Source organism: Pseudomonas sp. GW823-FHT06E10 (assembly GCF_058794995.1).
This window is the reverse complement of sequence record NZ_JBXAHJ010000012.1, coordinates 1-205,744: the sequence shown is the minus strand read 5'-3', so window position 1 is coordinate 205,744 and position 205,744 is coordinate 1. Positions and strand designations below refer to the sequence as shown.

Genomic DNA, 205,744 nt, shown 5'->3' with positions numbered 1-205,744 from the left:
CCCCCCCCCCCCCCCCCCCCCCCCCCCCCCCCCCCCCCCCCCCCCCCCCCCCCCCCCCCCCCCCCCCCCCCCCCTCCTACAGGGGGCCGGTGTCGTGCCGAAATCCAGCTAACCTGTCTCTGCGCTGAACACACCTGCGAAACACCGCGTCGCAGAAAATGACCGTTGAAACCACCGCCAACCTGCCCCATCTAAGACCCATACCCATTGCGCAGGTGCCCCCATGAGCGACCAGCAGGAATTCCCCGAAGACCCGAGTGAATACGCCGATCCGGAAAACGCCCAGCAGCACAAACCTGGCAAAGGCCTGGCCCTGCCTGGCCAGAACCTGCCGGACAAGGTCTACGTCATCCCGATCCATAACCGACCGTTCTTCCCGGCCCAGGTGCTGCCGGTCATCGTCAACGAAGAACCGTGGGCCGAAACCCTCGATCTGGTCAGCAAATCCGATCACCACTCCCTGGCCCTGTTCTACGTGGACACGCCCCAGGAAGACCCGCGCCACTTCGACACATCGGCCCTGCCGCTCTACGGCACGCTGGTCAAGGTGCACCACGCCAGCCGCGAAAACGGCAAGCTGCAGTTCGTCGCCCAAGGCCTGACCCGCGTACGCCTCAAGACCTGGCTCAAGCATCACCGCCCGCCGTACCTGGTGGAAGTCGAATACCCGCACCAGCCCACCGAGCCGACCGACGAGGTCAAGGCCTACGGCATGGCGCTGATCAATGCGATCAAGGAACTGCTGCCGCTCAACCCGCTGTACAGCGAAGAGCTGAAGAACTACCTCAACCGCTTCAGCCCCAACGATCCGTCGCCGCTGACCGACTTCGCCGCCGCGCTCACCTCGGCCACCGGCAGCGAGTTGCAGGAAGTGCTCGACTGCGTGCCGATGCTCAAGCGCATGGAAAAAGTCCTGCCGATGCTGCGCAAGGAAGTCGAAGTCGCGCGCCTGCAAAAAGAGATTTCCGCCGAAGTTAACCGAAAGATCGGCGAACATCAGCGCGAGTTTTTCCTCAAGGAACAACTCAAGGTTATCCAGCAGGAGCTGGGGTTGACCAAGGACGACCGCAGCGCCGACCTCGAACAGTTCGAGCAGCGGCTGGTGGGCAAAGTCCTGCCGACGCAGGTGCAGAAACGCCTCGAAGAAGAAATGAACAAGCTGTCGATCCTCGAGACCGGCTCGCCGGAATATGCGGTGACCCGCAATTACATCGACTGGGCGACCTCGGTGCCGTGGGGCGTGTACGGCGAGGACAAACTCGACCTCAAGCACGCGCGCAAGGTGCTGGACAAACACCACGCCGGCCTCGATGACATCAAGGACCGTATCCTCGAATTTCTCGCGGTCGGCGCCTACAAAGGCGAGATCAGCGGTTCCATCGTATTGCTGGTGGGCCCGCCGGGCGTGGGCAAGACCAGCGTCGGCAAATCCATCGCCGAATCCCTGGGCCGGCCGTTCTATCGCTTCAGCCTTGGCGGCATGCGCGACGAAGCCGAGATCAAGGGCCATCGCCGCACCTACATCGGCGCGCAGCCGGGCAAACTGGTGCAGGCGTTGAAAGACGTCGAAGTGATGAACCCGGTGATCATGCTCGACGAAATCGACAAGATGGGCCAGAGCTACCAGGGCGACCCGGCCTCGGCGCTGCTGGAAACCCTCGATCCGGAGCAGAACGTCGAGTTCCTCGACCACTACCTCGATCTGCGGATGGACCTGTCGAAAGTGCTGTTCGTCTGTACCGCCAATACCCTGGATTCGATCCCCGGCCCGCTGCTGGACCGGATGGAAGTGATTCGCCTGTCGGGCTACATCACCGAAGAAAAAGTCGCCATCGCCAAGCGTCACCTGTGGCCCAAGCAGCTTGAGAAAGCCGGCGTGTCCAAGGGCAGCCTGAGCATCAGCGACAGCGCGCTCAAGGCGCTGGTCGACGGTTATGCCCGTGAAGCCGGCGTGCGCCAGCTGGAAAAAAACCTCGGCAAACTGGTGCGCAAAGCGGTGATGAAACTGCTCGACGAACCAAAAGCCGTGATCAAGCTCGGACCGAAAGACCTGGAGGCTTCACTCGGCAAACCGGTGTTCCGCAACGAGCAGGTGCTGGCGGGGGTCGGCGTGATCACCGGGCTGGCCTGGACCAGCATGGGCGGTGCAACCCTGCCGATCGAAGCCACGCGCATCCACACCCTCAACCGTGGGTTCAAGCTCACCGGGCAATTGGGTGATGTGATGAAAGAGTCGGCGGAGATCGCCTACAGCTACGTCAGTTCGCATCTGAAGTCCTATGGCGGCGATCCGAAATTCTTTGACGAAGCCTTCGTCCATCTGCACGTGCCGGAAGGCGCGACGCCAAAAGACGGCCCGAGCGCCGGCGTGACCATGGCCAGCGCCCTGCTGTCGCTGGCACGCAATCAGCCACCGAAAAAAGGCGTGGCCATGACCGGCGAACTGACGTTGACCGGGCATGTGCTGCCAATTGGCGGGGTGCGGGAAAAGGTGATCGCAGCGCGGCGGCAGAAGATTTTCGAACTGATTTTGCCGGAGGCCAACCGGGGGAATTTCGAGGAGCTGCCGGAGTATCTGAAGGAAGGGATTACCGTGCACTTCGCCAAGCGCTTTGCGGATGTGGCGAAGGTGTTGTTCTGATTAAACAGTGTGATTTCGAAATGGTCAGGCTCGTAACCTGACCATTTTTTCGAGGCCAGCAATAACTAAAAATAAATAATTAATTAATAGGTTTGTAATCCCATCAGAACAGAGAGTACATCCAGGCACTTCGGCTCTATATCCTCAAGGTTCAAATCATTCGTGCGAGAAGCACAAAGGAGAGAACCCCATGGATATCAAACTACGAAGAAATCTTGTCGACGAACGCATTAATGACAATGTCAAATTTCGCCGTTGCTGCCCAAACAACCACTTGAATGCAACCCTTCAGAATCGTGAAGACTTCCGGTCCGAAGAATTTTTCGCCGGCGTCGGAAACAGGGAAATCCTCGCCATTTTCAAGGCCGGTAAAAAAAACACCCCACTCGACCGGGCCTTTGACATTTACATGCCCAAGCATATCGAGACGGGAAGCTACACACTGAACTCTCCGGACTATTTGATAGAAATTTCCTATACCGAAAACTTCCCTGCCTACACCAGCCATTGGGCATTGGAAGGTGTCATGAACTTGACCGTGAGTAACGAAACACAACAGTACTCTGGCAATGTCGTTATGAAGTTCAAAGATCCGCATGGCATCGAATTTACATCAGAAAGCGATTTCTGTTTTTCTCTTGTGAGTTAACCGTTAAGCACTACCAGTAAATATTTTTTTTATCCCGAGCAGGTCGCTCTCACGAGGTTACCTCTACCCCCTGTGTGTGGCCCGCTCGCGATAGCGTCAACTCTTACACCCCCATTGCGGGCGACTGTCACACTTTGTCTCATCTCGGTTATGCTCGCCGTTCGTCGTGAACGCCGGAGCCACTGACCACATGTCCCCCATTCGCCTGTTTGTCCCCCTCGCCCTCGCCCTGCTGGCCGGATGCGCCACGCAACCTGCGCACAACGTGACAGTGGAAAAACAAAGCGAATGTCCGGTGAAACTCAGCAACGGGCAAAACCTGATCCTGACCCTGCCGAGCAATCCGACCACGGGTTATCGCTGGGCGATCCAGGATTCGGCCGGCGGTGTATTGCACGCCCTGGGCCCGGAGGTTTATCGAAATCCGGAAGATGCCGGCATTGTCGGCGCGGCCGGAGTCTCGACCTGGCGCTTTCAGGCGTTTGCGACCGGCACCGGCCGTTTGCGCCTGACCTCGCAACAGCCGTGGGCGCCGGAAGTACTGCCGGTGGATTCGTTCGACTGCGCGATTTCGGTCAACTGACCGTGGGCTGGCTGATTCTGGCGCTGATGGGCGCAGTGACCTTCCTTTATGGCCTGAGCGTGCATGCGTCCCTGCTGTGCCTGCTGGTCAAGCCGCTGCCGGTGCTGGCCCTGCTTGGCTGGTTGCATGACGCACCACCAGGCGAATATCGGCGCTGGATCAGCCTGGGGTTGATTTTCTCCCTGGTCGGCGACGTGTTGCTGGCATGGCCGGGGGATTTGTTCGTGTTCGGCCTTGGGGCGTTTCTGGTTGCGCATCTGGCCTATCTGAAAGCGTATTTGAGCGATTGCCGGCGCCTGGCATTGCTGCCACTGGTGCTGGCCCTCGGCGTCGGCGCCGTCCTGCTGGGGATTCTGATTTCCAACGGCCTCGGGCCATTGTTGGTGCCCGTGATTGTCTATGGCACGGCGATCAGCGCCATGCTCTGGCGCGCCCTGGCCCGACTCGGGACCGATGTGCCCAAACGCTCGGCGCTACTGGCGGCGGCGGGTGCAGTAGCATTCGTGTTCTCCGACAGCGTGATCGGCATCAGCCGCTTCGTGGTGCCGTTCGACGCGGCGCCGTACGTGATCATCCTCAGCTATTGGCTGGGGCAATGGGGGATCACGGCATCGGCGTTCACTCAGAAACCGCGCTGACCCCATCGCGAGCAAGCTCGCTCCCACAGGTATTGCACAGCCCTTGTGGGAGCGAGCTTGCTCGCGATAGCAATATCACTGAACACACAGACTTTGCAGGCTGCTTGGCGGTTTATCAGACAACCCGCGCATCCCCGCGCCAACTTGGCTAAAATGCCGGCCTTTTCCACCTACACCGCTGGAACCGCCGTGAGCAAAGAACCCGATCGCCTTTTCGCCCAGCCTCTGGCCCAGGTGCCTGACTTCGCCTTCAACGAGGACGTGGTGCGGGTGTTCCCGGACATGATCAAGCGCTCGGTGCCGGGTTATCCGACCATCGTCGAAAACCTCGGCGTGCTCGCCGCGCAGTTCGCCCAGCCGGGCAGCGTGCTTTACGACCTCGGCTCGTCGCTGGGTGCCGTGACCCAGGCCTTGCGCCGGCACGTGCGCACCGATGGCTGCCGGGTGATCGCTGTGGATAACTCCGCAGCGATGGTCGAACGCTGCCGCGAGTACCTCAACGGGCAGGATTCGATGTTCCAGGAGTTGCTGCCGGTGGAGGTGATCGAAGGCGACATCCTCGCCCTGGAGTTCCAGCCGGCCTCGGTGGTGGCGCTGAACTTCACCCTGCAGTTCATCGCCCCGGACCAACGCACGGCATTGCTGTCGCGCATCCGTCAGTCGCTGTTGCCCGGCGGCGCCCTGATCCTCTCGGAAAAACTGCGTTTCGAAGACGAGCAGGAACACGCGTTGCTCACCGACCTGCATATCGCCTTCAAACGCGCCAACGGCTACAGCGAACTGGAAATCGCCCAGAAGCGCAGCGCCATCGAAAACGTCATGAAGCCCGACAGCCTCGAAGAACACCGCGAACGCCTGTTGGCCGCCGGGTTCTCGAAAGTCGTGCCGTGGTTCCAGTGTCTTAACTTTGCCTCGTTGATTGCCTTGCCATGATTGATCTGTCTCCCCTCGCCCGCCGTCTGGCCGGCACGCCGCTGGCCGAATGGGCCAACACTCTGCAAGCGCAACTCGACAAGAAAATGGAAAAGGGCCATGGCGACCTGGAACGCTGGCAAAGCGCGCTGGACGCCCTGCCGAAGATCCAGCCGAGCGAAGTCGATTTGCTCAATGGCTTGAAGCTCGATACCGATTGCAGCGACGAGACCCGCGCGCAAATGCGTACCGCGCTGATGGGCCTGTCGCCATGGCGCAAAGGGCCGTTCGACCTGTTCGGCGTGCACGTCGACACCGAATGGCGCTCGGACTGGAAGTGGTCACGGGTCGCCCCGCACCTGAACCTGAAAGGCAAGCGCATCCTCGATGTCGGCTGTGGCAACGGTTATTACATGTGGCGCATGCTTGGCGCCGGCGCGGACAGCGTGATCGGTGTCGACCCGAACTGGCTGTTCTTCTGCCAGTTCCAGGCGGTGCAACGCTACCTGTCCGAGCCGAACGCCTGGCACCTGCCCTTCCCGTTCGAAGACCTGCCGCCGAACCTCGAAGGGTTCGACACAGTGTTTTCCATGGGTGTGTTCTACCACCGCCGTTCGCCCATCGAACATTTGCTGGCGCTGAAGGATTGCCTGGTCAAGGGCGGTGAGTTGGTGCTGGAAACCCTGGTGGTCGAAGGCGACAAACATCAGGTGCTGGTGCCGGAGGACCGCTACGCGCAGATGCGCAACGTGTGGTTCCTGCCGTCGGTGCCGGCGCTGGAGTTGTGGTTGCGACGTGCCGGGTTCACAGACGTGAAGTGCGTGGACGTGAGCACCACCACGATCGAGGAACAGCGCGGGACGGAGTGGATGAAGTATCAGTCGCTCAGTGACTTCCTCGATCCGGAAGATCACAGCAAGACCATTGAAGGGTTGCCGGCGCCGATGCGGGCCGTAATCGTCGCCAGAAAGTAACGCAAGAACCTGTAGGAGCGAGCTTGCTCGCGATGGTGTGTCAGTCGATACCACTTAGCCTGACACTCCATCGCGAGCAGGCTCGCTCCTACAGGGGATTCGGAGATTAGTCTGAAGGTTTTGCGCGCCGGGCCTTGAAGAATTCGCTCAACACCGCTCCACACTCATCCGCCAACACCCCGCCTTCATACAACACCCGATGATTCAGGAAACCCTGGGTAAAGAACTGCCCCTGGCTCTGCACGATCCCCGCCTTGGGTTCCAGCGCGCCGTACACCACCCGGGCAATCCGCGAGTGCACGATCAGGCCCGCGCACATGCTGCACGGCTCCAGCGTCACGTAAAGCGTACTGCCGGTTAGTCGGTAATTGCTGACGGCCTGGGCGGCGGCGCGGATTGCGACCATCTCGGCGTGGGCGCTGGGGTCGTTGCCACTGATCGGGCAGTTGAAGCCGCGACCGATGATTTCCCCATCCTGGACCAGTACCGCGCCCACCGGCACTTCGCCGAGGGCCGCGCCTTGGGCCGCCAGTGCCAGGGCCTCACGCATGAATTCGCGATCACGACTGCGGTCGATGATGGCGGCGGGACGAATCTGACGCATCACGCCACCTCGATAGCGGCCATCAGGCCGGTTTCCATGTGATCGATCACATGGCAGTGGAACATCCATACACCCGGATTATCCGCCACCAGCGCTACCTGCGCGCGCTCGTTCTTGCCCAGCAGGTAGGTGTCGGTGAAATACGGAATGACCTTGTGCCGGTTCGAGGCGATGACCTTGAAACTCATGCCGTGCAGGTGAATCGGGTGCTGATACTGGGTCATGTTTTTCAATTCGAAAATGTAGCTCTTGCCCTTTTCCAGTTTGGCGATCGGGCGGTCGGCGCAAGTCTTGTCGGTGATGTCCCAGGCCTTGCCGTTGATCTGCCACAGGCTTGGCGGCTTGCCATTATCGACGTTCACCGACACCGAACCGACCCATTCGAAATTGAAGTTGAGTTTCTCGGCATTGGCCAGGTCCGGCTCGGCCACCGGGTTTGCGGGCAGCGCGGGCGGCCACTCGGTCGGGGCGTCGGTGTTGGCCACCGAACGCAGCGTACCCAGGCGCACCGGGCCGTTGCGCAGGGACAACTCTTCACCGGCCGGCGGCGCCTTGATCGCCAGGCAGATACGCATGCCGGGGCCGAGCCAGTATTCCTTGCCGAGCGGGCGCGGTTCGATGGGGTTGCCATCCAGCGCATAGATCTGCGCTTCGACGCCGGGAATATTCAGGCGATAGGTCAAGGTGTTATCGAGGTTGAGCAAACGTACACGGGTGATCTGCCCGGCCGGCAAATCAATCACCGCTTGCGCGATGCCGTTGATGGTCGACAGACGCCCCGCCGTGCCGCCACGGGCCGCTTCCCGGGGAATACTGAAGTCGACGAAAGCGCCTTGCTCATCGATGTGCCAGTTCTTCAGGCTCAAGGTTTTTTCGTACTTGAAGCCGGTGGGCTCACGCTCCTCGACAATCAGCGGGCCGACCAGGCCGCGACCGAGTTCCTCGCTGCTGCTCACATGGGGGTGATACCAGTAGCTGCCGGCATCAGGCACGCGGAATTTGTAATCGAAGTATTCGCCCGGCAGCACCGGCAGCTGCGAGACGTAAGGCACACCGTCCATTTCCAGCGGCAGACGGATGCCGTGCCAGTGGATGGTGGTGGCGACCGGCAGGTGGTTGATGAAACGCACCCGCAGCCATTCCCCCTGGCGCACCCGCAACTCGGTGCCCGGCGCCGAAGGGCCGAAGGCCCAAGCCTGGGTCTTGTGCCCGGCTACCAGTTCCACGTCCAACGGCGCTGCGATCAGCTCATAGTCGTGGCCCGCATCGGCGTCGGCCATCTTGCCCAGCCAGTAGCGCGACGCGCCCCCAGCACCGACACCAACGACAACAAGACCGGCCAGGCCACCGAGGATTTGGCGACGGGTAAACGACATGAACTCAACTACCTCACGTATCAGCGACAGGCCCGGGGCCTGCAAAAGGCGAATACGATACACCTGCAACTGCGAAACGGTAAGGGTGACCTGTGGCCGCACATCAGCTGTGGGCATAACTATGTAGTGCACTTGCCTTGAAAAAACCGGCCATCCTCGACATCCCGTTTTCTCAAGGAAAGAGAGTGCATGAACCCGAACGAAACACGCCCGCTGCCCAATGCCGCCGACAAGGCCGCGCTCAAGGCGATCGCCACCACCGTGATCCAGACTTGCCCGAGCCTGCAAGACACGGCGCACGAAGTCGCCAGCGACTTACTGAAAAAATCCGGCATTACCGACCTCGATCCGGATCAGGTGTACTTCCACCGTTTCGACACAGCGGAAAGCAGTTCGAAAACGTTCACTGGTTGGGAGCATGTCAAAGCAACGCCGACCTCAACCACGACCCTGACACAGCTGGTGATCCAGCGCTTTCGCACCAGCGATCAGGACAACGCCGACCTGCTTGACGTCTATGCAGGCTTTTATACCGCCGGCCCGAACGCCGGGAGGTTCAACGAAACCAACGAAGTACGCCTGCACGGCAACGAGGTGTTGAAGGCGTTCTGGAACATCGATTTCAGCACGCTCTATACCGACAAATTGACCGCGTTCTGGAAGCAGTCCGGCACCGACTTCCGAACCCTGGCCAAATGCAATTTTCTGATACAAGCCGTAAAGGCCAGGGACAAACGGCAGTTGAGCGACGATGACTTCCAGTTTGTCACGAACGCCGTAATGGGCCCGATCAACTGGCCTGTCGACCTGCAGATGCTGCGGGCTCAGCACCCTTGCGCCGACATTGTTCGGGCTCTGGACGTCGACGGGTACCTTACCACCAACATCCTGCGTTTCGTCGCACCCAAGGGGCGCCAGATCGTGTATCTGCCCGGTGAAAACGTCGCTTTCAAAGTGCTGGAAACCGCGACGGACATGCACTACTGGATGTTGCAGCAGATGAACGAAGAAGAGGCTCGCCGAGGCTTCATGACGCATTTTTCCTTGGCCGATCGTCAAACCATCGACAAGAACATCACCGATATCATGAACCGGCTGATCAGCACCTGGGGCAAGTACGACCATCACCTGATCAATCAAAAAAACCAGATCATCACCGGCGACGCATTCAGTTGGTTGAGCAACTCGACCAAAAGCGCAATGTTTGCCGAAGCCGAACTCTCGCTGACGTCCAATGGCGATCTGCGCAAGAAACTGTGGATCGGTTACCTCAGCGCCGGTTTAAAAGTATTTAGCCCCATGGCGGTGGTCGGTTGGCCGATTGCCCTGCCGGTGGTCGGCGCCAGTATCGCCAGCCTGGGTTTGAACATCGATCAGGCGGTCAATGGCAAAACCGCCAAGGAACGCAAGGCCGGCGTTCTTGGCGCCGTGCTCAGCGGTATCGATTTGCTGTTCAACCTCCTGGTGCTCAAAGGTCCAGGATCGCTGGAGGAAATCGGCCCGGACATCGACGCCGCCGAAGCCAAAGAAATGGCTGATCTGATTGAATCAACCACACCTGCCGAAACCGCCGGGTCGAAGGTCGGAACCATCGAAGGAGAATCAGAGGCTGTCACGGGCTCGACTGAGGACAGGCCCGCGTCATCAGTGCCGGACTCCTTCAGGATTAATGATGTGCTCAGCGATGACGCCCTGGTTCGTGAGTCAGGCAAGTTCCAGGGTACATATCGGCTCGCCTCGAATCCTTCGTCCGCCATCAAACTCAACGGCAACGCCTATTACGTGCGTTATGAAAACAGCCTCAACGGGCGTGGGTACTGGGCAATCATCGACCCGGCCAATCCCGACTCCTTTACGGATTCGATTCCAGTACGGTTTATGAATGATTCGGGAGAATGGGAAGTTGTTCCCAAACTGGGCCTCAGAGGCGGGATGCAAGCAGCGGACGCGGCCTCCCCCGCCGTCGAGGAGTCGTCACAACGGCCAGGCGTTCACGTGCCGGGCCTTGACGACCCTGAAATGCGGGCATGGGCGCTGGGTGGACCCGACGTACGCAGCCCGTTCAGACGGATCTGGTCAGTGGCAGACATCGACGTCCACAGCGTACTCATGTCCGATGCCGACCAAGAGGTCATCACCCTCAGCGAATTCGAGATGGCCCAGGAAGAACCTCGTCGCAACCTGGTCAGCGACGCCAGGGCCTGGTACGAGCTTCACCCTCCGACGCTGAGCCAACCGGCGTCCTCTGCACAAGCGTTTGCGACGCCAGGCGAGCTGCTTGAAACGGCCTACGCGGAAAAACCGGGGCTGGTCGTCGGCGAGAGCCGGGGCAGCATCGGCAGCAAACAGTTCCTGATCGAAAACATGCCAACGCTCGCGCAACAGGGCGTCAAGACCTTGTACTTGCAGGAGCTGCTGGCCAACGTCAATCAACTCGAACTGGACACCTTCGCGCGCACCGGTGAAATGCCCGCCGAGCTGGAAAACTACCTGAACAAACTCGACATCAAGGCCGGTAACGACCCGACAGGCCAATTCAATCTGCTGGCGCTGGTCAAAGCCGCCAATGCCCAACAGATCCGGGTTCAGGCCATCGACATGTCGACGACCTACAACATCAACAAAGAAGCGATTAACTGGGAATCCGATTACCAGATGGCCAGGAGTTTTTTTGCCAGCGAGGTCATCCGGTTCAACGAAGCATTGAAAGAACCGGCCAAATGGGTTGCCTTGGTCAATCAGGAAAACATGGCGACATTCAGAGGCTATCGCGGCATTAGCGAACAGACCGATGCCCTGAGCATTCGTATCGATGACGTAGCGCCGGGGCAAGCGCAACCCATCAACTCCGATCCGGGGTTGGCTGTGGAGCATGCGGACTATCCGGATTCCCCTGTTTTTTACGTATCTGATGGCATGGACTTCGACAGCGTCCATGCACTGATCAAAGGCGACTGGCGCGTGCAGATGCAAACCCCGTGGGCATACAGGACCCCGCAACAACTGCGAGCGCTGCTGCCTGAACCGGGGATGTTCACCTTCCAGCGCTACCGCAGCAGCGTCCTTGTAGTTTATCGCAATGCCAACAACGGGATGGCAGACAGCGTCATCAGATCCACGCCGGGTGGAAGGCTGAATCTGGATACCCCGCTTCGGCCAGCCTACGAGTCCATGACAGTGGACAACCTCGAAGAACTCAAGCAAGCGTTGGTTGCAAAGGGCATGAAGCCCATGGGCTGGCCCGTCGAGCTGGCAAGTGAACTCGATTCACCCTTGTCAGGAACCTCTCAACCCATCGAAATACCGGACCACTGGCAAGCCAATGAACTGCTCGAGGGGCAGACACCCGTGAGTGAAGCCGGAAAATTCCAGGGTATCTATCAACTCGACTCCAACCCCGCCACCGCGATCTTGCTCGATGACAGGGCTTATTACGTGCGCTACGAAGCCGATCCCAACGGAGGCGGCACCTGGGCCATCATCGACCCTGAAAATCCCAACGCGTTTTCAGGTTCACTCCCTGTGCGTCTCAATGCCGAGGGCGAATGGGAGCTGACACCCCGAGCCGGGCTCAGGGGTGGTGGAAACCGGCATCCGGGCGGGTCCCGCGTTCCGCCGTCTACATCTGCTCCGGCCACTGCGTCTGCCTCTGTTCAAGAGCCAACACAGGCCATCCTGCGCCGCCCGGCCACGCAATACGACGCAACTAACCGATTCAGTATCAGACTACTGGCGATGGGCGAGAGAGAAACCCATATCAAACTGGTCCGTCAGCCAGACGGAAGCTTTCGCGCAGAGTCCACTTACGCACGATACGTCGCGGCCCCGCGCGCCACGCTGTCACAAGACGCCCGTCAATTCTTTTCCCGCAGTGGATTTTTCGCTTCATTACCCCCTCGTCCGCAGCTTCCAGTCGTGACGCCATCAACCACTGCCGCAGAACTGCTCCCGAAGATATTTGAAGCGGCACCGGGCCTGGTCATCGGTGAAAGCCAGGACCGCATTGCCAGCATGCGGTTTCTCATCGAGAACATGCCGACCCTTGCCCAACAGGAAGTCAAGACGATCTATTTCCATCGCCTGCTTAACGATTTCAACCAGGTGGAACTCGATCAATTCTTCAAGACCGGGTCAATGCCCGATGATCTCAAGGCGTATTTGCAAAAGCTGAAAAGCGATCCCTCCGGCAGATTCACCCCGCTTGAAGTGGTCAAGGCGGCTCAACAAAATGGCATTCGGATTCAGGCAACCGACTGCCTGGCCAGTTACCGTTTCCCCGGCCCATCACTTCCCGACATGCATGAGCAAGCCATCAAGACCTACCTCACCCACACCATCATGGAGGCCGACAAAACGCTCAACGGAGCGGGCAGATGGGTGGTGCTGACGGATCAGGAAAACATCAACACCTTTCGTGGAATGCCCGGCATCAGCGAAATGCAGGGCGGTATTGGTTTGCGCATCGAAGAAGTGCTGCCGGAAGAAAGCCTGCTGATTGAAACGGATCGAGGCATTGAGGTAGGCCGCGGCTTTGCCACTCAACCCGAACTCACCGATGGAAATTACGACACCCTGCACGCTGACTTGAGCTTGCAGATGCCACTGCCGTTGCTTGAAAAGACACCGGAAGCACTCGATCGGCTGCTGTATCGGCAGGGCATGTTCACTTTCGAGAAGTCGAACGGAAACTGGACACTGATCCATCGCAGCAGAGTCGGTCAACTGGCAAGAACACCGGTCGAGCGCACGGCTGACGGCAGCTACCTGATCAATCGCCCCGCATGGACCGACGTGAATCAGGTGCCTTATGCCAGCATCGACGAGCTGTCCTGGGGTCTTAGCCGTATGGGCATGAACCTCGAAGGGCGTTTGCCGGTATAAATCAAGCTGCTCGCGATGGCGGCGTGTCAGGCGCGGGAGATGCTGGATGTGTCGGCCTCATCGCGAGCAAGCTCGCTCCCACAGGGGATTTGGGGCGAACACAACTGAAACGCAAGAAGCCCCGGGTCTCACAACCCGGGGCTTCTTTTTGTCGCTATCGTTTTGAGCCTGCGTTCACAGGCTCATACGATCATTCCCACTCAATGGTCGCTGGCGGCTTGCTCGACACGTCGTAGGTGACGCGGGAGATGCCTTCGATTTCATTGATGATGCGGCCGCTGACGGTTTCCAGCAGTTCGTAAGGCAGATGAGCCCAACGCGCGGTCATGAAGTCGATGGTTTCCACGGCACGCAGGGCCACGACCCAGGCGTAACGACGGCCATCACCCACCACGCCAACCGATTTCACCGGCTGGAACACCACGAATGCCTGGCTGACCTTGTGATACCAGTCGGCCTTGCGCAGTTCTTCGATGAAGATGTGGTCGGCGCGACGCAGCAGGTCGGCGTATTCCTTCTTCACTTCACCGAGGATGCGCACGCCCAGGCCCGGGCCCGGGAACGGGTGACGGTAGACCATGTCGTACGGCAGGCCCAGCTCCAGACCCAGACGACGGACCTCGTCCTTGAACAGCTCGCGCAGGGGTTCAACCAGCTTGAGGTTCATTTCTTCCGGCAGGCCACCCACGTTGTGGTGCGACTTGATCACGTGGGCCTTGCCGCTTTTCGCGCCAGCCGACTCGATCACGTCCGGATAGATGGTGCCCTGGGCCAGGTACTTGATGTTGTCCAGCTTGCAGGATTCGGCATCGAACACGTCGATGAAGGTACGGCCGATGATCTTGCGCTTCTTCTCCGGGTCGGCTTCGCCGGCCAGGTTACCGAGGAACTGCTCTTCGGCGTTGGCGCGGATCACCTTGACGCCCATGTTCTCGGCGAACATGGCCATCACTTGCTCGCCTTCGTGCAGGCGCAGCAGGCCGTTGTCGACGAACACGCAGGTCAGTTGGTCGCCGATGGCTTTGTGCAGCAGCGCGGCAACCACGGACGAGTCCACACCGCCGGACAGGCCGAGCAGGACGTTGTCGGTGCCGACCTGGGCGCGAACCTGGGCGATGGCGTCTTCAGCGATTTTCGACGGGGTCCACAGGGCTTCACACTCGCAGATGTCGAGGATGAAGCGCGACAGGATGCGACCGCCCTGCTTGGTGTGGGTCACCTCCGGGTGGAACTGCACGCCGTAGTAACGACGCTCGTCGCTGAACATGCCGGCGATCGGGCAGCTCGGAGTGCTGGCCAGGATGTGGAAGTCTTCCGGCATGCGGGTGACCTTGTCACCGTGGCTCATCCACACGTCGAGGCCGAACAGGCCGTCAGCGTCGATGTGGTCTTCGATGCCGTCCAGCAGGCGGCTCTTGCCGACTACATCAACGCGGGCATAGCCGAACTCACGCAGCTCGGAACCTTCAACCTTGCCGCCCAGTTGCTCGGCCATGGTCTGCATGCCGTAGCAGATACCGAAGACCGGCACGCCCAGGTCGAAAACGGCTTGCGGGCAGCGAGGGCTGTTGGCTTCGTGAACCGACTCTGGGCCGCCGGCGAGGATGACGCCTTTAGGAGCGAATTCGCGGATCGCATCTTCGTCCATGTCGAACGGGTGCAGTTCGCAGTACACGCCGATTTCACGCACGCGGCGGGCGATCAGCTGGGTGTACTGGGAACCGAAGTCGAGGATCAGGATGCGGTGAGCGTGAATGTCGAGGGCCATGATTCAGTCTCGTCTAAAAAATTCGGAAACAGTCGTGATTCAGAAACAACTCGGGGCTGAATAAAACAGCCCCGGTTGCTTAGCTTGTTGCTTGAAGGCTCAACCTACGCGGTAGTTTGGCGCTTCCTTGGTGATCTGCACGTCGTGAACGTGGGATTCGGCCATGCCGGCGCCGGTGATCCGCACGAACTCAGGCTTGGTGCGCATCTCTTCGATGTCGGCGCTGCCGGTGTAGCCCATCGAGGAGCGCAGGCCGCCCATCAACTGGTGGATGATCGCGCTCAGGGTGCCCTTGTACGGAACACGCCCTTCGATACCTTCCGGAACCAGCTTCTCGGCGCCTGCCGAGGAGTCCTGGAAGTAACGGTCGGAGGAACCCTGGGCCTGGGACATGGCGCCCAGCGAACCCATGCCGCGATAAGCCTTGTACGAACGGCCCTGGAACAGTTCGATCTCGCCCGGCGCTTCTTCGGTACCGGCGAACATCGAGCCCATCATCACGCAGGAAGCACCGGCCACGATGGCCTTGGACAGGTCACCGGAGAAACGGATGCCGCCGTCGGCGATCAACGGTACGCCAGTGCCTTCAAGGGCAGCGGCGACGTTGGCGATGGCACTGATTTGCGGCACGCCGACACCGGCGACGATACGGGTGGTGCAGATCGAGCCAGGGCCGATACCGACCTTGACTGCGTCAGCGCCCGCTTCGGCCAGGGCCTTGGCGGCAGCGCCGGTGGCGATGTTGCCGCCGATGACCTGCACTTCAGGGAAGTTCTGCTTGACCCAGCGAACGCGGTCGATCACGCCCTTGGAGTGACCGTGAGCGGTGTCGACCACCACCACGTCAACGCCGGCGGCGACCAGTGCGGCAACGCGATCACCGGTGTCTTTACCGGTACCGACTGCAGCACCCACGCGCAGACGACCTTGATCGTCCTTGCTGGCCAGCGGGTAAGCCTTGGCTTTTTCGATGTCGTTGACGGTCATCATGCCCTTGAGGGCGAATTTGTCGTCGACGATCAGCACGCGTTCGATACGGTGCTTGTGCAGCAGTTCACGCACATCGTTCTTGTCGGCGCCTTCCTTGACCGTGACCAGACGCTCTTTAGGCGTCATCACTTCACGGACGGTGGCTTCCAGACGGTTCTCGAAACGCACGTCACGGGAGGTGACAATGCCGACCAGGTCGCCATTGTGCAGTACCGGAACGCCGGAGATGTTGTGCATGCGGGTCAATTCGAACAACTCGCGCACGGTGGCGTCGGCGACGATGGTGATCGGGTCTTTGACCACACCAGCTTCGTAACGCTTGACCTTGCGGACTTCGGCAGCTTGCTGCTCGATGGTCATGTTCTTGTGGATGATACCGATACCACCTTCCTGAGCCATGGCGATTGCCAGACGGGCTTCAGTGACGGTGTCCATGGCAGCGGAAACCAGTGGAATATTCAGCTCGATGCCACGGGTAAGGCGGGTCTTGAGACTGACTTCGTTAGGAAGCACCTCGGAATAACCGGGCACTAGGAGAATGTCGTCGAATGTCAGAGCTTCTTGGCTGATACGCAGCATCGCGGGGGCTCCCGAGCGGGAAAATGGAAGCGCGCCATTATAGTCAGACACCCCTTCGGGTTCAATGTAAAACTCTGTCTATTATTGGCATTACTGACATACGGGGATTACGGCGTTACGGATTGCTGCTTTTTTGTGGGAGCGAGCTTGCTCGCGATGAGCTTGCAGGCAACGCTTGTTTTCAGACAGCACGCGTCATCGTTCACGACCATCGCGAGCAGGCTCGCTCCTACAAGGTCATCAGAGTTCGACTTTCACCCAACTGACCGGCTGATCCAGCCAATCGGCGAATTCATCGATAAAGCTCTGTTTGAACCCGGCTTCGGCCCAGTTGTTGAAGATGAAACCGAGGTTGGAGAAGCCGCACTCCTGCAGAAACAGGAAGCCGTTGATGTCGTCTTCATGCCCGCATTCGGGACAGGTGAAGTTGTCGGTACGCCCCGGCATCCAGTCTTCCAGGCTTTCGAACAGGGCTTCACCCACTTCCTTGCGGCACTCGGCGCAGCCCGCTTCGCCAAGAAAACCCTTGGCCGGCGTATAGATGCAGCGCTTGGTGATGATCTCCAGACCGTTGACCGGCTCGCCGAATGGCAGCGCGTCCGGGTGCAGGACCACCTCACGGGCACCCTCGGCGATCGCATGGCCCATGCGATTGCCGGTGCGGCCGCACGTGGTCAGTTCTTCCTGGATGATGTTCTTGCGCACCAGCCAGCGCACGACGGCCCGGGCCCGGGGTTCGTGTACCGGCAGGGTGGAGATTTTCGGGACGATGATGCTTTGGGAATTCATGGGGTACAGGCCTGGAGCGCTGATAAAAGATCGGACGCGAATTACCTGTGGGAGCGAGCTTGCTCGCGATGGTCGTTAACGATAACGCGTACTTTCTGATTGAACGCGTCGCCCTCTAGTCCATCGCGAGCAAGCTCGCTCCTACAAGAATCAGTAGGCGAGCCTTTAGAAGGTATAGGCCCGCCGCAGCTGTTTTTACAGCTCGACAACAACCGCCTGCGAAGCACGGGTCGCCTTGGCGCGGGCGGCTTCGATCGATTCGTCGCGCGCCAGGGCCACGCCCATGCGGCGCTGGCCGTTGACTTCAGGCTTGCCGAACAGGCGCAGCGCGGTATCCGGCTCGCTCAAGGCAGCACCCAGGTTGGCGAAAGCGGTCTGGGTCGACTGCCCTTCCACCAGGATCACCGCCGAGGCCGAAGGCCCGAACTGACGGATCAACGGGATCGGCAGACCGAGAATGGCCCGTGCGTGCAAGGCGAACTGCGACAGGTCCTGGGAAATCAGCGTGACCAGGCCGGTGTCATGCGGGCGCGGCGAGACTTCGCTGAACCACACCTGATCACCCTTGATGAACAGCTCGACGCCGAACAGACCACGGCCACCCAAGGCTTCGGTCACGGCTTTGGCGACACGCTCGGACTCAGCCAGGGCAACCGGGCTCATGGCTTGCGGCTGCCAGGATTCCTGGTAGTCGCCCTTCTCCTGACGGTGACCGACCGGCGCGCAGAAGGTGGTGCCGCCGACGTGGCGCACGGTCAGCAGGGTGATTTCGTAGTCGAAATCGATGAAGCCTTCGATGATCACCCGACCTTTACCGGCACGGCCACCTTCCTGGGCGTAGTCCCAGGCCTTCTGCACGTCATCGACGCTACGCAGCAGACTCTGGCCCTTGCCCGAGGAACTCATGACCGGCTTGACCACGCACGGGAACCCGAGGTCTTCAACGGCTTTGCTGTAGTCCTCGAAGGTGTCGGCGAAGTGGTACGGCGAGGTTGGCAGGTCCAGCTCTTCAGCGGCCAGGCGACGGATGCCTTCACGGTTCATGGTCAGCTGCGCAGCACGGGCGGTCGGGATAACGGTGAAGCCTTCGGCCTCCAGTTCCACCAGGGTCGCGGTGGCGATGGCTTCGATTTCCGGCACGATGAAGTGCGGCTTTTCGGCTTCGATCACGGCACGCAGGGCGGCACCATCGAGCATGTTGATCACGTGGCTGCGGTGCGCCACCTGCATGGCCGGCGCATTCGCGTAGCGGTCCACGGCAATCACTTCAACGCCCAGGCGTTGCAGCTCGATCACCACTTCCTTGCCCAACTCGCCACAGCCACACATCAATACGCGGGTCGCGGTCGGCGACAATGGAGTTCCGATACGGGTCATCTGAAGGTCCTCAAGGAGCGGATCATCGAGGGAAGCACGCTTCCCATGGGGAGAAAGCGCGGCATTTTACATGAACTTCAGCTGACGACAGCCTGTTTGCGCAAGCGCCAGGCCATGATCAGCCACACGGCGGTGACCCCGGCGAATTTCGAGCCCAGGGCGGTGAGGATCACGCCTGGCGTCAGGGCGTCGATCATGCCGAAAAAGATAAAGGTATCGAGGGGAATGCTCAGGGTCGAACTTATCCACAGGCGATCATGCAGCGGGCGCCGGGTGATGCTGAACACCAGCCAGTCGATGCACTCGGAAACCGCGAACGCCGTGGCGCTGGCCAGGGCGATGGACGGATCGGAGGTGACATAGGACAACACCAGCGCCACCAGCATCGCTGCTAGGGCGCCATGCCCGAATCGGGTTTGCACCATATCGCGCAACACAAACACCAGCCCACCCCAGGCCGACCAGATGATGTCCAGGTGCGGGGCGGTGGAAAAGGCGTAATTGATCAGCACGACGCTGCTGATGTAGGCGATCAGGAAGAGCATGGGCGTGGAAGTACCTGTAATTTTGCCGCACAGGATACTGTAGGAGCGAGCCCGCTCGCGATGGTCGTTAACGATAACGCGGGACGTCTGGTTCCCCGCGGTGCTCTTGAGTCCATCGCGAGCAAGCTCGCTCCTACAGTCGAACGCATTCCCATGTGGGAGCGAGCTTGCTCGCGATAAAGTGCGAAGCACTTTCTGAGGGCGATTCAGTTATCGGATTTGGAAGGCAACATCCAGATCAACCCACTGGCCTTGGCCCGCTCATGACACAACCCCAACACCGTGCGCCGCTCGTCGTTGGTCATCCGGCTCCAGCGGGTAATCTCCTCCACCGTGCGTTGGCAACCGGTGCAGATGTCATCGTCGTCCAGCGCACAAATATTCACGCAGGGTGATGCAACCGGGCGTTCGCTGGCAGTCATTCTTCCTGCTCGGCCAGGTCGCGGGCATAGCGCTGCGAGTTATGCACGTAGTGAGCAGCGCTGGCTTCCAGCATCCTGATTTGCGGCTCGGTCAACTCACGCACCACTTTGCCGGGCGAGCCCATGACCAGCGATCCGTCCGGAATCTCCTTACCTTCGCCGATCAGCGAGTTGGCGCCGATGATGCAGTTCTTGCCGATCTTCGCACCATTGAGAATCACCGCGTTGATGCCGATCAGGCTGTAGTCGCCGACGGTGCAGCCGTGGAGCATGGCGTTGTGGCCGATGGTCACGCCGGTACCGATGGTCAGTGGGTAGCCCATGTCGGTGTGCATCACGGTGCCGTCCTGGACGTTGCTGTTCTTGCCGATCAGGATCAATTCGTTGTCGCCGCGCAATACGGCGTTGAACCAGACGTTGGCGCCCTCTTCCAGCTTGACCTTGCCCACCAGCACGGCATTGGGTGCGACCCAGCTCTGTGGATGGGTTTCGACGCGGGCGTCGCCCAGGCGGTAATTCATTGTTGTATTCCTCAAGGCTCAGGCAGGCTTTTTTCAGCAAAACCAGGATTCAGGCCATTCGAACGATGGCTTCAGATATTGATAAAGCTTTTGGGAGGCTGATGCAGGCTGATTTTGGCGTCATACAGCAGGTTGATCAACTCGACGATCATGATCGCCGTCAGCCCCCAGATCTTGTATTCGCCATAGCGATAGCTCGGCACGTACCAGCTGCGGCCCTGATAGTCGATGCGGTGGGTATGTTCGCGAGGGTCTTTACGGAAGAATTCCAGGGGCACGCTGAACACCGCGGCGATCTCGGCGTCGTTGGCCCGGTATTCGACAAAATCCGGGATCACCCCGACATAGGGCGTGACCTTGATGCCATGCAGGCTGATCAGCGGGCTGAGCGGTCCGATCACCTCGACCAGCCCCGGCGGCAGGCCGATCTCTTCTTCGGCTTCACGCAAGGCGGTGAAAATCAGGTCGGGGTCTTCGGGGTCACGGCGCCCGCCGGGGAAGGCAACTTCGCCGCCATGGGTCGACAGGCCGCTGGCACGCAGGGTCAACACCAGCTCGGGCTCGTCACTGCGGGTGATGGGCACCAGCACCGCTGCCTCGGGAAAACGACGATCGGTCTCCAGTGTGCGTGGAGTGTGGTTACTAACCCGATGCAGTAGCTCGTCCAGCATGAGTGTTCTCGATTTGTGCCTTACCCGGCATCATGCACCAATCGCTGCGGTCGCCCAACCCCCGCAACCGCCCCATGTCGCGAAACGACAACTTGCCGACCGGCACTGCCGCACGCCAAGATAGGCGCAGCATTCAGGAACCCCAGCATGAAATTTTGCAGCCAGTGCGGTAACCCGGTGACCCAGCGCATTCCCGAAGGCGATTCGCGCCTGCGCTTTGTCTGCGACAGTTGTCACGCCATTCACTACCAGAACCCCAACATCGTCGCCGGCTGCGTGGCGACCTGGGGCACCCAGGTATTGCTGTGCCGGCGGGCCATCGAGCCGCGACGCGGTTACTGGACCCTGCCCGCCGGTTTCATGGAGAACGGCGAGACCATCGAACAGGCCGCCATTCGCGAGACGGCCGAGGAAGCCTGCGCCCGGGTGCGCAACCTGAACATCTATACCCTGATCGACGTGCCGCACATCAGCCAGGTGCACGTGTTCTTCCGTGCCGAACTGGTGGACCTGGACTTTTGCGCCGGCCCCGAGAGCCTGGAAGTGCAACTATTCGACGAAGCGGACATTCCATGGGATGAGCTGGCTTTCCGCACGGTGGGCCGTACCTTAGAATGCTTCTTCGCTGACCGGCGGACCGAAATCTATCCCGTTCGGTCTGAATCGATCCCGCCGCTTGCTCAGCCTGCCATTATCTGATGTCATCTCGGCATCACCGGGAGGCGCCGAAAGATTGTCCGAATGCGGCCCGAGCCAGCGGCAGCTCCTGCAAAAACTTCTATACATAAATAGTCGCGACACCTCCTGGGGAATCGTTTCAATGCGCTGGTTGCTTGCCCTGTTCTGTTTGTCGTTTGTCACGGTGTCCCAGGCTTCTGCCGTGGAAACCCTGGACGGCAAGGTCATCGAGAAAATCCTGATTCTCAAGTCTTCCCATCAATTGCAATTGATCAATGACGGCAAGCCGCTCAAAACCTATCGCATTTCCTTGGGCAAGCGTCCCAAGGGGCCGAAGCTGATGGAAGGCGACAAGCGCACCCCGGAAGGCTTCTACTGGGTCGACTGGCGCAAGATCAGCGACCGTTTCAACCTGGCGATGCACATTTCCTACCCGAACATCAGCGACTCCGCCCGCGCCCGTCGTGAAGGCGTCGAGCCCGGCGGCATGATCATGATCCACGGCACCCCGGACAGCGAAGACACCCCGGAAGACCTGTTCCACACCCTGGACTGGACCGACGGCTGCATCGCCATGCGCAACATGGACATGCGCGAAGTCTGGAACCTGGTGCCGGACGGCACGATGATCGAGATCCGCCCGTAAATCCCCCGACCTTTGGTCGCCTCGCAAAAAAAATCAAAAAAATTCCAGCCTTCGGCAGCTCCTGCAGGGTGAATACCATTTCCCCCTGTAGAAGCTGCCGAAGGCTGCGATCTTTGCTTTAAATCCTCCCACCGCTAATACCACTTCAATCCAGCCTCTTTCCACTGCGCCCAATAAGGCCTGTTTACCGCACCTGCAGCCTGAGAGCTGCATTGACATGGTATTCAAGTGGTATTAGTTTTTTGTCCTACAGCGAACAAGTAACTTTCCTACAGACGCGTCGGACAATAATTAAATGAACGACCTTTCAGCCCTGCGCCCGGACGACACCCAACCCACGCCGTTGTACCTGCAACTGGCACGCAATCTGGAAGCGGCGATCCATGCCGGCCAGTGGAAAGCCGAACAGGCCATGCCGTCGGAGCGCAATCTGAGCGAGGCGCTGGGCATCTCCCGCGTCACTGCACGCAAGGCTCTGGAAGTGTTGTTCGAACAAGGCCTGATCCGCCGCAACCAGGGCTCCGGCACCTTCATCACGCCGCGCCTCGAACAACCGTTGTCGCGCCTTTCCGGTTTCAGTGAAATGCTCCGCCTCAAGGGTTTCGTGCCCGGATCGCAATGGCTGGAGCGGGAAATCACCCTGCCGACCCACGAAGAACTGATCCGCCTCGGCCTGTCGCCCAACGACAAAGTCGCGCGCCTCAAACGCCTGCGCAAGGCCGACGACACGGTGATGGCCATCGAGATGAGCACCCTGCCCGCCTCGATCATTCCCAAGCCGCAGGCGGTGGGCGATTCCCTCTACGAATACCTCGACGGCATCGGCAAACCGGTTGTCCGCGCCCTACAGCACATCCAGGCGATCAACGCCTCGGACGAATTCGCAGCCCTGGTGGGCATCGCCCCCGGCACCGCCATGTTGCTGATGACCCGGGTCGGCTACCTGGAAGACAACACGCCCATCGAAGTCACCGACACCTATTGCCGTAACGACTACTACGACTTTGTCGCAGAGCTTCGCCGCTAGAACGCTGCATCGCGAAACCGCCCACCCAGAGAACCGATCATGTCCGAAGACAACATCCTCACCGCCCACGGCTGGGTTCGCGGCCGACTGGTCCATGAGCACGGTAAAGTCGTGTCGATCGAAGGCCAGCCCTGCGATCCGGCGGACAACGATCTGCCGTACCTGCTGCCGGGCTTCATCGACCTGCACGTTCACGGCGGCGGCGGCAAAGACATCATGGAAGGCGCGCCGGCCTTCGAAACCATCACCCGAACCCACGTGCGCTTCGGCACTACGTCGTTGCTGGCCACTACCATGACGGCACCGAGCGAAGAGATATCCAGCGTGCTCCAGGCCGTCGGCGAATTCTGTGAGCAGCGGCCCCAAGGCAGCGCCCGGGTGCTTGGCGTACACCTCGAAGGCCCCTACATCAACCCGGGCAAACTCGGCGCGCAACCCAACTTCGCCCACACCGCGCTGATGGCCGAAGTCGAAGCGTACCTGGCGCTCGCACCGATCCGGGTGATCACCATTGCCCCGGAAATCGCCGGTCACGATGCCTTGATCCGCGACCTCAGCAGCCGCGGCGTTCGCATGCAGATCGGCCACACTCTGGGCAGTTATGAGGAAGGCGTGGCCGCGCTGGAGGCCGGCGCCAGCAGTTTCACCCACCTCTACAACGCCATGAGCCCGCTGCATCACCGCGAGCCCGGGATCGTCGGCGCTGCCCTGGCCCACGCCAAATACGCAGAGCTGATCCCGGATTTGCTGCACGTGCACCCCGGCGCCATCCGCGTGGCCCTGCGTTCGATTCCTTGCCTGTATTGCGTCACCGACTCGACCGCCGCCGCCGGCATGCCCGATGGCGAGTACAAACTCGGCAGCCACACCGTGACCAAATGCCTCGGTGGCGTGCGCCTGCCCGACGGCACGCTGGCCGGCAGCACCCTGACCATGGATCAGGCTCTGCGCAATCTGGTGAAAATCGGCCTGCCTATCGCCGAAGCCTCGCAGCGCCTGTCGCAATTCCCCGCCGACTACCTCGGCATCACCGAACGCGGGCGCCTGCAACCGGGGGCCTGGGCCGACTGTGTGCGGCTGGATCGCTCACTGAAACTGACCGCCGTCATGGTCGAAGGAGAAGACATTGACTTCAAAAATGCTTGAAGAGGCGCTGTCCTCGTTCGAGGCCGTGCAAGCCCAATTACAGCAACTCGACCCGCAGATGATCGAGATCGCCGGGCGCCTGCGTCGTCAGCCGCCGCAAGTGGCCATGACCGTGGCGCGTGGCAGCTCCGACCATGCCGCCAGTTACTTCGCCTACCTGACCATGCAACTGCTGGGCATCCCGGTGGCGTCGCTGCCGATGTCGGTGGTGACCATGCAACAGGCACCGCTGAAGGTCAGCGGCCAGGTGGCATTCGCCTTTTCGCAATCGGGGCAAAGCCCGGACCTGGTCAACAGCCTGCGCCTGTTGCGCAAGCGCGGCGCCTTGAGCATTTCGCTGGTCAATGCGGAAGACTCGCCCCTGGAAGCCGCCTGCGAATTCAGCCTGCCGCTGTGTGCCGGCACCGAAAGCAGCGTCGCGGCGACCAAGAGCTTTATCGCCACCCTCAGCGCCAGTGCCCGGCTGATTGGCCACTGGAAAGAAGACACCGAACTGCTCGACGCCTGCCGCGCCTTGCCCGAAGGCCTGCGTGACGCTGCGCAACAGGACTGGAGCCCGGCCATCGACGCCTTGCGCGATTGTCAGCGACTGATGGTGATCGGCCGTGGCGCCGGTTTCGCCATCGCCCAGGAAGCGGCGCTCAAGTTCAAGGAGACCTCGGCGATCCAGGCCGAAGCCTTCAGCAGCGCCGAAGTCCGTCACGGTCCGATGGCCTTGATAGGCGACAACTACCCGCTGCTGGTGTTTGCCCCACGGGGCGCCGAACAGGCCGGTTTGCTGAGCCTGGCCGCCGACATGCGCCAACGCGGCGCCCTTGTCCTGCTGGCCGCGCCGGATGACGTGCTTGAACGCGACCTGACGCTGACCCGCGCCGAACACCCGGCCCTCGACCCGATTCTCGCGATCCAGAGTTTCTACGTGATGGCCGCCGGCCTGGCCGTGGCCCGAGGCATGGACCCGGACCAGCCACGGCACCTGAGCAAAGTGACGCGTACACACTAACCACCCTTGTAGGAGCGAGCTTGCTCGCGATGGTCGTCAACGAAAACGCGTGTTTGCTGGATAAACGCGGCGTTCTTTAGTCCATCGCGAGCGAGCTCGCTCCTACAGAGGGGGGCGTGTTGATCCGAACCGTATTTTTTGATGAGACCGAGCCATGCATAACAACAATAAAGAGCTGACCCTCAGCGCCCCGCTCAGCGGCCCGGTGCTCACGCTCGCCAAAGTCCCGGATGCGGTGTTTGCCAGCGGCGCCATGGGCGACGGGATCGCCATCGACCCGTTGAACGATACCCTTCATGCGCCGTGCGCGGGCGTGGTGGTGCATGTCGCCCGCACCGGTCATGCGGTGACCCTGCGGGCCGACAACGGCGCGGAGCTGCTGCTGCACCTGGGCCTTGATACCGTCGAACTGCAAGGCCAGGGCTTTTCGATGCTGGTCAAGGAAGGCGCGCGCGTCTCCAATGGCCAGCCGCTGCTGCGCTACGACCTGGACAAGGTCGCGCAACAGTGCAAAAGCCTGGTCAGCCTGCTGATCCTCACCAACAGCCAGGACTTTCAGGCACGGCCCATCACCCTCAAGTCGGTAAAGGTCGGCGAGCCGCTGCTGCACATCATTCGTCGACAGACGTCGAGCGCACAGTTCGATGCCGAGTTTTCTGGCGCAGAGATTGTCGGTCTGGTGCGCATTGCTCACCGTGGCGGTCTGCACGCACGGCCGGCCGCGTTGATCCGTCAGACCGCACAAGGATTCAAAAGCAAATCGCAGCTGCATTTCGCCGGCAAGTCGGCCACCTGCGACAGCCTGATCGGCCTGATGGGGCTGACCATCGGCGAACAGGCAGAAGTCCAGGTCAGTTGCCAGGGCCCGGACGCCGAAGCCGCGCTGCAAGCCTTGCTGACCGCGTTATCCACAGCCCTGGCCGAAGACAGCCATGCCGCCGCGCCGACCACGATTGCCCAACGCAATCGCCCCGCCGAAGCCGGTGTATTGCACGGCGTCTGTGCGGCGCCCGGCCTGGTCGGCGGGCCGCTGTTCCACCTGAATGCGATCAGCCTGCCGGTGGATGCCGGCCATCATGATCCCCAGCAACAACAGCAAGTGCTGGACGCGGCACTGAGCCAGGTGCGCAGCGAAATCGAACGCACGCTGGTCCTGGCGAAAAAACACAAGGACACCGCTGAAGAGGCGATCTTCGCCGCACACCTGGCGCTGCTGGAAGACCCGGCCCTGCTGGACGCCGCCATACAAACCGTCGCCCAGGGCACGGCCGCGACCCACGCCTGGAGCCAGGCCATCGACGTGCAGTGCGAAGTCCTCCAGCAAACCGGCAGCACGCTGCTGGCCGAACGCGCCAACGACCTGCGCGACCTCAAGCAACGGGTGCTGCGCGCATTGCTCGGCGACACCTGGCATTACGACGTGCCGGCCGGCGCCATCGTCGCGGCGCATGAACTGACGCCCTCCGATTTACTGCAACTGAGCCAGCAAGGCGTCGCCGGACTGTGCATGGCCGAAGGTGGCGCGACCTCCCACGTGGCGATTCTGGCCCGGGGCAAAGGCCTGCCGTGCATGGTGGCGCTGGGTTCGACGTTACTCGATCAGCAACAGGGGCAACCGGTGGTGCTGGACGCCGACGGCGGCCGCCTCGAACTGACACCCAGTGCCGAGCGCCTGGCCGACGTGCGCCAGCTGCAACAGCAACAGCAACAACGCCGGGCCGAACAACAGGCCCAGGCGCACACCCCCGCACTGACCACCGATGGCCTGCGCATCGAAGTCGCCGCCAATGTGGCATCCAGCACGGAAGCGGCAGACGCGTTGGCCAATGGCGCCGACGGCGTCGGCTTGCTGCGCACCGAGTTTCTCTTCGTCGACCGCCACACCGCGCCGGACGAACAGGAACAACACCACGCCTATCAAGCGGTGCTCGATGCCATGGGCGACAAGTCAGTGATCATCCGCACCATCGACGTCGGCGGCGACAAGCAACTGGACTACCTGCCACTGCCCGCCGAGGCCAATCCGGTGCTCGGCCTGCGCGGCATTCGCCTGGCCCAGGCTCGCCCTGAACTGCTCGACCAGCAATTGCGCGCGCTGCTGCACCTGCGCCCGTTGTCACGCTGCCGGATCCTGCTGCCAATGGTCACGGAAGTCGATGAACTGCTGCACATCCGCCAGCGCCTCGATGCCTTGTGCGGTGAACTCGGCCTGGCGCAACGCCCGGAACTGGGTGTGATGATCGAAGTTCCGGCCGCCGCGCTGCTGGCCGAGCAACTGGCCGAACACGCGGACTTCCTGTCCATCGGCACCAACGACCTGTCGCAATACACCCTGGCCATGGACCGCGACCACGCCGGGCTCGCCGCGCGCGTCGATGCGCTACACCCGGCACTGCTGCGGCTGATCGCCCAGACCTGCGCCGGTGCGGCGCAGCACAACCGCTGGGTGGGCGTGTGCGGCGCACTGGCGTCCGATCCATTGGCCACGCCGGTGTTGATCGGCCTGGGGGTCAGTGAATTGTCGGTGAGCCCGGTACAGGTCGGCGAAATCAAGGACCGCGTGCGTCATCTCGACGCCAGCGAATGCCGGCGCATCAGCCAGGATCTGCTCAAGTTGAGCAGCGCCAGCGCCGTGCGTCACGCCTGTCACCAGCATTGGCCTCTGAGCTGAAGAACAACAAGAATCCACGGAGAACCGCCATGTACCAACTTTTCATCGAAGGCCTGCAACGCCTCGGCCGCGCGCTGATGCTGCCGATCGCGATCCTGCCGATTGCCGGCCTGCTGCTGCGCCTGGGCGATACCGATCTGCTGAACATCGCGATCATCCACGATGCCGGCCAGGTGATCTTCGCCAACCTGGCAATGATCTTCGCCATCGGTATCGCGGTCGGTTTCGCCAGGGACAACAACGGTACGGCGGGTCTGGCCGGGGTGATCGGTTACCTGGTGATGATTTCCACCCTCAAGGCGCTCGACCCGAGCATCAACATGGGCATGCTCGCCGGGATCGTCAGCGGCCTGATGGCCGGCGCGCTGTACAACCGCTTCAAGGATATCAAGCTGCCGGAATACCTGGCGTTCTTCGGTGGCCGACGGTTCGTGCCGATTGTCACCGGGTTCGCCGCCGTGGGGCTGGGTGTGGTGTTCGGCTACATCTGGCCGCCGATCCAGCACGGCATCAACAGCTTCGGCACACTGATGATGGAAAGCGGCAGCTTCGGCGCGTTCGTCTTCGGCCTGTTCAACCGCCTGCTGATCGTCACCGGCCTGCACCACATCCTCAACAACATGGCGTGGTTCGTGTTCGGCAACTTCACCGACCCCACCACCGGGGCGCTGGTGACTGGCGACCTGTCGCGCTACTTCGCCGGCGATCCGAAGGGTGGCCAGTTCATGACCGGCATGTTCCCGATGATGATCTTCGGCCTGCCCGCCGCGTGCCTGGCGATGTACCGCAACGCCCTGCCGGCACGGCGCAAGGTGATGGGCGGGATCTTCCTGTCGATGGCGTTGACCGCGTTCCTGACCGGCGTCACCGAGCCGATTGAATTCGCCTTCATGTTCCTCGCGCCGTTGCTGTTTGTGCTGCATGCGTTGCTGACCGGCCTGTCGATGGCCATCACCAATGCGCTGAACATCCACCTGGGGTTCACCTTCTCCGGCGGCTTCATCGACATGATCCTGGGCTGGGGCAAGTCCACCAACGGCTGGCTGGTGTTCCCGGTGGGCCTGGCGTATGCCGTGATCTATTACGTGGTGTTTGACTTCTGTATCCGCCGCTTCGACCTGAAGACACCGGGCCGCGAAACCAGCGCTGACGTCGAGCAGGTTGCCGTCGCCGACAATGAACGCGCCGGGGCATACATCAAGGCCTTGGGTGGTGCCGAAAACCTGATCACCGTCGGCGCCTGCACCACGCGCTTGCGCCTGGACATGGTGGATCGCAACAAAGCCTCGGATTCCGACTTGAAAGCGCTCGGTGCCATGGCCGTGGTGCGTCCGGGCAAGGGCGGGAGTTTGCAAGTGGTGGTGGGGCCAATGGCCGACGCGATTGCCGATGAGATTCGCCTGGCGATGCCTGCGCTAGGTCGCGCCATGGTGTCGTCACCGGCTGCAGAAATCGACGCGCCGCCACCTGCCGCCATGGCGACACCCGAGGCCCAGCAATGGCTCAATGCCCTGGGCGGCGGCGACAATGTGCTGCAACTCGATTGCGTGGCCATGACCCGCATCCGCCTGCAACTGGCCGATGGCAAGGCGTTGTCGGAGTTCGATTTGAAAGCGTTGGGTTGCCAGGGTGTAAGTCAGCTGGATGGCGGTATCTGGCATCTGCTGATTGGCGACAAGGCGCCGACCTTGAGTGATGCACTGGAGGTGTTGGTCAATCGCAGCGAGGTCAGTGCCAAGGTTTAGATCCTCGGTGCCTGATAGGCCGCCATCGCGAGCAAGTTCGCTCCCACAGTGGTCCGGTGTATGCAGATCCAATGTAGGAGCGAGCTTGCTCGCGATGAGGCCCTCACTGACGCCACAATAGTTTGGGCAACAAAAAACCCGCTGAAATCTCTTTCAGCGGGTTTTTCATTTCAGCACCGGAGAATCAGAAATCCTCCAGCCGCCACACTTCATAAGCCGGTGTCTCATAGGGATGGCTCTGTTTCAGAGCCGCCACTACCGAGCGAATCAACTCATCGGCCACCACCAGCTCAACCTTCCATTCCTCGACCTGTTCGACCTGCCCTGCCTCGCCAATGAACGGCTGGCTGCCGTCCAGTGGACGAAACTGGCCAGTGCCCAACACTTGCCATGCACAGTGGTCATAAGCACCGATTCGCCCACCACCGGCGGCGAATACGGCGCTTTTAACCACCTCGACATGACTGTCGGGAACAAAAAAGCTGAGCTTGTACACGGTGCTTAGTTCACCCACACACGAGCGTTACGGAACATACGCATCAACGGAGCATCTTCGTTCCAGTCATCCGAACGCCACGAGTTCTGCACGGCGCGGAACACACGCTCCGGGTGCGGCATCATGATGGTCACGCGACCGTCGCGGCTGGTCAAACCGGTGATCCCGCGCGGCGAGCCGTTCGGGTTGGCCGGGTAGCTTTCGGTGACCTTGCCGTGGTTGTCGACGAAACGCATCGCCACGCAACCCGACAGATCGGCTTCCAGCAGTGCTTCTTCGCTGGCGAACTCGGCATGGCCTTCACCGTGAGCAATGGCGATCGGCATGCGCGAACCGGCCATGCCTTGCAGGAAGATCGAGTTCGACTCCTGGATCTGCACCATGGCAACACGGGCCTCGAACTGCTCGGAGCGGTTGCGCACGAAGTGCGGCCAGAACTCGCTGCCCGGGATCAGCTCGTGCAGGTTGGACATCATCTGGCAACCGTTGCACACGCCGAGGGTGAAGCTGTCGTTGCGTTCGAAGAAGCCCTGGAACGCATCGCGGGCACGGCTGTTGAACAGCGCGGATTTCGCCCAGCCTTCACCGGCACCCAATACGTCGCCGTAAGAGAAGCCGCCGCAAGCGACCATGCCCTTGAACTCGTTCAGGTCGACCCGGCCGGCCAGAATGTCGCTCATGTGCACGTCGATCGCGTTGAAACCGGCGCGGTCGAACGCGGCAGCCATTTCCACCTGACCGTTGACGCCCTGCTCACGCAGTACGGCAACCTGTGGGCGAATGCCTTTCTTGATGTAAGGCGCGGCGATGTCCTGGTTGATGTCGTAGCTCAGCTTGACGCTCAGGCCCGGGTTTTCTTCTTCCAGCAGCACGTCGAACTCTTGCTCGGCGCAGTCGGCGTTATCACGCAGACGCTGGATCTGGTAGCTGGTCTCGGCCCACTGGCGTTGCAGCAGACGACGCTGGCCTTCGAACACAGTGTCACCGTTGAAGGTGATGCCGATCTCGCCATTGTTGATTGGCTGACCGATCACCGACACGCAGTCACCCAAGCCGGCAGCGCTGAACTGCGCGAGGATGTCCGGGGTCGCGTCCTGGCGAACCTGGATCACGGCACCCAGTTCTTCGTTGAACAGGATGGCGGCGATGTCGGCAGAGGTTTCTGCCAGACCGTCGAGGTTCAGGCTCAGGCCACAGTGACCGGCGAACGCCATCTCGACAACGCTGGTCAGCAGACCACCGTCGGAACGGTCGTGGTAAGCCAGCAGGTGGCCGTCGGCGTTGAGGCCCTGGATCACCGCGAAGAAGGCTTTGAGGTCTTCGGCGTCATCGACGTCCGGCGCCTGCTTGCCGAGCTTGCCGTGAACCTGCGCCAGGATCGAGGCGCCCATGCGGTTCTGGCCGCGGCCCAGGTCGATCAGGATCAGGTCGGTGGTGCCCTTGTCCATGCGCAGTTGCGGGGTCAGGGTCTGACGGATGTCAGTCACTGGCGCGAAACCGGTCACGATCAGGGACATCGGCGAAGTCACGGACTTGTCCACGCCTTCATCGTTCCAGCGGGTGGCCATGGACATCGAGTCCTTGCCCACAGGAATGGTGATGCCCAGCTCAGGGCACAACTCCATGCCGACCGCTTTCACGGTGTCGTACAGGCGTGCATCTTCACCCGGGTGACCGGCAGCCGACATCCAGTTCGCCGACAGTTTGATGTCGGAGATCTTGCCGATGCGCGAGGCCGCGATGTTGGTCAGGGTTTCGCCGATGGCCATGCGGCCCGACGCCGGAGCGTCCAGCAGTGCCAGCGGAGTACGCTCGCCCATCGCCATGGCTTCACCGGTGTAGACGTCGAAGCTGGTGGCGGTGACGGCAACGTCGGCCACCGGAACCTGCCACGGGCCGACCATCTGGTCACGGGCCACGAGGCCGGTGATGGTGCGGTCGCCGATGGTGATCAGGAAGCTCTTGCTCGCCACGGCCGGGTGATGCAGGACGCGCTCGACGCAATTGGCGATGTCGAGGGTCGACGGATCGAAATCGTCGCCCAGTTCGTTCTCGCGAACCACCGAACGGTGCATGCGCGGGGCTTTGCCCAGCAGCACTTCCAGCGGCATGTCCACCGGGCTGTTGCCGAAGTGGCTGTCGGTCACGGTCAGTTGTGGCTCGGCAGTGGCTTCACCAACGACGGCAAACGGGCAACGCTCACGTTCGCAGATCGCCTTGAAGCGCTCGAAATCCGCCGGGCCGACGGCCAGAACGTAACGTTCCTGGGATTCGTTGGACCAGATTTCGTGCGGGGCCATGCCCGGCTCGTCGTTTGGAATGTTGCGCAGTTCGAAACGGCCACCGCGGTCGCCGTCGTTGACCAGTTCCGGGAAGGCGTTGGACAGACCGCCCGCACCCACGTCGTGGATGAAGCTGATCGGGTTCTTGTCGCCCAGTTGCCAGCAACGGTCGATGACTTCCTGGCAGCGACGTTCCATTTCCGGGTTTTCGCGCTGTACGGAAGCGAAGTCCAGGTCTGCCGAGCTGGTGCCGGTGGCCATGGAGGAAGCCGCGCCGCCGCCCAGGCCGATCAGCATCGCCGGGCCGCCGAGCACGATCAGCTTGGAGCCGACGACGATCTCGCCTTTCTTGACGTGTTCTTCACGGATGTTGCCCATGCCGCCAGCCAGCATGATCGGCTTGTGGTAGCCGCGAACTTCGTCACCGTGCGGGGTGGTGATCGATTGTTCGAAGGTACGGAAGTAGCCGGTCAGTGCCGGACGACCGAATTCGTTGTTGAACGCAGCGCCGCCCAGCGGGCCTTCGATCATGATGTCCAGCGCGGTGACGATGCGCTCGGGCTTGCCGTACGGCACTTCCCACGGCTGTTCGAAGCCCGGGATCTGCAGGTTCGACACGGTGAAACCGGTCAGGCCAGCCTTCGGCTTGGCACCGCGACCGGTGGCGCCTTCGTCACGGATCTCGCCACCGGAACCGGTGGATGCGCCCGGGAACGGGGCAATCGCGGTAGGGTGGTTGTGGGTTTCAACCTTCATCAGGATGTGCACCGGCTCCTGCACCGCGCCGTACTGGCGGGTCTCAGGGTCCGGGAAGAAGCGACCGGCCACGGAGCCGACGATCACCGAAGCGTTGTCCTTATAAGCCGACAGAACGCCTTCGCTATGCATCACGTAGGTGTTCTTGATCATGCCGAACAGGCTTTTTTCCTGGCTCTCGCCGTCGATGTCCCAACTGGCGTTGAAGATCTTGTGACGGCAGTGCTCGGAGTTCGCCTGGGCGAACATCATCAGTTCGATGTCATGCGGGTTGCGCTTCAAGCCGACGAAGGCGTTGACCAGATAGTCGATCTCGTCTTCGGCCAGGGCCAGGCCCAGCTCGGTGTTGGCTTTTTCCAGCGCGGCGCGGCCGCCACCCAACACGTCGATGGCGGTCAGGGGTTTCGGTTCGGCGTGACTGAACAGGCCGGCGGCCTGCTCGAGGTTGCCCAGGACGATCTGGGTCATGCGGTCGTGCAGACCGTCGGCGATCAGCTGGGCTTCAGCATCGCTGAACTGGCCGGCCACGTAGAACGCGATGCCGCGTTCCAGGCGCTGGATTTTCGCCAGGCCACAGTTACGGGCGATGTCGCTGGCCTTGCTCGACCACGGCGAGATGGTGCCGAAACGCGGCAGCACCAGAAACAGACGACCGGTCGGTTCCTGTACCGGAACGCTTGGACCGTACTTCAGAAGGCGCGCGAGCACCTGCTGTTCGTCGCCGGTCAGGACGCCGGTAACTTCGGCGAAGTGAGCGAATTCAGCATACAGGCCGCTGACAGCCGGAACCTTCTGGCTCAGTTGCTCAAGGAGCTTGCTGTGGCGAAAGGCAGAAAGGGCAGGAGCGCCGCGCAGGATCAACATCTTCGGGACAGCCTCGGGAAGGGGTGTGCTTTGAGGCCGTGCATTCTAGCCTAAACAGCCCGCGACATCACCCGAAACGCTACGCACGGTTGCACTCGGGCGTCGATCTGTGTTTCTGCCTCGAAAGTCAGGTTAACCGGGCGTGCAGCAACAGCTTATTTTTACTGTAACAAAATGCAGGCAAGGCCCATTCCTGCGGGGTTTCGGCCGGTTTTGTGATCTCTAGCAGACAAGCCCCTCACTGTCGAGATATGGCGCTCGTGGTCCTTTGCGTATACTGCGCAGATGTTTTTCCCAACGGCTTTGCGTCCGCGGTACGCCAAATGGCTGATCGCAACCGGACTCTTCCTGATGCTCGGTGGCTGTGTTGATAAACCCAACACGCTCGAGCGCGTAAAGGAGGATGGTGTGCTGCGGGTGGTTACCCGAAACAGCCCCGCCACCTACTTTCAGGATCGCAACGGTGAGACCGGCTTCGAATACGAGCTGGTGAAGCGCTTCGCCGACGATCTGGGGGTCGAGCTCAAGATCGAGACCGCCGACAACCTCGATGACCTGTTCAACCAGGTCGGCAAGCCCAATGGCCCGGTGCTGGCGGCTGCCGGCCTGGTCAGCAGCGAAGAGCGCAAGAAGCAGGTGCGCTTCTCCCACTCCTACCTGGAAGTCACCCCGCAGATCATCTATCGCAACGGCCAGTCCCGGCCAACCGATGCGAAGGATCTGGTGGGCAAGAAGATCATGGTGCTCAAGGGCAGCACCCACGCCGAACAACTGGCGCAGCTGAAACAGAAGTTTCCCGGCATCGAATACGAAGAGTCTGACGCGGTCGAGGTCGTCGATCTCCTGCGCATGGTGGATGAAGGTCAGATCGACCTGACCCTGGTCGACTCCAACGAAGTGGCGATGAACCAGGTGTACTTCACCAACATCCGGGTCGCCTTCGACCTCGGCGACGCCAGCAACCAGAGCTGGGCCGTCGCCCCGGGTGACGACAACAGCCTGCTCAACGAAATCAACGATTACCTCGACAAGGTCAAGAAAAACGGCACCCTGCAACGCCTCAAGGACCGCTACTACGGGCATGTCGACGTCCTCGGCTACATGGGCGCCACCACGTTTGCCCAACACTTGCAGCAACGCCTGCCCAAGTACGAACAGCACTTCAAGGCCTACGCCAAGAAGGAGAAAGTCGACTGGCGCCTGCTGGCGGCCATCGGGTACCAGGAGTCGTTGTGGCAACCGACGGTCACGTCCAAGACCGGCGTGCGCGGCCTGATGATGCTGACCCAGAACACCGCGCAGGCCATGGGCGTGTCCAACCGCCTGGACCCCAGGCAGAGCATCATGGGCGGCGCCAAGTACCTGGCCTACATGAAAGACCAGCTCGACGACTCGATTCAGGAGCCGGACCGGACCTGGTTTGCCCTGGCGGCCTACAACGTCGGCAGCGGCCACCTGGATGACGCACGCAAACTGGCGGCCAAGGAAGGGTTGAACCCGGACAAATGGCTGGACGTGAAAAAGATCCTGCCGCGCCTGTCGGAAAAGAAGTGGTACAGCAAAACACGTTACGGCTACGCCCGTGGCGGCGAACCGGTGCATTTCGTGGCGAACATCCGTCGCTACTACGACATCCTGACCTGGGTCACGCAGCCGCAGCTTGAAGGCGACCAGGTCGCCGAGGGCAAACTGCTTGTTCCGGGGATCGACAAGAGCAAGCCGTCGCAGGAACCTGCCCCGCTCTGACAGCCACCCAACATCAAATGTGGGAGCGAGCTTGCTCGCGATGAGGCCCTGTCAGTCACATCAATTGTGTCTGTCAGACCGCTATCGCGAGCAAGCTCGCTCCCACAGGGTTTTGTGTTGGTTTTAAGCCTTGGCAGCCGCCGTCAGAATCAGCGCCTTCATCTCCGAAACAGCCGACTTGAAGCCAACGAACAGCGCATGGGCCACCAGCGCATGGCCGATGTTCAGTTCGTTGATGCCCTTGATCGCCGCCACGGCTTCAACGTTGTGATAGTGCAGGCCATGGCCGGCATTGACGATCAGGCCCTGGGCCAGACCGAAGGCCACGCCATCGGCTACACGCTTGAGTTCTTCGGCGACTTCGGTCGGCGTCTCGGCATCGGCATAACGCCCGGTGTGCAACTCGATGGCTGGCGCGCCGACACGACGGGAGGCTTCGATCTGGCGCTCATCGGCGTCAATGAACAGCGACACTTCGGAGCCGATCTTCGACAGACGCTCGACCGCCGCCTTGATCCGCGCCTCCTGCCCCGCCACATCCAGGCCACCTTCGGTGGTCAGCTCCTGACGGGTTTCCGGCACCAGGCAAATGTGCGCCGGGCGGATGCGCTCGGCGAACAACATCATTTCTTCGGTGACACCCATTTCGAAGTTCATGCGGGTTTGCAGCACGTCCTTGAGCAGCAGAACGTCGCGCTCCTGAATGTGCCGACGGTCTTCGCGCAGGTGCACGGTGATGCCGTCGGCGCCCGCCTCTTCCGCGTCCAGTGCAGCCTTGACCGGGTCCGGGTAACGGGTGCCCCGGGCCTGACGCAGGGTGGCAACGTGGTCGATGTTCACGCCAAGAAGAATACGGGTGCTGGTGGTCACGGAAGCGCTCCAGATGAAGAGAAAGTTCGGTGCACAGCATACGGTGTGATCAGGGCTTGCGAAACAGCTCGCGACTGACAAGTGGACGGCCGCCCAGGTGAACGGCCAACGCCTGGCGCATCAAGCGCTTGGCGGCAGACAGAGCGCCGGGGGCAGACCAGTCGGCTTCAGCCATGGCCAGCAATTCGGTGCCGTTGAACAGGCCCGGTTGCAGCAGGTAGACACGTTCAAGCCCGGCATCCACTTGCAAACGGTAGAGGCCGTCCGGCGCGATGGGCTGATCATGAATATCAGTCGTCAGGGAAAAACCGTAGCCGAGGTCATCGAGCAAGCGCCATTCGAAGGAGCGCAGCAAGGGCTCCAGAGCACGACCTTCAGCCAGCGCCAGCAAAGTCGCAGCGTAGTGATCGAATACACCGGGATGAGGATCTTCGGCGGGCAACAGGCGAATCAGCAATTCATTGAGGTAAAGACCGCTGAACAGCGCCTCGCCATTGAGCCAGGTGGAGATGCCAGCACTCTCCATGCGCCCGACATTCTTCAGCTCGCCCTTGCCCCGGAACTCGACTTCCAATGGCACGAACGGCCGCGCCAGTGTCCCGGCCTTGCCCCGTGCACTGCGCAACACCGCCCGCAGCCGACCTTGCGGCGTGAGGAAGTCCACCAGCGCGCTGTTTTCACGGTAGGCGCGGGAGTGCAGGACATAGGCGGGTTGGGGGATGGGTTGGGACATGGAAATCGCCGATCTCAATGAAGGAGCGCAGTTTTACATACAACCTGAAACCAATGTGGGAGCGAGCTTGCTCGCGATGAGGGCCTGATATTCAACATCAATGTTGACTGACAGACCGCTATCGCGAGCAAGCTCGCTCCCACAGGGGATCATTGTTGATCCGAAAAACGTATTACAGGTCGCCGTAACCCAACGAACGCAATGCACGCTCGTCATCGGACCAGCCACCCTTAACCTTGACCCACAGGTTGAGCATGATCTTGGAGTCGAACAGCAGCTCCATGTCCTTGCGCGCCTCGGTGCCGATGCGCTTGATGCGCTCGCCCTTGTCGCCAATGATGATTTTCTTCTGGCCATCGCGTTCGACGAGGATCAAGGCATGGATGTGCAGGGTCTTGCCCTGCTGCTTGAACTCTTCGATTTCAACGGTGATCTGGTACGGCAGCTCGGCGCCCATCTGGCGCATGATTTTCTCGCGCACCAGCTCGGCGGCGAGGAAACGGCTGCTGCGGTCGGTGATCTGGTCTTCCGGGAAGAAGTGATCGTTTTCCGGCAGGTGCTCGGCAATCACGCGTTCCAGTGCATCGAGGTTATGCCCGTGCTGTGCGGAAATCGGGATGATCTGCGCATTCGGCAACTGCTCCTGCAACCAGCTCAGGTGCGGCATCAGCTCGGCCTTGTCTTCGATGCGGTCGGTCTTGTTCAACGCCACGATCAGCGGGCCGGTCACGTACTGGACGCGCTCGAGAACCATCTGGTCTTCTTCGGTCCACTTGGTGCGGTCGACCACGAAGATCACCACGTCGACGTCTTTCAGCGCCGCCGAAGCAGTCTTGTTCATGTAGCGGTTCAGGGCCTTTTCGCCGCCCTTGTGCATACCAGGGGTGTCGACGTAGATCGCCTGCACATCGCCCTCGGTCTTGATACCGAGCATGTTGTGACGGGTGGTTTGCGGTTTGCGCGAGGTGATCGCCAGCTTCTGACCCAGGATGTGGTTCAGCAACGTGGACTTGCCCACGTTCGGACGGCCGACGATGGCAACATAGCCACAGCGAGTTGCGTTTGTATCAGTCATTGCCATTCTCCACACCCAGGGCAATCAGTGCTGCGGCGGCCGCTACCTGTTCGGCAATACGACGACTCACACCCTGACCTCGGCTTTTTTCATTCAGTAAGATGATTTCGCATTCGACGAAGAACGTCCGGCAATGCGGCTCACCCTGGATATCCACCACTTCGTAACGCGGCAGCTCACAACCACGGGACTGCAGGAACTCTTGCAGGCGGGTCTTTGGATCTTTGTTGGTGTCGACCAGCGTCAGGCCTTCGAACTCGCCGGCCAGCCAGGCGAGCACACGCTCGCGGGCCATTTCCATGCCAGCATCGAGGTAGATCGCACCGATCAGCGCTTCGAGGGCATCGGCCAGAATCGACTCGCGACGGAAACCGCCGCTTTTCAGCTCGCCCGAGCCCAGACGCAGGTATTCGCCCAGATCGAAACCACGGGCCAGTACGGCCAGGGTCTCACCTTTGACCAGACGTGCGCGCAAACGCGACAACTGGCCTTCGCGAGCCAGCGGGAAGCGCTCGAACAACGCCTCGCCGGCGACGAAGTTGAGAATGGCGTCACCGAGGAATTCCAGGCGTTCGTTGTTACGCCCGGCAAAGCTGCGGTGAGTCAGGGCCAGGACCATCAGTTCCTGATCCTTGAAGGTGTAGCCGAGCTGACGCTCTAGACGGCTTAAGGAGACGCTCACGGTTTACCCACGCTGAGTTCGTGGCTGGATTCCACCGCCATCGCCGTAAGTTGGCGCAGGCTTGGGACAATTAAAGCTGTGTTCAAAAATAACGTCCTGAATATCATTGTTTTCATGCCTCTGGCGCCCATTGTGCCGGCTCCAGAAATGCATTCGGCGCTGTGTTCAACAGCGCCGTGTCTGATTACTTGATCAGGCCAACCCGCGAGAAATTCGGCAGGTGGCTGAGTTTGGGTTCCGGCCAGCTCATCCAGACCGCAAAGGCCTTGCCGACGATATTCTTGTCGGGAACCATGCCCAGCAGATCCTTGGGAATGTTCGGATCATCCCAGTAGCGACTGTCGTTCGAGTTGTCGCGGTTGTCGCCCATCATGAAGTAGTGCCCGGCCGGCACGGTCCACGAATGGTCCGGCATTGCGCGGTAGCGGCTCATTTCCTTGCGGATCATGTGCTCGGCCACACCGAGTTTTTCCTTGTAGAGCTCAGCGCTGCCCAGCGTGCCCGGCTCGGAGCCGACCAGTTGCTCGGCAATCGATTGACCGTTGACGAACAGGCGCTTGTCGGCGGTGTAGCGAACCGTGTCGCCCGGCAAACCAACCACACGCTTGATGTAGTTGACGTTCGGGTCGCTCGGGTAGCGAAACACCATCACATCGCCGCGCTGCGGATCACCGACTTCGATGACTTTCTTGTCGATCACCGGCAAGCGGATCCCGTAGGAAAACTTGCTCACCAGGATGAAGTCGCCGACATCCAGGGTTGGCTTCATCGAACCGGAAGGAATCTGGAACGGTTCCACCAGGAACGAACGCAGCACCAGCACGATGAACAACACCGGGAAGAACGACTTGCCGTATTCAACCAGCAGCGGCTCTTTGTTCAGCTTCTCGACCACGACCATGTCAGGCTGGCTGACGCTGCCCTGATAGGAAGCGATGGCGGCACGCCGACGCGGGGCCAGGATCAACAGATCGAGCAACGCCAACAGGCCGCAGACGAACACGGCGATGACCAGCAACAGCGGGAAATTTAGCGACATAGGACCTAACTATCCAACCTGAGCACTGCAAGGAAGGCTTCCTGTGGAATCTCCACGTTGCCGACCTGCTTCATGCGTTTCTTACCGGCCTTTTGCTTCTCCAGCAGTTTCTTCTTACGGCTGACGTCACCACCGTAGCATTTGGCCAATACGTTCTTTCTGAGCGCCTTGACGGTTGTCCGCGCCACAATCTGCCCGCCAATGGCGGCCTGGATTGCCACGTCGAACATCTGCCGCGGAATCAGTTCTTTCATCTTCTCGGTCAACTGGCGACCTTTGTAGTGCGAGTTGTCACGGTGCACGATCAGCGCCAGGGCGTCGACCTTGTCACCGTTGATCAGCACGTCCAGTTTCACCAGGCTAGCCGATTGATAACGATCGAAATGGTAGTCCAGCGAAGCATAGCCGCGGCTGGTGGATTTCAGACGGTCGAAGAAGTCCAGCACCACTTCGTTCATCGGCAGGTCGTAGGTCACTTGTACCTGGGAGCCGAGGAACAGCATGTCAACCTGCACACCACGTTTTTCGATGCACAGGGTAATGACGTTGCCCAGGTGCTCTTGCGGCACAAGAATATTGGCCCGCACGATCGGCTCACGCATGTCTTCGATCGAGGACAGGTCCGGGAGCTTCGACGGGTTATCGACGTAGATCGTCTCGCCGGTCTTGAGCAGCAGCTCGAAGATTACCGTCGGCGCCGTGGTGATCAGGTCCAGGTTGTACTCGCGCTCCAGGCGCTCCTGGATGATTTCCATGTGCAGCATGCCGAGGAAGCCGCAACGGAAGCCGAAGCCCAGTGCGTCAGAGCTTTCCGGCGTGTATTGCAGCGACGAGTCGTTCAGGGTGAGCTTTTGCAGCGCTTCGCGGAAATCTTCGAAGTCGTCGGAGCTGACCGGGAACAGACCGGCGTAAACCTGCGGCTGAATACGTTTGAAGCCTGGCAGTACATCAACGTCCGGCGTCGAGCTCAAGGTCAGGGTGTCGCCCACTGGCGCACCGTGAATGTCCTTGATGCTGGCGATGATGAAGCCCACTTCACCGGCCTTGAGGTCAGCGGTAGGGGTGTGCTTCGGGTTGAATACACCGACGCTGTCTACCAGGTGGATCTTGCCGGTGGACTTGACCAGGATCTTGTCGCCCTTCTTCACACGACCGTGGCGCACGCGTACCAGGGAAACAACACCCAGGTAGTTGTCGAACCAGGAGTCGATGATCAACGCTTGCAGCGGATCTTCGTAGTTGCCGGTCGGTGCAGGAATGGTGGCGACCAGGCGCTCGAGCACTTCGTCGACGCCCAGGCCGGTCTTGGCCGAACACTCGACCGCATCGGTGGCATCGATGCCGATGATTTTTTCGATTTCTTCTTTAACACGGTCCGGATCGGCCTGTGGCAGGTCGATCTTGTTCAGCACCGGCATCACTTCCAGGCCCTGCTCGATGGCCGTGTAGCAGTTGGCAACCGACTGTGCTTCAACGCCTTGACCGGCATCGACCACCAACAGCGCGCCTTCACAGGCAGCCAGCGAACGGCTCACCTCATAGGTGAAGTCAACGTGGCCGGGGGTATCAATGAAGTTCAGCTGGTAGTTGATACCGTCGCGAGCCTTGTAATACAGGGTGACGCTGTGCGCCTTGATGGTGATCCCGCGTTCACGCTCGAGGTCCATGGAGTCCAGGACCTGGGCTTCCATTTCGCGCTCGGCGAGGCCGCCACACATCTGGATGAAGCGATCGGCCAGCGTCGACTTGCCATGGTCAATGTGGGCGATGATGGAGAAATTGCGGATATGACTCAAATCACTCACGGATCAACACTCAAAAAGGCTGCAGGCATAGCCCGCCGAAAAATAGCCGGGAATTGTACCTGATCCACGGCGCAAGCGTCACGTTCGCAGGTCAGACGGCGCCTACAAAAACGCCCCGGTCTTGCGACAAGGGCGTTTTTTAACGTCAAAGCGGTCGGAAAATGCCCGCCATCAGCCAGCTCGACGCAACAGCCAGAGCCCCGCCACGGCACAAACGCCCGCCGGCACCAGCACCGAAAGCAACGGCGGGAAGCCGAACACCTGGCTCGAAGGCCCCAGCAGATCCTGAACGATGCGGAAGGTGAAGCCCACCAGCACGCCGGTGAACACCCGTTGACCCAGGGTCACCGAGCGCAGCGGACCAAAGATGAAGGAAATCGCCATCAACACCAGAGCGGCAGTCACCAGCGGCTGCAACACCTTGACCCAAAATGCCAGCCAGTAGCGGCCATTGTTCAGCCCCTGGTCCGCCAGATAGTGGATGTAACTCCACAGGCCACTGATCGACAGCGACTCGGGCACCATGATCACGGTGTTCAGCAACTGCGGACTCAACGCAACGTCCCAGCGCTCTTGCGGGGTCGAAACCACTTCGGTGCTGCGCTCGTGGAACAGCGTGGTCGTGACATCCGACAACTGCCAGTGATCGTTTTCGAAGTTGGCACGCTTGGCGAAACTCGCCGACAGCATGTGCCGCTCTTTGTCGAAGCGATAACGGGTCACGCCATACAGGATGCCGTTGGGTTGTACCGAGTTGACGTGAATGAACTCATCACCCTGGCGGTGCCACAAGCCGTGCCTGGCGCTTTGTGCATCACCGCTGCCCTGGGCCAGCGAGCGATTGGCCTGTGCGGCGGTTTCAGCGGGCGGAGCGACGTACTCGCCGACCAGCACGCCGGCCAGCATCAATACCAGCATTGGCTTCATGACCGCCCAGACGATCCGGCCGATCGACACACCGGCGGCGCGCATGATGGTCAGCTCACTGTTGCTGGCCAGGCTCCCCAGACCGATCAGGCAGCCGATCAGCGCAGCCATCGGCAGCATTTCGTACATCCGGCGCGGAGCGGTCAACAACACATAACTCAGCACATCGACCAGGGTGTAGGTATCGCTGATTTCCCCCATCTCGTCGATGAAGGCAAACAGTGTCGCCAGACCAAGAATGATCCCGAGCACCGCCAGGATCGCCATGAACACACTGCTACCAATGTAGCGATCAAGCTTAACCACGGGCCACCTCCAGCGCGCTGCGGCGACTCGCCCTCTTCAAGCTCAAGGGTTCCCAGTAGAGCAAGCCCAGGCCGATGGACAGGAAAATCCCGTGCACCCACCACAAGCCAAACACCGCAGGGATCTTGCCCTTGTCGAGGGCACCACGGGCGGCAATCAGAATGCTCAGGTAAGCCATATAAAGAAGAATCGCCGGCAGTAACTTGAGGAATCGGCCCTGACGCGGGTTGACCCGTGACAGCGGCACCGCCATCAAGGTCACGATGAACACCAGCAACGGCAGAGACATGCGCCATTGCAGCTCGGCGCGCATGCGAATGTCGTCACTGCCGATCAATGTACGGGTCGGCATTGCGTCACGGTCGGTGACTTCGTCACTGACTTCCGGTTTTGGCAGCAACACACCGTACTCGTCATACTTGATCGCCCGGTAGTCGGCCTGCCCCGGACTACCGTCATAGCGATAGCCGTTATCAAGGATCAGGTAGCGGTTGCCGTCCGGACGAATTTCCTGGCGCCCCTTTTCCGCCACCAGCACAGAAATCCCGCGATCCTTGTTATTGGAACTGATGTTTTTTTGCGAGATGAACACACCACCCAGATTGACGCGGTCATCGGACATGCTCTCGGTGTAGGTGACCCGGGTGCCGTCACGCAAAGCCTGGAAACGCCCTGGCTCCAGGGTATCGAATTCGGTCAGGGCATCCTGCTTGTTCAGCAGCAACTGAAACTGATTGGCCCCCTGTGGCGCCAGGCTCAGGCTCAGCCACGCCACGACGAGCGCAACCAGGGTGGCCGGGAACAGCGTCATGCAAAACAGCCGCTGCTGGCTCATGCCCGTGGCCGAGAGCACGGTCATTTCGCTTTCGAGGTACAGGCGACCGTAGGACAACAGGATCCCGAGAAACAGCCCCAGCGGCAGGATCAGCTGGAGGAAGCCCGGCAGGCGATAGCCCATGATCAGGAACAACGACCCCGGATCCAGCAGGCCCGAAGCCGCCTGGGCGAGGTATTTGATGAAGCGACCGCTCATGATGATGACCAGCAGCACGGCACTGACGGCGCTCAAGGTCAACAGGACTTCGCGGGATAGATAACGGAAGACGATCAAACCAGACACTCCAGGGTTGTCAGGCTAAGGCGGCCGAACAAGCAAACGTATCGGACAGCCCGCAAGGCAGAGCCGCCGAAAAAAGATGGCGCATTATCCTGTGATTGGGTGCGCCTGTCACTGCGCAATGCATCCCCCCCCTTGTAGGAGCGAGCCTGCTCGCGATGGTTGTCAACGATAACGCGGGGAGCCTGACACCCTGCGTCACTCTTGGGTTCTTCGCGAGCAGGCTCGCACCTACATTCGTGCGGCCGAGGGTTGTCAGCCGCCGGTAGCGAGGTTCAAACTGCGGCCTTTGTCGCCGGTCGATCCTGGCGCCTTTCTGTTTATAAGCAATCGACGCACATAAGGTGTCGGGCGCATGCGTGATAACCATCAATTCAGGGACCCGGACATGGAACTGGTTGTAAAAAGCGTCAACCCCGAAACGTTGAAGACCGCCACTCTCGTGGTCTCCGTCGGCGAAGGCCGCAAGCTCGGCGGTGTTGCCAGACAACTCGACGAACTGAGCGGCGGCGCGATCAGCACTTTGCTCAAGCGCGGCGACCTGGCCGGCAAGGTCGGCCAGAGCCTGCTGCTGCACAGCCTGCCGAACCTCAAGGCCGAGCGTGTGCTGCTGGTGGGCGTTGGCAAGGACGACGAACTGGGTGACCGCCCGTTCCGCAAGATCATCGCCGGCATCCTCAATACCCTCAAAAGCCTGGGCGGCAGCGATGCGGTGCTGGCCCTGGATGAAGTGGTCGTCAAAGGCCGCGACAGTTATGGCAAGACCCGCCTGCTGGCCGAAACCCTGGTGGACGGCGAGTACAGCTTCGACCAGTTCAAGAGCCAGAAAGCCGAACCCCGCGCGCTGAAGAAAATCACCCTGCTGACCATCAAGGCCGCCCAGGCTGAAGTGCAACGCGCCGTGACCCACGCCACCGCCATCGCCAACGGCATGGCCTTCACCCGTAACCTGGGTAACCTGCCGCCGAACATCTGTCACCCGACCTTCCTCGGTGAGCAGGCCAAAGACCTGGGCAAAGAATTCAAGGACCTGAAAGTCGAAGTCCTCGACGAGAAGAAGATCAAGGCCCTGGGCATGGGCTCGTTCTACGCCGTCGGCCAGGGCAGCGCCCAGCCTCCGCGCCTGATCGTCATGCAATACAACGGTGGCAAGAAATCCGAGAAGCCGTACGCGCTGGTCGGCAAAGGCATCACCTTCGACACCGGCGGCATCAGCCTCAAGCCGGGTGCCGGCATGGATGAAATGAAGTACGACATGGGCGGCGCCGCCAGCGTGTTCGGTACCCTGCGTGCCGTGCTCGAGCTGAAGCTGCCGATCAACCTGGTGTGCATCCTGGCCTGCGCCGAAAACATGCCGAGCGGCAACGCTTCGCGCCCGGGCGACATCGTCACCACCATGAGCGGCCAGACCGTGGAAATCCTCAACACCGACGCCGAAGGCCGTCTGGTGCTGTGCGACGCCCTGACCTACTCCGAGCGCTTCAAGCCGCAAGCGGTCATCGACATTGCGACCCTGACCGGCGCCTGCGTGGTTGCCCTGGGTTCCCACACCTCGGGCCTGCTGGGCAACAATGACGAACTGATCGACCAACTGCTGAGCGCCGGCAAGGCTGCCGACGACCGCGCCTGGCAACTGCCGCTGTTCGATGAGTACCAGGAACAGCTGGACAGCCCGTTCGCCGACATCGCCAACATTGGCGGCCCGAAAGCCGGCACCATCACTGCGGCCTGCTTCCTGTCGCGCTTCACCAAGAACCTGAACTGGGCGCACCTGGACATCGCCGGCACGGCCTGGACCAGCGGCGGCAAGGACAAGGGCGCCACTGGCCGTCCGGTTCCCCTGCTGACCCAATACCTGCTGGACCGCGCCAAAGCCTGAAACCGTTGATGGGCGGCGGCGTCACTTTTCGGTGGCGCCGCTTGCCGCTCTGGAACCGCAATGACCAAAGTCGACTTCTATATCCTGCCCAGCGCCGATCCTTCGGCACGCCTGGACTTTGCCTGCAAGCTCACCGAGAAAGCCTGGCGCATGGGCCACCGCATCTACCTGCATTGCAGCGACGCGGCCCAGCGTGACGATCTCGATGCGCGGCTGTGGGCGTTCAAGGGCGAAAGCTTCGTGCCCCACGGCCCCGCCGACACCGAGCCTGAGGGTTTGATTGTCCTGGGGGTGGGCGATGACTGCGGTCAACATCAGGATTTGCTGGTCAATCTCGACCTGAAAGTCCCGGTCTTCGCCAACAGGTTCGCCCGGGTGGCGGAAGTGGTGGTGGAGGATCCGACGATCAGAGCGGCCGCGCGGGAGAGTTTCCGTTTCTACCGCGAACAGGGCTATCCTCTGCAAGATCACCGTTTACAGCGACTCTGAGCCTTCCAATGGACACTCCAAAACCGCTGCAACAGTCCGCGCACCTGCTGGACGACCTTGAGTCGATCCGCCAATTGCTCGGCGATGACAACCTGCAACCGCCTCTGCTGACCGACACGGTCGAGGAAGGTGATCAGGAACAGATTCCCATGTTGTTCGACGCCGTGAGCGAGCCTTCGCCACCCGTCGTACCGACAACGCCTGCCCCGATCGTTGAACCCGTCACCGCGGCAACGTCGGCGCCCGCCCCCAGCAAGAACCCGGATGACTTGCTGCACCTGGACAGCGAATTGCGCGCCGCCGCGCAATTGATCATGCAAGACGTGATCGACGATTTCGCCCCACACATCGAGACCGAAATCAAACGCCGCCTCAGTGCGCGACTGGAGCGCTTGTTGAACCAGTACAACGACTAACCACAACGCATATGGCTCTACTGTAGGAGCGAGCTTGCTCGCGAAGGACGTTAATGATTACGCGCGCTATCTGGATAAACGCGTCGCCCTCTAGTCTTTCGCGAGCAAGCTCGCTCCTACAGAAGAAGCAGCGTTCAGGTACTCAAGTAGCGTCCGATCAACGCGATCCCGCTGGCCAGCACCAGCCACGTCACCAAGCGCACAAACGCCTCGCGGGACAAGCGCATGGTCAGCCGTCGACCGAACCACAGCCCCAGCACCATCGCCGGCAACAGACAAACCGCCAACACCAGCAACGGCAGATCGGCATACACACCGGCGATTGCAAACAGGCTCAAACGCACCACCGTACTGCAACTGATCAGCGCACTCTGGGTGGCCCGGGCCGCCTCCTTGGGCAACCGGCTGTTCAAATAGATCGCATAGAGAAAACCGCCGCTGCCAAACAACGCGCCAAACATTCCGCCCACCGTCCCCATCGGCAGCGCCCACGCGGCGGACAACTGCGCCGGACGGACCTTTATCCACAGGCTGTAAATTGCATAGGCGCTGATAAACAGCCCCATCAGCAGCAGCAACAGGTCGGACTTGAGATTCAGCAGGAAAATCACGCCGAGGGTGCAGCCCACCGCCATGCACGGCAGCAACCGCAACAGCTCCGGCCTCGCCACATCTCGCCGTGACGGCAGCAGATTGCCGAATGCCGCGACAAAATCGAGCAGCACCAGCAACGGCACGATCTTCGACAGTGGCATGAACAGAATCAGAATCGGCCCCGCCACCAGCGCGGTGCCGAAACCGGCGATGCCGAACACGATGTAGGCCAGGGCGATGCCCGCACCGATTACCAGCCAGTCCAGCGGGCCAAAGGGCCATTGGTTCAACAGTTCAAACACATTCATCCGAACATCTTCCTTGATCACATGAGGCGACTTTACCTCTGTGGGAGCGAGCTTGCTCGCGATGGCGCTCTGTCTGGCAAATCAATGCTGAATTTGCGGGCCCCATCGCGAGCAAGCTCGCTCCCACATAAATGCCCTCAATGGATTTGTGAGCAGTCGTGGAGATTGCCAGGCAAATGCCTTTAAACTGCGCCCCATGATTAAAGATCCCTTTGCAAGACTCGGCCTGGACCGCGAAGTCCTGACCGTCAGCCAGCTCAACGGCCGTGCGCGGGTGTTGCTTGAAGACGTGTTCAGCAACATCTGGGTCGAAGGCGAAATCTCCAACCTCGCCCGCCCGGCTTCCGGCCACGTGTATTTCACCCTCAAGGACAGCGGCGCCCAGGTGCGTTGCGCGTTGTTCCGGCAGAACGCGGCACGGGTTCGTCAGGCCTTGAAAGACGGCCTGGCGGTCAAGGTGCGTGGCAAGGTCTCACTGTTCGAGGGACGCGGTGATTATCAGCTGATCCTCGACACCGTGGAGCCGGCCGGCGATGGCGCCTTGCGCCTGGCGTTCGATGCACTCAAGGAAAAGCTCAGCGCCGAAGGCCTGTTCAGTGCCGAGCGCAAGGTGCCGTTGCCGGCGCATCCGCAACGCATCGGCATCATCAGTTCGCCCACTGGGGCGGTGATCCGCGACATCATCAGCGTGTTCCGCCGTCGTGCACCGCAGGTGCAATTGACCCTGATCCCTACCGCCGTACAGGGCCGCGAAGCCACAGCGCAGATTGTCCGCGCCCTGAAACTGGCCGATGCCCGCGGTTTCGACGCACTGATCCTGGCCCGGGGCGGTGGCTCGCTGGAAGATCTCTGGTGCTTCAACGAAGAAGCCGTGGCCCGCGCCGTAGACGCTTGCGTGACGCCGATTGTCAGCGCGGTCGGCCATGAAACCGACGTGTCGATCAGCGACTTCGTGGCCGACGTGCGTGCGCCCACCCCTTCCGCTGCCGCCGAATTGCTGGCACCGGACTCCAGCGACCTGATGCGTCGGGTCGAAAGCCTGCACCGACGGCTGGTGATGCGCATGCGGGACCGCTTGATGCGCGACCGCCTGCGCCTGGAAGGCGTTTCCCGACGCCTGCGCCATCCCGGCGAGCGCCTGCGCCAGCAAGCGCAACGCCTGGATGACCTGGACATGCGCATGCGCCGCGCGTTCGAGCGCAGCCTCAACACCCGCCGCGAACGCTTGATCCGCCTGGAAACCCGTCTGGCTGCACAACATCCGGGCCGGCAACTGGCAATGCTTCGCCAGCGCCTCGACAGCCTGGCCGAACGCCTGCCGCGCGCGATCCGCGAAGGGCTGAAGAACCGTCGCCTGCAATTGCACAGCCAGATGCAGACACTGCATGTGGTCAGCCCGCTGGCGACCCTCGGCCGTGGCTACAGCATCTTGCTGGACGAGCGCGGCAACGCGATCCGCAACGCCGCGCAAACCCATACCGGCCAGCGCCTGAAGGCCAAACTGGGCGAAGGCGAACTGCAAGTACGGGTCGAAGACAATCACCTGACGCCCGTCACCCTTTCTTTACTGGATTGATCCATGCCGCGTTTCTTTGCTCCGTTGCTGTTGCTGCTCCTGACCTTCAACGCCCATGCCGACAGCTACATTACTCGCCAGTTGAACAAACCGGTGCCGGGAGGCGTTGCGGTGGTGGACCTTGGCACGTCCGCCCAGGCGCCAAAAGCCACTTATCAAGGCAAACCGGTGCTGGTAGTGAAGGAACAGAACAACTGGCTGGCCATTGTCGGCCTGCCGCTGACGGTCAAGCCGGGGGTTCAATCGGTCAGCAGCGGCGGCCGTAATCTGAATTTTACGGTTGGTAACAAGAAATACCCGGAACAGCGCATCACCCTGAAGAACACCCAACAGGTCAATCCGGACCCGGAAAATCTCAAGCGCATCGAGCGTGAACTGGCTGAGCAGATTACTGCCTACCGCACGTTCAGCCCCAACACCCCGAGCAACCTGCTGCTGGACAAACCGGTGAACGGGCCGCTGTCGAGCAAGTTCGGCGTGCGGCGCTTTTTCAACGGTGAAGAACGCAACCCCCACTCAGGCCTGGACTTCGCCGTACCCGGCGGTACGCCAATCAAGACCCCGGCCGCCGGGAAGGTGATCCTGATCGGCAACTATTTCTTCAATGGCAACACGGTGTTCGTCGACCATGGCCAGGGCTTTATCAGCATGTTCTGCCACATGTCGAAAATCGACGTGAAGGTGGGGCAGCCACTGGCCCGTGGTGACGTGGTCGGCAAAGTCGGCGCGACCGGCCGCGCGACCGGACCGCACATGCACTGGAACATCAGCCTGAACGATGCGCGGGTCGATCCGGCTATCTTCATTGGTGCGTTTCAGCCCTGAATCCTAGCCGAGGCCGATGGTCTCTTCGCGGGCAAGCCCGCTCCCACAGGGATTGCGCTGCACCTGTGGGAGCGAGCTTGCTCGCGATGGCAATATCACAGACACCGAAAGCAGTCCGGCAGTGTCACATCATCAATTGCGCACCACTCAAACCTCGCGCAAACAACAAAACAATCACTGCCAATCGCAGCAATAAAATCTCGATAAATACCCGCTCACGAGTATTCCTCTCAATTTTTTTCGACTGCTTGCCATCTTTCCCCCCCAAGGTTAGGGTTGAAGGCATGAAAACCTCTCACACCCTCATTCAGCTCCGCCAGCACCGCAGCCTGTGCCTCGTCAGTGCACGACTGCCGGGCTGAATCGTGGTGCCTCGTCCCAAGCGTTAGTCCAAGAACTTTTGATCCACCGGCAGGCCGCCTTTTTTCGGCCAACACAATAAGGATTTCCTGATGAGCATGCTCAAAGACCCGTCTTCGAAATACCGCGCGTTCCCGACCATCGACATTCCGGACCGCACCTGGCCGTCGAAAACCATCACCGCCGCGCCGATCTGGTGCAGCTCCGACCTGCGCGACGGCAACCAGTCGCTGATCGAACCGATGGACGCCGTCAAGAAGCTGCGTTTCTGGAAAACCCTGGTGCAGGTCGGCGTGAAGGAAATCGAAGCATCGTTCCCGGCCGCCTCGCAAACCGACTTCGACTTCGTCCGCACCCTGATCGAAGGCAACCACATCCCGGACGACACCACCATCCAGGTGCTGACCCAGGGCCGTGAAGACCTGATCGAGCGCACCTTCGAATCCCTGCGCGGCGCGAAGAAAGCCATCGTTCACCTGTACAACGCGACCTCCCCTTCCTTCCGCCGCATTGTCTTCAACCAGGACAAGGACGGGGTCAAGGCCATCGCCGTGAACGCCGCCAAGCTGTTCGTCAAATACGCGGCCATGCAGCCGGACACCGAGTGGACCTTCGAATACTCGCCGGAAACCTTCAGCGCCACCGAAATGGAGTTCGCCAAGGAAGTCTGCGACGCGGTGATCGAAGTCTGGAACCCGACGCCCGAGCACAAGATGATCCTCAACCTGCCGGCCACGGTGGAATGCGCGACGCCGAACATCTATGCCGACCAGATCGAATGGTTTGGCCGTCACATCAACCGTCGTGACAGCGTGATCATCAGCCTGCACACCCACAACGACCGTGGCACCGGCGTTGCCGCCACCGAACTGGGCCTGATGGCTGGCGCCGACCGTGTCGAAGGCTGCCTGTTCGGCAACGGCGAGCGTACCGGTAACGTCGACCTCGTGACCGTGGCGTTGAACCTCTACACCCAGGGCGTGAACCCTGAGCTGGACTTCTCCGACATCGACGGCGTGCGCAAAGTCGTCGAAGAGTGCAACCAGATCCAGGTGCACCCGCGTCACCCGTACGTCGGCGACCTGGTGCATACCGCGTTCTCCGGCTCGCACCAGGATGCGATCCGCAAGGGCTTTGCCCAGCAGAAACCGGACGCACTGTGGGAAGTACCGTACCTGCCGATCGACCCGGCCGACATCGGCCGCAGCTACGAGGCGGTCATCCGCGTCAACAGCCAGTCGGGCAAGGGCGGTATCGCCTACCTGCTGGAACAGGAATACGGCATCAGCCTGCCGCGTCGCATGCAGATCGAGTTCAGTCAGGTCGTGCAGCGTGAAACCGACCGCCTGGGCCTGGAAATGACCGCCCAGCAGATCCACGCATTGCTGCACAGCGAGTACTTGCAGGCCAACACCCCGTACGCGCTGGTCAGCCATCGCCTGCAGGAAGAAAACGGTCACAGCGCCGTCGAAGTGGAAGTGGCCAGCCAAGGCCAGGGCGAGACTAACCTGCACTGGCGCGGCAAGGGCAACGGCGCCCTGGAGGCGCTGGTGGCCGGCCTGCCGGTACCGGTGGAAATCATGGACTACAATGAGCACGCCATCGGCGCTGGCACCAATGCCAAGGCTGCGGCCTACATTGAACTGCGAGTGAACGGCGAACGCGCGGTGCATGGCGTCGGCATCGACGAAAACATCACCACCGCCAGCTTCAAGGCCCTGTTCAGCGCACTGAACCGTTCGCTGAGCCAGCCGGAAGCGAAAGCGGCGTAACCCATCGCTGAAATGCAAAAGGCCTCAAGGTGCGAACCTTGGGGCCTTTTTGTTTGCCTGCCTGTTTTTGTATTGCTTGTCCCGGCCCCATCGCGAGCAAGCTCGCTCCCACATTTGATCGGTGTGAACGCGGTCACTGTGGGAGCGAGCTTGCTCGCGATGAGGCCCTGTCAGACAGTAAAGATTTCAGGTGAACTCGAAGGTATCGGCATCCAGATTCGCCGGAAACCGCGTGCGATACGCCGCCAGTTCCGCCGCATCCAGCACCACCTTGAACACCCCGTCAGCCTCTCCGGCACTGAGCAGCGTCTCGCCCTGGAAATCCAGGACCTGGCTGTCACCGGTATACGCAAAACCTTTGCCATCCGTGCCAATACGGTTCACCGCCGCCACATAGCACAGGTTCTCGATCGCCCGCGCCGGCAGCAAGCGGTTCCAGTGCTGGCGCCGCGCACCGGGCCAGTTGGCGGTGTACAGCAGCAGATCGGTGTCCTGGGCGTCACGGCTCCACACCGGGAAGCGCAGGTCGTAGCAAATCAGCGGCCGTACTCGCCAGCCCTTGAGCTCGAACTGCACCTGGCGCTCGCCGGGGGTGTAGTGGTTATGCTCACCGGCCATGCGGAACAGATGACGCTTGTCGTAATGCCACACCTCGCCATCCGGGCGTGCCCACAACAGGCGATTGCGATGACTGCCGTCGGCGGCCTGGACGATCACGCTACCGGTGATCACCGCATCAAGCCTCAAAGCCTGAGCCCGCAGCCATTTGCTGGTGGGGCCGTTTTCCGCTTCGGCGAGGGCTTCCGACTCCATGGAGAAACCGGTGGTGAACATCTCCGGCAAAATGATCAGGTCGGCACCGCGAGCCTGCTCCAGCAACGGTTCGAAATGCTCGAGGTTGGCCTGGCGGTCGTGCCAGGCCAGGGACGTCTGGATCAGCGCAACGGTCAGTTTCGGCAATGCACTCAGATCACGCATAGTTTTTCCGCCGCTTCACGCAGGGTCTCCTCACGCTTGGCAAAGCACAGCCGCACCAGGCGTTGGCCGACCGGTGGCGTCTGGTAGAACACCGAGATCGGGATACTGGCCACGCCGTGCTCGCGAGTCATCCACAGGGCCATCTCGACGTCATTGAGGTCCGGGCGGATCTGCGAGTAATCGACCAACTGGAAATAGGTGCCGGTCACCCGGGTGAAACTGAAACGCGACGGCACCAGCAGATCGCAGAACAGATCACGCTTGGCCTGATAGAAAGCAGGCAGCTCTTCGACGTGCTCGGGATGCTCGGCCATAAAATCGGCCAAGGCATATTGCAGCGGCGTCACACCACAGAAATTGACGTACTGGTGCACCTTGCGCAATTCCGCCGTCAGGGCCGGCGGTGCGATCACATAACCGGTTTTCCAGCCGGTGACGTGGTAGGTCTTGCCGAACGAACTGACCACGAATGCACGCTGATACAGCTCTTCATGGGCCAGCACGCTGACGTGAGGCACGCCGTCATACACCAGATGTTCATAGACTTCGTCGCTGATCACATAGATATCGCGATCACGGATTAACGTCGCCAACTGGTCGAGTTCGTCACGGCTGATCAACGCACCGCTAGGGTTGTGCGGGGTGTTGAGAATGATCATCCGCGTGCGCGGGCTCAGTGCCTCAGCAAGCTTCTCGAAGTCGATACTGAAATCGTTCAGGCCCAGTTGCACATGCACGCAACGGCCGCCTGCCAGCTCCACCGAAGGTTCGTAGCTGTCGTATGCCGGGTCAAACACAATGACTTCGTCACCGCTGTGGATAACCGCCTGAATGGCACAGAAAATCGCCTCGGTCGCGCCGGGGGTGACCGTCACTTCAGTATCCACATCTACCTGTGCGCCATAACTGCGGGCGATCTTCGCCGCGATCTGCTGACGCAACACCGGCAGCCCGGTCATTGGCGAATACTGGTTATGGCCGCTGGCGATATGCCGGCCGACCGCATCGCACAGGGCCTGCGGGGCCGCGAAATCGGGAAAACCCTGGGACAGATTGAGCGCGCCGGTCTGAGCCGCGAGCTGAGACATCTGAGTGAAGATAGTGATGCCGACATTCGGCAGCTTGCTGGTGATCATCGGTGGTTCCCTGCTCTACACCCGGCTCTACGGCGGCGCGGGGGAGTCCGAGGATAGCCCAAACGGCAAGCATGAAAAAGGGCGCCTTATAGACGCCCTTCTTCAATTGATCACCGCCGTACCTTGTGGCGAGCGGGCTTGCCCGCGTTGGGTCGCGAAGCGACCCCAATCCTGCGATCTCGGTGTGTCTGGTAGACCGCACTTGCAGGTATTGCGGCTGCTGCGCAACCGAACGGGGGCAAGCCCCCTCGCCACAACAAGCCCACCCCAAAAGAGTGAGCAAGCGCTGAATCAGCGCTTGTCGCGACGCTTCTTGTCGGCCTTCTTGTGGTGCGACATCAAGCGACGCTTCTTGTTGACCTGACGGTCGGTGAGCGTGTTCTTGTTGCCTTCGTATGGGTTCTCGCCACCCTTGAACTCGATGCGGATCGGCGTACCGACCAGCTTCAGCACACGGCGGTAGGTGTTTTCCAGGTAACGCACGTAGGACTTCGGCACCTTCTCGATCTGGTTGCCGTGGATCACGATGATCGGCGGGTTCGCGCCACCAAGGTGAGCATAACGCAGCTTGATCCGGCGGCTGTTGACCATCGGCGGCTGGTGCTCGCTGACCGCGTCTTCCAGGATCTGGGTCAGGCGACTGGTCGGCCAGCGGGTAACCGCGGACTTGAACGAGTTCTGTACCGACGCGTAGAGGTTGCCCACGCCAGTGCCGTGCAGTGCCGAGATAAAGTGAATATCGGCAAACTCGACGAAAAACAGACGACGCTGCAACTCGATCTTGACGAAGTCGCGCTCGCTCGGCGTCATGCCGTCCCACTTGTTGATCGCGATGACCAAGGCACGACCGGCCTCAAGGGCAAAGCCCAGCAGGTTGAGGTCGTGATCCACCACGCCTTCGCGGGCGTCCATCACGAAGATCACCACGTTGGCGTCTTTGATCGCTTGCAGGGTTTTGACCACGGAGAACTTTTCGACTTCTTCGTGGATCTTGCCGCGCTTGCGCACACCGGCGGTGTCGATCAGCGTGTACTTCTCGTCGTTACGCTCGAACGGGATGTAGATACTGTCGCGGGTGGTACCGGGTTGGTCGTAGACGATTACCCGGTCTTCCCCGAGCATGCGGTTGACCAGGGTCGACTTGCCGACGTTCGGACGGCCGATGATGGCGATCTTGATCCCGTCTTTTTCGCTTGGGCCAGGAATGCGCTTGGCTTCCTCGCCTTCGGCTACATCTTCTTCCTCGCCTTCTTCCAGCTCGTCTTCGTCTTTCGGGAAGTCACTCAGTGCGATTTCCAGCAACTGGGTGATACCACGGCCGTGGGCACCGGCGATCGGGATCGCGTGGCCCATGCCCAACGGGGCGAATTCGGCGCGGGCCATTTCCGGGTCGATGTTGTCGACCTTGTTGGCCACCACGTGGGAACGCTTGTTACGTTTGCGCAAATGCTCGGCGATCATCTGGTCGGCGGCGGTGAAACCGGCCTTGGCATCTACCAGGAACAGAACGACATCCGCTTCTTCAATGGCCAGCAGCGACTGCTCGGCCATCTTTTCGTCCATACCGTGCTCGTCACCGGAGATACCGCCGGTGTCGATCAGAATGTAGGAACGCCCTTGCCACTTGGCCTCACCGTACTGGCGATCACGGGTCAGACCGGACAAGTCGCCGACGATGGCGTCACGAGTCCTGGTCAGGCGGTTGAACAAGGTGGACTTGCCGACGTTCGGTCGGCCCACCAGGGCGATTACGGGAACCATGCGGCTCTCCACTTCGTTATTTCAGAAAATACAAAAGCCGCTGCGAGGCAGCGGCTGGTGCTCGGGGCAATCACCGTGTGTTTTTTTGCAGGAGCGAGCTTGCTCGCGAAAAACGCAAAGACACCGCGTTTATCCAGATTGCCAACGTAATCGTTGACGTCCATCGCGAGCAAGCTCGCTCCTACACTCTTACAAACGGTGAAGCAGCCTGGGGGGTTAACCCCAAGCATAGTCAAACCTTTACTTAATGGTCAGGGCTTCCAGTTTGCCGCTGTTGCCATATACATAAATCGTGTCACCCACCACCAGCGGACGGGCACGCAGGCCGTCGCTGTCGATGCGCTCGCGGCCGACGAAACGACCGTCCACCTGACTCAGCAGGTGCAGGTAACCTTCCAGGTCACCGACTGCAACGTAGCTGGAGAACACTTCCGGAGCCGACAGTTGACGGCGGGCCAGCGAGTCGTTGCTCCACAAGGCTGTGGTGGAACGCTCGTCGACGCCTTCAACGGTGCCCGAAGACAGGGTCACATAAACGGTACCGAAACCCTGGGCGACACCGGCATAGCTGGAAGCATCACGCTGCCAGAGCTGACGGCCGCTTTGCAGGTCCAGAGCAGCAACGCGCCCCTGATAGCTGGCGACATACAGCGTCTCGCCCGACAGCAGCAAGCCACCGTCGATGTCGACCACACGCTCCAGCTCCGAACGACCTTGCGGGATCGCTACGCGCTGTTCCCACACCGGTACGCCGTTGGAGATGTCCACGGCAACCACTTTACCGGTCGACAGGCCAGCCACCGCGAGGCGGTTGGTCACGATCGGCGCACTGGTGCCACGCAGGGTCAGTACCGCAGGCGTGCTGTCATAGATCCAGCGACGGTCACCGGTGGAGGCATCCAGGCCGATCAGACGATCGTCCTGGGTCTGAACCACCACGACGTCACCGTTGTTGGCTGGCGGCGCCAGTACTTCGCTGGACACGCGAGCGCGCCACTTTTCTTCACCGTTGATCGCGTCCAGGGCAACGATTTCACCCTTGATCGTACCAATGGTGACCAGACCGTAACCTACGCCAACGGCGCCGGAAACAGGCAACTCGAGGTCTTTCTTCCATTTGACATCGCCGGTGTTGCGGTCCATCGCCATCAACACGCCAGTGACGTCGGCGGCATAGATGGTATCGCCATCGATGGCCGGAACCAGCATGTTGTAGGTTTCGCCCTGACCGTCACCGATCGAACGACTCCACTGCTTGTGCAGAACCACTTCTTCCTTGAAGTCGACCAGTTCGGCCGGAGGCAGTTCTTTTTTGCTGTTGCTGCTGCAACCCGCGGCCAAAATGGCCAGGGCCAGCAATGCTGCATGTTTCCAACGAATCACGTCACGCATCCCCTTTGGCCAGGTCGTCCAGCTTGATTTGCAGGCCACCGACCGCCGCTTCATCCGACAGTGCCGCCTTGGCTTTTTGATACGCCGCGCTCGCCTCGTCAGTACGACCCAGCTGCACCAGCAGGTCACCCTTGAGCTCTTCGCGAGTGGCCAGGAATGCCTTGTCGGCATCGCCTTCGAGCAGCTTCAGTGCTTCGTCGGCCTTGTTCTGCGCGCCGAGTACCTGGGCCAGACGCTGACGGGCGATTTCGCCCAGCGCCGGGTTGGCCGGTTTGGCGACAATGGCCTTGAGCTCGGTGACCGCGTCGTCCAGCTTGCCGCTGTCGACCGCTACCTTGGCCACGAACAGGCTGCCGTACTGCGCATAGGCGCTGCCGCCGAACTCGCTGTTGAGCTTGCCGGCCAGGTCCGAAACACGGGCCGCATCAGGCTTGCCGTCAGGCGTCAGCGTGGTTTCGAGCAATTGCTGATAGAGAATCGAGGCGCCTTGCGACTGATTGCTCTGATACTTCTGGAACGCCTGCCAGCCGAACACGATGACCAGCGCCAACAGGCCGCCAGTGACCAGGGGCTTACCGTTGCGTGACCACCATTCCTTCAATTCCATCAAATGTTCGTCTTCGGTACTCGACACCCCAATACTCCTTAATCGCTAATTCGGCTGTTAAGACAGCTTCAACCCTGCACGACGCAGGTGGCCAGGTGTGCAGCAAGCGCATCCCAGGCAATGCTTTGTTGTTCGCCCTGGCCACGCAGGGGTTTGAAACCTACCACTTGCTGGGCCATTTCGTCGTCACCGAGGATCAGCGCGTACAGCGCGCCGCTCTTGTCGGCCTTCTTGAACTGGCTTTTGAAACTGCCGGCGCCGGCATTCACTTGCAGGCGCAGGTTGGGCAACTGGTCACGCACGCGCTCTGCGAGGGTCAGGCCGGCCAGTTCGGCGGCTTCACCGAAAGCGCAGAGGTAGACGTCGACCTGACGGGAGATCTCTTGCGGGATCTGCTCCAGGGTTTCGAGCAACAGCACCAGGCGTTCGATGCCCATGGCAAAGCCAACGCCAGCGGTCGGCTTGCCGCCCATCTGCTCCACCAGACCGTCGTAGCGGCCACCGGCACACACGGTGCCCTGGGCGCCAAGTTTGTCGGTGACCCATTCGAAAACGGTCTTGCTGTAGTAGTCCAGCCCGCGAACCAGCTTCGGGTTGATCACATAAGGAATGCCGGCGGCGTCCAGACGAGCCTTGAGGCCCTCGAAATGCACGCGGGATTCTTCGTCGAGGTAGTCGGCCATTTTCGGCGCATCGACCAGAATCGCCTGCGTCTCGGCGTTCTTGGTGTCCAGGACCCGCAACGGGTTGGTCTTCAGGCGGCGCTGGCTGTCTTCGTCCAGCTTGTCCAGATGCCGGGACAGGAACTCGACCAGTGCCTCGCGATAACGACCGCGAGACTCGCTGGTGCCCAGGCTGTTGAGCTCGAGCTTGACCGCATCGCGGATGCCCAGTTCGCCCCACAGGCGCCAGGTCAGCACGATCAACTCGGCGTCGATGTCCGGACCGTCGAGGTTGAACACTTCGACACCGATCTGGTGGAACTGGCGATAACGGCCTTTTTGCGGACGCTCGTGGCGGAACATCGGACCGATGTACCAGAGTTTCTGAACCTGGCCGCCGCCGGTGATGCCGTGTTCCAGCACCGCGCGCACACAGGCCGCCGTGCCTTCAGGGCGCAGGGTCAGGGAGTCGCCGTTGCGGTCGTCGAAGGTGTACATCTCTTTTTCGACGATGTCGGTCACTTCACCGATGGAACGCTTGAACAGTTCGGTGAACTCGACGATCGGCATGCGGATCTGCTTGTAACCGTAGTTATCCAGCAGACGCGAAACGGTGCCTTCAAAATGACGCCACAGGGGAGTCTGTTCGGGCAGGATGTCGTTCATGCCACGAATGGCTTGCAGAGACTTGCTCACTTTAAATCCTTAAATTCATGCGGCTCGTTAGTCGGACTCAGCCGCGCGCAATGACTGCGGCGTCGGCTTCGACCTTTTCGGCCGCTTTCTGGCGGATCAAGCGTTCAAGCTCATCCACCAGATTGTCATTCGTCAGCTTCTGCGACGGCTTGCCGTCGATGTAAATCAGGTTCGGCGTGCCGCCGGTCAAGCCGATATGGGCTTCCTTGGCTTCGCCCGGGCCATTGACCACGCAACCGATAACCGCGACATCCAGCGGCACCAGCAAATCCTCGAGGCGCCCTTCCAGCTCGTTCATGGTCTTGACCACATCGAAGTTCTGCCGCGAGCAGCTCGGGCAGGCGATGAAGTTGATGCCACGGGAACGCAGGTGCAGGGATTTGAGAATGTCGTAGCCGACTTTCACTTCCTCGACCGGGTCGGCCGCCAACGAGATGCGGATAGTATCGCCAATCCCTTCGGCGAGCAGCATACCGAGGCCCACGGCAGATTTCACCGTGCCGGAACGCAATCCACCGGCTTCGGTGATGCCCAAGTGCAGCGGCTGGACGATTTCCTTGGCCAGCAAGCGGTAGGCTTCGACGGCCATGAACACATCGGAGGCTTTCACGCTGACCTTGAAGTCCTGGAAGTTCAGGCGCTCAAGGTGCTCGACGTGGCGCAAGGCAGACTCGACCAGCGCTGCCGGGGTCGGCTCGCCGTATTTCTTTTGCAGGTCTTTTTCCAGGGAACCGGCGTTCACGCCGATACGGATCGGGATCCCGCGGTCACGGGCGGCATCCACCACCGCACGCACGCGGTCTTCGCGACCGATGTTGCCCGGGTTGATCCGCAGGCAATCGACACCCAGTTCGGCTACGCGCAAAGCGATCCGGTAGTCGAAGTGAATGTCGGCAACCAAGGGTACTTTGACCAGCTGCTTGATCTTGCCGAAGGCTTCGGCGGCGTCCATGTCCGGTACGGAGACCCGCACGATATCGACGCCGGCCGCTTCCAGGCGATTGATCTGCGCGACGGTGGCCGCAACATCGTTGGTGTCGCTGTTGGTCATGCTCTGCACAGCGATAGGCGCATCGCCGCCAACAGGCACGTTACCGACCCAGATTTTGCGGGATTCGCGACGTTTGATTGGAGATTCGCCGTGCATGACTTATTGACCCAACTTCAGGCGAGCAGTCTCGCCACTGGTGAACGGAGCGACATCAACCGGCTGGCCGTTGTAGCTGACCTGAGCGCCACGGGCAAAGCCCAGACGCACGGCAAACGGTGGTTTGCCATTGATTGCCAGGCTGTCGCCTTTGCGTTTGAGACCACTGAACAGCACCTTGCCGCTACCGTCGGTCACTTGTGTCCAGCAATCGGAAGTGAACTGCACCTGAACCTGGCCTTGACCGGCCACCGGCGCGGCTGCCGCTGGAGCAGGAGCGACAGGGGCTACCGGTGCAGTCGCCACCGGGGCCGGGACGGCAGGAGCCGCCGGAGCCGGAGCGGCCGGGGTCACTGGCGCTGCGACAACGGGCGCGGTGGTGTGCGCGGGTGCGGCTGGCGTGGTCGGCGCTACCAAGGCGGCTGGCGCAGTCGCCTGAGCCTGCTCTGGTGCTTCAGCCGGAGCGTCGGCCTGTGGCAGCGCGAGGGCGGTTACGCCTTCGTTCTGGCCTTCCACGACGGCCTGGTCTTCCGGCTCGTCCAGCGGGTGAATCTGTGTCGTACCGTCAGCGCCTTCGACTTCTACGTGCTCTGGTGCCAGACCGATCAGGTCCTTGGTGCGCATCGAGGTCTGATCCTGCCACCAGACGAAACCGCCACCGATCACCGCGACCAGCAACAGCAGGCTGACGATTCGCAAAATGGTGTGGGAAACCCGGACCGGCTCTTCAATACGGCCCAGGCTGTGAACATTGCTGCCCTGGGAGTCGGTACCGGTGGATTGATCGAATTGCTGGACCAGAACGGCCTGGTCCATGCCGAGCAATTTGGCATAGGCGCGAATGTAACCACGGGCAAAAGTATGCCCGGGCAGCTTGTCGAAGGCGCCGGCTTCCAGATTGCTCAGGGAAGTGGTGGTGAGGTTGAGCTTGAGGGCCACTTCGGCCAGCGACCAGCCATTGCTTTCGCGGGCCTGGCGCAAAGTCTCACCGGGGTTTACGCGATTCGCTGCTACAACTTCGGGATGCGCCGCTTTCATCATTGCTCCGACAGGTATTGCTGATATTCCGGCGTACCGGGATAGAGTCTTTTTAGTTGCAGGCCTGCACTTGCGGCCTTGTCGCGGTCTTCGAACACTTTTGCCAGCCGAACGCCGAGCAATAGACTACGTGCATTTTGCTCGGAGAGCTGGCTAAAACGGTCGTAATAGTCACGCGCAGGCACATAATGCCTGTCTTCGTAAGACAACTCAGCCATTTCCAGCAATGCACGTGGTTGTTGGCGGTTCAGGCGCAGGGCTTTTTCCAGTTGCTGCCGGGCCAGATCGCGCTGACCGAGCATCGCTGCGGTCATGCCCAGGTTCTCGAACACCCGCGAACGCTCAGGATACAGGGTATCGGCAGCGGCCTGTTCAAAGCGCTCGTAGGCTTCGTTGTAACGCTTCTGCTCGAACAGGAAACTGCCGTAGTTATTGAGGATTCGTGCATCGCCGGGACGGGAAGCCAGCGCCTTGCGAAAATGCTCGTCGGCAAGTTCCGGTTCCATCTCGGCCTGGAACACCAACCCCAGCGCCGCGTTGGCATCAGGGTCGGAGCCATCCAGCTCCAATGCTTTCTTCAACGGAACCTTGGCGCGTTCGGTCATGCCTTGTTGCAAATACCCGATACCGAGTTGCACATAGGCCTCACGCGCTTCATCACGGCCCTTGCTGGTCTTCATCGGGTTGTAATCACCCGAAAGCACGCAGCCAGCACACAGGCTGGCCAACAGCAAAAGCAGCGCAAAGCGCAGGGACATAGAGATCCTCTCTTGGTTATTTCGCGGCGTCTTGCGCTACATCGTTGTCGGCGTTGAGTTCACGCACGGCGATATAACGTTCGCTGCGACGGGTGCGATCCAGCACCTGCCCTACCAGTTGACCACAGGCCGCATCGATGTCTTCACCACGGGTGGTGCGGACGGTGACGTTGAAACCGGCATGATGAAGCTGATCCTGGAAACGACGAATGGCGTTGTTGCTCGGGCGCTCGTAACCGGAGTGCGGGAACGGGTTGAACGGGATCAGGTTGATCTTGCACGGGATGTTCTTGAGCAGCTCGATCATCTCCACGGCGTGCTCGACCTTGTCGTTGATATCTTTGAGCAAGGTGTACTCGATGGTCAGCACGCGCTTTTCGCCGAGATTCGACATGTAGCGCTGGCACGACTCGAGGAGCATCTTAAGCGGATACTTCTTGTTGATCGGCACCAATTGGTTACGCAATGCGTCATTCGGTGCGTGCAGGGACAACGCCAGGGAGACGTCGATGTGCTTGGAGAGCTCATCGATCATCGGCACCACGCCGGAGGTCGACAGGGTCACACGGCGCTTGGAAATGCCGTAGCCCAGGTCGTCCATCATCAAATGCATGGCCGCGACGACGTTGTCGAAGTTCAGCAGCGGCTCACCCATGCCCATCATCACCACGTTGGTGATGGCACGGTCGACGGTTGCCGGGACGCTGCCAAAGGATTTGTTGGCAATCCACACCTGCCCGATGACTTCGGCGGCGGTGAGGTTGCTGTTGAAGCCTTGCTTGCCGGTGGAGCAGAAACTGCAATCCAGGGCACAGCCTGCCTGGGACGAAACGCACAAGGTGCCGCGCTTGCCCTGGGGAATGTAAACGGTCTCGACGCAGCTGCCGGACGCCACGCGCACCACCCACTTGCGGGTGCCGTCGCTGGAGATGTCCTCGCTGACCACTTCCGGACCACGGACCTCAGCAACAACCTTGAGCTTTTCGCGCAAGGCCTTGCTGACGTTCGTCATGGCATCGAAATCATCGACACCAAAGTGGTGAATCCATTTCATTACCTGACCGGCACGGAAACGCTTCTCCCCGATTGAGTCGAAGAATTTTTCCATTTCCAGCTGGGTCAGACCCAGCAGGTTAGTTTTTACAGTCGATGTAGTCATGGATTCACCTTCACTCTTAAGCCAATGCTTAGCGAGTGGTTACTTCAGTAGCTGCGAAGAAGTACGAGATTTCGCGAGCGGCAGCGGCTTCGGAGTCCGAACCGTGTACGGCGTTGGCGTCGATGGAATCAGCGAAGTCAGCGCGGATGGTGCCGGCAGCAGCTTCTTTAGGGTTGGTAGCGCCCATCAGCTCACGGTTCAGAGCGATAGCGTTTTCGCCTTCCAGAACCTGAACGACAACCGGACCGGAGATCATGAAAGCAACCAGGTCGTTGAAGAAACCACGAGCGCTGTGCTCAGCGTAGAAGCCTTCAGCTTCGGCTTTGGACAGTTGCTTCAGTTTCGAAGCTACAACGCGCAGGCCAGCTTTTTCGAAACGAGTGGTGATCTCGCCGATAACGTTTTTAGCAACGGCGTCAGGCTTGATGATGGAGAAAGTACGTTGAACAGCCATGGTGTAACTCCAGAAACGGTAATTTACGAAAAATTAAACCCGCGAATTATACGCGGGTTCTCGGGTATTGCCTAACCTGCTCGACAGACTCAGTCTGCCTCTTCGATCCAGGCGGCCTGAATGGCTTCAAGCACTTTCTCGCCGCCGCGGGTCGGATCATCGCTGAACTCCGGCAATGCCAGCACCCATTGGTGCAGATCGACGAAGTTCACGTAACGCGGGTCCACCTCAGGCTTGCTTTCAGCCAACTGGATCGCGATTTCCAGCACATCAACCCATTTCAGACTCATTTCAGATCCTTGAATCAGTGCGGTGCTTCGGCCGCATGGTTGAGCGAATACTTCGGAATCTCGACGGTCAGGTCTTCGGTACCGACCTTGGCCTGGCACCCCAGACGGGACTCGCGCTCAAGACCCCAAGCCTTATCAAGGTAGTCCTCTTCCAGCTCGTCAGCCTCTTCCAGCGAGTCGAAACCCTCGCGGATGATGCAGTGGCAAGTGGTGCAGGCACAAACGCCGCCACAGGCACTTTCCATCTCGATGTGGTGCTCGTGGGCCAGTTCGAGGATGGAAATACCCGTCTCAGCCTCAACAACCATGCCTTCGGGGCAAAACTTCTCGTGTGGCAGAAAAATGACCTGCGGCATCGTTATTCCTCAATCTCATTCAGGTTGCGCCCCGCCAGCGCGGCTTTCACCGTCGAGTCCAGGCGGCGGGCAGCAAAGGCGTCGGTCACTTGCGACAGACGCTTGGTCTGCTGCTCGATGGCGTAACCATCGGTACCTTTCATCAGTTCGGTCAGTTCCTGCACTTGCAGGTCGATGACCATGCGCTCGTCGGCGTCGAGCAGTCGGTCGCCGTCGGCCTCCAGGGCAGCCTGCACCGCTTCGATCAGGCGCTGGGCATCGACCTGCTGCTCACGCAGTACCCGGGCAACCTTGTCATCGTTGGCGTGCTGGAACGAATCCTTGAGCATCTTGGCGATTTCGCCGTCGGTCAGACCGTAGGACGGCTTGACCTGGATGCTGGCTTCGACGCCCGAACCCAGTTCGCGGGCGGAAACACTGAGCAAGCCATCGGCATCGACCTGGAAGGTCACGCGAATCTTCGCTGCGCCGGCCACCATCGCTGGAATGCCACGCAGCTCAAAGCGCGCCAGGGAGCGGCAGTCGCTGATCAGCTCGCGCTCGCCCTGCAACACGTGGATTGCCATGGCCGACTGGCCGTCTTTGTAAGTGGTGAAGTCCTGGGCACGAGCGACGGGGATGGTGGTGTTGCGTGGAATCACCTTCTCCATCAGACCGCCCATGGTTTCGAGCCCCAGGGACAACGGAATCACGTCGAGCAGCAGCAGTTCATCGCCATCGCGCTTGTTGCCGGCCAGGGTATCGGCCTGGATCGCAGCACCGATGGCCACCACTTGATCCGGATCGATTTCAGTCAGCGGCTGGCGACCGAAGGCTTCGGCGACGGCTTCACGAACGCGAGGCACGCGAGTCGAACCACCAACCATGACCACGGCATGCACGTCTTCCAGTTCGACACCGGAATCACGCACCGCGCGGCGGCAGGCTTTCAGGCTGCGCGCGACCATCGGCTCGATCAGCGCATCAAAGGCTTCACGGGTCAGCTCGGCTTTCCAGGCGCCATGCGCCACTTCGACCGACGAGGCACTGGTCAGCGCTTCTTTAGCGGCGCAGGCAGTCTGCAGCAGTTGACGCTGCGCGCCCGGATCAAGGTCGGCCGACAAACCGGCGCCCTCAATGATCCAGCCAGCAATCGCGTGGTCGAAGTCATCGCCACCCAGGGCGCTGTCGCCGCCAGTGGCCAACACTTCGAAGACACCGCCGGTCAGGCGCAGAATCGAAATATCGAAGGTGCCGCCGCCCAGGTCATAAATCGCGACCAGGCCTTCGGCGTGCTGGTCCAGACCGTAAGCCACGGCTGCCGCGGTCGGCTCATTGAGCAAGCGCAACACGTTCAGACCGGCCAGCTTGGCCGCGTCCTTGGTGGCTTGACGCTGAGCGTCGTCGAAATAGGCCGGAACGGTGATCACCGCGCCCACCAGCTCACCGCCCAGGGTCGCTTCGGCACGCTGACGCAGGACCTTGAGGATGTCGGCGGAGACTTCCACCGGGCTTTTCGGGCCCTGGATCGTCTCGATGAACGGCATGTGCGATTCGCCACCGACAAAGCGGTACGGCAACTGATCACCCAGCTGCTTGACGTCGGACAGACCACGACCCATCAAGCGCTTGACCGACAGCACGGTGTTCAAAGGATCGGTGGCGGCGGCCAGCTTGGCGGATTCGCCAACTTCGACGCGATCGGCGTGGTAGCGCACGGCAGACGGCAGGATGACCCGCCCTTCTGCGTCAGCCAGAGGCTCGGAAAGTCCACTGCGCAATGCAGCGACCAGCGAATTGGTAGTGCCCAAGTCGATCCCCACAGCCAGACGACGCTGGTGCGGTTGAGGACTTTGGCCGGGTTCGGCGATCTGCAGTAGGGCCATCGTTATCAGGACTTATCTGTATATCAGGCGTGCGACCGGAGCGGCACTGGGTTAATCGTCGAGGCGCTCTTCTAACTGGCGCACTTCGTAGGTGAGCTTGTCGAGGAACTGCATGCGCCGCATCAGGCGTTCGGCCCGTTCACGGTGCGCGGCATCGTTCCAGCAAGCTGCGAAGCTTTGGTTCAGTTCATCCTGGGCAGCCTTGAGGCGGCGCTTGAAGACGGCAACGCCATTCAGGTCGGCGCTGTCCTGCAGGTCTTCGAGCTCTTCGCGCAACTCCATTTGCTGCAGCAGAAACTCCGGATCATGCACCGTGACCTCCAGCGGCAGCTCGCCACCATTCAAGGCGAGCAGGTAACGCGCGCGCTTGGGTGGACTCTTGAGCGTCTGGTAGGCCTCGTTGAGGCTCGCGGATTGTTCCAGCGCCAACCGCTGCTCGCGCTCGGAAGCGTCAGCAAAACGGTCCGGATGAACGCCGCGCGCCAACTCACGGTAGCGCGTAGCCAGCTGATCGAGATCCAGATCGAAACTCGGTTGCAGCTCAAATAAAGCGAAATGACAAGGAGTACCCACGACAAGCCTCAGATGTTGAAGCTTTCGCCGCAGCCACATTCACCGCGTACGTTGGGGTTGTTGAACTTGAAGCCTTCGTTCAACCCTTCCTTGACGAAATCGAGTTCGGTGCCGTCCAGGTAGGCCAGGCTCTTCGGGTCGATGATCACTTTCTCGCCGTGACTCTCGAACACCTGGTCCTCTGCAACCACCTCGTCGACAAACTCCAGCACGTAGGCAAGGCCGGAACAGCCCGTGGTGCGAACACCCAGACGAATCCCTTCACCTTTGCCGCGCCCGTCGAGGGAGCGCCGCACGTGTCGAGCAGCCGCTTCTGTCATGCTGATAGCCATCGGTGACTCCTTACTCGTCGCCAAAACTCGAAAATCAGATCAAGCCTTTCTTCTGCTTGTAATCGCGAACAGCCGCCTTGATGGCGTCTTCAGCGAGTACCGAGCAGTGGATTTTCACTGGCGGCAGGGCCAGTTCTTCAGCCAGCTGGGTGTTCTTGATGGTTTCCGCTTCGTCCAGGGTCTTGCCCTTCATCCACTCGGTGGCGAGGGAGCTGGAAGCGATAGCCGAACCGCAGCCGTAAGTCTTGAACTTGGCATCTTCGATGATGCCGGCTTCGTTGACCTTGATCTGCAGGCGCATCACGTCGCCGCACGCCGGAGCGCCGACCATGCCGGTGCCGACATCAGGATCTTCCGCGTCCATCTTGCCGACGTTGCGCGGGTTTTCGTAGTGGTCGATGACCTTTTCGCTGTAAGCCATGATTCTCAATCCTCACTCATCAGGGCCGCTCTTGAGACCCTGTAGTTACGCTGCGTGGACCGCCGCGCTGCTACAGGACCCGTATCCGGCGGCTTCTTTGTTTAGTGTGCCGCCCACTCGATCTTCGAGATATCGACGCCGTCTTTGTACATGTCCCACAGCGGCGACAGAGCGCGCAGCTTGGTAACGGCCTCGCAAACTTTCTGCGCGGCGTAATCGATTTCTTCTTCGGTGGTGAAACGGCCGAAGGTGAAGCGGATCGAGCTGTGTGCCAGTTCGTCGTTGCGGCCCAGGGCGCGCAGTACGTACGAAGGCTCAAGGGACGCCGAGGTGCATGCCGAACCGGACGATACTGCCAGATCCTTGAGCGCCATGATCAGCGACTCGCCTTCAACGTAGTTGAAGCTCAGGTTCAGGTTGTGCGGAACGCGGGCGGTCATGCTGCCGTTGACGTACAGCTCTTCCAGGTGCTCGACCTGCTTGTAGAAACGGTCGCTCAACGCCTTGATGCGCGCGTTCTCGGCAGCCATGTCTTCCTTGGCTACGCGGAAAGCTTCACCCATGCCCACGATCTGGTGGGTCGCCAGGGTGCCGGAACGCATGCCGCGCTCGTGACCGCCACCGTGCATGGTCGCTTCGATACGCACGCGCGGCTTGCGGCTTACGTACAGGGCGCCGATGCCTTTAGGACCGTAGGTCTTGTGGGCGGAGAACGACATCATGTCGACTTTCAGCTTCTGCAGGTCGATCTCGACCTTGCCGGTGGACTGAGCGGCGTCGACGTGGAACAGGATGCCCTTGGAACGGAGCAGTTCGCCGATCGCTGCGATGTCGTTGACGGTGCCGATTTCGTTGTTCACGTGCATGACCGAAACCAGGATGGTGTCGTCGCGCAGTTCGGCTTCGATCATCTCCGGGGTCACCAGGCCATCGGTACGAGGCTCGATGTAGGTCACTTCGAAGCCTTCACGCTCCAGTTGGCGCATGGTGTCCAGGACAGCCTTGTGCTCAATCTTGGTGGTGATCAGGTGCTTGCCTTTGGTGGCATAGAAATGTGCCGCACCCTTGATTGCCAGGTTGTCGGATTCGGTGGCACCGGAGGTCCAGACGATTTCACGCGGGTCGGCGTTGACCAGGTCAGCGACCTGACGACGAGCGTTTTCAACGGACTCTTCAGCTTTCCAGCCGAACACGTGGGAACGGGACGCCGGGTTACCGAAGTTTCCGTCGACCAGCAGGCATTCACTCATTTTTTGCGCAACACGGGGATCAACCGGGGTGGTCGCAGAGTAATCAAGGTAAATCGGCAATTTCATGGACTATCTCCTAAATCAGGCTGGCTGGCGTGCCGCTAGCTCTTTGGCTGTCATTCGACGGCGGACGCTTCAATCTTGTCCAGGCGTGGCGCCTTGCTGTTGCAACGGCGCTGGTCCTGACGCTGGGCTACTTCTTGCACCTCACGGCGAGTCACAAGGTCAGCCAAGCTGATACCGCTCAGAAATTCGTGAATTTGCAGGCTCAGATCGCACCACAAGTGGTGGGTCAGACAGGTGTCGCCTTGATGGCAATCACCCTGGCCCTGGCATTTGGTTGCATCGACCGATTCGTTCACCGCATCGATCACCTGGGCGACCTGGATGCCCTGCATGTCGCGGGACAATTGGTAGCCACCACCCGGACCGCGCACGCTGGACACCAGATTGCTGCGGCGCAGCTTGGCGAAAAGCTGTTCGAGGTAGGACAGGGAGATGCCTTGGCGCTCGGAGATATCGGCCAGGGACACGGGCCCGTGCTGCGCGTGTAACGCCAGGTCAAGCATGGCGGTCACGGCGTATCGGCCTTTTGTAGTCAGTCGCATGGACAATTACCACGGAGTTCGGAATGAGGCGAGTATGCAATTCCCGAGTATTTAAGTCAACTATAAGACCTAGTACTTTAGTCAGGTTTACCCGCAAAAGAGCGGCAGCATCATAGCAAAGGCCGGCCATATACAGCCAGCAGTACCGCGTTATCGTTCATCGCGAGCAAGCTCGCCCCCACACTGGACCGCGTCAGCCTGTACAACTTGATCACCTGTGGGAGCGAGCTTGCTCGCGATGAGTTCGACTCGGTTTAGCTGGCCTGACTCTGATCCTTGTCCTTCACACAGGCGAAATCTTCTTCGCGCAGCTCAGGCAGATCTTTCGCACAGTAATTGCTGCCCAGGTCCTTCAACGCCCCGCACATCCCCTCCAGACGACCATCGACCGCCTGCAGGTGATCGAGCAACTGGTTAATGGCGCGAGCCACCGGGTCAGGCATGTCTTCAGTCACACCGTAGGCATCGAAGCCGATTTTCTCGGCCATGGCCTTACGCTTGGCATCTTGCTCTTCGTCGGATTTGACGATGATCCGCCCCGGAATACCCACCACAGTGGCACCCGGTGGCACTTCCTTGGTCACGACAGCGTTGGAACCCACCTTGGCACCGGCACCGACTGTGAACGGGCCGAGCACCTTCGCGCCCGCCCCGACCACGACGCCATCACCCAGCGTTGGGTGGCGCTTGCCTTTATTCCAACTGGTACCGCCCAAGGTCACGCCCTGATAAATAGTGACGTCATCGCCGATCTCGGCGGTTTCACCGATGACGATGCCCATGCCATGGTCAATGAAGAAACGACGACCGACCTTGGCCCCCGGATGGATCTCGATCCCGGTCAGCCAGCGGCCGAAGTTCGACACCAGCCGCGCCAGCCATTTCAGGTCCGCGCGCCACAGCATCGCCGACAAACGGTGGATCCAGATGGCGTGCATGCCCGGATAGCAAGTCAGGACTTCAAAAGCGTTACGCGCCGCCGGGTCTCGGTGGAATACGCTCTGGATATCTTCACGCAAACGCTCGAACATCATTAATCCTTCCGCTTAAGGAGCTCACCACGGGCCGCTTTTTGGGTTTCCGTGAGGATGCCACGCAAAATATTCATTTCCGCCCGGCTGACCGAGCTGCGTCCGTACAACCGGCGCAGGCGCGCCATCAAGTGCCGTGGCTTTTCCGGATCGAGGAATTCGATGGCCACCAGGGTCTGCTCCAGGTGCTCATAGAATCGCTCCAGCTCGTCCATGGTCGCCAGCTCAGCGCTTTTGACCGAGGCCACTTCTTCCTTCTCGACCTTGCTCGGCTGACCTTGGGCCGCCAGCCAGGACATGCGCACTTCATAACCCAACACCTGCACCGCCGCCCCAAGGTTCAGCGAACTGAACTCAGGGTCTGATGGAATGTGCACGTGATAATGACATCGCTGCAGCTCTTCGTTGGTCAGGCCGGAATCTTCACGACCGAACACCAGAGCGATTTCCGCACCCTGCCCCGCTTCCTCGACCACCTTCGTTCCGCATTCGCGGGGATCGAGCAGCGGCCAGGGAATGCGCCGGTCGCGAGCACTGGTACCAAGCACCAGGTTGCAACCGACCAAGGCATCTTCCAAGGTGGCGACGACTTGCGCGTTTTCAAGGATGTCCCCGGCACCGGAGGCACGGGCATCGGCCTCGTGATGCGGGAACACACGAGGCTCGACCAGCACCAGCCGCGACAGCCCCATGTTCTTCATGGCACGCGCAGCCCCGCCGATATTGCCCGGATGGCTGGTATTGACCAGGACGACACGAATGTTTTGCAGCAAGGGAGGCGCTCTCGAACACAATAATCGGGAGCCGAATCTTACAGCTGAACCTACCGTTAAGCCATGAAAGCGAACGTCGTCCTTCTCCTGTAGAAACTTTCTGATAGAATGCCCGGCTTTCTTTAACAACCTTAGGTGACACATCCATGCAGCCCATGCTGAATATCGCGCTGCGCGCCGCCCGCAGCGCCAGTGAATTGATCTTCCGCTCCATCGAGCGCCTGGATACCATCAAGGTCGACGAAAAAGACGCCAAGGATTACGTATCCGAGGTGGATCGCGCCGCCGAACAGAAAATCATCGATGCCCTGCGCAAGGCGTACCCGAATCACTCGATCCTGGGTGAAGAGACCGGCATGCACGCCGGCACCGGCATCGAAGGCGAAGAGTACCTGTGGATCATCGATCCGCTGGACGGCACCACCAACTTCCTGCGCGGCATTCCTCACTTCGCTGTCAGCATCGCCTGCAAATACCGCGGTCGTCTTGAGCACGCTGTTGTTCTGGACCCGGTTCGCCAGGAAGAATTCACCGCCAGCCGTGGTCGCGGCGCTCAACTGAACGGTCGTCGCCTGCGCGTCAGCGGTCGCACCAGCCTCGACGGCGCCCTGCTGGGTACCGGCTTCCCGTTCCGTGACGACCAGATGGACAACCTCGACAACTACCTGGGCATGTTCCGCGCCCTGGTTGGCCAGACCGCCGGCATCCGCCGCGCCGGCTCTGCAAGCCTGGACCTGGCCTACGTGGCTGCCGGCCGCTTCGACGCCTTCTGGGAGTCGGGCCTGTCCGAATGGGACATGGCGGCAGGCGCCCTGCTGATCCAGGAAGCTGGCGGCCTGGTAAGCGACTTCACCGGCGGTCACGACTTCCTTGAAAAAGGCCACGTCGTTGCTGGTAACACCAAGTGCTTCAAGGCAGTCCTGACGGCCATCCAGCCGCACCTGCCAGCCTCGCTGAAGCGCTAAGCTTCCAGCGACAGAAAAAGCACCCTTCGGGGTGCTTTTTTTATGCCTGGAATTTGTCCCTCAAAACACCGAAATCCTCTGTAGGAGCGAGCCTGCTCGCGAAGGTCGTCAACGATAACGCGGGAATTCTGGATAAACGCGGCGCCCTTAGGTTCTTCGCGAGCAGGCTCGCTCCTACAGGGGATTGCGGTGGCGCATAGATCGCGGGCACAAAAAAAGCACCCCGCAGGGTGCTTCTTTTTTAATCCAGCGTCAGCAGATCAGTGAGCCGTCTGATTATCCGACAAGATCAACTTGCCTTCCTTATCCACCGGAATCTGGTTGCCTGGATCACGATCCATGCGCACCTTGCCTTCCTTGCCGTCCAGCGAATAACGCACGTCGTAACCTACAACCTTGTCACTGATGTCGTTAACCGTGTTACAGCGGGTCTGGGTGGTGGTGTAGGTATCACGCTCCTGCATGCCTTCCTGCACCTTGTTACCGGCGTAACCGCCACCGACAGCACCTGCGACCGTGGCGATCTTCTTACCGCTGCCGCCACCGATCTGGTTACCCAGCAAACCACCTGCCAATGCACCGACCACCGTACCGGCGATCTGATGTTGATCTTTCACCGGCGCCTGCCGGGTGACCGCTACATCCTTGCACACTTCACGTGGAGTCTTGATTTGTGTCTTGACCGGCTCAACGGCGAGTACTTGTGCGAACTCCGGGCCGCTTTTAACCAGGCTGTAGGTGGCCACAGCACCCCCGGCAGTCACACCGACAGCACCCAGTACAGCACCAACCAGCATCGACTTGTTCACATGAACCTCCTGGACCATCACATGCGGGATAAACCCGCGCTTCTCCCTGCCTTGGAGCACAAAAAAAGGCGCGAGTTCAACTCGCGCCTTTTTCGGACTACATCGCTGAAAGAAGCTTCCTTCAAGGACGGTCGTCGACTTCCTTCTCGGCATTGGCCGGAGGAATCAGGTCTTCCGTGCTCAGGTTCAGCCAGATCAGCACCACGTTCGCGATGTAGATCGACGAGTAAGTACCCGCCAGAACACCGATGAACAGGGCGATGGAGAAGCCGAACAGGTTGTCGCCACCGAAGAACAGCAGGGCCGCGATCGCCAGCAAGGTGGAAATCGAAGTCGCCATGGTCCGCAGCAGGGTTTGCGTGGTCGAGATGTTGATGTTCTCGATCAGGCTGGCCTTGCGCAGTACCCGGAAGTTCTCACGAACCCGGTCGAATACCACGATGGTGTCGTTGAGCGAGTAACCGATGATCGCCAATACCGCCGCCAGCACCGTCAGGTCGAAGGTGATCTGGAAGAACGACAGGATACCGATGGTCACGATCACGTCGTGGATCAGGGACACGATCGCACCGACCGCAAACTTCCACTGAAAGCGGAACGCCAGGTAGATCAGGATGCCGCCCAGCGCCATCAGCATGCCGAGGCCGCCCTGGTCGCGCAGCTCTTCACCCACCTGCGGGCCGACGAACTCGACGCGCTTGACCGTCGCCGGGTTCTCGCCGCCCACCTTCTGCAGGGCTTCGGCCACCTGGTGACCCAGTTGCGGGTCTTCGCCAGGCATGCGCACCAGCAGGTCGGTGGTTGCACCGAAGTTCTGCACGATGGCTTCGTGATAACCCGCGGTCACCAGCTGCTCACGCACCTGGGTGACGTCGGCCGGACGCTCGTAGGTCAGCTCGATGAGCGTACCGCCGGTGAAGTCCAGGCCCCAGTTCATGCCCTTGGTGGCGACGCTGAACAAGGCCAGCACCGTAAGGAACAATGTGACGCCGAACGCAAAGTTGCGAACGCCCATGAAGTTGATTGTACGTAACATGGCAGCCCCTTAAATCCACAACTTCTTGAAGTCACGACCGCCGAAGATCAGGTTGACCATCGCGCGGGTCACCATGATGGCCGTGAACATCGAGGTAAAGATCCCGAGGGACATGGTCACTGCGAAGCCCTTGACCGGGCCGGTGCCCATGGCAAAGAGGATGCCGCCGACCAACAGTGTTGTCAGGTTGGCGTCGAGAATCGCGGTGAATGCCCGGCCGAAGCCTTCGTTGATTGCACGCTGCACGGTCATGCCGGCGGCGATCTCTTCACGGATCCGCGAGAAGATCAGCACGTTGGCGTCGACCGCCATACCCATGGTCAACACGATACCGGCGATACCCGGCAGGGTCAGCGTTGCACCCAGCAGAGACATCAAGGCCAGCAGCATCACCATGTTCACCGTCAGCGCGACAGTGGCGATGATGCCGAAGAAGCGGTAGATGGCGATGATGAACAGCGAGACGAACAGCATGCCCCACAGCGATGCATCGATACCCTTGGTGATGTTGTCGGCACCCAGGCTTGGACCGATGGTGCGTTCTTCAGCGAAGTACATCGGAGCGGCCAGACCACCGGCACGCAGCAACAGCGCCAGTTCGGACGACTCGCCCTGGCCATTCAGGCCAGTGATGCGGAACTGAGCACCCAGCGGCGACTGAATGGTCGCCAGGCTGATGATCTTCTTCTCTTCCTTGAAGGTCTGAACCGGAACGTCTTTCTCGACGCCGTTGACCACCTGCTTGGTGTAAGTGGTAACCGGGCGCTGCTCGATGAAGATCACCGCCATGCTGCGACCGACGTTCGAACGGGTCGCACGACTCATCAGCTCGCCGCCATGGCCATCCAGACGGATATTCACTTCTGGCCTGCCGTGCTCGTCGAAGCCAGCCTTGGCGTCGGTTACCTGGTCACCGGTGATGATCAGGCCACGCTCGATCAGCGCAGGAGGACGGTTGCCCTCACGGAACTCGAAGGATTCGGAAGTGGCTTTCGAAGCACCCGGCTCAGCCGCCAGACGGAACTCGAGGTTGGCCGTCTTGCCGAGGATACGCTTGGCTTCGGCGGTGTCCTGCACGCCCGGCAGCTCAACCACGATGCGGTTGGCGCCCTGACGCTGGACGATCGGTTCGGCAACACCCAGCTCGTTGACGCGGTTACGTACCGTGGTCAAGTTCTGCTTGATGGAGTATTCACGGATTTCCGCCAGCTTGGCCGGGGTCATCGCCAGACGCAGCACCGGTTGACCGTTGAGGTCGGCCGGAACAATGTCGAAATCGTTGAAGTTCTTGCGGATCAGCGTACGGGCCTGTTCGCGGGCTGCTTCATCAGTGAAGCCCAGCTGAATGGCACCGCCCAGTTGCGGCAGACTGCGATAGCGCAGCTTCTCTTTACGCAGCAGGCTCTTGACGTCACCTTCGTAGACTTTCAGGCGCGCGTCGAGGGCTTTGTCCATGTCCACTTCCAGCAGGAAGTGCACACCACCGGACAAGTCCAGACCCAGCTTCATCGGATGCGCAGCGAGGTTGCGCAGCCATTGCGGGGTGGTTTGTGCCAGGTTCAGCGCGACGACGTAGTCATCACCCAATGCCTTGCGCACGACGTCCTTGGCCGGCAGCTGGTCTTCAGCCTTGGTCAGGCGAATCAGACCGCCCTTGCCGCCCTCTGCCAGCGTGGCAGCCTTGACGTTGATCCCGGATTCCTTGAGCGCAGCGCTCACGCGATCCAGATCAGCCTGATTGACTTGCAGCGCAGTGCTTGCACCGCTGACCTGAATGGCCGGGTCATCAGGATAAAGATTGGGAGCGGAATAAATCAGACCGACCGCCAGCACCGCCAGGATCAGAATGTATTTCCACAGAGGATATTTGTTCAGCATCACGCCGCCCGTTTATGACGCGGGGCGCCTTGCGCGCCCCGTCGATTGAAAATGAAGTTGAAACTTAGATCGCTTTGAGCGTGCCTTTTGGCAGCGTGGCGGCGATGGCGCCTTTCTGGAACTTCATTTCGACGGTGTCGGAAACTTCCAGAACGACGAAATCGTCGGCCACTTTAGTGATCTTGCCGGCGATGCCGCCGGTGGTCACAACTTCGTCGCCTTTCTGCAGGCTGCTCAGCAGGTTTTTCTGCTCTTTGGCGCGTTTGGCCTGTGGACGCCAGATCATCAGGTAGAAGATGACCAGGAAGCCGACCAGGAAAATCCACTCGAAACCGCCGCCCATAGGGGCTGCCGCAGGTGCAGCAGCGTCTGCCATGGCATTAGAGATAAAAAAGCTCATTTAGCACTCCAGTTGCAAATGTTGAATCTTGGGGTCAGTAAACTCAGTCCAAAGGCGGAACAGGCAACCCGCGTTTGGCGTAGAAGGCATCGACAAAGGCGGCCAATGTACCCTGTTGAATAGCCTCGCGCAAACCAGCCATAAGCACTTGATAATGGCGCAAGTTATGGATGGTATTGAGCATGCTTCCCAGCATTTCGCCGCACTTGTCCAGGTGATGCAGATAAGCGCGGGAGAAGTTCTGGCAGGTATAGCAATCGCAGGTCGGATCGAGCGGCGAATCATCATGGCGATGGAACGCGTTACGGATCTTCAGCACGCCGGTATCAATGAACAGATGCCCATTGCGGGCGTTACGGGTTGGCATCACGCAATCGAACATGTCCACACCGCGGCGCACACCCTCAACCAAGTCTTCCGGTTTGCCAACGCCCATAAGGTAACGAGGTTTGTCAGCCGGCATCATGCCCGGCAGGTAATCCAGCACCTTGATCATCTCGTGCTTGGGCTCGCCCACCGACAGACCACCGATGGCCAGGCCGTCGAAGCCGATCTTGTCCAGGCCTTCCAGGGAGCGCATGCGCAGGTCCTGGTGCATGCCGCCCTGAACGATACCGAACAGCGCCGCCGTGTTGTCGCCATGGGCTTCTTTCGAACGCTTGGCCCAACGCAGGGACAATTCCATGGAAATACGGGCAACGTCTTCGTCGGCCGGGTACGGCGTGCATTCGTCGAAAATCATCACGATGTCGGAGCCCAGGTCACGCTGGACCTGCATCGACTCTTCCGGGCCCATGAACACCTTGGCACCGTCGACCGGGGAAGCGAAGGTCACACCCTCCTCCTTGATCTTGCGCATGGCGCCCAGGCTGAACACCTGGAAACCGCCGGAGTCGGTCAGAATCGGGCCTTTCCACTGCATGAAATCGTGCAGGTCGCCGTGTTTCTTGATCACTTCCGTACCCGGGCGCAGCCACAGGTGGAAAGTGTTGCCCAGAATGATTTCCGCGCCGGTCGCCTCGATATCCCGTGGCAGCATGCCCTTGACCGTGCCGTAGGTGCCCACCGGCATGAAAGCCGGGGTCTCGACGGTACCGCGCGGGAAGGTCAAACGACCGCGACGAGCCTTGCCATCAGTGGCCAGCAGCTCGAAAGACATACGACAGGTGCGACTCATACAGTTTCCTCTGGGCCCGATTCTTTAGGGGCAGTCGGCGCAGGATTACGCGTGATGAACATCGCATCACCGTAGCTGAAAAAGCGGTAACCGTTGTCGACCGCGGCCTTGTAGGCGGCCATGGTCTCGGGATAACCGGCGAACGCCGAAACCAGCATCAACAGCGTGGATTCGGGCAAATGGAAGTTGGTGACCAGGGCATCGACCACATGAAACGGCCGGCCCGGGTAGATGAAAATGTCGGTGTCGCCGCTGAACGGCTTGAGCACGCCATCGCGGGCGGCGCTTTCCAGGGAACGCACACTAGTAGTCCCCACCGCCACCACGCGACCACCGCGAGCGCGGCAGGCGGCAACGGCATCGACCACGTCCTGGCCGACTTCCAGCCATTCGCTGTGCATGTGGTGGTCTTCGAGCTTCTCGACCCGCACCGGCTGGAAAGTGCCGGCGCCGACGTGCAGGGTCACGAACGCAGTCTCGACGCCCTTGGCGGCAATCGCCTCCATCAGCACCTGATCGAAATGCAGCCCCGCCGTCGGCGCCGCCACCGCGCCCAAACGCTCGGCGTAGACGGTCTGGTAACGCTCGCGGTCGGCGCCTTCATCCGGGCGGTCTATATAAGGAGGCAGCGGCATGTGCCCGACGCGGTCGAGCAACGGCAACACCTCCTCAGCGAACCCCAGCTCGAACAACGCATCGTGCCGCGCCAGCATCTCGGCCTCGCCACCGCCGTCGATGAGGATCTTCGACCCAGGCTTGGGCGACTTGCTGGACCGCACATGGGCCAGCACGCGATGACTGTCGAGCACCCGCTCCACCAGGATTTCCAGCTTGCCGCCGGAAGCCTTCTGGCCAAACAGCCGCGCCGGAATCACCCGGGTATTGTTGAACACCATCAAGTCGCCGGGGCGCAAATGCTCCAGCAAATCAGTGAATTGACGGTGTGCCAGGGCGCCGCTGACCCCATCAAGGGTCAACAGGCGACTATTGCGCCGCTCGGCCAGCGGATGGCGGGCGATCAGCGAATCAGGGAGCTCGAAGGTAAAGTCAGCAACGCGCATGATGGGGTTCGTCTAGCAGGGCCGGGAAGTCTAGCGGAATTATCAAAAATTCTCCATGTACCTGATTGACCAGCGGTTATCTCATCTCTATACTTCGCCGCCATTGAGCCCTGATGGCGGAATTGGTAGACGCGGCGGATTCAAAATCCGTTTTCGAAAGGAGTGGGAGTTCGAGTCTCCCTCGGGGCACCAAAATTAAGAAAGGTCTTGCTTAGCAAGGCCTTTTTTTTCGCCTGCAGAAAAGCCACAGACTCTCTGAAGGAGCCGGCTTGCTGGCGATGCTTTTGACCCTGCTCTTCCACACTACCCGCACCGCCGGAACATTTCACAAGGATTCCCCCCATGGAATTGCACCTGGAAACCGTCGCCCTCTTCTCCCTCAAACTGGCTTACGAATCGGAAGATTCAAGCCCGATTTTGCGTGACGATCTGGTGATGGGTGACTACCAGCGGGATGTGTTTGAGTTGCTGGTGCGTCGGGGGGATATTGAGGGGATTCAGTTGAAGGTGGATGAGTGTGTGGGGTTGGCGCTGGAGGCTGTTGGGGGTGTGGATAAGCCGTTGGGGCGGGAGTTGGGGAGGTTGGCGGGGGAATTTGCCGGGATTCGGGCGATGGAGCAGCTTGATACACCGCTCGTAGCGCTTAAGGATTATCTGAAAGACATTCAGTGAATGAAGGCAGGCGGTCCAAAAAGTGAGAACACCCATTAGCCAGACCGACGTTGACGACACTTCTTATCCAATAATAAATTTGAGAATCATCTAGCCGGCCTCCCCACCTCACGGAGGTGGCGCAAAATTCAAGGTGCGCCCTTAAAGCTCAGGGCGATGCACGAATCGTCTACCACATACTCGACGCCGTAATGGCTATTTGATATCTTTAGACCCGAAAACTGCGAACTTCAGTTACTAGGGTTGAATAATGAACGACGTTGAAGATCAGATAATTGAGCTTAAAAAAGCCGTTGCTTATGATAGTAAAGATTTTACCATCGAACTTCTTGTCAGCAAATATCTGGATAAAATTGACGAGAATGAAAATGAAGTCTTCGTCCCCGACTACCAGCGGGACTTTGTTTGGGACTCATCACGACAATCTAGATTAATCGAATCGATTGTCCTCGGGTTACCCATTCCGCCCATCTTTGTTGCAGAGAATAAAGATGGCCGCCTCGAGATTGTAGATGGCTCGCAGAGGGTCAGAACCCTCAGCGCTTTCCTCAGAAGCGAACTGACACTGGAAAATCTCGAAAAAGTCACCAAGCTCAATGGCATGTCGTATGCGGACTTTGACGTTTCGAGAAAGCGTAAGTTCAACAATATGACGATCACCGTAATAGTTCTTTCTGAGAATGCAACCGAGGAAGTAAAGAACGACCTCTTTGAACGTATAAACAAAGGTAGTGACATTCTTCGCAACATGGAAACACGTAAGGGTATCTATCGTGGTGCCTTCACCGACTTTATCTATGACGAATGTGCGAACAATCAAAAATTTCGTAATTCCGTAATACTATCTAAAACCGTACAGAATCGCCAAGAGCACGAAGAGCTTGTCCTAAGGTTTTTTGCCTTGATTGACTTACGCCCCAAGTACAGTGATTTCTCGAGAAGTGTTAGCAAGGCTCTAGACGATTACATGGATAGGAAACGTGAAACTTTCAGCGAAGAGGAAAAGCAACAAAAGCTGTTTATATTCAATCGCATGGTCGATTTCGTAACGGAAAACTTTGAATTCGGATTTTCTAAAAGTGCGGGAAAAGAAGTGTCTCGTATATTCTTTGAGGCTATTTCCGTTGGCTGCCATCTCGCACTTGAGGAAGCACCCAATCTCAAGCCACCTAAGAAAGTTGACGTACGATTCTTTTTTTCGGACCGAGACTTTAACAAGTCAGTAACGGGCCAGTATCGAACGCACTCCACGGACAACCTGAATAAGCGCATAAATTACATCAAGGATCGCATCCTTAGCTTCTCGGTAAAAAATTAGTCATGAAAGGCATCAAGTCTGATCTTCTTGAGCGTAATGCCTCGATCTACCGTTTATTTACCCATATTGAGGAAGTATCGGAGCAACGAGGAAAAATCGAGGTGGTCGTTGTACTTAAGGCGAGTTTTTTTGTGGCGCTATATAACAATATAGAAGCTACTGCCTACGCCACACTTGAGCAAGTTCACTACCAACTTGGCCTTCGAAAGTACAACGTACTTACGGAAAAGCTTCAAAAGCGCATGCTGGAATACAGCTTCGGAAGAGGTCGGTCCGCTGACTTAAAGGACGCTGCGAAGGTAGAAGAATTAAAGAAGAAAATCCTAGCTGAAGATCTTCGCTTCCCCTCGATTCATGATTTCCTTAAAAGGAAAACCATATTTTCTGGCAACCTGGATGCAAGGCGACTAGGTGATATAGCTGAAGAGTATGGCATGGACAAACCACAGTTCCGAGGCAATACAGAACATGTGCTGACCGTTAAAAACAAAAGGAACAAAATCGCTCATGGAGAAGTTTCTCTCTCCGACGCGGGCAAGGGGATTAAAAATACTGATCTACAAAATATTTTTAATGCAGTTAATCTTATCCTAGAAGACTTTATCAACAACTCCGATGAGTTCTTGATAAAGGAGCTTTACCTCGGCTAAATGCCAGACCAAGAACCAAACAAAAGGGGACGGATTTATTTTCGAGCTCAATCCACTAATAAATCCGGCCCCTCCCCTACCTATTTCCCAAGGGGAATGGAGCACATTCTTAAAAATTTGACTGGTATCGAAATGTTAACGAAACCAGCCAAGCGTAGAAATACGGCACTATCAAACTGTTAACTTAAGAAGGTAACATTGGAAACAACCCATATCGACCACCACCCGCACTACCGTAGAATACCTCTACATGGGCGATTTTCTCGATACCTGCAGGGGGATCTATGTTCTCCAAAATTATAAATTGACCAAAATCACCGATTTTCGATAAGTGCTCAAAAAAATTCACTTTTACAGATGTTCTAGATAGTTTAATTTCGTCCTCTGTAAGTGCGCCACGACTAGGATTTTTTAGAGGATCCCGATATGTCAACAACGGTGAATCTAAAATTACGAATCCCGGGTGGGGGAGATTATTCTCCCTACAATAAATCAAAAGTGCCACTTTAAACGCGGCGTGAGTGATCGCACGAACGCCCTTGCCATTGTCTACACGCAACTTTCCGTCAATTATAATTTCGTATTTATCTTTATCGAAGCCAATTAAGTGCTCACCCGGAAAACCCCACTCCTTAAGTACCCGAGAAACGACCTTACAAAACTCAAAAACAACATCCCCAGGCACAGAGAGATTGGGGCGATCTGCTTTTGTAGGTGCTTTCAATCCTTCGAATTCTTTGATTTTCAGAAGATAACTTTCCTTCTGATCTAAAAGCGCGATACCTCTGACGACCTGATCTTTTTTGCTAATGATTTCATTAAGAGATAATTGCTTCTCGCCTGCCTCGGGCGACTGGATTGCTAGAGTCAGCTCTATCTCTGCAAGTCTTTCTTCTATTGCTGGCCTATCCTCCTCCATTCTGTACAACTCAATACGCAGAGCCCCAATAGTTGACTCAAGTTCGGATTGAAGAGTTTTAATTTTTTGGATTTCGATTAATGCAGACTGCTGCTCACCCCTTACTTGATCAAGTTGTGCTTTAGTATTCTGCGCTTCGGGTGGAGCGCCACAAACGGAGCAATCTGCCTCCTCTAAAGACAGAAGAAAACTGGCCTCCTCAATAGAAGTAAGTCTAGCAATGTCCGAATCATAAATGCTATTTAGCTGATAAAATCTTTGCAGATGCAGGCGAATTTCATCTTCCCTATCCGAAGACTGAGACAAAGTTCTTGCCAACGTTCTTTTTTCAGCTAGCAATTCAGTTGACAAAGATCTGTAAGACTGAACCTGCAATCTAATCTCATCTAAACTTTCATCAAGCCGATCTTTCTGAGAATGTAAATCGGAAGTATCTGGATACTCCTCTAATCGTGACTCGACATCCTTAAGCAGACTTTGAATAACTTCAATTTTCGTCGACTTCGATGCATTGAATTTCGTTGAGTCAAGAACAGGAATAATTGATTTATCGTCGGAGCCAGTTAATAATGACCTAAAAACACTTCGTTCCTTCGGTCGAGCTACGGGTCCTAAATCCGTTTCAACAGGAGATCGTTCAGCTTGAATACTTGTTTCGTCAACGAGAACATACGGCATAAGTTCTCGAAAACTGAAGTTTTCCTTCTCCCCGGATTGGTTTTTTGCTAGTTGCCTACCCGAAAGACCAAGGTAGTCCAAAAGTAATCCTGGAAGACTTTCCTTATCTTTACTTCGCTGTGTCGGCTGGAGAACTTTGAAATCTTCCGGAAGCTCCGAAAACTCGAATAACCCATTAAAAAACTTATAAGCGCCTCCTGCCAACGAACGCAGTATTGTATACTGCCCTACGCCACGTAATTCTATACCCATTAAAATAGTGTCGTAGCCACTTTTTTCAGGAAGATCGGGCAGGCTCCCCCCCCCACCAAGCATGAAATCTATTGCTTTTAGTGCAAAAGACTTTCCTGTATTGGAGGCTCCATAGACAAGATTCAAGCCTGCCTCAAAATTCAGTTTCACCGGCCTATCAAGAATACCGACAAACTCCAAACTTCTAATTATTATTCCTTTATATTCCATGACTTTCCGACCCCATAATAAGATCACTTTGAAACTCAACCGCCCAATTACCTATTTTTGAAGTAATAACACTTCTTAGCTCAACCTTCGACAATGACGCAACAACATCAGCCAGCCACGCTGCCCTATCTTTTAGAGTATTTGAATATTCAGAGGTCAATAATTGCACCAGAGGGTATGCTTTTTCTGTTGCTTGATAGCATATACCGCTACTTGATGGCACAATAGATATCAGGCCAAATTTTTGCATTAAATTTAATCCGTTCTGAACAAGTTCTCGACGCACAAGTATTTCGCCACTCCTCTGTGGTAGCTTAGGGTGAATACTTGGCGGACCGCCGAGATCCGCACTATGTACAACCAAATGATCAAACCAAACCAATTCATTTATATCATGCGAAGAAGGATATGCTGCATTTAAAATCACTAATGACCTTACACCAGTCTCAATCGAGCTATTAAATAAGGTGCGCTCGCCAGAGTCATTCAACTTATCCATTTGAATTTTCCATCATTGACGAAGTGGTGACAGATACCCTGCTTCACTGGCACTCGTGCGTATTTGGCAGTAGCCCCTGATGTCTGAACAGCAGCAGCCTGGGCCATTACTGATTGAATTTTTTCCATTCCATTCTGATGCTCCGCCTCAAAAACATCTACAACACCGTGCAAAACATCCTCTTCAAACCCAACAATAACAGCTGGATCTGTATTGTCTCGATAGTATCGCTTAAAAGCATCAGCATCAAAAAATCGTTCCCTCTGCAAAGTTAGATTCCTTTGATACTGGGGATAGGAACCTAAATCTTCGTGACTATTGAAAACCACACACTCCTTTTCAGCGTAAGCACCGACCAACTGCTTTATATACTCAGACTCTGACTCTAGAACAGCTATTGGCACGACTCCTTTAGGAGACACCCCAGGATCGGCACCAAAATGTTTGTAAAGAACCTTTTTTGCAGCAGGATCCGAAAGCATATCTTCTAGCGCTATGCGCATAACATTTGAATAGTTGAATCCTTCCAAAACCACCAACAACTCCGCCGTTAACGGAATATCTCCTCCATCAATTATTTTGTACCTACAATATTTATCCCACTCATCAATAAGCTTTGCCTTCAACTTACTTGGATTAAATATCAACGTTTCCAAATTTCTATTTAAACCTTTGGGCGCGACAAAAAAATATTTAGTTGGAGGTGTAAAGTCACCTAGCATCGAATAATATAAAATCTTTCCAAGCTCACAAATTGCAGTATCGGTCGGGACACGCTTTGCGTATTGCTTACACTGATAATTTTCCCAGGCTCCTTCATGTTTATCAGCAGTCAAGAATCCTACAACATCCCTTCCCAAATCCTTTGCGCCAGAGAACCTACATACTTCTACGTATGTCTCTAATTTATTGGATACCCAATCTCTAACAAACAACTCCAACTCTGTGTCATCCAAAGTTAGTACAGCGCGAGCATAGTTATCCATTTCTCACACCCAACCTCCAGAATATCGAACCCATACACTCACCAAAAACTTGACAGCTTCAGTTCAGCATACAGCCTTTTTCTAGAACACAACCAAATAAAGGCAAAATGATACTACAGCCACAACACCAACTTCAATACCAACACTACATATGATGAAACGACACAAGCTAACTAGAGACTTTGGCACATACGCTGTCAAGTAGGATGCAGCGACCGCTACGAATAAATTATTTTTGCTCGGGACCAAAACATAAACATTTGATTTATCTAGAAAAACCCTCGGCATCGTGTGCATGTCTAATCCTAGAAGCGTTCACGTGACCCTACAAACAACTCGACTATAGCTTCCTCACCAATAAACTTTAGAATCTTGAAAATAAAATTTTTTCCCTAGCAGACCTTCACAATATGCCTTCGCGCTCCGGCTTACTCGCCATAATACAAACGGCTCCCATGGATCTATCGCTTTGAAATATCTGCCGTAACGGAAAGGTCTCAATGGCGCTTTTCTGCCGTCTAGTGCAATTTTTCTCAAGTTAAGGACTAAATTTTGGAACGTGTTACGGTTGCGGCAAACGTATCATCTCGATATCCTCCCACCGTCGCTGCCAATTCAGCGACCGGGTGTGGAAACCCGTGTAATTCAAGGCGCAACAGCGCCCCCATCACGTCTGCCGGCGCTTTTTTTATGCCTGCGGCGTGAGTTATGGCGGCTGTGCGTGGGACGTCTTCGGGCGTGCCGGTTTCCTTGATTCCCGGTTTTCCACCCTGCGCACAGCTGTCACCCATTCGTGTGGAAACGAACGTGGCAGCTCCTCATATCAAGGAGTTGGATAATGCGCAGTATCAATCCGTTTGAAATTTGGCTTTTCCCTCTACGCAATCCCCAATCGCGTAACCCCCTCCCCCATTGCCTCTCCATCCTCGGAGGTGGCCAATGACTGAACAATCTGAACTCAAAACCATCGGCCTGACACCCGCGATCTACTGCGCGGATCAAGCGCTGTTTCATGTCACTCGCGGCGTTCCTCTCGGCGATGCATTGTCCATGGCCTCCGATTTTCTGTTCCTGGCCAAGACGCTCACTGAAGATGCTGCTTATGCCAGAGATACCGACCGTCACGCTTGGGCTGCGCATTATCTGACTTCGATGAGCAAGGCGTTGGTGGATGATGCGGTGAAGGTGCTTACTCGGGATCGGGATAATGAGCTGGCGTCTAAGCGGACGGGAGCTAAGGCTGAGGGGTAGTGGGCGAGGCGCCAGGATGGTTTTTGGTTTCAAAAGTCAGGCGTGACGCTGTGAGAGCGGGCTTGGTTGCGGTGGCCGGGGTATTCAGCGGGACACGTGGATGCCTTGCGTTTTTCGCGAGCAAGCCCGCTTCCACAGGGGGTTGCGGTGGGCTGGCGGGCATTGTTTGGCCCCAGTGTGTGAGTGGGTTTGTGGTGCAATCTTCAGCATTGAGGGTGGTTGGGCTGGCGCTATCGCGAGCAAGCTCGCTCCCACAGGGGGGTTGTGTGGCGGGTGGTATTTCGGCTTGGCCTTGAGGTTTTTCGGGGCTTTTTGTGTTCGGTTCGGGGGATGGCTTTCGGTTTGTAGCGGAATGGATCGGCGGATCTGCTCCGTAGAATTGCCCTTGGTTCTGATGCTTCTTCTCACCTGTAATGCTTGCTATACATCAGCCATCGACAAGCCCTCCGGGCATCAGGCCAGTGTGTGAACGCCCCTTGCGGCACTCATCTAGACTTAATGGATAGTCGTAGGCAGAACCGAGCACGTCGCTTTGGTGCAGGTCGATCAACAGCAGCGTGGCAAGCTGCCCTTTATGCCCAGTAGAGGCGTGGCGAAGACCGCGTCGGGCACAACAAGATGCCCATTCAGGGTGCCCTGGCCAACGGCCTGAAAATGCCACGATACCGTGACGTGGTGTGAGTGCCGCAGCCGACACTTTCGGACGACCGACGACCATCTGGTTTGTCCGTGACCGTGAGGATTGCTGAATGCCTGATGAGATGTTGCACCTGCCTGTGGTCAATAGTCTGCTGGAGCGCCACAAGGGCTCTGCGGGTGCGCTGTTGCCCATTCTTCATGATATTCAGGAACGCATCGGTTACGTCCCCGATGTCGCCATCCCCGAGATTGCTCATGCCCTCAATCTGAGCCAGGCCGAGGTTCGCGGGGTGATCAGTTTTTACCATGATTTCCGTACCGCGCCGCCAGCCAAACATATCCTGCGGCTGTGCCGGGCTGAGTCGTGCAAGAGTCGCGGTGCCGAGCAGTTGGCCGCGCAGTTGCGTGAGCGTCTACAACTGGACGACCACGGCAGTAGCGCCGATGGCAGCATCAGTTTGCGTCCGGTGTATTGCCTCGGTGCCTGTGCCTGTTCGCCTGCCCTGGAGCTGGATGGACGGGTACATGCACGGCTGAGCGCTGAGCGTCTGGATGCCTTGCTCGACGCTTGCCGGGAGGACGCGTGATGCCGACTCTCTATCTGCCCTGTGATTCGCTAGCCCGTGCCGTGGGTGCCGATGAGGTATCCGTGGCCCTGATCACTCAGGCCAAGGAACGCAATCTGACGCTGGAGCTACAGCGCACCAGTTCCCGAGGTCTCTACTGGCTGGAGCCGCTGCTGGAAGTGGACAGCCCCCAAGGCCGGATCGGTTTCGGCCCATTGACCGCTGCCGATGTGCCGTCGGTGCTCGATGCCCTGCAAGGTGAGCCGTCCGCTCATCCACTGGCCTTGGGCCTGGTGGAAGAATTGCCTTATCTGAAGACTCAACAACGCCTGTTGTTCGCCCGTGCTGGTATTACCCGGCCGCTGTCCCTCGAGGATTACCGGGCTCATGGCGGTTTCGAGGGTTTGACCCGGGCCATTGCGGTGGGCGGCGAGCAAACCGCGACGGAAGTGTTCGATTCGGGCCTGCGTGGCCGTGGCGGCGCGGCTTTCCCCGCCGGGATCAAATGGCGCACGGTGCGCGCGACCGAAGCGGCGCAGAAGTACATCGTGTGCAACGCCGACGAAGGCGACTCCGGCACCTTCGCCGACCGCATGTTGATGGAAGGCGACCCCTTCCTGCTGATCGAAGGCATGGCCATTGCCGGTCTCTGCGTCGGGGCCACTTACGGCTACATTTATGTGCGCTCGGAATATCCCGATGCTGTGGCCACGCTGCGTGCGGCGTTGAACATCGCCCGAGACGCCGGTTACCTCGGCGCCAATGTCGGCGGCAGCGGCCAAGCCTTCGATATGGAAGTGCGAGTCGGTGCCGGTGCCTACATCTGCGGTGAGGAAACCGCGTTGCTGGACTCCCTCGAAGGCAAGCGCGGGATCGTTCGCGCCAAGCCGCCAATTCCTGCCTTGAAGGGTCTGTTCGGCCTGCCGACACTGGTGCACAACGTGCTGACTTTGGCCTCGGTGCCGCTGATTCTGGCCAAGGGTTCGCAGTTCTATCGCGATTACGGCATGGGCCGTTCCCTGGGCACCATGCCCTTCCAGCTGGCGGGCAACATTCGTCACGGTGGTCTGGTGGAACGGGCGTTTGGCCTGACCCTGCGGGAGCTGGTGGAAGACTACGGTGGTGGTACCGCCAGTGGCCGACCGCTGAAGGCTGCGCAGGTGGGCGGCCCACTTGGCGCCTGGGTGCCACCTTCGCAATTCGATACACCGCTGGATTACGAAGCCTTCACCGCCATCGGCGCGATGCTCGGTCACGGTGGTGTGGTGGTGGCTGACGACAGCCTGGACATGGCCCATATGGCGCGCTTCGCGATGCAGTTTTGCGCCGAGGAATCCTGTGGCAAATGCACGCCGTGCCGCATCGGTTCGACCCGTGGCGTTGAGGTGATCGACCGGCTGCTGGCCGCGCCTGACGCGAGTGGTCGCGATGAGCAGGTGATCATCCTCAAGGACCTGTGCGACACCCTGCAATACGGTTCGCTGTGCGCATTGGGCGGCATGGTTTCCTTCCCGGTCGCCAGCGCCCTCAAGCACTTCCCCGCCGACTTCGGCTTGCAGCCCTCGGAGGCCGAGCAATGATCACTCTCTTCGACCCGAAAACCGATATCGATCTGGGCACACCAGCCCGCGACAGCCAGGTGCAAGTCACCCTGAACATCGACGGCCGCAGCATCAGCGTGCCTGAAGGCACCTCGGTGATGCGCGCCGCCGCGCTGCTGGGCACCACCATTCCCAAACTCTGTGCCACCGACAGCCTGGAAGCCTTCGGCTCCTGCCGCATGTGCCTGGTGGAGATCGACGGCATGCGCGGCTACCCCGCGTCCTGCACCACGCCGGTCACTGAAGGCATGACCGTGCATACCCAGACGCCAAAGCTCGCGACCCTGCGGCGCAATGTCATGGAGTTGTACATCTCCGATCACCCGCTGGACTGCCTGACCTGCTCGGCCAATGGCAACTGCGAACTGCAAACCGTGGCCGGCCAGGTTGGCCTGCGGGAAGTGCGTTATGGCTATGAAGGCGAGAACCATCTGGAGGACGTGAAAGACACCTCCAACCCCTACTTCGACTACGACCCGAGCAAGTGCATCGTCTGCAACCGTTGCGTGCGCGCCTGCGAAGAAACCCAGGGCACCTTTGCCCTGACCATTACCGGGCGTGGTTTTGAATCCCGTGTGGCTGCGGCCGGTGGAGAGAACTTCCTCGATTCGGAATGCGTGTCCTGCGGCGCCTGCGTGCAGGCCTGCCCTACCGCGACGCTGATGGAAAAAAGCGTGGTCGAGCTGGGCCAGCCGGAACGCAGCGTGATCACCACCTGTGCCTATTGCGGCGTGGGCTGCTCGTTCCGCGCCGAGATGAAAGGCGACCAGTTGGTGCGTATGGTTCCGGACAAGAACGGCCAGGCCAACCATGGCCACTCTTGCGTCAAAGGGCGCTTTGCCTGGGGCTACGCCACCCACCCGGATCGCATCACCAAGCCAATGATCCGCAAAAACATCAGCGACCCTTGGCAGGAAGTCAGCTGGGATGAAGCGGTGACTTACGCCGCCAGCGAATTCCGCCGCCTGCAGCAAAAATATGGCCGCGATTCCATCGGTGGCATCACCTCCAGCCGTTGCACCAACGAAGAAACCTATCTGGTGCAGAAACTGGTGCGTGCGGCCTTCGGCAACAACAACGTCGACACCTGTGCGCGGGTCTGCCACTCGCCGACCGGCTATGGCCTGAAACAAACCCTGGGCGAGTCCGCCGGCACCCAGAGTTTCGACTCGGTGATGCAGGCCGACGTGATCCTGGTGATGGGCGCCAACCCCAGCGACGCCCACCCGGTGTTCGCCTCGCAACTCAAGCGCCGCCTGCGTGAAGGCGCGCGGCTGATCGTCATCGATCCACGGCGCATCGATCTGGTGGACACGGTGCACGCCCGCGCCGAATATCACTTGGCTCTGCGCCCTGGCACCAACGTCGCCATGCTCAATGCCTTGGCCCACGTGATCATCACTGAAGGCCTGCAAAACCAGGCCTTTATCGACGCCCGTTGCGAGGGTAGCGATTTCGCGACCTGGAGTGAGTTTGTCAGCCGCGCGGAAAACTCGCCGGAAGCCCTTGGCCCGATCTGCGGTGTACCCGCTGCCGACATTCGTGCCGCTGCGCGCCTGTATGCCACCGGTGGCAACGCGGCGATCTACTACGGCCTGGGCGTTACCGAGCACAGCCAGGGCAGTACGTCCGTGATGGGCATTGCCAACCTGGCCATGGCTACGGGCAACATCGGCCGCGAAGGCGTGGGCGTGAACCCGCTGCGGGGTCAGAACAACGTTCAGGGCTCCTGCGACATGGGCTCCTTCCCCCACGAACTACCTGGCTACCGGCACATCTCCAACGAGGTGGTGCGGGCGCAGTTCGAACAGGCCTGGAACGTCACCCTGCAACCCGACCCGGGCCTGCGCATCCCCAACATGTTCGAGTCGGCCCTGGCCGGCAGTTTCAAGGGCCTGTATTGCCAGGGCGAAGACATCGCCCAGAGCGATCCGAATACCCAGCACGTCACCGCCGCTTTGTCGGCCATGGAGTGCGTGGTGGTGCAGGACATTTTCCTCAACGAAACCGCCAAGTTTGCCCATGTGTTCCTGCCGGGCAGTTCGTTCCTGGAAAAAGACGGCACCTTCACCAACGCCGAGCGGCGTATCTCGCGGGTACGCAAAGTCATGGACCCGTTGGGCGGCAAGGCCGACTGGGAAGGCACGGTGGCCCTGGCCAATGCCTTGGGTTACCCGATGAACTACACGCACCCGTCGCAAATCATGGATGAGATCGCCAGCCTGACGCCGACGTTCACCAACGTCAGCTACGCCGCACTGGATAGCCACGGCAGCCTGCAATGGCCGTGCAACGCCGAGGCACCGGACGGCACGCCGACCATGCACATCGGGGAATTCGTGCGCGGCAAGGGGCGCTTCATGCTCACCGGTTACGTGCCCACCGAGGAGAAGGTCAACAGTCGCTATCCGCTGCTGCTGACCACCGGGCGCATCCTCAGCCAGTACAACGTCGGCGCCCAGACCCGGCGTACCGACAACGTCGCCTGGCATGACGAAGACCGCCTGGAAATCCACCCGACCGACGCCGAAAGCCGTGGTATCAACGAAGGTGACTGGGTCGGTATCGGCAGCCGCGCCGGCCAGACCGTGCTGCGTGCGCGGATCACCGAACGGGTCGCCCCGGGTGTGGTGTACACCACCTTCCACTTCCCGGAATCGGGCGCCAACGTGATCACCACCGACAACTCTGACTGGGCCACCAACTGTCCGGAGTACAAGGTCACCGCCGTGGAAGTCAGCCGCGTTTATCACCCTTCGGAGTGGCAAAAACGCTTCCAGGAATTCAGCGATGAACAGCATCGTCTGCTCAAGGACCGGGGCCGTGGCGCCAAAGCGGAGGTACGCCGATGAGCACGAACAACCTGATCAAGATGGCCAACCAGATCGCCCAGTACTTCGCCAGCCAGCCGGACCAGCAACAGGCGGTGCTCAGTGTGCGCAATCATATGCAGATGTACTGGGCGCCCAGCATGCGCAAGGAGTTGCTGGCCTGGCAGACGGAACATCAGGGGGCGGACTTGCACCCGCTGGTGCAGGCGGCGGTGACTGGGGCGGGTTGGGAGGCTTAGCCTGCTGGCTGCAAAAAACTGTGGGAGCGAGCTTGCTCGCGATGAGGGCTTAACATTCAGCATTTTTGCTGGCTGATACACCGCTATCGCGAGCAAGCTCGCTCCCACAGGGGTTTTGTGTTGGGGTTTGGCTTTGGGTTGACCAGGCTACACCCTATTCCTCCTTCCTCGCCGCCGTCACCGTCACTTCAATGGCCCGGACACTGATCGCCGCGAATGTCGCGGTCATCAGCACGCCGTTGAAACCCAGCAGGATCGCCAGCACTCGCGACACACCCAGTTTGGGCACCAGCTCTCCATAGCCGATGGTCAGGCCGGTCACGAAGGCGAAGTAGATACCGTCTAACGGGCCCCAGCCTTCCAGGTGGGCGATGATGAGGCCGAACGCAATGATCACCAAAAGCAGTATCGAGAAGATCGGCCAGACCACTTTTAAATAGAACCAGACGGCTTTGTAGAACTCGTGGCGGACGTTTGATGCACGGGCGAGGTTCATGGCATGGGCTTCCTGGGGGTTGACTGGCCGACATTTGAATGCCCGGCGCTAATACCCCGTTCAGCTTGGCACAGGCGCTGAAAACTGCGACTAACGGGGCGTTATCTCTGACGAGGACTATGACAAAGATGACGCCAACCGGGCTATCCAGAAACCGCCTGCTGCTGGACTCGTTGTAGGAGCGAGCTTGCTCGCGATGGTCGTGAACGATAACGCGTGTTTACAGGATAAACGCGGCGCCCTTGAGTCCATCGCGAGCAAGCTCGCTCCTACAGTGTTCGGGTCAGTTCGTGTCAGTTCGCTTCAGTTTCCCGAATCAGCTTCTTGTTGATCTTGCCGACGCTGGTCTTGGGGATTTCGGCGACGAACTTGAACTGCTTGGGAATCGCCCATTTGTTGATGCGGCCGCCATCGACAAAGGCTTGCAGGTGCGTCTCCAGAATCTTGCGGTCGAGGTATTGCCCCGGCTCGCAAACGACCATGGCCATCGGGCGTTCGCCCCATTGTTCGTCGGCAATGCCCACCACGGCGACGGACATCACGCCCGGGTGTTCGCTGATCAGGCTTTCCAGTTCAAGCGAACTGATCCACTCACCGCCGGTCTTGATCACGTCCTTGATGCGGTCCTTGATTTCCACGCCGCCCAGCTTGTCGATCGAGGCCATGTCGCCGGTGTGCAACCAGCCGTTGTGCCACAGCTCCGCGCCTTTGTCCGGGGCTTTCAGATAGCCCTGGGTCAGCCACGGCGCGCGCACCACGATCTCGCCCAAGGATTCGCCATCATGGGCCACATCGTTGCCCTCGGCGTCGATGATTTTCAGGTCGACCAATGGCACCGGGGTACCGGTCTTGATGCGGATCGGCAGTTGCGCTTCGGCGGACAGCTGCAGGTCTTCATCGCGCAGGTACGTCAGGCACAGCAACGGGCAGGTCTCGGACATGCCATAGCCTGCGTGCACCACCATGCCTTTGGCATTGGCTTCGCTGGCCACGCCGAGGGTCAGCGCGCTGCCGCCCAGGAGCATTTTCCAGCCATCGAAACGGGTCGCCTTGCCTTCCTCGCAGTTGAGGATCATCTGCAGGATGGTCGGCACGCAGTGGGAGAAGGTCACCTTCTCTTCACGGTACAGCTTGACCAGGCTGTTGGGTTCGTAGCGGCCGGGGTAGACCTGCTTGATGCCCATCAGGGTCGCGACATACGGCACGCCCCAGGCATGCACATGGAACATCGGCGTGATCGGCATGTACACGTCGTCGGAGCGCAGCAGCGGCTGGCCCTGATAGACGCCCAGGGTGCCGACGGCGTTCAGGGTGTGCAGCACCAACTGGCGGTGGCTGAAGTACACGCCTTTCGGGTCGCCGGTGGTGCCGGTGGTGTAGAACAGCGTGGCGACCGAGTTCTCGTCGAAATCGGGGAAGTCGTACTGGTCCGAAGCCAGGGACAGCAGGTTCTCGTACTCGCCCAGCACCGGCAGCGAGGTCGTGGTCGGCTCGTCATCGGTGAGCTGCAGATAGCCTTTTACGGTTTCCAGCCGACCGTGGATCTGCTCGACTAGGGGCAGGAAATCATCATGCACCAGCACCAGGTCATCCTCGGCGTGGTTCATGGTGAACAGCACCTGCTCCGGCGACAGGCGAATGTTCACCGTGTGCAGCACCGCGCCGATCATCGGCACGGCGAAGAAGCATTCCAGGTAGCGGTGGCTGTCCCAATCGAGCAGGGCCACGGTGTCACCGGCCTTGACCCCGGCCGCCGTCAGCGCATTGGCCAGGCGGCGAATACGCTTGTTGAGGGTCTCGTAGCTGTAGCGCAGCTTGTCGGCGTAGACGATTTCCCGGCCCGGCTCGTAGCGCACGCCGGACAGCAGCAATTGCTTGATCAGCAAGGGGTAGGCATAGGCGCCGTCGGCGGGCGGAATTATTTTTGTCGCCATCATGTTTAAGGTTCCTTGTCCTTTCGATCAGAACTGATCGGCTTGCAGCTCGTAGAGGCAGTCGCTGCCGGCCTTGGCCGATGCGCTCAACGAGTGGATACGCGGCAGCAACCGGGCGAAGTAGAAACGCGCGGTGGCCAGTTTGCTGGTGTAGAAATCGTCCTCGGCATCGCCGCTTATGACCGCCTTGGCCATACGCGCCCACATGTAGGCGTAAGCGGTGTAGCCGAACACATGCAGGTACTCGACCGAGGCCGCACCGATTTCGTTCGGGTTGTTTTGTGCCCGGTCCAGCAGCCACGCGGTCAGGTCGTCGAGAGTGTCGACGGCGGCGTTCAGCGGTTGGATGAACTCGGCAAGGTCGGCGCCAACGTTGGCGGTGAAGTTGCGGATTTCCGAAGCGAACAAGCGGTAGAGCGCCCCGCCGCTGCCGACGATCTTGCGCCCGGCCAGGTCCAGGGACTGGATGCCGTTGGTGCCCTCGTAGATCTGGGTGATGCGCACATCACGCACCAGTTGCTCCTGACCCCACTCGCGGATGTAGCCGTGGCCGCCGAAGATCTGTTGGCCATGGATGGTGGTTTCCAGGCCCATGTCGGTGAGGAAGGCCTTGGCCACCGGCGTCAGCAGCGATACCAGATCCTGCGCGCGCTGGCGTGTCGGTGCGTCTTCGCTGTACTTGGCGATGTCCAGTTGCAGGGCCACGTAGCTGGAGAACGCACGGCCGCCTTCGTTCAAGGCTTTCATGGTCAGCAGCATGCGGCGCACGTCCGGGTGCACGATGATCGGGTCGGCGGCCTTGTCCTTGAATTGCGCACCGGTTGGCGCACGGCTTTGCAGACGGTCACGGGCGTATTCGACGGCGTTCTGGTACGAGCGCTCGCCTTGGGCCAAACCCTGGATGCCCACGCCCAGACGCTCGTAGTTCATCATGGTGAACATCGCCGCCAGGCCTTTGTTCGGTGCGTCGACGATCCAGCCGGTGGCGCCATCGAAGTTCATCACGCAGGTGGCGGAGGCCTTGATGCCCATCTTGTGTTCGATGGAGCCGCAGGACAGCGCGTTGTTTTCACCCAGCGAACCGTCGGCGTTGACCAGCACTTTCGGCACCAGGAACAGCGAGATGCCTTTTGGGCCTGCCGGTGCATCGGGCAGCCGCGCCAGTACCAGATGGATGATGTTTTCCGTCAGGTCGTGCTCTCCACCGGTGATGAAAATCTTGCTGCCGCTGACCTTGTAGCTGCCATCGGCCTGGGGTTCGGCCTTGGTGCGGATCAGGCCCAGGTCGGTGCCGGAATGGGCTTCGGTCAGGCACATCGAACCGGTCCAGGTGCCGGCGTACATGTTCGGCAAGTAAGCCGCTTTCAGTTCTTCACTGGCGTGGGCCTTGATCGACAGGCAGGCGCCGGCGGTCAGCATCGGGTACAGGCCGAACGACAGGCTGGCCGAGTTGACCATCTCTTCGACCTGGGCCGAAATCGCCTTGGGCATGCCCATGCCGCCGTACTGCGGATCACCGCCGACACCCACCCAACCGCCCTCGGCGAAGGCTTGATAGGCCTGGGCAAAACCGTCCGGTGCGGTGACCGCGCCGTCGTTCCAGGTGCAGCCCTGTTCGTCGCTGGCGCGGTTCAGTGGCGCGATCACTTCGCCGCTGATCTTGCCGGCCTCTTCGAGGATGGCGGCGGCGGTCTCTTCATCGATCACGTCGGCCAGGCCGGGCAATTGTGCCCAGAGCCGGGACACCTGGAAAACCTCGTTGAGTACGAAGCGCATGTCGCGCAGGGGAGCTTTGTAATCAGACATCTTGGCTTACTCGGAAGTGGTCACGGCATGGGGCATGCCGGGACGTTCAGTGGATTCGGTGTTTTCGGTTGCCGCGACAGAACCGGGCTTGGGTGCCCGTTCGCGCAGCAGGAAGTACGACAGAGCGGGAATCAGGATCAGCGCGCCGAGCATGTTCCACAGGAACATGAAGGTCAGCAGGATGCCCATGTCGGCCTGGAACTTGATCGGCGACCAGACCCAGCACACCACACCGGCGGCGAGGGTGATGCCCACAAGTCCGACCACTCTGCCGGTGAAGGACACGGCGTTGCGATAGGCCTGGGACAGCGGCAAGCCCTGGCGCTGGAAGTGCAATTGCACGCTGAGCAGGTACAAGGCGTAGTCGACGCCGATACCCACCCCGAGGGCGATCACCGGCAAGGTCGCGACTTTTACGCCGATACCCATGGCCACCATCAAGGCTTCGCAAAGGATCGAGGTCAGCACCAGCGGCAACAGGGCCACCAGTGTGGCGCGCCAACTGCGGAAGGTGATCAGGCAGAACAGCGTCACCGCCGCATACACGTACAGCAGCATGGTGCGGTTGGCTTCGCGCACCACGATGTTGGTCGCGGCCTCGATCCCGGCGGTACCGGCGGCGAGCAGGAACTGGCGATCCTCGCTGCTGTTTTCCCTGGCGAACTTGTCGGCAATCGCCACCACGGCATCGAGGGTTTCAGCCTTGTGATCCTTGAGGAAGGTGATCACCGGCATCAGCGAGCAGTCGGTGTTGAACAGCTCCGGCGAGTTGACCGAGGCTTGCTGGGCGGCGTAGTTGAGCACGTCCTGGTTGCGCTGGATGCTGTTGAGCTTGGGGTTGCCCTCATAAGTACCGGCAGTGATCTGCCGTACCGCGTTGACCAAGGACGCGGTCGCCTGCACGCCCGGATACTGTTGCAGCTCCCAGGCCAGGCGGTCGGCGAGCACCAGGGTCTTGTAGTTCAGGCAGCCTTCCGGCGCGGTCTTGATCATCACAGCGAACAGGTCGCTGGACAGCGCGTAGTGGCTGGTGATGTAGGCGTTGTCGCGGTTGTAGCGCGAGTCGGCGCGCAGCTCCGGCGCCCCGCTTTCCAGGTCGCCGATCTTCAGGTTCAGGCTGACCATGAAACCGCCGATGCCCATCAACACTGCGGCCAATACGGCACCGGTGGCCCACTTGCGCGTGGTGAAGCGGTCGAGCAGGTCCCACAGTTTGCCGAAGCCTTTGTGGTGTTCGGCGCGGTTGTCGATTTTCAGCGCACGCTCGGCGGCTTTTGCGCCCACACCGACATAGGACAGCGCCACCGGCATCAGCAACAGCGAGGTGAAGATCAGCACCGCGACGCCGATGCTGGCGGTGATCGCCAGGTCCTGGATCACCGGAATATCGATCAGCATCAACACGGCGAAGCCCACGGCGTCGGCCAACAGCGCGGTGACACCGGCGATGAACAGACGGCGGAAGGTGTAGCGCGCAGCGATCAGTTTGTGGGTGCCGCGGGCGATGTCCTGCATGATGCCGTTCATCTTCTGCGCCGCGTGGGACACACCGATGGCGAAGATCAGGAACGGCACCAGCACCGAGTACGGATCGATGGCGTAGCCGAGCCAGGCGACGATACCCAGTTGCCAGACCACCGCGACCAGCGAGCAGCCGACCACCAGCAGGGTGCTGCGCACGCAACGGGTGTAGGCGTAGATGATGATCAGCGACGTGACGACGGCCAGGCCGAAGAACATCATCACTTGAATGAGGCCGTCGATCAGGTCGCCCATGAGTTTGGCGAAGCCGATCACCCGCACCTTGTAATGGCCGGTGCCTTCGACCCCGGATTTACGCGCAGCGCTGTCACCGGCGTATTCGATCTTGTCGCGCAACTGCTCTTCGAGCATCTGCGAGAAGGCGTGGTAGTTGATGCGTTGACCGCCGGCGGCGGCTTTGTCCATCAGCGGCACGATCAGCATGGTCGACTTGAAATCACTGGCTACCAGGCTGCCCACCACACCGGCGCGGGAGATGTTCTGGCGCAACTGTTCGATCTGTTCAGGCTGCCCCGAATAGGTGTCGGGCATCACCGGGCCACCCTGGAAACCGTCCTCGGTGACTTCGGTCCAGCGTACCGCCGGGCTCCACAGCGACTTCATCCAGGCGCGATCGACACCTTCGGTGAGGAACAGCTGGTCGTTGACCTGCTTGAGTACGTCGAGGTAGCCGGGGTCGAAAATATCGCCCTTCGTGTTCTCGACCACCACCCGCACCGAGTTGCCCAAGCCGCGCAGGGAAGCACGGTTTTCCAGGAAGTTCTGGATGTACGGCTGGCTCTGCGGAATCATTTTTTCGAAGCTTGGGCGCAACTCCAGGCGAGTCACGGCCATGAAGCCCAGCACCACGGTGGCGAGCGCCATCAGCAGCATGAACAGCGGGCGGTAGTTGAACACCAGCCGTTCGAGGAGGTTGCCGGAGCGGTGGTCGAAATCCCGCAGTTCGCGGATCACCGGCATGGCGTCTTGTTTGATGTTGCCCATGTCTGGGTTCTCGCTCTTAGGGTTCGAGGGCTGGATCGGCGGACAGCGTCCGGGCACCACGGCTGCCTGCCAGCACCAAGGCGCCATCGGCGGACTGGGTGGCACCGGCGACCGGGGTCGGTGCCGGTTGCTGCTTCAGATGCAACTGCGCGCCCGTCCCCTGGCTGACCAGCATCTGCCCGCCCTGGGTGAACAAGCGATAATTGCCACGGGCATCGATCAGGCCTGCGGTGATGCTGACGTGCAGGCCGGTGTCCAGTGCGGTCCAGCTCTGGCCGCCGTCGGTGCTGCGCAGCACGTTGCCGCGCAGGCCATAGATCAGCACTTCGCCAGGCTTGCCGAGCACGCCGAAGAAGCTGCCTTGATAAGGCGTCGGTACCGCATTGAAGCGTTGGACGCTGTCGTCCCATTTGAGCAGCAGGCCTTGCTCGCCCGCGATGTACACACTGTCGCCGGTAGAGGCGATGGCGTTGAGGTGGAAACCCTGGGGGTTGTCGGTACGGTCCTGGAATGGCGTCCAGGTAAGGCCACCGTCGTCGGTGCGCAGGATCAGGTTGAATACCCCGACCACATAGCCGGTTTTGTCGTTGGCGAACCAGACGCCGAGCAGCGGTTTGTCCGCGCCCTGATCGGCCAGTCGTTGGCCTTCCATGGCCAACTGGGGCCATTGCTCATTGCCCGGTTCGGCGCTGGCCAGCGCCGTGTAATGCTTGACCAGCAAGGCGCCGATCTGACGACCGTCGAGTTGCTTTTGCCAAGTTGCGCCGGCGTCGCTGCTGTGCAGCACCACGCCGTCATTACCCACCGCCCAGCCTTGGGTGGTGGTCGGAAAATTCACCGCAGTGAGGTCGGCACTGGCCGGTACGGCGGCCTGTTGCCAGTGGTTTCCCGAATCATCGGAAAACAGAATATGGCCACGCTGGCCGACGGCAATCACACGCCCGCCGGCGCGGGTCATGCCGGACAACGGGCTGTTGATCGCCAAGGCACTGACTCTGGCGGGCAGGTCCAGTACATCGACGTAATCGGCCGCCTGGGCGATGCCCTGCGACAGGCCGAGCACAACGCCAAACGCCAGCTGCAAAATATTGTTTTTATACGAACACATGCTGCGTCCTCTTCGGAAAACCGCGCCGGGACACACATCGGTGTGCCTGACGTTCAAACCTTGCGCCGTGCAGGTCATGTGGGAGCGAGCTGTGGCGAGGGGGCTTGCCCCCGTTTGAGTGCGCAGCACTCACAAGATCTTCGATACATCGGAAATTTTGGGGCTGCTTCGCAACCCAACGGGGGCAAGCCCCCTCGCCACAGCTCGCTCCCACAGTGGATCGTGCGAGCGTCTGCTTGCGGTTGGCTTAGCGAATACCGGCGCCGGCCAGGGATTCCGAAGACCACTGGGCCTTGGAGAGCGGCTCGATGTACTTGATGCCGCCGTAAGGGCCGACTACGCCGTTGATGTTGTAGGAACCACCGACCAGGTCGTAGATCATGAACGGCGTGGAGTCCGGAACCTGCTTGTCATAGCTCTGGCTCAGGAAGGCGAAGGAACCGCGATAGAGCTGACCACGGGCGTCATATTGATCCGAGGCCAAAGCGGTCCAGCTGTCTTCGTCGAGGTAGAAGCGGCGCTTCTGGTAGATGTGACGAGCACCGGCCTTGAGGTTGCCTTCGACGACCCATACACGGTGTTTTTCCCAGCGTACGAAATCCGGTGACAGGTGATTGGCAGTGGTCAGCGATTTAGGGTCCTGGACGTAGGTCAGCTTGTAGGTGTTGTAGGGCACGATCATTTCCTGCTTGCCCACCAGCTTCCAGTCGTAGCGATCCAGCGCACCGTTGAAGACGAACACGTCATCGTAGGTGCCCGCACCGGCGGTACCCGGGTTTGGCGTGTCGTAAGCCAGGCTCGGAGCCAGTTTCACTCGACGCTGCCCCGGCAAGTACTGCCAGGCGCGACGCGGTTGCTGCAATGGGTTGGCGGCATCCTTGAGCATGATCGCCTCACCGGCGCGGCGCGCAGGGCCGGTGTATGCCAGCTTCATCTGGTAGTACACGTCGGCGCTGCTGATCGGCTGCGAGAGGTTTTCATAGATCGGGTAGGAGATGTTCGCTTGCCCGGTGGTCGCCAGGCTAGGAACGCCCGCGGAGTCAACGTTCCAGGAGTCGTACTTGGAGCTGATGCTGACGCCTTGGTAGCGCAACAGGAAGTTCCACATCGCTTCGTTGCCCGACTGCGGAATCGGGAATGGAATGCCCGGCAGCACGTTGTCGATGGCCAGGCCACCTTCCAGGGACTTTGCGCCGCTGGCGTTCTTCACGCCGTTATCCAGGATCGCTTGAGGCAGCGAAACGGTGCGGTGCGTCGGGAACACGTCGACACGGAACGTCGGGAAACGCTTGGCCAGTTCTACCGTGGTCGCCGTGAGCATGCCCTTGTACTGATCGACGTTCTTGCCGTCGATCACCAGTACCGGCTTTTCACTGGCAAACGGGTCCGGGCGCATGCTGTCGCCGGCCTTGAAGCTGGCCGGCGGGGTGGTCAGGCCACCGTTGTAGGCAGGAATGGAACCATCAGCGTTCCCGGCTTTTTCAGCCCCTACCTGTGTCAGGCTGGTGCCCAGCTTGGCAGCTTCCTGAGTTGAAACAGCAGCCTGTGCCTGAGCGGCGAAGACCATGGCCAGCGAAGCGGCCAACACGGTTTTTACAAATTTCATCTTGTTATTCTCCTGCTTGCATTGAGCAAATCAGTGGTGAATCAGAATGTTGTTTTCATCGTCAGGTACACGGCGCCACGGTCCTCAGTCGTGGCACCACCTCCGGAGAAGGACGAGTAGCCACCTGCGTAACAGGCGTAGTTTTCGTTGCCGCTGAAGGCGTTCGGGGTGGAGCCGTCACCGCCCTTGGAGCCGGTGCTCACACCGCTGACGTTGCACTTGTCGGTTTCGCCAAAGGAGTCCACGTACTTCAGGTCGACAAAGTATTTGTTGTAGACAATGGCACCCACGCCCACGGCATAGTTGCCGGTGTCCTTGGCACCGCCACCGGAGACCGGCGACACACCATCGAGACCGACGTTGACGGACATCGGCGCGTTGAGATCGACACCCGGGAAGACCTGGTACCAGGTCGGTGTGAAGTTGACCGCCAGACCCCAGTTGTCACGGGTCGGCGCGTCGATGCCGCGATAGCTGTCCTTACCCTTGTAGAGCGCTTCGTTCTTGCTATCGAGCTTGAGCAGGTTGCTGTAGTACAGCTCGGCAAGCACAGTCGCCTGATCGAACACCGGGGTTTTCGGCAGGGTCATCAGACCGTTGAGCGTCCAGTGCAGGGTGTCGCCTGTGGCGCTCATGCTGTCGCCACGGCTCGGGGTGTCATAGACCACACCGGTGGCGTCCGTACGTGCAGGCAGCAGGCCAAGCCCTTGCCCCAGGCCCAGCGGGCTGCGGGTACTGACGATCGCCGGGATACTGGCCAGTGGCATGTTGTGACGAACGTTCAGGTCCGAACCCACGCTCACGCCACCCACGTCCTTGGACAAGCTCAAGCCAAGGATCTTGATGTTGTCGGCATAGGCCAGTTGATAGGTGGCGGTGTCCAGCGAATTGAGGGTGTTGATCACCGCTGGCACCTGCCCCGCCGGACGGGTGCCGTTCGGGTTGGCCGAGGTAATGCCTCTGGCGTCCAGATAGGCTTGTGGCAGGATTTCCGAGGTTTCGCGGTAGTAAACGCCGAGGGTGCCATCCAGCCAGGCCGGCGACCATTTGGCCATGACGCCCCAGTCACCGCTGTCATGCGGAGTCAGGTCCTTGCCACGACGCACATTGGTCAAGGCGTTGCACGGCGCCAGGCCACAACCTAGCGGGCTGCCCGGTACCACGGCGTTGGTGTTGCCCAGCAGGAACGATTGCGCGCCGAAGCCGACCAGGTCGGAACCACCGTAATAGGTGCCCGCTTCCGGCAGACGCGCGGCATCCCAATTCAGGAAATACTGGGCACCCACGGTCAGCTCGGGATTGACGGTGAACGACATCGACACCTGGTTACGCGGAACGAACAGTTCCTTGGCCTCGGTACCCGGCGACGCGGCAAGCTTGGCCAGGTCGAGGCCGGACTGGCCATAGCTGACCGAGTGCACCGGGTTGAGAATGGTCTCGCCCCAGAACACGTTGTGTTGACCGGCCTTGGCGCTGAACATCGACTCCTCGCCCACTTCGGTGCTGTAGAACACGAAGGCATCGAGGATTTCGCCCGAAGGACCGCTGTAGTAGCGCTGGGCATAATTGCTCAGGTGCGAGCTGCCGTTGCCGACGTTGTCACGGGTGACCCCTGCCAGGCGCGGGTCATTGGCGATCAGGCCCGAGGTCGATCCATTGCCGTTGACGAACGGGTTGGAGTTGGAGCCGGTGTTGTCATAGGCCTTGTCGTACCAGCTGGCGGCGCTGACGCGAAAGCCCATGGCGTTCTTGTAGACCACGTCCATTTCGGTCAACAGATCGATACGGTTGGTGATGTTGGTCCCGGCCTTGCGGAAGTTGTAGTCGCCGTCGTTATTGTTCGGCGTTCCCAACATGCGTTTGTCGGCACTTTCGGTGCGCACGCCATAGTTGTACTTGATGGTGTTATCCACGCGGACGTTCCAGTCCGGATTCCCCGTCTCGATCTCGACCGCATGGGCCGCAGGTACCGTTGCCGCGAGAATGGCTGAGGCCAGCAAGGTGTAGCGTGGAGCGGTGAAGCCGTGACTCTTATTGTTGTGCATTGCGTTGTCTCCGCTTTTTTGTCTTTGTTTTAAGCGCAGCCGCCCTCGCGCAAACATTGATGGGTTTGCGTTTAAGGAATGAGGGCAAATGCCGGTTGGCGTACTGCCAGTCCAGCTCCTTGTACTAGCGATCCAGCTCCAGGATGAGTGCTTCAGCTTGCTGCCAGTGGCCAAATCCTGCGGCCGGATTGAGGTGGCCGACATCGCCCAGATTGAGCAATTCGGCGCTCCAGCCTTCTGCCATGCGGGTGACCGCAGGAAGGCTGGCCAAGTGATCGTTGGTGCTGCCGGCCACGATGCTGCGAAATGGCAGCGGGCCTTGTGGCAGAGGATTCCAGCCCTGGCTACGCAGGGTTTCGGAAGACGGATAGTTTGACGGCCAGACCGCATCGAGGTCCGGTGGCGCGGCCAGCAAAGCGCCCTTGATCGGACGGCTGTAGTGAGCAGCCCAATGCGCGACCATCAGCACGCCGGCGCTGTGGGCCACCAGAATCACGGGGCCGTCGATTTGTTCGAGTTCGTGTTGAATCGCCCGCACACGGGCCATGCAATCGAGTTTGTCGGTCTCCAGCGGCGCAACACTGCGCACGTTGCTCAGCCTGGCGGCAAGCAATGTTTGCCAATGTTCGGCCACGTGCTCGCGCAGACCCGGAACGATCAGAATGGTGGCGGCAGTTTGCAGTTTGTCCACGGTCAACACCTTCGCTTTCTCGATAACTCGACTGGCTGTTTTCGCCAGGGGCTTTTTGTAGTGTCGACATTAAAGAGCGCCCACCCGAAGCGCTTTACATTGGACGTCATGCACTTTTCTTTTGATGACAAATTGTCCGACAGCAGGACAGTGCGACCACTGGTCGAAAATCCCCGCAGGTTGGCGCAAGGTCACTGTAATCAACGGATGAGCGCTGATGGCTCCATGCAGCGTAGAAGATTGGTGACCGTATGGCATGAAATCCATCAACGACATGACAACTGTTCAACTGTTGATACGCTGGATATAGTCGCCACGCTCACGCCAACCGCCATCGGCACAGGGAAGACTTTCGCATGACCAAGCTTGTTCGCGCCGCTGTCTTGACCAACTACCTGGAGGTCACCCAGTACCTGGGTTTCAACCCGCGCGACGTGCTGGCCGCTGTCGGCTTGAGCAGGGCCCAACTCCAAGCCCCTGAACACCGAATCCATATCGATGCCGCCGTCCGTTTGCTGGAAGACTCGGCCGCCGCCAGCGGCTGCCAGACCTTCGGCCTGAGCATGGCCGAATCGCGCCAGCTCTCGGACTTCGGCGTGGTCAGCCTGCTGCTCAGCCACCAGCGCACGCTGCGCGATGCCTTGCAGGTCGTAGTGGATTACCGGCACCTGATGAATGACTCGCTGGCCATCTTCATTGAGGAGGCCGGCAAGATGGTGATCATTCGCGAAGAGGTGGTCACCGAAACGCCGATGCCCAGCCGCCAGGCCACGGAGCTGGCCATCGGTGTAATGTTCCGGCTGTGCTCGGCCCTGCTGGGCTCACACTGGCATCCCTACAGCGTCAACTTCATGCACCAGCCACCGGACAACCTGCACCTGCATCGCCGGCTGTTCGGCTGCAACCTGGAGTTCGGCAGCGAGTTCAACGGCATCGTCTGCCCTGACATCAGCCTCGACATGACCAACCCCAACGCAGACCCGGCCATGGCCCGCTATGCCCAGGGCTACCTCGACTCGCTGCAGAACCACGAAGGCGCCTCGATGCTGTTCGAGGTGCGCAAGGCCATCTACCTGCTGTTGCCCATGGGGCGCGCCACCATTGAGCAGGTGGCCCAGAGCCAGGGCATGAACGTGCGCACCCTGCAACGCCGCCTCAAGGACGACGGCTGCGCCTTCAACGACGTGATCAACGACGTGCGCCGCGACCTGGTGCTGCGTTACCTGGACAACCCCAACTACTCCCTCAGCCGCATTGCCGACATGCTCGGCTACTCGATGGCGAGTTCGTTTACCCGCTGGTTCATCAGCCAGTTCGGCATGCCGCCGGCGACGTGGCGTGCGCAGAAGCAGGCTGGGGCGAAACCGTCCTGACAGCAGGGCAAAAAAAAACGGCGACTGCTGGTACAGTCGCCGAAAGCGCGAGATTGGAACTGCAATCCCTGTAGGAGCGAGCCTGCTCGCGATGGTCGTGAACGATTACGCGTAAAACCAGATGCCCCGCGGTGCTCTTGGGTTTTTCGCGAGCAGGCTCGCTCCTACAGGTTTTAATCCTTGCCGATGTTCAGAGCCCCCAGCGCAGCAGCAACAGCACCAGCACGACCAGGAACACCGTCTCCCCCACCATCAGCAGAATCGGCTTGATCCCGACCGCTGCCAGCTCGCGCAAGCGGGTCTTCATGCCCAGGGCACTGATGGAAATCACCAGGCACCAGCGCGACAGTTCGTTGACCGATCCCTGCACCGCAGGCGCTATCCATCCGGTGCTGTTGATGCAGGCCAGAATCAGAAAGCCGACGGCGAACCACGGCAACAGCGGCGGGCGCTTGCCGGTCGGATCGGCGCCCTGCATGCGGGTGATCATCGCCGCAGTGACGATCACCGGCAGCAGCATCGCAACGCGCATCAGCTTGACCACCGTGGCCGTGTCGCCGGTCTCGGTCGACATGCTGTAGCCGGCGCCGACCACCTGGGCCACGTCGTGGATCGTGGCGCCGAGGAACACACCCGCCACCTGCGGCGACAACTGCAGCCAGTTGGCGATCATCGGATAGACAATCATCGCCAGAGTCGACAACGCCGAAACGCCAATGACGGTGAACAGGGTCGCCCGCTCTTTCTGCGGATGGTTCGGCAGCGCCGCTGCCAGCGCCAAGGCCGCCGAAGCGCCACAGATGGCCGTCGCGCCGCCGGTGAGCATGCCGAACAGGCGCTGGAAGCCCAGGGCCTTGGCGGCGATCACAGACACGCTGATGGTCACCACCACCAGGATCACCACCAGTGCAATCGGCTTCCAGCCCAGCGCGGCCATTTGCTCCAGGGTGATGCGCATGCCCAGCAGCGCCACGCCGATGCGCAGCACGGTGCGGGCGGTGAACTCGATACCGGCCTTGCAGGGACCGTCATCGGCGAGAAAATTCAGGGCCATGCCCAACAGCAAGGCAAACAGCATGACCGGCGCACCGTAGTGCTCGGACAAGAACGACGCGGCAGCGGCCACGATCAGGCTGACGATAAACCCAGGTGCCAGTTCGCGCGTGCGACTATGGATACGGGTAAGAGCAATGGCGCTCATGGCGCGGACTCCTCGGATGCGATGACGATAAACGCCTGGCCGTCGATGATCTCGACCGGGTAGTTGGTGACTTTGACCTGCCTGGAGTTGAGCAGGTAGCCGCTGTGCAAATCGAAGCGCAAACCATGGGCGAGGCATTGAATCACCCGGCCTTCAAGACGCCCTCCGCATAGGGAAGAGCCCTGGTGCGGGCAGCTGTCGTCAATGGCAAACAACTGCCCGTCGACGTTGAACAGCGCCAGGCTTTTGTCTTCGAATTCGAACAGCGCCCGGCCTCCAGCCTGCGGGTGTTTGCCGGCTGGCACGGGAATGCGTCGGGTCATGCTGGCTGCCGCTCGCGATCACTTTCCTTGAGGGCTTCGGTCATGGCCGCGAGCAGCGCCTGAGCAGGTTGTGCGCCGATCACCGTCATGCGGTTGTCGAACTTGAAGCTCGGCACGCCACTGGTCGCGTCGGGGGATCCTTCAAACGGCGTGGCATCGCCCTTCAGGCAATCGAGCACCCCGTCCGGAGCGACGCCGCAGGAGCGGGCAATGGCAAGCAAGGTCTCACGGCAACCGAGGTTTTCACGTCTCAGGAAATAAGCGGCGAACAGTCGCTCGAGCAACATTTCACGCTGACTGGCATTGCCCAGTGCGCTGGCACGCTCGAACAAACGATGGGCGTCCGCGGTGTTGGGCATCGTCTCGATACGGCTGAGGTCGATGGCCAGTCCAACCGCTCCGGCAGCCTGCTGTACCTGATTCTGACGCATGGTCATTGCGTCGGCATTGCCCAGGCGCTTGCGGTAGAAATCGGCGAAAGGTTCACCTTCTACCGGTATCTGGGGCAGCAACTGCACGCCATGCCATACGGTGGTGATCTGCACATCCGGGTGGCGACTGCGAAACTGCACCTGCGCATGCTCCAGTTGGCGTTTGCCGATCAGGCACCAGGGGCAGATAAAATCGAAAAACACATCAATACGTAAACGACGACTCACAACTTCACCTCTATCCCGGCTGCACTGACAGGCTCAGGCACGCTCTGACCCTCAAGCCGGGCGATATCTTTTTGGTAATGGCACTTGGCATAGAAGAACACCGCTGCCGCCGCGAGGCTGACCAGTGGCACTAATTGGAAAGCGGCATGCAGCCCGATGAGGTCGGACACACGGCCAGTCAGGAACGGCCCGGGTGCCAGCCCCAGCAGGTTATTGGCCAGGGTCAGCGTGGCGAACGCCGTACCGTGGACGGAGTAATGGGTCAGGTTGGCAACCATCGCACCGGCGGGGCCGGTGGTGCCGGTGGCAATCGCCATGCCCAGACAGACCAGCGCCAGTTGCACAGGCCCTGCCGACAATGCGAACGCTGCCGACAGCAACAGGCAACTGCCCAGGCAAAAACCAATGGCCAGGCTGACCTTGCGCTCCGGCGAGTTCCGACACAGGCGATCGCTGAGCATGCCGCACAGGATCATCCCCGCACCGCTGCACAACACGATGATTGCCGCCATGCCACCGGCCTTGTCGGTAGGCATGTCGTAGTAGCGGTTGAGGTAGCTGGGAATCCACACCATCACCGTACCGCCGACGAACAACTGCAAGCCGCTGGCGATGTAGGTCGACACCACCGAACGGCTGGACCACAGCGTGCGCAGCGGACGCTTGACCGCGGCAGCCGTCTTGTTCGCAATCTGCGCGGCACGTCGTGGCGCGATGCGCGCTTCCTTGACGATGAGCGGATAGAGCATCGCCAGCACCAGGCCAAACAGCGACATGCCGGCGAACGACCAGCGCCAGCCCAGCTTGGCGGCAATCGCACCGCCCAAAGCCATGCCCAACACCGAACCGAACATGCCGCCGGCCATGAAGGCACTGGCCAGGGTGGCCCGCATGTGTTTGGGGAACACCGAAATCACCACCGCGATGCCCACGCTGCCGTAGGCGGCTTCGCCGACGCCAACCATGAACCGCGCAATGAACATCTGCTGGTAGTCCTGAGCCAGTGCGCAACCCAGGGTCGCCACGCTCCACAGGAAAGCCATCAGCGCCAGGCTCTTGACCCGACCGAAGCGGTCGGCCATCAACGACAGGGGAAATGTCAGCAGGCCGACCATCAGGGCAACGATGCCGCTAAGCAGACCCAGTTGTCCGTCGCTCAACGCCCACTCAGTCTTGAGCAGGGGGAATACCGCGTTCAGTACCTGACGCGACATGTAATCGGAAATCAACAGACCGAACGTCAAGGCAAAGACGATCCAGGCATATTGGCGCGCAACGCCGACTCCGCAGGAGTCGTCATCGTCAGCGGCTATTGGGTGAAAGGCCATGCAGCCTCCTCAAGAGCTTTGTTTTATTTTTGTTATCAAGCGTGTAACGGTCAGGCGGACGAGAGGTCACGGCCTCTCGCCCCGACCCTCGGTCATCCGCGTTGCGGTACACCTTTCTGCCCAGCCTTGCGGTTGGGGGCCATGCCGTTGGCCAACAGGGTTTCTTCGATGGTTTCGTACTGCACGCCGATGCGGTAGATCTCGCGGGCTTCTTTGCCGGTGGCGATTTCACGGCCCAGTTCATGGGCAATGCGCACGGTTTGCCGGATCTGTGCAACCGAGCCGAAACGATCGCCCTTGTGATCAATGATAGTGTCTTCATTGCCCACGCGCGGGTGCATGCCCATGGCCATCGACATGGTGTTGAACGGCATGACGTTCTTGAGCAGCGATTCGGAAGTCAGGGTGCAACCGTCCGGCGCGCGGTGGATGAAGTTGAAGAAGTTGAACGGGTTCGGGCCGTCGAAACCGCCGCCGATGCCGATCCAGGTCAGGTTCAGCGGGCCCTTGTAGATGCCCCTGCGCACCAGGCGCTCGAGGGTTTCCATGGCGTGCATGCCGGTCAACTGGAAGTGTGGCTGGATGCCGTTGTCCATCAGGCGCTTGAGGTGCTCGGCCACCCAGGCCGGACCTGCCGGTACGGTCATTTCGCTGTAGGCGGCGTGGATCAACGGGTTGTCCAGGGAGGTGCCCTTCAGGTACTCCGGATACAACAGTTCCATGATGTTCATTTGCGTGGTGTTGATCGCGACCGTGACCTGATCCGGTTTCGGCGTCAGCTCGGCCAGCATGTGGCGAGTGTCGTCGGACAGCCACTTGGCCGCTTCGCCATCGCTTTCCGGAGCGAAGGAAATCGAGCCGCCGACCTGGATGATCATGTCTGGCACGGCTTCACGCACACCGGCGATCAGCTCGTTGAACTTCGACAGGCGCTTGGAGCCCTTGCCGTCCAGTTCGCGCACATGCAGGTGCAGCACGGTGGCGCCGGCTTCATAGCATTCGACCGCTTTCTGGACTTGCTCATCCATGGTCAACGGGATGTCTTCCGGGAAGTCTTCCGGCATCCACTCCGGGCCGTACGGGGCCACGGTAATGACTACCTTTTCCATGTTTTCGGGGTGCAGGGAATCGTCGAAGAATTGCATGGTTAACTCCAGTTCTTATGCCAGTTCTTATGATTGTTCCGCCCACCCGGGGTCGTGCCGGGCAGACGTGTTTACGAGTGCGAATGCTGCGAGTGCGGATGCAGGTGGCGTTCGATCAGAACGTCTTGTCGCCGATAATCCCGGCACGCTCCATCTTGCGATGGCACGGCGGGTAATCCATGACGGCGTAGTGCTGGGTACTGCGGTTGTCCCAGATGGCGATACTGTTGGGCTTCCAGCGCCAGCGCACCTGATACTCAGGGATGTACGCCTGGCTGATCAGGTAACGCAGCAACTCGCCGGCGCCGGGGTTGGCGTCCTGGCCGAAGCGCACCCGCTCAGGGGTGTGGTAGTTGCTGAAGTGGGTGGTGAAAGCGTTGACGAACAACACCTTCTCGCCGGTTTCCGGATGGGTGCGCACCACCGGGTGTTCGGCGTCCGGGTACATCGCCTTGAGCGCCAGGCGTTTTTCAATCGGCATGGCGGCACCGAAGCTCGCTTCGATGCTGTGGCGGGCACGCAGGTCGGCGATCTTGACCTTTACGTCTTCCGGCAAGTTCGCATAGGCCTGGACCATGTTGGCCCACATGGTGTCGCCGCCCACTGGCGGGCATTCCACGCAACGCAGCACGCAGCCCATCGGCGGTGCTTCGCGCCAGGTGGCGTCGGTGTGCCAGGCGTTTTCATAGCGGTCCATCGGCTGGTCAGGATTCTTGTAGATCTGCACCAGCCCCGGATGCTCCGGATCACTGCCGGCCACCGGATGATCCTCCAGCTCGCCGAAGCGCCGGGCGAAGGCCACGTGCTCGGCGCGGGTGATGTCCTGATCACGCAGGAACACCACGCGGTGCTTGAGCAACTGGGCACGAATCTCGGCAAACAGGCCATCGTCATGCACTGCGTCGGCCAGGTTGACGCCGATCAGTTCGGCGCCAATGCTGCAGGTCAATTGTTCGACTTTCATGGCTGGCCGCTCCTTAAACGACGAAAATCGATGAGCCGGTAGTCTTGCGCGATTCAAGGTCGCGATGGGCCTGCACGGCGTCCTGCAGGGCGTAGTGCTGGTTGATCTCGATCTTGATCCGGCCGCTGCCGACATGGTCGAACAACTCACCCGCCAGGGCGGCTTTTTCCGCAGGGTCGCTGATGTAGTTGGCCAGGGCAGGACGGGTCAGGTACAGCGAACCTTTCATCGCCAGCATCACCGGGTCGAACGCCGGGATCGGGCCGGACGCGGTACCCACGCAGACCATCAGGCCACGGGGTTTCAACGAATCCAGCGAACCCATGAAGGTGTTCTTGCCAACGCTGTCGAACACCACGTTGACGCCCACGCCATCGGTCAGTTCGCGAACGCGAGCGGCGACGTCTTCATGGCTGTAATTGATCGTATGGTCGCAACCGTGAGCCCGGGCGATTTCCGCTTTTTGCTCGGTCGAAACCGTGCCGATCACGTTCAGGCCCAGTAACTTGGCCCACTGCGAAACGATCAGACCGACACCGCCAGCAGCGGCATGCAACAGGATGCTGTCACCCGGTTTGAAGTCGTAGATGCGGCGCATCAGGTACGAGGACGTCAGGCCACGCATGGTCATCGCGGCAGCGGTCTCGAAGCTGATGGTTTCCGGCAGCTTGATCAGCGGCGCGGCCGGGATCAGGCGCTCGGTGCTGTAGGCGCCGAGGGTGTTGAGGAAACCGGTGTAGGTCACGCGATCACCGACCTCGACGTTGGTGACCCCTTCACCAACGGCCTGGACTACGCCAGAGGCCTCGACGCCCATGCCGTTGGGCATCGGAATCGGGTAGGTACCGTTACGGAAATAGGTGTCGGCATAGTTCAGGCCAACCGCCACATGACGAAGGCGAACCTGGCCGGGACCGGGTTCGCCGACTTCGACGTCCTCATAACGTAGAACTTCGGGACCACCGGTTTCGTAGAAGCGTACGGCTTTGGCCATTTTTCTTATTCTCCAATCTGCAATATGGGCGTGTTGCATCGAATTGCGCTGATTGGACTGTAGGACGAGGCCTGTTGAGACGCTTCTCATCAGACGACAATGGCTTTTCATTTGGTGACAGGCAGAAACGGGATCGTTCTAGCCGGTCCGGTCGTCACCTGCGCTATCATCGCCCGCCTCGATGCCCCAAGAGCCTTGACCCCGGATGTCCGAAGCACTGCCACTGCCCAACGATCACCTAGCCCTGCCGCCGGTCCTGGCCGGCCCGCTGTTGCGGCGTCTTGAGCCCATGCGGCTGGTGCTGTGGCTGGTGGGTTCCCGGGCGCTGGCGCTGACCTTGCGCTTGCAGGGCGTCGGCGATATCCGACTCGATACCGGGCAATGCACAGTGATTGCGGTGGGGGCTCATGCCTTTGTGCACTTGATCGATGTGCAACTCGATTGCGCCCTGCCCCGGGATGAATCGATCAACTATGACCTGCTGATCGATGGCACAGAAAAAGGCATCGCCGACTGGGCACCGCACCTGCTGTATGGCGATGCCCATTGCCCGAACTTCGTCCTGCGCGCACGGGTCGATCAGTTGCTGCACGGTTCTTGCCGCAAACCTCATCACCCGGCGACAGACGGCTTGCTGTGCGTCGACCGGTTGCTTGCCCAGGAACACGAGGCAAAGGACCGCCCGGCACTGCTGATGATGACTGGCGATCAGGTCTACGCCGACGATGTCGCGGGGCCGATGTTGCGGGCGATTCACGCCTTGATCGCGCGTCTGGGGCTGTTCGGGGAGCACCTCGAAGGCGCGGTGGTCAGCGACAGCGCCAGGCTCTACGAGCATCCGGCCAGTTACTACCACCGCGCGGATCTGCTGCCGGCACTGCAAAGCAATGAAACCCTGCGCGAGCGATTTTTCGGTGGCGCGCGCAAGCCGATTTTCACCAGCAGCAGCGCCGACAATCACCTGGTGACCTTCGCCGAAGTCATGGCCATGTACTTGTTGGTCTGGTCGCCAGTGCCCTGGACCCTGATCGCGCCCCAGGCACCGACGCTGACGCCGCAAAGGCTCAAGCGCTATGCCCTTGAGCAGACGCGCATCGATGCCTTCAAGGCAGGCCTTGGCGACGTCGCGCGGGCACTGGCGCATCTGCCGACGCTGATGATTTTCGACGACCACGACATCACCGATGACTGGAACCTTTCCGCGCAATGGGAAGAAACGGCCTACGGCCATCCGTTCTCCCGGCGCATCATCGGCAACGCGCTGCTGGCGTACATGTTGTGCCAGGGCTGGGGCAACAACCCGGATGCGTTCGCTACCCTGCTGGAAAAGTCCGGAGCCTTGAGCGACAGTGCACGCGACCTTCACCTCGACAGCACGGTTCAGGATGACTTGATCAGTGATCTGCTGAAGTTTCAGCACTGGCATTACGTGCTGCCGACCACCCCGGCCATGGTGGTGATCGACACCCGCACCCGGCGCTGGCGCAGCGAGATGAACCTCAAGCAGCCTTCCGGTTTGCTCGACTGGGAAGCCCTCAGCGAACTGCAACAGGAACTGCTGGACCACCCGAGCGCAATCATCGTTTCACCGGCACCGATCTTCGGCGTCAAACTGATTGAAACCGTGCAGCGGGTATTCAGCTGGTGCGGTTATCCACTGCTGGTGGACGCGGAAAACTGGATGGCCCATCGCGGCGCGGCACAGGTGATCCTGAACATTTTCCGCCACTCGCGCACCCCGGGTAACTACGTGGTGCTGTCGGGCGATGTGCACTATTCCTTCGTCTACGAAGTGCTGATCCGCCACCGCAAGGCCGGACCGCGCATCTGGCAGATCACCAGCAGCGGCATCAAGAATGAATTCCCGCCCAGCCTGCTCGAGTGGTTCGACCGCCTCAACCGCTGGCTGTACTCGCCACGCTCACCGTTGAACTGGCTGACCAAGCGTCGACGCATGCGCATCGTGCCCCACGTGCCCGAACACGCCGAAGCGGGTGAGCGGCTATGGAACTCGGCGGGGATCGGCCAGGTGTTCTTTAATGAAAAAGGTCAGCCGCAGGACATTTTTCAGCACAACGCCAATGGCTCGCCGAAGACGCGGATGGTGGCCCCCGAAAGCGGCGAGTGATCCCACAATTGATCGGAGTCGCTCATGGACCTCACCCGCACCCTGATCATTGGTAATTCCGGTTCCGGCAAGAGCTGGCTGGCGCAGCGGCTGGCCGAGCAATTGAGTGTGCCCTGGACCGATCTCGACCGGATTCACTGGCTGTCCGACGAACACAGCATCCCCCGCCCCCGAAATGAAGCGCTGGGAATGGCGCGGATCGCTGCCGATGAAGAGCGCTGGGTGATCGAAGGGGGTTACGGCTGGATCGTCAGTGAAATCCTGCCACGAGCGACTGCGCTGATCTGGCTGAGTGTAGGGGACGAGGAATGCGTGGCCAACATTCGACAACGCGAGGGCGGGCGCGATGAACAGGACCTGTTGCTTATCGCCTTGCTGGAGTGGGCGGGCAGTTATCGCCAGCGGCTGGGGTCCAGTGGGTTTGCGGCGCATCAGCAACTGTTCGAGGGGTTTTGCGGTGCGAAAATCCGGCTGGAAGACCGGGAGGAAATCACCGCACTAGCTCGTCACTCGTAAGTATCCGGAGCTGTGGCCTGACACAAACCTGATGGATGGCATGTAGCTCAGAATGGGATTACACCTGTCTCGGAAACGTCCTGAAGAACATTCGGCGATACTTGATACAAATGTGGATGCACTTTCTACGTAACAACCACTCGTAGGTATCGCCTTGCTAACATGTACTCATTTCTGTACGTTCTCTGCATCAAGCGAGGACAAACACATGGAAACCATCAACTACACCAACGCTCGGGCACATCTGGCGCAAACCATGGACCGGGTGAATGAAGATCGCGCCCCGCTACTGGTAACTCGTCAGAAAGGCGAGCCGGTAGTGATGATGTCATTGGCCGAATACAACGCTCTCGAAGAGACCGCCTATCTGCTCCGTTCCCCAGCCAATGCTGAACGCTTGATCAAATCAATCGGTAACCTGCGAGCCGGCAAAACCAAAGCCAGGCAACTGATTGAAGAATGAATATCGAGTTCACCCCTGAAGCCTGGGACGATTATCTCTGGTTCCAGCAGAACGATAAGGCAGGGCTCAAACGTATCAACCTGTTGATCAAAGCTATCCAACGTGAGCCTTTCGACGGCCTTGGAAAACCCGAACCGCTCAAGCATAACTTGAGCGGGTTCTGGTCACGCCGGATTACGGCTGAGCATCGTCTGGTCTACGCCATTGAAGACGGAGAAATACACGTCGTGATGTGCAGATACCATTACTGAGCAGAACCTCAGCCAGCGTTCACTACCCGACCCACCCCTCTGACAATCATCTCCACCTCCCGCTCATCAAGGGTCAGCGGCGGCAGCAGGCGAATGGTGTTGCCCCGCGTGACGTTGATCAACAAGCCATGATCCCGGGCGGCGATCAGGCTCAGGTCGCGGATCGGTTGCTTGAGTTCGATGCCGATCATCAGGCCCTGGCCGCGTATTTGCGAGACGTTCGGGTTGCCCGCCAGTTCTGTGCGCAATCTTTCGAGCAGGCGCGCCCCCTGAAGCCGGGCGTTTTCCAGCAGCCCTTGTTCTTCGACGATATCCAGCACGGTGCATCCGACCCGACAGGCCAGCGGATTACCGCCGAACGTGCTGCCGTGGCTGCCCGGCGTGAACAGTTCGGCCGCCTTGCCACGGGCCAGGCAAGCGCCGATGGGCACGCCGTTACCCAGGCCTTTGGCCAGGGTCATGACGTCCGGGACGATGCCTTCATGCTGGAACGCGAACCATTGGCCGGTGCGGCCGATACCGGTCTGGATTTCATCGAGCATCAACAGCCATGAGCGCCGGTTGCACAGTTCCCGCACGGCCTTGAGATAGCCCGGCGGCGCCAGTTGCACGCCGCTTTCGCCCTGGATCGGCTCCATCAGGATCGCCACGATCCGCGAGCCAAAGGCCTGTTGCACCTTGTCCAGCGCGCCGAGGTCGCCGAACGGCACTTTGACGAAATCCCCCGGCAGCTTGTTGAAACCCAGGCGCACCGCCGGGCCATCGCTGGCAGACAAGGTGCCGAGGGTGCGGCCATGGAACGCATTCTCCATGACCACCACCAGCGGCTGCTCGATGCCCTTGTGCCAGCCATGCAGCCGGGCGATTTTCAGTGCGGTTTCGTTGGCTTCGGCCCCGGAGTTGTTGAAAAACGCCCGGTCCATGCCCGCCAGCTGCGTCAATTTCTGCGCCAGCCGTTGCTGCCAGTCGATGCTGTAGAGGTTCGAAGTGTGCAGCAGCAACCCGGCCTGCTCGGTAATGGCGGCAACGATTTTCGGATGGGAGTGGCCGACGTTGGTCACCGCCACACCGGCGACCGCATCCAGGTATTCGCGACCGGCCTGATCCCACAGGCGAGTGCCCAGGCCCTTGTTGAAACTCAAGGCCAGGGGTTGGTAAGTGCTCATCAGGCAGGCGGCGGTCATGACATCAAGCTCCAGCAAGGGTCGGTGTTTTTGCAGTATGGTTAGCCACCAGAGCTGGATAAACACCGTAAAACTTCAATCATTTAAAAGCAGAGCTTGATAATGGATTTATTCCAGGCAATGACCGTCTACGTGAAAGTGGTGGAGACCGGCAGCATGACCGCCGCCGCCTTGCAGTGTGAAATGTCCACGACCATGGTCGGCAATCACCTCAAGGCCCTGGAGCAACGGCTGGGTGTGCGCCTGCTCAACCGCACGACGCGGCGCCAGCGGCTGACCGAGTTCGGCGCCGCGTATTACCAGCGCTGCCTGGAAGTGCTGGGGTTGGTGGCCGATTCCGAGCGACTGGCCGAGCAGGCTCTGGACGAACCGAGCGGCATCCTGCGCATCACCGCGCCCCTGACCTTCGGGACCGAGCGCCTGGCCCCGGCATTGAGTGAGTTCAGCCGGCAAAACCCGCGGGTGAAACTCGACGTGGTGCTGACTAACCGACGCCCGGATCTGCTGGAAAACGGCCTCGATGTAGCGTTTCGCCTCGGGGCACTTGAGCCCTCCAACCTGATCGCCCGCCCGCTGATCGACTACACCCTGACCATGTGCGCGTCACCGGACTACCTGGCCCGTCGCGGCACTCCGCAAACACCTGAAGACCTGCGCCATCACGACTGCCTGTCCTTTGCCTATCCGGCCGGAGATGACTGGCAATCGGTGCAAAAGGAATGGCGCCTGGCCGGTCCCGATGGCGAAGTCAGCGTGGGGGTCGGCGGGCCGATGCTGATCAACAGTTCCGCCGGACTGCATCAAGCGGCGCGCACCGGCATGGGCATCGTGATGATGCCCGACGCCTTGGTCGAGCAGGACCTCAAGGACGGAAAGCTGTTGGCCTTGATGCCCGATTACTGTCCGCCCAGCCGGCCGATGCACCTGGTCTATGCCCAGGATCGCCACCGTTTGCCGAAGTTGCGCCGTTTCGTCGAATTCGCCATGCAGCTGTGGGGCAAGCACTGATCCGCTGACCGACGATTCAGTGCCAGGGTCGTCGATTCCCCATTCACTACATCCCCGCCTTCACCAGCACCGGCTGTTCCTGATAACGATCCGGGTACAGCTGTTTCAACTGCGCGACCTTCGGCAAATCGTTGATCACGATGTATGGATAGGTCGGATGCTCGGTCAGGAAATCCTGATGCTCCTCCTCCGCCGGGTAGAAACCGTTGAAGGTTTCAAGCTTGGTCACGATCGGTTTGTCGAAGACATGCGCGGCGTCGAGCTGGGTGATGTAGGCCTGTGCGACCCGCTGCTGCTCAGCGTTTTTGGTAAAGATCGCCGAGCGGTACTGGGTGCCGCTGTCCGGGCCCTGGCGGTTGAGTTCGGTCGGGTTGTGCGCCACGGAAAAGTAGATCTGCAGCAAGGTGCCGTAACTGACCTGGGCTGGATCGAACGTGACTTCGACCGACTCCGCATGGCCGGTATTGCCGTTGCTGACGCGCTCGTATTGCGCAGTATTGGCCGCCCCGCCCGCGTAGCCGGAGACGGCGTTCTTCACGCCTTTGACATGCTGGAACACACCTTGAACACCCCAGAAGCAGCCACCGGCGAACACCGCGGTTTCGCTGCGGGCCTGGGTGCTTTCATCAAGGGCCGGCGGTGGAAGGATGACCGCCTTTTCGGCACCGCCGAAAGAGAAGGCCGAGCATTGGCTGATGATGCCGGCAGCCGCCAGCCCCAGCAGGATACGGCGCCAGGTAAAGAGTGTTTTCATGGGGCGAACTCCTGAAGCGTTGAACAGTTATCAGCCGAAAGTGAAGGCGTAAGCCGACGCACCCGGATCAAGAAACTCGATACTGAAGGTCCGGTCGGTCACGCCGCCGCTCTGGCGTACCAGTTGATATAAACGCTGGTCCGTCACGGTGCCGCTGCCATCGGGTGCCACGTCCATGCCATGGGCATCGCCGGGGGCCTTGCCGTCAATCAGCACCTTGAAACGCACCGGTTTGCCATCGGCGCCAGGGCCGAGCACCAAATGCAAATCACGGGCGTGGAAGCGATAGACGATGCGGCTGGCCGGGGCGCTGGCGGTGGCCCGCTCCGGGCCGACATGCCACTGACCGCCCAGGCTCCAGTCGTTGAGGGCCAGTTGCGCCGGCGGGTTGTAGGCCGCGACCTTGTCCGGCACCAGCGCGGTTTCGGGCACGAAATGCTCAGCGCGCTGGTAGCCGACATAGGTTTCCGGCGACTGCACGGCGTCCTTGTCCGGGGCCATTTGCACGCCATCGGCCTTGGCACTGATCAGCCCGTCGGCGACCTTGGCCGCCCCCGCCTCGCGCAGCAATTGCTGGATGACCCGCTCCGATTCGGCGTACGCGCCTTCGCCGAAATGGTGATAACGAATGCGTCCCTGGGCGTCGGCAAAGTAATGCGCCGGCCAGTACTCGTTGTTGAAGGCGCGCCAGATCTTGAACTCGTTATCGATGGCCACCGGGTAGTTGATGCCCAGGTCTTTCATGGCCTTGGTGACGTTGCTGACATCGCGTTCGAAGGCAAACTCCGGCGCATGCACGCCGATCACCACCAGGCCTTGATCGCGATACTTCTCGGCCCAGGCTTTCACATAGGGCAGCGAGCGCAGGCAGTTGATGCAGGAGTAGGTCCAGAAATCCACCAGCACGACCTTGCCTTTCAAGGCCTGGGCATCGAGGGGTGGCGAGTTGAGCCATTGCACGGCGCCCTCCAGCGACGGCAGGTTGCCTTCGACCGGCAAGGTGCCCGGGTTTTTGTCAGCCACTTGCACCGCGCCGGCGGAGGTCGAGTTTTGCGCCATCATCGCCCCGCTGTTACGCGGTAACTTGCCGGACAGTTTCTCCACCAGCGCTTGCTCGATACCACTGGTCGACGCCGTGGAAAACCGCGCCAGAATCCCCGTGTCCAGACCCAGGGCAATCGCTGCCACACCGGCCAGCATCGCCCCGCCAAGACCGCGACGCAGCCATTCGCCCGCGCCAATCGAGCGTTTCATCGCGGTGAAGACTTTGCCGCCCAGCAACAAGGCCAGCGCGAGGGAAGTGGCGGCACCAGCGGCGTACGCCAGCAGCAAAAAGGTGGTTTGAATGCTGGCGCCTTGCAGCGCCGCACCGGTCAGCAGCAGGCCCAGGATCGGCCCGGCGCACGGCGCCCACAGCAGGCCGGTGGCCACGCCGATCAGGAGCGAAGCACCGGGACGTGGCCGTGCATCGGCGCCCGCCGCCTCCGACAAACGACTGCCCGCCGCCACCAGTGGCCGGGTCAGACGCTCGGCCAGTTGCGGCAGCAACAGCGTCAGACCGAACAACGCCACGAACACCAGCGCCAGCCAGCGCCCGTACTGATTGAGTTGCACCACCCAGCCGCCGCCCACCGCCGCCAACGTGGCGACCAGCGCGAAGGTCAGCGCCATGCCCACCAGCAGCGGCAACCCGCTTTTGACGAAGGGTTGCCCGGTGCGGGCGAAGACAAACGGCAATACCGGCAGAATGCACGGGCTGACAATCGTCAGCACACCACCGAGATAAGCGAGGACCAGCAGCCACATGGCGATTACCTGCAAAAAGTGAGTGGAATGGAATCACACCGTCTTGGGCACGAATTTCATCGCCAGGCCGTTCATGCAGTAACGCAGGCCGGTGGGTTTCGGGCCGTCGTCGAAGACATGCCCCAGATGCCCGCCACAGCGCCGGCAATGAACCTCTTCACGGACCATGCCGAACGCACGGTCCTGGCGGGTCGCCACGGCCTTGTCCAGCGGTGCCCAGAAACTTGGCCAACCGGTGCGGCTGTCGAATTTGGTCGCCGAGGAAAACAGCGGCAGCTCGCAACCGGCACAGACGAACGTGCCATCGCGGTGCTCGTTGTTCAGCGGGCTGCTGTAGGCTCGCTCGGTGCCCTCTTCGCGAAGGATTTCGTACTGCTCGTCGCTCAGAAGAGCGTGCCATTCGCTGTCGCTGTGGATCACTTCGAATACCTCCGCTGCGCTGGCTTCACTGATCAAGGCCGAGCCTGTGGAAAACTTCGGCAACAGGCCGATCGCCAGGGCTGCCACCCCCAGCCCGCCGCTCGCTACAAGAAATTGCCGTCGTGAAAACATGTTCGTCTCCAAAAATCCAGGGGTGTTTCATAGAACACAGCCTAGGCTTTGGGTGATCGCCAAATCCTCACGGGAAGTTAAACAATTCGTGATAACTCGGGCGCCGAAAAACCCGCACAATGCATATGCCACAGCTGTAGGAGCGAGCTTGCTCGCGAAGAACCTGAGGGCGCCACGGGGTGTCAGGTGTCCCGCGTCATCGTTGGCCCCCATCGCGAGCAGGGCTCGCTCCTACAGTAGGGGGCATTACGCACAATGCGCCGAAGGATTGAGCTGTATGGAACAGACCAAACGCGTCCTGGTGGTCGAGGACGATATGCATATCGCCGACCTGATCTGCCTGCATCTTCGCGACGAGCAGTTCGAGGTGGTGCACAGCGCCGATGGCAATGAAGGCATGCGCCTGCTGCAGCAAGGCAACTGGGACGCACTGGTCCTCGACCTGATGCTGCCCGGTGTCGACGGCCTGGAAATCTGCCGCCGCGCCCGCGCCATGGCCCGCTATACGCCGATCATCATCACCAGCGCGCGCTCCAGCGAAGTGCACCGGATTCTCGGCCTCGAACTGGGTGCCGACGACTATCTGGCCAAGCCCTTTTCCATGCTTGAACTGGTGGCCCGGGTCAAGGCGTTGCTGCGCCGGGTCGATGCCATGGCGCGCAACCTGAAAATGGACGCCGGCAGTTTGCTCACCGACGGCCTGGCCATCGACCCGATCACCCGCGAAGTGTCCCTCGATGGACGACGCCTGGACCTCACGCCCCGGGAGTTCGACTTGCTGTATTTCTTCGCCCGCCAGCCCGGCAAGGTGTTTTCGCGCATGGACCTGCTCAATGCCGTGTGGGGCTACAGCCACGAAGGCTACGAGCACACGGTCAACACCCACATCAACCGCCTGCGCGCCAAGATCGAGGCCGACCCGGCGCAACCGGTGCGCATCCTCACGGTCTGGGGGCGCGGCTACAAATTCGCCACCGGGGAGGAACCACGGCCATGAGGCTGACCCTGACGCAACGCCTGTCCCTGGTGTTCGCCGTGCTGCTGCTGGTGTGCTGCGGCACGTCGGCGTGGATGCAGGTGCGCTCCAACCAGATGCATGAGCAGGAAGTGGTGCAAGGCTTGTCCCGGGACCTGGCGCAGCACATCGCCCGCGACACGGTGTTGATGGACACACAGGGCCTGATGCCCAATGCCGTGCGTGACCTGTTCAGCAAGCTGATGCAGGTCAACCCGAGTGTCGAGGTGTACCTGCTGGACACCGAGGGCAAGATTGTCGGCAGCGCCGCGCCCGAAGGCCGGATCCGTCGTGAACGGATCGACCTGGCGCCGATCCAGCGCCTGTTGCGGGGCGATGCCCTGCCGATTCTCGGCGACGACCCGCGCAGCGCCGATGCGCGCAAGGTGTTCAGCGCCGCACCGCTTAAGGTCGACGGCAAGCCGGCCGGTTATCTCTACGTGGTGTTGCTCGGTGAAGACCACGACCGCCTGGCCGAACGCGGTGCGACCAGTGCAGCGCTCAACACCGCGCTGTTGTCCATCGGGCTGGTGGCGTTGCTGTGCCTGATTGCTGGTCTCACCGCATTTGCCCTGATCACCCGGCCGTTACGCCGCTTGACCGAAACCGTCAGCCAGTTCGACATCGATGGGGTGCCGGTCACACCGGCCCTGCCCGTCACGGTGGAAAAAGCCGCGAGCCACGATGAAATCGCCGTACTCGATGCGGCGTTCCGACAGATGCAGACACGCCTGGGCGAGCAATGGCGCTCGTTGACCCGCCAGGATCAGGAGCGCCGCGAACTGGTGGCGAACATCTCCCACGACTTGCGCACGCCGCTGGCCTCGTTGCACGGTTATCTGGAAACCCTGTCGCTCAAGGACGCCACGCTGTCCCCTGCCGACCGCCGTCGCTATCTGGGCATCGCGCTGGACCAGAGCCGCAAGGTGGGTGGTCTGGCGCAGTCGCTGCTGGAACTGGTGCGGCTGGAACATGGCTTCGTACAGCCGGTGCTGGAACGCTTTTCCCTGACTGACCTGGCCCAGGACATCTTCCAGAAATTCGAACTCACCGCCGAAGCGCGTCAAGTCGAGTTGAAGGCCACTTTTGCCGCCAACGTCTCGGCGGCCTGCGCCGACCTTGGGCTAATCGAGCGGGTGCTGACCAACCTGTTCGACAACGCCCTGCGCCATACCCCGGCCGGTGGCGAGGTCGAACTGGGCCTGCGCCCGCAAGGCTCATTCATCGAAGTCACGGTCAGCGATACCGGCCCCGGCATCGCCCCGGAACTGCGCGAAGGGTTGTTCCTGCGGCCGTTCAATATCGGCGGCGCACGCCGTGATGGCGGGTTGGGGTTGCGGATCGTGCATCGCATCCTGCAATTGCACGGGCGCGAGATTCAGTTGATCGATATGCCGGGGCGGGGTGCGACGTTCCGGTTTTCGCTGCCGATCGATGAAGAAACAGCGACTGCGTTGGCGGTGCGGTCGATGAACCTGAATACCCCGCGGCAGGCCTGAAAAGTTGTGGTGCCTGACAGGGCCCCATCGCGGGCAAGCCCGCTCCCACAGGGTGAGTGGGTGTACGCAAGATCTGCGAACAACCCAAACCACTGTGGGAGCGAGCTTGCTCGCGATGGTCTCAAGGGCACCGCGTTCATCCAGAATGAACGCGTTATCGTTAACGTCCATCGCGAGCAGGCTCGCTCCTACAGGGGAGCAAAAACATGACCGGCCGCCTGTTGATCCGTGACAACGCCGTCCCGGTCCAATAGATTAGTCGGCCTGAAAAAGCCCCCGGGCTTTTTCGCCCCTATTCAAGTTCAAAGAAGTAGTGAAATTTCAATGTCCGATTCCAATACCGCTGAAACCGTAGTCACCTTGTCGTCCAAAGCGGAATACGAAAACTCCATCAATCTTTCACAACACGTGCCTCAGGCCAAGACCATCAGCGAGATGGTGCTGGACGCGTTCCAGTCCACCCGCGAAAGCGACCAGATCCGCGAACTGCGCGCCGCGATCCGCCAGGCCCACGACAGCTTCGATGACGATAAAGCCTACGAACTGATGGGCCAGCTCAAGCAGCTCAAGGACGCCGAGGCTGCCGATATCGCCGCCCTCGAAGACCTGAGCGGCAAATTCCCGATCAGCCGCATCCTGTCCAGCTTCAAGGACGATCCGGCGTTCCAGGAAATCGTCTACGGCCTGGCCCTGAAGGTGCTGAACCAGACCCACCAGGCCATCAGCAACCCGAGCGGCGGCAAGAGCAAAGCCGCCAAGGCGAAGAAAGAAGTCGAAGTGTTCACCATCAGCAAGGACGGCATTAGCGTCACCCTGCCGCTGCGCACCCCGCGCTCGCGCCTGAGCGTCGACCGTGAAGCCCTGGAATTCCTCGGCCTCACCTTCGTTGGCGAAGGCGAAGAGGCGGAACTGGAAAGCGAGACGTTCCTGGACAACAGCGGCGCCGAGCAAGCGGTCAACCGCAAGAACATCATCACCGCCCTGCAGCAGCAGACCGCGTTCGACGGGTACAGCATCGCCGCTCAGTAATACCTGTTGTTTGTGGCAAGCCCTCTCGCCACAAGGTCCTGAGCGACCGACTCAAGAGCCCCGCCATCAGTGCGGGGCTTTTTATTGCCCGTGATTCGGGCAAAACCGCGATTACTCTTCCAGTATCGACGCAGAACACCACTTCCCTTCACCCATGAGCACCACGGGTCCGCCTGCGGGGAGCGTCAACTCACTTTCCAGCCCAGACCTCAGTGGTGCAACTGCCGAGGTCATCATGAACACGCCCCCCTTGTATCGCCAGCTGGCCAACCACTACCTGGACGCTATCCGCAGCGGCACCCTGAAAACCGGTGAACGCCTGCCCTCGATTCGGTTGATGATGGAAAAACACGCCGTCAGCCTGTCGACCGCCGTGCAGGTGTGCCGGGAGCTGGAGGACTATGGCGTGCTGGAAGCCCGGCCACGCTCCGGCAACTACATTCGCCAGCCCGACACCCTGCCCAGGCCCGCCCCGACGACCTCGGCGCCAGCGCTGGATACCCGCGCGTATGTCGGCATTCATGAGCAGGTCTGCGCGGTGCTCAAGGCCAGTCAGCGTGCGACGATCAAGGTCAATTTCGCCAGCGCCTACTGCGCGCCGCAGCTTTACCCACTGAAGACCTTGCAAGACAACATGATCAAGGCGCTGCGCTACGACGCCTGCCTGCTCGGCACCGTGGGCGGCGCCTGCGGTAACAGCGCATTGCGCAACATCCTGGCCCGGCGGGCACTGGCCAGCAAGACCCACCTGGCCTCCGAGCGGATCGTGATCACCAACGGCGCCACCGAGGCGATCAATCTGGCCTTGCGTGCGGTCACCCGCCCCGGCGACACCGTGGCCGTGGAGTCGCCGACCTTCTACGGTCTGCTGCAAATTCTCGAAAGCCTGAGCCTGCGCGTGCTGGAAGTCCCGGCCTCGGCCCATACCGGGCTCAATCTGCAGGCCCTGCAACGGCTGCTGCAAGGCCCCGAACGGGTCAAGGCGCTGATCGTCATCCCCAACCTGCAAAACCCGTTGGGCAGCATCATGCCCGACGCCAACAAGGCACGGCTGGTGAAGCTGTGCGCCGAGCACGACACCGTGCTGATCGAGGACGACACCTACGGCGACCTGGTGGACACCGAGCAGCCGCTGTCCACGCTCAAACATTGGGATAGCACCGACAACGTGATCTATTGCGCCTCACTGAACAAGACCCTGGCACCGGGCATGCGCCTTGGCTGGATCAGCGCCGGCAAATGGCACGACCGCGTGGAGATGCTCAAGCATACGCAGTCGCGCGGGTGCGAGGCGTTATCGCAACTGGCGGCCAGTGCGTTCATGAAGACACCGTCCTACGAACGTTACCTGCGGCGGTTGAGGAAAACCCTGACCGTACAACGCGAGCAGATGAGCGCAGCGATCACCCGTTATTTTCCCATCGGCACCAGCGTGACCCACCCGCAAGGCGGCACGCTGTTATGGGTGGAACTGCCTCGCCGGCATTCATCGATGACGTTTTTTCACGACGCGTTGAAGGCCGGCATCCAGATTTCACCTGGGGATATCTTTTCCAATGCCCGGCGTTTTGATCACTTTGTGCGCATTGGCTGTGGCGCGCCGTATTCGCCGCGGGTTGATGAGGCACTGCAGACGTTGGGACGTATCCTGAAAAATCAGGGTTGACCGCGACCCTGTGGGAGCGAGCTTGCTCGCGATGGCGGTGTCTCAGACACATCAATTTTGAATGTACTGATGCCTTCGCGAGCAAGCTCGCTCCCACAGGGTTGTAGGTGATCTTCAGAGCGGATTCTGGTGCAGGCAAATGATATGCGGGTCATCATTCCAGTGCGGAAAACGCTCGGCGATCAGCGGGTCGTGGCCGGGGATGACATGGTCTTCGCTGTCGGCCAGACGGTCGATCTCGGTGAAGGCTTCAAGGGTTTGCGCCAGGTCATCGAGAATCGGAAACGGACTTCGCCCGCGAATGTTGGCCCACAAATGCGCCGCATCCGAGGCCAGCACAATCCAGCCGCGCTCAGTCGCTACCCGCACCACCTGACTGCCCGGTGTATGTCCGCCTACCGGATGCAGGGTCACGCCCGGAACGACCTCGACAACACCGTCGTGCAAACGCATCCGCCCTTCGAACAGCGGCGGCAACGCCGACATCACGTCCTCGACTTCGTAGGTTTTGTTCACCGTGCGATGGACCATTTTCGGCCCGGTGCAGAAACGCAACTCCGCGTCCTGCAAATGCACGGTCGCCTTGGGGAACAACCCGAGGTTGCCGGCATGATCCCAATGCAAATGGGTAAGGATCAGGTGCTCGACCCGGGCCGGATCGATGTCCAGTTGCCGCAGGGATTCTTCCGGCAGGCGATACATCTGGCGATCGCGCCGGTGCGCCGTGGCCGGCTGGAAACAGGTGTCGACCACGATCACCTGCTGTTCGTTGCGGATGACCCAGAAGTAGTAGTCCAGCGGCATCGGCGCATTCGGATCACCGCAACAAGCGTCGTAGAGAAAATTCTCCCTGGCGGTGCGCTGGGCATTGGCACCGACACGGATGGCGAACACTTCGTACACAGGCGTGGACATAAGCACCTCCGGGTTCAGGCGACCGCCGTGGTTTTGAGGGTCGGACGAAAGTCGAAATCGATCTGGTCGCTGATGCCCAGGTCATGGGCCAATTTATGCAGGCCACTGTAGTCACGCATGATGGTCGCATTCCTGTTGCTCTCGCGGGTGTCGGCAATGATCAGCGCCGCCTCCTCGACCCCGAGCTGCGTCAGAATCGCCTCCCACATGGAGTAGTCCTGAGCGATAAAAGCACTCAGCGCCACCGACAGGTTGCGTGCGAAAAATTCCCGTTGCGTGGGCTGCATGTTGGCGTACATGACCTTCGCCACTTCGGCCAGCACCTTGCTGTGGGCGTACTCGTCGCGGTTGTGCAGTTCGGCCACCCGGCGGTTCTGCGGCTGGATAGTCTGGTCGTCCGCCAGCAAGTCCAGATAGGCGTTGACGCTGATCTCGGCTACCACCGCAAACGTGATCGCCGCCAGATCCCGCTGCCATTGCTCGGGCAGTGCTTCACGCTGGGCTTTCAGGCGCAGGTAAGTGACTGAGGGTGGCAAGTCCAGATCCTGATCCAGCGCCCGGTCGAGTTTGGTCCGTTCAATGGCGCGCAGGTGCATCAGCGTGTGGTAGTGCTCGTCGATCAGGGTCTGTTGCATGGCCTCGCGAAAATGCCAGTCATCCTTGCCCAGATACTGATTGGCGATGACACTGAGTGCCGGGTTGACCACGTGTTCTTCGGCGGTGACGGTGCGCAGGTTGTAGCCGATCCAGCCCCAGGTCACCACGCTGCTTTTGAGCTCGTCGCTCAAGGCCTGGAATTTCGGATGATGGAAGAACGGCACCATGCACTCCGGGTAGTCCGGCCGCGCGGGATCAAAAACTTCTTCCACCTGGCCCCTGTCCGGCGAACACACCGTGGCGCGCTTGGTCCAGGCCTGGTTGAGCCGCACGATCAGTTGATGATCGACCTGGGCGATCTCGATTGCTGTTTGCATGACGCGATACCTGTAAGGCGCGTACCCGCCAGGGGTACGCCAAAAGAATGTAGGGCGACGGAAAAATCAGGCCAGCCAATAGCGGGTCAGGTTGCGCGCCGGGTCAGTGTAACGACTGCGGGCATGGATCATTCGCCAGTTATCCCAAATCAGCAGGCATCCGTCGGGAATCAGCACCGGAACGTTGTGCTCGACGAAGTACGCTTCGCCGAGCACTGCAAACCTGGCCAGCGGCGAGGTGTTGTTGGTCACCAGTGATTGCTGCAACGCTTCCTTGGACGGGTTCACGTCGCCGTAGTGAAACTGGTTGTAGCTGAAGCGGAAAATATCCCCGTCTTCCGTAGGCGTGAGGATGTACTCCTTGACCCGCCGCTGTCCCGGTTCACCCGGTTTGGCGGTGGCGACAAATTCTACCGGCGTGTCATCCAGCCACTCACGCAGTTCCGGTTCACTGCGCTCCAGGGACTTGAGAAATTCGTAGCCGTCCACCAACCCGGTGTGCCCGCCACCGCACCTGGCCTGTTTATGGCAATGCAACGCCAGATAGCGTGGCGGCGGCCCGTACACCGGCGCTTCAGTGTGCGGGCCGATGCCGTTCATGCTCTGGGAATACGGCAAGTCTTCGTAACCCGGCTTGCGGGTAATGGCAAAGGCCGTCTGGCCGTTGAACTGCGGAATGATCCGACCGAACTCCTGCAAGGTGCCTACGACATCATCGGCAAATTCGTCCGGGATCAGCATCGTCCAGCCCAACGTCGACAGTTCTTCGTGACGATGGCCGAGCGAAATGCAAGGTTGAGACGCAACAATCCCTTGGTCTGACATGGTGAGATTCCTGGCGGGTTATCCGGCGTTGACGGTTGAGGTGTAAGCGGCGATGAAGTCGCGGCAGGTGTCACCCGGTCGATAGTGCTGCTCATCGATGCTCTGCACCGGGGTGATTTCGGCGGCGGTGCCGGTGAGAAAACACTCATCGAAGTCGCCAAGCTCTGTAGGCAAAATCGTGCGTTCGACCACCTGGTAGTCCAGCGCTTTGGCCAGTTCGATCACGGTCTGGCGGGTGATGCCGTTGAGGAAACAATCCGGCAGCGGCGTATGCAGCGTCCGGCCTTTGACGAAGAACACATTGGCGCTGGTGGCCTCGGCAACGTGGCCGCGCCAGTCGAGCATCAGCGCGTCGTGGTAACCCGTGTTCTCGGCGTCGTGCTTGCTCAGCGTGGCGATCTGGTAATGCCCGGATGCCTTGGCCTGGAACGGGCTGCTGCTCGGCGGCGGGCGGCGCCAGCTCGCGGTCTTCAAGCGGATACCGGCCATGCGCGCCGCCGGGTCGAAATAGCTCGGCCACTGCCAGCACGCGATAGCCACGTGCACACGGTTGAATCGCGCCGAGGTGGAGATCATCTCGCTGCCACGCCAGGCCACCGGGCGCAGGTAGCCGTCGACAACCTTGTTGCGTTGCAGCAGTTCATGGCTCGCCGCTTCCAGTTCAGCCATCTCATAGGGGATGGCAAAGTCCATCCATTGCGCCGAGCGATACAAGCGCTCGCTGTGTTCGCGCAGCTTGAAAATCCTGCCGTTGTAGACCCGCTCGCCTTCATACACGGTGCTCGCGTAATGCAGGCCATGGGTCAGCACATGCAACTGCGCCCGGGACCACTCGACGAACTCGCCGTCGAGCCAGATAACGCCCTCGCGCTGATCAAACGGGATACTGCTCATATCCATATCTCCCCATTGTTCGTGAATTTTCCTACGCTGTTTCCAGCAACACGGGTATCAATTCCGGCACGGCGGTGAGCTCGGTCTGAAAGAAGAACGCACGCTCGCCGAAGGCCGGTTGCAAGTCGTCGAACCAGGTCACTTGCGGATCGAAGCGCGCGTAGAACGTGCGCAACACCCATTGCGGATTGCGTGCCTGGAGGAACTGCAAGACGAAGACCTTTTCCCCGGCGACGGTCTCGATGCCGTTGATCAACACCTTGCCGTAGAAGGTGCTCATGGACGGCCCGCGCACCGTTCGCGCCAGCCCCGATACCGTGCGGTACGCCGCCTGGAAGATCTCGAAGGCCCGAGCCAGCGGCATCGCGAAGTAGTGGCTGGGCCCGGTGTCACGCTCGACGAACATGTAATAAGGCACCGCCCCGAGCCGCACCCCTTCGGTCCACAACGCCGCCCAGTCAGCGGGGTTTTCGTTGACGTGGCGGATCACCGGCGCCTGCATGCGCACCGTCGCGCCCGTCGAGCGAATACGCTCGATGGCCTGGCGGGCGATGACCTGGCGGATCTCCACCGGGTGGTTGTAGTGGCCCATGATCGACAGGTTTTTCCCCGCCGCGACGATGCGCTGGAACAGCTCCAGCAGCTCAGGTGCATCCTTGTCGCTGACAAAACGCTGCGGCCAGTACGCCACGGACTTGGTGCCGATGCGGATGTTCTTCAGGTGTGGCAAATCCAGCAGCGGCTCGATGTAACCGGCCAGGGAGCGGGTGTTCATGATCATCGGGTCGCCGCCGGTAATCAGCACGTCGGTCACTTCGGTGTGCACCCTCAGGTAACTGACCAGCTCCTGGGACTCACGGGCGTTGAACTTGAGTTCTTCCTCGCCAATGAACTGCGCCCAGCGGAAACAGAAGGTGCAGTACGCGTGACAGGTCTGACCGGCACCGGGGAAAAACAGCACGGTCTCGCGGTACTTGTGCTGGATGCCCGGCAGGACCTTGCCGTTGAGGGTGACTCCGTTGTGGGTCAACTGCCCGGCCGGATGCGGGTTCATGCGCCGCCAGATCGCCTCGATCCGACGCTTGATCGCCGCGCTGTCATCCTGCTCGATCAGTTGTTTGAGCGAGGCATATTCCTCCGCCAGCAACATGTCCTTGTGGGGAAAGGTCATGCGCAAAACCGGATCGTCCGGAATGTTGTTCCAGTCGATCAGCGTGCCCAGCACGTATTCGTTGGTGCGAAACGGCATGACCCTGGCCACCACGGTCATGGCCTCCTGCAACGCCGGCGTCAGCTTGTGCCAGTACGGTGTGTCGCGGATGGTGCGTGAGTTATAGGGTTTGTAGCGTTCGTGCTCCGACAGTCCTTGCATGGCCGCGCTCCTGGTGATTGCCCTGAGTGTTGTTACGCGATGGCCGGCGCTTTGCGCTCTATGTCCATCCACGCCCGAACGCTGTCGCGATCCCACTGGCGACGCACATATGCCGCGAGCCGTGCCGGCACCGGATCGCCGTTGGCAACCAGTCGGTTGAGCATGATTGCCAGGTCGGTGTCGGCAATGCTCCAGTCACCGAACAGATGCTCGGCGCCCTCTTCCAGCAAATGCCCGGCGACGAAGAACAGGCGCTCGACGGCGGCTTGGGCCTCGTCGGACAGCACGGTGTTTTTCTTGCCGAAGTACACCAGGTCAAACGGGCGCTCCTGGCGCACTACCAACAAGTCACTGCGCAACCAGGCCTGCAATTGACGGGCACGGGCGCGCTGGCGAATGTCCTGCGGATAGAGTTTTTTATGCCCCGGGGAGAGTTCATCAAGGTATTCGGCAATCGCCGATGATTCCGACAAGGCAAAATCGTCGTGAACCAGCGTTGGAATCTTGCAGGTCAGCGAAAGATTGCGATAAGTCGCCAGATAGTTTTCGCGTGCTTTTAGATCGACAGTAACAAGTTCAAATGAAAGTTGCTTTTCCTTGAGCGCCACAAAAGCCGACATCGCAAAAGCGCTGACATGATCGGCGCCGACATACAGTTTTAGCTTCCTGTTATCCATAGAACACTCCATTCACTGACTGCAGGGATTAACGTGCATTGGAAGTGATCGTAGTTAGTTGGATGAAGGCTGGATAGATACAGAATTTGCCTGTTTCAATCGATACAGAAAGTTGTTTTTCACCGACAGATACGCAGCGAAAATCCCGGCAATAGCGCTGTAAAAGGCGATACCGGTGGCAGGTCTGAAAAACAAAAAAGGGAGCCAACGATGGTTGGCTCCCTTGGCTGATGCGCTGGGAAATTACGGCTGGGTGGTGATCAGGCCATGGCTGTCGGCAAAGTTCGAAAGCAGTGCCATTTGCGGCATATTGCTCATGTTCAGCATCGCCAAAGGCTCGTGTTTACTGGTGTTAACGAAGCCGTGTCTGGTCCACGCCGGTACCAGTAGCACATCGCCATTGCTGACGTTGACCCCGTCGGCATCGCCTAGGGTCAACACGCCGCTGCCGCACTGGATGACAAACAGATGCCACCAGGAATGGGCATGACCGTTGAGCGTCACACCGGGGTTGAGCCATTGCATGGCGATCGCCATGCCAGGCGTCACTTCACAGCCTTCAATGCTCTTTTCATGAGCCAACGCGACAATATCAACGTCGCTGGCTTCAAGGGTCTGGCGCATATCCGTCAGTTCAGTGCCTTTCCATACCTTGGGACTTGGCGTTCGATGGTGCAGGCTCTTACGAAAGTCCTTATATGAAAAAAACGCACCTTGAAAGTTATCCATTCGCACGTCCTTTCTTATTATTTCCCATACTTTAGCGCTAAACCTTAAGTTAACAGTTCAGCGCTGTAAAGTCTGGAAACAACTTATAAAACCGATGGGCGCAAGGCGGCAATCATGTCCACTTCTATCGCGGCATTCTTGGGTAACTGATAAACACCGACTGTGGTGCGCGTATGTTTGCCGGCATCGCCCAGTACATGGCTGAACACATCCGAGGCGCCGTTGGCCACTTCGCTCAAATCGACAAAGTCCGCCGTGGACTTCACATACACCGTTACCCGGATCAGTGACTTGATCTTGTCCAGGGAACCAATGGCATCGACGATCAACGCCAGCCCACGCATCGCACTGATGCTGGCGGCGGCTTGCGCATCGGCCATGCTGAGGTCCAGCCCGACGCGGCCGGGGTAATGGATCTTGCCGTTCATGCGCGGCACCAGGCCGCTGATGTACAGCTCATCGTGATGACGGATCAGCGGCGCGTAATGCCCGCCTGCGGTGTTTTCGCCGTAAATGTCATAACCAAACTCTTTGGCCAGGGCGATGAAGCGTTCATCGCAGGTCATGTGCTGGATCATTGATCGAACCCTCTTGATCAGTAATGCAAAAAACAGGTGCTTGCTGACTCAACACACGGCGCGAGTGGCCGGTGCCAGGCAAGTCACCTCGATGCGTGACTCAATCACCTCGGCCAGACGCAACAGGTCGTTGCTCAGTTGCCCGTAGTGTTCGTTGAACAACACGATGTGGCCGATGAATGAGAAGTTGTCCTTGACCTGCGCGCTGACCGAGTCACCGATGCGCTTGGCGTACTGGCCTTCCAGCAGTTCAATGCACAGCGAACGGGCCACGGTGGCGATGTCGGGCGTCGCCCGCAGGATGCCGCCGGCCGGCGCCCTGAGCAGGCGAATGCCGCAGTACCCGCGGGCCACTGGCTCATGCTGTTCGGTCTTGCCTTCCACCGCCCAGCGCACCCAGCGTTCCCACGGATCGAAATTGACGAAGGCGCGTTTGGCCAGGTCCCAGATGTGCATGCCGCCGGGGCGCATGTTGGTTTCCACGGCCGAGGTCAGGTTGTCGCTGCGCAGGAACACTTCGTTGTGCCAGGCACCGTTGTCCTGGGAGACCAGCGCCGACATGTGCCGGCCAGCCGCCATCAGCCGCGCCTGCACGTCCACCGACAACGGCGCAGGCACCACTTGCTGGATCTCGGCGCGGTAGGCGCCTTCGGTGGTGGTTTTTTCCGTCACCCAGGTGCTGCCGGCCACACAGTCCCAGCTGTATTCACGGGCGTTCTGCACCAGCGCTTCAAGGACGATGCCGCCTTCGCGGTAAGGCTTCAGGGCCAGCCAGGCGTCATCGCATTCCGACGGGTGATGGATGACGCGACAGCCCCGGCTCGCACCTTCGCAGGCCGGTTTGATGAAGGCCTTGCCGCCCAGTTCGACGACGCGCTGGCGCAGTTCCGACAGGTTTTCGACCCGCGCGGAAAACACCGGCCGGTAATCTCCGGGGGAGGTGCTGGCCGCCGCTTCGAGCCGACGGAAGATCTGCTTGTCCAGGCCCGCCCGCGCTTCTTCCGGGGTGATGCCCGGCAGGCCGAAGTGAGTGGCCAGCGCTGCACCGAGCAGCACACCGCGATCGGAGAACGGCAGTATGCCGATCAGCTTCCAGCTGTCGGCATTCAGGCACCCCACCACCAGTTCAAGGGATGCCGCCACATCTTCTTCCGCCAGCGAAGTGCTGCAGACGTGATCGGCCACCTGGTCGTCATGGGGTTGAATTTGCTCGACCAGCAGGATGAGCCTGGCGTTGTAGAGCGACTTGCACAGCTCGCGCAGTTTCTGGATGTCGTGCACCCGATTGCCGTTGTAACCGACCACTACTACACATGAAGTCGTATTCATAATGCCCCTGACCTGCAAAGTGAAAACCGCAACGGCAATGACTCAGTCATGCAACGACGCATTGGATTTACGGTTGAGCCAGTACCAGGCCAGGATCCCTGCGGCACCGATGGCGGCCAGTACCAGCGCGTTGTACGGCGCCGGCACCACCCGCATGATCAACACGGTCAGCCCGGCCCCGACGCCCAGGGACACTTCCTTGACGAACATGTTGTTCTGTTTGACGGAGAAGTAATCGAGGTAGCTGAAGGCGCATTCGGCAATGGACAGCAGTGCCACCCAGACCAGCGCCCCGGCGAGGGTTTCGACGTGGAACGCGGCAGGCGAAGACAGCACCGCAAAACCGCCGACGATGATCCCGATCACCGCCACGACCTTGTAGCGCCCGGTGCGCTCGATCAGCTTCATCACCGGCACTTGGGCGAAGACCACCACGGCGCTGTTGAGGATCAGCATCAAGCCGTACCAGGCCGGCAACTCGCCGGTCTTGAGCAGGATTGCCTGTGGCAGGATCGAGAACACCCCGAACAGCTTGATGCCCATGATGATCCCGGCGATCACCCAGGGCAGTTTGTTGCCCCAGTTGCTGCCGACCTGAGTGGCCGGGCGGGCTACCACCGGCTCGGTGGTGAATGTCGCGCCGAGGGCGATCGGCAGGCACAGCAACACGAAGGCCGCCGCGCCGAGGAAAAACATCGTCGGCGTGAGAAGCGGCGACAGCAGGATCAAACCGGCCACCAGGCTGCCCAAGTTCATGGCTACGCGGTTGTAGGCCGCGCCTTCCTTGGTCTGGGCCGCTTCGCTCTTGATCAGGTAACCGGCAATGGCAATGCCGTAGGCAAACAACGCGGCAGCAAACATCACCATGCCTTGATTGCTGGTCAGCGCCAGCAGCACCAGGCCAATGCCGGCACACAGCAGCGTGACGCTCAGGGAACGACGGCCAAGTACCAGTAAAGTCAGGGGCAACAGCAGCAACAAGGCGCGATATCCAAGGGCCAGGATGCTGTTGGTGGCCGTGTCGAGCCAGACGTTGGCCTTGCCCAGTACCGCGAACAGCGAGACGGCGGTGATGATCCGGATCGTGAATAACCGCAGGTTAATGACCGGTTTAGCCACCGCGACCGTTGTTTCGACACTCATGCAGCACCTCAGGAACCGGGTGAACGCCCGCCGACAAAGGCTGACATTCAGAAAAGTCTGTAAGGGCATGGTAGAGAGAGAGGCGTGTCCTGATCAGGGCAAGTTCGTATAGAATCCAACGAACTTTACTGCCGGAGAGACCAGTAAAATGCAGGTTCAACGTGCAGTCATTGCCGCCATTGAATTCCAGCCCGGCGCGCCGCTGGTGCAGCAGATCGTCGATCAACTGACGCATGCCATCAGCACCGGGGGCCTGCCCCACGGCGCCAAGCTGCCGCCGATTCGCGAACTCTCCGACTTGATGAACGTGGGCAAGTCCACGGTGGTCGATGCACTGGACCGCATGCGGGCCAAGGGGCTGGTGGTGTCGCGCCAGGGCTCCGGGCATTACGTGCATCGCTCCGAAGCGGCGCTGAAAAGCGGCACCGGCCCGGACCTGCAACCCCAGGACACCCTCAGCGTGATTCGTCGCGCCTTGCTGCTGGACAACGGCGCACTGCGCCCCGGCTGCGGTTTTCTGCCGACCTCGTGGCTACCCGCCGAAGAATTGCAGAAAGCCGTGCGCAGTACCCTGCGAGCAACGTCGTTGCGCATGGGCGAGTACGGCGTGGCCGGCGGTTACTTGCCGTTGCGCCAGGCCCTGCGGGTGAAACTGGCGACCTTCGGCATCGAAGCGCCGGTGGACCAGATCATCACCACCGCCAACACCATGCAGGCCATCGACCTGCTGATGCGCCTGCTGGTCAAACCCGGCGACACCGTACTGCTCGACGACCCCTGCTACTTCAACATGCACGCCAACCTGGCGCTGCACGGGGCCAAGGTCATCACCATCGCACGGGATTGCGACGGCATGGACCTCGACGCCTTCGAGCAACTGCTGATCGCCCACAAACCCGTGCTGTACATGACCAACAGCACGCTGCATAACCCCACCGGCCACTCGTTCACCCCGGCCCAGGTTTACCGCTTGCTGGAACTGAGCCACCGCCATGGCTTCCACATCGTCGAAGACGACCTGTACTGCGACATCCAGCATCGCCGCACCCCGCGCCTGGCCGCCAGCGGGCTGGACAATGTGAGTTATGTCTCCGGCTTCTCCAAGACCCTGACCGCCAACAGCCGGGTCAGCTACACCGTGCTCTCGCCACAATTGGCGGCGCGGATGGTCGCGTTGAAAATGGCCTGCGGTGGCGTGACCTCGGAACTGGCGGAGCAGATCACCTGCACCATGCTCAGCGACGGCAGCTATGCCAAGCATGCGCGGCGCACGGTGGATCGGCTCTATGAATCGAACAGTCGTGTGGCCAGTTGGTTGGCGGAGGCTGGGTGTTCGCTTTCCTCGCTTCCCGGAGAAGGGGTGTTTATATGGGCGCGGTTGCCGGACGGCCTGCATGCCGAAAACCTGGCTCGCCAGGGGCTGGAGAACAATATGGTATTGGCGCCGGGCACCTTGCTGAGCAAAGGGCCGGATGCCAGCCAGTTCCTGCGCTTCAATGTGGCGCACAGTGACAGCTTGCAGGTGCGCGAGCGGTTTTTCCGGTTGCTTGATAAACAAAGCAAGTAACCGACGACCACCGATCTTGTGGGAGCGAGCTTGCTCGCGATGAGGCCGTCACATTCAAAATTGATGTTGCCTGACACGCCGCCATCGCGAGCAAGCTCGCTCCCACAGGGGTTCAGCGTCGTACCCGATATCAGCGATAACGTGGTGAAGGTGCTCGATGCCCCCTGTAACAACCGCGCATGAATGAAAAAGCCCCACCGTTCTCTCGAAAGGAGGGGCTTTGCGCTGCAGGCCGTTTCAATTTTTGGGCCAAACGATGCAGCCTCTTCGCTGCAACCAGAGCTCAGGAAAACATGGCGCGCTGCTCAGCTTCGTAATGCCGGGTCTGAAAAGGCAAGAGGGCTTGGGCTTTTAGGCCGAGGCCCTCACTCAACCCCCAAGAGACAGCGAGTTCATCACGGCGTCGACGCAGTGGCGTGACGGTTTGTAGCATCACGGCTTGCACGGAAGTCGAATGTGCAAAAAGCTCGAGGACATTGAGCGTTTCCGACACCCGGAGATCGGACAAGCAAGTAAATCGAGTGAGTCGCTCGAGCAGATAGCCAGCGCGCCGAACCTCCACTTCGTCAGTGTGACGATTCAAAAAAGCGGTAACCTCGTTTTCAAGATTTGAGTCCGAGTACCAGACAGCTTTGGCGGCGCTCACGAGAGCAGCGTCATCCGCTTGATTTAAAGGTCTTTTTACCAGCGTGTCCAAGGCGGATGAGAGGACGTGGCCGCTATGGGGCTTCGTCATCTGTGCTCTCCAGATAATCATGCAAAATATTAGTGAGAACGGAGATTGGTGGCTCCTTGTTGCCAACATATACATCAATCGCCTGCAATGCCAGTCGACGGAACTCGGTAGTCAAGATGAAACCAGCCCTGAGAAGTGCCTTGATATCACCAATGTCCTGATCGGTCGCTCTGCCCAGTTTGGAGATGGCAATGTCGACAGGTGCTGCGATATGAACGTGCAGCGGGGACTCTATCGGAAACGCTTCAATAGGAAGGCTCCGCTCCCAATAGTCCTCATGTATTGGCCCAAAACTGGTGTTGTATTGCAGGTCGTAGTTCAGCTCCATCAATCGACCGGATCGCTCATCAACAAACTGTTCGGGTATCTCTGCGAGCATGGTTTGCAGGTGTAAACCTTCGGGAACATGAGCCTCATAAATCTCGGCATCGACGTCGGTGGAAACGCGATGATGGGTATAAAGGTGAACAGCGCAGCCACCGAAAACGATAATTTTGACGGCCCCTGGTCCTGCGTTCTCTAGCTCTAGTTCCGCTTCGACAGATTTGAATATTGAAATCAAAGCCTGCCCCAACGCTGTTTCCGTATTAACACGCGGGGTGATTACCTCTGGCAGCTCCATCGTAGATCCTCTGGGATGCTCGTAATAACGGCTCCCGAGGCTAGATAGGCGACTTCCGACCCTCAACCTGAAAAACCCGTGGGAAAGTTCAGGCAAATCCGTAAGCATTTTTGCCGGTCAGGCCGCCTATCGTAAGAGGCCTGTCAGCCCGCGTCGCGGCCATAGCAAGCAGGCTCGCGATGGCGGCAACGCGGTCCCGCAGAAAGCACCCAACAAAAAGCCCCGCTCTTCTCTCGAAGGCGGGGCTTTTCTTTACAGCATCCGACGCTTAAGGCGCGTACGTCAGCAGCAGCTCGGTCGGCACTTTGAAGTCCAGGGACATCATCACGCTCAACGCGGTAATGGTGAAGATCGAGAACACGAACAGCTTGCGTGCCCAGACCGTGTCATCCACTGCCTTGTAGCCGGTCCAGGCCATGTAGAGCCAGTACATGCCCATGGCGGCGGCGACGGCGAGGTAGCTCATGCCGGCGTAGCCGCTGAAGGTCAGCATCAAGGTCGCCACGAGGAACGCCAGGATGTAGAGCAGGATGTGCTTCTTGGCCACCTGGATGCCGCGCTTCACCGGCAGCACCGGAATCGATGCGGCCAGGTAATCGTTGAAGCGGAAGATCGCGATGGCGTAGGAATGCGGCATCTGCCACAGGCTGAACATCACCAGCAGGGTCAGCGCGGCCATGTCGAAGGTGTTGCTGACTGCGACGTAGCCAATCACCGGCGGCATGGCGCCCGACAGACTGCCCACCAGCGTGCCGTGAACCGACTTGCGCTTGAGGTACAGGCTGTAGAAGCCGACGTAGATCACGAAGCCGATGACTGCGAACAGTGCGGCCAACGGGTTGGCCACCTTGTACAACAGTGCAATACCGGCGACACCCAGGACGGTCGCATAGATCAGGGCCAGTTTCAGGGAGATCAAGCCCTGGACCAGCACCCGGTTCTTGGTGCGTTCCATCTTCAGGTCGATGTCGCGGTCGATGCAGTTGTTGAACACGCAACCGGAGGCAACCACCAGGGACGTGCCGATCATGGCGGCCAGGAAGATGGCCAGATCGACATGCCCTTTGGAGGCCAGGAAAAATCCGCCTGCCACAGAAAGCACGTTACCGAAAATGATCCCCGGTTTGGTGATTTGGATAAAGTGCTTGAGGGACATGCGGACTTACCTCACTTCGCCATCATGAACGTGTGGATGCTGAACATGATCCACAGCGACAGGCCAACCAGCAGGACAATCACGATCGCGGCGAAGACAAACGCAATCACGTTGTTTCGCTGCGCGGCCGAACGGTCCAGGTGCAGGAAGTACACCAGGTGCACCAGCACCTGGACGATCGCGAACGCCAGGACGATCAACAGGGTGATCGACTTCGGCAGTGTCGGGTACATCACCAGACCGAATGGAATGGCGGTCAGGATCACCGACAGGATGAAGCCGATGACGTACGACTTGTAGCTGCCGTGACCGGCGTCGTCGTGGCCATGGTGGGAATGAGCTGGGTTAGCCATTTACATAGTCCCCATCAGATAAACAACGGTGAATACGCAGATCCAGACGACGTCCAGGAAGTGCCAGAACAGGCTCAGGCAGCTCAGACGGGTCTTGTTGGTCGAGGTCAGGCCATGCTTGTTGACCTGATACATCATGATCGCCATCCAGATCAGACCGCTGGTCACGTGCAGACCGTGGGTACCGACCAGGGTGAAGAACCCGGACAGGAAGCCGGAACGGCTAGGGCCGTAGCCTTCGGAGATCAAGATGTGGAACTCGTTGATCTCCATGCCGATGAAGCCCAGGCCGAACAGGAAGGTCATGGCCAACCAGCCCAGGACCTGCTTCTTGTTGCCCCGGTAGAACGCCAGCATGGCGAAGCCGTAGGTGATCGAACTGAACAACAGCAGAGCGGTTTCGCCCAGCACGTATGGCAGTTCGAAGATGTCGTGGCCCGACGGACCACCCGCTACGTTGTTAACCAGTACCGCGTACACCGCGAAGATCGACGCAAACAGAATGCAGTCGGTCATCAGGTAGAGCCAGAAACCGTATACGGTCATCTCGCCCGAGTCGTGGTGGTCATCGTGCCCATGGTCACCATGGGCGTGTCCAACATTGGTCACTAAATTCGACATGGTTTAAGCCTGTTCCAACGAGGTTTCAACACGGGTGGCGGTGGCCGGGATTTTCCCTGCCGCTACCAGGCGCTTGTGCTGCTCGGCTTCGATGCGCTCGATCACGTCGACCGGCACCATATAGCCTTGATCATCACGGGCCGCGTGGATCACGAAGTAGATCACGGTGCCGGCCAGGCTAGCGATTGCCAGCCACCAGATGTGCCAGATCATCGCGAAACCGAACACGGTCAACAGCGCGCCCATGACCACACCGGTGGCGGTGTTGTTAGGCATGTGGATCGGCTGGTACTTGGCTGGAGCCTTGTACGCGGTGCCGTTTTCCTTGGCTTCGGTGAACGGGTCGATGCAGTCGGCTTTCGGCAGCACGGCAAAGTTGTAGAACGGTGGTGGCGACGAGGTCGACCATTCCAGGGTGTGGGCATTCCACGGGTCGCCGTGTTCGCACATGTTTTCCGGCTTGTTGCGGTCACGCACGCTGACGTACAGCTGGATCAGCTGGCAAGCGATACCCACGGCGATCATCACCGCCCCGAACATGGCGACGTACAGGTACGGCACCCACTCAGGGTTGGTGGTGGCGTTCAGTCGACGGGTCATGCCCATGAAGCCCAGCGCGTAGAGCGGCATGAACGCGACGAAGAAGCCCGAGATCCAGAACCAGAACGCTGCCTTGCCCCAGCCTTCGTGCAGCTTGAAGCCGAACGCTTTAGGGAAGTAGAACGCGAAACCTGCGATGTAACCGAATACCGCACCGCCGATGATCACGTTATGGAAGTGCGCGATCACGAACAGGCTGTTGTGCAGAACGAAGTCAGCACCCGGGATGGCCAGCAGTACGCCGGTCATGCCGCCGATGGCGAAGGTCACCATGAAGCCCAGGGTCCACAGAACCTGGCTGGTGAAACGCAGACGACCCTGGTAGATGGTGAACAGCCAGTTGAACAGCTTCACACCCGTCGGGATGGAAATCAGCATCGTCGCCAGACCGAAGAAGGCGTTGACGCTGGCACCCGAACCCATGGTGAAGAAGTGGTGCAGCCAAACCATGAAGCCCAGGATCGAGATCGCGCCCGATGCGTAGACCATCGAGTGGTGGCCGAACAGTTTCTTGCCGGTGAAGGTCGAGATGACTTCGGAGAAGATACCGAACGCTGGCAGGATCAGGATGTACACCTCAGGGTGACCCCATGCCCAGAACAGGTTCACGTACATCATCGGATTGCCACCAAGTTCATTGGTGAAAATGTGGAAATCCATGTAACGGTCAAGCGTCAGCAGTGCCAGGGTAGCGGTCAGGATCGGGAACGAGGCCACGATCAGGACGTTGGCCCAGGTGCAGGTCCAGGTGAAGATCGGCATGTCCATCAGCTTCATGCCAGGGGTACGCATTTTCAGCACGGTGGCCAGGAAGTTGACCCCCGTCAGCGTCGTACCCAGGCCGGATAGCTGTAGCGCCCAGATGTAGTAATCCATCCCCACGCCAGGGCTGTATTGCAGACCCGACAGCGGCGGATAGGCAACCCAGCCGGTCTTGGCGAATTCGCCGACGCCCAGGGACAGGTTGATCAGCACCACGCCGGAAACCAGCAGCCAGAAGCTCAGGGAGTTCAGGAACGGGTAGGCAACGTCACGCGCGCCGATCTGCAGCGGCACTGCAAGGTTCATCAGGCCGGTGAAGAATGGCATCGCCATGAAGATGATCATGATCACACCGTGGGCGGTGAAGATCTGGTCGTAGTGTTCAGGTGGCAGGTAGCCAGGCGAACCCTCGGTGGCCATGGCCAGCTGGGTACGCATCATGATGGCGTCGGCAAAGCCGCGCAGCAGCATGACCATGGCGACGATGATGTACATCACGCCGATTTTCTTGTGGTCGACCGACGTCAGCCACTCGGTCCACAGGTAGGTCCACTTCTTGAAGTAGGTGATTGCAGCGAACAGCGCCAGACCACCGAGCGCGATCATGGCGATGGTCACCATTACGATCGGCTCGTGGAACGGGACTGCTTCCCAACTTAATTTACCAAACATCGTTTACTCCTCTGCCCCGGCAGCTGAATGCGAGTTCATGTCCATTCCTTGCGTAGCGGCCACTTCTTTCTCTTCTTTCTCGTGCTTCACTTTCGGACCCGGTTTCATGCCTTCGTACTTGTCGACGATGGTCTGGAACAGGTTCGGCGTCACCGAGGAGTAGAGCTCGACTGGGTTGTTCTGGCTTTGCTTGGCAAGGGCTGCGTATTCAGCTTGTTCAAGCTGCTTAGGTGCCTTTTTGACTTCACTTACCCAGGCGTCGAAATCTTCCTGGGAAGTTGCGATCGCTTTGAATTTCATACCGGTGAAACCCGCGCCGCTGTAGTTGGCGGAGATACCGTCCATCTCGGCGTTCTCGTTGGCGATCAGGTGCAGCTTGGTCTGCATGCCCGCCATCGCGTAGATCTGGCCGCCCAGTGCAGGGATGAAGAACGAGTTCATCACGGCGTCGGAAGTGATCTTGAAGTTGATCGGGGTGTGCGCCGGGAACACGATCTTGTTGACCGTGGCGATGCCTTGTTCCGGATAGATGAACAGCCACTTCCAGTCCAGCGCGACCACTTCGATGGTCACAGGCTTGACGTCGGATTCCAGCGGCTTGTACGGGTCAAGGGCGTGGGTCGACTTGTAGGTGACGTAACCCAGGGCAATGATGATCAGCACTGGAACAGCCCACACCGCGATCTCGATCTTGGTGGAGTGGTTCCATTTCGGGGTGTAGGTAGCGTTGGTGTTGGACGCGCGGTATTTCCAGGCGAACAGGAAGGTCATGATGATGACCGGAACGACGACCAACAGCATCAGCAGCGTTGCGGTGATGATCAGGTTTCGCTCATCCAGACCAACCTGGCCCTTGGGATTGAGCAAGGTCATGTTGCAGCCTGACAGCAACAACGTGCCGATCAGCGGCAATAAGCCTAGTAGTCTGGGGTACCTGTTTTTACTCATCTCACGACCTCTAAAGCAGCTTGCGCAATGCAGTTGGGTTTTGATCGCCAACACTTCACCCTGCCAAGGGTTGGCATTTTTCTTGGATTGAATAAGGGCATGCCCGTCGTGCGTCAGACGCTGTACGACAAATCCCGGGCCTGCGGTGAGTTCTTATTCGAATACGTGGTCAAAGGCCTTGTTACAGACCAATTCCATTTGGTGCGGGTAATTGGAGGCTCCGACACCTGGGAATCGCATGAAGCCACCAGACCTCTCGACACCCTGTTTCTGCTCACCCCTGGTTAAGATTTGAGCAGTGCCGGGAATTCAGTGCGGGCGATTGTAGATATGTAACGTTCCATAAACCATGTCTCATCCCGAAATAATTTTTATCCGAAGCGGCAACAATCATTAACCGTTTTCGCAAAAGTGGCGCATCTTATCGAAATTAATTCTCAACAAAAACACCAAAATAAGTAGGTCTTCCACCCACGGTTCAGACAGTATCGTGTCCCTCTTCTCGGCCCTTGACCTTGCCCAAGCCCCGATATGACGGGGGCTCTGGCCATTCGCCAGAGCCTGTTAAAACTGCCTGTTCGTGCCCGTAATGGAAAAAACCGGAAGCCTGCAAAACAAGCCAATTTCGTTACGTTTCCATGCACCAATCCGGCCTTCTCGAACGCCCTGCGGCGCTCACTCTGTGACAACATGTCGCACACGTGTCGCACCCTTGATTGCCACCCGTCACAGTCTTTTTACCCGGCCTCTGAAATGTGCTCTGCAAGACAAAAAAAACCCCGGCCCTCTCTTCGAGGACCGGGGCTTTTTTGTCCGACAATAGGAGGCGGCAGTTGACCTCAGCGCAGCGTTTTGCGGTTACGCGAAGTCAGCAACGGCACCAGCACCACGATCAGCACGAAGGCAACCAGCGCCCACTGCGCCAGCGACAGACCGAGGATCGGCGGGTATGGCGTGGAGCAGAAACCATCGACCTGGAAACCCAGCGGGAAGATCTTCGCCAGCGGCAAGTCATCGACAATCGGTTGCAGCACATCGATGCCGCAGCTGACCGCCGGATAGAACTGCGTATAGACGTGATGCCCGGCAACGCCTGCACCTGCCACTGCACAAATCACCACCAGGGTTTCAAACACCGTGATGCTGCGACGGCCGCGCATGGCCGCGCCGATGAAGGCAAAGATCGCGATCAGCAGCAACGCGTAACGTTGCAGGATGCACAACGGGCAAGGGGCCTCGCCCAGAACAATTTGCATGTACAGCGCGCCGCCGATCAGCGCCAGGCAAATGATGCCCAAAAACACCAGGTAGCGCCGTTCACGCCCCAACCGCATGGATTCATCGCTCATCGCGTTTCCCTTCAATATTTCGATTGCCCGTCAGTCTACACGCTGGCCCGGACCTTTGAGAGTCTGGCGCATGTGAGGGGGATTCGGGGGGAATAGACGATAAGGCGGTTAAGAAGGGATTAACTTTCTGACTTTTTTCAGTTCAGGACCGAGGTGAAGCAATCGCGGGCAAGCCACGCTCCCACGGGGGGGTTGTGTCGTTCACATCAATCCGGATCGACACAAATCCCTGTGGGAGCGTGGTTTGCCCGCGATGAAGGCGACGCGGTGAGCCTACTGACCCACCGCGCCAACCCCTTACTCCAGCGCCGCTGCCGGCCCGAAGAACTCATAACGGCTTTGCTTCTCCGGCACACCCAATGCTTTGAGGTGGCGTTTGATCGCGACCATGAAGCCTTTTGGCCCCAGGAAGTAGGCATCCAGATCGCGCTCTTGCGGCAGCCATTGATGCAACTGCTGCTGGCTCAACAACCCCATCTTGTGCGCCGCCGGGCTCACGCCGTCGTCCTCGGAATAGCAGTAAAAGCGTTTGAGTTGCGGATGACGCTCAGCCAGGCCATCGATCCAGTCGCGGAAGGCATGGACGCTGCCGTTGCGCGCGCAGTGGATGAAATGCACCGGCCGCTGGGTTTCCAGCGCCGCTTCGAGCATCGCCAGGGTCGGGGTGATGCCCACGCCACCGCTGATCAGTACCAGTGGCTTGTCGCTGGCGGTCAGGACGAACTCGCCCGATGGCGGGAACAACTGGATGCTGGCGCCGACATGCAACTGGTCGTGCAGGAAGTTGGAAGCGCGGCCACCGGCCTCGCGTTTGACGCTGATGCGGTACTGGCCTTTGTTTGCCAGCGCCGACAGCGAGTAGTTACGACGGATCTCTTCACCGTCGAGGATCAGTTTCATGCCGATGTACTGGCCGGGTTCTGCCAGCAGGATCGGGCCTTTGTCCGCGGGTTCGAAGTAGAACGAAGTGATCTCGGCGCTCTCCTCGACCTTGTCTGCCACGATGAATTCCCGCGCCCCGCGCCAACCGCCCGGTGCCTGTTCCTTCTGGTCGTAGATGCTGGTTTCGGCACCGATCAGGATGTCAGCCAGTTGACCGTAGGCCGCGCCCCAGGCCGCGATCACTTCAGGAGTGGCGATCTCTTCGCCCAATACTTCGGCGATGGCCCGCAGCAGGCAGCTGCCGACAATCGGATAGTGCTCCGGGAGGATCTGCAGGGCCACGTGCTTGTTGATGATCTTGGCTACCAGGTCGCCCAACTGGTCGAGCTGGTCGATATGGCGCGCATACATCAATACGCCGTTGGCCAGGGCACGCGGCTGATCACCGCTGGCCTGGTGGGCCTGGTTGAACAGCGGGCGGACTTGCGGATATTCGGAGAGCATCATGCGGTAGAAGTGCGTGATCAGCGCCTCACCACCGCTTTCGAGCAGCGGCACGGTAGATTTGACGATGGCACGGTCTTGAGCGCTCAGCATAAGGTGACTCCTGGTCTTCTTGGGTTGCTAACGGACTACCCTATGCTTATCAGCTTTCGTGCCAACTATTTAAACGTTATAAATCAATAACTTAATAACTAATTAGTCATTTAGACACTGCCTGATTTATAGTCATACCGACTACACGGAGTCACTATGACTGCAAAACCCCTGCTCACTGCTCTGCTGCCCCTGGTCGCCGACCTGTCCCGCGAACTGCCCGAGGGCGAACGTTATCGACGCCTGCTGGAAGCCATGCGCGCCCTGCTCCCGTGCGACGCCGCCGCCCTGCTGCGTCTTGATGGTGAATGGCTGGTGCCGCTGGCCGTCGACGGCTTGAGTACCGACACCCTCGGCCGGCGCTTCAAGGTCAGCGAGCACCCGCGTTTCGAAGCGCTGCTCAGCGGCCCCGGCCCGACCCGTTTCGCTGCCGACAGCGACTTGCCTGACCCCTATGACGGCCTGGTCGATGGCCTGGATGATCATCTGGAAGTCCACGACTGCATGGGTTGCCCGTTGTTCATCGACGAGCGCCCATGGGGCCTGCTGACCCTCGATGCCCTCGACCCGGAGCGCTTCGAACCGATCGAACTGGATGCCCTGCAAGCCTTCGCCAGCCTCGCGGCCGCTACGGTCAACGCCGCCGAGCGCATCGAGCGGTTGAACAACCGGGTCGAAGATGAGCATCAGCGCGCCGAGGTCTACCGCCAGGCCAGCGGCCAGCAGAATCGCGAGATGATTGGCCAGAGCAAGGCCCACAAGCGCCTGGTCGAAGAAATAAGCCTGGTGGGCGGCAGCGACCTGACCGTGTTGATCACCGGCGAAACCGGGGTCGGCAAGGAGTTGGTGGCCCAAGCCATCCATGCCGCCTCGCCCCGCGCCGACAAACCGATCATCAGCCTCAACTGCGCCGCGCTGCCCGACACCCTGGTGGAAAGCGAGTTGTTCGGCCATGTTCGCGGCGCCTTCACCGGGGCGATGAACGACCGCCGTGGCAAGTTCGAACTGGCCAATGGCGGCACGCTGTTCCTTGATGAAGTCGGCGAGTTGTCGCTGACCGTGCAGGCCAAGTTGCTGCGGGTGCTGCAAAGCGGTCAACTGCAGCGACTGGGTTCGGACCAGGAGCATCAGGTCGACGTGCGCCTGATCGCGGCGACCAACCGCGACCTCGCCGAAGAAGTACGCAGCGGCCGTTACCGCGCCGACTTCTACCATCGCCTCAGCGTGTATCCGCTGCTGGTGCCGGCCCTGCGCGATCGCGGGCGTGATGTGCTGCTGCTCAGCGGTTACTTCCTGGAGCAGAACCGCTCGCGCATGGGCCTCAACAGCCTGCGCCTGAACAGCGACGCCCAGGCCGCGTTATTGGCCTACGACTGGCCCGGCAATGTGCGCGAGCTTGAACATTTGATCGGCCGCAGCGCCTTGAAAGCCTTGGGCAATTGCAAGGAGCGGCCAAAGATTCTCAGCTTGAGCGCAACCGACCTCGACTTGCCCAGCGCCATCGTTGAAACCGCTGCCGAGCAACCCGCCATCGCCGCTGTGGCGTTGGTAGCAGGTGATTTGCGCGAGGCGACCGAAAACTATCAGCGCCAGTTGATCGGTGCCTGCCTGGAGCGGCACAACAACAACTGGGCAAGCGCGGCCCGTGAGCTAGGCTTGGATCGGGCGAATCTTGGGCGGATGGCCAAAAGGCTCGGCATGAAGTGATGACCCCATCGCGAGCAAGCTCGCTCCCACAGGATGTGTGAACGACGACGATCCAATGTGGGAGCGAGCTTGCTCGCGATGGCGTCTTACTGTTCACCGCAATTGTTAAAGCCTGCCCCAAACAAGTCGATAACCCGGCATCGAAGTCATTGGCGATCCCTGGATTGCCCGTCACCTTTTTCCAGAGAAGGTTTATATGTCCTCCACCAAAGCCCGCGCAGACTCACTTTCGCTTCTGCTGTTTACCTTGCGCAGCGGCAAGCTGATGGCGATCAACCTGCTCAAGGTCAGTGAAATCATTCCCTGCCCGCCGCTGACCAGGCTGCCGGAGTCACATCCCCACGTCAAAGGCATCGCCACCCTGCGCGGTGCCTCGCTGTCGGTGATCGACCTCAGCCGTGCCATTGGCGAGCGTCCGCTGGAAGACCCCAACGGCGGCTGCCTGATCGTCACCGACGTCAGCCGCTCCAAGCAGGGCCTGCACGTACAGGCCGTGAGCAAGATCGTCCATTGCCTGACCACCGACATCCGCCCGCCACCCTTCGGCTCCGGTGGTTTGCGTGCCTACATCACCGGCGTGACGTCGGTCGATGGCACCCTGGTACAAGTGCTGGACATCGAAAAAGTCATCCATGGCATCGCCCCGGCACAAATCGAAATGGCGCCGACCGAACTGAGCATGGAAGACGCCGAACTGCTCGGCAACGCGCGCATCCTGGTGGTCGATGACAGTCAGGTCGCCTTGCAGCAATCGGTGCACACCCTGCGTAACCTCGGCCTGCAGTGCCATACGGCCCGCAGCGCCAAGGAAGCCATCGACTGCCTGCTGGACCTGCAAGGCACCGCGCAGCAGATCAACCTGATCGTCTCGGACATCGAGATGTCGGAGATGGACGGTTACGCCTTCACCCGCACCCTGCGGGAAACCCCGGATTTCGCGCATCTTTATGTACTGCTGCACACCTCGCTGGACAGTGCGATGAACGCCGAGAAAGCACGACTGGCGGGGGCGAACGCGGTGCTGACCAAGTTTTCTTCGCCGGAATTGACCCAGTGCCTGATCACCGCGGCCAAGGCTGTCGCCGAACAGGGTTATTGAGTGTTGACCGAAGAATTCTGCTGGCTGATGCGGCGCGACCTCTCTGTCGTCGTGCCGCCCCCTGATTGGCCAACCGGCCTGCAACTGAGCGAATACCGCCCCGAACTGGGCGCCGCCGTGCACCGGTTGATGGAGTTCGGTTATCTCGACGGCGGTGGTCGCGTAGCCGCGCTGGACATGTGGCAACGGCAGTTCGAAACCGATCCGGAATATGACCCGGCCCTGTGCTTCATTGCCCTGGATGCCGAGGAAGTGGTCGGCGTTTGCCAGTGCTGGACCAGTGCCTATATCAAGAACCTGGTGGTGCACCCGCGGTTTCAGGGTCGGGGGTTGGGGCGTGCGCTGTTGTTGCAGGCGTTCAAGGTGTTCCAGCAGCGGCATGAAGGTTTCGTGGACCTGAAGGTACGTGAAGACAACCTTCGGGCGCGGCGCTTGTATGAAAACGTCGGGATGCGCGCGATCCGCCGGGAGCCGGTTCCGCTCTGATGCCGCCATCGCGAGCAGGCTCGCTCCCACAGTTGATGTGTGTACACCGTCCAATGTGGGAGCGGGCTTGCTCGCGAAGAGGTCAGCAAAGTATCCATCTACCTTTCAGGCATACTCCTGCCTTGGCCACTCAGCCCAAGGAAGCCTGAACCATGAAAGCTGCGCCCCTGATTCTGTTCTGCCTCACCGCCCTCGCCTCCCTGGCCCACGCCTCCAGCCCCGACGCCTGGGCCACCTACGACAAAGCCGTACTCACCAGTTGCACCAAGGCCAGTGGCCTGAAGGACAGCAAACCGGTCGGCAACGCCGCGCAGTTCGATGACCGGGTCGGCTACACCGCGCTCCTGCTCCAGGGCCAGTACCCGCAAAAGCACATGAAAGGCGCACAAGGCACCGAGTTGTGCCTGTACAACAAAAAGAGCAAAACCGCGTACGTCACCGAATGGGACTCCATCCGCCCGGCCGGCAAGGCAAACTGACTGGCGCATAATTTGCTTCGATAGCGGCTTTTGCGGCGGCATTCTGTCGCCGCTTCATGCCCTGTGACGCGAACGAACGCTCGATGAATACAACATTTTCCTGTGTAGGCTGCGGCAAATGCTGTAACGACCACCATGTGCCCCTGACCCTGGGCGAAGCCCGGATGTGGGCAGCCGATGGCGGTCAGGTGATCGTGCTGGTGGAGGCGTTTCTGGGCAATGGCCTGGGTCTGCCGGTGCACCAACGGGAACACGCCGAACGCCGTTCGGCGGCAGTGCGCAGCGGTGAATCCGAGGCGTACGTGGCTATCACCTTCGCCGCCTACAATGTCGGTCCCTGCCGAAATCTTGACGAAGACAACCTCTGTCGCATCTACGAACGCCGGCCGCTGGTGTGCCGTATCTATCCGATGGAAATCAATCCGCACATACCTCTGAACACCGCCATGAAGGAATGTCCGCCTGAGTCGTGGGAAAAAGGACCGGAGCTGATTGTCGGCGGTGAGCTGGTCGACCGGGAATTGTCGGAACTGATCCAGCGCTCCCGTCAGGCGGATCGTGATGACATTCTGATGAAGGATGCAATTTGTGCGTTGCTGGGGATTCGCACCACGGCCCTGAAGGGCGACGGGTATACCGCTTATCTGCCGGATATGGCGGAATTTGCCGCGATCATCGACGACCTGGCCGGGCAAACGTTGCCGCAGTGGGGCAGTGAATGGCGGTTTCATGTGTCGGGGGATGATATTGCCGGGCAAGTGCTGGCCGCAGGTGCGCAAGTGGCGGCGGATGCGCCGACGAATTATTCGTTTATTTCGTTGCGGGCGGTTTGATCCGGGATTTGCAGTGTTTGTGCCGGCCCCTTCGCGAGCAAGCCCGCTCCCACTGGAGGAATGCATTCCAAATGTGGGAGCGGGCTTGCTCGCGAAGACGGCAGATCAGTCACCGCAGACTTAAGAACTCAGCGCTTACCCATCGACCGACGAGTCCCCGGCGGTGCCATGCCCGGCGTCTTGGTGTGGCCGTTCTTGGCGCCGTTCTTGTACCACGGCTGGTTGGAACCCTTGGCGGCCGCCAGCTCACCCGGCTTGAACGGGAATTTGAAGGCCGGGATCCCGGCTTTGGATTCGCTGTCGGCGCTGGAGTCGACGCTGTCTGGCAGCTCTGCCTGCACGTCGTTCAGGACGTCGGCGACCGGCGGTTGTTTCGGGGAAGTCATGAAAGCTCCGGGTGGTGCATGAAATGTCGGGCCCGGTGAGCGGGCCGCATGCCACAGTATAAGAAGTGCGGCAGTATAACTGGATGGAGCACGACAAGCTGCAAGCTTGCATAGACCGCCTGACGACTCGCACAAATCCCGCGAAGAATGTTAGCGTGCTCATCATTCTTCACCGCCCGACGAGCCCGCCCACCCATGAAAAAGACCGTCCTTGCATTCAGCCGCGTCACTCCACCAATGATCGAACGCCTGCAACAGGATTTCGACGTCATCGTGCCGAATCCGAAAAACGGCGACATCAACGCCCAATTCAACGAAGCCCTGCCCCACGCTCACGGCTTGATCGGCGTCGGTCGCAAACTCGGCCGCGCTCAATTGGAAAACGCCACCACGCTGGAGGTGGTATCCAGTGTCTCGGTGGGCTACGACAACTATGACCTGGCCTACTTCAACGAACGCGGGATCATGCTGACCAACACGCCGGATGTGCTCACCGAAAGCACCGCCGACCTGGCATTTGCCCTGTTGATGAGCAGCGCGCGCCGCGTCGCCGAACTGGATGCCTGGACCAAGGCCGGGCAATGGCAGGCCACTGTCGGTGCGCAGCTGTTCGGTTGCGATGTGCATGGCAAGACCCTGGGCATTGTCGGCATGGGCAACATCGGCGCCGCCATCGCCCGACGTGGTCGCCTGGGGTTCAACATGCCGGTCATCTACAGCGGCAACAGCCGCAAGACCGAACTGGAGCAGGAGCTCGGCGCGCAGTTCCGCAGCCTTGATCAACTGCTGGCCGAGGCCGATTTCGTGTGCCTGGTGGTGCCGCTCAGCGAGAAAACTAAACACTTGATCAGCCATCGTGAACTGGCGCTGATGAAGCCAAGTGCCATTCTGGTGAACATTTCCCGTGGCCCGGTGGTGGATGAGCCGGCACTGATCGAAGCACTGCAAAACAACCGCATTCGTGGTGCCGGGCTGGACGTTTACGAAAAAGAACCGCTGGCCGAGTCCCCACTGTTCCAGTTGAAAAATGCCGTGACCTTGCCGCACATTGGCTCGGCCACCCATGAGACCCGCGATGCCATGGCCAACCGTGCCCTGGCCAACCTGCGCAGTGCGCTGTTGGGGGAACGCCCACAGGACCTGGTCAACCCGCAAGTCTGGAAGGGTTGAAAAAAGGGCAGGCGTTAAAAGCGCCTGCCCTTAAATGCAAAAAATAAAAACAATATCACTCTAAACCTGTAAAAAAACTGTCTGAATACACACCCTGCAATTCAGTCAATAAACAAATAACAAAACCACCCGCTAGACTCTCCTTACTTTTCCAGACACAACGGAAACAACAAAGGAGATCACCACCTTGAATCAACTTACGACAAATCAAGTCATACGCTTCAGCAAAGCCACACTAATGTTATTCATAAGTATTTTTGGATTGCTGGTGATGTACAGCAACGTTACGGACTACGCAACCAACTACGAAAACATCAGTAACATCCTGAGCATGGAGACCACAGATGACGACGAGAAGTACACCTACAGGGCCATTACCTCGCAGATACTCCATCACCGCATCTACTGGCTCATCATTACACTCGAGGTTATCTACACGCTCTTCTTCATGATCGGAACCTGTTATCTTTATAAAAACATGAGTAGCAGCGCTGAAGAGTTTCACGAGGCCAAAAAGCCCGCGATCATAGGATTACTCATTGCGCTCTTGCTTTACTATGTCGGCTTTCAAGTTATCGGCGTGGAATGGTTCAACATGGACCAATCACAAGCCTGGAATTACAAAGACTGGACCCGGCATATTGTCGACTTCATACTACCGCTGCTGATTTATATTGCGATCAAAGTCGAGCGCTGAGGACTTCAGCGCTCGATGAACGTCATCTCAAGCGAGCTTGCTACTCCCTTGTACCAAGCGTGGTTTGGGCTTGCGAAACACCAGTACGTTACCCGACATCACCAATACCAGCCCCAACAGCGCCGGCATCGTCCACTGATAACCCTCGGCGAACGCTGACACGTTGAGTGCCACCACCGGAAACAGCACTGTGCAGTACGCAGCCCGCTCTGGCCCCATGCGGCCGACCAGGGTCAGGTAGGCGGTGAAACCGATCACCGATCCCGGAATCACCAGGTACAACAGTGACCCGATGTAACGCGTGCTCATCTCCATCTCGAAGGGAATGCCTTTGACCAGGCACCACACGGTGAGCATCGCCGCCCCGTAAGCCATGCCCCAGGCATTGGTGGTCAGCGGTTTGAGACCGGCCTTCTGTTGCAGGCTCGAAAGCATGTTGCCCGCCGAGAAACACAAGGTGCCGCATAGGGCCAGACCGAGGCCAAGCAAAGTTTCCGGGCTGGCGGTATGCCCGGCCAGCTCCGGCCAGAACAGCAGTCCCAGCCCAAGCAGGCCCAACGCACCGCCCATCAGCACATTGCGGGCAATTCTCTGACCGAAGAACACCCGCGCGTTAAGGGCATTCCACAGGGTGGCGGTGGAAAACACCACGGCCACCAGACCGCTGGGGATCCACTGGCTCGCCGTGAGGAAGCACATGAAGTTGACGCAGAACAGGCACAAGCCTTGAGCCAGGCAGATCAGGTGCCCGCGACGGTTCATCACTTGCAGGCGTCGGCTGAGCAGCAGGATCACGAACAGCACCAGTGCGGCGAGGCCGAAGCGATAGACGATCGACACGGGAATGGCCACCACGCCCAGTTGCCATTTCAAGGCAATCCAGGTGGTACCCCAGATCAGCACGGTCAGCAGGTACAAAGAAAGGTTCATGACTAGGGCTCCTCGCTAGGAGCCCAGTGTCCGGCGCCACGCCTGGGCGCACTTGCATAAACTTGCGCTTTTGTCCGGCGACAGGCTGGCAGGCGCACGTCTACGGAGTAGGATGCAAGGCGTTGGATGCAGGTGTTAGAGAGCAACGACCATGGCTGCACTGGATACCCTACAAGTCTTTCAAGCCCTCAACCGCTCGCCGAATGCTCGCCTTGAGCACAGCGCCGAGCTCGGTGACGGCTTGTCTGCAGCCTTGTGGAGCAATCACCATGACGCTCAGGAATACGAAGCGCCCAGCCACCACACGTTGTCCTGTTACCTCGCCGGCGGCACCGGCACCTTTCGCCGCGACCAGCCCGGCAACAAGGGTGGTCCGGACAAACTGTGCATCCTCCCCGCCGATCACCAGTCAGGCTGGGTGATCAATGGCGATATTCGCCTGGCACACCTGTATTTCAGCCCCGAACAATTTGCCCTTGGCTGCGTCACCCTGCTCGATCGCGAGCCACGGGAAATGCAGCTGCGCGAGCAGACCTTTCTCGATGATCCGCAGCAGGCGCTGCGCTTTCGGCAGTTGGTCGCCTTGAACTGGGACGAGCCGGGCGAGCGCCTGCTCACCAGCAGCCTGGCGCACGAACTGCTCAGCCATGCCCTGCTCAGCCAGGTCAACGTGCGTCAGGGCTTGCGCCTTAAAGGCGGGCTGGCCGCGCACCAGCGCCGGCATCTGGTGGAGTTCATCGACAGCCATCTGGACGAGGCCATCAGCCTCGGTCAATTGGCGGCGTTGTGCGCGTTGTCCGAATACCACTTCGCGCGGATGTTCCGCGAAAGCTTCGGCTTGCCACCCCACCAGTACGTGCTGGCGCGGCGCCTTGACCGGGCGCGGGAGTTGTTGCGCACGACCTCGCAGCCACTGGGGGAGATTGCACTGGCTTGTGGTTTTTCCAGCGCCAGCCATTTCACCAACCGGTTTCGCCAGTCACTTGGCGGGACGCCCGGCGAATATCGACAGGCACTTTTGCGCTAGACCCGATTTTTTATCGCCTGTACTGCCGCCTTCGCGAGCAAGCCCGCTCCCACAAGGTTTGGTGGTGCTTACCTGTTTTGTGGCTACCCTATTCCCCTGTGGGAGCGAGCTTGCTCGCGATGAACGATGACGCGGTCTATCGTCAGAACTCCAAGGTGCTCGACAACGTCACCTGCCGCGAATCCCCCATCGACACAAAGAACCGACTCGCCGCCGAGGTGTAGTAGGTGCGATCGAACAGGTTCTTCACGTTGAGCTGGAACTTGACCTTCTGCCCTTCGACCCTGGTGTCGTAGGTGGCAAACGCATCGGCCACGGTGTAGCTCGGCAGGTCGAAATCGTTCACCGCGTTGCCCGCGCGCTCACCCACATAACGCGCCCCGGCGCCGACCCGCAGTTGATCACCGCCAATGACGCTGCCGAAGTCATAGACGGCCGACAACGAGCCGCTGTTCTTCGCCACGTTCTGCAACTGATTGCCTTTGTAATCCGGGTCTTCGGTGACTTCGGCATCGGTATAGGCGTAGCTGCCGATCATGCTCCAGCGATCGGTGAGCTGACCGCTCAGGTCCACTTCCAGGCCACGGGAACGCACTTCACCGGCGGCACTGTAAATCGTGGTCGGACCTTCGGCGTTGGCCACCAGCACATTGCGCTTCTTGATGTCGAACAGTGCGATGTTGCCGGTAACGCGGCCCGGCAGATCAAGCTTGGCACCCAGCTCCCAGGACTTGGCTTCTTCCGGCGCGATACCGCCGTCAAGCACGGTACTGCTGCCGCTCAATGGTGCGATGGTCGAGTTGGGTTTGAACGACTCGGTGTAGCTGCCGTAGAACGACAAAGCATCGGTGTATTTGTACACAAGGCCCGCGCGCGGCACCCATTTCTGCCCGTTGCTGTCGGTGTTGGCGTGGAACGGTACGCCTTTGCCGGCGTACTGGTCGTAAGCCTGGAAGCGCGCGCCGGCCACCAGAATCCACTGGTCGGTGAGGTGAATGGAGTCTTGCAGGAAGACCGAATCGCTGCGCAGTTCATCGGTCTGTGCGCTGTCGGGCGCACTGACGGTGGTGCCCGGCACTTCCCGTCCATAAACCGGATTGACGTAACTGAATGTGGTCAGGCTTTTCTGGCGGATCAGGTCTTCGCGGTAGATCTTGCGGTACTCATCGTCGATACCGAACAGCAGGTCATGCTGCATGCCGAGCACATTCACGTTGCCTTCGAGGCTGGCGGTGGTGAACCGGTCGGTGCTGATCGCATTCTGGGTGCCGTCCATGTTGCGGGTCAGGGTGCCCTTTTTGGTGTCGATGGCGGTCACGCGCACCTGACTGGCATCGTAGGTTTCGCGGTTATAGCTGTAGCCGAAATGGGCTTTCCAGTTGTCGTTGAGTTCGTGATCGGCCTCGAAGTGATAGAGGTCCGAGCGCCCTTCCATGTTGTTGAACGGTTCGTCGAGACGCTCGTTGCGCGAGATGTCCAGCGGATGGTTGGTCCGTGGATCGATCAGCGTGCCGCGGTCGAACGGTGTGAGGAATTCGCGGTGCTCATAGGAGAACAGCAGCTTGGTGCTTTCGCCGTACCAGGCCAGCGACGGCGCGATCAGGCTCTCGCGATGCACACCGAAGTTACGCCAGTAATCTTCGTCTTCGTAGTCCAGCACCATGCGGTAGGCCAGTCCGGAATCGCCGAGGGCCCCGGTGCTGTCGAGGCTGCCACCGCTGCCGTTCTTGCCGTCGTCATAGCTCGAACCGCGCGCGGTCAGCGTGTTGTACCGCTCAAGCTCGGGCTTCTTGCTGACCATATTGACCACGCCACCCGGATCCTGGATGCCATAGAGCAACGAGGCCGGGCCCTTGAGCACTTCGACCCGGTCCACGCTGGCGTTGAGGCCACGCCCCTGCACGATCGGCATGCCGTCGCGCATGATCGAGCCGTTACGGTTGTCGCCAAAGCCACGGACCATCACCGAGTCCTGGGTGCTGCCCAGGGTGTTGGCCTGGGTGATGCCGCTGACATTGGCCAGCGCGTCATCGAGATTGCGCGGCGCCTGGTCGCGGATGACCTGGGCCGGAACGACGTTGATCGTCTGCGGGATCTCCTGTACGGGGGCCGAGGAGCGCATCACTGAAGTGATGGGTGGCGGTTGATAGCTCATGGAGTCATCCATCACCGAGGTGATAGTGGTCGCGCCCAGGTTCAACGCCCCTTCAGTCGGCCGTGGTTCCAGTGCAATGGTGTGGCCGTCGGTGCGACGGAACGTCAAGCCCGAACCAGTGAGCAGACGTTGCAGAGCCTGTTCGGCGCTCATCTGGCCATTGATGGCCGGCGCATTGAGACCGTACGGCGCCTCATCGGTGTAGACGACGCTGATGCCGGTCACTCGGCTGAAATCGCTCAGGGCCTGGGGCAACGGTTTGGCGGCCAGCGCGAAATTGAATTGCCCACGCGACTGACTGCTGCCTGCCTCTGCGGCCAACGCTACGCTCAGCGGCAACAAGGCCAATGCCGAAAAGCTCAACGCAGACACACCCAACCATTGTTTGACCGAACCCGATTTTGCCCTGGACTTCATGACTCATGACCTGTGTAGAACCGCAACGGATGCGAATGACTCGCAGTTTCAGTCACTACACGGATGGCAATCGGGTTTACCTCAGCAAAAACTTTAAAATATTTTTACTTGAGTGGTTGGGTGTCTGATCTGCCGTCTTCGCGAGCAAGCTCGCTCCCACAGGTATTGAGTCGGCCACAATATTGGGGCAACACATAACCCCGTGGGAGCGAGCTTGCTCGCGATGAGGCCGGTCGCCTCAACGCAAAATAATCAGATGCCCCAAAACCTGATGCTGCTCAAACCCCAACACCCCCTGCAACGAACTCAACACCGCCTGCGGGTTCCTGCTCGGAAAGCTGCCACTGACCCGGCGCCTCGCCAGTTCATCATTGAGCAACACGATCCGTCCGGGGTAATAGCGTGCCAAATCCTGTACCACATCGGCCAACGTCGCCTTGTAGTAATTGAGCCAGCCCTGGCGCCATGCCAACTGCGCTTCGCTGTCCACCGAGTGGAGTGTTTGCGCCGAGCCTTCGCCATAGGCCACTTGCTGGCCGGCGGTGAGCACTTGCTGATCGGCTTTCTGGTGCGCCGTCACGCCAACCCGTCCCGACAGCACCGTGACCTGTGCACCGTGGGGCTGCAAACGGACTTCGAACTGCGTGCCCAGGACCCGCGTCTGGCCTTTCTCGGCGTCCACCACAAACGGCTCGCCGGTATGGGTAACGCTGAAAAAGCCGGCGCCGCGGCGCAGTTGCACATGCCGCTCACCGCGACTGAAATCCACGGCGATGGCGCTGTCGGCATCCAGTGTCACCTGCGACTGATCGGCCAGGGTAACGGTGCGAATTTCCCCCGGTGCCGAGACGTAATCCGCCCCCAGGTCATCAATCCAACGCATAGGCTGCCAGCCTGTACCGACACTGATCATCAACAGCAGACACGCGGCCATCGCCAGCGTACCGGACCAGCGCCCGAGCGTGCTGCGCCGCGGCTTGTCCATGGCGTTGAGATAGCCCTGCAAGGCAAAAGCGTCTTCATCGGCGAGTGTGCGCGCCGGTCCTTCGCTCAACTCCCACAGGACCTGCGCCCGGGCATAGGCCTCGGCATGGGCGGGGTCGGCCTGCAACCATTGGCTGAACGTCGCCTGGTCACCGCTGTTGGGCTGGTCATGCAACAGGCTCAGCCAGGCCAGCGCGGCCTGCTCCTGCGCCAGCGTCGGGGTGACGCGTTTGAAGTCGTTCACGGTGCTGTCCCTGGCGTACGCGGTTCGGGTTCCCGAAGGCTGGCCTTGCAGGCTTCGAGGGCGCGCATCATATGTTTTTCCACGGCACTTTGGGACAAGCCCATGGCCTTGGCGATCTCGGCGTATTTGCGGCCGTGAATGCGATTGAGCAAGAAGATCTGCCGCGTACGCTCCGGCAAGGCGCGCAATGCGGCTTCGACATGGCGCAGATCGTTGTCCGCCTCCAGCGCTGCTTGCGGTCCGCTGCCATGGCTGTCTGGTGATTCCACCATCAAACCTTCGCTGGCCCGGACCCGCGTGCCTTCACTGCGCAAGTGATCGATGGCGATGTTGCCGGCGCAGCGCAGCAGGTAGGTGCTGAGTTCCTCGACTTGCACCAACGGCCGCCGCCAGAATCGCAGGAACAAATCCTGTACCAGGTCAGCCGCCGTCGCCCGACAACCGACACGCCGGCTCACCAGTGCTTCCATTTGCGAACGCTGGGAGAGAAACACCTGGAGAAAATGCGCACGGTCCCCGCGCTGTGGATCGCGCTCGATATCGCGGGGTTCGGGGGCAGAGTGATCATCGTTCATGTTTCGACCTGAAAACCGGGGAGGCCACGACAGCGTCAGGGGACCGGAAAGGCCGCAATATTAATGATAAATATTCTCATATGCAAAAGGATCGGGTGCAGCCCTTTATTACGCCCGTTGGTTGCACCAATGGCATAGCCATGGAATCCAAAAGCCACCGAAAACAAAACGGGCCCGCAATGCAGGCCCGTTTTCATGGGAAGGTAAAAAAGTGAATCAGGTGTCAGCCGTTAAGCGCTGCCTGTTCGTTCTCAAGAAACTCTTCTTCCAGCAGATGGTCGGCATGGGCGGCACTCTCGATGGGCACCACATTGGCTCGTTTGCCGCGTAATTTGCCGAACATATGCTCCAGCGCATGTTCAAGTTTGGTTGCCGCTCCGTCGATCGCCTGCTCCATGGTGGAGGCTTTATGGGTGACGGAAATCGGTTGATGGCCTTTTGGCCGCGCCTCCAGCTGGCAGCGCATGTCGTGGGGACCCGGCTTGTCGCCGTTCTCGTCCCGCAGGTGAACCTCGACTCGTGTCAGGTCCTCTTCGTAGCGTTCGAGCGTGCTCTCAATGGTCGTACGTACCCACTCCTCCAGTCGTTTACTGCCTTGAATATGGTTATCGCTATTGACTTGGATTTGCATAGTTCATCCCTTATTTCAGCTAGCTCGCGAGAGGCCGGTCAGCTAAGCCCTTGGGCGTCATCACCGTGACCTCTTACTTACACAATCGGTCTGTACGCTGAACAATTCAACCCCCTAAAAAAGATAAATTTTCAATCGCAAAAAAAGCCGGACAACCGGTAAAAGCGCTGTTAAGGTCGGGAGTTGGGTCGCCCTGCTCTTACGTAATAATTGCTCACATTTGCCGCTCCCCCAACGGGTGCAGGCTGCGAAAAGCACCCGCCTCCTCCACCAACCAATCGTGCACCGCACGCACACCCGGATGGCTCAACGCCCCCGGTGCGTAAAGCAGCATGTAGCGCTTGTGATTGGGCACCGCCAGGCCGAACGGCACGATCAAGGCACCACGTTCCAACTCATCATTGAGCAAAGTTCGGCGCGCAATCGCCACGCCCATCCCGGCGATGGCCGCTTCGATGGTCAGGTGATTGCGATTGAAGGTATGCCCGCGTCGCACATCCGCCCCCTCGAAGCCGATGGCATTGAGGTAAAACTCCCATTCCGCGTACTCGTAGCTGCCGCGCCAGGCGGTGATGTCGTGCAGCAAGGGAAAGTGCATCAGGTCCGCCGGACCATGCAGTGGTGGACGACCACGCAACAAGCTCGGCGCGCACACCGGAAAAATCTGTTCATCAAGCAAGGCTGTGGATAACAGGCCCGGATAACTGCCGTCGTTCAGGTCGATCGCCAGGTCGAAGTCACCTTCATGCAACGGCACGCTGCTGTCCTCGGCCACCAGGCGTAACTGGATGTCCGGAAAACGCTGCTGCAAACGCGGCAGTCGCGGCGTCAGCCATTTACTCAGGAACGACGGAATCGAACGCACCCGCAGAATCCCGCTGATCATGCCCGCGTCCAGTCGCCGCAATTCCGCGTCGATGCTGCCAAAGGCCTCGTTGACGGTTATGGCCAGGCGCTGGCCCTCTGCGCTCAGCTCCACTCCGCGGGGGCGGCGGTGAAACAGGCGAAAGCCCAGGCGTTCTTCCAGCTGGCGGATCTGCTGGCTGACCGCCCCCGGTGTGATGTGCAGCTCTTCGGCGCAGCGGGTGAACGACAGGTGCCGCGCGGCACAGGCAAACACGTTCAGCCAGACATACGTCTGGGCGTGTAATTGACGGCTCATCGTTTAGTCCTGCTAAAGGATGTCTTAGGAATTTTCGTTGGTCACGCAGGCTCGTGACAGGCAGTATCGCCCAAATTGCGCTTGTCCTACAGAAATGGCAGCGATTTCCCTTCCATTGCGTGTGCAGGCTTTAGCATGGCTATCAGTGTTTTCGATCTCTTCAAAGTGGGTATCGGCCCGTCCAGTTCCCATACCGTCGGTCCGATGCGCGCTGCCGCAACCTTTGCCCAAGCGCTGGTCGATCACGGTTTTCTGGCCGACGTGCGACGCGTGGAAATCCGTCTCTATGGTTCTCTTTCAGCGACCGGCGTCGGCCACGCGACGGATCGCGCCTGCGTCATGGGCCTGATGGGCGAATGGCCCGACCGCATCGATCCAACCACCATCGACAGCCGCATTCACACCCTGCGCGAAACCGGCAAACTGTGCCTTGCAGGCGTTGCGCAAATTGCCTTCGACTGGCAACGCGATCTCCTGCTGCTGGACGAAAGCCTGCCCTACCACCCCAACGCCATGTCCCTGACAGCCTTCGGTGAAACCGGCGAACTGTTCGAGCAGACCTACTACTCGGTGGGCGGCGGTTTTATCATCGAAGCCGCCGAAGCCGAATCCGGGATCGCGCCGGCCGGCGACGTGGTGCTGCCTTACGATTTCTCCAGCGCCGCCGAACTGCTCAAACTCTGCAACGAGCACGGGCTGCGGGTGGGCGAACTGATGATGGCCAATGAACGGGCATGGCGCAGTGACGCGGAAATCCGCCAGGGCCTGTTGCATATCTGGTCGGTGATGCGCGAATGCGTCGAGCAGGGGTTGCGCCACGAAGGCATCTTGCCCGGCGGCCTGAGTGTTCCGCGTCGAGCGGCGAAACTGCATCGCAGCCTGCAGGAAATCGGCAAGCCGAATGTCATTACGTCCACCTTGTCAGCGATGGAATGGGTCAACCTGTACGCCCTTGCCGTGAACGAAGAAAACGCGGCCGGCGGGCGCATGGTCACGGCGCCGACCAACGGCGCGGCGGGGATCATTCCGGCGGTGCTGCACTACTACATGAAATTCAATGCCGATGCGTCTGACGATGACGTGGTCGCATTTTTCCTGGGTGCAGCTGCCGTCGGCATCCTGTGCAAGAAAAACGCTTCGATCTCCGGGGCCGAAGTCGGCTGCCAGGGTGAAGTCGGCTCCGCTTGCGCCATGGCCGCCGCTGGCCTGGCAGAGGTGCTTGGCGCCACCCCGGAGCAGCTGGAAAACGCCGCCGAAATCGGCCTGGAACACAACCTCGGCCTCACCTGCGACCCGGTGGGCGGACTGGTGCAAGTGCCGTGTATCGAGCGCAACGCGATCGCCGCGGTCAAGGCCATCAATGCCACGCAAATGGCCCTGCGCGGCGACGGCAAACACTTCATTTCCCTGGACCGGGTGATCCGCACCATGCGCGACACCGGGGCCGACATGCACGACAAGTACAAAGAGACGTCGCGGGGCGGACTGGCGGTGAACTGGGTGGAATGTTGACCGTTTTGGAGGCACGTCGAGGTTAATTGCCCTGAAACGTGCAGAAAACGCGGCCCCCCGTAGGAGCGAGCTTGCTCGCGAAAAACCCTCAGGCGCCGCAAACCATCTGGTTTGACGCGTTATCGTTCACGACCATCGCGAGCAGGCTCGCTCCTACAGAACGTGTTTTTTGTCCGACAATTTTCCGGCATGGGCCTTGCTACTTCCATGCTGGAACAATGATGGCGAGATGGCCGGTGGTCTGGCGTTGCGAACCAACCCGATCATGGCCGGTCAACAACTGCACGTTCAATCAGGCGGTGACGCATCATGGACAACCCTTTCCAGCTCATTACCGATGCCTTTGCAGCGGATTACCAGATCAACCTGAGCATTCAGGGCCTGGACGGCCGCATCATGCTGACCCTGTCCAACAGTGGCCGCGTGGTGGCCAAACGCATGATCAGCGCCGAACAACGCAATGACCCCGAGCGCCTCAAACGATTGGTGCAAAGCATTCAGTTCGGCATTGCCATCGAGCAGGGCCACTGCGCCGTGGCCATCCTCGAATCAATGACCGACGGCGGCACGCGCAACCTGCCCCCACCAGCCAGTGACCGCCACCGACCCACCATGGGACTTTAAAGCTCGCCCTTTTCTACTTCCGGATGTTCACTGGAGCCCTTACCTGTTTTGCGGTGCGGGTTCTCAATCTTCACCGAAGGAAATTGCGACGAAGCGTAACGCACCACCAGAATCGCAAACGCCAACAGCAGAATCCCGCCGCACAGGTAGATGATCCCCAGGTCCGGCGGGTTGTGGTGCGAAACGTTGGAAATCAGCAGCCGCGTCAGCGCGGTGATCGCCACGTAGATCAGGAAGCGCACGGGCATGTGGTTGGTCTTGAAGTAAATCCCGACCATCGCCCCCAGTTCCAGGTAGATGAACAGCAGCAAGATGTCATCGATCTTGATGTGCCCTTCTTCGATCATCCCGAGAAATTCCATCACCGCCGCCCATGCGGTCACCGCACCAATGGCGAACAGCGCCAGGTAGTGAAAGGTTTCGACAAACAGATTGCCCAGGGACTCGGCCAGTTCATGCACGTTCTGCCGCAGTTTTTCGGCCCAGTTGATTTTCACGATGATGCTTCCTTAGGTCGGCTCGACCGGATGATGCGGGTTGGACGTGACGGTTTTTCTGCATGCAGAAAAAAGGCCAGCCCATGATGGCGAGCCGCTCGGGATTGTGCGCCGTGGCGTTTGGTCGCACCTGTGCAGCGCCCCGCCTGACAAATCCCGAATTCGGTCTACATTAAAAAGCCACTACCCAAAAGGCAGGGATTCGCTTATCCTTTAGCTGTATATAGATACAGTAGTCGAAATCGACAACCAATGTGAAGGCATGTGAGGTGGTGAATGGCCGTCGAAGTGGTATACCGCAGCAGCCGAGATCTGGAGCGCTTGTTCATGGATAAAGCCGAAGCTGACCGTCATGACAAAATGCTCGAACTGGCCGAATTGCTGGCTGAAGTGTTGCAAAAAGCCGTTCCGTCCCTGACCGAGCAGCAAGTGGAAGAAGCCGGGATCTACATGGCGAAAAATCGCGACGTGTTCGCCAAGGCGTTCAAGAGCCAGCCGGACGCCCTGTCCGAACTGCTCAGCGCACCGGTTGAAGTCGCACAACCTGTTGCGGCAACCGAGGTCGTTGAGGCCGCTGAGCCGGTCACCCCGGCCAAGCCTGCCAAGGCCCCAAAAGCCGCCAAATAGGCAAAGCCCGAATTGAACAGGCCCTGAGTCGAATGACCCAGGGCCTTTTTCATGCCTGTGGAAAACTCATGCCAGTTTCACCGGTACAACACCTTCTCCGCCAACTCGTCGGCCACCCGCGCGGGGGAGCGTTTTTCCGCCTGGGCGTGGGCGAACACTTCAGTCAGGCGCGAGCTGATTTTCGACAGGTGCGCGGTGATGGTCGACAGTTCCTCGCCGCGGTGCTTGAGCGACACGTAAATCAGTCCGCCGGCGTTTATCACGTAATCCGGTGCGTACAGGATGCCGCGACGTTCCAGTTGGTCGGCAACATCCAGATGGGTCAGCTGATTGTTCGCCGAACCGGCCACTGCCGAGCAGCGCAGTTGCGTCACGCTGTGGCTGTTGAGCACCCCGCCCAAACCGCACGGCGCAAGAATATCGCAAGGCGTGCTGAGCAGTGCGTCGTTGGCGATGGGGTGAGCCCCGAGTTGCTCCATTGCCAGTTGCACCTTGCCGTGATCGATATCGCTGACCAGCAGTTCGGCCCCGGCAGCGTGCAACTGTTCTGCCAGGGCATAACCAACGTTGCCCAGGCCTTGAATGGCAACGCGCAGGCCTTCGAGGTTATCGCTGCCCAGTCGCGCCATCGCCGTGGCGCGAATGCCGGTGAATACGCCCATCGCCGCGTGTGGCGCAGGGTCGCCCGCCGCGGTGGTGCTGGTGACATGCTGGGTCTGCTGGGCGATGCAATCCATGTCCGCCACTGAGGTGCCACTGTCGATGGCCGTGATGTAGCGCCCGTCGAGCTGATTGATACAGCGCCCGAAGGCTTCGAACAGCGCCGCGCGGTTGGCCACATGAACGGGGCGAATGATCACCGCCACGCCGCCGCCCTGGGCCAGGCCAGCCAGTGCCGCCTTGTAACTCATGCCTTGGGCAAGGCGCACCGCATCCTCGACCGCAGACTCGTCGCTGGGATAGGCAAGGTAACGACAACCACCCAGGGCAGGCCCCAGCCGGCTGTTATGAATGGCAATGACCGCCTTCAACCCGGTGACCGAGTCAACGCTCAGATGCAGCGATTCAAGGCGAGTGCTTTGCATGAGAGCGAACATCGTAGGGCTCCCGAATCACTTCTTGTAGTCGCCAGTATAGGCTTGCGCCCAAAAATTGCAGAAGCGCACCGGAATAAGCACGGCCCCGATGCAGGCTTTCGGAAATAACCCGTGGTCGCTCTTGTACGGTACTGGACGAATGCCGGAGAGGGGGCTAAAACGAGGCATTGCCCGGAGATTTTGATGACCCCGCGCCAATCGTTCTTCGCCTGTCTGCAACGTTCACCGCCCGCGCTGTTCGAGGCGGCACTGTGGATTGCGGCCGAGCACGACAGCGAGGTGGAACCGCAAGCGCTGCTGGCCGATTTCCAGGCGTTGCAACAACGGGTCAGCGGTGGCTTGCCGATGCTGCCGGTCAGTGAACTGGCCCAACCGCTGCTGCGGCGCATGAATGACCTTGGCTTCGCCCAGGACGACTTCACGCCATTGCGCCCGCAAGTGGCACTGATGGACAAAGTACTGGAACGCCGACGTGGGCAACCCTTGACGCTGGGGCTGATTGCGCTGGAGTTGGCCAAGGGCCTGGAAATTCCCATGGTCGGGGTCAACTTCCCCGGGCATTTCCTGCTGCGGGTGCCGGGCGCCGATCATTTGCTCGACCCCTGCGGCGGCCGTCGCCTTTATCCCAACGATTGTCGGGAGTTGTTGCTCCGCCAGTACGGCCCGAACATCAAGCTCAGCGCCGAGCACCTGGAAACCGCCGAGCCAGTGCAGATGCTGCAACGGCTGTCGCGCAACCTGCGCCAGTTGTACCTGTCCCACGACGACGTCATCAATGCCTTGATCGACGCCGAACGCGTTCTGGAACTGGGCAACGCCAGCGCCGCCGACTATCTGGCCCGGGCCAGCCTGTACCAACGGCTGGACTGTCCGAACGCCGAGCGTTTTGACCTGGAGCATGCGCTGCTGCTCAGCGACGATCCGATCCAGCGGATTCGCCTGACGGAGCGGCTGGGGCATTTGCCGCCCAACTCCATTGTTCACTGATCACAAAACCTTGTGGGAGCGGGCTTGCTCGCGAAAGCGGACAGTCAGTCGACATCATAGTTGGCTGACACGACGCCTTCGCGAGCAAGCCCGCTCCCACATGGGGCTGGTACAGGGGCTTTAAGGAGTGTCTGACTGGTTCGCCGGATGCGCCTTGATGAACGCCGGGTGCGTCGCCGCCAATGCCGCCACTCGCCGGATGCGTGGATAAGCCTCAAGAGAAACATTGAAACGCTCGGCCGCGTACAGCTGCGGGATCAGGTAGACATCCGCCAGCCCAGGTTCGGGGCCGAAGCAGTAACCGTCATCACCGATCAACTGCTCCACCGTGGCCAGCCCCTGGCCGATCCAGTGACCGATCCACTCCACCACCTGCGGTTCGTCGTGGCCCGACTGGCGCAGCCGATTGAGCACGCTGACATTGTGCAGCGGGTGTACATCGCAGCCGATCACTGCCGCCACGCCGCGCTCGTGAGCACGGGCAGCCAGGTCTTTGGACAGCAGCGGGACCTGTGGATAACGTTCCTCCAGGTACTCGATGATCGCGGGAGACTGGATCAGCAACTCGCCTTCATCGGTGCGCAAGGCCGGCACGCGGCCCTGCGGGTTGATGCCCAGATAAGGCGGCTGACGATGCTCTCCACCCTGCGGTGCGATCAGGTTGACTGGCAAGGATTGATAATCCAGGCCCTTGAGCGCCAACGCGATACGCACCCGGTACGAAGATGTCGAACGGTAGTAGGTATAGAGTTCCATGCCCCGCTCCTGTTAGCGCGCCGGCAGCACTTTGCCGCGGCATTCGCCGAAACCGATGGAAGCAAAACCGTCGCGGCGGCAACGGCCGCGCAGGATGATTTCGTCACCGTCCTCAAGGAATTTACGCACCTCGCCCGAGGCCAGTTCGATCGGCTTTTTACCGCCTTCGGTGATTTCCAGCAGGCTGCCGAACTGACCGCTCTGCGGCCCCGACAACGTGCCCGAGCCGAACAAGTCACCAGCCTGCAATTGGCAACCATTGACGCTGTGGTGCGCGACCATTTGTGCCACGGTCCAGTACATGTGCCCGGTGTTGCTCAGGGTCAGGCGATGAGCTGGCAGGTTCTGTTCACGCATGGCCTCGGTGAGCAGCAATACTTCCAGTTCGATGTCGAACGCGCCAGCGGCCTGGTCGCGCTTGTCGAGCAGGTACGGCAGCGGCTGCGGATCGCCTTGGGGACGTGCAGGCTGGGCACGACGGAACGGCTCCAGCGCTTCGGCGGTGACCACCCACGGCGAGATGCTGGTGATGAAGCTTTTCGACAGGAACGGCCCCAGCGGCTGGTACTCCCAGGCCTGGATGTCCCGTGCCGACCAGTCGTTGAGCAGGCAGAAACCGGCGATGTGATCGGCAGCGTCGCCAATGGCAATCGAGTCGCCCATGTCGTTGCCCTGGCCGATCCAGATGCCCAGTTCCAGTTCGTAGTCCAGGCGCGCGCAAGGGCCGAACGTCGGTTCGCTCTGACCGGCCGGCAGCGTCTGGCCTTTCGGGCGGCGCACATCGGTACCGGACGGGCGAATGGTCGACGCACGACCGTGGTAGCCGATTGGCACGTACTTGTAGTTCGGCAGCAACGGGTTGTCCGGGCGGAACAGTTTGCCGACGTTCTGCGCGTGTTCGATACCGACATAGAAGTCGGTGTAATCGTTGATTTTCGCCGGCAGGTGCATCTCGCAATCCGCCGCCAGTGGCAGCAGTTTTGCGCCCTGGGCTTCGATCTTGCCGTGCAGGGTGCTGCCCTCGGCGAACAGTTCCAGCAAACGCTCGCGCAACGCGACGCGAGCCTCGCGGCCCAGTTCGAAGAACGCATTCAACTGGCCGCCACAGGTGGCCTCGACGGCAGCCTTCGCGGCGCCATCGAACAATCCGGCCTCCAGGGCCGCTTGCAGATCAAAGATATGCTCGCCAATCGCCACGCCACTGCGCGGTGCCGAGCCGTTGAGGCTGAACACGCCCAGCGGCAGGTTTTGCAGGGGAAAGTCCGCGTGGCCGTTGGCGGATGCAACCCAGCTGCGAGTGATGGAAGTCTGCGTCATGGGTTATCTCCGGGTCGGGTCGAAAGTGGCGGGCAGCGTAGCCCAGCAGGCGTCGTAGGTGTTTTGCAGTTGCGGGCAATCAAGGGCGAAACTGCTTGGGCGCAACACCTGGCTGGTCTCGAACATGAACGCCATGGTGTTGTCGATTTTCGCCGGCTTTAGCTCAGCGTTGATCGCTTTGGTGCAAGTCTCTCCGTCGGGACCGTGGGCGCTCATGCAGCTGTGCAACGAAGCACCGCCGGGCACAAAGCCTTCGGCCTTGGCGTCGTATTCGCCCTGGATCAACCCCATGAATTCGTTCATCAGGTTGCGATGGAACCACGGCGGACGGAAGGTTTTCTCGGCCACCATCCAGCGCGGCGGGAAGATCACGAAGTCGAGGTTGGCCAGGCCGTGAACGCTGGTCGGCGACGTCAGCACGGTGAAGATCGACGGATCGGGGTGATCGAAACTGACGGTGCCGATAGTGTTGAATCGGCGCAGGTCATATTTGTACGGCACGTTGTTACCGTGCCAGGCGACCACGTTGAGCGGCGAATGATTGAGCTCGCAGGCCCACAACTGGCCGAGGAATTTCTGCACCAGCGTGGTGGGTTGTTGCAGGTTTTCGTAGGCCGCCACCGGGGTCAAAAAGTCCCTCGGATTGGCCAGGCCATTGCTGCCAATCGGTCCCAGGTCCGGCAGACGCAGCGGTGCGCCATGGTTTTCGGCGACGTAACCGCGGGCTTGCGGGTCGAGCAGTTCGATGCGGAATTTAAGGCCGCGAGGCAGTACGGCAATTTCCAGCGGCTCCAGTTCAAGCACGCCCAGTTCGGTGGCGATGCGCAGGCGCCCCAGTTCAGGCACCAGCAACATCTCGCCGTCAGCATTGAAGAACGCGCGCTCCATGGAACGGTTGGCGCGGTAGTTGTAGATGCTGATCCCGGCCGGTTTTTCTGCGCCCGAGTTGGCGGCCATGCTCACCAGGCCGTCGATGAAATCGGTCGGCTCGGCGGGAATGTCCAGCGGGTTCCAGCGCAGGCGGTTGGGGGTCACCTCACCCAGCGGGCCGCCGGCCAGTTGCCGGTCCAGTTTGACGAATGCCGGATGATTGGCCGACGGCTGAATGCGGTACATCCAGGTCCGTCGCGCTTCGCTGCGCGCCATGGTGAACGCCGTGCCGGAGAACAGTTCGGTGTAAAGGCCGTACGGGGCTTTTTGCGGGGAGTTCTGGCCGACAGGCAGTGCGCCGGGCAACGCTTCGCTGCTGAATTCGTTGCCGAAGCCTGACTGGTAGGCCAGCGCTGGCGTCGTTGAATCGGGGTTCATGGAGCCTCCTGAACAGGGAGTCGGCAGTGGCCGCTCGCTCTGTTGCAGAGGTCGAGGCACGCCTGGGTTGTTTTTATCGTAATTTGATTACGCATAACGTAATTTGATTGGTATTGACCGTCAAGCTATAAAGACGCCCATTCGTCCCGGGATCACAGCACCACCATGGAAAAGACCAGCGACAGCAACGGCAAACAGAAAGTCCGCTCGGCCGAGGTTGGCACCGACATCCTCAAGGCCCTGGCCGAGTTGTCGCCTTCGACTTCGCTGTCGCGCCTGGCCGAACATGTGCAGATGCCGGCGAGCAAGGTTCACCGCTATTTGCAGGCCCTGATCGCCAGCGGATTCGCCGAACAGAACGCCGCCACCAACCATTACGGCCTGGGCCGCGAAGCCCTGCGCGTAGGGTTGGCGGCACTCAACAGTATGGACGTGCTGAAAGTCGCCGCCCTGCCCCTGGCTGAACTGCGCGATGACTTGAACGAAACCTGTTTCCTGGCGGTGTGGGGCAATCAGGGCGCGACCGTGGTGCATATCGAACCGGCGGTGCGTGCGGTGACGGTGGTGACACAACTGGGCTCGGTGTTGCCCTTGCTCAGTTCCTCGACGGGACTGGTGTTTGGCGCCTACCTGCCTGCGCGTGAAACCGTGGATCTGCGTGAACAGGAACTGCAAAACGTTACCGCCCACGCCTTGGCGGATGATCAGGCCTACGCAACGATGTGCGAACAGATCCGCCATCGGGGCCTGCATCATGTGCATGGACTCTTGATGCCCGGAGTGGATGCCTTGTCGGCACCAGTGTTCAACGCCATGGGCAGGATCACGGCAGTACTGACCGTGGTCGGGCCGACCTCGTTGTTTCATGCCGATGAAAACGGCCCGGCGGCGCAGCGGTTACTGGCTGCGACGCGGGCCGTCAGTTGGAGAATGGGCTACGAAAGTCCCTGAGTATCAGATCAGGAAATCCGGAGCAATTTCGATTACAAGGTCACTGACGTCCTTGATCGTCAGTTGCGGATGCAAATCAGATTCCCGGGAACTGTAGGCGATCGAATAAACACCCAGTCCTTCGCCGTGATAGTAAGGAATTTCATCATGTTGAAAATGAGCAAAGATATCTTCGGCCAGACTTCTGGATTGAAGTATCTTTCGCCCGTCCGACTCAGTCACAAAGCTGGTCAAGTACACATTATCAATATTGATTTCCGGGATCTGATACTTTAACGCTGCGTGGACCTGCTCGATACCAGAAACCTTGACCGAGCGTTTTGAGAGGTTGATTGAGGGCGCATCGGTCAACCAACGGACGGTATCCATTACTATTTCTTCAAACTCTAGCAAATCCAGCCCTTTAACCTGATACTCCGGCTCGAAAGAATAACGCCGTTTGAAGATTCCATTGATAACCTGGACATAAGTAGGCAGCGACTCTTTCTCAACCCACTCCAGCGTCTCATCGAATAACGTCCTGGACTCAATGACGTCGGCGTCAATACTCTCACCCAACGTATTCAGATAGGTCGTGAACGGGTTGATCCCGAGTTTCCCCAGGCGTTCAACCAACAGCACCTCGACGGCGAAATCCGCACGAATACGCTTCAATAGAACAATTTTACTGGTAGAAAAAAAACTGTCACTCATACAGACTTCCTGTCACGTTAAAGAACCGAGCATCCTGCTCGAACTGTCGTTCAACATACTGACATCGCAAACACTTGCTTGTTTGTCAGCGCCGACGACCATACTAATCAACACAGTTATTTATGCACGCGACCATATGTTTGAATTCATTTCCCGACTAAAAACCAACAACTACCAGGCCTGCATTATCAATCCCAACTTCTTTGCCATGGCAACTGCCTGTGTACGCCGTTCCACACCCAACTTGCTGTGAATGCGCCGGGCATGGGTTTTCACCGTATGCAGCGAAATGAACAGCTGCTCGGCAATTTGCTGATTGGAATTACCCTGGGCAATCAGGCCGAGCACTTCCAGCTCCCGACAACTTAGCAGGCTGGCATCCAGGGCCAGCGCGGTCACCGTCTCCTCGCCTTGTAAACGACAGATCAGGTTCGGCTGGCGCAAGTTCAAATCACGCAATGCCTGTTGTCCCTGACAACGCTTGACCAACGCCAGCCCGGCCTCCAGTGCTGCGTGAGCCGTGTCCGGCTCACCCGTCAGGTCCGCCACTTCGCAGATTGCCAATTGCAGCTCCGTTTCCAGCGCCAGCATGGCGTGTTGTTGCGCGTGTTCGAGTAACGCCTTGAGTCGATCCAGTGGACGTTGCACCAGTTGCAGTTGAGCCTCGGCCAACACCAACTGGTATTCGATACGCGCAATCAGTTGCAGCGTGGCCGGCGGTGCCTGGCGCGCGTTGGCCCCACGATAATGACGCAAGACCCGGGTCAGCGCTTCCCGGGCCAGCTCCGGGCGCCCTTGTTGCAGCCAGAAATGACTGCTGATTTGCAGCAGTACCCCGCGATACACCGTGTCGGGGATCTGCCGTTGCTGCATCAACCGTTCGGCCTCGCGCAGACGATCAAATGCATGGGCGTAATCACGTTGGTTGGCCGCCAGTTGCGCCTGCCCGAGAAACCCGTACAGGACATGCTTGTCCTGACTGTGGAGGCAGTCATCGAGGCCCGCCTGGAAACATTCACCGGCCAATTCATCCTGGCCCTGGCACAAGGCCAAGCGCCCACGCCGCAGGGCGATTCGTCCCAGCAGCGGCGTCGGTCGATCAGCCTGCCGTCCGAGCATTTCATGGATGTCGGCCAGCAACTGCCCTGCTCGCCGCGGAGCGCCACGCTGCTCCAGCAACTGCGCATGATCGAGTTCGAGCAAGCCTTCAAACAGCAACGAGCCTTGCGCCCGCGCCAGGCACAGGGCATCACGATTGAAGGCCTGGGCGGCATCGAGGTCGGCGTTGAGCAGCGCCTGCTGGGTCAGCCCGGACAGACACAACAACCGTGCGGGCCACGCCTCGGCCGCCAGTTCGTCCAGCGCCTCGATAAAATGCGCCCGTGCCGCCGGCAGGCGTCCCTGCAAATGCAGCAACCAACCCTGTTGCGCCTGCCAACGCGCCAGCAGTTGGCGTTGCAAGGATGCCGTCGGTTGCGGGGCAAATCGGGACAGTTGCCCAATGCAGGCAGCCGCCTGCTCGAAACGCCCGGCAAACAGCAACGCCGCGGTGATCAACCCCACCCGTTGCGGCGTGCCCAGGGTCAACTGTTCACCCAGCTGCTCGTGCAGTTTGAGTAACCAGCTGACGTTCTGACGCTTGAACAGATGCTCAAAACTGAAGTGTTGCAACAGGCTGACCGCGACCTCGTGCTCTTGCGCCAGCAACGCCTGCTCGAAGGCGCCCTGCCAGTCTTCTTCGGCGCTGAACCATTGGCACGCGCGGCGATGCCAGGATCGCCCGGCCGGGGTCGGTTCTTCACGCATCTCCCGGGCCAGTGGCTCGAAGACCCGCAACCACTCGACGGAGTCTTCCCAGGGTTCAATGAAGCAGCCCATGTCCTGCAACGCGTGCAACCACTGCGCGCCCTCACCCGTGCCGAAAAGATGCTCGCACAAGCTGGCGTTGAAGCGTGGCAGATGAACCAATACCTTCCAGACCTCAACCAACTCCGATGGCAAGGTGTTGAACAACTCGTGTTGCAGATAATCGAGCAATGTCGCCGAACGCCCCTGCTCACCCGACCACGGACAACCATTGAGCAATGCGATCCGCACGCCAGCGCACCAGCCACCACTGCGCTGAGCCACCCTTTTGGCGGTTTGTGCCGCCAGGGCCGGCTCGACATGACCGAGCAACTGCCCGACCTCGGCCTCGGTAAACGCCAGCGTCCGGCCTTCGCACTCGTACAACTCATCATCGAGCAGCAGCCGCGGCCAGTTGCAGGGTGGTCGTCGACGGGAGCTCAGCCACCAGGTCAGCGCCGGGCTGTCGACGGCCAACAGGCGATCGAGCATCCGGTCGAGTTCCGGATTGGGTGCTCGACAGTAATCATCGATAAACAGCCAGGTCGGCGCCTGTAATCGGGCCAGTTGCGCCAACAGCCCGGGCTCATCCGTCGAGGGCAGACCCAGCGCTTGCGTCAGGCGCAATAGTAAATCGGCTGCACTCAACGACGCCCCCGCCAGCGGCAGCCAACAGATCCGAGCGTGCTCCGGCGCCCGCAGCAGGCATTCGGTAAGCAACGCGCTCTTGCCACTACCGGCCGGTGCGCAAAGCAACTTCACCCGAGCGGTCGAAACCAGCATGGGCTCGATCAGTCGCTCGCGGGACAGATGATGGGACGACAGTCGGGGCAGGAAGCCAGGGCGGTCCAGACAGTGCGTCATTGCAGTCATTGTGGTGCGCCTTTTTTATAATTCTGGCGCCACCCTAGCCCCCTCCCGAGCGCTTGTTGAAGAAGTATTCAACACACTGATCGACCGCTATAAAAAAGGTGACCGCAAAGTCACCCTTTTGTGTAAGACCCTGTAGGAAACCTACCTGACCCCCGTGCTCCGCAAGGCTGCTGGCGTGTAGTCCCCCGCTTTTGCATCGATGTTGAATTCGAAGCTGCGCTTCTCTTCGTTCTTCATTCCCAGGGCGATATAGCGACCGGCGATCAGGTCATAGAGCGCTTCGACGGTGTAGGCCGGCACCTGGTGATCGTAGTAGAACTGGGCATGCCCTTCGGCGACGCGCCAGAGTTGGCCACGCCCGTCGTAGTGGTCGGCCAGCGCCACTTGCCAGCTGTCTTCGTCGATGTACATGTGGCGCTTGGCGTACACGTGACGCTCGCTCGGCTTGACGGTGGCGACGACTTCCCAGACACGGTGCAACTCGTAGCGGGTCAGGTCCTGATTGATGTGCCCGGCCTTGATCACATCGGTGTACTTGAGGTTGGGCGAGTCGAGCTTGTAGCTGTTGTAGGGAATGTACATCTCCTTCTTGCCGATCAGTTTCCAATCGTAGCGATCCGGCGCGCCGGAAAACATGTCGAAGTTATCGGTAGTTCGCAGGCCGTCGGATGAGGTGCCGACACCGTCATAAGCGACCTGCGGCGCACGCCGTACCCGGCGCTGGCCAGCGTTGTAGATCCAGGCCTTGCGCGGTTCCTTGACCTGGTCGAGGGTCTCGTGGACCAGCAACACATTGCCCGCCAGCCGCGCCGGCGCGGTCACTTCCTGCTTGAAGTAGTTGAGGACGTTATCGTCGCTGCCCGGTTTCAGATCGCTGAGCAACGACGGCACGGCGACTTCGTCCTTGAAGCGGATCACCGTGAAGTCGCCATTGGACTGCGGTGTTGCCTGGGTGATGGTGCGGCGCAGATTGCCGCCGTGGTAACGGGTGACATGGTTCCAGATCACTTCCACGCCATTCTTCGGAATCGGGAATGCGTAGTAGCGATTGCCAGTGAAGTTGGCCAGACCGTTACCCTCGTTGATCGGTGTTACGTTCAGCGCACTGCGCTTGGCCGACTCATAGATTTCTGCCGGTAACGCCACGGTGCGATGGCTCGGGTAGACCGGAATCTTGTAGGTCTCTGGGTAGCGCTTGAACATTGCGATCTGGCCGTCGGAGAGTTTGTCCTTGTACTTGTCGACAGTCGCCGCGGTGATCACGAACAACGGCTTTTCGTTGGCGAACGGGTCGGCCAGGAAACCTTTGCTGTCCACCGCGCCAGCGTTTTTCGGGATGCCGCCGGTCCAGGCCGGAATCGAGCCATCGGCATTGCCGACCTTCTCGGCACCGAGCGGTGTAAGGCTGGTGCCGAGCGTGTTGGCTTCTTGCGGCGACACCGCCGCCATCACGTTGGCGGCCAGCAGACTCAGGGCCAGAACGGTGCCCAATTGCAGAATCATCTTGCGCATTGAATTCATCCTTTTCAGCCAGATCAGAAGTTCACACCAAAGCTCAACGCCACGAAGTCACGGTCGGTGAGGACGTTGTAGTCGCCGCCGAAAAAGTCGGTGTAACTGAGGCTGGCGGTATAGGTGTTGCGATAGTCCGCATCGACTCCGAGGCTGATGGCCTTGGCGCCTTCGTTGAACAGACCGTTAGGGCCATAGCCTGCGACGTCGTGGGACCACGAGAGGTTGGGCCTGACGTTGATCCCGGCGATGAGGTTGTTGTAGTCGAGGATGGCCCGAGCGCGATAACCCCATGAAGTCGAGGTCACGAAACCGTCGGTATCGCCGCCGAATCCGTACTGGCCATACACCGAGTCGCGGCCGTAGCGCAGTTTGGTACGTGCTTCCAGACCACCGACCCGAACCACCGCCGCCTCGCCTACCAGGGTCAGGCGATCTGCACCCGCGACCTGATCGATGAAGTGCGTCAGGGTGCTCTGGATCTGCGTCACTTCCTTGCGGCGATAACCTTTGTTGTCAGCCCCGGGTGACGTGGCAATCGGTGATGCCGCACCGCCCGCAATCGGATTGAGCATGGCCAGGGTCAGGTCATTGGTGTTGACCTGCACCGGGAGGTTGGGGCGGTAGCTGATTTCCCCGCTCCACGCGGTGCCGGTGGATAACGTGGTGGCGAAGCTGGCGCCGTAGAGGCGGATGTCCTCCGGGTATTCGAGGTAATACTGGCCGCGACCGAGCATCACACTTTGGGCCAGGCCCGAACCGCTGCCGGGGGCGATGCGGTTGGCGGTGGCAACGATTCCCGGAATGCTTGCCAGCGTACCGGGGCCGGCGGTGGTGGTCCCGACATTCGGTGAACGGCTGTGGTAGTTCATGAAGTACAGGCCGTACTCGGTGTCGTCCCCCAGCCAGCGCAGCGCCGTACCCCACTGCCCGGAATCCCGGGCATCGCGGTCACCACCACGGGGAACGATCACCCCCTCCTTGCTGACCTCGAAGCCCTGGCCAAAGGCAGCCGCAATCGGCTGCAAGGGTGCAATGGCCGGGCTGGCGACGGTGTAGCCCTTGTTGCAGCCGTCCGCCACCACATCGACACCAAAGAAAGTGCCGCAATTATCGACGACCGTCTGGTCCCACTCCAGTTGATAGAAGCCTTCCACGGTCAGCTTTTCCGTCAGCCCCTGGGAGGCGAACAACATGTTGACCGGGATCAGGCCTTCCTTGATCTCGGCGCCAGGACGACGGAACGCGGACACGTCGACCGGATTGATGCTGTTGATCGAGTTGCCGATGAACGTGCTCTCCCCCCAACTGACCACCTGCTTGCCGGCGCGGACCGTGCCCGGCAAATCGGCGAGGGAGTAGTTGTGATAGACGAAAGCGTCGAGGATTTGTCCGCCTGAAGACTTGGCGCCTTCTTTGCGATTGTGATCGCTGATGTCCTTGAAGGGGCGGCTTTCATCCTTGAGTTCAAAGTCGTACCAGTACTTGCCACGCACAAACGCACCGGTGTCGCCGTACTTCAGTTCGAGGTCGTGAATACCCTTGAAGATCTTCGAGAAGGTTTCACCCTTCTTGAAATTCAATCGCCCGTCGTCACCGGTCGAAGACTGGCCGGAGCCGCCGTTGACGATGCCCACCAGGGATTTATCCGCATCACGCATGCCCCAGCTCGCGCCGACCGACAACGAGGAGTCGAACGTCCCCTCGATCTCCCCGATGTTGAATGAAAGGGCCTGCGCCTGGGCGCAACAGCCTAATGCGACTGCAACCGCCAGCGCCTGCGGTGTGAAGATGGCGCGCATTGTTGTTTTTGTCATGCGTCTTCCCCGGTGAGTGACAGAAGGCCTCACCCTACTGCCGGGCACCGGGGTCGATAAGCGCACCAAGGAGGTATTCGTGGTGTACCTCTAAAGGATGACTGGCACAGACGACGAGCACCCGAATCCCGACTGTTGCCGGGGCTGCAACAGTGCATGTCGGGAATTGGTATTTTTCCTACAGCGCCGAGGGCTTACTCTTACCTCACTGTCACAGTAAACCACCGCAGGCACCCTGTACCGGCCTGCGCCGTGACTGAAAGATTTCAGATGAATCGAGGATTCGGTTCGTCACCCTGTGTTCACTGACGTTGATTTGTAGCTCCTGATCCAACGTCTTACTTTGGCCGCTGCGTTTGCAGCGGCCTTTTTTATGGGCGATGGTTGTTGATAATTAACAGCTGCCAGTCAGTGCCCCCCGGAGCATCCAGGTAAAACTTCGCATGCCTACATTTCTTTCAGAAAGTACCTACAAGCATAGGTAAACACCAAAAGCACTCGAGTCTTTAAGTTGAACAGCACGTCGGCGAACGACTTTTTATCTTCGTCCGACTTCAAACCTACTTATTGCGAGTGCAACCATGAAACCCATCAACTACAACCGGTATCGCTCAACCAGAAGTTTCAACAGTCGAATACGCTTTCTGATTCTTCACTACACGGCCGCTGACTTTTCAAGTTCTGTCAGTGCCCTGACTGGCCCCAATGTCAGCGCGCATTATCTGGTTCCAGATATCACGGACCCCAGTTACCTGAAGGCCGGCCATACCGGGCAGGAAGTTTTCAGCCTGGTGGATGAAACCTATCGCGCGTGGCACGCGGGTGTCAGTCAGTGGGGTAGCCGCAGCAATCTGAACGATACGTCCATCGGCATTGAAATCGTCAACCTGGCGACCGACAACAAGGGCGAATTCACCTTTCCGCCGTATCACCCCGAGCAGATTGCTGCGATTGAACAACTGGCGCTGAATATCCTCATGCGCTACCCGGATATCACGCCGACGCAGGTTCTGGGCCACTCCGATGTTTCCCTGGCGGGAGCTTTACTTGAAAGGTGTCGGCGCCTGGTTCGATGAAGCCACTCGGGACGAGTATCTGCACCAATACAACACATCGGGGGTTCCAGCCCGAAGCGAATTGCTGGGGCTGTTCAAATCCTATGGGTACGATGTTTCGGGAGCGTCTACGGAAGGCGGTTTTCAACAATTGGTGCGGGCATTCCAGATGCATTTTCGCCCGGAAAACTTCGATGGAAAAATGGACGCGCAAACAGCCGCCAACCTGAAGGCGCTGGTCGTCAAATACTTTCCCTGCTGACCATTGGCAAACCGCTTTGCAGCCGACAAATGCAACAACCGGCAAGGTCAGTCAATGTGACCTTGCCGGTGGTATCAAAGCGTATATTTCTGCAAATTCCCCATCATTTCCTTCAGCGCTTCGATGTTGTCCTTCGGATGCGCCGCACCCTCGAAGTCGCAGATCTGCTGCCAGTGCGCCGCCACGTCTTCCGGGGAGAAGCCGGCCCGTGGATCGAAACCGATGCCGAGGCTGCGCTCCCAGCGGACCTTGCCCATCCAGCCGCCGCCGACTTCGAACAGACCGGAGGTTTCCTGACAGTTCTCGCTGGCCAGGTACACCACCAGCGGGCTGACCAGTTCGGGTTTGAGCTGTTCGAAGACTTGCGGCGGGATCAGGCCTTCGGTCATGCGCGTGCCGCCGGTGGGGGCGATGGCGTTGACCAGGATGTTGTTCTTGCGGCCTTCGATGGCCAGGGTGCGGGTCAGGCCATAGAGGCCGAGTTTGGCCATGCCGTAGTTGGACTGGCCGAAGTTGCCATAGATGCCCGAGGTCGACGCGGTGAAAATCACCCGGCCGTAATTCTGCTCGCGCATGTGCGGCCAGGCGGCGCGGGTGACTTTGTAGGCACCTTCGACGTGGACGCGGTAAACCAGGTCCCAGTCGGCGTCATCCATTTTGTGGAAGGTCTTGTCCCGCAGGATCCCGGCATTGTTGACCACCACGTCGACGCGACCGAAGACGTCCAGGGCGTGCTGGACCAGTTTGTCACCGTCAGTGACCGAGTCGTGGTTGGCTTCGGCAATGCCACCGGCCTCGCGAATCTCCGCGACCACGCGGTCGGCGGCCGAGGCATTGGCGCCTTCGCCCTGGGCCGAGCCGCCAAGATCGTTGACCAGCACCCTGGCGCCCTGTTTGGCGAACAACAGTGCATGCGTCCGTCCCAGGCCGCCACCGGCTCCGGTGATGATCACGACTTTATCTTCGAAGCGCACAGACTCATTCATGGGGGGGGACTCCAGCAGGCCAAGGGACAGTGAGTCCGAGTTTCAGGCACGGCGCAGCGGGTCACAATGAACACGGGAGAGGCTGAATGGTGCGCGATAAGGCAGGGGGATGATTGAAAGAGAAACAGGCATGAACCCTGTGGCGAGGGGGCTTGTCGGATCGCCGCATCGCCCCGTTCGGCTGCGAAGCAGTCGTAAACCGGCTAAACGCGTTATACCTGAATCACTGCGCCGTATGGTTTGGGGCCGCTGCGCAGCCCAACGGGGGCAAGCCCCCTCGCCACAACAGTTCACCTTAAGGTTCAGGAACACGCCACCTTGCGCGGCGGCAAGAGCAATTGATCGCGAAACGCCAGGTAGTGCTTGAGCACCTCGCAGGGCGCCTCGATCTGCGGGTAGTGGCCAATGTCGGGCAACACTACCGTGTCCGCCTCCGGGATCAACTCCCGGTAACGCTCGACCATGTGCACGCCGGAGACCGGATCGACCCCGCCATCGATCACTCGCAGCGGTACTTCACCGCGTTGCATCGCGCTCACCCAGCGGTCGCGCCAGACGCGCCGCTCCGGGATGTACCCGATCAATTTGTGCATGATCCGTGGCCCCTGATGGCTTTCGACCAGGCTCCAGAAATCATCCATCTGGCTTTCACTGGGACGGGTTTGCGGACCGAAAATCTGCCGAAAGCTTCTGACCAGGCCATCACGGCTAAAGGCGCGGCCGATCATCCAGCCCAAAGGGCTGAGCAAGAGTTTTTGCATCAGTACCGGGCGGTGGGTTTCCGGAAACAACCCGCCATTGAGAAACACGCAACTGGCCAGCTCCACCCGCGATTCGTAATGCCGGGCCAGCAGTTCCTGAGCCACGCTGTCGCCGTAATCGTGGGCGAGCAGGTGCACTGGCTGCTCGACATTCAGGTGTTCAAGCAGTGCCTGTTGCAGATCCGCTTGCTCCAGCAGGCTGTATTCGTGATTCGCCGGTTTGGCCGAATCGCCGAAGCCCAGCATGTCGCAAGCGATCACGCGAAAGCGCTGGGCCAATGGCTGCCACAGGTAATGCCAGTCCCAACTGGCGGATGGAAAGCCGTGAATGAGCAACAGCGGCTCACCCTGGCCTGCTGCCCAGTAGCGGATGCTCTGGCCACGGAATACGAACGTCTGGCTGCGTTTGCGCCAGACACACAAGGGGATCTCGGCGAGCTCCATCAGAGTTTATAACCCGGGTCCAGTTTATCGAGTTTGCGCAGCAGTGCCGGCCAGGCCAGCGCTCCGCCCATTCCTTGAGCACTTCGGGTGACACCCGCGATCATGGCTTTGGCGCCGGCCAGAATCTGCGGTTCGATGGCGATCAGTTCAGCGGCACCGTTTTGCGCCATGACCTGAATGTCGCAGGCACGCTGAAAGGTGAACATCATCAGGAACGTATCGGCGATGGTGCTGCCGCAGGTCAGCAGACCGTGGTTATGCAACATCAGGAAATTGCTTTCACCGAGATCGGCCTGTAGCCGCACTTTCTCTTCATGGTTGAGCGCCACGCCTTCGTAGGCGTGGTAGGCCAGACTGGAAAGCACGAACAACGACTGTTGGCTGATCGGCAAAACACCCTGCTTCTGCGCCGACACCGCCACCCCCGAAGCCGTGTGGGTGTGGAGCACGCAGACGACATCGTGACGGGCTTCATGCACGGCACTGTGGATGGTGTAACCCGCCGGATTGATCTCGTAAGGACTGTCCATCAGCTTGTTGCCGGCCTGATCCACCTTGACCAGGCTCGACGCGGTAATTTCGTGAAACATCAACCCGAACGGGTTGATCAGGAAATCTTCGGTGCCGGGCACCTTGGCGGAGATATGGGTGAAGATCAGGTCATCCCAGCCATGTTGGGCGACCAGGCGATAACAGGCTGCCAGGTCGACGCGGGTCTGCCACTCGGCAGCACTGACCTTGTCTTTGACACTGGGTGGCGATTGGACGGGAGCGACAGTCACGGCAAGGAGCCTCGGTGTTTTTATTATGGAGTGTTTCCTATGTTCACCGAGTCTAGTCAGCCCTTGAGGTTCGTGTAGTTGCATTGGCAGCCAGCTTGATGGCCCAGCGAGTCAGCCGCCCCGCTGTCCTGGATCCATGTCAATTGACCGGTGCCAGCAAGGGTCTGACAGGCATGGGGCCGGGGCAACGCTCAGTCGCGCAGTGCGCTGATCAGGTCCGCCAGCCAAGGCTCGGCGTCCGTCTCTGGGGTCACCGTTTCGCTGGCATCCAGGCGCAGCATCGGCAGCACTTCGCGAATGCCAAGTTCAGCGAACAATTCGCGCATCTGCTCGCCGCCGCCACAAAAAGTATCGCCATAACTCGCATCGCCCAATCCGATCACCGCGCCCGGCAAACCGCGCCAGGCTGCTGGCAATTGATCACGAATGGTCGAATACAGCGGCTGCAGGTTGTCCGGCAGCTCACCCATGCCGGTGGTCGAGGTCACCGCCAGAAAGGCTTCAGGGCCAAACGCCTGGATGTCGGCGAGGGTCGCACGCGGGTTGTGCCAGGTTTCGAAACCGGCGGCGTTCAACAGGCTGGCGGCGTGGCGGGCAACTTCTTCGGCCGTGCCGTACACCGAGCCGGAAATGATGGCGACTTTCATCGAGCTGATCCTGAATCCGAGTGAAAGACCCGGATATTAACACCACGGTTGTGATTATTCTTTTAGAATGCAATTGACAATCAATCAGGAAAGGATACTCCGATGATTAATGCACAACTGCTGCAAATGGTGATCAACGCCTCCAACGACGGTATCGTGATTGCCGAAAAGGAAGGCGATCAGGACAAGATCCTCATTTACGTCAACCCCGCGTTCGAACGCCTGACGGGGTACTCCAGTGAAGAAATCCTCTATCAGGATTGTCGCTTCCTGCAGTCGGGGGACCGCGATCAGCAAGCGCTGCCGCTGATTCGCGATGCATTGAACCGTGAAGGAACCTGCCGGGAAATACTGCGCAACTACCGCAAGGACGGCACGCCGTTCTGGAACGAGCTGTCCCTTTCAACGGTGAAAAATCCAGCGGACGGGCAAACCTATTTTGTCGGCGTACAGAAAGACGTCACGGTGCAGGTCAAGGCGCAACAGCGCGTGGCACAGCTGGAGAGGCAGTTGGCTGAACTCCAGGCCGAGCTTGCTGCGCTCAAGGCGACGAACGGCGCAAACGAAACTCAGAATTAATGGTCAGTAATTACAATCACCAATGACTTTGTAACTACATCTTTCGAGCTGGCCATGCAACGCGACGCGCTCCTGACCCAGGATGAGCTGGATTTCATCCAGACAATGCAACACAACCCGCAACTCAATGTGCGGGACGCGACGTCGAGCCTGCTCGTCAACGGTGGGTCGCAAATCCGTGACCTGCTCACCCGCCTGGCGGCCCATGAGCAGGTCACCATTCAAGCCAGCTTCGAAAACCAGCAAATGACCTTTCCCCTGCACTTGGTGGAAGACGAGTTCCATGCGCTGCATTTGCGCCTCGGCGTGCCCAGCATCTATGAAGACGGGCCGATGGTCCGGCCTTGGCGCCTGGTACTGGACGAACCGGTAGCGCTGGAAAACGCCAAGGGTCAACCCGGCACCCTGTGGGTACACGAAGTGTCGTGCAAAGGGGTTTTGCTGGAAGCTCGCAACAGGACCAAACCACCGAAGCATTTCGCCTTGTGGTTCAGCCCCTCAGGCTACGAGCGGATTGCCTTGCGCGGTACTTTCGAGAAAGAAAACGAACAGGGCTTCTACGCCTATCAACTGAGCCTGAGCGATACCGATGAAGCCGAGCGTCTGCGCCAGTTCATCCTGCAACAGCATCGTTTGACTCATCCCGCGCTGCATCTCTGAACGTCAAGTATCCAGAGTACCCGCCAGGAACTGCTTCAGACGCTGGCTCATGACCTCCCCTTCATTGCCCAGGCAACCGATCGATGACCCGGTCAGGCTTTCCTGTGCCAGGTCAGAAGCATCGCCGGCCAACAACAATCGGCACTCCAGACTCATGGCCAGGCGATTCAGACGCCGCGGCAACTCGGGAGCCGGCACATGATTGGAAAACAGCACCAGAGCCAGGGGCTTGATCCTTTCACACATCAGCGCCAGTTCCTCGAATGGCTGGCCCATGTTCAGTACGCGAACGGCCAATGGCCCGGAACTCAGGAACAGGGCGGCGACCAACAGTTCCAGTTCCCGGCAATTGCCATCCAGGGCACAGATGACCACGCGACGCGGCTGTTTTTCGCGCATCAACAACAGACGCTGCAACATCCGGGAACGCAAAAAGCCATCCAGGAACAGCCACTCGCTGGTGCCGCCGAACTGGTCCTGGCGTTGCAACAACCGCTTCCAGACGGGCATCAGAATGCCTTGGAACACCACCGGCAGGGAGTAGCTGGAAAAGACTTGCCCGTAGAGCTCCTCCAGCCGAAGCTCGTCAAACCCGTTGACCGCAACATGAATCTGCTGCCGCCACTGCGCGTAATCGGCTTCCACGAGGTTGTTGGGGATGATATGCGACAACGCCTGGAGTGGCTCGGTCCTGGCCAGGATCTTGCCGATCCTGCTGACGGCAACCCCGCGCTCGATCCAGCCGAGAATGCTATGGACACGCTCAATATCGGACATCGAATACAGTCGATGCCCACTGTCGGTGCGTGTTGGAACAATCAGGCCATATCGTCGCTCCCAGGCTCGAAGCGTGACCGGGTTGACACCTGTCAGTCGCGCCACCTCGCGAATGGGAAAGAGCTCTTCCTGTTCGAGAGCGACGGCCTGCGTGGAGCCTGAAGCGACGTCTGTAAATATGGGCATCCTGTTGAAACATCCTTGTATCGTCCAAGGCGTATTCTAACGCCCCTGCCCCGTAAAGTTTCCGTAAAAAAATTCCATGCCGCGAACGAGCGAAAAACGCCGCAGACGCGATTGACTGAATCAGGAATAATCCTTGCTTGTTTCGAGTCGCAGCCCACCACCCCGGCGCTGTGCCTGGCGAAGTTCCTATCCGGAGCGACGCAAATGACTTACGGAGATACACAATGTCTAGCCCTCCCGTCACGCTGATGGTTGCACGCCGCGTTGCCAATGGACGCTACCAGGACCTGATCGCCTGGCTGCGCGAAGGCGAACAACTGGCCACCGATTTTCCCGGTTATCTCGGCTCCGGTGTGCTCGCTCCGCCGCCCGGCGATGACGAATTCCAGATCATTTTCCGCTTCGCCGACGAGCAGACCCTGCAGGCCTGGGAACATTCCGCTTCGCGCAGCGCCTGGCTCGGACGTGGCGGCGACTTGTTCGCCCACCCGACAGAACACCGGGTCAGCGGCATCGAGGGCTGGTTCGGTGCCGTCGGTCAACGCCCGCCACGCTGGAAACAGGCCGTGGCGATCTGGCTGGCGTTCTTTCCGGTCTCGCTGCTGTTCAACTTTGTGCTGGGGCCGCTGTTGAGTGACATGAGCCTGCTGCCGCGGGTGTTCATCAGCACCCTGTGCCTGACGCCGCTGATGGTTTACCTGTTCATTCCATTGTCGACCCGTTTGCTGGCCGGCTGGCTGAACAGCACGCCGGCACGCCCATTGCGTGCCGAACCCTCCACACAGAATCATTGATCCCTTCTGTGGGAGCGAGCTTGCTTGCGATGAGGGCGTGTCAGTCAACATATGTGTCGTCTGACAGTCCGCAATCGCGAGCAAGCTCGCTCCCACACTTGTTTCCCTCGCAATAGGTAGAGCGCTCCCGTCGCTGGTATAGTTTTGCTCTCACCGCGATGCGAGCCGTTCATGACTTCTTCCGCAGCCCCTGTCCTCATTACCGGCGCCGGCCAGCGTGTCGGCCTGCACTGCGCCCGGCGATTGCTGGAAGATGGCCATCGGGTGATTTTCAGCTACCGCAGCGAGCGCCCCGGCGTACAAGCCCTGCGCGACCTGGGGGCCACCGCGGTGTTCGCGGACTTCGCCAGCGAGGCCGGGATCTTCGCCTTCATCAACGAGCTGAAAACCCATACCGACAGCCTGCGGGCAATCGTCCACAACGCTTCCGAATGGCTGGCTGAAACGCCGGACACCGACGCCGCGGCATTCACCCGCATGTTCAGCGTGCACATGCTGGCGCCCTACCTGATCAACCTGCATTGCGCCGACCTGCTGCAACGCTCGAGCCCCGCCGACATCGTGCACATCAGCGATGACGTGACCCGCAAGGGCAGCAGCAGGCACATCGGCTATTGCGCCAGCAAAGCCGGGCTCGACAGCCTGACCCTGTCCTTCGCCGCCCGGTACGCGCCGGCCATCAAGGTCAACGGGATCGCACCGGCCCTGCTACTGTTCAACCCTGAAGACGACGCGGCCTACCGCGCCAAGGCGCTGGCCAAGTCCGCGCTGGGCATCGAACCCGGTTGTGAAGTGATCTACCAGAGCCTGCGCTATCTGCTCGACAACCCTTATGTCACCGGCACCACCCTGACCGTCAATGGCGGAAGGCACATCAAATAGTGTCCCGCGAGGATTTTCCATGACGTTATCCCTGCCCCAGAATTATCGAGAGATCCTCATCGGTCTCGGTGAAAACCCCGACCGCGAGGGTTTGCTCGATACGCCGACGCGTGCAGCCAAAGCCATGCAGTACCTTTGCCATGGCTATGAGCAAAGTGTCGAAGAGATCGTCAATGGCGCGCTGTTCGCCTCCGACAACGATGAAATGGTAATCGTCGACAACATCGAGCTGTACTCGCTGTGCGAACACCACATACTGCCCTTCATCGGCAAGGCGCATGTGGCTTATATTCCAACCGGCAAGGTGCTGGGCCTGTCGAAGATCGCGCGGCTGGTGGACATGTTCGCCCGGCGCCTGCAAATCCAGGAAAACCTCACCCGGCAAATCGCCGACGCGGTGCAGCAAGTGACCGGCGCGGCAGGCGTCGCAGTGGTCATCGAGGCACAGCACATGTGCATGATGATGCGCGGCGTCGAGAAACAGAATTCGACCATGAACACCTCGGTGATGCTCGGTGCCTTCCGCGAGTCGAGCAATACCCGCCAGGAGTTCCTGCAATTGATTGGACGGAGCAAGTAGCAATGCCACAACTTCAGCCAGGTATGGCACGCATCCGGGTCAAAGACCTGTGCCTGCGTACCTTCATCGGCATCAACGAGGATGAAATCCTCAACAAGCAGGATGTGCTGATCAACCTCACCATTCTGTACGCAGCCCAGGAAGCGGTACGGGACAACGACATCGATCACGCGTTGAACTACCGGACCATTACCAAGGCAATCATCGCCCATGTGGAAGGCAACCGCTTTGCGCTGCTCGAACGTCTGACCCAGGAAATTCTCGACCTGGTGATGGCCAACGCATCGGTGCTGTACGCCGAGGTCGAGGTCGACAAACCCCACGCGCTGCGATTCGCCGAGTCGGTGTCTATAACACTCGCGGCAAGCCGCTGAGCTTCAAGCCTCAAGCCGCAAGCGGTAGACTTCAAGCCACCGCAATCCAACTTGCAGCTTCAAGCGTGCCGCTTGAAGCTGTCTCGAAGAGACCGCCATGACCGATCAACAACGCCTGGAACTCGAAGCCGCCGCCTTTCGTCGGCTGGTGGCCCACCTGGACAGCCGCAAGGATGTGCAGAACATCGACCTGATGAACCTCTCGGGCTTTTGCCGCAACTGCCTGTCCAAGTGGTACAAGGCCGCGGCCGACGACCGCCAGATCGAGGTCAGCCTCGACGAAGCCCGCGAAGTGGTTTACGGCATGCCGTACGCCGAATGGAAAGCCCAATATCAGCAAGAAGCCAGCGCCGACCAGCAAGCGGCGTTCGCCAAAGGAAAACCCAATGAGTGATTTGAACACCCTGCGCGCCAGCCTCAAGACCGGCGAACACGCCTTCGCCGACACCCTGGCGTTCATTGCCGCCGGTTACGACTACCAGCCTCAGGCCTTCAACAACGGTGGCGTGGAAAACGCGGCCGGGCAGAACGAAGGCTCGTGCAAGACCCTGGGCCTGGCGCTGCTCGAAGGCTTGAGCGATGAAGAAGCCCTGCTGGCTTTCGGCGAGCATTACCGCTCGGTGCTGGCAACGCCGGAAGGCAGCGACCACGGCAACATCCGCGCGCTGATCGCCCATGGTCTGGCCGGTGTGAAGTTCTCTCAGCAACCGCTGACTCGCCGCTGATTCAAATTGTAGGAGCGAGCCTGCTCGCGATGGACTGAAGAACGCCACGGGGTGTCAGGCTCCCAGCGTCATCGTTCACCACCATCGCGAGCAAGCTCGCTCCTACAGGTTTTGCGTTCATGGCGCGGAATTGATCACAAGCACAACCCGACTTTTAAGATTGACCCGGCAACTTTATTTCGTTTGCCCCCTACCACCGCTCACGGATTAGATAAAAAGAAGTCCTCCTTCTTCCGAGCCGGTCATTCATGCGCAGCGAAACCATCAGCCAGTCGATCAACATCGTTCACCCTGTCACGCTCAGCCATGGCAAGAATGCCGAGGTCTGGGACACCGATGGCAAACGCTACATCGACTTTGTCGGCGGCATCGGCGTGTTGAACCTCGGCCATTGCCATCCGCGCATCGTCGAGGCCATTCGCGAACAAGCCACCCGTCTGACCCACTACGCGTTCAATGCTGCACCCCATGTGCCTTACCTCGAACTGATGGATTGCCTCAGCGCATTCATGCCTGTGGGTTACCCGGTCAGCGGCATGCTCACCAACAGCGGCGCGGAAGCGGCGGAAAACGCCCTGAAGATCGTCCGTGGCGCCACCGGCCGCAGCGCGGTCATCGCCTTCGACGGCGCTTTCCACGGCCGCACACTGGCCACCCTCAACCTCAATGGCAAAGTCGCGCCGTACAAACAGAAAGTCGGCGTGCTGCCGGGGCCGGTGTTTCACCTGCCCTTCCCCAGCCGGGACAACGGCGTCACCTGTGGCGAGGCCCTCAAGGCCATGGAGCGCCTGTTCAGCGTCGAGATCGATGTCGAAGACGTCGCCTGCTTTATCGTCGAACCGGTGCAGGGTGAAGCGGGGTTCCTGGCCATGGACGTCGAGTTCGCCCAGGCGCTGCGCGAGTTCTGCGACGACAAGGGCATTGTGCTGATCGCCGATGAAATCCAGTCCGGTTTCGGCCGTACCGGCGAGCGTTTCGCCTTCTCGCGGCTGGGCATCGAGCCCGATCTGATTCTGCTCGGCAAAAGCATCGCCGGCGGCGTGCCGCTGGGTGCGGTGGTCGGGCGCAAGTCACTGCTCGACAATTTGCCCAAGGGCGGACTCGGTGGCACTTACTCCGGCAATCCCATCGCCTGTGCAGCGGCACTGGCAACCCTGGACGAAATGACCGATGCCAACCTGCATGCCTGGGGCACCCAACAGGAAGAAGCGATTGTCGGTCGCCATGCAACCTGGCGCGCGAACAACCTGACGCCGTACCTGGGACGCCTGACCGGCGTCGGCGCCATGCGTGGTATCGAGCTGATCAACGCAGATGGCTCGCCCGCAGCCGCGCAGTTGACGCAGCTGCTGGCCCTGGCGCGCGACGCCGGTTTGCTGCTGATGCCCAGCGGCAAGTCGCGGCACATCATTCGCTTGCTGGCGCCGCTGACCATCGAGGCTGCGGTGCTGGAGGAAGGGCTGGATATCCTTGAGGCGTGTCTGAAGAAATTGACCTGATCCACAGCGCCCACTGTAGGAGCGAGCATGCTCGCGAAGAACCTGAGAGCCCCGCGGGGTGTCAGGCTCCCAGCGTTATCGTTGACGACCATCGCGAGCGCGCTCGCTCCTACAGGGACATGTGTATTTTCCGAAGGCACAAAAAAACCGGCCGAAGCCGGTTTTTCGTTTCTACAGAATCAAGCGTTCTGCAGATTATCCAGGTAACGCTCGGCATCCAGTGCCGCCATGCAACCTGCGCCAGCCGAGGTGATGGCCTGACGGTACACGTGGTCAGCCACGTCACCAGCGGCGAAGATACCTTCGAGGCTGGTGGCAGTGGCGTTGCCGTCACGGCCGCCCTGCACAACCAGGTAGCCGTCTTTGAGGGTCAACTGGCCTTCGAACAGCGAAGTGTTCGGGGTGTGGCCGATGGCGATGAACACGCCGTCGACTTTCACTTCGTCGAAGCTGCCGTCGTTGTTCTTCAGGCGGGCACCGGTCACGCCCATGTTGTCGCCCAGCACTTCGTCCAGGGTCGCGTTCAGCTTCAGCTCGATCTTGCCTTCGGCGACACGGGCGTTCAGCTTGTCGATCAGGATCTTCTCGGCGCGGAAAGTTTCACGACGGTGGATCAGGGTGACTTTGCTGGCGATGTTGGCCAGGTACAGGGCTTCCTCAACAGCGGTGTTGCCGCCGCCGACCACGGCCACCGGCTTGTTGCGATAGAAGAAACCGTCGCAGGTCGCACAGGCCGAAACGCCTTTGCCCATGAAGGTTTCTTCCGATGGCAGGCCCAGGTAACGAGCGCTGGCGCCGGTGGCGATGATCAGGGCGTCACAGGTGTAAGTCGCGCTGTCGCCGGTCAGGGTGTATGGCTTGGCGGCGAAGTCGACGGCATTGATGTGATCGAAAACGATCTCGGTTTCAAAGCGCTCGGCGTGCTCACGCATCCGCTCCATCAGCGCCGGGCCGGTCAGGCCGTGGACGTCACCCGGCCAGTTGTCGACTTCGGTGGTGGTGGTCAGTTGACCGCCGGCCTGCATGCCGGTGATCAGCAGTGGCTTGAGGTTGGCACGTGCGGCATAGACCGCGGCGCTGTAACCGGCAGGGCCGGAACCGAGAATAATCACTCGCGAATGACGGACTTCAGACATGACCTGCTCCTGTTGACCGGCCCGGATTACCTGGCACGGAACGCCGGATTGCCGGCTGGAATAAAAAAGAACGGTTGAAAGCACTTGGGGAAGGCTTGACCCGACCGTCCTGTAAAAAGATTGGGTGCAGCGTATCGAGGGGGCGAAGATTAAGGAAATACGGTTTAACAATCCAGCTCATAGGTGGTCTCTATGGCATCTGACCGACGATATCGACGTCTTTGTTACAGTGAATGTCGATACCGCCACCGCGCTTTCGCCTGCAAGGCAAAGCCGGTAAGGTCGGCGCGTTTTCCCTCTGCTCGGAGCACCTTATGCCCGCCCCTGTTCTGTCCGGCCCGCAATACCTGCGCGAAGGCCTCAAGCTGGTGTTGAGCCCCAGCCTGCGTTTGTTTGTGCTGTTGCCGTTGGCAATCAACCTGGTGCTGTTCGTCGGATTGATCTACCTGGCCAGCCATCAATTCAGCCTGTGGGTCGACACCTTGATGCCATCGCTGCCCGACTGGCTGAGTTTTCTCAGCTACATCCTCTGGCCATTGTTCGTGGTGCTGGTGGTGTTGATGGTGTTCTTCACCTTCACCATGCTCGCCAACGTCATTGCCGCGCCGTTCAACGGCTTCCTCGCGGAGAAAGTCGAAGTGGTGGTGCGCGGCACCGATGATTTTCCGGCCTTCAGTTGGGGCGAGTTGATCGCCATGATTCCGCGTACCCTGGCCCGGGAAATGCGCAAGCTTGGCTATTTTCTGCCCCGGGCGATCGGGTTGTTCATCCTCTCGTTCATCCCGGTGGTGAACATCATCGCCGCGCCGCTGTGGCTGTTGTTCGGTGTGTGGATGATGGCGATCCAGTACATCGACTACCCGGCGGACAACCACAAGCTGGGCTGGAACGAGATGCTCGCCTGGCTGCGCGAGAAGCGCTGGCAGAGCATGAGCTTCGGCGGCAGCGTGTACCTGGTGCTGCTGATCCCTGTGGTGAACATCCTGATGATGCCGGCTGCCGTGGCCGGGGCGACGCTGTTCTGGGTGCGTGAGCGCGGGGCAGAAAACCTGGTAACCCAGCGCTGAGTCACAAATCCATCATCCCGACGTCACACTGACGACATGGCCCCAGCCGACACTGGGGTCATGACGACAGCTCTGCATATCACCCTGATCACCGAAACCTTCCCACCGGAAATCAACGGCGTGGCCAATACCCTTGGTCGCTTGTGCGACGGTTTGCGCGCGCGCGGGCATCAAGTGGAGCTGGTGCGGCCGCGTCAGGGCTGCGACCAGCAACTGGGCAGCGACGATGAATTGCTGCTGTGCCGCGGCTGGCCACTGCCGGGCTATCCCGGCCTGCAATGGGGTCAGTCGTCGATGCACAAGCTGCTGCGGCGCTGGACGCGTCACCGCCCGGATGTGCTCTACATCGCCACCGAGGGCCCGCTGGGTCTCTCTGCCTTGCGTGCGGCACGGCGACTGGGGATTTCCGTGGTCAGCGGGTTCCACACCAATTTCCAGCAGTACTCCAACCAGTACGGGCTTGGTTTGCTCACGCGCCTGCTGACTCACTACCTGCGCTGGTTCCACAACCGCTCGACCATGACCCTGGTGCCCAGCGTCAGCCAACGCATGGAACTGGAGCGGCGGCATTTCGAGCGCCTGGCGTTGCTGTCCCGTGGGGTCGACAGCGAATTGTTTCACCCGGCCAAACGCTTGAATGCCCTGCGCGAGCAATGGGGGCTGGCCGAAGCAGACATCGCCGTCATTCATGTCGGACGCCTGGCCCCGGAAAAAAACCTTGGCCTGCTCAAGCGCACCTTCAATACCCTCAAGGCGAGTTATCCCCAGCGCACGCTGAAACTGATCGTGGTCGGCGATGGCCCGCAGCGCCAGGAACTGGAAAACGAAATGCCCGAGGCGATTTTCTGCGGCACCCAACGGGGTGAAGCCCTGGCGTGTCACTACGCGTCGGGCGACGTGTTTCTGTTTCCGAGCCTGACCGAAACCTTTGGCAATGTGGTGCTTGAAGCACTTGCCTCGGGGCTCGGCGTGGTGGCCTACGACCAGGCGGCGGCGGCCCAGCATATTCGTCATGGCTACAACGGCGTATTGGCGATGCCGGGGGATGAAGAAGCGTTCTGCGATGCAGCGGCATGGCTGCTGGAGGAACGGGAAGCCTTGCGCAATGTCAGGCTCAATGCGCGCCAGCATGCCAGTCGCCAGGGTTGGGCGACGATTATCGAGCAGTTCGAGGGACAGTTGCGCGGTGCCTGTGCCGGGGAGATGGTGGTGCCGAATGCACCGACTGTTCCCTGATTTTGCAGTGATCTTGAGTCAGTCATCGCGAGCAAGCTCGCTCCTACAGGATTTGTGTACAACGCACACCCTGTGGGAGCGAGCTTGCTCGCGATGAGGCCTTCCCGGTCGCCGCTTAAACCAGCGTCATCAACGCCTCACGGCTGAACGGCAGAATGTCTTCCTCACGGCCGTCACGCACTTTCTGCGCCCAGTCCGGGTCCACCAGCAACGCACGACCGACCGCCACCAGGTCGAACTCGTCGTTGTTCAGGCGCTCCAGCAGTTTTTCCAGGCTGGCAGGCTGCGCGACCTTGTCGGTGTTGACCATGAACTGCAGGAACTCGCCGTCCAGGCCGACGCTGCCCACGGTGATGGTCGGCTTGCCGGTGAGTTGGCGGGTCCAGCCAGCCAGGTTCAGCTCGGAACCGTCGAACTCCGGCTCCCAGAAGCGGCGGGTCGAACAGTGGAAAATGTCCACGCCCGCGTCGGCCAATGGCTTGAGGAACTCGCCCAAGGCTTCAGGGGTTTGCACCAGACGTGCGGTGTAGTCCTGCTGCTTCCACTGGGAGAAACGGAAAATGATCGGGAAACCTTCACCGACCGCGGCACGCACGGCCTGAATCAACTCAATGGCGAAGCGCGAACGGTTGGCCAGGCTGCCGCCGTATTCGTCGGTACGTTGGTTGCTGCCTTCCCAGAAGAACTGGTCGATCAGGTAACCGTGGGCACCGTGGATTTCCACGCCGTCCATGCCGATGCTCTGGGCATCCTTGGCGGCCTGGGCGAACGCGGCGATCACGTCCTGGATATCCTGTTTGGTCATGCCGTGAACCACGACCTGGCCTTCCTTCAGTTTTTCCGACGGGCCATAACCCGGCACGCTGGCGTCCGGCTCGGTGCCGATCCGGCGCACGCTGCCCACATGCCACAACTGCGGAACGATCTTGCCGCCTTCGGCGTGAACGGCGTCGACGACTTTCTTCCAGCCGGCCAGGGCTGCTTCGCCATAGAAATGCGGAACGTTCGGGTAGCCGTTGGAAGCCTTGTGACCGACGGTGGTGCCTTCGGTGATGATCAGGCCGACGCCGGCTGCGGCGCGGCGACGGTAGTATTCGATCACTTTGGAATTAGGCACGCCACCTGGGGAAAAGGAGCGGGTCATCGGCGCCATGACGACGCGGGTCGGCAGTTCGAGGGTGCCGAGGTGGAACGGTTTGAACAGGGCTTTGACGGGCATGGGACGCTCCACAGAAATGACTTTATGACGGCGATAATATGGAGGTTCGCACGTACTGAACAGCACTATTGATTTGGGTGATGTAGGAGCGAGCTTGCTCGCGATGGTGGTCAACGATAACGCTGGCGGTCTGATGCCCCGCGGTGTTCCTACAACCATCGCGAGCGAGCTCGCTCCTACAGAGGGAGAGGAGGATGTCAGCTCAGCGCTTTTTCTATCGCGTGAACGATGGTCGGATCATCCGGCGCCGTGCGTGGCGAGAACCGTGCCAGCACACGCCCGTCCTTGCCCAGCAGGAACTTCTCGAAGTTCCAGGTGATATCGCCGGGAAATTCCGCGCCCTCTCCCGCCAACAGGCGATACAACTGATGACGTTCATGCCCGTTGACTTCCAGCTTGCTGGACAACGGAAAGGTCACGCCATAGTTGAGGCTGCAGAAATCCTTGATTTCCTGCTCGGTCCCCGGTTCCTGCCCGGCAAACTGGTTGCACGGCAAGCCCAGGACGCTGAAGCCCTTGGCCTTGAATTGCTGATAGAGATTTTCCAGCGCCGCGTACTGCGGGGTCAGACCGCATTTGGAGGCGACGTTGACCACCAGTACGACTTGGCCTTTGAAAGGCGCCAGAGGTAGCTCCTGTCCATCCAGGGCTGTCAATTTAAGGTCGTGAAAAGCACTCATGGCGTACTCCAGATTCCCGTGTTCTTCTCGAAACAGCCACTTGGCGGTGTCATCAGGGACGGCCGCAGACTAAAAAGGCGCCCACAAGGCGCCTCTCCAGTTATCTGAGCTTAGCGCAGAAATCAGTGGTGATGGCCACCTTCGCCATGGACGTGACCATGAGCGATTTCTTCCTGGCTGGCGTCACGGATGGCAACGATCTTGACCTGGAAATTCAGGCGCTGACCGGCCAACGGGTGGTTGCCGTCAACGGTGACGTCGTCGCCGTCCAGATCACGGATGGTCACGATCTGCATCTGGCCGTCCGGAGCGGAAGCGTGGAACTGCATGCCCACTTCCAGCTCGTCGACGCCTTCGAACATGCTGCGGCTCAGGGTGCTGACCAGTTCGGCGGCGTATTCGCCGTAAGCGTCTTCCGGTTCAACGGCTACGGTCAGCTCGTCGCCGACAGCCTTGCCTTCCAGAGCCTTTTCCAGGCCCGGGATGATGTTGCCTGCACCTTGCAGGTAGACCAGCGGCGCGCCGCCGGCGGAGCTGTCGATGACCTCACCAGCGTCGTTGGTCAGGGTATAGTCGATGGAGACAGCCTTATTGGCGGCGATCAGCATGGGGCGAGACCTTTTGCATAGGAAAATTGAAAGGCCAAGTTTAGCGAAGCAATCGTCCGAAAGCGAACACAACCCGGACAGACGGGATTCGACGATCACAGGCTTCCATCAGGACGAGGACGGACACTGGGTGGCCGAGCTTTCCTGCGGCCACACCCAGCACCTGCGGCACCAGCCACCCTGGCAATCCCGCGCCTGGGTCATGGACCCTGTGCAACGCCTTGAAAAAATAGGCCAGCCCTTTGCTTGCGGTTGGTGCGCACAGGGCTCGGTTAGCGATAACCTTGGCGACTGAATTTCGGTAGATCGTCAGATATAGATGATCACCTTTGCCATGCTCCTTCAGAGAATCCGCATGCAAACTTTTTTTATCGCGCCCACCGATTTTGGTGTGGGTCTGACCTCCATCAGCCTCGGGCTGGTGCGCACCCTTGAGCGGGCCGGGCTCAAGGTCGGTTTTTTCAAACCGATTGCCCAGCCGCATCCGGGCGACACGGGCCCGGAACGTTCCACCGAACTGGTGGCGCGTACCCACGGTTTGAAACCGCCCCAGCCCCTGGGCCTGGCCCATGTCGAGCGCATGCTCGGCGACGGCCAGCTCGATGAGTTGCTCGAAGAAATCATCACCCTTTATCAGCAGGCTGCCATCGGCAAGGACGTGCTGATCGTCGAAGGCATGGTGCCGACCCGCAGCGCCAGTTATGCCGCGCGGGTCAACCTGCACCTGGCCAAGAGCCTCGACGCCGAGGTGATCCTGGTCTCGGCACCGGAAAACGAAGTGCTGACCGAGCTCTCCGGTCGCGTCGAGTTGCAGGCGCAGTTGTTCGGCGGCCCGAAAGACCCGAAAGTCCTCGGTGTGATCCTCAACAAGGTCAAGACCGAAGAAAGCATGGAGGCCTTCGCCACGCGCCTGAAAGAGCATTCGCCGTTGCTGCGCAGTGGTGATTTCCGCTTGCTCGGCTGCATTCCGTTCCAGCCGGAACTGAACGCCCCGCGCACCCGCGACGTCGCCGACCTGATGGGCGCGCAAGTGCTCAACGCCGGTGATTACGAAACCCGGCGCATGACCAAGATCATCATTTGCGCCCGCACCATGCGTAACACCGTGGAATTGCTCAAGCCCGGCGTGCTGGTGGTGACCCCCGGCGACCGCGACGACATCATCCTCGCCGTCAGCCTCGCCGCCTTGAACGGCGTGCCGCTCGCCGGCCTGCTGCTGACCAGCGACACCCTGCCCGACCCACGCATCATGGACCTGTGCCGTGGTGCCCTGCAGGCTGGTTTGCCGGTGCTGTCGGTGAGTACCGGCTCCTACGACACCGCCAACCTGCTCAATGGCCTGAACAAGGAAATCCCCATCGATGACCGCGAGCGCGCCGAAATCATCACCGATTTCATCGCCGGCCATCTCGATGCCAACTGGCTGCACCAGCGCTGCGGTACGCCACGGGAAATGCGCCTGTCGCCAGCGGTTTTCCGCTATCAATTGATCCAGCGCGCCCAGGCGGCCAACAAGCGCATCGTACTGCCCGAAGGCAGCGAGCCGCTGACCGTGCAGGCCGCCGCGATCTGCCAGGCCCGTGGCATCGCTCGCTGTGTGTTGCTGGCCAAGCCCGAGGACGTGCAGGCCGTCGCCCGTGCCCAGGGCATCGAGCTGCCACCGGGCCTGGAAATCATTGATCCGGACTCGATCCGCGAACGCTATGTCGAACCGATGGTCGCGCTGCGCAAAAGCAAAAGCCTCAATGCGCCGATGGCCGAGCAACAACTGGAAGACACCGTGGTGATCGGCACCATGATGCTGGCCCTGGATGAAGTCGACGGCCTCGTATCGGGCGTGATCAACACCACCGCCAACACCATCCGCCCGGCCCTGCAGCTGATTAAAACCGCGCCAGGCTGCACCCTGGTGTCGTCGGTGTTCTTCATGCTGTTTCCGGAAGAGGTGCTGGTCTACGGCGACTGCGTGATGAACCCGCACCCGAGCGCCAGTGAACTGGCCGAGATCGCCCTGCAAAGCGCTGATTCGGCCGCCGCGTTTGGCATCACGCCACGGGTGGCGATGATCAGCTACTCCAGCGGCGAGTCGGCCAGCGGCGAAGAAGTCGAGAAGGTCCGCGAGGCAACCCTGCTCGCCCACGAACAACAGCACTCGCTGCTGATCGACGGCCCCTTGCAGTACGACGCCGCCGCCAACGAAAGCGTGGCCCGGCAACTGGCGCCGAACAGTCAGGTGGCCGGTCGTGCCACGGTTTACGTATTCCCCGACCTCAACACCGGCAATACCACGCACAAGGCCGTACAGCGCAGCGCCGACTGCGTCAGCCTCGGCCCGATGCTGCAAGGCCTGCGCAAACCGGTGAACGATTTGCCGCGCGGCGCGCAGGTCGATGACATCGTCTACACCATCGCCCTGACCGCGATTCAAGCCGCCAACCGACCTATGGATGTGTAAATGCTGGATTTCTTACCTGCTGCGCTGCGGGGCGTGATCGCCTCGCTGCTGTTGGCATTGAACACGATTCTGCTCTGCTCGTTCCTGTTCTGCGTGGCACTCGTCAAGGTATTGCCGTTCGCCCTCACCCAGCGCCTCGCGGGCTGGCTGATGAGCCATACCCACGAAGCCTGGATCAGCATCAACAAAGGCTGGATGAACCTGGTGCGCCGCACACGCTGGCACATCAGCGGCCTGCAAGGCCTCGACTATCAGCATTCGTACCTGATCACCAGCAACCACCAGAGCTGGGTCGACATCCTGGTGCTGCAATACGTGCTAAACCGGCGCATTCAGCCGCTGAAGTTCTTTCTCAAGCAGGAGCTGATCTGGGTTCCGGTGATCGGTCTGGCCTGGTGGGCGCTGGGCTTTCCGTTCATGAAGCGTTACTCCAAGGCCTATCTGGAAAAGCACCCGGAGAAGAAAGGCAAGGACCTGGAAACCACCCGCAAGACCTGTGCGAAATTCCGCGACAACCCGGTGGGCATTTTCAATTTCGTCGAAGGCACGCGCTTCACCGAGGGCAAGCACAAGCAACAGCAGTCACCCTTCAAGTACCTGCTCAAGGCCAAGGCCGGCGGCATTGCCTTTGTGCTGGATGCGATGGGCGAGCAGCTTGAATCCCTGGTCAACGTGACCATCCACTACCCCGCCGGGCGCCCGGGTTTCTGGGATTTGCTGTGCGGGAACGTTGCGGACGTGGTGGTGCACTTCGAAGAGCTGAAGATCCCGCCGCAGTTCATCGGCAGGAACTACGACCAGGACGGTGAATACCGCCTGCAGTTTCAGGGCTGGATCAATCAGTTGTGGCAGGACAAGGATGCGTTGCTAGCGCAGATGCATCGCGAGTTTCCCGGGAAGTAAGCTGGTGTCTGTACCGGCTTCTTCGCGGGCAAGCCCGCTCCCACACTTGAATATCACAGGGCACAAAAAACCGCCGAAGATTACTCATCGGCGGGTTTCTCATTTCAGGCTAAGGCTTAGATTGCGCCACATTTGCGCAGCAACTCCAGCACTTGATTAACGCCTACTTCCAGCGACACCGGCCGGACCGTTATTGCACCTCAGCTTCACGAAGTCAGACTGACGATTACCCACACGCAGGCGCTATCTTAAATTCAGCCTGACTCTGGCCTAGCTCTTAAGAGTGTCAAATAGCTCGTTAATTTGTATTAAGCATCGGAGGTCAAAAATGAGGAGCAGAAAATCTAAATATGCGAGCCGCTACACATAACCATCACTTCCTCCTGTACAGCAACCATACTCATCACCGCTGTCATCAGAGCCGTTATTAATGTCAAGTGGCCCGATAGTTACAACGGGGATAATATCAGGAAGGGGAGCCGGCAAAACAGGAGATACTGGTATATACGCCCCTCCACCGCCAATATTTTCATCGAAAACAGGTACCGCTGAGGGCTGTAGCTCTCCGGTTTCAGATATCCAATTACAGGAAAGCATCTGATTGCCGTAGACATCCCTCAAGGTGTTTTTATGGACAATTTTCATATCGGGTGCACATACATAGCCAAGGTAGTTCTCCAACCCTTTATCGCTGAAGAAATTTTTGGCATTTGTCGCAATAGCACCAAGCACTTCTGAGTTATAAATCGAATATATACCGGTGCCGATAGCTACAATACTTAACGTAGCAACAACCGAAAATGGCGCAGCTAGCAAAACAGCCATAGTTGCAATCACCCCTGCAACATTACCAACCAGACTGATAACGTCACCCGCCTTGATTTCGCTCCCCTCTCTGAAGTCGATCCCGATTTTTAGAAAAGTTATCGTACCGGCAACTATATTGGCCGGCATATTTACAATCGGAACATAAGGACCTGCTAATTTCGTCACCGAGGTAACACTCGCTATCACAGCTCCGGTTTGCACCGACTGATTCAACAACACCATCCCAGTTCCGTTGACTAAAAATTGATCTGATACTGCAGTCGCCCCCGAGCCAATAGTTACACCATCATTGACGACAGCTACAAATATTTCAGCTTTCCCGGCCATATATTACTCCTTGATCACAGTTTTGAACGCAAGCGTCATCCTTACCTGATCACACTTTACTGAAGGCGATCTCGCCGCATGTGGAACTCGCCCGTCAAAAATCACCACACGCCGCGATTTTGGAAGTACAGATTTAATAATATTTTCTTTTTTGTCATCGTAGAATACGAGTTCACCTCCCCAGGACGTTGGCCAGTGTTCATTACAGAATACGATCACTGTCATCCCTGGATGCGTCTTGTTATCCCGATGTATAATCGTGTCCTGTCCAAATGTTTGCCCATTTGCATAAACACCTAACAACGTGACTTTGAAATCATGTAATGTTGATAACCTTTCCCAGAACCCGGCAAGAAAACGCCAAGATTCACTTCCATCTAACTCGTCTAAACATGATTTCCGATCCGGCCGACCTTTACCTGCAATAAAAACATGCCAACAAGGTCTAACAAATGGAAGCTCCTCATAATTTGGCCAGTTGTATCTCCAAACTGCGCCCTTGAGTTGAACATTTATGCACTCCTCTTCCCCTTGAGTTAAGAAATCGTCAATTACAAATATCTCATCAGCAATCTTATTTATTTTCACGAGCAATCCTTTTCGCTGTACACCTATTCCAAATACCGGTCAAAAAAATAATATAAAGAAAATATAATGACGAAATAAACATTAAAGAAAGCATAAAATAATTATCAACATTGACTGAACTGGCCCAGCGCAATATATCTTGACGACTTATCAACAACCCATAATTATCATCATATACCCCCCAAACAAATTTTTTACTTTGATCAGAATCTACCGCCACCCACAGCTTTCGTGGTTTATCAAAGTCCGTGTACATAACATCACGATTCGAAGCCTCAATGACATATTTGTAAGCAGCGTCATCAGTTCCAACCCTCAGATACAAAAAAGATGTTGTCTTTGAAGCTTGCGAAAGCCTCCTATATACAAAAGCATCTTTCATAACTAATTTATCAGGAACCGAAGGAACATCTATCAATCTACTATAAATATAAATAGAAAAAACAAGATACAACAACAAAACAATTACACAAAAAACGATCTCAAAAACACTAGAAACATAACCAGCTGGAACTGGAAAAAATTTATTTCGCACACCTTGATCCTCGAGCGCAAGCTTATTTTCTAAGCAACAACCGATTCCCTTGCAGTTGCTTGACTTGATACAAGCTGCGAAAAAAACACATCTACCTGTTGCAAACACTATTCTCATTTACAAAACAATAAAACCTCATAACTTCCGACTTTCTTGTAGTCCATTTCCGATCAAGGGTTCTGGCTATTCCTTCTGACTTTAGATTTTCAGAGGCGTCCTGATTCTGGGATCTGCTATGTGGATACGTGTAAGACGCGGTGGTGCATTTTCAGCAGCTGAACATTCCGCCGCAGTTCATCGGCAAGAACTATGACCAGGATGGTGAGTACCGCCTGCAGTTTCAGGGCTGGATCAATCAGTTGTGGCAGGACAAGGATGCGTTGCTGGAACAGTTGCACCACGAATTCCCAGGCAAACACTAATCCCTTGTGGGAGCGAGCTTGCTCGCGATTGCGGACTGACATTCAACATTGATGTCGACTGATCCGCCGCTATCGCGAGCAAGCTCGCTCCCACAGGTTTAGTGTTTGTTTTGACTGATTACCAGACACAAAAAAACCCGCCGATGATCACTCATCAACGGGTTTCTTTTTACCGGTCAGCGCTTAGATCGCGCCACGCTCACGCAGCAGACCCAGCACTTGCTTGACGCCTTCCTCCAGCGACACGGACTGGGTGTCGATCACCAGGTCGGCATCCAGCGGCACATCGTACGGGAAGGACTCGCCCGGGATGTTATCCCCGGCCGCCGCGTACAAACCTTGCGGATCACGCTCGGCGCAGACCGTCGGCGAAGCCTGGACGTAGACCGTCAGCAGACGCTCCTTGCCGATCAGTTCCCGGGCCTGTTCACGCCCTTCGGCACTCGGGGCAACGAACGCAGCGAGGGTCAGCAGGCCAGCCTCGTTGAACTGACGCGCCACGTGCGCGGCACGACGCCAGTTCTCGGTACGCCCGGCGCGATCCTGTGGCAGACCTTTGTTGAGGTCGTGACGCAGGTTCTGGCCATCGAGCACGAACACCGCACGGCCCAGGTCGAACAGCTTGCGTTCAACCGCATACGCCAGGGTGCTTTTGCCCGCGCCCGACAAGCCGCTGAACAACACGGTGGCCGGTTGCTGGCCGAAGCGCTGTGCGCGTTCTTCGGTGGCAACGTGGGCCAGTTTGCCGTGGTGCGTGCTGGTGCCATGGGCCAAAGGCTGGGCGACGATCATGCCCGCGCCAACGGTGCCGTTGGTCAAGCGGTCGATGATGATGAAGGCGCCGGTGGTGCGGTTGCTGTCGTAACCGTCGAGGGCAATCGGCGCATCGAGCGCGATCTTGACCTTGCCGATTTCGTTCAGCTGCAACGCACTGGCCGGACCTTCTTCCAGGGTGTTCACGTCGACCTTGTTGACGATGCTGGCGATGGAGCCAGGCACGTAACTGGTGGCGCGTTTGATGTCGTACTTCTTGCCCGGCAGCATCGGTTCCTCAGCCATCCACACCAGCATCGCTTCGAAGCTGTCGGTGACTGGCGGCACGTTGTCGGCATGTACCAACAGGTCGCCACGGGAAATATCGATTTCGTCTTCCATGGTCAGCGTTACAGCCTGACCAGGACCTGCGTGCTCCAGTTCACCTTCGAAGGTGACGATGGATTTCACGCGGCTGCTCTTGCCCGACGGCAGGACCACGACTTCGTCGCCTTTCTTGACGATGCCGCTGGCCAGGGTGCCGGCGAAGCCACGGAAGTTCAGGTTCGGACGGTTGACGTACTGAACCGGGAAACGCAAGTCGGTGAAGTTGCGATCGCCCGCCACTTCCACGGTCTCGAGGATCTCCATCAGCGACTGGCCGGTGTACCACGGCGAGCGCTCGGACTTGTTCACCACGTTGTCGCCTTTCAGCGCAGACATCGGCACGAAGTGCATGCTGGTGGGCTTGAGCTTCAAGCCTTCGGCGAACTGCAGGTAGTCGGCCTTGATCGACTCGAACACACCCTGGTCGAAGTCCTTGAGGTCCATCTTGTTGATGGCCACGACTATGTGCTTGATGCCCAGCAACGAGGCGATGAAGCTGTGGCGACGGGTCTGGGTCTGCACGCCGTAACGGGCGTCGACCAGGATGATCGCCAGGTCACAGGTGGAGGCACCGGTGGCCATGTTGCGGGTGTACTGCTCGTGGCCAGGGGTGTCGGCGATGATGAATTTGCGCTTGGCGGTGGAGAAGTAGCGGTACGCGACATCGATGGTGATGCCTTGTTCACGCTCGGCCTGCAGGCCGTCGACCAGCAGCGCCAGGTCGATGTCTTCGCCGGTGGTGCCGACTTTTTTCGAATCGCGGGTAATGGCTTCCAGGTGATCTTCGTAGATCATCTTGGAGTCGTGCAGCAGGCGCCCGATCAGGGTGCTCTTGCCGTCGTCGACGTTACCGCAGGTCAGAAAGCGCAGCAGCTCTTTACGTTCGTGCTGGCCCAGGTAGGCGAGGATGTCCTCGCTGATCAAATCAGATGCGTGCGACATGACAACCCCTTAGAAATAACCCTGACGTTTTTTGTCTTCCATCGAGCCTGCGCCATCGTGGTCGATGACACGGCCCTGGCGCTCGGAAGTTCGCGTCAGGAGCATTTCCTGAATGATGTCCGTGAGGCTTTCGGCCTCGGACTCCACCGCGCCCGTCAACGGGTAGCAACCAAGGGTACGGAAACGCACTTTCTTTTTGACGATGCGCGCTTTGTCTTCGTCGCTCAGGTGCTCGAGGATGCGCTCGTCGTCGATCATGATCAGCGTGCCGTTCTTCTCGATGACTTCACGCTCGGCGGCGAAATACAGCGGAACGATCGGGATGCCTTCAAGGTAGATGTACTGCCAGATGTCCAGCTCGGTCCAGTTCGACAGCGGGAAGACGCGGATCGACTCGCCCTTGTTGACCTTGCCGTTGTAGACGTTCCACAGCTCGGGGCGCTGGTTTTTCGGATCCCAGCGGTGCTTGCTGTCGCGGAACGAGTACACGCGCTCTTTGGCGCGGGATTTCTCTTCATCGCGACGGGCGCCGCCGAATGCTGCGTCGAAACCATACTTGTCGAGTGCCTGCTTGAGGCCCTCGGTCTTCATGATGTCGGTGTGCTTGGCGCTGCCGTGGGTGAACGGGTTGATGTCCTGCGCCACGCCGTCCGGGTTGACGTGGGTGATCAGGTCGAGGCCCAGCTCGGCGACCATCTTGTCGCGGAAGCTGTACATCTCCTTGAATTTCCAGCGAGTGTCGACGTGCATCACCGGAAACGGCAGCTTGCCCGGGAAGAACGCCTTGCGTGCCAGATGCAGCATCACGGCGGAGTCTTTACCGATGGAGTACAGCATCACCGGGTTATCGAACTCGGCGGCCACCTCGCGGATGATGTGGATGCTTTCCGCCTCCAGCTGTTTCAGATGCGTCAGTTTGTCGACCATGGCTACTCACGAAAACTTTCTTATGAACGGCCACCGGGCCGTGTTCGAGCGGGGATCCTAGCACAGCGACCCCTTCTAATCAGGACGCCAACTAGATCGAAAGAGCATATGAATATGCCTGCCTGTTTGGCCTGTAGGAGCGAGCCTGCTCGCGATGGTCGTCAACGATAACGCTGGGAGTCTGACACCCCGCGGTGTCTTCAGGTTCATCGCGAGCAAGCTGAACTGGCCTAATAATTCCGGACACCTCTTAAGGGCGATATGATTTCGCCAACTTGGAGGTTCCATGAAC

The 205,744-nt window shown here is 59.7% G+C and carries 189 protein-coding genes, 1 tRNA gene and 5 pseudogenes; 72 read left to right on the top strand and 123 right to left on the bottom strand.

Going from position 1 to position 205,744, the window contains the following annotated elements:
* The first annotated feature begins 223 nt into the window (after positions 1 to 223).
* The 6 genes from lon (at position 224) to cmoB (ending at position 6,397) form a co-directional block, all read left to right on the top strand.
* A complete protein-coding gene (gene lon / locus AC1Q6Y_RS20210; RefSeq protein ID WP_492625039.1) occupies positions 224 to 2,641 on the top strand; it encodes an endopeptidase La in 2,418 nt (805 codons plus the stop codon).
* Between the two features lie 190 nt (positions 2,642 to 2,831).
* Positions 2,832 to 3,290, top strand: a complete 459-nt coding sequence (locus tag AC1Q6Y_RS20205; RefSeq protein ID WP_492625038.1) for a hypothetical protein — start codon at positions 2,832 to 2,834, stop codon at positions 3,288 to 3,290.
* A 190-nt stretch (positions 3,291 to 3,480) separates the two neighbouring features.
* Positions 3,481 to 3,873, top strand: a complete 393-nt coding sequence (locus AC1Q6Y_RS20200; protein ID WP_492625037.1) for a protease inhibitor I42 family protein — start codon at positions 3,481 to 3,483, stop codon at positions 3,871 to 3,873.
* A gap of 2 nt (positions 3,874 to 3,875) precedes the next feature.
* A complete protein-coding gene (locus AC1Q6Y_RS20195) occupies positions 3,876 to 4,511 on the top strand; it encodes a lysoplasmalogenase (protein WP_057716259.1) in 636 nt (211 codons plus the stop codon).
* 189 nt (positions 4,512 to 4,700) lie between these two features.
* Positions 4,701 to 5,444: a carboxy-S-adenosyl-L-methionine synthase CmoA gene (gene cmoA / locus AC1Q6Y_RS20190; protein WP_008053199.1), complete on the top strand. Its 744-nt coding sequence runs from the start codon at positions 4,701 to 4,703 to the stop codon at positions 5,442 to 5,444.
* Positions 5,441 to 6,397 carry a tRNA 5-methoxyuridine(34)/uridine 5-oxyacetic acid(34) synthase CmoB gene (cmoB, locus tag AC1Q6Y_RS20185; protein WP_057716261.1) on the top strand — a complete coding sequence of 319 codons (957 nt, stop codon included), beginning with the start codon at positions 5,441 to 5,443 and terminating at the stop codon, positions 6,395 to 6,397. The genes cmoA and cmoB overlap by 4 nt, the downstream gene beginning before the upstream one ends.
* 106 nt (positions 6,398 to 6,503) lie before the next feature.
* Here the strand turns inward: cmoB and tadA are convergent, their stop codons facing one another.
* Together tadA and AC1Q6Y_RS20175 are read right to left on the bottom strand one after the other, a co-directional pair.
* On the bottom strand, positions 6,504 to 7,001 hold the full coding sequence (tadA, locus tag AC1Q6Y_RS20180) for a tRNA adenosine(34) deaminase TadA (protein ID WP_492625036.1): 498 nt from the start codon (positions 6,999 to 7,001) through the stop codon (positions 6,504 to 6,506).
* Positions 7,001 to 8,377: a multicopper oxidase family protein gene (locus AC1Q6Y_RS20175; protein ID WP_492625035.1), complete on the bottom strand. Its 1,377-nt coding sequence runs from the start codon at positions 8,375 to 8,377 to the stop codon at positions 7,001 to 7,003. The genes tadA and AC1Q6Y_RS20175 overlap by 1 nt, the downstream gene beginning before the upstream one ends.
* A gap of 189 nt (positions 8,378 to 8,566) precedes the next feature.
* Between AC1Q6Y_RS20175 and AC1Q6Y_RS20170 the strand changes: the two genes are divergently transcribed.
* Positions 8,567 to 13,258, top strand: a complete 4,692-nt coding sequence (locus AC1Q6Y_RS20170) for a membrane-targeted effector domain-containing toxin (RefSeq protein WP_492625034.1) — start codon at positions 8,567 to 8,569, stop codon at positions 13,256 to 13,258.
* Positions 13,259 to 13,448: 190 nt separating this feature from the next.
* Here AC1Q6Y_RS20170 and guaA read toward each other — a convergent pair whose 3' ends face one another.
* The 8 genes from guaA to AC1Q6Y_RS20130 all read right to left on the bottom strand — a co-directional run bounded on the left by guaA (position 13,449) and on the right by AC1Q6Y_RS20130 (position 20,920).
* Positions 13,449 to 15,026 (bottom strand): glutamine-hydrolyzing GMP synthase, encoded by a 1,578-nt coding sequence (guaA, locus tag AC1Q6Y_RS20165; protein WP_008053207.1) that lies wholly within the window; start codon positions 15,024 to 15,026, stop codon positions 13,449 to 13,451.
* Between the two features lie 99 nt (positions 15,027 to 15,125).
* Positions 15,126 to 16,595, bottom strand: coding sequence for an IMP dehydrogenase (gene guaB / locus AC1Q6Y_RS20160; RefSeq protein WP_008053208.1), 1,470 nt, complete (start codon positions 16,593 to 16,595; stop codon positions 15,126 to 15,128).
* A gap of 240 nt (positions 16,596 to 16,835) precedes the next feature.
* Positions 16,836 to 17,384, bottom strand: coding sequence for a sugar ABC transporter ATPase (locus AC1Q6Y_RS20155; protein ID WP_154861742.1), 549 nt, complete (start codon positions 17,382 to 17,384; stop codon positions 16,836 to 16,838).
* A gap of 195 nt (positions 17,385 to 17,579) precedes the next feature.
* On the bottom strand, positions 17,580 to 18,761 hold the full coding sequence (purT, locus tag AC1Q6Y_RS20150; RefSeq protein ID WP_046040988.1) for a formate-dependent phosphoribosylglycinamide formyltransferase: 1,182 nt from the start codon (positions 18,759 to 18,761) through the stop codon (positions 17,580 to 17,582).
* A 77-nt stretch (positions 18,762 to 18,838) separates the two neighbouring features.
* Complete coding sequence (locus AC1Q6Y_RS20145; RefSeq protein WP_492625033.1) at positions 18,839 to 19,306, bottom strand: preQ0 transporter; 468 nt, start codon at positions 19,304 to 19,306, stop codon at positions 18,839 to 18,841.
* A gap of 206 nt (positions 19,307 to 19,512) precedes the next feature.
* Entirely contained in the window at positions 19,513 to 19,728 is a 216-nt protein-coding gene (locus tag AC1Q6Y_RS20140; protein WP_090453267.1) for a DUF1289 domain-containing protein, read from the bottom strand.
* Positions 19,725 to 20,249 (bottom strand): gamma carbonic anhydrase family protein, encoded by a 525-nt coding sequence (locus tag AC1Q6Y_RS20135; RefSeq protein WP_492625032.1) that lies wholly within the window; start codon positions 20,247 to 20,249, stop codon positions 19,725 to 19,727. Before AC1Q6Y_RS20135 ends, AC1Q6Y_RS20140 begins: the two co-directional genes overlap by 4 nt.
* A 71-nt stretch (positions 20,250 to 20,320) precedes the next feature.
* Complete coding sequence (locus tag AC1Q6Y_RS20130; protein ID WP_150813638.1) at positions 20,321 to 20,920, bottom strand: CoA pyrophosphatase; 600 nt, start codon at positions 20,918 to 20,920, stop codon at positions 20,321 to 20,323.
* A gap of 147 nt (positions 20,921 to 21,067) precedes the next feature.
* Here AC1Q6Y_RS20130 and AC1Q6Y_RS20125 point away from each other — a divergent pair, with 147 nt between their 5' ends.
* The 7 genes from AC1Q6Y_RS20125 (at position 21,068) to nagE (ending at position 29,836) form a co-directional block, all read left to right on the top strand.
* Complete coding sequence (locus AC1Q6Y_RS20125; RefSeq protein WP_057716272.1) at positions 21,068 to 21,619, top strand: NUDIX hydrolase; 552 nt, start codon at positions 21,068 to 21,070, stop codon at positions 21,617 to 21,619.
* Between the two features lie 121 nt (positions 21,620 to 21,740).
* Positions 21,741 to 22,244, top strand: a complete 504-nt coding sequence (locus AC1Q6Y_RS20120) for a L,D-transpeptidase family protein (protein ID WP_007982819.1) — start codon at positions 21,741 to 21,743, stop codon at positions 22,242 to 22,244.
* A gap of 295 nt (positions 22,245 to 22,539) precedes the next feature.
* Positions 22,540 to 23,271, top strand: coding sequence for a GntR family transcriptional regulator (locus AC1Q6Y_RS20115; protein WP_057716273.1), 732 nt, complete (start codon positions 22,540 to 22,542; stop codon positions 23,269 to 23,271).
* Between the two features lie 39 nt (positions 23,272 to 23,310).
* A complete protein-coding gene (gene nagA, locus AC1Q6Y_RS20110) occupies positions 23,311 to 24,417 on the top strand; it encodes an N-acetylglucosamine-6-phosphate deacetylase (RefSeq protein ID WP_492625031.1) in 1,107 nt (368 codons plus the stop codon).
* Entirely contained in the window at positions 24,398 to 25,420 is a 1,023-nt protein-coding gene (locus AC1Q6Y_RS20105; RefSeq protein WP_489845296.1) for an SIS domain-containing protein, read from the top strand. Before nagA ends, AC1Q6Y_RS20105 begins: the two co-directional genes overlap by 20 nt.
* 154 nt (positions 25,421 to 25,574) lie before the next feature.
* Complete coding sequence (ptsP, locus tag AC1Q6Y_RS20100; RefSeq protein WP_492625030.1) at positions 25,575 to 28,091, top strand: phosphoenolpyruvate--protein phosphotransferase; 2,517 nt, start codon at positions 25,575 to 25,577, stop codon at positions 28,089 to 28,091.
* A gap of 29 nt (positions 28,092 to 28,120) precedes the next feature.
* Positions 28,121 to 29,836 (top strand): N-acetylglucosamine-specific PTS transporter subunit IIBC, encoded by a 1,716-nt coding sequence (nagE, locus tag AC1Q6Y_RS20095; RefSeq protein WP_492625029.1) that lies wholly within the window; start codon positions 28,121 to 28,123, stop codon positions 29,834 to 29,836.
* A gap of 184 nt (positions 29,837 to 30,020) precedes the next feature.
* Here the strand turns inward: nagE and AC1Q6Y_RS20090 are convergent, their stop codons facing one another.
* Positions 30,021 to 30,332, bottom strand: coding sequence for a YqfO family protein (locus AC1Q6Y_RS20090; RefSeq protein ID WP_057716278.1), 312 nt, complete (start codon positions 30,330 to 30,332; stop codon positions 30,021 to 30,023).
* A gap of 5 nt (positions 30,333 to 30,337) precedes the next feature.
* Positions 30,338 to 34,234, bottom strand: coding sequence for a phosphoribosylformylglycinamidine synthase (gene purL / locus AC1Q6Y_RS20085; RefSeq protein WP_218494992.1), 3,897 nt, complete (start codon positions 34,232 to 34,234; stop codon positions 30,338 to 30,340).
* Between the two features lie 285 nt (positions 34,235 to 34,519).
* On the opposite strand from purL, the gene mltF reads away from it, so the two are divergent.
* Positions 34,520 to 35,980, top strand: coding sequence for a membrane-bound lytic murein transglycosylase MltF (mltF, locus tag AC1Q6Y_RS20080; protein WP_079246808.1), 1,461 nt, complete (start codon positions 34,520 to 34,522; stop codon positions 35,978 to 35,980).
* A 123-nt stretch (positions 35,981 to 36,103) separates the two neighbouring features.
* On the opposite strand, the gene pdxJ is transcribed toward mltF, so the two are convergent.
* The 8 genes from pdxJ to lptF all read right to left on the bottom strand — a co-directional run bounded on the left by pdxJ (position 36,104) and on the right by lptF (position 44,528).
* Positions 36,104 to 36,850, bottom strand: coding sequence for a pyridoxine 5'-phosphate synthase (gene pdxJ / locus AC1Q6Y_RS20075; RefSeq protein WP_057716280.1), 747 nt, complete (start codon positions 36,848 to 36,850; stop codon positions 36,104 to 36,106).
* A 49-nt stretch (positions 36,851 to 36,899) separates the two neighbouring features.
* A complete protein-coding gene (recO, locus tag AC1Q6Y_RS20070; RefSeq protein WP_492625028.1) occupies positions 36,900 to 37,583 on the bottom strand; it encodes a DNA repair protein RecO in 684 nt (227 codons plus the stop codon).
* A gap of 172 nt (positions 37,584 to 37,755) precedes the next feature.
* Positions 37,756 to 38,658 (bottom strand): GTPase Era, encoded by a 903-nt coding sequence (gene era / locus AC1Q6Y_RS20065; protein ID WP_007973959.1) that lies wholly within the window; start codon positions 38,656 to 38,658, stop codon positions 37,756 to 37,758.
* Positions 38,651 to 39,340, bottom strand: coding sequence for a ribonuclease III (rnc, locus tag AC1Q6Y_RS20060; RefSeq protein ID WP_008053221.1), 690 nt, complete (start codon positions 39,338 to 39,340; stop codon positions 38,651 to 38,653). The genes era and rnc overlap by 8 nt, the downstream gene beginning before the upstream one ends.
* A gap of 184 nt (positions 39,341 to 39,524) precedes the next feature.
* Positions 39,525 to 40,379, bottom strand: a complete 855-nt coding sequence (gene lepB / locus AC1Q6Y_RS20055; protein WP_057716283.1) for a signal peptidase I — start codon at positions 40,377 to 40,379, stop codon at positions 39,525 to 39,527.
* Positions 40,380 to 40,384: 5 nt separating this feature from the next.
* On the bottom strand, positions 40,385 to 42,184 hold the full coding sequence (gene lepA / locus AC1Q6Y_RS20050) for a translation elongation factor 4 (protein ID WP_008053223.1): 1,800 nt from the start codon (positions 42,182 to 42,184) through the stop codon (positions 40,385 to 40,387).
* A 171-nt stretch (positions 42,185 to 42,355) separates the two neighbouring features.
* Entirely contained in the window at positions 42,356 to 43,417 is a 1,062-nt protein-coding gene (gene lptG, locus AC1Q6Y_RS20045) for an LPS export ABC transporter permease LptG (RefSeq protein WP_057716284.1), read from the bottom strand.
* On the bottom strand, positions 43,410 to 44,528 hold the full coding sequence (gene lptF / locus AC1Q6Y_RS20040) for an LPS export ABC transporter permease LptF (protein WP_057716285.1): 1,119 nt from the start codon (positions 44,526 to 44,528) through the stop codon (positions 43,410 to 43,412). Before lptF ends, lptG begins: the two co-directional genes overlap by 8 nt.
* 394 nt (positions 44,529 to 44,922) lie before the next feature.
* Between lptF and AC1Q6Y_RS20035 the strand changes: the two genes are divergently transcribed.
* The 3 genes from AC1Q6Y_RS20035 to AC1Q6Y_RS20025 are packed head-to-tail and all read left to right on the top strand — an operon-like array spanning position 44,923 to position 47,318.
* On the top strand, positions 44,923 to 46,413 hold the full coding sequence (locus tag AC1Q6Y_RS20035) for a leucyl aminopeptidase (RefSeq protein ID WP_492625040.1): 1,491 nt from the start codon (positions 44,923 to 44,925) through the stop codon (positions 46,411 to 46,413).
* A gap of 60 nt (positions 46,414 to 46,473) precedes the next feature.
* A complete protein-coding gene (locus tag AC1Q6Y_RS20030) occupies positions 46,474 to 46,902 on the top strand; it encodes a DNA polymerase III subunit chi (RefSeq protein WP_492625027.1) in 429 nt (142 codons plus the stop codon).
* Positions 46,903 to 46,910: 8 nt separating this feature from the next.
* Positions 46,911 to 47,318, top strand: coding sequence for a hypothetical protein (locus AC1Q6Y_RS20025; protein WP_057716287.1), 408 nt, complete (start codon positions 46,911 to 46,913; stop codon positions 47,316 to 47,318).
* 134 nt (positions 47,319 to 47,452) lie between these two features.
* On the opposite strand, the gene AC1Q6Y_RS20020 is transcribed toward AC1Q6Y_RS20025, so the two are convergent.
* Entirely contained in the window at positions 47,453 to 48,220 is a 768-nt protein-coding gene (locus AC1Q6Y_RS20020) for a sulfite exporter TauE/SafE family protein (protein ID WP_057716288.1), read from the bottom strand.
* 196 nt (positions 48,221 to 48,416) lie between these two features.
* Between AC1Q6Y_RS20020 and xseA the strand changes: the two genes are divergently transcribed.
* Both xseA and AC1Q6Y_RS20010 read left to right on the top strand, forming a co-directional pair.
* Positions 48,417 to 49,796 (top strand): exodeoxyribonuclease VII large subunit, encoded by a 1,380-nt coding sequence (gene xseA / locus AC1Q6Y_RS20015; RefSeq protein WP_223501091.1) that lies wholly within the window; start codon positions 48,417 to 48,419, stop codon positions 49,794 to 49,796.
* 3 nt (positions 49,797 to 49,799) lie between these two features.
* Positions 49,800 to 50,621 (top strand): peptidoglycan DD-metalloendopeptidase family protein, encoded by an 822-nt coding sequence (locus AC1Q6Y_RS20010; RefSeq protein ID WP_102670186.1) that lies wholly within the window; start codon positions 49,800 to 49,802, stop codon positions 50,619 to 50,621.
* A gap of 124 nt (positions 50,622 to 50,745) precedes the next feature.
* Here the strand turns inward: AC1Q6Y_RS20010 and AC1Q6Y_RS20005 are convergent, their stop codons facing one another.
* On the bottom strand, positions 50,746 to 50,907 hold the full coding sequence (locus AC1Q6Y_RS20005; RefSeq protein WP_167362849.1) for a hypothetical protein: 162 nt from the start codon (positions 50,905 to 50,907) through the stop codon (positions 50,746 to 50,748).
* A gap of 166 nt (positions 50,908 to 51,073) precedes the next feature.
* On the opposite strand from AC1Q6Y_RS20005, the gene leuA reads away from it, so the two are divergent.
* Complete coding sequence (leuA, locus tag AC1Q6Y_RS20000) at positions 51,074 to 52,753, top strand: 2-isopropylmalate synthase (RefSeq protein ID WP_057716291.1); 1,680 nt, start codon at positions 51,074 to 51,076, stop codon at positions 52,751 to 52,753.
* Between the two features lie 186 nt (positions 52,754 to 52,939).
* Here the strand turns inward: leuA and AC1Q6Y_RS19995 are convergent, their stop codons facing one another.
* The 22 genes from AC1Q6Y_RS19995 to trmJ form a co-directional block, all read right to left on the bottom strand.
* Complete coding sequence (locus AC1Q6Y_RS19995; RefSeq protein ID WP_057716292.1) at positions 52,940 to 53,731, bottom strand: amidohydrolase; 792 nt, start codon at positions 53,729 to 53,731, stop codon at positions 52,940 to 52,942.
* Positions 53,719 to 54,867 (bottom strand): pyridoxal phosphate-dependent aminotransferase, encoded by a 1,149-nt coding sequence (locus AC1Q6Y_RS19990; protein ID WP_492625026.1) that lies wholly within the window; start codon positions 54,865 to 54,867, stop codon positions 53,719 to 53,721. Before AC1Q6Y_RS19990 ends, AC1Q6Y_RS19995 begins: the two co-directional genes overlap by 13 nt.
* Before the next feature lie 291 nt (positions 54,868 to 55,158).
* Positions 55,159 to 56,628, bottom strand: coding sequence for a ribosome biogenesis GTPase Der (der, locus tag AC1Q6Y_RS19985; protein ID WP_057716294.1), 1,470 nt, complete (start codon positions 56,626 to 56,628; stop codon positions 55,159 to 55,161).
* A complete protein-coding gene (locus AC1Q6Y_RS19980) occupies positions 56,616 to 56,792 on the bottom strand; it encodes a hypothetical protein (protein ID WP_157858934.1) in 177 nt (58 codons plus the stop codon). Before AC1Q6Y_RS19980 ends, der begins: the two co-directional genes overlap by 13 nt.
* 76 nt (positions 56,793 to 56,868) lie before the next feature.
* Complete coding sequence (gene bamB, locus AC1Q6Y_RS19975; protein WP_057716296.1) at positions 56,869 to 58,020, bottom strand: outer membrane protein assembly factor BamB; 1,152 nt, start codon at positions 58,018 to 58,020, stop codon at positions 56,869 to 56,871.
* A complete protein-coding gene (locus AC1Q6Y_RS19970; RefSeq protein WP_057716297.1) occupies positions 58,013 to 58,654 on the bottom strand; it encodes a tetratricopeptide repeat protein in 642 nt (213 codons plus the stop codon). Before AC1Q6Y_RS19970 ends, bamB begins: the two co-directional genes overlap by 8 nt.
* Positions 58,655 to 58,695: 41 nt before the next feature.
* On the bottom strand, positions 58,696 to 59,985 hold the full coding sequence (gene hisS / locus AC1Q6Y_RS19965; RefSeq protein ID WP_008053247.1) for a histidine--tRNA ligase: 1,290 nt from the start codon (positions 59,983 to 59,985) through the stop codon (positions 58,696 to 58,698).
* A gap of 37 nt (positions 59,986 to 60,022) precedes the next feature.
* Positions 60,023 to 61,132, bottom strand: a complete 1,110-nt coding sequence (gene ispG / locus AC1Q6Y_RS19960) for a flavodoxin-dependent (E)-4-hydroxy-3-methylbut-2-enyl-diphosphate synthase (protein WP_003185136.1) — start codon at positions 61,130 to 61,132, stop codon at positions 60,023 to 60,025.
* A gap of 3 nt (positions 61,133 to 61,135) precedes the next feature.
* A complete protein-coding gene (locus AC1Q6Y_RS19955) occupies positions 61,136 to 62,170 on the bottom strand; it encodes a RodZ domain-containing protein (RefSeq protein WP_492625025.1) in 1,035 nt (344 codons plus the stop codon).
* A complete protein-coding gene (gene pilW, locus AC1Q6Y_RS19950) occupies positions 62,170 to 62,928 on the bottom strand; it encodes a type IV pilus biogenesis/stability protein PilW (protein WP_090453237.1) in 759 nt (252 codons plus the stop codon). The genes AC1Q6Y_RS19955 and pilW overlap by 1 nt, the downstream gene beginning before the upstream one ends.
* 16 nt (positions 62,929 to 62,944) lie before the next feature.
* Positions 62,945 to 64,087, bottom strand: a complete 1,143-nt coding sequence (gene rlmN, locus AC1Q6Y_RS19945) for a dual-specificity RNA methyltransferase RlmN (RefSeq protein ID WP_046040918.1) — start codon at positions 64,085 to 64,087, stop codon at positions 62,945 to 62,947.
* Positions 64,088 to 64,115: 28 nt separating this feature from the next.
* Entirely contained in the window at positions 64,116 to 64,541 is a 426-nt protein-coding gene (ndk, locus tag AC1Q6Y_RS19940; protein ID WP_007903599.1) for a nucleoside-diphosphate kinase, read from the bottom strand.
* Positions 64,542 to 64,630: 89 nt separating this feature from the next.
* Positions 64,631 to 64,831 carry a Fe-S cluster assembly protein IscX gene (iscX, locus tag AC1Q6Y_RS19935; RefSeq protein WP_008070969.1) on the bottom strand — a complete coding sequence of 67 codons (201 nt, stop codon included), beginning with the start codon at positions 64,829 to 64,831 and terminating at the stop codon, positions 64,631 to 64,633.
* 14 nt (positions 64,832 to 64,845) lie between these two features.
* Positions 64,846 to 65,187, bottom strand: coding sequence for an ISC system 2Fe-2S type ferredoxin (fdx, locus tag AC1Q6Y_RS19930; RefSeq protein ID WP_007998670.1), 342 nt, complete (start codon positions 65,185 to 65,187; stop codon positions 64,846 to 64,848).
* A gap of 2 nt (positions 65,188 to 65,189) precedes the next feature.
* Positions 65,190 to 67,052: a Fe-S protein assembly chaperone HscA gene (hscA, locus tag AC1Q6Y_RS19925; RefSeq protein ID WP_057716301.1), complete on the bottom strand. Its 1,863-nt coding sequence runs from the start codon at positions 67,050 to 67,052 to the stop codon at positions 65,190 to 65,192.
* A gap of 51 nt (positions 67,053 to 67,103) precedes the next feature.
* The gene (gene hscB / locus AC1Q6Y_RS19920) at positions 67,104 to 67,625 is read right to left on the bottom strand and encodes a co-chaperone HscB (RefSeq protein ID WP_057716302.1); all 522 of its coding nucleotides are present in this window, start codon (positions 67,623 to 67,625) and stop codon (positions 67,104 to 67,106) included.
* A gap of 8 nt (positions 67,626 to 67,633) precedes the next feature.
* On the bottom strand, positions 67,634 to 67,957 hold the full coding sequence (iscA, locus tag AC1Q6Y_RS19915) for an iron-sulfur cluster assembly protein IscA (RefSeq protein WP_003227904.1): 324 nt from the start codon (positions 67,955 to 67,957) through the stop codon (positions 67,634 to 67,636).
* A gap of 34 nt (positions 67,958 to 67,991) precedes the next feature.
* Positions 67,992 to 68,378, bottom strand: coding sequence for a Fe-S cluster assembly scaffold IscU (gene iscU / locus AC1Q6Y_RS19910; RefSeq protein ID WP_028620148.1), 387 nt, complete (start codon positions 68,376 to 68,378; stop codon positions 67,992 to 67,994).
* A 101-nt stretch (positions 68,379 to 68,479) separates the two neighbouring features.
* Positions 68,480 to 69,694, bottom strand: coding sequence for an IscS subfamily cysteine desulfurase (locus AC1Q6Y_RS19905; protein WP_057716303.1), 1,215 nt, complete (start codon positions 69,692 to 69,694; stop codon positions 68,480 to 68,482).
* Between the two features lie 50 nt (positions 69,695 to 69,744).
* Positions 69,745 to 70,236, bottom strand: a complete 492-nt coding sequence (gene iscR, locus AC1Q6Y_RS19900; protein ID WP_007903581.1) for a Fe-S cluster assembly transcriptional regulator IscR — start codon at positions 70,234 to 70,236, stop codon at positions 69,745 to 69,747.
* 254 nt (positions 70,237 to 70,490) lie between these two features.
* Complete coding sequence (cysE, locus tag AC1Q6Y_RS19895; protein WP_007982740.1) at positions 70,491 to 71,267, bottom strand: serine O-acetyltransferase; 777 nt, start codon at positions 71,265 to 71,267, stop codon at positions 70,491 to 70,493.
* Positions 71,268 to 71,269: 2 nt separating this feature from the next.
* Positions 71,270 to 72,040, bottom strand: coding sequence for a tRNA (cytosine(32)/uridine(32)-2'-O)-methyltransferase TrmJ (gene trmJ, locus AC1Q6Y_RS19890; protein ID WP_008053257.1), 771 nt, complete (start codon positions 72,038 to 72,040; stop codon positions 71,270 to 71,272).
* Between the two features lie 146 nt (positions 72,041 to 72,186).
* Here trmJ and suhB point away from each other — a divergent pair, with 146 nt between their 5' ends.
* Complete coding sequence (gene suhB, locus AC1Q6Y_RS19885) at positions 72,187 to 73,005, top strand: type III secretion system regulator SuhB (RefSeq protein ID WP_008053258.1); 819 nt, start codon at positions 72,187 to 72,189, stop codon at positions 73,003 to 73,005.
* Between the two features lie 260 nt (positions 73,006 to 73,265).
* Here suhB and AC1Q6Y_RS19880 read toward each other — a convergent pair whose 3' ends face one another.
* From AC1Q6Y_RS19880 to queA, 6 genes are all read right to left on the bottom strand, one after another.
* Positions 73,266 to 73,814 carry a glycine zipper 2TM domain-containing protein gene (locus AC1Q6Y_RS19880; protein ID WP_223501124.1) on the bottom strand — a complete coding sequence of 183 codons (549 nt, stop codon included), beginning with the start codon at positions 73,812 to 73,814 and terminating at the stop codon, positions 73,266 to 73,268.
* 121 nt (positions 73,815 to 73,935) lie between these two features.
* Positions 73,936 to 74,850 (bottom strand): protein translocase subunit SecF, encoded by a 915-nt coding sequence (secF, locus tag AC1Q6Y_RS19875; RefSeq protein ID WP_057716305.1) that lies wholly within the window; start codon positions 74,848 to 74,850, stop codon positions 73,936 to 73,938.
* Positions 74,851 to 74,859: 9 nt separating this feature from the next.
* Positions 74,860 to 76,728 carry a protein translocase subunit SecD gene (gene secD, locus AC1Q6Y_RS19870; RefSeq protein ID WP_057716306.1) on the bottom strand — a complete coding sequence of 623 codons (1,869 nt, stop codon included), beginning with the start codon at positions 76,726 to 76,728 and terminating at the stop codon, positions 74,860 to 74,862.
* Positions 76,729 to 76,792: 64 nt separating this feature from the next.
* Positions 76,793 to 77,128, bottom strand: a complete 336-nt coding sequence (yajC, locus tag AC1Q6Y_RS19865) for a preprotein translocase subunit YajC (protein WP_007956696.1) — start codon at positions 77,126 to 77,128, stop codon at positions 76,793 to 76,795.
* A 43-nt stretch (positions 77,129 to 77,171) separates the two neighbouring features.
* On the bottom strand, positions 77,172 to 78,287 hold the full coding sequence (gene tgt, locus AC1Q6Y_RS19860) for a tRNA guanosine(34) transglycosylase Tgt (protein WP_162130301.1): 1,116 nt from the start codon (positions 78,285 to 78,287) through the stop codon (positions 77,172 to 77,174).
* Positions 78,288 to 78,301: 14 nt separating this feature from the next.
* Positions 78,302 to 79,366 (bottom strand): tRNA preQ1(34) S-adenosylmethionine ribosyltransferase-isomerase QueA, encoded by a 1,065-nt coding sequence (queA, locus tag AC1Q6Y_RS19855; protein ID WP_056721282.1) that lies wholly within the window; start codon positions 79,364 to 79,366, stop codon positions 78,302 to 78,304.
* Positions 79,367 to 79,473: 107 nt separating this feature from the next.
* Here queA and AC1Q6Y_RS19850 point away from each other — a divergent pair.
* The 4 genes from AC1Q6Y_RS19850 (at position 79,474) to AC1Q6Y_RS19835 (ending at position 82,006) form a co-directional block, all read left to right on the top strand.
* A tRNA-Leu gene (locus AC1Q6Y_RS19850) sits at positions 79,474 to 79,558 on the top strand.
* 150 nt (positions 79,559 to 79,708) lie between these two features.
* Complete coding sequence (locus tag AC1Q6Y_RS19845; RefSeq protein ID WP_492625024.1) at positions 79,709 to 80,038, top strand: hypothetical protein; 330 nt, start codon at positions 79,709 to 79,711, stop codon at positions 80,036 to 80,038.
* A 250-nt stretch (positions 80,039 to 80,288) separates the two neighbouring features.
* The gene (locus tag AC1Q6Y_RS19840; RefSeq protein ID WP_492625023.1) at positions 80,289 to 81,356 is read left to right on the top strand and encodes a DUF262 domain-containing protein; all 1,068 of its coding nucleotides are present in this window, start codon (positions 80,289 to 80,291) and stop codon (positions 81,354 to 81,356) included.
* 2 nt (positions 81,357 to 81,358) lie between these two features.
* Positions 81,359 to 82,006 (top strand): MAE_28990/MAE_18760 family HEPN-like nuclease, encoded by a 648-nt coding sequence (locus AC1Q6Y_RS19835; RefSeq protein ID WP_492625022.1) that lies wholly within the window; start codon positions 81,359 to 81,361, stop codon positions 82,004 to 82,006.
* Positions 82,007 to 82,190: 184 nt separating this feature from the next.
* Here AC1Q6Y_RS19835 and AC1Q6Y_RS19830 read toward each other — a convergent pair whose 3' ends face one another.
* The 3 genes from AC1Q6Y_RS19830 to AC1Q6Y_RS19820 are packed head-to-tail and all read right to left on the bottom strand — an operon-like array spanning position 82,191 to position 85,550.
* On the bottom strand, positions 82,191 to 84,065 hold the full coding sequence (locus tag AC1Q6Y_RS19830; protein WP_492625021.1) for a hypothetical protein: 1,875 nt from the start codon (positions 84,063 to 84,065) through the stop codon (positions 82,191 to 82,193).
* The gene (locus tag AC1Q6Y_RS19825; RefSeq protein WP_492625020.1) at positions 84,055 to 84,564 is read right to left on the bottom strand and encodes an ABC-three component system middle component 2; all 510 of its coding nucleotides are present in this window, start codon (positions 84,562 to 84,564) and stop codon (positions 84,055 to 84,057) included. Before AC1Q6Y_RS19825 ends, AC1Q6Y_RS19830 begins: the two co-directional genes overlap by 11 nt.
* Positions 84,552 to 85,550 carry an ABC-three component system protein gene (locus AC1Q6Y_RS19820; protein ID WP_492625019.1) on the bottom strand — a complete coding sequence of 333 codons (999 nt, stop codon included), beginning with the start codon at positions 85,548 to 85,550 and terminating at the stop codon, positions 84,552 to 84,554. Before AC1Q6Y_RS19820 ends, AC1Q6Y_RS19825 begins: the two co-directional genes overlap by 13 nt.
* Before the next feature lie 939 nt (positions 85,551 to 86,489).
* On the opposite strand from AC1Q6Y_RS19820, the gene AC1Q6Y_RS19815 reads away from it, so the two are divergent.
* The 5 genes from AC1Q6Y_RS19815 (at position 86,490) to AC1Q6Y_RS19795 (ending at position 92,677) form a co-directional block, all read left to right on the top strand.
* The gene (locus AC1Q6Y_RS19815) at positions 86,490 to 86,801 is read left to right on the top strand and encodes a DUF3077 domain-containing protein (RefSeq protein ID WP_489845315.1); all 312 of its coding nucleotides are present in this window, start codon (positions 86,490 to 86,492) and stop codon (positions 86,799 to 86,801) included.
* A 749-nt stretch (positions 86,802 to 87,550) separates the two neighbouring features.
* Complete coding sequence (locus AC1Q6Y_RS19810) at positions 87,551 to 88,027, top strand: formate dehydrogenase subunit gamma (protein ID WP_492625018.1); 477 nt, start codon at positions 87,551 to 87,553, stop codon at positions 88,025 to 88,027.
* Positions 88,027 to 89,586 (top strand): formate dehydrogenase beta subunit, encoded by a 1,560-nt coding sequence (locus tag AC1Q6Y_RS19805; RefSeq protein ID WP_492625017.1) that lies wholly within the window; start codon positions 88,027 to 88,029, stop codon positions 89,584 to 89,586. Before AC1Q6Y_RS19810 ends, AC1Q6Y_RS19805 begins: the two co-directional genes overlap by 1 nt.
* Complete coding sequence (gene fdhF, locus AC1Q6Y_RS19800; RefSeq protein WP_492625016.1) at positions 89,583 to 92,459, top strand: formate dehydrogenase subunit alpha; 2,877 nt, start codon at positions 89,583 to 89,585, stop codon at positions 92,457 to 92,459. Before AC1Q6Y_RS19805 ends, fdhF begins: the two co-directional genes overlap by 4 nt.
* On the top strand, positions 92,456 to 92,677 hold the full coding sequence (locus tag AC1Q6Y_RS19795) for a formate dehydrogenase subunit delta (RefSeq protein ID WP_057716316.1): 222 nt from the start codon (positions 92,456 to 92,458) through the stop codon (positions 92,675 to 92,677). The genes fdhF and AC1Q6Y_RS19795 overlap by 4 nt, the downstream gene beginning before the upstream one ends.
* 154 nt (positions 92,678 to 92,831) lie before the next feature.
* Here the strand turns inward: AC1Q6Y_RS19795 and AC1Q6Y_RS19790 are convergent, their stop codons facing one another.
* The 8 genes from AC1Q6Y_RS19790 to AC1Q6Y_RS19755 form a co-directional block, all read right to left on the bottom strand.
* Positions 92,832 to 93,173 carry a potassium channel family protein gene (locus tag AC1Q6Y_RS19790; RefSeq protein WP_057716317.1) on the bottom strand — a complete coding sequence of 114 codons (342 nt, stop codon included), beginning with the start codon at positions 93,171 to 93,173 and terminating at the stop codon, positions 92,832 to 92,834.
* A 293-nt stretch (positions 93,174 to 93,466) separates the two neighbouring features.
* Entirely contained in the window at positions 93,467 to 95,110 is a 1,644-nt protein-coding gene (locus AC1Q6Y_RS19785) for a fatty acid--CoA ligase (RefSeq protein WP_492625015.1), read from the bottom strand.
* Between the two features lie 24 nt (positions 95,111 to 95,134).
* Complete coding sequence (locus AC1Q6Y_RS19780; protein ID WP_492625014.1) at positions 95,135 to 96,913, bottom strand: acyl-CoA dehydrogenase C-terminal domain-containing protein; 1,779 nt, start codon at positions 96,911 to 96,913, stop codon at positions 95,135 to 95,137.
* Between the two features lie 6 nt (positions 96,914 to 96,919).
* A complete protein-coding gene (locus AC1Q6Y_RS19775; RefSeq protein ID WP_492625013.1) occupies positions 96,920 to 99,439 on the bottom strand; it encodes an efflux RND transporter permease subunit in 2,520 nt (839 codons plus the stop codon).
* A gap of 16 nt (positions 99,440 to 99,455) precedes the next feature.
* Entirely contained in the window at positions 99,456 to 100,547 is a 1,092-nt protein-coding gene (locus AC1Q6Y_RS19770; protein WP_492625012.1) for a WD40/YVTN/BNR-like repeat-containing protein, read from the bottom strand.
* A 247-nt stretch (positions 100,548 to 100,794) separates the two neighbouring features.
* Positions 100,795 to 102,153 carry a DUF1329 domain-containing protein gene (locus AC1Q6Y_RS19765; protein ID WP_057716322.1) on the bottom strand — a complete coding sequence of 453 codons (1,359 nt, stop codon included), beginning with the start codon at positions 102,151 to 102,153 and terminating at the stop codon, positions 100,795 to 100,797.
* 41 nt (positions 102,154 to 102,194) lie between these two features.
* Positions 102,195 to 104,198: a DUF1302 domain-containing protein gene (locus AC1Q6Y_RS19760; RefSeq protein ID WP_223501167.1), complete on the bottom strand. Its 2,004-nt coding sequence runs from the start codon at positions 104,196 to 104,198 to the stop codon at positions 102,195 to 102,197.
* Between the two features lie 124 nt (positions 104,199 to 104,322).
* A complete protein-coding gene (locus tag AC1Q6Y_RS19755) occupies positions 104,323 to 104,889 on the bottom strand; it encodes an RBBP9/YdeN family alpha/beta hydrolase (RefSeq protein WP_492625011.1) in 567 nt (188 codons plus the stop codon).
* Positions 104,890 to 105,245: 356 nt separating this feature from the next.
* Between AC1Q6Y_RS19755 and AC1Q6Y_RS19750 the strand changes: the two genes are divergently transcribed.
* Positions 105,246 to 106,262, top strand: a complete 1,017-nt coding sequence (locus AC1Q6Y_RS19750; protein ID WP_057716324.1) for an AraC family transcriptional regulator — start codon at positions 105,246 to 105,248, stop codon at positions 106,260 to 106,262.
* A 190-nt stretch (positions 106,263 to 106,452) separates the two neighbouring features.
* Here AC1Q6Y_RS19750 and AC1Q6Y_RS19745 read toward each other — a convergent pair whose 3' ends face one another.
* The 7 genes from AC1Q6Y_RS19745 to AC1Q6Y_RS19715 all read right to left on the bottom strand — a co-directional run bounded on the left by AC1Q6Y_RS19745 (position 106,453) and on the right by AC1Q6Y_RS19715 (position 112,876).
* Positions 106,453 to 107,463 (bottom strand): YeiH family protein, encoded by a 1,011-nt coding sequence (locus AC1Q6Y_RS19745; RefSeq protein ID WP_349733625.1) that lies wholly within the window; start codon positions 107,461 to 107,463, stop codon positions 106,453 to 106,455.
* Positions 107,460 to 107,786, bottom strand: coding sequence for a Rieske (2Fe-2S) protein (locus AC1Q6Y_RS19740; RefSeq protein WP_057716326.1), 327 nt, complete (start codon positions 107,784 to 107,786; stop codon positions 107,460 to 107,462). The genes AC1Q6Y_RS19745 and AC1Q6Y_RS19740 overlap by 4 nt, the downstream gene beginning before the upstream one ends.
* Positions 107,783 to 108,445, bottom strand: coding sequence for a DsbA family oxidoreductase (locus tag AC1Q6Y_RS19735; RefSeq protein ID WP_154947348.1), 663 nt, complete (start codon positions 108,443 to 108,445; stop codon positions 107,783 to 107,785). The genes AC1Q6Y_RS19740 and AC1Q6Y_RS19735 overlap by 4 nt, the downstream gene beginning before the upstream one ends.
* A complete protein-coding gene (locus AC1Q6Y_RS19730; RefSeq protein ID WP_154861659.1) occupies positions 108,442 to 109,773 on the bottom strand; it encodes an MFS transporter in 1,332 nt (443 codons plus the stop codon). Before AC1Q6Y_RS19730 ends, AC1Q6Y_RS19735 begins: the two co-directional genes overlap by 4 nt.
* A gap of 92 nt (positions 109,774 to 109,865) precedes the next feature.
* The gene (locus tag AC1Q6Y_RS19725) at positions 109,866 to 110,918 is read right to left on the bottom strand and encodes a beta-keto acid cleavage family enzyme (protein WP_223501174.1); all 1,053 of its coding nucleotides are present in this window, start codon (positions 110,916 to 110,918) and stop codon (positions 109,866 to 109,868) included.
* Between the two features lie 115 nt (positions 110,919 to 111,033).
* The gene (locus tag AC1Q6Y_RS19720) at positions 111,034 to 111,882 is read right to left on the bottom strand and encodes a TauD/TfdA dioxygenase family protein (protein ID WP_057716330.1); all 849 of its coding nucleotides are present in this window, start codon (positions 111,880 to 111,882) and stop codon (positions 111,034 to 111,036) included.
* A 13-nt stretch (positions 111,883 to 111,895) separates the two neighbouring features.
* Complete coding sequence (locus tag AC1Q6Y_RS19715; RefSeq protein ID WP_008050013.1) at positions 111,896 to 112,876, bottom strand: quinone oxidoreductase family protein; 981 nt, start codon at positions 112,874 to 112,876, stop codon at positions 111,896 to 111,898.
* A gap of 205 nt (positions 112,877 to 113,081) precedes the next feature.
* Between AC1Q6Y_RS19715 and AC1Q6Y_RS19710 the strand changes: the two genes are divergently transcribed.
* The 4 genes from AC1Q6Y_RS19710 to AC1Q6Y_RS19695 all read left to right on the top strand — a co-directional run bounded on the left by AC1Q6Y_RS19710 (position 113,082) and on the right by AC1Q6Y_RS19695 (position 116,234).
* On the top strand, positions 113,082 to 115,004 hold the full coding sequence (locus AC1Q6Y_RS19710; RefSeq protein ID WP_492625010.1) for an alkaline phosphatase D family protein: 1,923 nt from the start codon (positions 113,082 to 113,084) through the stop codon (positions 115,002 to 115,004).
* A gap of 24 nt (positions 115,005 to 115,028) precedes the next feature.
* Positions 115,029 to 115,520, top strand: coding sequence for a P-loop NTPase family protein (locus AC1Q6Y_RS19705; protein WP_090453197.1), 492 nt, complete (start codon positions 115,029 to 115,031; stop codon positions 115,518 to 115,520).
* A 208-nt stretch (positions 115,521 to 115,728) separates the two neighbouring features.
* Positions 115,729 to 115,983 carry a type II toxin-antitoxin system prevent-host-death family antitoxin gene (locus AC1Q6Y_RS19700; protein ID WP_057716335.1) on the top strand — a complete coding sequence of 85 codons (255 nt, stop codon included), beginning with the start codon at positions 115,729 to 115,731 and terminating at the stop codon, positions 115,981 to 115,983.
* Positions 115,980 to 116,234 (top strand): Txe/YoeB family addiction module toxin, encoded by a 255-nt coding sequence (locus AC1Q6Y_RS19695; RefSeq protein ID WP_057716336.1) that lies wholly within the window; start codon positions 115,980 to 115,982, stop codon positions 116,232 to 116,234. Before AC1Q6Y_RS19700 ends, AC1Q6Y_RS19695 begins: the two co-directional genes overlap by 4 nt.
* A gap of 8 nt (positions 116,235 to 116,242) precedes the next feature.
* Here the strand turns inward: AC1Q6Y_RS19695 and AC1Q6Y_RS19690 are convergent, their stop codons facing one another.
* On the bottom strand, positions 116,243 to 117,418 hold the full coding sequence (locus tag AC1Q6Y_RS19690; protein ID WP_492625009.1) for an aspartate aminotransferase family protein: 1,176 nt from the start codon (positions 117,416 to 117,418) through the stop codon (positions 116,243 to 116,245).
* A 102-nt stretch (positions 117,419 to 117,520) separates the two neighbouring features.
* Here AC1Q6Y_RS19690 and AC1Q6Y_RS19685 point away from each other — a divergent pair, with 102 nt between their 5' ends.
* A complete protein-coding gene (locus AC1Q6Y_RS19685) occupies positions 117,521 to 118,426 on the top strand; it encodes a LysR family transcriptional regulator (RefSeq protein ID WP_090453193.1) in 906 nt (301 codons plus the stop codon).
* 46 nt (positions 118,427 to 118,472) lie between these two features.
* On the opposite strand, the gene msrA is transcribed toward AC1Q6Y_RS19685, so the two are convergent.
* From msrA to AC1Q6Y_RS19665, 4 genes and pseudogenes are all read right to left on the bottom strand, one after another.
* Positions 118,473 to 119,180, bottom strand: a complete 708-nt coding sequence (msrA, locus tag AC1Q6Y_RS19680) for a peptide-methionine (S)-S-oxide reductase MsrA (protein WP_429520745.1) — start codon at positions 119,178 to 119,180, stop codon at positions 118,473 to 118,475.
* A gap of 30 nt (positions 119,181 to 119,210) precedes the next feature.
* On the bottom strand, positions 119,211 to 120,986 hold the full coding sequence (locus tag AC1Q6Y_RS19675; protein WP_492625008.1) for a cytochrome c biogenesis protein DipZ: 1,776 nt from the start codon (positions 120,984 to 120,986) through the stop codon (positions 119,211 to 119,213).
* Positions 120,987 to 121,019: 33 nt separating this feature from the next.
* Entirely contained in the window at positions 121,020 to 121,538 is a 519-nt protein-coding gene (gene msrB, locus AC1Q6Y_RS19670; protein WP_340315268.1) for a peptide-methionine (R)-S-oxide reductase MsrB, read from the bottom strand.
* A gap of 117 nt (positions 121,539 to 121,655) precedes the next feature.
* Positions 121,656 to 121,751 (bottom strand): annotated as a pseudogene (locus AC1Q6Y_RS19665) (outer membrane lipoprotein carrier protein LolA); the annotation flags it as partial.
* A gap of 64 nt (positions 121,752 to 121,815) precedes the next feature.
* Here AC1Q6Y_RS19665 and AC1Q6Y_RS19660 point away from each other — a divergent pair.
* The 4 genes from AC1Q6Y_RS19660 to AC1Q6Y_RS19645 all read left to right on the top strand — a co-directional run bounded on the left by AC1Q6Y_RS19660 (position 121,816) and on the right by AC1Q6Y_RS19645 (position 126,747).
* Entirely contained in the window at positions 121,816 to 122,535 is a 720-nt protein-coding gene (locus tag AC1Q6Y_RS19660) for a response regulator transcription factor (RefSeq protein WP_090453186.1), read from the top strand.
* Positions 122,532 to 124,052, top strand: coding sequence for a sensor histidine kinase (locus tag AC1Q6Y_RS19655; RefSeq protein ID WP_492625007.1), 1,521 nt, complete (start codon positions 122,532 to 122,534; stop codon positions 124,050 to 124,052). Before AC1Q6Y_RS19660 ends, AC1Q6Y_RS19655 begins: the two co-directional genes overlap by 4 nt.
* Before the next feature lie 324 nt (positions 124,053 to 124,376).
* Positions 124,377 to 125,081 (top strand): hypothetical protein, encoded by a 705-nt coding sequence (locus AC1Q6Y_RS19650; RefSeq protein ID WP_057716344.1) that lies wholly within the window; start codon positions 124,377 to 124,379, stop codon positions 125,079 to 125,081.
* 235 nt (positions 125,082 to 125,316) lie between these two features.
* Positions 125,317 to 126,747 (top strand): aminotransferase-like domain-containing protein, encoded by a 1,431-nt coding sequence (locus AC1Q6Y_RS19645; RefSeq protein ID WP_492625006.1) that lies wholly within the window; start codon positions 125,317 to 125,319, stop codon positions 126,745 to 126,747.
* A 114-nt stretch (positions 126,748 to 126,861) separates the two neighbouring features.
* Here AC1Q6Y_RS19645 and AC1Q6Y_RS19640 read toward each other — a convergent pair whose 3' ends face one another.
* The 10 genes from AC1Q6Y_RS19640 to AC1Q6Y_RS19595 all read right to left on the bottom strand — a co-directional run bounded on the left by AC1Q6Y_RS19640 (position 126,862) and on the right by AC1Q6Y_RS19595 (position 136,183).
* The gene (locus AC1Q6Y_RS19640) at positions 126,862 to 127,662 is read right to left on the bottom strand and encodes an N-acyl homoserine lactonase family protein (RefSeq protein ID WP_090453180.1); all 801 of its coding nucleotides are present in this window, start codon (positions 127,660 to 127,662) and stop codon (positions 126,862 to 126,864) included.
* Positions 127,663 to 127,676: 14 nt separating this feature from the next.
* A complete protein-coding gene (locus tag AC1Q6Y_RS19635; RefSeq protein ID WP_057716347.1) occupies positions 127,677 to 128,636 on the bottom strand; it encodes a diiron oxygenase in 960 nt (319 codons plus the stop codon).
* Positions 128,637 to 128,702: 66 nt separating this feature from the next.
* Positions 128,703 to 129,461 (bottom strand): TauD/TfdA family dioxygenase, encoded by a 759-nt coding sequence (locus AC1Q6Y_RS19630; protein WP_492625005.1) that lies wholly within the window; start codon positions 129,459 to 129,461, stop codon positions 128,703 to 128,705.
* 18 nt (positions 129,462 to 129,479) lie between these two features.
* The gene (locus AC1Q6Y_RS19625) at positions 129,480 to 130,355 is read right to left on the bottom strand and encodes a branched-chain amino acid aminotransferase (RefSeq protein WP_492625004.1); all 876 of its coding nucleotides are present in this window, start codon (positions 130,353 to 130,355) and stop codon (positions 129,480 to 129,482) included.
* 31 nt (positions 130,356 to 130,386) lie between these two features.
* A complete protein-coding gene (locus tag AC1Q6Y_RS19620; RefSeq protein ID WP_349733646.1) occupies positions 130,387 to 131,727 on the bottom strand; it encodes a KamA family radical SAM protein in 1,341 nt (446 codons plus the stop codon).
* Positions 131,728 to 131,759: 32 nt separating this feature from the next.
* Positions 131,760 to 132,404, bottom strand: a complete 645-nt coding sequence (yfcF, locus tag AC1Q6Y_RS19615; RefSeq protein WP_492625003.1) for a glutathione transferase — start codon at positions 132,402 to 132,404, stop codon at positions 131,760 to 131,762.
* Between the two features lie 243 nt (positions 132,405 to 132,647).
* Positions 132,648 to 133,133: a cupin domain-containing protein gene (locus AC1Q6Y_RS19610; RefSeq protein ID WP_492625002.1), complete on the bottom strand. Its 486-nt coding sequence runs from the start codon at positions 133,131 to 133,133 to the stop codon at positions 132,648 to 132,650.
* A gap of 83 nt (positions 133,134 to 133,216) precedes the next feature.
* Positions 133,217 to 133,711 carry a RidA family protein gene (locus tag AC1Q6Y_RS19605; protein WP_046040191.1) on the bottom strand — a complete coding sequence of 165 codons (495 nt, stop codon included), beginning with the start codon at positions 133,709 to 133,711 and terminating at the stop codon, positions 133,217 to 133,219.
* A 48-nt stretch (positions 133,712 to 133,759) separates the two neighbouring features.
* Positions 133,760 to 135,040: an ATP-grasp domain-containing protein gene (locus AC1Q6Y_RS19600; protein ID WP_492625001.1), complete on the bottom strand. Its 1,281-nt coding sequence runs from the start codon at positions 135,038 to 135,040 to the stop codon at positions 133,760 to 133,762.
* Between the two features lie 42 nt (positions 135,041 to 135,082).
* The gene (locus tag AC1Q6Y_RS19595) at positions 135,083 to 136,183 is read right to left on the bottom strand and encodes an MFS transporter (protein WP_492625000.1); all 1,101 of its coding nucleotides are present in this window, start codon (positions 136,181 to 136,183) and stop codon (positions 135,083 to 135,085) included.
* Positions 136,184 to 136,331: 148 nt separating this feature from the next.
* Here AC1Q6Y_RS19595 and AC1Q6Y_RS19590 point away from each other — a divergent pair, with 148 nt between their 5' ends.
* Positions 136,332 to 137,750, top strand: a complete 1,419-nt coding sequence (locus tag AC1Q6Y_RS19590; protein ID WP_090453166.1) for an aminotransferase-like domain-containing protein — start codon at positions 136,332 to 136,334, stop codon at positions 137,748 to 137,750.
* A 283-nt stretch (positions 137,751 to 138,033) separates the two neighbouring features.
* Here AC1Q6Y_RS19590 and AC1Q6Y_RS19585 read toward each other — a convergent pair whose 3' ends face one another.
* The 7 genes from AC1Q6Y_RS19585 to cyoA all read right to left on the bottom strand — a co-directional run bounded on the left by AC1Q6Y_RS19585 (position 138,034) and on the right by cyoA (position 144,220).
* Positions 138,034 to 138,486, bottom strand: coding sequence for a hypothetical protein (locus tag AC1Q6Y_RS19585; RefSeq protein WP_492624999.1), 453 nt, complete (start codon positions 138,484 to 138,486; stop codon positions 138,034 to 138,036).
* The gene (locus tag AC1Q6Y_RS19580; RefSeq protein WP_218494955.1) at positions 138,470 to 139,108 is read right to left on the bottom strand and encodes a DUF6036 family nucleotidyltransferase; all 639 of its coding nucleotides are present in this window, start codon (positions 139,106 to 139,108) and stop codon (positions 138,470 to 138,472) included. Before AC1Q6Y_RS19580 ends, AC1Q6Y_RS19585 begins: the two co-directional genes overlap by 17 nt.
* A 268-nt stretch (positions 139,109 to 139,376) precedes the next feature.
* A complete protein-coding gene (cyoE, locus tag AC1Q6Y_RS19575; protein WP_492624998.1) occupies positions 139,377 to 140,264 on the bottom strand; it encodes a heme o synthase in 888 nt (295 codons plus the stop codon).
* Between the two features lie 11 nt (positions 140,265 to 140,275).
* Positions 140,276 to 140,617 carry a cytochrome o ubiquinol oxidase subunit IV gene (cyoD, locus tag AC1Q6Y_RS19570; protein ID WP_090453161.1) on the bottom strand — a complete coding sequence of 114 codons (342 nt, stop codon included), beginning with the start codon at positions 140,615 to 140,617 and terminating at the stop codon, positions 140,276 to 140,278.
* Positions 140,618 to 141,238 carry a cytochrome o ubiquinol oxidase subunit III gene (locus AC1Q6Y_RS19565; protein WP_030128695.1) on the bottom strand — a complete coding sequence of 207 codons (621 nt, stop codon included), beginning with the start codon at positions 141,236 to 141,238 and terminating at the stop codon, positions 140,618 to 140,620.
* A gap of 3 nt (positions 141,239 to 141,241) precedes the next feature.
* Positions 141,242 to 143,272 (bottom strand): cytochrome o ubiquinol oxidase subunit I, encoded by a 2,031-nt coding sequence (cyoB, locus tag AC1Q6Y_RS19560; RefSeq protein WP_015093557.1) that lies wholly within the window; start codon positions 143,270 to 143,272, stop codon positions 141,242 to 141,244.
* A 3-nt stretch (positions 143,273 to 143,275) separates the two neighbouring features.
* Positions 143,276 to 144,220 carry a ubiquinol oxidase subunit II gene (gene cyoA, locus AC1Q6Y_RS19555; protein WP_057716359.1) on the bottom strand — a complete coding sequence of 315 codons (945 nt, stop codon included), beginning with the start codon at positions 144,218 to 144,220 and terminating at the stop codon, positions 143,276 to 143,278.
* Between the two features lie 27 nt (positions 144,221 to 144,247).
* On the opposite strand from cyoA, the gene AC1Q6Y_RS19550 reads away from it, so the two are divergent.
* A complete protein-coding gene (locus tag AC1Q6Y_RS19550; protein ID WP_057716360.1) occupies positions 144,248 to 144,508 on the top strand; it encodes a hypothetical protein in 261 nt (86 codons plus the stop codon).
* Positions 144,509 to 145,059: 551 nt separating this feature from the next.
* Here AC1Q6Y_RS19550 and AC1Q6Y_RS19545 read toward each other — a convergent pair.
* Both AC1Q6Y_RS19545 and hmpA read right to left on the bottom strand, forming a co-directional pair.
* Positions 145,060 to 145,569, bottom strand: coding sequence for a disulfide bond formation protein B (locus tag AC1Q6Y_RS19545; RefSeq protein WP_057716361.1), 510 nt, complete (start codon positions 145,567 to 145,569; stop codon positions 145,060 to 145,062).
* A gap of 297 nt (positions 145,570 to 145,866) precedes the next feature.
* A complete protein-coding gene (hmpA, locus tag AC1Q6Y_RS19540; RefSeq protein ID WP_057716362.1) occupies positions 145,867 to 147,048 on the bottom strand; it encodes an NO-inducible flavohemoprotein in 1,182 nt (393 codons plus the stop codon).
* A 156-nt stretch (positions 147,049 to 147,204) separates the two neighbouring features.
* On the opposite strand from hmpA, the gene norR reads away from it, so the two are divergent.
* From norR to AC1Q6Y_RS19515, 5 genes are all read left to right on the top strand, one after another.
* Positions 147,205 to 148,755: a nitric oxide reductase transcriptional regulator NorR gene (gene norR / locus AC1Q6Y_RS19535; RefSeq protein ID WP_492624997.1), complete on the top strand. Its 1,551-nt coding sequence runs from the start codon at positions 147,205 to 147,207 to the stop codon at positions 148,753 to 148,755.
* 196 nt (positions 148,756 to 148,951) lie between these two features.
* Positions 148,952 to 149,854 (top strand): chemotaxis protein CheV, encoded by a 903-nt coding sequence (locus AC1Q6Y_RS19530; protein WP_007970363.1) that lies wholly within the window; start codon positions 148,952 to 148,954, stop codon positions 149,852 to 149,854.
* Between the two features lie 27 nt (positions 149,855 to 149,881).
* Positions 149,882 to 150,340, top strand: coding sequence for a GNAT family N-acetyltransferase (locus AC1Q6Y_RS19525; protein ID WP_191622249.1), 459 nt, complete (start codon positions 149,882 to 149,884; stop codon positions 150,338 to 150,340).
* A gap of 152 nt (positions 150,341 to 150,492) precedes the next feature.
* Positions 150,493 to 150,819 (top strand): hypothetical protein, encoded by a 327-nt coding sequence (locus AC1Q6Y_RS19520; RefSeq protein ID WP_349733655.1) that lies wholly within the window; start codon positions 150,493 to 150,495, stop codon positions 150,817 to 150,819.
* Positions 150,820 to 150,902: 83 nt separating this feature from the next.
* A complete protein-coding gene (locus tag AC1Q6Y_RS19515) occupies positions 150,903 to 151,652 on the top strand; it encodes a YkgJ family cysteine cluster protein (RefSeq protein ID WP_492624996.1) in 750 nt (249 codons plus the stop codon).
* Between the two features lie 128 nt (positions 151,653 to 151,780).
* Here AC1Q6Y_RS19515 and AC1Q6Y_RS19510 read toward each other — a convergent pair whose 3' ends face one another.
* Positions 151,781 to 152,038 (bottom strand): hypothetical protein, encoded by a 258-nt coding sequence (locus tag AC1Q6Y_RS19510; protein ID WP_492624995.1) that lies wholly within the window; start codon positions 152,036 to 152,038, stop codon positions 151,781 to 151,783.
* A 195-nt stretch (positions 152,039 to 152,233) separates the two neighbouring features.
* Between AC1Q6Y_RS19510 and AC1Q6Y_RS19505 the strand changes: the two genes are divergently transcribed.
* Both AC1Q6Y_RS19505 and AC1Q6Y_RS19500 read left to right on the top strand, forming a co-directional pair.
* Positions 152,234 to 153,208, top strand: a complete 975-nt coding sequence (locus AC1Q6Y_RS19505; RefSeq protein ID WP_090453152.1) for a 2-hydroxyacid dehydrogenase — start codon at positions 152,234 to 152,236, stop codon at positions 153,206 to 153,208.
* 187 nt (positions 153,209 to 153,395) lie between these two features.
* On the top strand, positions 153,396 to 153,905 hold the full coding sequence (locus AC1Q6Y_RS19500) for a DUF2165 domain-containing protein (protein ID WP_057716369.1): 510 nt from the start codon (positions 153,396 to 153,398) through the stop codon (positions 153,903 to 153,905).
* A 27-nt stretch (positions 153,906 to 153,932) separates the two neighbouring features.
* Here AC1Q6Y_RS19500 and AC1Q6Y_RS19495 read toward each other — a convergent pair whose 3' ends face one another.
* Positions 153,933 to 154,835, bottom strand: a complete 903-nt coding sequence (locus tag AC1Q6Y_RS19495; RefSeq protein WP_492624994.1) for a DMT family transporter — start codon at positions 154,833 to 154,835, stop codon at positions 153,933 to 153,935.
* A gap of 151 nt (positions 154,836 to 154,986) precedes the next feature.
* Between AC1Q6Y_RS19495 and AC1Q6Y_RS19490 the strand changes: the two genes are divergently transcribed.
* Entirely contained in the window at positions 154,987 to 155,862 is an 876-nt protein-coding gene (locus AC1Q6Y_RS19490) for a helix-turn-helix domain-containing protein (RefSeq protein ID WP_492624993.1), read from the top strand.
* Positions 155,863 to 156,004: 142 nt separating this feature from the next.
* On the opposite strand, the gene AC1Q6Y_RS19485 is transcribed toward AC1Q6Y_RS19490, so the two are convergent.
* The 5 genes from AC1Q6Y_RS19485 to AC1Q6Y_RS19465 form a co-directional block, all read right to left on the bottom strand.
* A complete protein-coding gene (locus AC1Q6Y_RS19485) occupies positions 156,005 to 158,434 on the bottom strand; it encodes a TonB-dependent siderophore receptor (protein ID WP_492624992.1) in 2,430 nt (809 codons plus the stop codon).
* A gap of 238 nt (positions 158,435 to 158,672) precedes the next feature.
* Positions 158,673 to 159,662, bottom strand: coding sequence for a FecR family protein (locus AC1Q6Y_RS19480; protein WP_492624991.1), 990 nt, complete (start codon positions 159,660 to 159,662; stop codon positions 158,673 to 158,675).
* Entirely contained in the window at positions 159,659 to 160,237 is a 579-nt protein-coding gene (locus AC1Q6Y_RS19475; protein WP_492624990.1) for an RNA polymerase sigma factor, read from the bottom strand. Before AC1Q6Y_RS19475 ends, AC1Q6Y_RS19480 begins: the two co-directional genes overlap by 4 nt.
* Positions 160,238 to 160,460: 223 nt before the next feature.
* Entirely contained in the window at positions 160,461 to 160,868 is a 408-nt protein-coding gene (locus tag AC1Q6Y_RS19470) for an HPF/RaiA family ribosome-associated protein (RefSeq protein WP_057716375.1), read from the bottom strand.
* Between the two features lie 214 nt (positions 160,869 to 161,082).
* Positions 161,083 to 162,030: a LysR substrate-binding domain-containing protein gene (locus AC1Q6Y_RS19465; RefSeq protein ID WP_349733663.1), complete on the bottom strand. Its 948-nt coding sequence runs from the start codon at positions 162,028 to 162,030 to the stop codon at positions 161,083 to 161,085.
* 135 nt (positions 162,031 to 162,165) lie between these two features.
* Here AC1Q6Y_RS19465 and AC1Q6Y_RS19460 point away from each other — a divergent pair, with 135 nt between their 5' ends.
* Positions 162,166 to 163,542: an L-serine ammonia-lyase gene (locus AC1Q6Y_RS19460; protein ID WP_057716377.1), complete on the top strand. Its 1,377-nt coding sequence runs from the start codon at positions 162,166 to 162,168 to the stop codon at positions 163,540 to 163,542.
* A 309-nt stretch (positions 163,543 to 163,851) separates the two neighbouring features.
* Entirely contained in the window at positions 163,852 to 164,166 is a 315-nt protein-coding gene (locus AC1Q6Y_RS19455) for a DUF3509 domain-containing protein (protein WP_057716378.1), read from the top strand.
* Here AC1Q6Y_RS19455 and AC1Q6Y_RS19450 read toward each other — a convergent pair.
* Positions 164,163 to 164,663 carry a phosphate-starvation-inducible protein PsiE gene (locus tag AC1Q6Y_RS19450; RefSeq protein ID WP_057716379.1) on the bottom strand — a complete coding sequence of 167 codons (501 nt, stop codon included), beginning with the start codon at positions 164,661 to 164,663 and terminating at the stop codon, positions 164,163 to 164,165. The two genes, AC1Q6Y_RS19455 and AC1Q6Y_RS19450, sit on opposite strands and share 4 nt — an antisense overlap.
* A gap of 276 nt (positions 164,664 to 164,939) precedes the next feature.
* Here AC1Q6Y_RS19450 and AC1Q6Y_RS19445 point away from each other — a divergent pair.
* Positions 164,940 to 165,179, top strand: a pseudogene (locus AC1Q6Y_RS19445) (YebG family protein); the annotation flags it as partial.
* A gap of 188 nt (positions 165,180 to 165,367) precedes the next feature.
* Here the strand turns inward: AC1Q6Y_RS19445 and AC1Q6Y_RS19440 are convergent.
* Complete coding sequence (locus AC1Q6Y_RS19440) at positions 165,368 to 166,387, bottom strand: Glu/Leu/Phe/Val dehydrogenase family protein (RefSeq protein WP_057716381.1); 1,020 nt, start codon at positions 166,385 to 166,387, stop codon at positions 165,368 to 165,370.
* Between the two features lie 183 nt (positions 166,388 to 166,570).
* Between AC1Q6Y_RS19440 and AC1Q6Y_RS19435 the strand changes: the two genes are divergently transcribed.
* On the top strand, positions 166,571 to 167,374 hold the full coding sequence (locus AC1Q6Y_RS19435) for a SirB1 family protein (RefSeq protein WP_492624989.1): 804 nt from the start codon (positions 166,571 to 166,573) through the stop codon (positions 167,372 to 167,374).
* Positions 167,375 to 167,494: 120 nt separating this feature from the next.
* On the opposite strand, the gene maiA is transcribed toward AC1Q6Y_RS19435, so the two are convergent.
* From maiA to hmgA, 3 genes are read right to left on the bottom strand one after another with little or no spacing between them, the layout of a single operon-like run.
* Positions 167,495 to 168,130 carry a maleylacetoacetate isomerase gene (maiA, locus tag AC1Q6Y_RS19430; protein WP_492624988.1) on the bottom strand — a complete coding sequence of 212 codons (636 nt, stop codon included), beginning with the start codon at positions 168,128 to 168,130 and terminating at the stop codon, positions 167,495 to 167,497.
* A gap of 12 nt (positions 168,131 to 168,142) precedes the next feature.
* Entirely contained in the window at positions 168,143 to 169,447 is a 1,305-nt protein-coding gene (gene fahA, locus AC1Q6Y_RS19425) for a fumarylacetoacetase (RefSeq protein ID WP_150812783.1), read from the bottom strand.
* Positions 169,448 to 169,450: 3 nt separating this feature from the next.
* Entirely contained in the window at positions 169,451 to 170,755 is a 1,305-nt protein-coding gene (hmgA, locus tag AC1Q6Y_RS19420) for a homogentisate 1,2-dioxygenase (protein WP_150812784.1), read from the bottom strand.
* Positions 170,756 to 170,920: 165 nt separating this feature from the next.
* On the opposite strand from hmgA, the gene AC1Q6Y_RS19415 reads away from it, so the two are divergent.
* The gene (locus AC1Q6Y_RS19415; RefSeq protein WP_489845364.1) at positions 170,921 to 171,706 is read left to right on the top strand and encodes an IclR family transcriptional regulator; all 786 of its coding nucleotides are present in this window, start codon (positions 170,921 to 170,923) and stop codon (positions 171,704 to 171,706) included.
* Positions 171,707 to 171,709: 3 nt separating this feature from the next.
* Here AC1Q6Y_RS19415 and AC1Q6Y_RS19410 read toward each other — a convergent pair whose 3' ends face one another.
* The 4 genes from AC1Q6Y_RS19410 to AC1Q6Y_RS19395 all read right to left on the bottom strand — a co-directional run bounded on the left by AC1Q6Y_RS19410 (position 171,710) and on the right by AC1Q6Y_RS19395 (position 178,446).
* Entirely contained in the window at positions 171,710 to 172,399 is a 690-nt protein-coding gene (locus tag AC1Q6Y_RS19410) for a hypothetical protein (protein ID WP_492624987.1), read from the bottom strand.
* Between the two features lie 171 nt (positions 172,400 to 172,570).
* Entirely contained in the window at positions 172,571 to 175,117 is a 2,547-nt protein-coding gene (locus tag AC1Q6Y_RS19405; protein WP_492624986.1) for a LuxR C-terminal-related transcriptional regulator, read from the bottom strand.
* Between the two features lie 141 nt (positions 175,118 to 175,258).
* The gene (locus AC1Q6Y_RS19400) at positions 175,259 to 176,629 is read right to left on the bottom strand and encodes a DUF1329 domain-containing protein (RefSeq protein WP_492624985.1); all 1,371 of its coding nucleotides are present in this window, start codon (positions 176,627 to 176,629) and stop codon (positions 175,259 to 175,261) included.
* Positions 176,630 to 176,652: 23 nt separating this feature from the next.
* The gene (locus tag AC1Q6Y_RS19395; protein ID WP_492624984.1) at positions 176,653 to 178,446 is read right to left on the bottom strand and encodes a DUF1302 domain-containing protein; all 1,794 of its coding nucleotides are present in this window, start codon (positions 178,444 to 178,446) and stop codon (positions 176,653 to 176,655) included.
* A gap of 581 nt (positions 178,447 to 179,027) precedes the next feature.
* Here AC1Q6Y_RS19395 and AC1Q6Y_RS19390 point away from each other — a divergent pair.
* A pseudogene (locus AC1Q6Y_RS19390) lies at positions 179,028 to 179,763 on the top strand (N-acetylmuramoyl-L-alanine amidase).
* Positions 179,764 to 179,837: 74 nt separating this feature from the next.
* Here AC1Q6Y_RS19390 and AC1Q6Y_RS19385 read toward each other — a convergent pair.
* The 4 genes from AC1Q6Y_RS19385 to AC1Q6Y_RS19370 all read right to left on the bottom strand — a co-directional run bounded on the left by AC1Q6Y_RS19385 (position 179,838) and on the right by AC1Q6Y_RS19370 (position 183,383).
* Positions 179,838 to 180,749 (bottom strand): SDR family oxidoreductase, encoded by a 912-nt coding sequence (locus AC1Q6Y_RS19385; protein WP_057716392.1) that lies wholly within the window; start codon positions 180,747 to 180,749, stop codon positions 179,838 to 179,840.
* A gap of 302 nt (positions 180,750 to 181,051) precedes the next feature.
* Complete coding sequence (locus tag AC1Q6Y_RS19380) at positions 181,052 to 181,954, bottom strand: alpha/beta fold hydrolase (RefSeq protein ID WP_057716393.1); 903 nt, start codon at positions 181,952 to 181,954, stop codon at positions 181,052 to 181,054.
* Complete coding sequence (locus AC1Q6Y_RS19375; protein WP_492624983.1) at positions 181,954 to 182,736, bottom strand: class II aldolase/adducin family protein; 783 nt, start codon at positions 182,734 to 182,736, stop codon at positions 181,954 to 181,956. Before AC1Q6Y_RS19375 ends, AC1Q6Y_RS19380 begins: the two co-directional genes overlap by 1 nt.
* A 191-nt stretch (positions 182,737 to 182,927) precedes the next feature.
* The gene (locus AC1Q6Y_RS19370; RefSeq protein ID WP_102669108.1) at positions 182,928 to 183,383 is read right to left on the bottom strand and encodes a flavodoxin; all 456 of its coding nucleotides are present in this window, start codon (positions 183,381 to 183,383) and stop codon (positions 182,928 to 182,930) included.
* 102 nt (positions 183,384 to 183,485) lie between these two features.
* Between AC1Q6Y_RS19370 and AC1Q6Y_RS19365 the strand changes: the two genes are divergently transcribed.
* Together AC1Q6Y_RS19365 and AC1Q6Y_RS19360 are read left to right on the top strand one after the other, a co-directional pair.
* On the top strand, positions 183,486 to 183,962 hold the full coding sequence (locus tag AC1Q6Y_RS19365; protein WP_223501317.1) for a PAS domain-containing protein: 477 nt from the start codon (positions 183,486 to 183,488) through the stop codon (positions 183,960 to 183,962).
* A gap of 54 nt (positions 183,963 to 184,016) precedes the next feature.
* Positions 184,017 to 184,622, top strand: a complete 606-nt coding sequence (locus AC1Q6Y_RS19360) for a hypothetical protein (protein WP_057716397.1) — start codon at positions 184,017 to 184,019, stop codon at positions 184,620 to 184,622.
* A gap of 3 nt (positions 184,623 to 184,625) precedes the next feature.
* Here the strand turns inward: AC1Q6Y_RS19360 and AC1Q6Y_RS19355 are convergent, their stop codons facing one another.
* On the bottom strand, positions 184,626 to 185,585 hold the full coding sequence (locus tag AC1Q6Y_RS19355; protein ID WP_492624982.1) for a MerR family transcriptional regulator: 960 nt from the start codon (positions 185,583 to 185,585) through the stop codon (positions 184,626 to 184,628).
* Between the two features lie 224 nt (positions 185,586 to 185,809).
* Between AC1Q6Y_RS19355 and AC1Q6Y_RS19350 the strand changes: the two genes are divergently transcribed.
* The 7 genes from AC1Q6Y_RS19350 to AC1Q6Y_RS19320 all read left to right on the top strand — a co-directional run bounded on the left by AC1Q6Y_RS19350 (position 185,810) and on the right by AC1Q6Y_RS19320 (position 190,439).
* Complete coding sequence (locus AC1Q6Y_RS19350; RefSeq protein WP_057716399.1) at positions 185,810 to 186,379, top strand: antibiotic biosynthesis monooxygenase; 570 nt, start codon at positions 185,810 to 185,812, stop codon at positions 186,377 to 186,379.
* Positions 186,380 to 186,550: 171 nt separating this feature from the next.
* Positions 186,551 to 187,261, top strand: coding sequence for a dihydromonapterin reductase (folM, locus tag AC1Q6Y_RS19345; protein WP_090453111.1), 711 nt, complete (start codon positions 186,551 to 186,553; stop codon positions 187,259 to 187,261).
* 19 nt (positions 187,262 to 187,280) lie between these two features.
* Positions 187,281 to 187,841, top strand: coding sequence for a GTP cyclohydrolase I FolE (gene folE / locus AC1Q6Y_RS19340; protein ID WP_008046221.1), 561 nt, complete (start codon positions 187,281 to 187,283; stop codon positions 187,839 to 187,841).
* A gap of 2 nt (positions 187,842 to 187,843) precedes the next feature.
* Entirely contained in the window at positions 187,844 to 188,215 is a 372-nt protein-coding gene (gene folX, locus AC1Q6Y_RS19335; RefSeq protein WP_007970304.1) for a dihydroneopterin triphosphate 2'-epimerase, read from the top strand.
* Positions 188,216 to 188,312: 97 nt separating this feature from the next.
* A complete protein-coding gene (locus AC1Q6Y_RS19330) occupies positions 188,313 to 188,609 on the top strand; it encodes a DUF1244 domain-containing protein (protein WP_046040093.1) in 297 nt (98 codons plus the stop codon).
* On the top strand, positions 188,602 to 188,940 hold the full coding sequence (locus AC1Q6Y_RS19325; RefSeq protein WP_057716401.1) for a HopJ type III effector protein: 339 nt from the start codon (positions 188,602 to 188,604) through the stop codon (positions 188,938 to 188,940). Before AC1Q6Y_RS19330 ends, AC1Q6Y_RS19325 begins: the two co-directional genes overlap by 8 nt.
* 248 nt (positions 188,941 to 189,188) lie before the next feature.
* Positions 189,189 to 190,439 carry a 2-aminoadipate transaminase gene (locus tag AC1Q6Y_RS19320; protein ID WP_492624981.1) on the top strand — a complete coding sequence of 417 codons (1,251 nt, stop codon included), beginning with the start codon at positions 189,189 to 189,191 and terminating at the stop codon, positions 190,437 to 190,439.
* 2 nt (positions 190,440 to 190,441) lie between these two features.
* Here the strand turns inward: AC1Q6Y_RS19320 and AC1Q6Y_RS19315 are convergent.
* Both AC1Q6Y_RS19315 and trxB read right to left on the bottom strand, forming a co-directional pair.
* Positions 190,442 to 190,531: pseudogene (locus AC1Q6Y_RS19315) on the bottom strand (outer membrane lipoprotein carrier protein LolA); the annotation flags it as partial.
* A gap of 87 nt (positions 190,532 to 190,618) precedes the next feature.
* The gene (trxB, locus tag AC1Q6Y_RS19310; protein ID WP_057716403.1) at positions 190,619 to 191,575 is read right to left on the bottom strand and encodes a thioredoxin-disulfide reductase; all 957 of its coding nucleotides are present in this window, start codon (positions 191,573 to 191,575) and stop codon (positions 190,619 to 190,621) included.
* A 314-nt stretch (positions 191,576 to 191,889) separates the two neighbouring features.
* Here trxB and cysZ point away from each other — a divergent pair, with 314 nt between their 5' ends.
* Entirely contained in the window at positions 191,890 to 192,642 is a 753-nt protein-coding gene (gene cysZ / locus AC1Q6Y_RS19305) for a sulfate transporter CysZ (protein ID WP_057716404.1), read from the top strand.
* A gap of 36 nt (positions 192,643 to 192,678) precedes the next feature.
* Complete coding sequence (locus AC1Q6Y_RS19300) at positions 192,679 to 193,878, top strand: glycosyltransferase family 4 protein (protein WP_154861600.1); 1,200 nt, start codon at positions 192,679 to 192,681, stop codon at positions 193,876 to 193,878.
* A 115-nt stretch (positions 193,879 to 193,993) separates the two neighbouring features.
* Here the strand turns inward: AC1Q6Y_RS19300 and AC1Q6Y_RS19295 are convergent, their stop codons facing one another.
* From AC1Q6Y_RS19295 to AC1Q6Y_RS19285, 3 genes are all read right to left on the bottom strand, one after another.
* Positions 193,994 to 195,097, bottom strand: a complete 1,104-nt coding sequence (locus tag AC1Q6Y_RS19295) for an NADH:flavin oxidoreductase (RefSeq protein ID WP_492624980.1) — start codon at positions 195,095 to 195,097, stop codon at positions 193,994 to 193,996.
* A 197-nt stretch (positions 195,098 to 195,294) separates the two neighbouring features.
* On the bottom strand, positions 195,295 to 195,777 hold the full coding sequence (locus AC1Q6Y_RS19290; RefSeq protein ID WP_056728393.1) for a glutathione peroxidase: 483 nt from the start codon (positions 195,775 to 195,777) through the stop codon (positions 195,295 to 195,297).
* A 122-nt stretch (positions 195,778 to 195,899) separates the two neighbouring features.
* The gene (locus AC1Q6Y_RS19285) at positions 195,900 to 196,385 is read right to left on the bottom strand and encodes an FKBP-type peptidyl-prolyl cis-trans isomerase (RefSeq protein WP_007942189.1); all 486 of its coding nucleotides are present in this window, start codon (positions 196,383 to 196,385) and stop codon (positions 195,900 to 195,902) included.
* Here AC1Q6Y_RS19285 and AC1Q6Y_RS19280 point away from each other — a divergent pair.
* From AC1Q6Y_RS19280 to yihG, 3 genes are read left to right on the top strand one after another with little or no spacing between them, the layout of a single operon-like run.
* Positions 196,354 to 196,680: a DUF3565 domain-containing protein gene (locus AC1Q6Y_RS19280; RefSeq protein WP_057716672.1), complete on the top strand. Its 327-nt coding sequence runs from the start codon at positions 196,354 to 196,356 to the stop codon at positions 196,678 to 196,680. The genes AC1Q6Y_RS19285 and AC1Q6Y_RS19280 overlap by 32 nt on opposite strands.
* Before the next feature lie 60 nt (positions 196,681 to 196,740).
* On the top strand, positions 196,741 to 198,840 hold the full coding sequence (gene pta / locus AC1Q6Y_RS19275) for a phosphate acetyltransferase (RefSeq protein ID WP_090453103.1): 2,100 nt from the start codon (positions 196,741 to 196,743) through the stop codon (positions 198,838 to 198,840).
* Positions 198,841 to 199,743, top strand: coding sequence for a 1-acylglycerol-3-phosphate O-acyltransferase, YihG family (yihG, locus tag AC1Q6Y_RS19270; RefSeq protein ID WP_492624979.1), 903 nt, complete (start codon positions 198,841 to 198,843; stop codon positions 199,741 to 199,743).
* Between the two features lie 360 nt (positions 199,744 to 200,103).
* On the opposite strand, the gene AC1Q6Y_RS19265 is transcribed toward yihG, so the two are convergent.
* From AC1Q6Y_RS19265 to AC1Q6Y_RS19255, 3 genes are read right to left on the bottom strand one after another with little or no spacing between them, the layout of a single operon-like run.
* Entirely contained in the window at positions 200,104 to 200,898 is a 795-nt protein-coding gene (locus AC1Q6Y_RS19265; protein ID WP_492624978.1) for a hypothetical protein, read from the bottom strand.
* A 3-nt stretch (positions 200,899 to 200,901) separates the two neighbouring features.
* Entirely contained in the window at positions 200,902 to 201,486 is a 585-nt protein-coding gene (locus tag AC1Q6Y_RS19260; protein ID WP_407514365.1) for a 2OG-Fe(II) oxygenase, read from the bottom strand.
* Positions 201,473 to 202,138, bottom strand: coding sequence for a hypothetical protein (locus tag AC1Q6Y_RS19255; protein ID WP_492624977.1), 666 nt, complete (start codon positions 202,136 to 202,138; stop codon positions 201,473 to 201,475). The genes AC1Q6Y_RS19260 and AC1Q6Y_RS19255 overlap by 14 nt, the downstream gene beginning before the upstream one ends.
* Positions 202,139 to 202,242: 104 nt before the next feature.
* Between AC1Q6Y_RS19255 and AC1Q6Y_RS19250 the strand changes: the two are divergent.
* Positions 202,243 to 202,443: pseudogene (locus AC1Q6Y_RS19250) on the top strand (acyltransferase); the annotation flags it as partial.
* Between the two features lie 183 nt (positions 202,444 to 202,626).
* Here AC1Q6Y_RS19250 and cysN read toward each other — a convergent pair.
* The gene (gene cysN, locus AC1Q6Y_RS19245) at positions 202,627 to 204,525 is read right to left on the bottom strand and encodes a sulfate adenylyltransferase subunit CysN (protein ID WP_340316850.1); all 1,899 of its coding nucleotides are present in this window, start codon (positions 204,523 to 204,525) and stop codon (positions 202,627 to 202,629) included.
* 9 nt (positions 204,526 to 204,534) lie between these two features.
* Entirely contained in the window at positions 204,535 to 205,452 is a 918-nt protein-coding gene (gene cysD / locus AC1Q6Y_RS19240) for a sulfate adenylyltransferase subunit CysD (RefSeq protein WP_008046199.1), read from the bottom strand.
* Positions 205,453 to 205,744 lie beyond the last annotated feature (292 nt).

Bases quoted from the DNA above. Each gene is read 5' to 3' on its own strand.
- lon (WP_492625039.1), top strand. From the start codon at position 224: ATGAGCGACCAGCAGGAATTCCCCGAAGACCCGAGTGAATACGCCGAT.
- AC1Q6Y_RS20205 (WP_492625038.1), top strand. From the start codon at position 2,832: ATGGATATCAAACTACGAAGAAATCTTGTCGACGAACGCATTAATGAC.
- AC1Q6Y_RS20200 (WP_492625037.1), top strand. From the start codon at position 3,481: ATGTCCCCCATTCGCCTGTTTGTCCCCCTCGCCCTCGCCCTGCTGGCC.
- cmoB (WP_057716261.1), top strand. From the start codon at position 5,441: ATGATTGATCTGTCTCCCCTCGCCCGCCGTCTGGCCGGCACGCCGCTG.
- tadA (WP_492625036.1), bottom strand. From the start codon at position 7,001: ATGCGTCAGATTCGTCCCGCCGCCATCATCGACCGCAGTCGTGATCGC.
- AC1Q6Y_RS20175 (WP_492625035.1), bottom strand. From the start codon at position 8,377: ATGTCGTTTACCCGTCGCCAAATCCTCGGTGGCCTGGCCGGTCTTGTT.
- AC1Q6Y_RS20170 (WP_492625034.1), top strand. From the start codon at position 8,567: ATGAACCCGAACGAAACACGCCCGCTGCCCAATGCCGCCGACAAGGCC.
- guaA (WP_008053207.1), bottom strand. From the start codon at position 15,026: ATGGCCCTCGACATTCACGCTCACCGCATCCTGATCCTCGACTTCGGT.
- guaB (WP_008053208.1), bottom strand. From the start codon at position 16,595: ATGCTGCGTATCAGCCAAGAAGCTCTGACATTCGACGACATTCTCCTA.
- AC1Q6Y_RS20155 (WP_154861742.1), bottom strand. From the start codon at position 17,384: ATGAATTCCCAAAGCATCATCGTCCCGAAAATCTCCACCCTGCCGGTA.
- purT (WP_046040988.1), bottom strand. From the start codon at position 18,761: ATGACCCGTATCGGAACTCCATTGTCGCCGACCGCGACCCGCGTATTG.
- AC1Q6Y_RS20145 (WP_492625033.1), bottom strand. From the start codon at position 19,306: ATGCTCTTCCTGATCGCCTACATCAGCAGCGTCGTGCTGATCAATTAC.
- AC1Q6Y_RS20140 (WP_090453267.1), bottom strand. From the start codon at position 19,728: ATGACTGCCAGCGAACGCCCGGTTGCATCACCCTGCGTGAATATTTGT.
- AC1Q6Y_RS20135 (WP_492625032.1), bottom strand. From the start codon at position 20,249: ATGAATTACCGCCTGGGCGACGCCCGCGTCGAAACCCATCCACAGAGC.
- AC1Q6Y_RS20130 (WP_150813638.1), bottom strand. From the start codon at position 20,920: ATGCTGGACGAGCTACTGCATCGGGTTAGTAACCACACTCCACGCACA.
- AC1Q6Y_RS20125 (WP_057716272.1), top strand. From the start codon at position 21,068: ATGAAATTTTGCAGCCAGTGCGGTAACCCGGTGACCCAGCGCATTCCC.
- AC1Q6Y_RS20120 (WP_007982819.1), top strand. From the start codon at position 21,741: ATGCGCTGGTTGCTTGCCCTGTTCTGTTTGTCGTTTGTCACGGTGTCC.
- AC1Q6Y_RS20115 (WP_057716273.1), top strand. From the start codon at position 22,540: ATGAACGACCTTTCAGCCCTGCGCCCGGACGACACCCAACCCACGCCG.
- nagA (WP_492625031.1), top strand. From the start codon at position 23,311: ATGTCCGAAGACAACATCCTCACCGCCCACGGCTGGGTTCGCGGCCGA.
- ptsP (WP_492625030.1), top strand. From the start codon at position 25,575: ATGCATAACAACAATAAAGAGCTGACCCTCAGCGCCCCGCTCAGCGGC.
- nagE (WP_492625029.1), top strand. From the start codon at position 28,121: ATGTACCAACTTTTCATCGAAGGCCTGCAACGCCTCGGCCGCGCGCTG.
- purL (WP_218494992.1), bottom strand. From the start codon at position 34,234: ATGTTGATCCTGCGCGGCGCTCCTGCCCTTTCTGCCTTTCGCCACAGC.
- mltF (WP_079246808.1), top strand. From the start codon at position 34,520: ATGTTTTTCCCAACGGCTTTGCGTCCGCGGTACGCCAAATGGCTGATC.
- recO (WP_492625028.1), bottom strand. From the start codon at position 37,583: ATGTCCCAACCCATCCCCCAACCCGCCTATGTCCTGCACTCCCGCGCC.
- era (WP_007973959.1), bottom strand. From the start codon at position 38,658: ATGACTGATACAAACGCAACTCGCTGTGGCTATGTTGCCATCGTCGGC.
- lepB (WP_057716283.1), bottom strand. From the start codon at position 40,379: ATGTCGCTAAATTTCCCGCTGTTGCTGGTCATCGCCGTGTTCGTCTGC.
- AC1Q6Y_RS20035 (WP_492625040.1), top strand. From the start codon at position 44,923: ATGGAACTGGTTGTAAAAAGCGTCAACCCCGAAACGTTGAAGACCGCC.
- AC1Q6Y_RS20030 (WP_492625027.1), top strand. From the start codon at position 46,474: ATGACCAAAGTCGACTTCTATATCCTGCCCAGCGCCGATCCTTCGGCA.
- AC1Q6Y_RS20025 (WP_057716287.1), top strand. From the start codon at position 46,911: ATGGACACTCCAAAACCGCTGCAACAGTCCGCGCACCTGCTGGACGAC.
- AC1Q6Y_RS20020 (WP_057716288.1), bottom strand. From the start codon at position 48,220: ATGAATGTGTTTGAACTGTTGAACCAATGGCCCTTTGGCCCGCTGGAC.
- xseA (WP_223501091.1), top strand. From the start codon at position 48,417: ATGATTAAAGATCCCTTTGCAAGACTCGGCCTGGACCGCGAAGTCCTG.
- AC1Q6Y_RS20010 (WP_102670186.1), top strand. From the start codon at position 49,800: ATGCCGCGTTTCTTTGCTCCGTTGCTGTTGCTGCTCCTGACCTTCAAC.
- AC1Q6Y_RS20005 (WP_167362849.1), bottom strand. From the start codon at position 50,907: ATGCCTTCAACCCTAACCTTGGGGGGGAAAGATGGCAAGCAGTCGAAA.
- leuA (WP_057716291.1), top strand. From the start codon at position 51,074: ATGAGCATGCTCAAAGACCCGTCTTCGAAATACCGCGCGTTCCCGACC.
- AC1Q6Y_RS19995 (WP_057716292.1), bottom strand. From the start codon at position 53,731: ATGCGTGATCTGAGTGCATTGCCGAAACTGACCGTTGCGCTGATCCAG.
- AC1Q6Y_RS19990 (WP_492625026.1), bottom strand. From the start codon at position 54,867: ATGATCACCAGCAAGCTGCCGAATGTCGGCATCACTATCTTCACTCAG.
- der (WP_057716294.1), bottom strand. From the start codon at position 56,628: ATGGTTCCCGTAATCGCCCTGGTGGGCCGACCGAACGTCGGCAAGTCC.
- AC1Q6Y_RS19980 (WP_157858934.1), bottom strand. From the start codon at position 56,792: ATGGACGTCAACGATTACGTTGGCAATCTGGATAAACGCGGTGTCTTT.
- bamB (WP_057716296.1), bottom strand. From the start codon at position 58,020: ATGCGTGACGTGATTCGTTGGAAACATGCAGCATTGCTGGCCCTGGCC.
- ispG (WP_003185136.1), bottom strand. From the start codon at position 61,132: ATGCACGGCGAATCTCCAATCAAACGTCGCGAATCCCGCAAAATCTGG.
- AC1Q6Y_RS19955 (WP_492625025.1), bottom strand. From the start codon at position 62,170: ATGAAAGCGGCGCATCCCGAAGTTGTAGCAGCGAATCGCGTAAACCCC.
- pilW (WP_090453237.1), bottom strand. From the start codon at position 62,928: ATGTCCCTGCGCTTTGCGCTGCTTTTGCTGTTGGCCAGCCTGTGTGCT.
- rlmN (WP_046040918.1), bottom strand. From the start codon at position 64,087: ATGACTACATCGACTGTAAAAACTAACCTGCTGGGTCTGACCCAGCTG.
- ndk (WP_007903599.1), bottom strand. From the start codon at position 64,541: ATGGCTGTTCAACGTACTTTCTCCATCATCAAGCCTGACGCCGTTGCT.
- iscX (WP_008070969.1), bottom strand. From the start codon at position 64,831: ATGAGTCTGAAATGGGTTGATGTGCTGGAAATCGCGATCCAGTTGGCT.
- fdx (WP_007998670.1), bottom strand. From the start codon at position 65,187: ATGCCGCAGGTCATTTTTCTGCCACACGAGAAGTTTTGCCCCGAAGGC.
- hscA (WP_057716301.1), bottom strand. From the start codon at position 67,052: ATGGCCCTACTGCAGATCGCCGAACCCGGCCAAAGTCCTCAACCGCAC.
- iscA (WP_003227904.1), bottom strand. From the start codon at position 67,957: ATGGCTATCAGCATGACAGAAGCGGCTGCTCGACACGTGCGGCGCTCC.
- iscU (WP_028620148.1), bottom strand. From the start codon at position 68,378: ATGGCTTACAGCGAAAAGGTCATCGACCACTACGAAAACCCGCGCAAC.
- AC1Q6Y_RS19905 (WP_057716303.1), bottom strand. From the start codon at position 69,694: ATGAAATTGCCGATTTACCTTGATTACTCTGCGACCACCCCGGTTGAT.
- iscR (WP_007903581.1), bottom strand. From the start codon at position 70,236: ATGCGACTGACTACAAAAGGCCGATACGCCGTGACCGCCATGCTTGAC.
- cysE (WP_007982740.1), bottom strand. From the start codon at position 71,267: ATGTTCGAGCGTTTGCGTGAAGATATCCAGAGCGTATTCCACCGAGAC.
- suhB (WP_008053258.1), top strand. From the start codon at position 72,187: ATGCAGCCCATGCTGAATATCGCGCTGCGCGCCGCCCGCAGCGCCAGT.
- secF (WP_057716305.1), bottom strand. From the start codon at position 74,850: ATGTTACGTACAATCAACTTCATGGGCGTTCGCAACTTTGCGTTCGGC.
- secD (WP_057716306.1), bottom strand. From the start codon at position 76,728: ATGCTGAACAAATATCCTCTGTGGAAATACATTCTGATCCTGGCGGTG.
- yajC (WP_007956696.1), bottom strand. From the start codon at position 77,128: ATGAGCTTTTTTATCTCTAATGCCATGGCAGACGCTGCTGCACCTGCG.
- tgt (WP_162130301.1), bottom strand. From the start codon at position 78,287: ATGTCTTTCGAGCTGCTGGCCACTGATGGCAAGGCTCGTCGCGGTCGT.
- queA (WP_056721282.1), bottom strand. From the start codon at position 79,366: ATGCGCGTTGCTGACTTTACCTTCGAGCTCCCTGATTCGCTGATCGCC.
- AC1Q6Y_RS19845 (WP_492625024.1), top strand. From the start codon at position 79,709: ATGGAATTGCACCTGGAAACCGTCGCCCTCTTCTCCCTCAAACTGGCT.
- AC1Q6Y_RS19840 (WP_492625023.1), top strand. From the start codon at position 80,289: ATGAACGACGTTGAAGATCAGATAATTGAGCTTAAAAAAGCCGTTGCT.
- AC1Q6Y_RS19835 (WP_492625022.1), top strand. From the start codon at position 81,359: ATGAAAGGCATCAAGTCTGATCTTCTTGAGCGTAATGCCTCGATCTAC.
- AC1Q6Y_RS19830 (WP_492625021.1), bottom strand. From the start codon at position 84,065: ATGGAATATAAAGGAATAATAATTAGAAGTTTGGAGTTTGTCGGTATT.
- AC1Q6Y_RS19825 (WP_492625020.1), bottom strand. From the start codon at position 84,564: ATGGATAAGTTGAATGACTCTGGCGAGCGCACCTTATTTAATAGCTCG.
- AC1Q6Y_RS19820 (WP_492625019.1), bottom strand. From the start codon at position 85,550: ATGGATAACTATGCTCGCGCTGTACTAACTTTGGATGACACAGAGTTG.
- AC1Q6Y_RS19815 (WP_489845315.1), top strand. From the start codon at position 86,490: ATGACTGAACAATCTGAACTCAAAACCATCGGCCTGACACCCGCGATC.
- AC1Q6Y_RS19810 (WP_492625018.1), top strand. From the start codon at position 87,551: ATGCCTGATGAGATGTTGCACCTGCCTGTGGTCAATAGTCTGCTGGAG.
- AC1Q6Y_RS19805 (WP_492625017.1), top strand. From the start codon at position 88,027: ATGCCGACTCTCTATCTGCCCTGTGATTCGCTAGCCCGTGCCGTGGGT.
- fdhF (WP_492625016.1), top strand. From the start codon at position 89,583: ATGATCACTCTCTTCGACCCGAAAACCGATATCGATCTGGGCACACCA.
- AC1Q6Y_RS19795 (WP_057716316.1), top strand. From the start codon at position 92,456: ATGAGCACGAACAACCTGATCAAGATGGCCAACCAGATCGCCCAGTAC.
- AC1Q6Y_RS19790 (WP_057716317.1), bottom strand. From the start codon at position 93,173: ATGAACCTCGCCCGTGCATCAAACGTCCGCCACGAGTTCTACAAAGCC.
- AC1Q6Y_RS19785 (WP_492625015.1), bottom strand. From the start codon at position 95,110: ATGATGGCGACAAAAATAATTCCGCCCGCCGACGGCGCCTATGCCTAC.
- AC1Q6Y_RS19780 (WP_492625014.1), bottom strand. From the start codon at position 96,913: ATGTCTGATTACAAAGCTCCCCTGCGCGACATGCGCTTCGTACTCAAC.
- AC1Q6Y_RS19775 (WP_492625013.1), bottom strand. From the start codon at position 99,439: ATGGGCAACATCAAACAAGACGCCATGCCGGTGATCCGCGAACTGCGG.
- AC1Q6Y_RS19770 (WP_492625012.1), bottom strand. From the start codon at position 100,547: ATGTGTTCGTATAAAAACAATATTTTGCAGCTGGCGTTTGGCGTTGTG.
- AC1Q6Y_RS19765 (WP_057716322.1), bottom strand. From the start codon at position 102,153: ATGAAATTTGTAAAAACCGTGTTGGCCGCTTCGCTGGCCATGGTCTTC.
- AC1Q6Y_RS19760 (WP_223501167.1), bottom strand. From the start codon at position 104,198: ATGCACAACAATAAGAGTCACGGCTTCACCGCTCCACGCTACACCTTG.
- AC1Q6Y_RS19750 (WP_057716324.1), top strand. From the start codon at position 105,246: ATGACCAAGCTTGTTCGCGCCGCTGTCTTGACCAACTACCTGGAGGTC.
- AC1Q6Y_RS19745 (WP_349733625.1), bottom strand. From the start codon at position 107,463: ATGAGCGCCATTGCTCTTACCCGTATCCATAGTCGCACGCGCGAACTG.
- AC1Q6Y_RS19740 (WP_057716326.1), bottom strand. From the start codon at position 107,786: ATGACCCGACGCATTCCCGTGCCAGCCGGCAAACACCCGCAGGCTGGA.
- AC1Q6Y_RS19730 (WP_154861659.1), bottom strand. From the start codon at position 109,773: ATGGCCTTTCACCCAATAGCCGCTGACGATGACGACTCCTGCGGAGTC.
- AC1Q6Y_RS19725 (WP_223501174.1), bottom strand. From the start codon at position 110,918: ATGCAATTCTTCGACGATTCCCTGCACCCCGAAAACATGGAAAAGGTA.
- AC1Q6Y_RS19720 (WP_057716330.1), bottom strand. From the start codon at position 111,882: ATGAAAGTCGAACAATTGACCTGCAGCATTGGCGCCGAACTGATCGGC.
- AC1Q6Y_RS19715 (WP_008050013.1), bottom strand. From the start codon at position 112,876: ATGGCCAAAGCCGTACGCTTCTACGAAACCGGTGGTCCCGAAGTTCTA.
- AC1Q6Y_RS19710 (WP_492625010.1), top strand. From the start codon at position 113,082: ATGTCCGAAGCACTGCCACTGCCCAACGATCACCTAGCCCTGCCGCCG.
- AC1Q6Y_RS19705 (WP_090453197.1), top strand. From the start codon at position 115,029: ATGGACCTCACCCGCACCCTGATCATTGGTAATTCCGGTTCCGGCAAG.
- AC1Q6Y_RS19700 (WP_057716335.1), top strand. From the start codon at position 115,729: ATGGAAACCATCAACTACACCAACGCTCGGGCACATCTGGCGCAAACC.
- AC1Q6Y_RS19695 (WP_057716336.1), top strand. From the start codon at position 115,980: ATGAATATCGAGTTCACCCCTGAAGCCTGGGACGATTATCTCTGGTTC.
- AC1Q6Y_RS19690 (WP_492625009.1), bottom strand. From the start codon at position 117,418: ATGACCGCCGCCTGCCTGATGAGCACTTACCAACCCCTGGCCTTGAGT.
- AC1Q6Y_RS19685 (WP_090453193.1), top strand. From the start codon at position 117,521: ATGGATTTATTCCAGGCAATGACCGTCTACGTGAAAGTGGTGGAGACC.
- msrA (WP_429520745.1), bottom strand. From the start codon at position 119,180: ATGAAAACACTCTTTACCTGGCGCCGTATCCTGCTGGGGCTGGCGGCT.
- AC1Q6Y_RS19675 (WP_492625008.1), bottom strand. From the start codon at position 120,986: ATGTGGCTGCTGGTCCTCGCTTATCTCGGTGGTGTGCTGACGATTGTC.
- msrB (WP_340315268.1), bottom strand. From the start codon at position 121,538: ATGTTTTCACGACGGCAATTTCTTGTAGCGAGCGGCGGGCTGGGGGTG.
- AC1Q6Y_RS19660 (WP_090453186.1), top strand. From the start codon at position 121,816: ATGGAACAGACCAAACGCGTCCTGGTGGTCGAGGACGATATGCATATC.
- AC1Q6Y_RS19655 (WP_492625007.1), top strand. From the start codon at position 122,532: ATGAGGCTGACCCTGACGCAACGCCTGTCCCTGGTGTTCGCCGTGCTG.
- AC1Q6Y_RS19650 (WP_057716344.1), top strand. From the start codon at position 124,377: ATGTCCGATTCCAATACCGCTGAAACCGTAGTCACCTTGTCGTCCAAA.
- AC1Q6Y_RS19645 (WP_492625006.1), top strand. From the start codon at position 125,317: ATGAACACGCCCCCCTTGTATCGCCAGCTGGCCAACCACTACCTGGAC.
- AC1Q6Y_RS19640 (WP_090453180.1), bottom strand. From the start codon at position 127,662: ATGTCCACGCCTGTGTACGAAGTGTTCGCCATCCGTGTCGGTGCCAAT.
- AC1Q6Y_RS19635 (WP_057716347.1), bottom strand. From the start codon at position 128,636: ATGCAAACAGCAATCGAGATCGCCCAGGTCGATCATCAACTGATCGTG.
- AC1Q6Y_RS19630 (WP_492625005.1), bottom strand. From the start codon at position 129,461: ATGTCAGACCAAGGGATTGTTGCGTCTCAACCTTGCATTTCGCTCGGC.
- AC1Q6Y_RS19625 (WP_492625004.1), bottom strand. From the start codon at position 130,355: ATGAGCAGTATCCCGTTTGATCAGCGCGAGGGCGTTATCTGGCTCGAC.
- AC1Q6Y_RS19620 (WP_349733646.1), bottom strand. From the start codon at position 131,727: ATGCAAGGACTGTCGGAGCACGAACGCTACAAACCCTATAACTCACGC.
- yfcF (WP_492625003.1), bottom strand. From the start codon at position 132,404: ATGGATAACAGGAAGCTAAAACTGTATGTCGGCGCCGATCATGTCAGC.
- AC1Q6Y_RS19610 (WP_492625002.1), bottom strand. From the start codon at position 133,133: ATGGATAACTTTCAAGGTGCGTTTTTTTCATATAAGGACTTTCGTAAG.
- AC1Q6Y_RS19605 (WP_046040191.1), bottom strand. From the start codon at position 133,711: ATGATCCAGCACATGACCTGCGATGAACGCTTCATCGCCCTGGCCAAA.
- AC1Q6Y_RS19600 (WP_492625001.1), bottom strand. From the start codon at position 135,040: ATGAATACGACTTCATGTGTAGTAGTGGTCGGTTACAACGGCAATCGG.
- AC1Q6Y_RS19595 (WP_492625000.1), bottom strand. From the start codon at position 136,183: ATGAGTGTCGAAACAACGGTCGCGGTGGCTAAACCGGTCATTAACCTG.
- AC1Q6Y_RS19590 (WP_090453166.1), top strand. From the start codon at position 136,332: ATGCAGGTTCAACGTGCAGTCATTGCCGCCATTGAATTCCAGCCCGGC.
- AC1Q6Y_RS19585 (WP_492624999.1), bottom strand. From the start codon at position 138,486: ATGACGAAGCCCCATAGCGGCCACGTCCTCTCATCCGCCTTGGACACG.
- AC1Q6Y_RS19580 (WP_218494955.1), bottom strand. From the start codon at position 139,108: ATGGAGCTGCCAGAGGTAATCACCCCGCGTGTTAATACGGAAACAGCG.
- cyoE (WP_492624998.1), bottom strand. From the start codon at position 140,264: ATGTCCCTCAAGCACTTTATCCAAATCACCAAACCGGGGATCATTTTC.
- cyoD (WP_090453161.1), bottom strand. From the start codon at position 140,617: ATGGCTAACCCAGCTCATTCCCACCATGGCCACGACGACGCCGGTCAC.
- AC1Q6Y_RS19565 (WP_030128695.1), bottom strand. From the start codon at position 141,238: ATGTCGAATTTAGTGACCAATGTTGGACACGCCCATGGTGACCATGGG.
- cyoB (WP_015093557.1), bottom strand. From the start codon at position 143,272: ATGTTTGGTAAATTAAGTTGGGAAGCAGTCCCGTTCCACGAGCCGATC.
- cyoA (WP_057716359.1), bottom strand. From the start codon at position 144,220: ATGAGTAAAAACAGGTACCCCAGACTACTAGGCTTATTGCCGCTGATC.
- AC1Q6Y_RS19550 (WP_057716360.1), top strand. From the start codon at position 144,248: ATGCAGTTGGGTTTTGATCGCCAACACTTCACCCTGCCAAGGGTTGGC.
- AC1Q6Y_RS19545 (WP_057716361.1), bottom strand. From the start codon at position 145,569: ATGAGCGATGAATCCATGCGGTTGGGGCGTGAACGGCGCTACCTGGTG.
- hmpA (WP_057716362.1), bottom strand. From the start codon at position 147,048: ATGCTGAGCGCTCAAGACCGTGCCATCGTCAAATCTACCGTGCCGCTG.
- norR (WP_492624997.1), top strand. From the start codon at position 147,205: ATGACTGCAAAACCCCTGCTCACTGCTCTGCTGCCCCTGGTCGCCGAC.
- AC1Q6Y_RS19530 (WP_007970363.1), top strand. From the start codon at position 148,952: ATGTCCTCCACCAAAGCCCGCGCAGACTCACTTTCGCTTCTGCTGTTT.
- AC1Q6Y_RS19525 (WP_191622249.1), top strand. From the start codon at position 149,882: ATGCGGCGCGACCTCTCTGTCGTCGTGCCGCCCCCTGATTGGCCAACC.
- AC1Q6Y_RS19520 (WP_349733655.1), top strand. From the start codon at position 150,493: ATGAAAGCTGCGCCCCTGATTCTGTTCTGCCTCACCGCCCTCGCCTCC.
- AC1Q6Y_RS19515 (WP_492624996.1), top strand. From the start codon at position 150,903: ATGAATACAACATTTTCCTGTGTAGGCTGCGGCAAATGCTGTAACGAC.
- AC1Q6Y_RS19510 (WP_492624995.1), bottom strand. From the start codon at position 152,038: ATGACTTCCCCGAAACAACCGCCGGTCGCCGACGTCCTGAACGACGTG.
- AC1Q6Y_RS19505 (WP_090453152.1), top strand. From the start codon at position 152,234: ATGAAAAAGACCGTCCTTGCATTCAGCCGCGTCACTCCACCAATGATC.
- AC1Q6Y_RS19495 (WP_492624994.1), bottom strand. From the start codon at position 154,835: ATGAACCTTTCTTTGTACCTGCTGACCGTGCTGATCTGGGGTACCACC.
- AC1Q6Y_RS19490 (WP_492624993.1), top strand. From the start codon at position 154,987: ATGGCTGCACTGGATACCCTACAAGTCTTTCAAGCCCTCAACCGCTCG.
- AC1Q6Y_RS19485 (WP_492624992.1), bottom strand. From the start codon at position 158,434: ATGAAGTCCAGGGCAAAATCGGGTTCGGTCAAACAATGGTTGGGTGTG.
- AC1Q6Y_RS19475 (WP_492624990.1), bottom strand. From the start codon at position 160,237: ATGAACGATGATCACTCTGCCCCCGAACCCCGCGATATCGAGCGCGAT.
- AC1Q6Y_RS19470 (WP_057716375.1), bottom strand. From the start codon at position 160,868: ATGCAAATCCAAGTCAATAGCGATAACCATATTCAAGGCAGTAAACGA.
- AC1Q6Y_RS19465 (WP_349733663.1), bottom strand. From the start codon at position 162,030: ATGAGCCGTCAATTACACGCCCAGACGTATGTCTGGCTGAACGTGTTT.
- AC1Q6Y_RS19460 (WP_057716377.1), top strand. From the start codon at position 162,166: ATGGCTATCAGTGTTTTCGATCTCTTCAAAGTGGGTATCGGCCCGTCC.
- AC1Q6Y_RS19455 (WP_057716378.1), top strand. From the start codon at position 163,852: ATGGACAACCCTTTCCAGCTCATTACCGATGCCTTTGCAGCGGATTAC.
- AC1Q6Y_RS19440 (WP_057716381.1), bottom strand. From the start codon at position 166,387: ATGTTCGCTCTCATGCAAAGCACTCGCCTTGAATCGCTGCATCTGAGC.
- AC1Q6Y_RS19435 (WP_492624989.1), top strand. From the start codon at position 166,571: ATGACCCCGCGCCAATCGTTCTTCGCCTGTCTGCAACGTTCACCGCCC.
- maiA (WP_492624988.1), bottom strand. From the start codon at position 168,130: ATGGAACTCTATACCTACTACCGTTCGACATCTTCGTACCGGGTGCGT.
- fahA (WP_150812783.1), bottom strand. From the start codon at position 169,447: ATGACGCAGACTTCCATCACTCGCAGCTGGGTTGCATCCGCCAACGGC.
- hmgA (WP_150812784.1), bottom strand. From the start codon at position 170,755: ATGAACCCCGATTCAACGACGCCAGCGCTGGCCTACCAGTCAGGCTTC.
- AC1Q6Y_RS19415 (WP_489845364.1), top strand. From the start codon at position 170,921: ATGGAAAAGACCAGCGACAGCAACGGCAAACAGAAAGTCCGCTCGGCC.
- AC1Q6Y_RS19410 (WP_492624987.1), bottom strand. From the start codon at position 172,399: ATGAGTGACAGTTTTTTTTCTACCAGTAAAATTGTTCTATTGAAGCGT.
- AC1Q6Y_RS19405 (WP_492624986.1), bottom strand. From the start codon at position 175,117: ATGACTGCAATGACGCACTGTCTGGACCGCCCTGGCTTCCTGCCCCGA.
- AC1Q6Y_RS19400 (WP_492624985.1), bottom strand. From the start codon at position 176,629: ATGCGCAAGATGATTCTGCAATTGGGCACCGTTCTGGCCCTGAGTCTG.
- AC1Q6Y_RS19395 (WP_492624984.1), bottom strand. From the start codon at position 178,446: ATGACAAAAACAACAATGCGCGCCATCTTCACACCGCAGGCGCTGGCG.
- AC1Q6Y_RS19385 (WP_057716392.1), bottom strand. From the start codon at position 180,749: ATGAATGAGTCTGTGCGCTTCGAAGATAAAGTCGTGATCATCACCGGA.
- AC1Q6Y_RS19380 (WP_057716393.1), bottom strand. From the start codon at position 181,954: ATGGAGCTCGCCGAGATCCCCTTGTGTGTCTGGCGCAAACGCAGCCAG.
- AC1Q6Y_RS19370 (WP_102669108.1), bottom strand. From the start codon at position 183,383: ATGAAAGTCGCCATCATTTCCGGCTCGGTGTACGGCACGGCCGAAGAA.
- AC1Q6Y_RS19365 (WP_223501317.1), top strand. From the start codon at position 183,486: ATGATTAATGCACAACTGCTGCAAATGGTGATCAACGCCTCCAACGAC.
- AC1Q6Y_RS19360 (WP_057716397.1), top strand. From the start codon at position 184,017: ATGCAACGCGACGCGCTCCTGACCCAGGATGAGCTGGATTTCATCCAG.
- AC1Q6Y_RS19355 (WP_492624982.1), bottom strand. From the start codon at position 185,585: ATGCCCATATTTACAGACGTCGCTTCAGGCTCCACGCAGGCCGTCGCT.
- AC1Q6Y_RS19350 (WP_057716399.1), top strand. From the start codon at position 185,810: ATGTCTAGCCCTCCCGTCACGCTGATGGTTGCACGCCGCGTTGCCAAT.
- folM (WP_090453111.1), top strand. From the start codon at position 186,551: ATGACTTCTTCCGCAGCCCCTGTCCTCATTACCGGCGCCGGCCAGCGT.
- folE (WP_008046221.1), top strand. From the start codon at position 187,281: ATGACGTTATCCCTGCCCCAGAATTATCGAGAGATCCTCATCGGTCTC.
- folX (WP_007970304.1), top strand. From the start codon at position 187,844: ATGCCACAACTTCAGCCAGGTATGGCACGCATCCGGGTCAAAGACCTG.
- AC1Q6Y_RS19330 (WP_046040093.1), top strand. From the start codon at position 188,313: ATGACCGATCAACAACGCCTGGAACTCGAAGCCGCCGCCTTTCGTCGG.
- AC1Q6Y_RS19325 (WP_057716401.1), top strand. From the start codon at position 188,602: ATGAGTGATTTGAACACCCTGCGCGCCAGCCTCAAGACCGGCGAACAC.
- AC1Q6Y_RS19320 (WP_492624981.1), top strand. From the start codon at position 189,189: ATGCGCAGCGAAACCATCAGCCAGTCGATCAACATCGTTCACCCTGTC.
- trxB (WP_057716403.1), bottom strand. From the start codon at position 191,575: ATGTCTGAAGTCCGTCATTCGCGAGTGATTATTCTCGGTTCCGGCCCT.
- cysZ (WP_057716404.1), top strand. From the start codon at position 191,890: ATGCCCGCCCCTGTTCTGTCCGGCCCGCAATACCTGCGCGAAGGCCTC.
- AC1Q6Y_RS19300 (WP_154861600.1), top strand. From the start codon at position 192,679: ATGGCCCCAGCCGACACTGGGGTCATGACGACAGCTCTGCATATCACC.
- AC1Q6Y_RS19295 (WP_492624980.1), bottom strand. From the start codon at position 195,097: ATGCCCGTCAAAGCCCTGTTCAAACCGTTCCACCTCGGCACCCTCGAA.
- AC1Q6Y_RS19290 (WP_056728393.1), bottom strand. From the start codon at position 195,777: ATGAGTGCTTTTCACGACCTTAAATTGACAGCCCTGGATGGACAGGAG.
- AC1Q6Y_RS19280 (WP_057716672.1), top strand. From the start codon at position 196,354: ATGGAGACAGCCTTATTGGCGGCGATCAGCATGGGGCGAGACCTTTTG.
- AC1Q6Y_RS19285 (WP_007942189.1), bottom strand. From the start codon at position 196,385: ATGCTGATCGCCGCCAATAAGGCTGTCTCCATCGACTATACCCTGACC.
- pta (WP_090453103.1), top strand. From the start codon at position 196,741: ATGCAAACTTTTTTTATCGCGCCCACCGATTTTGGTGTGGGTCTGACC.
- yihG (WP_492624979.1), top strand. From the start codon at position 198,841: ATGCTGGATTTCTTACCTGCTGCGCTGCGGGGCGTGATCGCCTCGCTG.
- AC1Q6Y_RS19265 (WP_492624978.1), bottom strand. From the start codon at position 200,898: ATGGCCGGGAAAGCTGAAATATTTGTAGCTGTCGTCAATGATGGTGTA.
- AC1Q6Y_RS19255 (WP_492624977.1), bottom strand. From the start codon at position 202,138: ATGAGAATAGTGTTTGCAACAGGTAGATGTGTTTTTTTCGCAGCTTGT.
- cysN (WP_340316850.1), bottom strand. From the start codon at position 204,525: ATGTCGCACGCATCTGATTTGATCAGCGAGGACATCCTCGCCTACCTG.
- cysD (WP_008046199.1), bottom strand. From the start codon at position 205,452: ATGGTCGACAAACTGACGCATCTGAAACAGCTGGAGGCGGAAAGCATC.